We start from the raw sequence: 230,686 nt of genomic DNA, 5'->3' as shown, positions 1-230,686 counted from the left end.
ATGACCGGGATGTTGGTCAGCTCGGCCAGTTGCAGCAGCTCCGCCGAGGCGCTGGCCTTGTGGACGCCGCCGCCGACGTACAGGACGGGCCGGCTCGCCTCGGCGATCAGCTTGGCGGCCTCGCGGATCTGCTTGGAGTGCGGCCTGGTGACCGGGCGGTAGCCCGGGAGCTGCATGGTGGGCGGCCAGCTGAAGGTGGTCTCGGACTGCAGCGCGTCCTTGGAGATGTCCACGAGAACCGGGCCGGGACGGCCGGTGGAGGCGATGTGGAAGGCCTCCATGATCGTACGGGCGATGTCCGCGGGATCGGTCACCAGGAAGTTGTGCTTCGTGATCGGCATGGTGATGCCGGAGATGTCGGCTTCCTGGAAGGCGTCCGTGCCGATGGCGGCACTGGCCACCTGCCCGGTGATGGCCACGATCGGCACCGAGTCCATGTAGGCGTCGGCGATCGGGGTCACCAGGTTGGTGGCGCCGGGGCCGCTGGTCGCCATGCACACCCCGACCTTGCCGGTGGCCTGCGCGTAGCCCTCGGCCGCGTGCCCCGCCCCCTGCTCGTGGCGTACGAGCACGTGACGGACCTTGGTCGAGTCGTAGAGAGGATCGTAGGCCGGCAGAATGGCACCGCCCGGGATCCCGAACACTGTGTCGACTCCCACGTGCTCCAGCGCCCTGACCAGGGCCTGTGCACCTGTCATCCGTTCGGTCATCGGCTCGTTCCTTGCGTGGCTACTCGCTTAAGGACATAAAAAATGCCCCGTCCCGCCGACTGGCGGGTCTGGGGCGGCGCGCAGGTCGTCGTGCTTCGCTATCGGCCTGCGCGCCGGCGAAGTACTACGAGAATCTCACTGCGAAGCATGGCTTACACCATAGCCGCTCCGAACGCCCCAGTGTCAACTTGGTGGACACATGTCTCAAACGGTGAGACTCGTCCTGCGCAGCGAGTCGACCCCTCGCGCCGCCATCGGCCGCGCCACCAGGAACCCCTGCCCGCGCGTGCATCCCATCTGCTTGAGCAGTTCGAGCTGCTCGGGACGCTCGATGCCCTCGGCCACCACGATGAGCCCGAGGTCGTGGCCGAGCCGCACGATCGTGCGGGTGAGCAGGGTCAGCGTGTCGTCGCGGCCCAGCCCGGACACGAACGACGGGTCGATCTTGATCATGTCGACCGGGAGCTGGCGCAGGAAGGCCAGCGAGGCGTAGCCGGTGCCGAAGTCGTCGATGGCCAGGCGCACTCCGAGGGCGCGCAGCTCGGACAGCCGCTTGATCGTCTCCTCGGCGTCCTCGACCAGCATCTCCTCGATCACCTCAAGGGTGAGCGCGGCGGCGGGCAGCCCGCTCTCGGCCAGCGCCTCCTCCACGGTCTCGACGAACCTGGGCGCCATGATCTGGCGCGCCGACAGGTTGAGCGACAGCCCGATGTCCCAGGACGACGCCCGCCAGGCGGCCACCTCGCGGCACGACTCGCGCAGGATCCACTCGCTCAGCGGCACGATGAGCCCGGTGTCCTCGGCCGGGCCGAGGAACTGCTCGGGCGGCACGAACACCGACCCGCGCCACCAGCGCACCAGCGCCTCGACGGCCGTCACCCGCGAGGTGGCCAGGTCGACCACCGGCTGGTACTCGATCGCGAACTGCTGCTCGATCAGCGCCCGCTGCAGGTCGGCGGCCAGCTCCAGGCGGCGAACGACGTCGGCGTGCATCTGCGCGGCGAACACCTCGACGCGCCGCCCGCCGAGCTCCTTGGAGCGCGCCATAGCCACATCCGCGTTGCGCATGAGGTCGCCCGCGGGCTGGTCGTCCTCGGCGAAGGCCACGCCCACGCTCGCGGTGATCGCCACGTCGCGGTCGGCCACCCGGAACGGCTCCTGCGAGACCGCGCCGACCAGCCGCTCGGCCAGATCGACCGCGACCTGCGCCTCGCCGCCGGTCTCCACGAGCACGGCGAACTCGTCGCCGCCCCACCTGGCCAGCGTGTCGTCGGGGCGCACGGCCCCGCGCAGCCGGCGGGCCGCCTGCCCGAGCAGGTAGTCGCCGCTGGCGTGGCCGACCGAGTCGTTGACCGAGGTGAATCCGTCGAGGTCGAGGAAGATGACCGCGACGTTGGCCGTGCCCGAGGTGCGCCCGGCCAGCACCTCGCGGGTGCGCTCCTCGAAGTAGGCGCGGTTGGGCAGGCCGGTGACGCCGTCGTGGAAGGTGAGGTGGGCGACCTGGTTGCGCAACGCCTCCTGGTCGCTGACGTCTCTGGTCGTCACCAGCATCCGCTCGTCACCGCCGACCCGGCGGGTGGCCACGGACTCGGTGGGGCGCCAGGTGCCGTCGGCCGCGCGCACGCGGCAGGCGATGAGGCACGTGCCGGGCGCCGCGTTCTCCTCGTCGAGGTGCATGGCCCGCATGGCGGCCTGGATGCCTGGCACGTCCTCGGGATGGATGTAGTCGAAGATCGAGCCGCCGATCAGCTCGTCGGGGCAGTAGCCGTAGGTGACCTCGACCCCGGGGCCGATCTCGCGCACCACACCCTGGTAGTCGCAGGCGAAGACCACGTCGCCGGTGCTCTCGGCCAGCTCCCTGAGCTGGCGGTCGCCCAGCTTGACCAGGCCGCGCAGGCGTACGTTGACCGCGGAGAGCACGAACAGGCGCACCAGCAGGAGCAGCACGATGGACACGGCGACCAGCACGACGCCGGTCACCGACGCACCCGCCCGCCCGCCCGCCTGGTGCACGAGCAGCGTGACCGCGGCCACGGCGACCAGCGCCAGCGGCGCGACCCCGATCGCGTGGCCGACCGCCGGGCGGGCGGACTCACCCGGCTTGGGGCCCCACGGGACGGCCGCCAGCAGCAGCAGCGCGACGGGGGCGAGCATGACGCTCCAGAGCTGCGGCTCGCCGTCGATCAGCCGCGCCACCGCCTGCCCCACGCCGGCCACGGTCATCGTGGCCAGCACGCCTATCCCGGCCAGGCCGAGCAGCCAGGAGGAGGACCTGCTGGTCACCACCGACGGGATCACGGCGCAGGTCACCAGCAGCGCGATCAGCGGCGGCAGCATGACCAGCGTGAACGCGGGCGGATCGGCCGTCTCGGCGTAGACGTGGCGCAGCGCCACCACCCAGCCGACGAGGAAGAGCGAGGCGGCGCTCAGGTAGGCGTCCGTGAGCTGCCGTAAGGCGACTCTGGCCGGAAATCTGCGGTCGGCGGCGATCAGCGCGCCCCCCGCCGTGACCACCGCGCCGAGCAGCACGAACATGTCGGCGAAACTGGCCACGAAACCTTCGGCGATCGACTCGAGCGCCACCCCGGCGGCCCAGATGACCGCCCCGCCGCCCATCCAGCGGGCGGCCATCGCCGTCGGGCGGTGACCGGCGGCCTGCTTCACCGAGGCGAACAGCAGGGAGCCCGCGGCGACCAGCGCCGCCAGCCCTCCGGCGACCGCGCCGGTGACCAGGGCCGGGCCCTGCGCGAGGACGGCAGCGGCGAACACCACCGCTCCTGCCGCCGCCGCGGCGGCCGGCGGCACCCGTGGATCACGCCAGCGGATCACAGTCGTTGCCCATCCCGTCTCGAACCCTGCACCTGCGACCGCCGAAGCCCGGTCGATCACTTCGCCAGTGTGTGCGGTCGTGGGTGCGCGGGTGGTGACAACGCCGATGTCGTCACCGATCTGATAACCACACAGACCATTTGCCGCCAAGAGTCCCTTGACAGTCAGTCAGGAACTCCCTGCAAACGCAACCGTACGCACCGAAGGTCACGGACCAGCCACGTTCCGGAATCCTCTCAATATGCGTCGGTGATGACGTTGACCAGCGCTTCGCCGGCGAGATAGCGCTCCAACTGAGCCCTCATGAGGCGCAGCGTCCGCCGCACCGACGCGGGGGTGCTGCCCGCGACGTGCGGTGTGATCAGCAGGCCCGGCGCGCCCCAGAGCGGGTGTCCCTCGGGCAGCGGCTCGGGCGCGGTCACGTCGAGCGCGGCGCGCAGCCTGCCGTTCTTGAGCTCCGCGAGCAGCGCGTCGGTGTCGACGATCCCGCCGCGGGCGGCGTTGACGAGCACGGCGCCGTCCTTCATCCGGGCGAGGAACGCGGCGTCCACCATGCCGGCGGTGGCCGCGGTGGCGGGTACCAGCAGCACGACGACGTCCGCCTCCGGCAGCAGCGCGGGCAGTTCGTCCATGGCGTGCACGCCGTCGCGGGCGCTGCGCGCCACCCGGACGATCTCCGCCTCGAACCCGTCGAGCCGGCGCTCCAGCGCGGCGCCGATGGAGCCGTAACCCACGATCAGCACGCGCGAGTCGGCCAGCACGCCGGTGTGGTGGTAGGTCCACTCCCCCCTGCGCTGTGCGTCCACGAACCCGGGGAACTCCCTGACGACCGCCAGCATGGCGCCCACCGCCCACTCGGCGGTGCCCGCGTCGTGCACGCCGCGCGCGTTGCACAGCACCGCGCCCGAGGGCATGTGCGGCCGGTACGCCTCCACGCCGGCGGTCACGGTCTGCAGCAGCTTGAGCGAGCCCATCCTGGCCAGCGTCCCCGGCACGTCGGGCACGGGGATGAGCGGCGGGATCCACACCTCCACGTCGCCCACTCCGTCCGGCATCGCGGACGTGCCGTCATAGACCGCACATTCAACGCCGGGGAGGTCGGACAGTACATCGGCCACCGAAACGGACGGAACCCAGGTCTTCATGCCGAGAACCTTACGACTACGGGGTCAGTATGGAACACATGAGGAAGCTCTGGACGATCGCGCTGATGGCCGTGCTCACCGGCTGTTCCGGCTCCTACGGCGGCGGCGGGGAGGCGCTCCCCACGGCGGCCGTGTCGGCGGGCGCCGCGCCCGGCGCTCCCCAGGACGTCGTGACCGGGCTGGCCGTCCCGTGGGGGATCGCGTTCCTGCCCGGCGGCGACGCCCTCGTGACCGAGCGCGACTCGGCCCGGCTGCTGCGGGTGAGCCAGGCGGGCGCGGTGAAGGAACTGGGCATCATCGAGGGCGTACGGCCGGACGGCGAGGGCGGCCTGATGGGCGTGGCCGTCAGAGAGCGGCAAATCTTCCTTTACCACACGGCGGATCAGGACAACCGGATCGTCCGCTACCGCCTCGACGGCGACCGTCTCACCGACCGGCGCGTCATCGTCGAGGGCATCCCGAAGGGCGGCATCCACAACGGCGGCCGGCTCGCGTTCGGCCCCGACGGCTTCCTGTACGCCACCACCGGCGAGACCGGCGACCGCGACCTGGCCCAGCAGCGCGACTCGCTCGGCGGCAAGATCCTGCGCATGACCGCGGACGGCGCGCCGGCGCCCGGCAACCCGTTCGGCACGCTGGTCTACAGCTACGGCCACCGCAACGTCCAGGGCCTGGCCTGGGACGACTCGGGCCGCCTGTACGCCTCGGAGTTCGGGGCGAACACCTACGACGAGGTGAACCTGATCAAGCCGGGGGCCAACTACGGCTGGCCGGAGGTCGAGGGGCGCGGCGACGACGACCGCTACACGAACCCGGTCCTCACCTGGCCCACCTCCGACGCCTCGCCCTCGGGCCTGGCGTACGCGAACGGCTCGTTGTGGATGGGCGCGCTGCGGGGCGAGCGGCTGTGGCAGATCCCGCTGAGCGCCGACGGCTCGGCCGGCACGCCCGCGGCCCACTTCACCGGCCGGTACGGCCGCCTGCGCGCGGTCGTCACGGCCCCCGACGGCAGGCTGTGGGTCGGGACCAGCAACAAGGACGGCCGCGGCTCGGTCAGGGACGGCGACGACCGGATCATGTCCGTCACCCCGTCCTGACCCTCCGGCGGAAGTCCGCCGTCACGCCGGCGGGCCCCGGCGACCTGAGCGCCAAGACCCGTGCGGATGCTCAGCGCGGGACGCCGGTGCAGGCGATCTGCGGCTGCGGGCGGTACTTGGTGGTCAGCTTCTTGTCCTTCTTGACCACTTTGCCGTCCTTGTGGAACACGCGGGTCACATCGATCGTGAACCCCTGCTGTCCCGTGGTGGGCAGGCAGCCGGGCGTGGAGCTGGTCTCGCGCCGGAACGGCGTGAAGTCCCTGCGCTCCGACTCCACGGCCTCGATCTTGTCGTAGCGCTTGGTGCTCCACAACGTCACGGTGACGGACGTCTCGGTGAAGGCGGTCTTGATCAGCACGCCCTGGTCGGAGTCGTTGCGCCACTTCAGGTCCACGTCCGGGTAGAGCAGCGCCACGCTGCGCCCCGCCGGATAGCGCTCGGCGAAGTAGTCCATCGCCTGGTGCTCCACGTCCTCGAACCCGGCGAAGAACGCCGCGTTGTAGAGGACCGTGGCGAACTGCGACCCGCCGCCGCCGACCACGTTCACCGTCCGGCCGCCGACGACCTGCCCGGCTTCGACGTATCCGTTCTCGACCGTCCGCTCGCCCAGGAAGTCGTTCAGCGAGAACGTGTCCCCGCGCTTGACGATGTGCCCGTCGAGCTCCTGCGCCATCCGCTGGATGTTCTTCGTCCGGGGCTGGCAGCAGTCGAACGTCGAGGTGAACTGGCCGACGATCTCCCTGATGCCGAGACCCTGGATCTCCGAGGTCTGCACGGCCGGGGCGACGGTGCCGGTCCGGACCGGGATCGTCCGGAGGCCACCCTGGTCGAACACCTTCTCGGCGTCCCTGGCCAGCAGCTTGTCGTTGATCCCGCGCCCGACGCGGGCGGGCACCAGGACCGGCTTGCCGTCCACGATCTGGTACGTGGCGTCGCGCGGCTGCTGGGCCGCGTCCACGAGGCTGCTCTCCGCGGCGGCCAGCACGGCCTTGGCGTTGAACTCGGGCACGAGCTCGCCGTCGCCGTCGGCCACGTAGGTCAGGTTGGCGGCGATCGTGGCCGGGGCGATCTGGGTCTGCTTGCCGTCGAGCGTCAGGGTCAGGGGGGCGGCCACCGCCGCCTTCGCCTTCTCCACCGCCGTCTCGACGGACTCGGGGGTGGAGGCCGGCTTGGCCGGCCTGAGCGTGAGGACCACCGTGCCGCCGCCGTTCAGGAAGGCGTCGCTGATCCGCTTGACGGCGTCGTCCCGGTCGAGCAGCACGCCGTCCTGGGGCAGGTGCGCCTTGGGCGCCAGGCCGGTGAAGGTCACCCGGCCCTCGCGCGCGCGTTTGTCGGCGGCCTCCGCCATGCCGTCGACGGTCCTGGTGAGCTGGGAGGCGTCGACGGAGATCTTCGGCTGGAGCTCGGTGGTGCCGGTGAGGCCGCGCCACACCTCCTGCGGGCTGGGGAACCCGCTGGGCGCCTGCCCGATGGTGCCGACCACGTCCAGGTCGAGCCCGGCCTCGTCGGCCTGGATGGTCTCCCTGGTGTCGCCGATCTCGGCCACGACGGGCTTGCTGAGCTTGGTGGCCAGCTCGCTGCGGAGCTTGTCGGCCGCCTGCGTCACGGTGAGGCCGCCGATGTCCACCCCGGACACGTGCGTGCCGCGTAACACCGAGCCGGACATGAGCACGGCGGGCACCACGTAGGCCAGCGCCGCCAGCATCAGCACGACGATGATCACACCGGGCAGGATCCGGCCGCGCTTCGGCGGCTCGGGCTCGTACGGGGACGGCCGCTCAGGCGAGCCCCCGAACGCCGGGGGCGGCGACTCCTTGCCGGCCATGGGCCAGGGCTGGGCGGGCGGCGCCACCGGCGGTAGCGCGTTCTTGCCCGAAGGTCCGCCCGGGGCGCTCGGGCCCTGGGCCGGCCGCGAATCCTGTCGGTCCGGCGGGCCGAAGATGTCCCGGGACACTCCCGGGGGCAACCCTTCGATCCGCGGCTTCTTGGAGACGCCCGACGTGGGGAGTGGCACCGAGGCGAACGGGTCGGTTGGTGATTCGATCGGTCCGGCGTTACGCACGCCTCAATCTCCTCCCGGTCCGCAGCCAAGTCTCAGGCAACAGTAAGGCACGCGGATCCGCATATGTCACGGGAATCGGCTACGGAAGTGTGTCAACCTAGCCACCGGTAGCGATGTTCCGGTCGTCCGGCCGTGCCGTAACGCGGCCGGAATTCGGCCTGCCCCACCGCGCAGAGGTGTTCGAGGTAGCGGCGGGCGCTCACCCGCGACAGGCCGGTGAGCTCGGCGGCCTCCGCTGCCGACAGGTCGCGGCCCGCCTCGCGCAGGGTGTCGGCGACCAGCGCGCACGTGGCCGCGGACAGTCCTTTGGGCATGGCGGCGGGGGTCTTGTGCGTGCCGAAGAGCCGGTCCACGTCGTCCTGGCGCGCCTCGGCGCCGATCGCGGTCAGGCGGCGGCGGGTGTCGGCGTACTGCTGGAGGCGCTCGGTCAGGGCGGCGGCGGTGAACGGCTTGATGAGGTAGTTGACCGCGCCGCCCCGCATGGCCTCCCTGACCGTGGGCATGTCGCGGGCGGCGCTGATCATGAGGACGTCCACGTCGTGCAGGGACTTGAGCACCTCCAGGCCCGACATGTCGGGCAGGTAGATGTCGAGCAGCACGAGGTCGGGCCGCAACTCGGCGACCGCGGCGAGGGCGTCGGCGCCGGTGTGGGCGGTCGAGACGACGGTGAAGCCCGGCACGCGGGCCACATAGCCGCTGTGGATGCGGGCCACCATGAAGTCGTCGTCCACGACCACCACGCGGATCGGCGTGCGCGTCACCGTGCCGCCCCGTCCTTCATCCCGTCCACAGCCCCGCTCACAGCCCCGTTCTTGACCCCGTTCGCGGGCAGCAGGGCGGTGAAGACCGCGCCGCCCGAGTTCCGTACCCGGACCCAGCCGCCTCTGCGCAGGCACGCCTGCCTGGTCAGCGCCAGCCCGAGCCCGCGCGGCCCCGAATGGGCGGCCTTCGTGGTGAACCCCTCCCTGAAGACCTCCTCCACCAGGTCCGGCGCGATGCCGGGGCCTGAGTCGCCGACCCGTACGCGCAGCCCGTCCGCGTCGGCCTGCACCGACACCTCGATCGTGCCCTCGGCGCCGTCGAGCGCGTCGATGGCGTTGGCGACCAGGTTGCCGACCACCAGCACCGCGTCCCTCGGATCGCCGATCAGGCCCTCGGGCACCGCGGAGTCGTCCGACAGCACGAGCCTGGCCCCTCGTTCGGCCGCCTCGGCCGACTTGGCCATGAGCAGCGCGGCGAGGGTGGGGGCCTGGATGCGTTCGCGCAGGTCGGTGGCGTACGTGCTGCCGGTCGTGCGGGTGATGAAGCCGATCGCCGCCTCGTGCTCGCCCAGTTCGAGCAGGCCCACCACGGTGTGCAGCCGGTTGGCGAACTCGTGCGCCTGCGCCCGCAGCGCGTCCGTCGCGCTGCTGGTGTCGTCGAGCTCGCGGGCCAGGCGGACCAGCTCGGTGCGGTCCCGCAGGGTGACCACCCAGCCGCGGTGGCGACCGCGTACCCAGACGGGGGTGCGGTTGAGCACCAGCACCCGCTCGCCGTGCAGCACGACGCGGTCCTCGCCCGGGTCGGCGCCGCCGAGCACGTCGCGCATGCGCTCGGAGACCGGCATCCGCGTCAGGTCCTCGCCGACGTCGCCGAGCAGTTCGCGGGCGGCGTCGTTGACCAGCGTGACGCGGCCGTTCAGGTCGAGCGCGAGCACGCCCTCCTTGACGCCGTGCAGCACACCCTCCCGCTGCTCCAGCAGGCCGGCGATCTCGCGCGGCTCCAGCCCGAACGTCTGCTTGCGCACCCGGGCGGTGATCAGCGCCGCCAGCGCGAGCCCGGCCAGCAGCACCGCCAGCGCGGTCCAGATGAGCGGCGGCAGGGCGTGGGTGAGCTGGCTGTCGACCGTGGTCTCCAGCACGCCCACGGAGACGAGGCCGATGACGGTGCCGTATTCGTCGCGGATGGGCGTCTTGCCCCTGACGGTGGTGCCGATCGTGCCGGTCTCCGTGCCCACCCAGCTCCGGCCCGAGCGCAGGACCGGGGTGCCGTCGGTGGACAGCGTCTTGCCGATCAGCGCGGCGTTGGGGTGGGCGTAGCGCTTCTGGTCGGTGTTGGCGATCACCACGTAGTCGGCGCCGGTCTCCTGCTGGACGCTCATGGCCAGCGGTTGCAGCACGCTCTCCGGGCTCGCCAGCTTGAACGCCTCGCGTACCTGCGGCAGCGCGGCCACCGACTGCGCGATCGCCAGCGCCCGCTGCTGGTAGAGCGAGTCGAGCTGATCTCTCGTGTGCTCGGCCCACACTGCCGCCGTGCCCCCGGCGGCGAGCAGCACGATCACCATCTGGAGCACGAAGAGCTGCGTCCCGAGGGACGCGTCACGCACTCGTCTCACCCTGCTCATGGAAACAAACGGAGGTCACGTCCCGGTCGCGACCGATACCCGGTTCGCCCACCGCCGGCAGGCCGCGACCAATACGACCACTACGACGGCAACCGCGCAAAGACTCGACGCCTCGCGCGCCGGAAATCACCATGCCAGTCCAACCTATGTGAGCACACCCCCTGGAGTGATCATGCGCTTGCGCGTATTCGCCGCACTCGCGGCACTCTCCCTCGGCGCGATGACCGGCTGCGGCGCCTCGGGAGGCACCTCGGCCGGCGCCTCCGCCTTGCGGATCATGGCTCCGGCCGCCCCGGGCGGCGGCTGGGACCAGACCTCCCGTACGGCGGAGCAGGCGTTCAAGAGCGCCGACCCGCAGCGCAAGGTCGAGGTGTTCAACGTGCCCGGCGCCGGCGGCACCATCGGCCTGGCGCAGCTGGCCGGGGAGAAGGGCAACGGCAACCTGCTGATGACCATGGGCCTGGTCATGGTGGGCGCCATCGAGCAGAACAAGTCCAAGGTCACGCTGGCCGAGACCACGCCCATCGCCAAGCTGACCGAGGAGTACGAGCTGGTCGTGGTGCCGGCCGCGTCCCCGTTCAAGTCGCTGGCCGATCTGGTGGCGGCCTGGAAGGCCGACCCGGCGAAGGTGTCCATCTCGGGCGGCTCGGCCGGCGGCACCGACCACATCGTGGCCGGCCTGATGGCCAAGGCCGCGGGCGTGGACCCCAAGCAGGTCAACTACATCGCCCACTCCGGCGGTGGCGAGGCGCTGAACGAGCTGCTCGGCAACAAGGTCAGCGCGGGCATCTCGGGCGTGGCCGAGTTCGCCGAGCACGTGAAGTCCGGCAAGCTGCGTGCCCTAGGCGTCACCTCGGGCGAGCGGGTGCCCGGCCTGGACTCGCCCACGCTGAAGGAGGGCGGCCTGGACGTGGAGCTGGCCAACTGGCGCGGCTTCGTCGCCCCCGCCGGGCTGTCCGAGGCCGACAAGAAGGCCCTGACCGACCTGGTCACCAAGATGCACGACGCGCAGCCGTGGAAGGACGCGGTGGCCAAGAACGGCTGGATCGACTCCTTCCAGACCGGGCAGCAGTTCACCGACTACCTGGCCTCCGAGCAGACCCGGGTGAAGGCGATCATCGCTGAGATGGGGCTCGTTTCCTGATGACCCGCTGGTGGCGGCCCGAACTCGGGCTGGCGATCGTCGTCCTGGTGCTGGGCGTGCTCGTCGTGGTGGGCACGCTCGACGTCTCCGCGGCGGCCTCCCAGCTCGGCATCGGGCCGAGGTTCTTCCCCATGCTGGTGGGCGGCGCCATGGTGCTCATCGGCCTGTTCTACGTCGCCGACGTCCTGCGCGGCGGGCACGGCGACCCCGAGGAGAGCGAGGACGTGGACACCGACGCGCCCACGGACTGGCGCGGTGTCGGCCTGGTCAGCGGCATCTTCCTGGCCTTCGCGGCACTGCTGAACGTGCTCGGCTGGATCATCGGCGCCAGCCTGCTGTTCTTCGCCCTGTCGCTGGCGCTGGGCGCCGAGCACAAGTCCCGCGCGGCCGTGGTCGCGGTGGTCATGGGCGTGACGACGTACCTGCTGTTCGTCAAGGGGCTCGGCGTCACGCTGCCCGGCGGGCCGCTGGAGGGGGTGATCTGAGATGACCTCGTTCCAGCTGCTGCTCGACGGCTTCGCCGCCGCGCTCACCCCCGTCAACCTCATGTACGCGCTCATCGGCGTCACCCTCGGCACCCTCGTCGGCGTGCTGCCCGGCATCGGGCCCGCGATGACGGTGGCGCTGCTGCTGCCGATCACGTTCACGGTGCCGCCGGCCAGCGCGTTCATCATGTTCGCCGGCATCTACTACGGCGGCATGTACGGCGGCTCGACCACCTCCATCCTGCTCAACACCCCCGGCGAGTCCGCGTCCATGATCACGGCTCTGGAGGGCAACAAGATGGCCAGGCGGGGCCGGGCCGCCCAGGCGCTGGCCACGGCCGCGATCGGCTCGTTCGTGGCCGGGACCATCGCCACGGCGCTGCTGGTCGTGGCGGCGCCCGCCGTGGTCGACTTCGCCATCTCCTTCGGCCCCGAGGACTACTTCGCGCTGGCCATCCTGGCCTTCACCGCCGTCTCCTCGGTCCTGTCCCGCTCGATCGTGCGCGGCCTGGCCTCGCTCGGCCTCGGCCTGGTGATCGGCCTGATCGGCATCGACCAGCAGACCGGCCAGGCCCGGCTCACGCTCGGCATCCCGCAACTGCTCGACGGCATCGACGTGGTGATCGTCGCCGTGGGCCTCTTCGCCCTCGGCGAAGCCCTCTACGTGGCCTCCCGGCTGCGGCACGCGCCTCCTGAGGTGGTGCCGGTCGGGCGGGCGTGGATGGGCCGTGCCGACTGGCGCCGCTCCTGGTTCCCGTGGCTGCGCGGCACCGCCCTGGGCTTCCCGTTCGGCGCCCTGCCGGGCGGCGGGGCGGAGATCCCCACGTTCCTGTCGTACGCGGCCGAGAAGCGCCTGGCGCGCGGCGTGGCCCGCGAGGAGTTCGGCGACGGGGCCATCGAGGGCGTCGCGGGTCCCGAGGCGGCCAACAACGCCTCGGCGGCCGGCACCCTCGTCCCGCTGCTCACCCTGGGCCTGCCCACCTCGGCGACGGCCGCGATCCTGCTGGCCGCCTTCCAGCAGTACGGCCTGCAGCCCGGCCCCCAGCTCTTCGACCACAACCCGGCGCTGGTCTGGGGCATGATCGCGTCGCTGTTCATCGGCAACACGATGCTGCTGGTGCTGAACCTGCCGCTGGCCCCGCTGTGGGCCAGGGTGCTGCGCGTGCCCCGGCCGTACCTGTACTCGGGGATCGTGCTCTTCGCCGCCCTCGGCGTCTACGCGCTGAACGGCACCATCGTGGACCTGTTCGTGCTGTACCTGCTCGGCCTGCTCGGCTACGCCATGCGCCGCTTCGGCCTGCCCGTCGCCCCCGCGGTGATCGGCATGATCCTGGGGCCGATGGCGGAGATCCAGCTGCGGCGGGCACTGGCGATCGGGGCCGGGGACGTGAGCGTGCTCGTCCGCAGCCCGGTGGCCGTCATCCTGCTGGTGCTGGCCGCCCTCGCCCTGCTCACGCCGCTGTTCAGGAAACTAGCGGGACGCCGGCGACAGACCGCGACCACGTCGGCCGGGGAGTGACGGACGCCTCCCCCGGCCGACGAACCGGCCCCGTCGCTCCACCCGGACCGACGGGGCCGCCTGCTGCCGTCCCGAAACGCCTGGACATTCACCCCAGACCGTCCGTACCAGCACACCCGGGACACCCACGCGAGGACAGGCACCCCAGAAACGCGTTCTACTCCTGGACGCCGAGCTTCTCCAGGATCAGCTGCCGGGCACGGGCCGCGTCGGCCTTCCCCTTGCTGGCCCGCATCACGCCACCCACCAGCGCACCCGCGGCGGCGATCTTCCCGGAGCGCACCTTCTCGGCCGCGTCGGCGTTGTCGGCCAGCACCTGATCGATGATCGCCGACAGCTCGCCCTCGTCGTTGACGATCTTCAGCCCGCGGCTCTCGACCACCTCGTCCGGCGTGCCCTCGCCGGCCATCACACCTTCGAGCACCTCACGCGCCAGCTTGTCGTTGAGCGCGCCGGAGGCCACCAGCTCGGTCACCCTGGCGATCTGCTCGGGGGTGATGGGCAGGTCGGCCAGCGGCGTGCTGGTCTCGTTGGACCGCCGCGCCAGCTCACCCATCCACCACTTGCGCGCGTCGGCCGCCGGCGCGCCGGCCGCGACCGTGGCCTCGACCAGCTCGATGGCGTCGGCGTTGTGCATCGCCTGCATGTCGAGGTCGGACAGACCCCACTCGGCCTGCAGCCGCTTGCGCTTGACCGACGGCAGCTCGGGCAACCCCGCCTTCAGCTCGGCCACCCAGCCGCGGTCGGGCGCGATCGGCACCAGGTCGGGCTCGGGGAAGTAGCGGTAGTCCTGCGCCTCCTCCTTGGACCGGCCGGACGTGGTGCCGCCGGTGTCCTCGTGGAAGTGACGGGTCTCCTGCACGATCTTCCCGCCTGCGGCGAGCACGGCGGCCTGCCGCTCGATCTCGCTCCTGACGGCCCGCTCGACGCTGCGCAGCGAGTTGACGTTCTTGGTCTCCGTACGGGTGCCCCACTCGGACGAGCCGCGCGGCATCAGCGAGACGTTGACGTCACACCGCAGCGACCCCTCCTCCATCCGCACGTCGGAGACGCCCAGCGAACGCATGACCTCCCGCAGCTCGGTCACGTACGCCTTGGCCACCTCGGGCGCCAGCCGGTCGGTGCCCGGGATGGGCTTGGTCACGATCTCGACCAGCGGGATGCCGGCCCGGTTGTAGTCGACGATCGAGTAGTCGGCCCCTTGGATGCGGCCCGTCGCGCCACCCACGTGCGTGGACTTGCCGGTGTCCTCCTCCAGGTGCACCCGCTCGATCTCGATCCGCACGATCTTGCCCTCGACCTCGACGTCGAGGTAACCGTCGAAGCAGAGCGGCTCGTCGTACTGCGAGATCTGGTAGTTCTTCGGCATGTCCGGATAGAAGTAGTTCTTCCGGGCGAAGCGGCACCACTCGGCGATGGAGCAGTTCAGCGCCAGGCCGATGCGGATCGTCGACTCGATCGCGGCGGCGTTGGCCACCGGCAGCGCCCCGGGGAACGCCAGGCAGGTCGGGCAGACCTGCGTGTTGGGCGGGGCGCCGAAGGTCGTCTTGCAGCCGCAGAACATCTTCGACTTGGTGCCCAGCTCGACATGCGTCTCCAGGCCGAGCACCGGCTCGAACCGGTCGAGCGCTTCGTCGTACGGCATGAGCGTACCGGCAGTCATGGTGAGGTCCTTAGTTCAGATCGTTGCGTTCAAGCTATCGCTTCGGCGCCCAGAGAAAGCCATGGCTCCTCAGCGCCTTGGAGGTGGCGGCCGCCGCATGGCCTGCGGATCCGGGACGTGGAAGTGCCAGGAAGCCACCTCGTACGGCCACACCTTCTGGCCCGACCCTTCCGGCAGCACCTCGAAAGACCAGTCCCCCGATTCGCGACGGGCCTCCATGACCGCGCGGACGTCCTCACGTCGGCCCTCGACGCCTACCTCAGCCTCCACCCGGACGGCGAACCGCGACACCGGCGGGCGGCCCGACGGCTGGTGGAAGAGCTCCTGGGGCATGCCCCGCCGCGCGTCGAGCAGCGGGTCCGCGCCACCTCGGATGTGCGGCAGGCCGGCGCCGATCGCCTCGCGGGCGAAAGCCAGGGCGTCCAGCAGGTTGGACTCTCCGCTCGCATCGGGCCCGACCAGGGCGAGGAACGGCGGCACGTCGAGGGTGAAGTCCAGGAAGGACTTGAAGCCGTCGATCTCGATGCGCGTGAGCATGCCGCCGTTCCTCCTCTCGTCCTACAGTTCCGGCGCCCTGGACAGCAGGCCGCCGCCCCAGTGGCTCTCCAGGGCCTGCTCCACGGCGGCGCCGACGCGGTAGCAGCGGTCGTCGCCGAGGACCGGGGCCATGATCTGCAGGCCCACCGGCAGGCCGTCCTCGTCGGCCAGGCCGCACGGGACCGACATGGCCGCGTTGCCCGACAGGTTGGACGGGATGGTGCACAGGTCGGCGAGGTACATGGCCATCGGGTCGTCGGCGCGCTCGCCGATCGGGAAGGCCGTGGTGGGCGTGGTCGGCGAGACCAGGACGTCTACCTGCTGGTAGGCGGCCTCGAACTCGCGCGAGATGACCGTGCGCACCTTCTGGGCCTGGCCGTAGTAGGCGTCGTAGTAGCCGCTGGACAGCGCGTACGTGCCGAGCATGATCCGCCGCTTGACCTCGGGCCCGAAGCCGGCGGCCCTGGTCAGCGCCATGACCTCCTCGGCGCTGCGGGTGCCGTCGTCGCCGACGCGCAGGCCGTACCGCATGGCGTCGAAGCGGGCCAGGTTGGACGAGCACTCCGAGGGCGCGATCAGGTAGTACGCCGGCAGCGCGGTCGTGAACGACGGGCAGGAGACCTCGACGACCTTGGCCCCGAGCGACTCCAGCAGGTGCACGGCCTCCTGGTAGCGGGCCAGCACGCCGGGCTGGAAGCCCTCTCCGGCGAACTCCTTGACGACGCCGATCCGCATGCCGGAGACGTCGGGGTTTCTGGCGGCCTCGACCACCGAGGGCACGGGGGCGTCGACCGAGGTGGAGTCCATCGGGTCGTAGCCGGAGAACGCCTCGTGCAGCAGCGCCGCGTCGAGCACGTTGCGGGCGAACGGGCCCGGCGTGTCGAGCGAGCTGGCGAAGGCGATCAGGCCGTAGCGGGAGGAGCCGCCGTAGGTCGGCTTCATGCCGACGATGCCGGTCACCGAGGCCGGCTGCCTGATGGAGCCGCCGGTGTCGGTGCCGGTGGAAAGCGGCGCCTCGTAGGCGGCCACGGCGGCGCTCGACCCGCCGGACGAGCCGCCGGGCACCCGGCTCAGGTCCCACGGGTTGTGGGTGACCTGGTAGGCGGAGTTCTCCGTGGAGGAGCCCATGGCGAACTCGTCGAGGTTGGTCTTGCCCAGGATGACCAGGCCGGCCTCGCGCAGGCGCGCGGTGACGGTCGCGTCGTAGGGGGGCCGCCAGCCTTCGAGGATCTTGGACGCGGCCGTCGTCGGCATGTCGCGCGTGGTGAAGATGTCCTTGTGCGCGATCGGCACTCCGGCCAGCGGGCCGAGCCGCTCGCCGGCCCTGAGCCTGGCGTCGACGGCGCGCGCCTGCTCGATCGTGGTCTCGCGGTCGACGTGCAGGAACGCCTTGACCTTGGGCTCGACCTCGGCCATCCGGTCGAGGTGCGCCTCGGCCACCTCGACGGCCGACACCTCGCCCGCGGCGATCAGCGAGCCCAGCTCGGCGGCGGTCTTACGGATCAGACTCATGCCTCCTCCCCGAGGATGCGCGGCACACGGAAGCGGTCGTCCTCGACGGCGGGGGCGCCGGAGAGCGCCTGGTCGGGCGTCAGGGACTGTCGCACCTCGTCGGCACGGAAGACATTGGTCAGCGGAAGCGCGTGCGACGAAGGCGGCACGTCGTCGGCGGCGACCTCGGACACCTTGGCGACCGACTCGATGATCTGGTCGAGTTGGGTGGCGTAGTGGTCGAGCTCGTCGTCGGTGAGCGCCAGCCTGGACAACCGGGCCAGGTGTGCGACCTCGTCGCGGGTTATGGCGGACATGAGTCGTTGAACCCGTTTCGTGGATGGAGTCTGTGGACACTGCCATCCTAGGGGGCTTGACGTATTGAGCCCGAACGGTTAACCCGACGGCAACACGCGGCGTCGCGCGGGGCGGCGCGTCAGGCGGTCGCGCGAAGCCGCGGGGCAGGCGGTCGCGACGGGGCGGCGGGTCATGCGCGTCAGGCGGAGCTGCTGACCTCGGGCTGGTAGCCGTACTCCACCGAGGGGTCCGACTGCTCGCGCAGCCAGGCGGTGGCCTCGTCGGCCGGCAACGGGCGGCAGAACAGCCAGCCCTGGCCGACGTCGCAGCCCATCTCGGCCAGCCGGATCGCCACCTCGTCCGACTCCACGCCCTCCGCGACGGACCTCAGCCCGAGTGAGCGGACGAGGTCGACGATGGAGCGGACGATCCGGTAGTCGTCCTCCGACTCGGCGATCCTGCGGACGAAGGAGGCGTCGATCTTGACCTCCGACACGGCCAGCCGCTGCAGGCGGATGAGCGAGGAGTAACCGGTGCCGAAGTCGTCGATGGCCAGCGGGACGCCGAGGGTGGCCAGCGCCTTGATGGTCTCCTGGGTGTAGGCCTGGTCGCCGGTCAGGATGCGCTCGGTGACCTCCAGCTGCACGGCGGCGGGCGGCAGCCCGTAGCGGGCCAGCCCGACCTCCAGCTGCTCGGGCAGGGCCGAGGCGAGCAGGTCGCGGGCGGAGATGTTCACCGAGATCTGCACCCGCAGCCCGCTGTGCCACCAGGCGGCGGCCTGCTCCAGGGCCTCCTCGATCACGTACGCGGTGAGCTGCCGCATCAGGTACGACTGCTCGGCCAGCGGCACGAAGTCCGACGGCCCGATCGGCCCGTGCACCGGATGCCGCCAGCGCACCAGCGCCTCGACCCCCTGGACGTCCCCGGAGCGCAGCCCGACCTTGGGCTGATAGTGCAGGCGCAGCTCGCCGTTGTCGATGGCGCGGCGCAGGTCGCCGAGGAGCGTGAGGCGTTCGGGGGAATTGCGGTCCTTGTCGGCCTGGTAGAGCTCGACGCCGGTGCGCCCCTCCTTGGCCAGGTACATGGCCACGTCGGCGCGCTGGAGCAGCAGCTCGAAGTCGGGCGCGTGGTCGGGGTAGAGGGCGATCCCGACGGAGCCGTCGAGGTCGAAGGTCATGCCCTCCAGGCGTACCGGCTCGGTCAGCGCCGCGCGCAGCCGGGCCGCCACCTCCCTGGCCGCGTGGGCGTCCCTGATCGAGGGCAGCAGCACGGCGAACTCGTCGCCGCCCAGCCGGGCCACGACGTCGCCGGGACGTACGGAGTGGGTCAGCCGGTGGGCGACCATCTGCAGCAGCCGGTCACCGACCGGATGCCCCATCGTGTCGTTGACCTCCTTGAACCGGTCGAGGTCGAGCAGGAACAGGCCGACCCGCTCGTCCTGGCGCACCTCGGCCAGCGCCTCCTCGGTGCTGACGATGAGCATCTTGCGGTTGGGCAGGCCGGTCAGCTCGTCGTGCAGGGCCTGGTGGTCGCGGCGCATGGACAGTGTGGCGGTGAAGTAGACGGCGGCCAGGGGGGCGACGAACAGGGGCACGAGGCCGGGCGAGTGGTTCATCACCACGACGACGAGGGGCGCGAGGCCCAGCAGCCCGGCGTACACGAGGCTCTGGGGGCCGGCGGTGGCGCGCAGCACGCGCGTGATCGAGCGCCGCTCGTGCAGCGCGACCGCGCCGGACACGAGGGCGGCCCTGGTGACGAAGTACGCCACCCCGGCCAGCCCGATCGGCAGCAGGTCGCCGCCGCCCGGCACCCACGGCCGGGCCGGGCTCGGCATGATCCCGAACGTCCCCAGCACCACGGCGGCCGCGGTCAGCGCGAGGGTGGACTGGGCGATGTTGAACATGACCCGATGCCACGACCTGCGGGTCACCACGCCGTTGATGGTCACCGCGACGGCCTGCATCAGCACCGCCACCGGCAGCCCGAAGTGCAGCAGCACGGCGAAGTTGAACATGGTCGACGGGTACGTGCCGCCCACGGTGGTCGCGGAGGACACCATCACGGGCCGCAGCTCGCCCAGGATCACCAGCACCGCGAGCACCCAGAACAGCGGCCCGCGGGCCAGCTCGGCCAGCCCGGCGGGGTCGAGCCTGAGCATGGCCACCAGCAGGGCGGTGAAGCCGATCACGGTGATGCCCGCGAGGAACCCCCACAGCGGCGTGCCGACGCGTGGTCCGGTGTCGCGAGTGTCGGTTGGGTCAGTCATCGGTAACAGAACCCCCATTAGGTCACTATGGGAGGGTACGACCTTCACCCCACTTCGCGAAACCAAGCGGGTACGTTCCGTAGTGTCTCTTATCCGACATATACCCAAAAAGCACCCTCAGTAGCAACCCATGCACGCTACGACCCCGGAACCGCCGGAAGGGCCCGCCCACGTACGGACGAGCCCCTCCTGCAGAAGCGAGCATGCGGGCGGGAGCCAGGGCGCCAGCCTGACTGCGGAGCCAAGGCTCCCGGCCGCGAAAGCTAGGGCTCCGGTGTGACCGCCACGCCCGCCGCGGCCTCCGGCCCCTCGTTGAGCAGGACCTCGAACCCGGCCTCGTCGAGGATCGGCACCCCCAGACTGACCGCCTTGTCGTACTTCGACCCCGCGTTCTCCCCCGCCACCAGGAACGACGTCTTCTTCGACACCGACCCGGACACCTTGCCGCCCCTGCTGGTGAGCGCGTCGGCGGCCGTGTCGCGCGTGTAGCCCTCCAGGGTGCCGGTCACCACGAACGTCATCCCCTCAAGGGTCTGCGGCCCCTTCTCGGGAGCGGGCTCGTCCTCCATGCGGACTCCGGCGGCCCGCCAGCGTTCGATGATCTCGCGGTGCCAGTCGACCTCGAACCACTCCTTGATCGTGGCCGCCACCCTGGGCCCGATGCCCTCGACCGCGGCCAGCTCCTCCTCGGAGGCGTTCATGACGGCGTCGATCGACCGCATGGCGTCGGCCAGGGCGCGCGCCGTGGGCGGGCCGACGTGCCGGATCGACAGCGCCACCAGGATCTGCGCGAGCGGCACCTGCTTGGCCCGCTCCAGCTCCTCCATCAGCCGCAGGGCGTTCTGGCTGGCCTCGCCGTTGAGGTTGGAGAAGAAGGTGACGACCTTCTCCTCGCCCGTCTTCGGGTCGATCTTGGGCAGGCCGGTGTCCTGGTCGCGGACCACCGACCTGATCGGGATGAGCTGCTCCAGCGTCAGGTCGAACAGGTCGGCCTCGGTGCGCACCACCGGCTGCTGCGGCGGCAGCGGCTGGGTGAGCGCCGTGGCCGCGACGTAGCCGAGCCCGTCGATGTCGAGCGCCCGCCTCCCGGCCGCGAAGAAGATCCGCTCCCGGATCTGCGCCGGGCAGCCGCGCGCGTTGGGGCAGCGCAGGTCGGCGTCGCCCTCCTTCTCGTACGCCAGCTCCGTGCCGCACTCGGGACAGTGGGTGGGCATGACGAACTCCCGCTCGGATCCGTCGCGCAGCGCGGCGACCGGCCCGACGATCTCGGGGATGACGTCGCCCGCCTTGCGCAGCACCACCGTGTCACCGATGAGCACGCCCTTCTTCACCACGATGGCCGCGTTGTGCAGCGTGGCCCGCTCGACGGTCGAGCCCGACACCACGACCGGCTCCATCACCCCGAACGGCGTGACCCGCCCCGTGCGCCCGACGCCCACCTGGATGTCGAGCAGCTTGGTGTTGACCTCCTCCGGCGGATACTTGTACGCGATGGCCCAGCGCGGCGCCCGCGAGGTCGAGCCCAGCTCCCGCTGCGTGCGGAAGTCGTCGACCTTCACCACGACCCCGTCGATCTCGTACGGCGGATCGTGCCGGTGCACCCGGTAGTGCTCGATGAACGCGTTGACCTCGTCGAGCCCGGCCACCACCTTGGTCAGGTCGCTGACCGGCAGCCCGAACTCGCGCAGCCGCTCGTAGACCTCCGACTGCGCCCGCGGCTCGGCCGCGCCCTCCCAGACGCCGATGCCGTGCACCAGCATGCGCAGCGGCCGCTGCGCCGTGACGCGCGGGTCCTTCTGCCGCAGCGTGCCCGCCGCCGAGTTGCGCGGGTTGGCGAACGGCGGCTTGCCCTGCTCGACCAGCTGCTCGTTGAGCCGGGCGAAGTCCTCGACCGGGATGTAGACCTCGCCGCGCACCTCGACCAGGCTCGGGACGTCGTCGCCCGTGAGCCGGTGCGGGATGCCCTTGATCGTGCGCACGTTGGCGGTCACGTCGTCACCGGTGCGCCCGTCGCCGCGGGTCGCGCCGCGCTCCAGCCTGCCGTCCCGGTAGACCAGCGCGATCGCCAGCCCGTCGATCTTCAGCTCGCACAGGTACGGCCCTGGGTCGCCCTCGGCCAGCCGCTCGGCCCGCGTCATCCAGGCCGACATGTCGTCGGCGTTGAAGGCGTTGTCGAGGCTCTCCATCCGGTTGAGGTGCGCGACCTTGGCGAAATCGCCCGAGACCGGCGCGCCCACCTTCTGCGTGGGCGAGTCGGGCGTCTGGAGCGCCGGATGCGCCTCCTCCAGCGCCAGCAGCTCCTTGAACCAGCCGTCGAACTGGGCGTCGCTGACCGTGGGCTGGTCGAGCACGTAGTAGCGCCAGCGCGCGTCCTCGACCAGCTCGCTCAGCTCGGCGTGCCGCTTGAGCGCGGCCACCGGCACGCCCCCGACCTCCGCACCAGACTCGCTCACGCAGCTCTCCTCCCGTACGTCAACCTGTGCAAACGCTACCGCCGGGCACCGACAGGAGCACGCCTCAGCGGGCCCCCATTCCGGCCACGCACGCTTCGGCCGGTGTCCGTCCCCGGCCGCGCACCCCTCAGCCGGTCTCCGTCCCGGCCGCGGAGTCTCCTCAGCCGGTCTCCATCCCGTCGGCGGGGTCGTCCCTGAGCACCTGGGCCGCCTTCCTGCACGCCGCCAGCGCCGCCCGCGCGTACGCCGGCGACGCCCCCGCCAGCCCGCACGCCGGCGTCAGCACGACCTGCTCGGCCAGCCGGTCGGGCGCGAACCCCAGCCGCCGCCACAACCCCACCGCGGGCCTGGCCACCACCCCGGCGTCCGCCAGCCGGGTGTCCCGGCCCGGCACGACCCCCAGCAGCAGCGTCATCCCGGCCTCGAACAGCTCCCCCAGGGCCTCCTCGTCCCTGCGCCGCAGCAGCGCGCCGTCCACCGACACTCCCCGCACGCCCGCCCTGCGCAGCAGGTCGAACGGCACCCCGGCCGCGCAGCAGTGCACCACCGGCTCGGGGAACAGCCGCAGCGACTCCTCCACCCGCCACTCCTCGACCGCCGCCAGCCGCCCGAACCCGGACGCGGTCGGCACGGTGCCCGCCAGCACCCCCGGCAGCCCCGGCTCGTCGAGCTGCAGCACGATCTCCGTCACGCCGGGCAGCCGCCGCCGTACCTCGGCGCAGTGGTCGGCCACCCCCTGCGCCAGCGAGGCGGTCAGGTCGCGCACGGCGCCCGGGTCGGAGAGCATTTTGTCGCCGAACTTCAGCTCGATCGACCCCGCCAGCGTCCACGGCCCGCACACCTGCAGCTTGAGCGGCCCCGCGTAGTCGTGCGCGACCTCCTCCAGCCCGTCGAGGTCGCGCCGCAGATGATCGACGGCCCGATGGTGGTCGCGCCCCGGCCGGTCGCTCAGCCGCCATCCCGACGGCTGCACCTCGACCGGCAGATCGACCAGCAGACCCGCCGTGCGCCCCACCATGTCGGCCCCGACCCCCCTGGCCGGCAACTCGGGCAGATACGGGAGGCCCGGCACCTCGCCGAAGACGATTCTGGCCGCTTCGAGATGATCCTCACCCGGATGCGAGCCCAACCCGGTGGCTTCCCACGTAGACATGGGCACAAGCGTAGGCTCTGCGGAATGGAGCTCACGAAATTCGACCACGCATGCGTCCGCCTGGAGAAGAACGGCAAGGTCCTGGTCATCGACCCGGGCGCGTTCACGCGCAGCCCCGTGCTCGACGGCGCCGACGCGGTGCTCATCACGCACGAGCACTTCGACCACGTGGACGCCGACAAGCTGAAGGCCGCCTCGGCCGACCTTGAGATCTACACGTGCGAGGCCGTCGCGGCCCAGCTGGACGAGGTGCCGGGCAAGGTCCAGGTGGTACGGCACGGCGACGGCTTCGAGACGGCCGGTTTCCGGGTGAAGGCGTTCGGCGAGCGGCACGCCGAGAACCACCCCGACATGGCGGTGGTGCAGAACGTCGGTTTCCTGGTGGACGACGAGCTGTTCTACCCGGGTGACGCGCTGACCGTGCCGGACGTGGAGGTGCCGACGCTGCTGGTGCCGACCGGCGGGCCCTGGCTCAAGCTCATGGAGATGGTGGCCTACCTGCGGACGATCCGGCCGGCGCGGGCGTACTCGACCCACGACGCCCTCTACAGCGAGATCGGCCTGGGCCTCGTGGACAACTGGCTGCGGATCGAGTCGGAGAAGCGGGGCGCCGACATACGCCGGCTCGCCGTCGGCGAGTCGACGACCCTCGGCTGAGCCGACAGGCGACGGCCCTCAGGCCAGGTCGGCGCGGCGACGAGGTCAGCAGACCGAGGCCCCCGACCAGGCCGACGGCCCTCGGCCGGTCGGCCGGTGCTCAGGCGGCGGTGCTCAGGTGGCGGAGACGATGGTGGCCGAGCCGATCACGGTGGCCCCGGAGTAGAGGACGGCGGCCTGGCCGGCGGCGACACCCGTGGCCGGCCGGTCGATCTCGATCCTGAGCCCGCCCTCGGTCTCCTCGAACCGGCACGGATAGACCTCACCGTGCGCCCGCAGCTGCACCGTGAGCTCGCCGGATCCGTCCGCGGGAACGTCGCCGCCCCGGCCCGAGCCGGCCCCGTCCGAGCTGCCCGGGACGTCGCCGACCGGGCCGTTCCAGAGCGGGCGGCCGCAGGTGATCGAGGTGACCTCAAGGGCTGAGCGCGGGCCGACCGTGACCGTGTTGGACACCGGCTCGATGGACAGCACGTAACGCGGCCTGCCGTCGGCGGCCGGCCGGTCGATGTGCAGGCCCTTGCGCTGGCCCACCGTGAACCCGTGGGCCCCCTGGTGGCTGCCCACGACGTCACCGCTCTGGTCGACGATGGGCCCCTCGGCCGCGCCGAGCCGCTTGGTCAGGAAGCCGCGCGTGTCACCGTCGGCGATGAAGCAGATGTCGTGACTGTCGGGCTTGTCGGCGACGGTCAGGCCACGCCTGGCGGCCTCTTCGCGCACCTCGGCCTTGGTCGAGTCGCCCAGCGGGAAGATCGCGTGGCCGAGCTGCTCACGGGTGAGCACGCCGAGCACGTAGGACTGGTCCTTGCCCTGGTCAGGGCTCCTGGACAGCACGCCGTCGACCAGCCTGGCGTGGTGGCCGGTGGCGACCGCGTCGAAGCCCAGGGCCAGTGCCCGGTCGAGCACCGCGGCGAACTTGATCTTCTCGTTGCAGCGCAGGCACGGGTTGGGTGTACGGCCCGCGGCGTATTCGGCGACGAAGTCCTCGATCACGTCGCGCTGGAACCGTTCGGCCATGTCCCAGATGTAGAACGGGATGCCGATCACGTCGGCGGCGCGCCGGGCGTCGCGCGAGTCTTCGACCGTGCAGCAACCCCTGGCTCCCGTGCGATGGGATTGGGGGTTGGCGGACAGGGCAAGGTGGACACCAGTGACGTCGTGACCGGCCTCGGCGATCCGAGCGGCGGCCACGGCTGAGTCGACGCCGCCCGACATGGCGGCAAGCACACGCAGTCCCATGACCGTTCCAGCGTACTGTCCGCCCGGGAGTGCGCGACCATCTCCCCGCTCCTGTCCCCGGTCGCGTCCAGGGTCTGGAAGTATTCGAGCATGCGACTGTTCGGGCGCAAGGACGCGGAAGAAGAGGCGGGCGGGCCTGACGAGGCCATCGCCGGATTCTGGACGTGGTGGCAGGAGACCCGGCCGACCCTCGACTCGCTGGTGGCCGCCGGCCAGGCCGAGGGGCTGGAGGAGTGGCTGGCCCCCGCGGTCGCCGCGATCCATCCCGGCCTGGTCTGGGAGGTGGCGCCGGGCCGGGCGGCCGCGCACGCCCTGGTGGTGACCGCGGCGGGCGACGCCGAACTGCGCTCGCTCGCGCACCGCTGGGCCAGGGCGGCGCCGCCGGCCGACCTGCTGTGGGAGTTCCATCCGTCGCGGCAGGCCAATCCGCAGGCGATGGAGCTGACCCTCGACGTGGGCGGCTACGAGTTCGCGCTCGACAAGCTGATGCTGGGCCTGCGCGTGCCGCGCGACCAGGCCAGGGTCGACGTCTCCGCCTACCATCCGATCTTCGGCGAGCTCGACGACGACACCCGGCTCGAAGCCGCGCTGCTGGCCCTCGACTGGCTGCTCGGCGAGGACGACGTGGCGCGGTGGGTGGGCGAGATCACGGCGGCCACGTTCCAGCCGATCGACGCCGTGGCCGCCGCGCACCTGCCGGCCGTGGTCGCCGACGTCGCCTCGGGGTTCGCCGAGGAGGAGTGGCTGCTGATGGAGGGCCAGACCGGAGGCGGCGCGCCGCTGGTCGCCACTGTCCGCCATCCGTTGCGGCCGGTGGACCATCCACTGTTCGACCAGCACATCATGATCACGCTCCCGTACGCGCACCGCGACGAGAACGGCCTGCCGGTCGGCGACTCGCTGACCACGCTGCGCGACTTCGAGGAACGCCTGGCCGCCCGCCTGCTCAAGCTGCGCGACGACGCCGTGCTCGCGGCGCACCTGAGCGCCGAGGGGCACCGGATCATCCACGTCTACGCCGACCCGACCGGCGAGGCGGCGACCCACGCCAAGGAGCTGATCGTGGGCTGGGAGGAGGGCGAGCCGCGGGTCGACGTGTCGGCCGACCCCGCCTGGACCGCGGTCGTCCCCTTCCTGACCTGACCCGGCCGCCCGCCCGCGTCAGCTGAGGCCGGCACGGCGGGCGCGTTCGACGGCCGCGGGGAGCACGTCGATCAGCCGGTCGACGTCTTCGGGCGTCGAGGTGTGTCCCAGCGTGAAGCGCAGCGAGCCGCGCGCCGCGGCCGTGTCGGCCCCCATGGCCAGCAGCACGTGGGACGGCTGCGCCACACCGGCCGAGCAGGCCGAGCCGGTCGAGCACTCCACCCCCTTGGCGTCGAGCAGCATGAGCAGCGCGTCGCCCTCGCAGCCGGGGAAGGAGAAGTGGGCGTTGCCGGGCAGCCGGTCGTCGGGGTCGCCGTTGAGCACCACGTCGGGCACGGCCTCGCGGACGCGCTGGATGAGCTCGTCGCGCAGCGCCGACAGCCGCGTGTGCAGGGCCTCCTGCTCGCGTACGGCGGTGCCGACGGCGGCGGCCAGGCCCGCGATGGCCGGCGCGTCGAGGGTGCCGGAGCGCACGTCGCGCTCCTGCCCTCCGCCGTGCTGCACGGACACCGGCGTCAGCCCCCTGGCCAGCAGCAGCGCGCCGGCTCCCATGGGGCCGCCGACCTTGTGTCCGGTCAGCGTGAGCGCGTCGGCCCCCGAGCCGGAGAAGGACACGGGCAGTTGCCCGACCGCCTGCACCGCGTCGGTGTGGAACGGGATGCCGTGGTCGTGCGCGATGGCGGCCAGCACGTGGATCGGCTGGACGGTGCCGACCTCGTTGTTGGCCCACATGACGCTGATCATGGCCACGTCGTCGGGATCGCGCTCGATGGCGGCGCGCAGCGTCTCGGGGTGGACCCGGCCGAGCTCGTCGACCTCCAGCAGCTCCACCTCGGCGCCCTGGCTGTCGGCCAGCCACTGGGCCGGGTCGAGCGCCGCGTGGTGCTCGACGGAGCTGATCAGCACCCGCCGGCGCGGCCGGCGCGCCCAGTAGAGGCCCTTGATCGCCAGGTTGTCGGCCTCGGTGCCGCCCGAGGTGAACACGACCTCGCTGGGCCGGGCGCCGAGCGAGTCGGCGATCGTCTCGCGCGCCTCCTCGACCACCCTGCGCACCTGACGGCCGGCGGCGTGCAGTGAGGAAGCATTTCCGACGCGTTTGAGTTGCTTCGTCATGGCCTCGATCGCTTCGGGCAGCATGGGGGTGGTCGCCGCATGATCAAGGTAGGCCGACGGTCTGGTCACGTGCTCAGGGTATCTCGTTTGCGACTGTACCGTCCGGACGGTACAGTTGAGGCATGCGAAGGGACGAGCTTTTGGACGCCGCGGAGGAGCTCCTCTGCGACCAGGGCTCGACCGCGCTCACCCTGGCCGCCGTGGCGGACCGGGCGGGCGTGAGCAAGGGCGGCCTGCTCTACCACTACGCCTCGAAAGAGGCCCTGATCAAAGGCATGGTCGAGCGGCTCATCGACGACTTCGACGAGCTGCTGGCCGCCCAGCCGGGCAAAAGCTACACCGAGCGCTACCTGGGCGCGACGCTGGCCGCCGTCAGATCCGGCCGCCTGCGACGCTGGGCGGTGGTGACCGGAGCCTCGGGCAACCTGTTCCTGCTCGCGCCGCTGCGCGAGGCGATGGCCCGCTGGCATCGCGAGGAGCTGAGAGAAGAGCCCGATCCGCTGGCGGCGCAGATCGTCCGGCTGGCGTGTGAGGGGCTCTGGGACGTGGCCAGCCACGATCCCGGGCTCAACACCGAAGCGGATCTGCAGGCTTTGGAGCGCCGGCTGAGAGCGCTCATCACCCCGCCGGAAGCCCTCGCCTGAGGCCCCACCGGAAGCTCCCGTCCGGAAGCTACCGTCCGGAAGCTTGCTTCGCAGCGTGCCGCCCCGCCTGACCTGCCCGGCCCCCGTCAGACGAGGCACGTCCGCACGAAACTCACGAGACACGGCCTGGTCGAGGCCACCGCGCCGCACCTTCCCCGGTGCGGCGCCTTTCGTGCGGCGAGCCCGACTGACGTGCGGCCCGCGGCCCGGCGCGGCCCCTCCCCCGGCCCTCCCGAGGGTCACACAGCACCCCCATGCCATATGACCTGCATCAACGACGACAACGCTGATCACAGAAGAGGTGTGGCCCTTTTGACATCCTCCCCCTCCGAAAGGAGGGGGATTCCCACGGTCGCCCGTGAGGCTTCCTGCTTCACTGCCGGTCGCCCGCCCGAGAAAGGAAACTCTCGTTGAGGTCTTACACCAGCTCCACAGGCGTTTTGCCTCTCCGCCAGCCCGGCGGCGAGGGTGTTCCCGATCGTTCGTCCGGCGGCTTGGTTGTCGCCACCGCCGAACAGATTAACGGATCGTGCCGTGTCGCGCGGCGTTTTGACGCCGGTTCGCCTGACGGCGAACCGGCTGCCCCTGTCCTGCTCCGCAGGGGTCCGATTCCTCCCCTGCCTGAAGGCGGGGGTTTCCTCGGAGGTATCTGATGACCCGCGAGCTGAGGAGCGCCCGTTACGGGGCGGTCCTCACCTTTGTCCTTGCCGGCCTGATGGTGGGCACGATGACCGTGCGCATCCCGGCCCTGACCGACAAACTCGGCCTGTCCGAGGCCACGGTCGGAACGATCCTGCTGGCATGGGGCCTGGGCGCTCTGGTGACGATGCAGTCCATGCGGCGCGTCATGGCGCGCGTGGGCAGCCGGGCGGTGCTGCGGGCAGGCGGTCCACTGACGGCGCTCGGCCTCCTCGGCGTGGCCCTCGCCCCCGACCTGCCCCTGCTCCTGGTGGCGGCGACGCTCTTCGGCATGGCCTTCGGCACCGTGGACGTCGCCATGAACGCCCAGGGCTCGGCGGTCGAGCAGGCGTACGGGCGGCCGCTGATGAACGGCATGCACGCCGGCTGGTGCGTCGGCGCGATCGGGGCCGGCGGGCTGGGCAGCCTGGCCATCGCCGCCGGGCTGCCGTTCACCGTGCACGTGACGCTGATCGCGCTGGTCTCGCTGCCCGTCCTGGTGCTGGTCGGCCGTACGTACCTGCCCGAGTCGCCAGCAGTTGCCGGCGACGAGGCCGGAGAGCGGCGGCGGCTGCCGGCGATCGTCTACCTGCTCGGCGCGATCATGTTCTTCGCCTTCATGGTCGAGGGCACGGTCGCGGACTGGAACGGCCTCTACATGCGTGACGAGCTCGGCGCCCCCGAGGCCGTGGCGGCGCTCGGCTACCCGGTCTTCGAGGCGGGCATGCTGATCGCCCGGCTCACGGGTGACCGGCTGCGGGTCAGGTTCGGGGTGCGCGGGATGCTGACCGTGTCCGGTGTGGCCACGGCCGGGTTCTTCGCGATCGTGCTGCTGGCGCCGGCGGCGACGGTGGCGGTGTCCGCGATGTTCTTCGTGGGGCTCGGCGTGGCGACGATCTCGCCGCTGACACTGTCGCTGGCCGGCACCGCCACCGGCACGCCCGGCCCGGCCATCGCGCAGGCCGGGGCCATGGGGTACGCGGGGCTGCTGCTCGGGCCCGTGGTGATCGGCTTCCTGTCGGACGCCACCTCGCTGCGTACGGCGCTCGGCATCGGCGTGGTCCTCGGCGTGCTCATCGCCCTGTCCGCCCGCCTCCTCCCCCGCCACGAGCCCGCCACCATCAGCCCGCTCCCCGTCAGGGAGCGCGTGGAGGCCGCGGCCTGAGAGTTCTCTGTGCGTCCGGCGCGGGCGGCGTCGTACGTCCCACGTGGCGACGCCCGCGCTCACAGAGAACTCACAGAACCGCTCAGAACGCCTCCAACCGGCCGACTCACGCTGGATTCATGATTCAGCTGACAGCACTGACCAAACGCTACGGCGACAAGACCGCCGTGGACGACCTCACCCTCCTCGTACGCCCAGGCGTCGTCACCGGCTTCCTGGGCCCGAACGGCGCCGGCAAGAGCACCACGATGCGCATGATCCTCGGCCTCGACCTGCCCACCTCGGGCACGGCCACGATCAACGGCCGCGCCCACCACGAGCTGCCGCACCCGCTGCGCACGATCGGCTCGATGCTGGACGCGCGGGCCGTGCACCCCCGGCGCACCGCGTACAAGCACCTGCTCTACCAGGCACAGACGAACGCCATCCCGGCCACCCGCGTGGACGAGGTGCTCGACCTGGTCGGGCTGAGGGAGGTGGCGGGCAAGCCGGCGGGCTCGTTCTCGATGGGGATGACCCAGCGGCTGGGCATCGCGGCCGCGCTGCTGGGGGATCCGCCGGTGCTGGTCCTGGACGAGCCGGTCAACGGGCTGGACCCCGAGGGCGTCCGGTGGATCCGCGCGCTCATGCGCGGCCTGGCCGCCGAGGGGCGTACGGTGCTGATCTCCAGCCACCTGATGAGCGAGATGGCGATGACCGCGGACCGGCTGGTGGTCATCGGCAAGGGGCGGCTGATCGCCGAGGGCGAGATCGGCGACTTCACCGCCGCGGGGTCGGCCGTGGCCGTCCGCACGCCCGAGGCCGGCGTCTTCGCCCGGCTACTGGAGCTGGCGGGCGCCCACGTACGTCCTGGTCCCGATGACGAGCTGCTGGTCACCGGCATGGAGGCGCCCGACGTCGGGCGGCTGGCCGCGGCGGAGGGCGTGACGTTGTTCGAGCTGTCCGTCCGGCACGCGTCGCTGGAGGAGACGTTCATGGAGCTGACCAGGGACGCCGCCGAGTACGGAGCGGCCCGATGATCGCGACGGGGGTGCTCAAGGCGGAGTGGACCAAGTTCAGCAGCATCAGGGCGACCATGGTGCTGTCGCTGGCCGTCGTGGCGGCCTCGGGGTTCTTCGGGTGGACGTTCGCGAACATGGCGGCCCACGAGTACGCCACGGCCTCGGCGCAGGAGCGGCTCGACTTCCTGCCCCTTGACCAGGTGATGCGCGGGATGCTCCTCGTCCAGCTGCTGATCTCGGCGCTGGGCGTGCTGGTGGCGACCTCCGAGTACGGCTCCGGCACGTTGGGCCCCAGCCTGGCCGCTGTGGGCAGGCGGAGCCGGCTGGTGATCGCCAAGGCGGGGATGACGGCGCTGGTCGCGCTGCCGGTGAGCGTGGCGGGGATCGGGCTGATGTTCGTGACGAGCCAGGTCACGCTGGCCGCCCAGGGGGCACCGTACCTGATGCCAGGTGACCCGGACGCGCTGCTGGCACTGCTGCTCGGGCCGGTGGTGTTCACCCTGCTGGCACTGTTCGGGCTGGCGCTGGGCCTGCTGCTGCGCGGCACGGCGGCGGCCGTGAACGTCAGCAGCACGTTCCTCCTGATGCCCGTCCTGGCTCCCATATTTCCCGACTTCCTGAGCAGGCTCCTGACCGCCTACTGGCCGAACGGCGCCGGCTTCAGGGCCGTCACCAGCAGGTCCGACCTGCCGCCCGTGCTTTCCTTCGGGCTGCTCGTCGGGTTCGTCGCCGTCATGCACGTCGCGGCCTTCACCCGCTTCACCCGGCGGGACGCCTGACTACCCTTGACGGCGGGAGGTGCCTGACATGGGCGAGCGGCTGCTGGTGGTCGACGACGAGCCCACGGTCAAGGAGCTGCTGTCGGCGACGTTACGCTTCGCGGGCTTCACCGTGAGCTCGGCCGACAACGGCGTCCAGGCCCTGGAGGTGGCAGGGCGCGAGCCGCCCGACCTGGTGCTGCTCGACGTGATGCTGCCGGATCTGGATGGGTTCGAGGTGCTGCGCCGCCTGCGTGCCCTGCCCAGGCCGGGCGGCCGGCCCGGGCCCGTGCCGGTGCTGTTCCTGACCGCCCGCGACGCGACGGCCGACAAGATCAACGGGCTCAGGCTGGGCGGCGACGACTACGTGACCAAGCCGTTCGACCTGGAGGAGCTGCTGGCCAGGATCCGGGCGATCCTGCGCCGCACCGGCGCGATCCCCGACGATCAGACGCTGGTGGTCGGAGATCTCGAAGTCGACCCCGACGGCCACCAGGTGAGCCGGGCGGGCCGCCCCGTACGCCTGTCGCCCACGGAGTTCCGCCTCCTGCTCCACCTGGTGCTGAACGCCGGCCGGGTGCTGCCGAAGTCGCAGATCCTGGAGCACGTGTGGCGTTACGACTTCGCCGGCGACACCAGCATCGTGGACACCTACGTCAGTTACCTGCGCCGCAAGCTCGACACCGGCGGGCCGCGGCTGATCCACACGGTCCACGGCGTCGGCTACGTGCTGCGCAGGCCCAAGGAATGATCACCCGGCCGTCGCTGGTTTCGCGTCTGTCGCCGCGCCTCCGGCCGTCGTTGGGCCCCCGGCCGTCGTTGAGCTCCCGGCCGTCGTTGAGCTCCCGGCTGTCGTCGGGCTCACGGCTGTCGCTGCGTGCGCGGCTGCTGGCCATCACGGTCACGCTGCTCGTCGCCGGTCTCGTGCTGATCAGCTCGGTCGTCGTACGCCAGCTCGAAACCCAGCTGATGAACCGCGTGGACCAGCAGCTCTCCCCCATGGGCACGGCCCTGTCGGCGGTGCCGCCCGACCTCCTGACCGGCAAGCTGAAGCGGCCGGCCGGCGTGGCACTGTCCACGGACGATCTCGACCTGTTCGGCACGGCGTACGCGGCGTACCTGTCGGCCGACGGCGCCGTGCTGCGCGAGCTGACCGGCCCGGGCCCCGCCCTGCCCCGCCTCGACCTCGCCGAGGTCACGGCCCGCGCCGGGCGGCCGTTCACGGTCGAGGAAGCCGGCGGGGAGACGTGGCGGGTGCTGGCGCTGCCCGCGCGGAGCCGGAGCGCGACGATCGGGCACGCGGCGGTCGTCGCGGCGGTGTCACTGGAGGGCATGCGCTCGACCATCGACCGGATGCGCGTGGTCTGCCTCGTGGCCGGGTCGCTCCTGCTGGCGTTGCTGGCGCTGGTGGGCGGGCTGGCGATCAGGGCCGGTCTCGCGCCGCTGCGCCGCGTGGAGGAGACGGCGGCGGCCATCGCGGACGGCGACCTCACCCGGCGCGTCCCCTCGCCCGCCGGGCCCGGCACGGAGATCGGGCGGCTGGCCCTGTCTATCAACAAGATGCTGGCCCAGATCGAGCAGGGGGTCGCGGCGCGGGTGGAGTCGGAGGCGCGCATGCGCAGGTTCGTCGCCGACGTGAGCCACGAGCTGCGCACGCCGCTGTTCGGAATCAAGGGCTTCTCCGAGCTGTACCGCATGGGCGGCACCGAGGCCGCGCCCGCGCTGGCCCGCATCGAGAGCGAGTCGGGGCGGCTGGCCGCGCTGGTGGACGATTTGCTGCTGCTCGCCGGTCTCGACGAGAGTGACGGGCCGGGGCTGGAGCTGACCCCGATGGACCTGCGTACGCTCGCCGCCGACGCCCGCCACGACTTCACCGCGCTCGACCCGTCCCGCCCCATCGCCTTCACCGGCCCCTCCGGCGGCCCCGCAGCGAGCGCTCCCGTGCTGGGCGACGAGGCCCGGCTGCGGCAGGTGGTCAGCAACCTGGTCGGGAACGCGATCACGCACACCCCGGCCGGCACCCCGGTCAGGATCGGCGTCGGGACGGACGGCGCCGAGGCGGTGCTGGTGATCGAGGACGAGGGTCCTGGGCTGACGGCCGAGGAGGCGGAGCGGGTCTTCGACCGCTTCTACCGCGCCGACGGCTCCCGCGCCCGCGCCACCGGCGGGGCCGGCCTGGGTCTGGCCATCGTCCGCTCCATCGTCACGGCCCACGGCGGCCACGTGGACCTCCACTCATCCCCAGGCCAGGGCGCCTCCTTCCAGATCCGGCTCCCAGCCACACCCCCGTGACGTCGGACACCGGCCAGGGCACACCTGCGCGCCTACCGAGGCAGATCGTCCGTCGTCTCGGTGAGGGCCTCCCGCAACTCCTCCGCGAGGATCCACCGAGGGCGGCGAGCGAACGAAGCGATCTGCGGGATGGAGGCGGACAGGCTGCGATCGTAGTACTACGCGGCGTAACGCCGAGTGGCCTCGCGTATGCCGACGAGTAGCGGTGGTGCTGGGGTGTGGGAGGCTGGGGGACGGACTGGCTGAGGTGGAGAACGGAGAGGTCGTCGTGGGGGGCGTGCTGCGGATCTCGCGGCCGAACGCGCGGTTCCAGCAGTGGCAGGCGCTGCTGCGGAACCAGAACAAGCGTCAGCGGGCGGGCGAGTTCCTGGTTCAGGGGGTGCGGCCGATCACGCTGGCGCTCGAGTACGGCTGGCCGGTGCGCGCGCTGATCTACGACGCCGAGCGGTCGCTGTCGCGCTGGGCGGCCGGAGTGCTGGAGCGGGCCGGTGGCGAGCAGGTGGCCATGGCGCCCGAGCTGCTGCGGGAGCTGAGCGGCAAGGACGAGGAGGTGCCGGAGCTGGTGGCGGTGGTCGCCCTGCCCGGCGACGACCTGGCGCGGATCCCGATGGGGCCCTCGTTCCTGGGCATGGTGTTCGACCGGCCGACGGGGCCTGGCAACATCGGCTCGATGGTGCGCTCGCTGGACGCCTTCGGCGGGGCCGGGCTGATCGTCACCGGGCACGCCGCCGACCCCTACGACCCCAAGTCCGTCCGCGCCTCGACCGGCTCCCTGCTGGCGCTGCCGGTGGTGCGGACCCGCTCCCACCAGGAGGTGCTGGCCTGGGCGGCCGGCGTACGCGCCGACGGGCTGCCGCTGACCGTGGTGGGCACCGACGAGCACGGCACCGACGACATCTCCGCTCTCGACCTGACCGGCCCGACGCTGCTGGTGATCGGCAACGAGACCACCGGGCTGAGCGCGGGCTGGCGGCAGGGCTGCGACGTGATGGCGCGCATCCCGATCACGGGCGCGGCCAGCTCGCTCAACGCCGCCAACGCCGCCACCGTCGTCCTGTACGAGGCCGCCCGCCAGCGCGCCGCCGCGAAGTGAGTCATGCCCTACCGTCACGCCGTCGTACGCGCGAACTACGAGGACCTGGCCAGCGGCGGGGTGCTGCACTCGGCCCCGGGGTTTCCCGCCTTCCCGGTCCGGCTGGCCAGCGAGATGTTCCAGAGCGCCCTCGCCTTGCGCGGCGGCGGTCCCGCGCTGGTGTGGGATCCGTGCTGCGGCGGCGGCTACCTGCTGACCGTGGTCGCGCTGCTGCACCGCCGGCTGGTGAGCGGGGTCGTGGCCTCGGACTTCAACGCCGAGGCGGTGCGCCTGGCCGAGCGGAACCTGGGGTTGCTGACCGCGACCGGGCTGGCGGCCAGGGCGGCGGAGCTGGACGAACGCGCCGCGCGCTACGACAAGCCGGCCTACGCGGCCGCGGCGCAGGCGGCCGGGCGGCTGGCCCGCGGGCTGTCGGCCGAGGGTGGCGATGTGCGGGGCGTCGCCCGCCGGGCCGACGTGTTCGATCCGGACGCGCTCCGCGACGCGCTCGGCGGCCTGCGCCCTGGCGTGGTGCTCACCGACGTCCCGTACGGCGAGCAGACCTCCTGGCTGGGGCCCGGCGCGGAGGGCGGTCTCGGGAGCATGGTGCGCGCCCTCGGGCAGGTGCTCGACGAGGACGCGGTGATCGCGGTGGCGGTACGCGGCCGGAAGGTGCCCACGGACGGCGGCCCGCGCCCGCACGCCACCTACAAGATCGGCACCAGAACCGTCGCCCTGTTCCGACCCACCTCGTGACCTCGGGGCCCGGTGAAACGGCGTCGGCAGGCCCCAGGGAGCCGGTGGACGGCGTCGGCGGCGGGCCCCGAGAGCCCGTCACGCCCCTCCTCCGGCGTGATCGGCCGGAGGAGGGGCGGTGCGGTGGCTACTTGCGCTTGTTGACTTCCTCGGTGAGCTGCGGCACGACCTGGTGCAGGTCGCCCACCACGCCGTAGTCGGCCAGCTCGAAGATCGGCGCCTCGGGGTCCTTGTTGATGGCGACGATCGTCTTCGCGGTCTGCATGCCGGCCCGGTGCTGGATGGCGCCGGAGATGCCGGCCGCGATGTACAGCTGCGGCGAGACGGTCTTGCCCGTCTGTCCCACCTGGAACTGGTGCGGGTACCAGCCCGCGTCCGTGGCGGCGCGCGAGGCGCCCACGGCCGCGCCCAGGGCGTCGGCGAGGCCCTCGATGACCGAGAAGTTCTCCGCCGAGCCGACGCCGCGCCCGCCGGAGACCACGATCGCGGCCTCGGTGAGCTCGGGGCGGGCGCCCTTCTCCTGCTTGACCCGCTCCACGACACGGGTGGCCTTGGCGGCGTCGGTCAGGGTGACCGAAACCTCCTCCTCCACGCCGGCGCCGGCGACCGCCACGGGGGCGGTGGAGTTGGGGCGGACGGCCACGATCGGCGTGCCCTTGCGCACCCTGGAGTGCACGTTGACGCCGCCACCGAAGATCGACTGGTCGGCCACGAAGCCCTCGCCGAGGCCCACGGCGTCGGTGATGACGCCGGAGTCGGTCTTGATGGCCAGGCGGCCGGCGATCTCCTTGCCCTCGGCCGTGGCGGCCACGAGGACGGCGGCGGCCGGCGCCGAGGTCACGAGCTGGGCGAGCAGCTCGGCCTTGGGGGCCACCACGTGGTCCACGAGGTCACCGGAGCCGGCGACGTAGATCTTCTCGGCGCCGTATTCGGCGAGCCTGGCCTTGGCCTCCGCCGTGATGCCGGGGCCGGCCCAGACGGCGGCGGGCGTGCCGAGGGTGCGGGCCAGGGTCAGCAGTTCGAGCGTGACCTTCTTGACCTCGCCTTCGACCTGCTCGACGAGAACGAGAATTTCCGACATTTCCGTAAGACCCCCGTTCTCAGATGAACTTCTTGGACGCCAGGAAGTCGGCGGCGTTAGCGCCGCCGTCGCCCTCGTCCTTGACGATCGTGCCGGCCGCCCGCGGCGGGGCGGGAGCGAAGTCGACGACCTCGGACCAGGCGGCGGCCAGGCCCACCTGGCCGGGGTCGATGGAGGCGTCGCCGATGGCGAGCGTCTCGACCGGCTTCTTCTTGGCCGCCATGATGCCCTTGAACGACGGGTAGCGGGGCTCGTTGATCTTCTCGACCACGGACACGACGGCGGGCAGCGTGGCCTCGATCCGGTCGTAGCCGTAGTCGGCCAGCCGCTGCACCCTGATCGTGCTTCCCTCGACCTCGACCTTGTTGGCCAGCGTCAGCTGCGGCGTGCCGAGCCGCTCGGCCAGCATGGCCGGCAGCATCCCGGTGCGCGCGTCGGTGGACTCGGAGCCCAGGACGACCAGGTCGAACCCGATCTTCTTGAGCACCTGGGCCATCGCGTAGGAGGTGGACAGCGCGTCGGAGCCGCGCAGAGCGTCGTCGCTGAGGTGGACGGCCTTGTCGGCGCCCATGGCCAGCGCCTTGCGGATGGTCTCGGTGGCCTTGCCGGGCCCCATGGTGAGGACGGTCACCTCACCGCCGTGGGCCTCTTTGAGCTTCAGTGCCTCTTCGACCGCGTACTCGTCAAGCTCGTTGACCACGCCGTCGGCGGCGTCACGGTCGAGCGTGTTGTCTTCGGACCGCAGCTTGCGCTCGGTCGCCGTGTCGGGGACCTGCTTCACGCAGACGACGATGTTCATGGCCGGTGGCCGACCTCCCGTAGTTCGCGTGCGCCGCCGCCTCGCTGCGGTGGCGCCGAATGCATCTGTCCAGACTGCCAGGTGCCCGGCGGGCTCCCGACAGAGGGTCTGCCGTGTTTCGGGTTATGTTACCCATGGGTAGCTTACGCGCAAACCAGTGGTACGTGCGCTGAGCGCGAAAGCCCTCCCCCACCATACCGAACTTTATTCGGTAGCCGCTCAGGCGGACACCAGGAACACGATCCCCACCACCAGGGCCGTGCCCGCGAACAGCGCCAGCGTGACCGGGCTGAACATCGCCGCCAGCCCGAAGCAGATCCCGGTCGCCCCCGACACGCTGAGCGCGTCGGCCACCAGCCTGCTGCGCCGGTAGAGGCCGCGGGAGAACAGCGCCACCCCGGCGTCGGCCACCACACCCAGCGCGTACGCCGCCAGCAGGAACAGCGACACCTCCGGCAACGGCTCACGAGCGGCCGCCGCCAGCAGCGCCACGAACAGCCCCGACCCGATCAGCCAGCGCCTGCGCACCTTCTCCCGGTGCCTGGCCCTGGACTCCTCCACCGAACGGCGGTGCCGCTCCTGGCCCGGCCGCCACTCCCTGGTGCTCAGGTCGTCGCTCGCGGAGCGGGCACGTACGGCGGGAGCGGCCTGATGAGAGACGAGCGGAACGTGGGCGACCGGCTCGACGCCGAGCCTGGCGCAGATCTGCGCGGCCGTGGGCCGCGCGGCCGGATCGGTGGACAGGCACTCGCGTAACAGCGGCTCCAGCCACGCCGGCGCGCCGTCCAGGTCGGGCGGGTGGTGCACCACCCGGTAGGCCACCGCGGAGGCGGGCCCCTGCCCGTACGGCTGCCGCCCGGTGGAGGCGTACGCCAGCGTCGCCCCGAACGAGAACACGTCGGCCTCCATGCCGGCCGCCCGCCCCTCCAGCACCTCGGGGGCGAGGTAGCCCGGCGTGCCCACCACGGCGCCCGAGGCCGTGACGGACAGCGAGTCGAGCGCGCTGGCGATGCCGAAGTCGATCACGACCGGCTCGCCCTCGGTCATCATCACGTTGGCCGGCTTGAGGTCACGGTGCACCACGCCGGCGGCGTGCATGGCGAGCAGCGCGTCGGCCAGCCCGGCGGCCAGGCGCCGGAGATCGGGCACGGGGACGGGCACGGCGCTGAGCGGCCGGCCCTGCACGTAGCGGGTCACCAGGTAGGGCCGCTCGCCGGTCAGCGAGGCGTCGAGCACCTCCGCGACGTGCGGCCCGCCGACCATGCGCATGGTCTCCACCTCACGCGCCAGCCGGGCCAGCGCCCCGCCGTCGGCCGCCACGTGGGGATGCAGCACCTTGACCGCGACCGTGCGCCCCTCGGGGTCGAGCGCCAGGTGCACCGCGCCGAACCCGCCGGCCCCGAGACGGGAGGCAAGCTCGTACGGCCCCAGGCGCTCGCTCATACCTTCATCTCTCCCCCAGGGAGACGGCGCGGACACTCAGGACCAGGGATTCAGGAACCCCAGCCCGAGACCGTCGAGCAGGCTGCCGATCAGCCCGGTGATCAGCCCGATCGTGCTCTGCCTGGCCTCACCTGCCAGTTGGTCGATCACCTTCTCGGGCTCCTGCCACGGATACCAGTCCGTGGGCTGGCCCAGCGCGAACATGACCGCGAACAGCGCCGCGGTGCCCACCAGCACGACCGCGACCAGCGCCGCGCCCGGGCTGCGCAGCACGCCGGTGAGCGTGCGGGTGACCGCCTTGCGCGGCGCGCCGCCGCCCGGCAGCACGAACAGCCCGGCGGCGAAGGCGCCCGCGGCGTACGCGGCGGCCTCGTTGATGTCGAGCTGACCACCCCAGCGGAGCACCCCCCACACGCACACGCCGAACAGCAGCGCCAGCGGCGCGTGCACCAGCGTCACGAGCGCGGACTTGATCAGCGCCCACGGGGTGCCGACCAGCACGAGCAGCGGATCGGCGGCGCTGCTGCCGCGCACCTGCCGCCGCTTGACCATGTCGCCGAACAGGTATTCGCCGATGCGCAGCACGAGCGCGAGCGCGAGGGCCACCGCGCCCACCATGACCGGCATCAGCACGGTCAGCGCCACGAGCGTGACCAGCAGCAGCAGCCCGACGACCTGGCTGCCGAACAGATATCTCTTACGCTCGGACGGCGGGGTGTATTGGGGCGGCGGGGTATAGGGCCGCACCTGCGCGGGCGGCTGCGCGCCCGGGTAGCCGGCCACCCGCTGGTCGCCGTACTGGCCGGACGGCCTGGCCGGCATCGGCGCGGGCACGTAGGGAGGCGGCCGCTCGTCGCGGCGCGGCTGCTCGCGGCGCGCGGGCCGCACCTCCTGGCGCGTGGGCGTCGGCGGCGGGGCGGGCTTGGTGTACTCGACCGGCGGCAGCAGGTCGGAGAAGTTGTCCATGGTCCGGGTGCGGTCGCCGAGCCGCTTGGTCCCCGTCGGCCCCTCGAAGGACGCCTCGTTGAACGTGGTCACCGACGGGTCGAGCGCCCTGGCCATCCGCAGCAGCTCCTGGGCGCCCGGCCGGGCCGACGGATCGACCTGGAGGGCCCGGCTGAGCCAGCCGCGCAGCCACACGGGCGCCTTGTCGATCTGCGCCCGGCCTTCCATGATGTTGAAGCAGACCGCCTCGAACGTCCCCGTGCCGAACGGCGGCGCCCCGGTCGCGGCGAAGAACACCGTCGAGGCCAGCGCGTGCACGTCGGCGGCCTGGGTGATGTCGGAGTCACGGATGATCTCGGGCGCGAGATAGCCCGGCGTGCCGACGAACATGCCGGTCTGCGTCAGCCGGGTCGCGTTGACCAGGTGGGCGATGCCGAAGTCGATGACCAGCGGCTCGCCGTCGACCAGCATGACGTTGGACGGCTTGAAGTCGCGGTGGATCACGTCGGCCGCGTGGATGGCCACCAGCGCCTGGCAGAGCCCCTGGGCGAGCCTGATGATCTGGCCCGCCTCCAGGGCGCCCTCGCGGAGGACGGTGTCCTCCAGCGTGCGGCCGGGCGCGAACCGGGTCACCACGTACGGCTGCCCGCCGACGAGCTCGGCGTCGATCACCTCGGCGACGTACGGGCTGCGCACCCGGCGCATGGTCTCGACCTCGCGAGTGAGCCGGTCGCGCGCCTTGAGGTCGGCGGCCACGTGGGGATGCAGGACCTTGATGGCGACCTCGCGGCCCTCGCCGTCGAGACCCAGGTGGACGACCCCCATGCCACCTTCGCCGATCTTCCTGACCAGTCGGTACGGTCCGAGGCGCTCTGGTGCTTGGGTGCTCATCGCCACCTTCCCCCCGTCATCCTCCGGATTCCCCCCCTAGCTGATCCAGCTGTCTGGTCACTGGATCGACGTTCAGCGGAGTCCATACGGCCTCCCTCTTGTCCCCGAACGTTCCGATGGCGAGGATCAGCGAGAGCGCGGCCACCGCGGCCAGCGCTCCCGCCATCACCATCGCCGCTGTTCTCGAGGGTACGAGCGACGAGAGCGTTCTGCGCATCTGTTTGCCCGGTCCCTCGACTCCGGGACCCGCGCAGACCGTCCACAGCGCGACCGCGGCGCCCCAGGCGAGGGCGTTGTCGGGATTCATACCCGCCACGACCGTGAGTAGCAGCGTGACCGGCAGTCCGAGTATGAGCGCGTAGAGGACCAGGGCCGCCGTGATGCCGGCCGACTTGGCCAGCGCGGCCGGATAGGCGAACACCCTGATCACGTCGAGCGCCGCCGCGCCCGCCGCCCTGCGCGCCGTGAGCTGGGGCTGGGCCAGGTCGGCCGCGCGCAGCAGGACCGCGATCGGGATCGCCACGACGGACACGAGCACGGGCGCCCGCACCGCCGCCACGATCATCAGGATGAGCAGCATCGAACCGGCCACGCCGTAGGCCCTGGAACGCTGCAGCACCTTGCCCGGCGCGGCGCTCGGGAGATAGGGCTCCCGCTTGGTCGGGTCGAGGTGCGGATATTGCGGCTGGGCCGGGATGTAGGGCGGCGGCTGCACCGGGATCGGGTTGGGCCGGCCGTAGTCGTGGTGGTCGCCCCGGCCGGAACCGGCGCCGCGCTGCGGCCCGGAACCCTGGCCGTGCTGCTGCGGGCCGGAACTCGGACCGTGCTGCGGGCCGGACCCAGGTCCGTGCTGCGGCCCCGAGCCGGGGCCGTGCCGGTATCCGGAGGGCGAGCCCGGCTGCGGGCCGTGCTGGGGGCCGGAGCCGGGGCCGTGCGGCGGGCCGTAGCCGGGCGCCTCGGGACGACCGGCTGGAGCCTGGTGCTGGTTCTGCTGGTTCTGCTGGTTCTGCTGGTTCTGCTGGTTCTGCTGGTTCTGCTGGTTCTGCTGCGGAGGCTGGGTGAGCCTGCGGTAGTCGGCCGAGTCGGGGCGCACCCGCCTGGTGGGCACGTCGGCCTCGCCCTGCTGCGGGGCCGCGGGCCCGTTGCCGCCCGACAGCGACTGGGGCGTGTGCAGGCCGGCCTCGCGCTGGATCTGCCGCAGCTCCTCCGGCGACACCCGCCGCGTCGGGTAGGGGTCGGGCTGGTCGGGCAGCAGCGAGACGTACTGCTGCTCCTGCGGCGGCAGGGCCGGCTGCTCCTGGCTCTCGATCAGCCGCCTGGGCGTCACCGGCGGCGTGGAGATGTCGTAGGAGGGCTTGTCCGCCACCGAAGGGGGCGGCGTGAAGGGGAGCGACGGCGCGGCGTCGGGGTGCGGCGTGGTCGAGATCTCGTCGGGCGAGGAGGCCGGCGGCGACTTCGGCAACATCCGGGCGGTCTGCTCGGCCAGCTCGGCCGCCTTGGGCCGCTTGTTCGGGTTGCGCTGGAAGGCCGCCTTCAGCAGCGGCCGCAGCTCCGCCGGGGCGCCGCTGATGTCGGCCTTGCCCGCGGTGATGTTGTAGAAGATCATCTCCAGCGTGCCCTTGCCGAACGGCGGCTGCCCGGTGCCGGCGTACAGCAGGGTGCCCGCCCAGGCGTGCACGTCGACCTCGGGCCCCGCCTCCTGGCCCTCGATGATCTCGGGCGCGAGGTAGCCGGGCGTGCCGATGAACATGCCGGTCTGCGTCAGCCGGGTCGCGTCGACGGCCTGCGCGATGCCGAAGTCGATCAGGACGGGCTCGCCGTCGAGGATGAGCACGTTGCCCGGCTTGAGATCGCGGTGGATCACGCCCACCGAGTGCACGGCGGACAGCGCGGCGGCCACCCCGTGCGCGACCCTGACCAGCGCGGGCAGGTCGAGCGGGCCGTCGTCCTTGACGATCTCGTCGAGCGGACGGCCCGGAACATAACGCGTGACGATGTAAGGACGATGACCGGTCACATCGGCGTCGAGCACCTCGGCGATGAACTTGCTGCGCACCCTGCGCATGGTCTCGACCTCACGCGAAAGCCGCCGCCTGGCGACCTCGTCGCCCGCGACCTCTCCGCGCAGGACCTTGACCGCCACCTGCCGCCCCTGGGGGTCGACAGCGAGGTGGACAACACCCATTCCGCCTTCACCGAGCCGCCTGAGCAGCCGGTAAGGGCCTAGTCGGTCATCGTTCATGGCATGAAGCACCATACCGGCTTAATCCCCGCCCACGAGATGAACCATGAGGCCACATTCCCACTCGTACAACGTCCAGAGCGGGCCCATCGGTTTCCCATCCAACGGTCTCGAATCGGCTTCAGTTTTCCCTCAGCCGGCCAAGGAGAGCACCTCTGCTCTCTTGAGACCGGCCAGCGCGGCGCCTGATACCGCGAGTTTCGATCTGCGCACGCCGCTGCCGACGACCACCCTGGCGTGCCGCGCTACGTGCGCGTCCACCAGGATCGGCCACTCCTCGGGCAGGCCGAGGGGCGTGATGCCGCCGTATTCCATGCCGGTGAGCCGGACGGCGTCGTCCATCGGCGCGAAGCTCGCCTTACGGGCGTCGAGGTGTCTGCGCACGACGCCGTTCACGTCCACCCGCATGGTGGCCAGCACCATGCAGGCGGCGTAACGCGTCTCGCCGCCGCGCTTGGCCGCCACCACGACGCAGTTGGCCGACTCGTCGAGAGTCACGCCGTAGCGCTCGCAGAACGCGGCCGTGTCGGCCAGGCCGGGATCGATCTCGGCGACCTCGACCTGCCCGATCTCCGGCTCGATTTCGGACAGGGCCGCGGCCACCGGATCGGCCAGCAGGTCGATCCGTTCGGTCGCGGGCACCCAGTGCAACGTCATCCCAGCTCCTCGATCGCTTCTCCCCCGAGCCTATTGTGGCCCTGGGGATCAGCGGGCGACGTCACGGAGACTGCAGCACTCGCTGGTGCAACTGAGTGACGGCGCCACGGGCGGACTCCATGGCCCCCGCCTGCCAGGCGATCAGATGGGTGAGCCAGTCGCCCGCGAAGTAGACCCTTCCGGCTGGGCGTTGCAGAAGAGTGAAGGACGAATCAAAGGCCGGCCAGCGCACCCAGCCTCCCTGGATGTGCTCCTGCCGTTCCCAGGCGATGGAGGCGCTGGCCAGGACGTCCTTGCGGTACTTCTCGCCGTGGATCTTCTTGCCCTGGGTGAGCGCCCTGCGCCTGCGGTCCTCGGGGGTGAGCGCCGCGTACAGCTCGGCGTTCGCGTCGGTGTTGTAGTAGCCGACGAGCAGGCCGCGCTCGGAGTGGTAGCCGTGCGAGGGGTACCAGATGTGGGTGATGTCCAGGTCGGTCTCGGTGACGCCGCCGTAGATGCGGTCCTCCCGCTCCCACCAGCGCCGGCCGTACTCCAGGCCGATCTTGCCCGCCGCCGCCGGGACCGGCTTGCTCAGCGCGGCGGTGACCCTGGCCCCCAGGTTGTGCGGGATCTTGGCGAGGAGGTGGGGCGGGAGGGTGGCGATGCAGTAGTCGGCCTTGACCGCGCCGCCGCTGTGCACGACCTCCACGCCGTCCGGCAGGCTGGTGATCTTGGTGACCTTGGCGCCGGTCGTGATCCGGTCCTGGCCGACGGCCTCGACGAGTTTGGTCACGATGGCGTCCATGCCGCCGACGGGCTGGAACATGGGGGTGGCCTGCTCGTAGCCGAAGTCGCTGGTGATGGCGCGGCCGGTGCCGGCGGCGAGGATCCGGTGCAGGCTGCCGGGGGCGGCGACGGGCGTGCCGGCGTCGAGCGCGGGGAACTTCGCGAAGCCACGGCGGTCGGAGCCCTCGTACTCCAGCTTCGGGCCGAGGTCGCCGAAGCGCCGCAGGAAGTCCAGCAGGGTCTCCTGGTCGTTCTTGCTGACCACCCGGTCGAGGGCGCCGAGGTCGGTGGCCTTGGCGAGGAGTTCGGCGACGTATCCGTACATGTCGGCGCGGGCCGTGCGGGCCCGCACGGTGCTGCCGTTGGTGTGCACGTACGCGGCGGCGTTGTTGTTGACGAAGGTCTCGATGGGGACGCCGAGCTCGCGGCAGTAGTCGAGGGTGACCATCCAGGGGGCGATGCGGCCGGGTCCCGCGTTGAAGTAGACGCCCTCGCCGAACTTCACGTCCTGGGCGGGGCCGTTCAGCTCGGTCAGGCGGTCGCCGCCGCGCAGCGTCAGGTTCCTGCCGCCCGCCTTCTGCCTGGCCTCCAGCAGCGTGCAGTCGTAGCCGGCCTTGCCCAGCTCGTACGCGGCCGTCAGCCCCGCCACCCCCGCGCCGATGATCACCACCTTGGCCGAGCCCTTACCGCGCAGGGTGAAGTCGCCCGTCCTCGGGGCGGTGAAGTCCTTGTCCTGCTCGGAGGGGGCCAGACCGAGCGCGCCCATGGCCGCGTACATGGCGCCCGCGCCGCCCGCCGCCCCGATGCCGATCAGCAGCCCGCGCCGGGTCAGCGCCCCACCGCCGCCGCTCTCAGCCATAGGGGCCGCTGCCGCAGGCAATCTGACCACCGATCGTGGCGAAGATCCCGAACAGGGCCATGATCTGGGTGAAGTCGTCGGTGGTGAACTCGGTGTGCCGCGAGCCCACCGTCTTCACGCCGGGGACCAGCGCCACCGCCGCGGCGATCGCGGTGGAGTTCCACTCCACCCCCAGCGTGTACGGCGCCGCCGGCTGGTACGGCGTGAAGTCGCTCAACCGGCCGAGCGCACGCGAGGCCGCCTCACGAATGCGCGCCTGGGCCACGACCGGCGGCAGCAGCTCGGCCGAGAACTTGTCGATGCCCCTCTTGACCGCCACCGTCTCGACGTCGCCGAGCAGCTCGCGGGCCTCTTCCCCCACCGCCTCGTCGCCGGTCACCAGCACGACGGGCACCCCGTGGAAGCCGGCGCAGGCCGCGACGAGCCGGGTCTCGCCGCACAGCTCGCCGTTGAGGTAGACGTTCTGGATCTCCTTGCCCATCCAGGTGTGGTTGAGCACGCCGTCGGGCACGCCCGCGCGGGCGTGGTAGCCCACGAAGCAGGCCGCGCCGAACGTCCCGTCGAGGCCCTGGGCCATCCGCTGCGCCTTGCCCGGCCCCCTGATGAGGCTCGACCTGGGGTCGAGCAGGTCGATCCTGAGGTTCTTGGTGGAGCCGTGGGCGTCGTTGACCAGCACCTCGTCCGCGCCCGCCGCGAACGCGCCCTCGATCGCCGCGTTGGCGTCGGCGGTCATCAGCTCGCAGCCGCGCTCGTACCCGCGCTTGCCCGCGTGCATCTCCTCGGGGTCGGTCAGACCCGTCACGCCCTCCATGTCGACCGACAGATAAACCTTCACGACGCCGTTCCGCTCCTCGTCCAGCCGCTGATCACGCGCCCCACGTCTCCACCCTGCGCACCTCGGGCCCGCTCATCAGCCCGACGTTCGCCTCGACGAACGCCGCCGCCGTGGCCCGCCACGGCTCGGGGATCTCGGCGAGCGCGGGCGGGTAGCAGTGCTCCAGCCAGCTCGTCGCCTCCTCCGAGACGTCGAAGTAGTCGAGGGCCGGACCGAACAGGGTGTTCTCGATGCCGGGGACGCGGGAGAGCCCGTACTGGATCATCTCCTGGCCGCCGTAGGGCGGCTTCTTGAGATATTTCCGGGCAGCGGGGTGATCGGGCTTGATCGGCGTGTCCAGCGGGCGGCGCTCGACGGCGGCCTGGATGAGCTCCTTGTACAGGCACTTGCCGCAGACGCGGCACGGGCCGTCGGTGCCGCGCAGGCACCAGCGGACCTGGGGCCGCAGGCCGGAGCCGAGCGCGAGGCGCATGGTGACCGCCTCGCTCACGCCGCCGACGGGCAGCACGATGTGCACGCCCGCGGCCGCGAACAGGCGGCCCCACCTGCCGTGGGGCGACCACATGGGGTTGTCGGGAGTGTAGCGCCACAGGTAGCGCCCGCCGCCCAGCCAGCGCGAGCCCATCTCGTAGCCGAAGCCCAGGCCGCCGAGGTCGAGCCGGTCGGCCAGCAGCAGCGCGCCGGCGGCCACGGCGTGGTGCTCGGGGTAGCCGGGGCGGGGCTCGGCCAGCGTGTACTCCAGGTCGGAGGTGACCGTGCTCAGCTCCCTGCCGGTCTGTTCGGCCAGCTTGGCCAGCACGTCGGAGCGGTAGTGGGGCCAGCGGTTCGGCACGCGGGGGTGGGTGACCCGGCGGAAGTGGATGAACGGGGCGTCCGGGTACATCGTGGCCGCCGCCACGGAGTCGGCGCCGCCGCTGTACGAGATCGCCAGCCGGCTCCCCGGGCGACGCTGCTCCGCCCCCACCGGACCCGCCTCGACGCCCCAGCCCTCGTACAGGACCTGGGCCAGCTCCGCCGAGACGGCGCGGTCGAACGTGACGCGCCTGCGCGTCCACGGGGCCACGATCGTCCAGGCGGCCACGGCGAACAGGTCCGGATGGGCGTCGTCCGGGACCCCGCCGACGGTGCACGAGTTGATGGCCAGCTTGATCGGGTAGTCGTCGGAGGCGGTGCCGGTGATCTCGTCGTCAGGGTCGAGGCGGAAGCTCAGCGAGCCGCCGCCGCTCCACGTCACGCGCACGGCTGCTCCTCCGCGCGACCCTGCTCTCCACGACTCCGCCCCGCGGCGACCTTCGCCACGACGCTCACGTCCACGGCGCTCGCATCCACCGCGCTCTGATCCACGGCGCTCTGATCCATGGGGGCCTGAACCACGGCGCTCCGGTCCACGGCGGCCTGGACCGCCGCCGTCTGCTTCTCCTGGGCCTCGGCCTGAGCGGCACGCAGCTCGTCGATGGCCTGCCAGACCAGGATCTCGTTCTGCAGCACCCCGTCCAGGGCCTTGGCCGTCTCCTGGGCGAGCCGGCGGGCGTCGTCGATCTTCGCCTTGTCGGCGGCCGACTGCTGCGGCGGGGGCGGTGGCGCCGCCGGGCGGGCCTGGCGCAGCCGTTCCACCTCGCTCTGCAGGGTGACCATCTCCCGCCTCAGGGTCTGAACCTCCCAGAGCGCGTCCCTGATGTCCTGGCGGTGATCAGAGATCGAGATGTAGCGGGAATCGAACCACGTGCGCACGGCCTTTCTGAGCCGGGCAGGGACGAGGACGCGCATCATGAAACGCCACCATAGTGGCAAACCAACATCGGAAAGGACGACCCTTACCGAATGTGTTGACTTCGCGTCGCGCCGACCTGCCCCGCCCGGCTCCGTGACCTCAGCAGACCGGTGAACCCGGCCCTGCGCCTGATTTCCGCGGACCGGTGAACCCGGCCTCTAGCGACCGGTGAACTTGGCCTTGGACTTGTCCATGAACGCCCTCATGCCGAGCTTGGCGTCCTCGGTGGCGAACAGCCCCGAGAACTGCAGCCGCTCGATCTCCAGTCCGGTGTCGAGGTCGGTCTCCAGCCCCTGGTCCACGGCCTGCTTGGCGGCGCGCAGGGCGACCGAGGGGCCGCCCACGAAGGTCGCGGCCCACTCCAGGGCCGCGGTGTAGACCTGCTCGTCCGGCACCACCCGGTCGACCAGGCCCATCGCCAGCGCCTCGGCGGCGGGGACGTGCCGGCCGGTGAAGATCAGGTCCTTCGCCTTGGCCGGGCCGATCAGGCGCGGCAGGCGCTGCGAGCCGCCCGCGCCGGGGATGAGGCCGAGCAGGATCTCCGGCTGCCCCAGCTTGGCCGACTCCCCCGCGACCCGGAAGTCGGCGCACAGGGCCAGCTCGCAGCCGCCGCCCAGGGCGTAGCCGGTGACGGCGGCGATGACCGGCTTGCCGATGCGGGCGACCGCGGTGAAGCAGCCCTGGAGGGTGGCGGAGTGGGCGGACATGTCGGCGTAGGACATGTCGGCCATCTCCTTGATGTCCACGCCGGCGGCGAACACCCGCTCCCCGCCGTACAGGATCACCGCCTGCACCAGCGGGTCGGCGTCGACGATGCCGGCCGCCTCCTCGATCTCTCTCTGGGCCTGGCCGCTGAGGGCGTTCATCTTCGGACGGTCAAGACGGATCGTGGCGATCTGGTCGGCCACCTCGACGCTCACAAACTCACCCATGAGCCAGAACCTAACAGCCGCCGTCGCGCCCGGGTCAGTGAGCCGCGGCCGACTTGACCTCGTCCACGCGCGAGCAGGGCGTCGCGTATGGCTTCCCCGCTCTTTCCCATGCCCGTCCGCCACCCGGGACCCGTCCGGGCATGTCGGCCCCGGAGTTTGGGGTGGGGCCCATGGGTTAGGCGGAGGGTTCACGAGGACAAAGGAGCAGGTCGTGCTGGTATTGACTGACAACGCGGTCGTCGCCATCCGGGATCTCATGGACGGCGAGGACGTGCCCGCCGACGCCGGGCTGCGCATCTCCGCCAAGGCCGACGAGGCCGGGACGCTGGAGGTGGCCCTGGCGACCACGCCGCAGGCCGGGGACCAGGTGGTGGAGAAGGAGGACGTGCGGGTGTTCGTTGCGCAGGACGCGGCGCCCATCCTCGACGACAAGTCGCTGGACGCGGATCCGGGCACGCCGGGTCAGCCGATGTTCCGTCTCGACCGGCAAGCCGGCGGCCAGAACGGCCGCAGCGCCCAGAACGGCCAGAGCGTTTAACGGCCGGAGCGTTGACGGCCGCCGGCCGTGCGTGTCTTCCGGGCCGGGGTTCCGCCGGCCCGGAAGATCATGCTCAGGCATGCGGTACGAGGGCGGGGCGGGCGCGTAGCGGAGGGGAATCCTCCGGTCACTGCGGTTAGGCTGCTGAGGAAGCGACACCGAACGAAAGGCGGCTGACCGCATGGGCGCGCCGGGTCGACTGAGAGCGGACACCGAGCAGAACCGGGACCTCGTCGCCGACGGCCTCGACCGAATGATCGCGCTGGCCGAGCAGGCGGGCGAAGAGGAGACGTGGGCGTGGGACGCGCTCAGCCGCTTCGTCGACGGCTGCGCCGACCTGCGGCTCGACCCGCTGCTGACGGTCGCGGACACGCCGGCCCAGGAGATGGGCGGGCGACGCCAGGAGAGCGTACGGCCCGAGGGAAGCGCGCCGCCCGAGGAGAGCACGGCGCCCAAGAAGAGCACGACGCCCGAGGCGGGCCTGAGGTCCGAGGCAGGTGTGACGCTCGAGGCAGGTGTGACGCCCGAGCTCGCCGCGGGCCGCGCCCGGCTGCTGGAGGCGCTCGGCCGGATCGTCGGCGCCGCCCACGCCGAGGGCGCGCTCCGGCTCGACGTGGGCGCCGGAGACGTGCTGGGGGTGGTGGGGCTGCTCATCAGAGGACTGCCGACCCTGCCGGCCGAGCTGGACGAAGAGCTCCGGAGCCGCGCGGTCCGCCTCGTCCTGGCCGGCATGCGCGTCCACCCCGCCCCCGCCCCACCCGGCCGGCCGCTGAGCGGCGACGAGCTGTTCCAGCACCTCCCCTGAAGCCCAGCCGCACGACCGGGCCGCACAACCGCCGGGCCACCGCACAACCCGGCCACACGACCCCGCACAGCCCGCCGCACGATCTCTGGACCACCGCACAACTCGGCCGTTGTCGCACGGGTCGCCGCGCGGCCGGGGCCCGGTGACGGTCTGTCATCGGGCGGACCGGTGGCGGGCCGTCCCCTGAGTCGGTCTCAGGTGGTGGGGCGGAGGGCCGCGAGGCCGTCGGGGAGGCCGTGGCGTACCGCCTGGACGATCTGGTCATGCAGGTCCTGGCCGGGACCCGAGTCCGGGCGCAGGGGGCTGCCGTCGATCTGGTACCACTCGTCGGCGTCCAGGTACTGGACGCGTACCGTCACCCGATCGCCGGACACCTCCGTGCGCACGGTCACCTCGCCGGTGATGACGCCGGCCTCCTCCGTCATCACCCCGCCGGGACCGGCGACGACGCTGCTCTCGAAGCTTCGCGCGGCCTCCATTCAGGCCTCACCGCCCGAGCGGCAGGTGCCCACCATCTCGGTCAGCGCGTCCCGTTCGGCGTCGGTGATCGTGAGGTCGTAGCGGGACTTCACGTCGATCCAGGCGCGGCTGTAGACGCACCAGTACGACTGCTGCGGCGGCCGCCACTGGTCGGGTGACTGGTCGCCTTTGGACCGGTTCGAGGACGCCGAGACCGCGATGAGCTGCGGCCCTTCGAGGTCGTTGGCGAACTGCCTGCGCCGGGCGTCGGTCCAGGTGTTCGCCCCGGAGCGCCACGCCTGGGCGAGCGGCACCATGTGGTCGATGTCGAGGTCGGAGGCGTCGGTGAAGTCCCTGCCGTCGTACTCGCTGTGCCAGGTGCCCGAGATGGCGCGGCAGTTCTCGTCCTGCTTGACGTCGGCGCCGTCGCGCGCGAGCACGACCTCGCGGGTGTCGCAGGAGTTGCCCTGCTGGACCCAGTGCGGGAAGCGGGCGCGGCTGTAGCCGGACATTGAGCCCGGTTCCGCGACGTCGAGCCGGGCGAGCTGCGCGTAGGCGGCCTCTGCGGACAGGGGCGGCGGCAGCTCGGCCGGTCCTGCGGCGTACCCGGCCGTGGCGAACGGGGACGCCGGCAGTTCGGCCGGGCCGGCGGCGTTCGCGCCGGCCGCAGGGAGCAGGGTGAGGAAGGTGACGGCTGCCGCGTACGCGGGCCATGATCGCAAAGAGAACATGGCCCACGACTACGGGCACAATCCCCCTAAGTGGTCAGAAGGCGCGCCTCCTTGTCACTTACGGTGACACCCATAGAGCTACCCATACCGGACGCTTCCCCTACGCGGTGCCGGAGAGGCGCTCCACGCCGCGCAGCAGCGCCGAGTGGTCGAGCCCGCCGTCGCCGCTCGCGTTCGCGGAGGCCACGAGCTGGGCCACGAGCGCCCCGAGCGGCAGCACCACGCCGGCCTCGCGGGCCGCCGAGGTGACGATGCCCATGTCCTTGTGGTGCAGCGCGATGCGGAAGCCGGGCTCGAAGGAGTGCCCGGCCATGTTGGCCCGCTTCTGCGTCAGGACGGCGGAGCCGGCCAGGCCGCCGCCGAGCACGTCCATCGCGGCCTCCAGGTCCACCCCGTACGCCCGCAGGAACACCACGGCCTCGGCCAGCGCCTCGATGTTGGCCGCCACGATGAGCTGGTTGGCGGCCTTGACCGTCTGACCTGAGCCGCTCGGCCCGACGTGGACGACGGTCTTGCCGACCGCCTCGAAGATCGGCCGCGCGGCCTCGAAGTCGCCGGCCGCGCCGCCGACCATGATCGACAGGGCGGCGTTCCTGGCCCCGGCCTCTCCGCCGGAGACGGGGGCGTCGAGGTAGCGCAGGCCCCTGCGGTCCGCCTCCTCGGCCAGTTCGCGGGTGACGTCGGGGCGGATGGAGGAGAAGTCGATGATCAGCGTGCCGGGGGCGGCGTGCGCGAACACGCCGTCGTCGCCGGTCAGCACGTCCTGGACGTCGGGCGAGTCGGGCACCATGAGCGCGACGACCTCGGCGCCCGTCACGGCGTCGGCGACCGACCCGGCCACCCGCCCGCCGGCCTCCGCCAGCGGCTTCGCCTTGTCCGGCGACCGGTTGTACCCGGCCACGGCATGCCCGGCCTTGACCAGGTGGACGGCCATGGGCGAGCCCATGATGCCGAGACCGATGAAGGCGATGGCGCTCACGTGAAAGATCCTTCCGTTTCGGGTGCGGCGTCGCGGGTCGCGTTCAGGGCGGCGTCGCGGGCCGTGTGCGGGGTCGCGTTCATGGCCGGGTGCCGGGGGCCGGGTCGGCGGCGCGTTGTTCGCGGGGCAGCCAGATGAAGGCGCCGGGCCCTTCCGCGCGGTATTCCAGGCCTATATATCCGTCATATCCGGCGGCGTATACGTCGTCGATCCACTGCCGCAGCGGCAGCTCGCCCGAACCGGGCGCACCCCGGCCAGGGGCGTCGGCGATCTGCACGTGGGCGATGCGCGCCGCGTGCCGGTCGATGACGGCGGCCACGTCATCGCCGTTGACGGCCAGGTGGTAGAAGTCGGCGAGCAGCCCGAGGTTGGGCACGTCGCCCAGCCGGTCGAGCACGGCCACGGCGTCGGCGGCCGTCAGCAGCGGATAGCGCGGCGCGCCGCTGACCGGCTCAAGCAGCACCGTGCCCGAGACGCCCTTGGCACAGGCGGTCAGCAGCTCGGCGGCCAGCTCGTCCTGCTCGGCGGCGTCGGCGCCGTCGATCCGGTTGCCGTAGAGGGCGTTGAACGCGCGGCAGCCGAGCCGCTCGCCGATCGCGGCCACCACGGGGATGTTGTCGAGCAGCTCGCGCGAGCGGCCCGGCCACGACACGACGCCGCGGTCACCGCCCGGCATGTCGCCGGCGAAGAAGTTGAGCCCGGTGAGCCGCACGCCCGCGTTCTCGACGGCGGCGACGAACGCGTCCACCTCACGGTCGTCCGGCACCGCCACCGGCCACGGCCACCAGAACTCGACGGCGGTGAACCCGTCGGCCGCCGCCGCGGCGGGCCGCTCCAGCAGCGGCAGGTCGGTGTAGAGGAGGGAACAGTTGACGCTCCACCTGGTCACGCGTGGGCCTCTTCCGATCGTTCGCGGCGCAGCTGGCCGAGCAGCCGCCCCTGGGCCTGGTCGAGATGGTGGGCCAGGCACTGCTGCGCCCGCTCGGGGTCGCCGTCGCCGATGGCCTTGAGGATGTCGTCGTGCTCGTGCGCCACGTTCATCGGGTCCGTGGTGCGGTGGGCCTGGAACTGGCCCATGGTCAGGTGCACCTCGCCGAGGATGACCTCGTGCATCCGCGCCAGGCGGCGGCTGCCGACGGCGGCCACCAGCGCGGAGTGGAAGGCGATGTCGGCCTCGACCTGAGTGGCGAACGCCCCCGCGTGAGACCCCTGGTCGGAGCCGTGCTGGGCCGCGTCGCCGGCCGCCGCTCTCATCGCCGCCTGGGCACGCACCGCCTCGGGCGGCACCGTGCCGGCGCGGGCCAGCGCCACGACCGCCGCCCGTTCGACGGTCTCGCGGCTGAAGTAGAGATCACGGATCTCCGCCTCGTCCAGCTTGGGGACGACGGCGGTCTTGTGCGTGGTACGGCGCAGCAGCCCGAGCGCGGTCAGCCGTTCGAGGCAGGCCTTGGCGGTGGGGCGTGCGACGCTGTACTCGTTGGCGATCCGGATCTCGGTGAGCTTCTCCCCCGGGGCGATGTCGCCGTTGACGATGCGCTTGCGTACCGACTCGTAGAGCGCTTCCGTCAGTGATGATGGTCCGAGAGGAAAGCTGGGCTTACCGTCCATGGAACTCCTCCCAGAAAAGGTAAAATCGTCAGACAAGTATACTCGGACTCTCAGTAGCCGGCGGCCTTGTCGACGACGTTGCGCAGCGGCTCGCCCCTGACGAAACGGCCCAGGTTGTCCAGCAGGATGTCCAGGCCGCGGCCCGCCGTCTCGCGGGTGGTGGCGCCGTTGTGCGGGGTGACGATGACGTTCGGCAGCGACCAGAACGGGCTGGCCGGCGGCAGCGGCTCCACACCGTGGGCGTCCAGGCCCGCGCCGGCGATCTCACCCCGGCGCAGCGCGTCCAGCAGGGCGTCGTCGTCGGCGATGCCGCCGCGCGAGACGCAGACGAAGCAGGCCGTCGGCTTCATCGCGGCGAACTCCGCCCGGCCGAACCGTCCCGCGGTCACGGGGGTGAGCGGCGCGGTGACCACCACGTAGTCGGACTCGGCCAGCAAGCGCGGGAACTCGTCCTGGCCGAGCAGCTCGTCCACGCCGGGCGCGGGGGCGTCCTTCCTGCGCACGCCCAGCACCCGCATGTGGAACGCCTTCGCCTTGGCGGCCAGGTCGAGGCCCGCGTGGCCGAGCCCGTACAGGCCGATGGTCTTTCCGGCCAGTTCGCCGTGCGGGTAGCGCTCCCAGCGGCGCTCGGACTGGGCACGCAGCCAGCGCGGCACGTCCCTGTCGAGCATGAGGAGCAGCAGCATCGCGTGCTCGGCCAGCGGGACGGCGCCGTTGCCGGTGGCGGAGGTGAGCGTGATGTCGCTCGCCAGCAGCCCTTCGGACAGGACGCCGTCCACGCCCGCCGCCGGGCTGTGCACCCAGCGCAACCGGCCCGCCTTGGCCAGCAGCGGCTCGGGCACCTTCCCGACGACGGCGTCGGCCAGCTCGATGCCGTCGCCCGGGTCGGCGGCGAACTCGACCTGCGCGGCACCGGCCGCCCTGCGGATGCGGCGGCGAGCGAGCTCGTCGTGGTCGCCGGTGATGATGATCCTCATTTGAGCCCCGTGGTGGCGATGCCGCGGATGAGCTGCTTCTGGGCGATGGCGAAGAAGATGAGCACCGGCAGCAGGGACACCAGCGACATCGCGAACAACATGCCCACGCCGCCCTGCGTCTCGGAGTCGACCATGGAGTTCAGCGCCACCGGCACCGTGAACATCTTCGGCGAGGTGAGATAGATCAGCGGGACGAAGAAGTCGTTCCAGGTCCAGATGAAGGTGAAGATCGTGGTGGTGACCAGGGCGGGCCGCATCAGCGGGAGGACCACGTACCAGAAGGTGCGGAACGGGCCCGAGCCGTCGATCCAGGCCGCCCGGTCCAGGTCACGCGGGATCGTCCTGATGAACTGGACCATCAGGTAGATGAAGAACGCGTCGGTGGCCAGGAACTTCGGGATGAGCAGCGGATAGTAGGTGTTCACCAGGTCGAGCTGCGAGAAGAAGATGTACTGCGGGATCACCAGCACGTGCATCGGCAGCATCACCGACAGCAGCGTGATGGCGAGATAGACCCCGCGCATCCTGAACTCCAGCCGGGCCAGCGCGTACGCGGTCAGGGAGCAGGAGAACAGGTTGCCGATGATCGAGCCGACGGTGACCAGCAGCGAGTTGAGGAAGAAGACGGTGAACGGCCGGTTGAGCGCGTTCCAGCCCGCGACGAAGTTGTCGAAGGTGACCTCGCTGGGGATGAGCCCCGGCTCGGTCAGGATGAGGTGGTCGGGCTTGAGCGAGCTGACGATCATCCAGATCAGCGGATAGAGCATCAGCAGCACGAAGACGCCCAGGCCGAGGTGCTTGAGCAGGTCCCGGCGCCCACGCCGGCGCAGGACCGCCGTGGTGCGGGCGGGCGCGGAGTCGAGCGAGGTCGTCGCGGTCGTCATCAGTCGTCTCCGTAGAAGACCCAGTACCTCGACAGGACGAAGTGCACGGCCGTCACCAGGCCGATGGCCGCCATCAGCACCCAGGCCAGCGCGGAGGCGTAGCCCATGTCGAAGTTCGTGAATCCCTGCTGGTAGATGTAGAGCGTGTAGAACAGCGTCGAGTTGGCGGGGCCTCCGGTGCCGCCGCTGACGACGTGGGCCTGGGTGAAGGTCTGGAACGCGCCGATCGTCTGCAGGATCAGGTTGAAGAAGATGATCGGGGTGAGCAGGGGGATCGTCACCGCGGTGAACTGGCGCACGATTCCGGCGCCGTCCACCTTGACGGCTTCGTACAGCTCCTCGGGGATCTGGCGCAGGCCGGCCAGGAAGATCACCATGGGTGAGCCGAAGGTCCAGACGTTCAGCACGATCAGCGTGGACAGCGACAGGCTGGGGTTCTGCAGCCAGCTTCCGAGTTCGAGGCCGAAGATCGACAGCGCCCGGTCGACCAGGCCGTTGTCGCCGAAGATCTGCCGCCACAGGATGGCCACGGCGACGCTGGTGCCGAGCAGCGAGGGCAGGTAGAAGGCGCTGCGGTAGAAGGCCAGGCCGCGCAGGCCGCGGTCGAGGATCAGGGCGAGCAGCAGCGCGAAGCCGAGTTGCAGCGGGATGGAGACGACGACGTAGACCGCGGTCACGCGGACGGCGGCCCAGAAGTAGTCGTCCTGGAACATGCGCTCGAAGTTCTCCAGGCCGTTGAACTTCGGCGAGCTGAGGATGTTGTAGTCGGTGAAGGCCAGGTAGAGGGAGGCGATCAGGGGTACGGCCGTGACCAGGACGAGGCCCAGCCACCAGGGGATCAGGAAGACGTGTGCGGCGCCGCCCTGACGATGGAGCTTCGACATGGGGGTTCCTACTTGGCGCGGGCGATGCCGGCGGAGATCTCGTCGAGCAGTCGTTTGGCGCCGTCGGCGGTGCTCAGGCGGCCGAGTGAGATCTCCTCGGCGACCCTGGCCATGGCGGTGCGCCAGGTGCTGGTGCCGGGGGGCGCCTCGAAGCGGGGGCGGCGCTCGGCCTTGCGGCTGACCTGTACGGCGTCGAGCGACTCCTTGTCGTCGCCCTGCGCGGCGGCCAGCGTCTGCTCGAAGACCTTGGGGTTGACCGGCGCGCCCATGGTGAGGCCGACGGTCTTGATCATCGCGGGGTCGTTGGTGTTGTAGCTGATGAGCTTGCCCGCGGCCTCCAGCTTGTCGTCGTCGATGCCCTGGTAGATGGCCATCCGGGGGTAGTAGAGGAACGGGTGCCCGGCCTGCGCGTCCTTGGCCGCGGGAACGCTGCGCAGCTTGAAGGAGTAGTCGGGGAACATCTTGGCGTCGTCGATGATGTGGTTGGAGTTGCCGACCTTGGCCAGCACCTTCTTGCCGACCAGGGCCCAGTCGGGGCCCATGCCCTCCTGCTCGCTCAGCGTCAGCACCGCGCCGGCCTTCTGCATCTTGTCCCACCAGTCGAACCAGGCCCGGACGCTGTCGGCGGTGAAGCCGGGGTTGCCGTCCTCGCTCCAGAGCAGCTCGCCGCGCTGGCGCAGCCAGGCCTCGAACACCATGTCGGCGTCGGCCTCGTACGGCATGCCCTTGCGCTGCTTCGGGTTGTCCTTGGAGTAGTCGATGAGGAACTCCGACCAGGCGTCCCAGTCGGCGTCGGCCGGCGGGAGCTTGACGCCGTCCTCCTTGACGAACGTCTCGTTGTAGCGGAAGACGGGGACGAAGATGCCGAACGGCATGGTGTTGAGCTGCCCGCCCAGCTTGAACGACTCCAGTTCCTCCTTGGAGTAGTCGGCCAGGTCGACGCTGGGCACCTCGTCGAGGCGCCGGTAGATGTTGCTCTTGTGGTACGTCATGACCTGCGCCGAGGCGACCCAGAAGATGTCGGCCACGTCGCGGGCGGCCATCTGGGTGGTCATGCGCTCCTGGAAGGCGGTGTAGTCGGCGAACTCCGGTTCGACCTGGATGCCCGGGTTCTTGGCCGCGAACTCCTTGAGTGCCTTCGTGTAGTTCTGCTGCCGGACGTTGTTGCCCCACCACGCGTACCGCAGCGTGGTGCCGTCACCGCCGCCCGAGTCGCCGGCGCCGCACGCCGTCAGGCCGGCCCCCAGTGCCCCGGCCGCCGCCAGCTTCAGAAACCCCCGCCGATCTAGTCCGCTCATCACGTTGTTCTCCCGTCGTTCTCACAGGGGACCGGCTACCCCGGTGATGGTCCAGTGTTCATTTGTCTAACGAGACCGTCAATAGGTCATGAATACTTGTTTGACAATTTCACTACTTCGAAGAGGCCGATCTCCGGCAACCGCACCCGGCCGCCGTCCACCTCCAGGGGGCGGTCCGCGCGCAGCGCGTGCGCCTCCCACTCGCCCGGCCAGGGCAGGTCGAGCCACGATTCCGCGATCGGCAGCGGCCGGCGGAAGCGCTGGTCGGCGTCGCCCGAGCGGTTCAGCAGATGGATCACCCGGAGGTCCCCGGCTCGGGCGGGCACGATCTCCGCCTGCTCGGGCAGCCCGGTCCCGACGGCGAGGCCGGCGGGCAGGCGGTCGGCGAACAGGTCGCGATGGGCGCTCAGCCCGGTCTCCCGGTAACCGCGCCCGACCGTCCACGGCATCAGCACGCCCCTCCCCCTGCCGTAGGGGGCGCTCAGCCAGCCGGGATGGCCGGTCTCCAGATGGCCGTGGCACTTCTCCGGCGGGCCGTACCTGGCCCTGGAGAGCGCGGGCAGGCCCGTCTCCGCTCCCGGCGCGGGCTCGACCACGTCGAAGGCGCCGATCACCGGCACCATGCCGCGGTCACCGCGCAGGTGCAGCGAGCGGACGGACTCCTCCGTCGTGTACGCGGCCAGCCGGCGGGCGACGGGCAGGCAGGCGAGCCCGGCGTCGCTCGAACCGGTCGCCAGCACGGTGCCGCCCGACTCGGCGTAGGCGTCCAGCACCTCGGGACGGCTCAGCGCGCCGGCGTCGGGCAGCACGACCAGCTCGTACCTGGACAGGTCGCTCGCCGCCAGCTTCTCCTCGGGCAGCACGTCGAAGGGCACGTGCCGCTCCAGCAGCGCCAGGTAGAGCCCCTGGAACTCGGCCCGCTCCCCTTCGGGGCGGACCAGCAGCGTGCGCGCCTCGGAGACCAGGTCCCGGTAGACCTCGGCGTGGTCGCGGTGGAACCGGGTCAGCTCGCCGGCGATCTCCAGGCACTCGTACGGGCTGTCGTCCGGCGTCCCCATGATGTACGTGGACGGGATCGCCCCCCGCGAGATCGCCTGCAACAGATACTGGGCGAAATGGTGAGGCTCCTCCCCCGCCATCCGGTACGGCATGTCCACGAACCCCACGGAGTTGACCAGCACCGGCACCTCAGGCCGATACGACTTGGCCGCGCTGACGTGCTCGCTGGTCCGGTGGTGCCAGAGGGGCCGGCCGACCGCGTTGTTCGCCTCGTGGAAGACGATGTCGGCGTGCTCGCCCAGGATGAGCGCCGCCTCGGGCCTGCGCCCGGCGATCTCGGCCCGGATCCTGGCGTGCAGGTCGTCCAGCGTCGCACGCGTGAACGCGCGCCACCGGGCGTCCGCCCGTTCCGGCAGCTCACCGTCGTAGCGGCGGGCGCAGGCCAGGCAGTGGCAGACGCCCCAGTATCTGCGGCTGTAGTCCACTTCGTTGAACGACATCCAGTTGAGGAAGAAGCCGTCGATCTCGTAGCGGTCGAGCACCTCCCCGATCACCTCGAACAGCTTGACCTGGTAATAGTCGCCGCTCGGGCACACGCTGGTGAGGCCGTTGTAGACCTGCCGCTCGCCGGCGGGCGAGACGAAGCACCACTCGGGATGCCGCTCGGCCCGCCGGTGGTCGATCTTGGAGAAGTCCATCCTGGCCAGCACGCGCACGCCCCTGCGCCGGGCCGCCGCCACCGCGTCGCCGATCAGGTCGCCGGACGGGCGCTCGGCCAGGTGCGGGTTGCGCGTCTGGAAGTCCAGGCCGGTCGGATAGTTCGACAGGATGCCGCCGACGCTGATCAGCCAGGCGTTCGCGCCGAACTCCTCCAGCCGGTCCAGCACCCGCTCGACGTCCAGCCCGGCGTCCACCTCGCGGAGGTTGGTCTGGAACATCCGGAACGGCTCGCGCCACCAGACCCGGCTCACCTCGGCTCCCAGGTCAGGTGCACGACCTCGATGAGCCCGGCGCCGGTCAGCTCCACCTCGGCCCGGCCGTCGCGGACGGCGACGGGGATTTCGCTCCCGTCCACCAGCAGCCGGGCCGTGGCCCCCGCCGCGTCCGGCGGCAGCGCGACGGAGACCGTCTGCGGCGGCAGCGGGATGGTCTCCCTGATCGCGCCGCGCATGGCCATGGGGTTGGTCAGGTTGACCACGGTGACCGCGAGACTGTGCTCGTCGCGGCGTACGGCCAGGTCGACCAGCCCCGGGCCGCGTACGGTGGCCTCGGGCTCGCCGCCGAGCGCCCAGCGCACCGCGTTGGCGATCAGCCGCCCGTGGTCGGCCTGGAGCGTCTCCCAGAAGATCGCCCCGAGGTCGAACGGGATGTAGACCACCCGGCCCGGCCCCTCCCTCGTGATCACGGCCGGGGCGTCGGGGTCCTTCCTGGCGTACAGCTCCTCCATCGGCAGGTCGGGAAAGTCCGGCACGAACCGGAACGGCACCTGCGTGCCCGGCCTGGCCTCGACGCCGAGCAGCCGGGTGCCGCCGATGATCCGCCCGGCCGGGCCGAAGCCGCCGCTGACCGGGTGCTCGCCGGTCAGCGCGATGTAGTTGTTCTTGATCGGGCCTCTGAGCGGGCTCACCAGGTCCGCGCCGAAGACGTCGGCCAGACCGAAGTTGGCCCGGGGCTCGCCGTGCTCGTCGTACAGGGAGGACTGGTGCGCGGCGACCAGGCCGCCGCCGGCGGCCACGTAGTCGCGGACGGCCGCGCACTGCTCGTCACTGAGCTGCTCGGCGTTGGCCAGCACCAGCACCTTGTACGGCCGCAGCCGCTCGGCCGACAGCACCTGGTCGGCCAGCAGGTCGAACGGGATCCGCGCCTCGACCAGGGCCTGGTAGAAGCCGTCCTCGTCGGGGAAGGAGTGCGCCGCCCCGCTCCTGATCCGGCCCGCCCTGCTCGGGTCGACCAGCGCCACCTCGGCCGTGACCGGCATCGGCGCCAGCACCGGCTCCAGCTTCGCGTGCAGCCCGAACGCGTCCACCACGGCCGGCACCCAGCGCGGGTCCGAGACGGTGGCGTTGAACTTGGTGAACCACGGGAACGCGCCCTGCGCGAACCCGTCCACGATCCACGTCCGGACCTCCTCCGGCGGGGCCACCGAGTCCTTCCACCGGTGCTGGTGGTACTCGGGCCCGACCGAGGTGATGAGCCCGACCGGCCGGTCCGGGAACAGGCCTCTGCTGCGCTTGGCCACCCGGCCGGCCGCCCACGGCGCCTCGATGCCCGAGCGTCCCTGCTTGTCCACCACGAACAGCGGATAGACCCGCTTGACCAGCTCGGGCTCCAGGTCGCGGGCGGCGAAGGCGCCCAGGTTGGGGATGAAGCGGGCGTGCGGCCGCAGGTCCTTGACCGCCGCGTCCCAGATCGAGACCAGCTCGCTGAGCCGGCGCCGCCGCCAGGCCACGTACGCGGGCCAGGCCGGGTCGGTCGTGTCGTGCTCGCGCTCGGGCAGCTCGAACCCCGTGTCGTCGCGGAACGAGCGCCGCGCGGCCTCGCTGTAGGAGATGCCGTAGTAGCCCTCCCACCGGTTGGCGAAGATCGCGTCCACGTCGTACTCGCGCACGATCTCCCTGGCCACCTCGGTGACGAACTCGCGGTGGTAGCCGGTGAAGGCGCAGGTCAGCCAGATGCCGGGATGGGACCAGTGTTCGATCGGCGCCCCCTCCTGGTCGCACGCCAGCCACTCGGGATGCGCCGTGGCCGCGTCGGCGTGCACGGCGTGGGGGTCCACCCTGGCCATGACGTGCATGCCGAGCCCCCTGGCCGCCTCCACCAGCGCGCCGAACGGGTCGGTGTCGCCCATGAAGGTGCTGCGGTGGTGGTACGGGATGCGGGTCGGGTAGTAGGCGATGTAGCCGCCCGCGCTGACGCAGACCGCGTTCGACCTGCTGTCCCGCATGACCGAGGTCCAGAAGTCGACGTCGAGGTGCGCCGGGTCGTCCTCGGCCAGCGTCAGTTGCGTCCAGCGGGTCGCCGTCAGGGGCCAGTCGGGTGTTCGCATGCCGTAGCGCACCTCTCGTCAAGCTCACTTGTTAGACGCGGAATATTGTCATACAAGAATGCAAGACGTACAAGTGTGTCGTGCGGGCAACATGAAGTCGTGGCGGGCCTATGATGTTGGAAAGTAAAGCGGCAGGAGGTCGGGCATGCGGATGTCCCAGTGGGCCGAAGAGACGTTCGGGCAGCGCGCTCCCCTGATCAGACAGGGTGTGGCCGAGGCCCTGTCGGTCGCGCTGGAAAACGCCAGGGACGCGCAGAAGGCGGCGCGGACCGACCATCTGCACCCGTTCGGGTTCACGCTCATGTCGCGCAAGTTCGAGGCGCTGGCCAAGGCGTTCGAGGACATGGGCGACGTGCGCATCGTCAAGCCCGGCGGCTCCCAGCACGAGCTGGTGCTGCTCGACGGCAAGCTGCTGTTCCCCTTCCGCTACGCCAAGGACCGCTCGCTCACCGTGATGAGCGCCCGCATCGGCGACGGACGCCCGTCTGCGCTGGTGCAGGCGCTGTTCCACCGGTTCGGCCCCGCGCCGCGGATCCGGCAGCTCGCGCTGCACGACGTCGCGCCGCTCGCGGTCCCGGTCGTCGAGGCGCTGGACGAGCTGCCCGAAGACACCCGGCTGGTGCTGATCGCCTACGCGGCCAACGCCCACGCCGGGTTGCTCGACGCCTGGTGGGGCGAGGCCGAGCTGCTCGACCGCTTCGGCAGCCTGCGCTGGCACCGGTGTGAGCCGATCCCGCTGGCCCAGGAGGCCGGCGCGCCCGCCGCCGGCGACAGCGCGGCGGCCTTCGACCAGGGCGTCCTGCCCATGCCCGAGCTCAATCCGCACACCAGGGCCACTCAGCGGAGCGCCGAGGCCACCCCGATCCGGCCGGAGGCCGCCGGCGGTGCGTGACTCCCGGGCGGGCGGGCTCACCCCCCAGGCCGTCGCCGACGCCTTCGACGCCACCCGCCTCACCCAGGCCCGCCACCTGGCCGCGCTCACCAAGAAGGAGGTCGCCGAGCATCTCGGCGTCTCTCCCGCGGCGGTCGGTCAATACGAGGCGGGCGTCACCCGGCCGCGGCCGGACCTGATCGCGCCGCTGGCCGAGGTGCTGTCGGTGCCGATCGCGTTCTTCCTGCCCGGCCGCCCCCACGGCAAGCTCGACGGCTCCATGGCCCACTTCCGCAGCCTGCGCTCCACCCGCGCCTACCAGCGGGCCAAGGCCGTGGCCTTCGTCGAGCAGGTGTGGGAGCTGGCGTACGCGCTGGAGAAACGGGTCCAGCTGCCCGCCGTCGACCTGCCCGGGTTCGCCGGCGGCGAGATGCACTCCTCCCTGCCGCGCGACCCGGCGGGGGCCGCCCGCGCGCTGCGCTCCCACTGGGGGCTGGGCGCCGGGCCGATCAGCCACCTGGTGCGCCGGATGGAGGCGCACGGCATCGTGGTGGCCTTTCCCCGGCACGACCCCGACGCGGTGACCGTCGACGCCTTCTCCACCTCCAGCCTGCCCCGGCCGATCGTGGTGCTGACGCCCAACCGGTTCGACGACATCTACCGGCACCGCTTCACCGCCGCCCACGAGCTGGGCCACCTCGTGCTCCACGGCGACACCGCCGCGGGCGACTCCCACCAGGAGCGCGAGGCCGACGCCTTCGCCGCCGAGTTCCTCACCCCGCGCGACAGCATCCTGCCCCAGCTGCCGCTCCGCGCCGACCTGCGCCGGCTGGCCGAGCTGCGGCAGACGTGGGGGGTGTCGGTCGACTCGCTGCTCTACCGGTGCCGGGAGACCGGGCTGCTGTCCGACTCCGCCGCCGGGCGCGCCTACCAGCGCCTGGCCGCGCTGCGCGAGCAGCCCGGGTTCACCAACGAGCCGGTCTCCGGTTATCCGGGCGAGCAGCCGGTGCTGCTGGCGCACGCCTTCGAGCTGGCCGGCAAGGAGAGCGGGCTGAGCGCCGCGACGCTGGCCAGGGAGCTGGCCTGGCCGATCGCGCGGGTACGCGAGCTGATCGGCCTGCCCGACCAGCGGCCCTCGCTGACGCTGGTGCCTTGACCTCCTCCCCGGCTTGAAGGCCGAGGGTTCTCCCGTCGCGTCGCGTTGCGGTTAAGCGGCGCGCGGGGGTTGACGCTTCGCAGACCGGGTGAGCCCGAGGTCTCCACGTCCTGACACCGCAGGTCCTGCGGCGTTGTTGATGTTGATCGCGGCGTTGGTGTCGGCATGGCCGACCCACCCGCACACGGGATTGACGCAGGCGAACACGGTGCCGTTGCGGCTGGCCGGGTCGCGGTGCCCGCACCGGTGGCAGATCTGTGATGTACCCGGCGCGGGAACCTTCACGACCTGCCCGCCCCGCTCGGCGCTCTTGTACTCGAGCAGGGTGACGGTCCGGCCCCACGCCTGGCCGCTGATCGACCGGTTCAGGCCCGCCTTCTGGGCGACGTTCTTCCCAGGGGCCTCGACCGTGCCCTCGGCGGATTTGACCATGTTGAGGATGGCGAGTTTCTCCACCTTGATCACAGCGAACGTGCCGGCGAGTTCGGTGGTGATCTGGTGCTGCCAGTCGACGGCTCTGCACTTGGCTTTCGCGCGGAGCCGGGCGATCTGGTCGTAGGTGCGCTGTTCGCGTCCCGAGGGGCGGGTCTTGCTGGGCCGGGCCGCGCGCTGACGGGCCGACTTCTTCTCCAGGCGGCGCAGGTGTCCGGCCTCGCGGCCGGTGAGCCAGGGGCCGTGCTCGCGCATGGTCCCATCGGACAGGGCCAGCGCGACCGTGACGCCCCGGTCGATCCCGACCTGCTCACCCTGGTGCGGGGCAGCGGGCTGGACCAGAGTCTCGGTGCGGAACACGATGCTCCACCCGAACGCGTCCTTGACCACGCGGGCTCCGGTCACCTTCCCCGCAGGGGAACTCTTTCCGACGCCGGACAGCCCTTTGGTCCACCGGAACCGGACCCGACCCACCATCGGGAGGCTGAGCTGCCCCCACCTGGCCGACAGGCGCACGATCCGCATGGTGCGCACCTGCGGCACGTCGACCGCCGGCCGAGGCCGCCTCTTCTTGGACTTGAAGGTCGGCCGCTTGGCAGGGTGGCCGGGGTTGAAGAAGTTCTCCCACGCCTGCCGATACGTTTTCAGCACGGCCTGGGCGGCCTGGGCGGGCAAGGCCGCCAGGAACGGAACATCCGTGCGGGCCTGGCGGATCGCCTGATCGGCCTGCGCCAGAGTCGGCCTTCTGCCGGGGAAATGCGTCCAATAGGCGTGCAGGCAGTTCCACAGGGTGATCGCGGCGGACGCCTGCTCCTCCAGGATCGCGGACTGCTCGCAGGTCAGCTCCAGACGGGCTTTATGCCCGCGCTGCCGCTTGACCAACTCCCGCCCGCCCATGACCAAAATCCTACCGATCTAGTATTGGGTTATGGCCGAAAACAGCGAGATAAGGACCGGCAGACACTGCGTTTTCCTGCTGCACGCTCACTTGGTTTTCGTGACCAAACTCCGGCACCAGGTGTTCACCGACACCCACCTGACCCGCATGGAAGAGATCACGCGGGACGTGTGCGCGGACTTCGAAACCGAACTGACCGAGTTCAACGGCGCAGACAACCACGTCCACCTGCTGGTCAACTTCCCGCCCAAGGTCACCCTGTCCAAACTGGTCAACTCACTGAAAGGGGTGACGTCCCGGCGAATGCGCCAAGAATTCCCCGACCTGGCCACCCACTACTACCGAACCAGCAAACTGTGGTCCGGCTCGTACTTCGCAGGAAGCGTGGCAGGCGCCCCGCTGTCGACCGTGCACCAGTACATCGAGCAGCAAAACCACCCGGTCTGACCACGGCGACGCCGGTCCGCCTTGCAGCGAAACGGCCGTTCCCGCCCCGCTACGCGAAAGAGTCCGCTTCACCCCGGTCTGAAGGCCAGAGCACCACGAACAAATCCGGTAGACGCCGCCCAGCAACTGTGTCCGGTTGACCTCAACCTTGGTTGAGGAGGAAGGGTGGGCAGGGTCCGACGACACCGACCCTGTGGAGAGACCCATGCACGCCGTCGTCCTGCACTCCTTCGGCCCGGCCGAGAACCTCGGCTACGAGGTCGTCCCCGATCCGGAGCCCGGCCCCGGCCAGGTGCGCATCGCCGTCAAGGCGGCCGGCGTGCACCTGGTCGAGACGATGTTGCGCAAGGGCGGGATCAGCGACCCGGAGACACCGCTGCCGCCGCTGCCCGAGCTGCCGACGATCTTCGGCGGCGAGGTGGCGGGCACCGTGGACGCCGTGGGACCGGACGTGGATCCGGCCTGGATCGGGCGTGACGTCGTGACCGCGGGCGGGCGGCCCGGCGGGTACGCCGAACTGGCGGTCGCCGACCTGGCGGCCGTGCACCGCGTCCCCGACGGCGTCGACCACGCGTCGGCCGTCGCCATGATCGTCACCGGGGTCACCGCGCTGCACTTCCTCGACGTGGCCGAGCTGACCGCCTCCGACGTGGTCCTCGTGACCTCGGCGGCCGGCGGCGTCGGCCGGCTCCTCGTCCAGTACGCCCGCCGCCTGGGCGCCCAGGTGATCGGCGCGGCGGGCGGGGCCGCCAAGGTGACCGCCGTCCGCGAGCTGGGCGCGGACCTCGCCGTCGACTACGACGAGCCCGGCTGGCAGCAGCGGGTCGCCGACGCGCTCGGCGGCAGGAAGGTCACCGCGCTGCTCGACGGGGTGGGCGGGGACCGGGCGCGGGCGGCGTTCGAGCTGCTCGCCGACGGCGGCCGGTGCCTGACCATCGGCACCTCCTCCGAGCGGCCCATCGAGCCGGATCCGCGGCTGGTCGCCGAGCGCGGGCTGAGCGTGACCAACGCTCTGATGCTCCTGCTCGGCCAGCAGGACCGGCGTCCTGCGTACGAGGTCAGGGCGCTGGCGGCGGTGGCCGAGGGCGCGCTCGTCCCCGCGGTGCAGACGTTCCCGCTGTCCGAGGCCGCCGCGGCGCACGCCGCGCTGGAGTCCAGGCGGACCACCGGCAAGGTCGTGCTCGTGCCCTGACCTGCTCGCGAAACCGGATGTGTCCATCGCTAGTGTGCGATACATGGCGGAAGAGCCCATCAATCCGGGAACCCCCGACATCCGCGGCCCCGGGCGGTATCTGTGGTGGTTGGTCACGAGCCAGCGGGCGCGGATCCTGGCCGGGGCGTCGCTGGGGACCGCCTGGATGGTGGGGCTGACGCTGCCGCCGTACCTGCTGTCGCGGGCCATCGACGACGGGCTGGCCACGGGGCGCTATCCGGTCCTGGCCGGGTGGGTGGCCGCCGTCTTCGGCACCGGGGTGCTGAACGCCTGGTTGGCGATCATGCGCCACCGGACGATGACGCGGGTGCGGCTGGACGCCTCGTACCGGACCGTACAGGCGGTGACCCTGCACGCGACCCGGCTCGGCGCGGCACTGCCCGGCCGGGCGAGCGCCGGGGAGGTCGTCACGATCGGGGCCGGCGACGCCGCCGTGATGGCCCAGACGCTCACCGTCACCGGGCCCGGGGTCGGGGCGGTGCTGGCCTACATCGTGGTGGCCGGGCTGCTGCTGTCCGTCTCGCCGCTCCTCGCCGCCGTGGTGCTGCTGGGTGTGCCGCTGCTGGTCGGCGTGCTCGGGCCGCTGCTCGGACGGTTGCGCGGCGCCGAGACCGCCTACCGGGGGCGGCAGGGGGAACTCGCCGCCCGCTTCGCCGACATCGCCGGCGGGCTGCGGGTGCTGAACGGCATCGGCGGCAAGGACGTCTACGCCGAACGCTACCGGCGCGGCTCGCGGGAGCTGCGGGAGCAGGGGTACCGGGTGGGGGCGGTGACGAGCTGGATCCACGCGCTGGGGGTGGGGCTGCCGACGTTGTTCCTGGGCGCCGTGACGTGGCTGGCCGCCCGGATGGCCGTGCAGGGGGAGATCACGGTCGGGGAACTGGTGGCACTGTACGGGTACGCGGCCGTGCTGGTGGTGCCGGTCTCGTTCTTCGTCGAGGGCGGCTACGACCTCAGCCGCGGCCTGGTCGCGGCCCGCCGAGTGATCCACTTCCTCAGCCTCCGCCCCGACGGCGGCACCTCCCCCGATCCCCGGCCCGAGGCCGGCGCGCCTGCGGGCGGGAAGCCCGCGTCGCCCGGTGGTGCCGGCCTTCCGCCGCCCGCCGCACCGGCCGCCCTGCACGATCCGGTCTCCGGGGTGGAGATCGCTCCAGGTCTGGTCACGGCGCTGGTCAGCGCGCGGGCAGCGGACTCGGCGGCGGTGCTCGACCGTCTGGGCGGGCTCGACTCGGCGAGCGGACCCGACCTGCCGGGCGGGCTCGACGGGGAGACCGCTCCAAGCGGGACCGCGAGCTCGGGCGTGACCTGGGGTGGGGTCCGGCTCGGAGAGATCGATCGGGGGGCGCTGCGGGAGCGGATCCTGGTGGCGGACAACGAGGCTCACCTGTTCGCCGGCACGTTACGCGAGGTCATCGCGGGCAACCGGGACCCCGACGACGCGGCCGTCGCACGAGCCGTGCACGCGGCCATGGCCGAGGACATCGTCCAAGCTCTTCCGCACGGCCTCGACTCCCCCATCGCCGACCAGGGACGCAACCTGTCCGGGGGCCAGCGGCAGCGGGTCCGGCTGGCACGTGCGCTCCTGGCCGACCCGGAGATCCTGCTCGCGGCCGAGCCCACCTCGGCCCTGGACGCCCACACCGAGGCCACGGTCGCCACGCGCCTGCGTACCGTACGAGCCGGCCGCACCACGGCCGTCACCAGCACCTCACCCCTCGTCCTGGACCAGGCCGACCGCGTGTACTACCTGGTCGAAGGAACGGCCGTGGCCGCAGGCACCCACCACGACCTCCTGCGCGACGAGCCCGGCTACCGGGCGCTGGTGTCGCGCGGCACGGAAGACGACGACCCGGACGACACGACCACCGACGGCCGCAGCGATGGCCCACCCACCTCTGAGACAGCAACACCACAGGAGGCCGGCCGGTGAGCGGCGTGACGCAGGGCAGCGGCGGGTTGCCCGTCGCCGAGGCCGCGCAGACCCGCCGGGCCGCCGTGCGGCTCGTCCGGAGGGACGGACGGGCGTTCGCGGCCATGCTCGCGCTCAACGGCCTGGCCGCCGTCGCGGGGCTGGCCGCGCCGTGGTTGCTCGGCCGCATCGTGGACGAGGTCAAGGCGGGCGCCACGGTCGGCGTGGTGGACCGGCTGGCCCTCGCGATCCTCGTCTGCGCCGTGGTGCAACTGCTGCTGGCGCGGTACGCGAGCTACGTCGGTCATCGCTTCGGCGAACGTACGCTGGCCAGGATCCGCGAGCAGTTCACCGAGCGCGCGCTGGCCATGCCCGCCTCGGTGGTCGAGCATGCGGGCACCGGCGACCTGACCACCCGGGGCACCACCGACGTGGCGTCGGTCGGGACCACGCTGCGCGACGCCGGTCCCGACGTCGCCATCGCCTCGGTCCAGGCGCTGTTCATCCTGGCCGCCGTCTTCGTGCTGGACCCGCTGCTCGGCGCATGCGGGGTGATCGGGCTGTCGGGCATCTGGTTCGCCTCCCGCTGGTACCTGCGCCGGGCGCTCAAGGCGTACCTGGAGGAGGGCGCCGCCGGCTCGGCGCTGGCCGAGGAGCTGGCGGCCACCACGACCGGCGCCCGCACCGTGCAGGCGCTCAGGCTCGAACACCGCCGTCTCCTGGCCTGCCGCCGGACGGTCGAGGAGTCCAGGCGCGCCAGGACCAGGACGTTGGCCCTGCGCAGTGTGCTCTTCCCGGTGGTGGACGTCTCGTACGCGATCCCGGTGGCGGCCGTGCTGCTGGTCGGGGGCGCGCTCACGATGCGGGACCCGTCCGCGATGACGCTGGGCACGGTGGTCGCCTCCGCCCTCTACCTGCGCCAGCTCTCCGAGCCGCTGAACACCGTGCTGGAACGGCTGGAGAGCCTGCAGAGCAGCGGCGCCGCCTTCGCCCGCGTGGAGGGCATGGCGGCGGCCCCCGCGAACGCCCCCGCCGGCGGGGCGACCGTACCCGAGGATGATCGGCTGGAGGTCTCCGGAGCGTCCTATGCCTACGACGGCGGCCCCGACGTGCTGCACGAGGTGGACCTGAGCGTCCGACCCGGCGAGCGGCTGGCCATCGTCGGCCCGTCGGGCGCGGGCAAGACGACGCTGGGGCGGCTCCTGGCCGGCATGGACGCCCCTCGTACGGGCTCCGTCACGGTCGGCGGTGTCCCCGTCGCCGCCCTGTCCCAGAGCCTGCTCCGCGAGCGGGTCGTCCTGGTCACCCAGGAGCACCACGTGTTCCTGGGCACCGTACGGGACAACCTCCAGATCGCCGCCCCCGCCGCCACGGACGCTGACCTGCGCGCGGCGCTGGCCGCCGTGGGCGCCGACTGGTTCGACGAGCTGCCCGACGGGCTGGACACCGACCTGCGTCACGGGCCGCACCGCCCGGACGGCGCCCGCGCCCAGCAGCTGGCCCTGGCCCGGGTGGTGCTGGCCGACCCGCACACGCTGATCCTCGACGAGGCGACCGCCCTGCTGGATCCGCGCACGGCCCGGCACACGGAGCGCGCCCTGGCCGCGGTGCTGGAGGGCCGTACCGTGATCGCCATCGCGCACCGCCTCCAGACCGCTCACGACGCGGACCGGGTGGCGGTCATGCGGGACGGGCGGCTGACGGAGCTGGGCACGCACGAGGAGCTGGTCGCGGCGGGCGGCGCGTACGCGTCCCTGTGGCACTCCTGGCACGGCGACCACGCCGGGCCGGAACCCGGCGGCCACGCCCGTTAAGGGATGAAAAATATCTTCGCAAAGATCTCGCCTGCGAAGGAAAATGTTGAGACGCTGAACTGCACAACGCGCCCCCCAGCTCCCGAGGAGTGGTTCATGCGCAGAATACTCACGGCGGCCTCACTCGTCGTCCTGCTGCCCTTAGTCAACGTGAGCTCGGCGCACGCCCAGCAGCCCCCGGACCGGCAGCAGGCCTTCACGGCCGCCGCCCAGGAGTTCCAGGTGCCCGAGAGCGTGCTGCTGGGCGTCTCCTACCTGGAGTCCCGGTGGGACGCCCACGCCGGCCGGCCCTCCAGCGACGCCGGGTTCGGCCCCATGCACCTGACCGACGCCCCCGCCTTCACCTCCGCCAACCATCACACCGAGGGCGAGGAGGACGCCCGCGGCGACGACGGCCGCCCCCTCCCGCCTCCGGCGGCCCAGCCCGCGCCGGCCGACATCCCGGCCTCGCTGCGGACCATGGAACGCGCCGCCGCGCTGACCGGCGAGAGCCACGAGCGGCTGCGTACGGACGACGCCGCCAACATCCGCGGCGGCGCCGCGCTGCTGGCCGACTACCAGAAGGCGCTCGGCGCGCCGCTGAGCGCCGACCCCGGCCAGTGGTACGGCGCGGTGGCCCGGTACTCGGGCGCCGAGGAGTCGGGCGCGGCCAAGTTCTTCGCCGACGAGGTCTTCGCCACGATCAAGGAAGGGGCCACGCGGACGACCGACGACGGTCAGCGGGTCGCCCTTCCGGCTGTGCCGGGCCTGAAGAAGATCGAGAAGTGGCTGGAGAAGCTCGGCCTGCGCCCGCCGGTGCGCCCCGACGGGATCGAGTGTCCCGCCTCGATCTCCTGTGAGTGGATCCCGTCCGCGTACCAGGAACTGCCGAACGACGACTACGGGCACTACGACCTGGCGAACCGGCCGCACAGCCAGAAGGTCGAATACATCATCATCCACGACATGGAGGGATATTTCCTGCCCTCCATCCGCCTCAACCAGGACCCGAACTACGGCGCCAGCTGGCACTACTCCGTCCGCTCCTCCGACGGCCACATCGCCCAGCACATCAAGACCAAGGACGTCGGCTGGCAGGCCGGCAACTGGTACGTCAACGCCAAGTCCATCGGCATCGAGCACGAGGGCTTCCTGGCCGAGGGCAGCACCTGGTTCACCGAGGCGATGTACCGCTCGTCCGCCCGCCTGGTCCGCTACCTGGCGCTCAGGCACGGCGTGCCGCTGGACCGCGCCCACATCCTGGGCCACGACAACGTCCCCGGCACCCTGCCGACGACCGTGCGCGGCATGCACGAGGACCCGGGCCCGTTCTGGGACTGGGCGCACTACTTCCAGCTCATGGGCGCGCCGCTGCACGCGTTCGGCGGGCCCAGGGCCGGCTCGGTCATGATCAAGCCGGACTTCGCCACGAACAAGCCGCACTTCTACGGCTGTGATCGCCAGAACCCGGAGGCGGACTGCCCGCCGACCAGCGCCGGCACCGTCTGGCTGCGCACCGAGCCGCGCGCGGACGCGCCGCTGATCAAGGACATCGGCAAGCACCCGACCGGCGACTCCCTCTACAGCGTCTACGACCACAGCGCCCGCGCCAGCACCGGCCAGCGCTTCGCCGTGGCCGAGCGCCAGGGCGACTGGACGGCCATCTGGTACCTCGGGCAGAAGGCGTGGTTCCACAACCCGAGGAGCGCTCCGACCGCCGTCCCGTCGATGGGGCTGGTGGTCACGCCGAAGCCGGGCAAGGCGACGGTGCCGGTGTTCGGCCGGGCCTACCCGGAGGAGTCGGCCTATCCGGAGGGCATCCCGTACCAGGCGGTGACGCCGCTGCAGTACACGTTCGCGGCGGGCGAGAAGTACACGCTGGCCGGCCAGGCGGCCACCGAGTACTACCGCGCGGTCACCTTCGACCTGGCGGACCACAAGGTGGTGCGGGGCAAGACGAAGTACCTGCAGATCCAGTTCGGCCACCGCGTGATGTACGTCAAGGCTGACGACGTGCGGGTGACGTTCTCCGGGTGAACTCCTTGACGGCGCGCCTGGTGCTCGCGAGCGCCTCCTGAGAGGAGTCGAACGTGCGCTGGGCGACGCCGACGAACACGCAGTCGACGACGAGGAGCTGGCTGATCCTGCTGGCCAGGGCGCCGGGACGGAACTCCGTCTCGCGCCCGGCCGAGATCAGCACGTGTTCGGCCAGCTCCGCGATGGACGAGCGGGGGTTGTTGGTGATCGCGACCGTGGTCGCCCCGGCCTCCTTGGCCCGGCTCAGCGGCTCGATCACGTCGGGGGTCTCGCCCGAGGTGCTGATGCCGATCGCCACGTCGCCGTCCTTGAGCAGCACGGCGCTGGTCAGCGCCAGGTGCGCGTCCTGGAAGGCGTGGCTGGACAGGCCGATGCGCAGCAGCTTCTGGGCGACGTCCTCGGCCACCAGCCCGGAGGCGCCGACCCCGTAGGCGTCGATCCGCCGGGCGCCGACGATGGCGTCCACGACCAGGCCGAGCCGTTCGGAGGTGAGCTGGGCGACGGTGTCGTTGATCGCCTCGGACTCGGCCCTGGCCACCTTCTGGATGACCTCCGACAGCGGGTCGTCGGGCGCGAGGTCGCCCGGCACCAGCCGGTCCGGTTGCGCGGCGGCCGCGGCTAAGGCCAGCCTGAGCTGCGGATATCCGGCGAAGCCGAGCAACCGGGCGGTGCGCACGATCGTCGCCTCGCTGGTGCCGGAGGCGGCGGAGAGCTCCGTGATGGTGCTCCTCGCCACCGTCGCGGGGTCTTCGAGTATGAGGCGGGCCACGGTCTGGGCGGCAGGCGTCAGCGACGGCAGCACACCGCGAACCGTGGCCACCAGAGTGTCGGCCCGCAGGCCGTTCCCGCTGTCGTCCACCCCCCGATTATGCCGCTTGTCAGCGCAATGTTCCGTTGGTCATCCCCGCCGGTTCCTCGGGCACGGTGATCAGGCCCAGCTCGGCCGGTGTGGCCAGCAGCGGGTGGTGCGGGACGACCCGCACCGTGTAACCGAACGCGCCCGTACGGTCGAGCGGCACCGCGCCGGTGTAGTGGGCCCGCCCGTCGTCGTCCACCGACGCGACCGACAGCGTGGAGTAGACCGGGTGCACCAGCTCGTCGTGCGGCCCGACCTTCCCGTAGGCGGCTTGGACCAGCACGTCGCCGGGCTCCAGGTCGCCGAGCGCGATGGTGGCGTGCAGCTCGACGGAGGCCCCGACCTCCGGCGTGTCGCCCACGCCGGCCGCCTCGACGTGCTCGACCCGCACCCCCGGCCAGGCCCGGTTGACCCGGACCCGCCAGGCGGCGAACGCCTTGGCCGGCGCGTAGGACTCGGCGCTGAGCGCGCGGGCGGAGGCGGCGGCCGGGTTGTAGAGCGTCACCACGTAGTCGCGCAGCATCCGCCCGGCCAGCACCTTGGGCCCGAGCGAGGCCAGCGTGTGCTTGACCATCTCCATCCACCGGCGCGGCAGCCCGTCGGGGCCCCGGTCGTAGAAGCGGTCGGACACCTCATGCTCGATCAGGTCGTAGAGGGCGGCGGCCTCCAGCTCGTCGCGCCGGTCGGGGTTGCCCACCCCGTCGGCGGTGGGGATGGCCCAGCCGTTGGTGCCGTCGTACCACTCGTCCCACCAGCCGTCGCGGATCGACAGGTTGAGCCCGCCGTTCAGCGCGGACTTCATCCCCGACGTGCCCGAGGCCTCCAGCGGGCGCAAAGGGTTGTTCAGCCAGACGTCGCAGCCCTGCACCATGAGCTGGCCGAGCGTCATGTCGTAGTCGGGCAGGAAGACGATGCGGTGGCGGACGTCGTTGCGGTCGGCGAACTTGATGATCTGCTGGATCAGCTTCTTGCCGCCCTCGTCGGCCGGGTGAGCCTTGCCGGCGATCACGATCTGCACGGGTTTGTCGGGATCGAGCAGCAGCTCGGTCAGCCGCGCGGGATCGCGCAGCATGAGCGTGAGCCGCTTGTACGACGGCACCCGCCGGGCGAACCCGATCGTCAGCACCTCGGGGTCGAGCGTGTCGTCGATCCAGCCGAGCTCGGCGTCGGAGGCTCCGCGCTCGCGCCACGACCTGCGCAGGCGCACCCTGGCGCCCTCGACCAGCCGCCGGCGCAGCGTGCCGCGGATCTGCCAGATGTCGGCGTCGGAGATCTTCTGGATGTGCTCCCAGCCGCGGGCCCGCTCCAGCAGGGAGGGCAGCTCGCGCCCGGCCAGCTCCATGAACTCCCTGCCGACCCAGGTCGGCGCGTGCACGCCGTTGGTGATCGAGCCGATCGGCACCTCGTCCAGGTCGAATCCCGGCCAAAGATCTTTGAACATGTCCCGGCTGACCTCGCCGTGCAGCACGGACACGCCGTTGACCCGCTGGGCCAGCCGCATGCCCATGACCGCCATGTTGAACCGGCTGGGGTCGGGCTCCTTGCCCAGCGCCAGGATCCGCTCGACCGGCACGGTCGGCCAGGCGCCCGCCCCGCCGAAGTGCCGCTCGATCATGTCGATCGGGAAGCGGTCGATGCCCGCGGGGACCGGGGTGTGCGTGGTGAACACCGTGCCCGCGCGCACCGCCTCAAGAGCCTCGTCGAACGACATCCGCGCCTCGGTGAGCTCGCGGATGCGCTCCAGGCCGAGGAAGCCGGCGTGGCCCTCGTTGGTGTGGAACACCTCGGGCTCGGCGTGTCCGGTGATCTTGCAGTACGCCCTGATCGCGCGGACGCCGCCGACGCCGAGCAGGAGCTCCTGCATGAGCCGGTGGTCGGTGCCGCCGCCGTAGAGGCGGTCGGTGATGTCTCTGGCCGCCGTGTCGTTCTCGGCCACGTCGGAGTCGAGCAGCAGCAGCGGCACCCGGCCGACCTGGGCCACCCACACCTGGGCGTGCAGCTCGCGCTCGTCGGGCAGGCTCAGCCGGATCTTGACCGGCGTGCCCTCGGTGTCCTTCAGCAGGGTCAGCGGCAGGCCGCCCGCGTCGAGCGACGGGTAGTGCTCCAGCTGCCAGCCCTCGGGCGACAGGGACTGGGTGAAGTAGCCGTGCCGGTAGAGCAGGCCCACCGCGAGGATCGGCACCCCGAGGTCGCTGGCGGCCTTGAGGTGGTCTCCGGCCAGGATGCCGAGCCCTCCGGAGTACTGCGGCAGCGCGGCGGCGATGCCGTATTCGGGGGAGAAGTACGCGATGGCCCGCGCGCTGTCGGGCAGCGTCTGGTACCAGCGCGGAGAGGTCATGTATTCGCGCAGGTCGTCTGCGGCGTCGGCGAGGCGGCGCAGGAAGCGCCGATCGGCCGCCAGCTCGCTCAGCCGGGCCGGGCTGACGGCGCCGAGCAGGGCCACGGGATCGTGGCCGACCTGTTCCCACAGGTCGGCGTCGACCTCCGCGAAGAGGTCCATCGTCTCGGGGTGCCATGACCACCGGAGATTCTGGACAAGCTCGCCGAGGGCGGCCAGCTCCGCGGGCAGGACGGTGCGGACGGTAAACCGGCGGATAGCTCTCACGTTTCTGCACCCTACGGGCTAGGAGGGACCTCTGAGTCCTTCACCCCCATCAAGCCCCTTCAAACCCCTTCCGGGAACAAGCATGAAGAGGGACTATTGGGGCAACTTTCCAGGTTGTTGGACCTTCCCGCAGACACACAAGGGAGGTCTATCCACTGCTGTCCACAATTTACATGCAAGGATCGTTCCTGCCAGGGAAAGCCTCCGGCGGTACCGGGAGTGCCGCCGCAAACCCTTGAATGCGATGATCGGACGAATTCCCATCACGGCCATCTCCCCCGTCGTCGACTGCGGGCAATGGCCCGCCAAGGCGGTCGCCGGCGAGACCTTCCAGGTCTCGGCGACCGTGTTCAGAGAGGGCCACGACGCCGTGGCGTCGGGCGTGGTGCTGACCTCGCCCGACGGGCAGCGCGGGCGCCTGAGACCGATGCGCGAGCTCGCGCCCGGCACCGACCGCTGGGGTGTCGACGTGTGCCTGCCGGCCGAGGGCGACTGGCTGTTCCGCGTGGAGGCATGGAGTGATCCGATCGGCACGTGGCTGCACGACGCCGAGATCAAGATCCCGCGCGGCATGGACGTCGATCTCATGTGCGAGGAGGGCGCCCGGCTGTTCGAGCGCGCGGCCAAGGCCGTGCGGCCCGCCGACTGCGCGGGCGGGCAGTCCGCGCCGGCGGGAAAGACCGCCCGTGACGGCCGGAGCAGGCAGAACGGCAACGGCGGCAGCACCTGCGGCCACCGCGCGGCGCTGCTGTCGATCTCCGCGACGCTGCGGGACGAGGAGCTCGATCCGCGGGCGCGGCTGTCGATCGTCCAGTTGCCCGAGACCGCGGCGCTGCTGGAGGCGCATCCGTTCCGTGAGCTGGTGACCAGGTCCAAGTCCCACAAGATCAGGGTGGACCGGCGCCGGGCGCTCTACGGCTCCTGGTACGAGTTCTTCCCCAGGTCCGAGGGGGCCGTGGTGAACGAGCTCGGCATCTCCAAGTCCGGAAATTTCCAGACAGCTGCCAAGCGGCTCCCGGCCATCGCCAAGATGGGCTTCGACGTCGTCTACCTGCCGCCGATCCATCCGATCGGCACGACGTACCGCAAGGGGCGCAACAACACGCTCAGCCCCGAGCCCGACGAGCCTGGATCGCCCTGGGCGATCGGCTCCGAGGACGGCGGCCACGACGCCGTGCATCCCGACCTGGGCACGCTCGACGACTTCGACGTGTTCGTCGGCCGCACGCGTGAGCTGGGCATGGAGATCGCGCTCGACTTCGCCCTGCAGTGCTCTCCCGACCACCCGTGGGTCAAGGAGCATCCCGAGTGGTTCACGGTCAGGGCCGACGGGTCGATCGCGTACGCCGAGAACCCGCCGAAGAAGTATCAGGACATCTACCCGATCAACTTCGACAAGGACCCCGAGGGGATCTACAACGAGGTCAAACGGGTGCTGCGGCACTGGATGGACCATGGGGTGCGCATCTTCCGGGTGGACAACCCGCACACCAAGCCCGTGGCCTTCTGGGAGCGGCTGCTGGCGGACGTGCACCGCACCGACCCCGACGTGATCTTCCTGTCGGAGGCGTTCACCCGGCCGGCGATGATGCGCATGCTGGCCAAGACCGGCTATCACCAGTCATATACATATTTTACGTGGAAGAACACCAAGTACGACGTCGAGACCTACCTCACGGAGCTGGCCCAGGAGACCTCGAGTTACCTGCGGCCCAACCTCTTCGTCAACACTCCGGACATTCTCCACGAATACCTGCAACACGGCGGCGTTCCGGCGTTCAAGATCAGGGCGGTGCTGGCCGCGCTCGCCTCGCCCGCCTGGGGCGTCTATTCCGGGTACGAGCTCGGGGAGAACGTACCGGTGCGCCCGGGAAGCGAGGAATATCTGGATAGCGAAAAGTATCAATACAAACCCCGTGATTGGGTGACGGCCGAGCGCGAAGGATGGAGCCTCGCCCCGTTCATCACCCATCTGAATTTGTTCCGAAGAGCGCATCCGGCGCTGCAGGAATTGCGTAACCTACGGTTCCACAGGGTCGACCAACCGGACATCGTCTGCTTCTCGAAACGACTTCCCGGAGCCTATGACCCGGCCACACGAAGGCACGGGCTGGGCGACGTCGTACTGGCGGTCATCAATCTGGATCCACACCACACCCACGAGGCGACGGTGGAACTGGACCTGCCCGTCCTGGGTCTCGACTGGAACGCCGAGTTCGTCGTGGACGACGAACTCTCCGGAGAGTCCTATCGCTGGAGGCAGCGCAACTATGTACGCCTCGACCCCCATATCCAGCCTGCCCACATTCTCACCGTACGAGCCGCGCCACGGTAGAACTGAATTCAGCGGGGAGTCTTCAACGTGTGTGATAGCGCCTCCGTCATGAGCCACCTGCGGGGCGGCTCATGAGCTCCACACCCATTCCCAACACCTTTGACGAGGAAAAGCCGCGCGACCCCTACTGGTACAAGCGGGCGGTTTTCTACGAGGTCCTGATCAGGGGTTTCGCCGACTCCAACGGCGACGGGACCGGCGACATCAGAGGTCTCATCAGCAAGCTCGACTATCTGCAGTGGCTGGGCGTGGACTGCCTCTGGCTGCTGCCGCTCTACGAGTCGCCGCTGCGCGACGGCGGATACGACATCGCCGACTTCATGAAGATCCTGCCCGAGTTCGGCGACCTCGGGGACTTCGTGAAACTGGTCGACGAGGCCCACAAACGCGGCATGCGCGTCATCGCCGACCTCGTCATGAACCACACCAGCGACGCCCATCCCTGGTTCCAGGCGTCCCGGCACGACCCCGAGGGCCCGTACGGCGACTTCTACGTCTGGTCGTCCACGGATGAGAAGTACCAGGACGCCCGGATCATCTTCATCGACACCGAGACGTCCAACTGGACCTACGACCCGGTCCGCGGCCAGTACTACTGGCACCGCTTCTTCCACCACCAGCCGGACCTCAACTACGAGAACCCGGACGTGCAGGAGGCGATGCTGGAGGTGCTGCGGTTCTGGCTGGACCTGGGCATCGACGGGTTCCGGCTGGACGCGGTGCCCTACCTCTTCGAGGAGGAGGGCACCAACTGCGAGAACCTGCCGCGGACGCACGAATACCTCAAGTCGATCCGGTCGGAGGTCGACCGGCTGTTCCCCGACCGCGTGCTGCTGGCCGAGGCGAACCAGTGGCCGTCGGACGTGGTCGAGTACTTCGGCGATCCGGTCGGCGGCGGGGACGAATGCCACATGGCCTTCCATTTCCCGCTTATGCCGCGCATCTTCATGGCCGTGCGCCGGGAATCGCGCTACCCCATTTCCGAAATTCTGGCACAAACGCCGAAAATTCCGGAAAACTGCCAGTGGGGAATCTTCCTCCGTAACCACGACGAGCTGACGCTCGAAATGGTCACGGACGAGGAACGCGACTACATGTACACCGAATACGCCAAAGACCCCCGCATGCGGGCCAACGTCGGCATCCGCCGCCGCCTCGCGCCCCTGCTGGAGAACGACCGCAACCAGATCGAGCTCTTCACCGCCCTGCTCCTGTCGCTGCCCGGATCCCCCGTGCTCTACTACGGCGACGAGATCGGCATGGGCGACAACATCTGGCTCGGCGACCGCGACGGCGTGCGTACCCCCATGCAGTGGGACCCCGACCGCAACGCCGGCTTCTCCGACTGCGACCCCGGCCGGCTCTACCTGCCGGTCATCATGGACCCGATCTACGGCTACCAGGGCATCAACGTGGAGGCCCAGCAGAAGAACGCGGGCTCGCTGCTGCACTGGACCCGGCGCATGATCGAGATCCGTAAGCGTCACCCCGTCTTCGGGCTGGGCGGTTACGCGGAGCTCAACTCCTCCAACCCGAGCGTGCTCGCCTTCGTCAGGGAACTGGGCGACGACCGGATGCTCTGCGTGAACAACCTGTCACGATTCCCGCAACCGGTCGAACTCGACCTGCGGAGGTTTGTGGGCGTCTCCCCCGTGGAAACCATGGGAGGCGTACCATTTCCGGCAATTGGCGAACTTCCGTATCTTTTGACGCTTCCCGGGCATGGGTTCTATTGGTTCACACTCCCGCCGGCCATCACCCAGGAGGAGTAGGACGTGCTTGACGAGCTCCTTGCCGCATGGATCGGCCGCCAGCGTTGGTTCGGCGGCAAGGGGCGCCCGATCGACGAGCTGTCGATCGACTCCGACGTCGAGCTGTCGCCCGGGCTGCGGCACCTCATCATCGCCGTGTGGCAGGAGGGCTCGCGCGACCGCTACCAGGTGCTGGTCGGCGAGCGCGACGAACTGCCCGACCGCCTGAACCACGCCCTCATCGGCACCGTCGGCGAGACCTACCACTACGACGCCGTGCACGACTCCGAGCGCATGGGCCTGCTCCTCGACGGCATGGCGCACGACGAGACCCGCGGCGGCCTGCGCATGCGCCACGTGCCCGGCGTCACCGTCGACACCTCCCCGCGCAGCGTGGTGCTCGGGGCCGAGCAGTCCAACACCTCGCTCGTGTACGGGGACGCCTACATCTGCAAGCTCTTCCGCCGGCTCATCCCCGGGGTCAACCCGGAGCTGGAGATCATCACCGCCCTGGCCGCCAGGAACGCCCCGCACATCGCGCGCCCGTACGGCTGGATCGAGACCGACCTCGACGGCACGGGCACCACGCTGGCGATCATGCAGGAGTTCCTCTCCCCCGCCAACGACGGCTGGGACCTCGCCCTGACCAGCGTCCGCGACCTGTACGCCAGCCTGCCCCAGGTGCCGGCCGGCGAGGCGGGCGGCAACTTCGCCGCGGAGTCGCGCCGGCTGGGCACGGCCACCGCGCGCGTGCACCACGAGCTGGCCGAGGCCTTCCCGACCGACGTGATCGAGGTGCACGAGGTCAAGCGGATGGCCGAGTCGTTCAGACGGCGGCTGGGGCTGTCCGTGGCCGAGGTGCCGCAGCTGCGCGAGCACGTGGGCTTCATCGAGCACGTCTACCACCAGGTGGAGCTGCTCACCACCGCGGTGCCCGTGCAGCGGGTCCACGGCGACTACCACCTCGGCCAGGTCATGCGCACGCCCACCGACTGGGTGGTGCTGGACTTCGAGGGCGAGCCGGGCCAGCCGCTGAGCGAGCGCCGGGCGCTCTACTCGCCGCTGCGCGACGTGGCGGGCATGCTGCGCTCGTTCGACTACGCGGCCAGGCACCTGCTGACCGGGCACTCCCGGGCCGCGGAGCTGGAGCCCCGGGCCCAGGAGTGGGCCGACCGCAACCGGGCCGCCTTCATCGACGGGTACATCGAGGGCGGCGGCGTCATCAACCAGGCGGACGCGGCGCTGCTGCGGGCGTTCGAGCTGTCGAAGGCGGTGTACGAGGTCGTGTACGAGGCCCGCAACCGCCCCTCATGGCTACCGATCCCGCTGGCCGCCTTCCGCCCGCGCGCAAGCTGACGTCCGGGCGCCGGGGCTCGGGCGCGAGATCACAGCTCTTCGACCAGGCCGGACAGACCCTCGTGCCCCAGCCCACGGGCGGTGCGCTGGTCGATGACGGCCTTCAGCGGCAGCAGCAGGTCCGGCTTGACGTTCTGCTCGCGGAAGGCGCGCACCAGGTTCTCCAGGCCCGCCCGGTTGATCTCCAGGTTGGACACCTCCGTGCCGTGCTCGCCGGACTCGATGTTGCCGGCCCAGGTGGCCTGCTGGGCGGCCATCGCGTGCATCCACGGGGTCAGCAACGTGGTGACGAAGTCGCGCAGCGGAAGCCCGGCCGCCTTCACCAGGGCCGCGGCCTCCAGGAAACCGGCGATCTGGCCGTACATGCCGGTCAGCATGGCGATGTCGAGCAGCGGCGCCGACTCGGGGTCCGTACCCGTGAACCGGGGCTCGGCCATGACGGACAGCACCTGCTCATAACGGTCGTAAACCGGACGGGAGCCGCTGTAGAGGATGAGGGCGCCCGGCTGGCCGATCATCGGCGGGACGGCCATGATGCCGCCGCCCAGGTAGTCGCCGCCACGCTCGGCCACCCACTCCGCCGTTCGCCCGGCCTCGACGGGGCGGCCGGTGGTGAGGTTCACCACGGCCCGGCCCGCCAGCGGCGTGCCGTCCAGGGTCTTCGTGACCGACGCGTGGTCGAGCAGGCAGACGATCACCAGCGGGCTCGCCCCCACGGCCTTGTCCGGGCTGTCCGCGAGGACGGCGCCCTCGGCGATCAGGGGCTCGGCCTTGGCGGGGGTACGGTTCCAGACGGTGACGTGGTGGCCGGCGGCCATGAGGCTCCTGGCGAGGGCGGCGCCCATGAGTCCGAGGCCAAGAACGGAGATATTTTCCGACATTTCAGTGTTCCTTAGGGATGAGGTCGATACGTCTCACCCTGGTGGTGGGCGGTTATGGTCGGGTTCTGGCTCGGTTATGGAGGGGCGGCGGATGCGGTTCGGGGTGCTGGGTCCGCTCGTGGTGCGGACGCCGGACGGACGGCCGGTCCACGTCCCGGAGGTCAAGGTCCGGGCGCTGCTGACCGTGCTCCTCATCCACGCCGGCCGCCCCGTCTCCGCCGACCGGTTGATCGACGACCTCTGGAACGGACGCCCGCCCGCCGGGGCCGCCGCCGCGCTGCGGGTCAAGGTCTCGCAACTGCGCCGGGCCTTGGGCGAACGGGAGCTGGTGGCGTACCGGGCGCCCGGTTACGTGCTGCGCGCCGACGCCGACTCCGTGGACGCCGGCCACTTCGAGTCGCTGCTCGGGCGCGCCCAGCGCACGGATGACCTGGAGGTACGCGCCTCACTGCTGCGTCAGGCCCTGGGGCTGTGGCGCGGCGGGGCGTACGCGGAGTTCGCCGACGAGCCCTTCGCCCGCGCGGCCGTGGCGCGGCTGGACGAGCAGCGACTGGTGGCCGAGGAGGAACTGGCCGAGACCCGGCTGGCGCTCGGGGAGCACGGGCTGCTCGCGGCGGACCTGACCGACCTCGTCGCCGCCCATCCCCTGCGCGAACGGCTCCGCGCCGCGCACGTACGGGCGCTCTACCTGGCCGGACGGCAGGGCGAGGCGCTGGCCAGCCACCGGGAGCTGCGGCGACTGCTGGCGGAGGAGCTGGGGCTCGATCCCGGGCCGGAGCTGGCCGCGCTGCACCAGGCGATCGTGTCGCGCGACCCGTCTCTCACACCGCCTCCCGCCCGGCCCCGTACGAACCTGCCCGCGCCACTGACCCGCCTGGTGGGCCGGGACGAGGCGGTGACCGAGGTACGAGCCCTCATAGGCACCAACCGCCTCGTCACCCTCACGGGCCCAGGAGGCGTCGGCAAGACCCGCCTCGCCCTGGCCGCCGCCGATCCCGCCGCCGATCCCGCCGACGATCCCGCCGACGGGGGCTTCGACGGTGGTGTGTGGCTGGTGGAACTGGCCTCGCTCGGAGCCGGGGCGGGGGTCGTCGAGGTGGCCGAGGCGATCGCCGACGTGCTGGGCGTGCGTGACGACGCCCCCGGCGGCATCCTGGAACGCCTGCCCGGGACCCTGCGCGCCGGGCGGACGCTGCTGGTGCTGGACAACTGCGAGCATCTCGTCGAGCAGGTGGCGACACTGGCCGACCGGCTCCTGCGGGCCGCCCCCGGACTGTGCGTCCTCGCCACCAGCCAGGAGTCACTGCGCATCGAAGGCGAGGTCCTGTGGAGCGTCCCGCCACTCGACCGCGCCGCCGCCATCGAACTGTTCACCACCCGAGCCGGCCTCAAGACCACCACGCCAACCCCCACGAGCACCCGTGCGGGAGCCGGTCCAGGACCCGGCACCAGTGCCGTCGCGGAATCCCACACCGGGATCGGCGCTGGGACCGACACCCCGGACAGTGCGGGGGTCGATGCTAATGTGGCGGAGATCTGTGCGCGGTTGGACGGGATTCCGCTGGCGCTGGAGTTGGCCGCCACCAGGATGCGGGTGTTGACGCCGCGGCAGCTCGCCGAGCGGCTCGACGACCGGTTCCAGCTGCTCGCATCCGGGCTGCGCGGTGCGCCGGCCAGGCAGCAGACGTTGCGGGCGATGATCGACTGGAGCTGGGAGCTGCTGTCGGACGACGAACGGGTGGTGCTGCGGCGGCTGTCCGTGCACGCCGACGGCTGCACGCTGGAGGCGGCCGAGGAGGTCTGCGCCGAGCCGGGCCTGGACGTGCTCGGCCTGCTGGCCCGCCTGGTCGATCGCTCGCTGGTGACCCGCACCCCCGCCCACGAGACGGGTCGCGGGCCGGCGGCCGAACCTCGGTACCGGCTGCTGGAGTCGGTGGCCGCCTACTGCCAGGAGCGGCTGGAGGAGGCCGGCGAGCTGACCGCCGTCCGGCACAGGCACCTGCGTCACTACACCGCCCTGGCCGTCCGGCTGGAGCCACGCCTGCGCGGCCCCGAGCAGTGCGACGCGCTCGTACGGCTGGACGCCGAAACCGCGAACCTGAGAACGGCGCTGGAGACGGCGGTGCGTGAGGGGGTTCCCGGCGAGGCGCTCCGGCTGGTGAACGCCATGGCCTGGTACTGGGTGCTACGCGGCAGACTGGGCGAGGGCCGCAGAGCCCTGGAGGCAGCCCTGTCCGTGGCACGTCCCGGCGATGGAGGCGCGGCGAAGACCGAGGTGTGGTCCGGCGATCCGGGAGCAGCTGAGGCTGAGGTGTGGTTGGCCGGGTTTCAGTTGTTGGCGGGGCGGCTGGCCGTCCTGGATCGGGAGTGGTTCGCCGGGATTGAGGATGCGCGCAGGCGGGCCGGGGCGCGGTGGTTCGCGGGGTTCGCGCTACTGGGTTATGAGGACGCGGCGGACAGCGAGACGCTGCTGGCGGCGGCGCTGGTGGAGTTTCGCGAGCTGGGCGACACCTGGGGCACGGCGGCCGCGCTGACCGTGCTGGCCCGGCACTCGGCGCTGCGTGGCGACCTGGCCGGGCTGCGGGAGCACGCCGAGCAAGGGCTTGCGTTGTTCCGGCGGGCCGGTGACCGGTGGGGGGAGCTGCGGGCGGCGGAGAACCTGGCGATGCTGGCCGAGATCACCGGCGACTACGACCGGGCCACGGCGCTGCGCCGGGAGATCCTGGGGATGGCGGAGGAGCTGGAGCTGTGGAGCTCGGTGTCGGACGCGCTGTCCCGGCTGGGCCGCATCGCGATGCTGGAGGGCGACCACGCGCGGGCCGACGACTACCACGAACGGGCGCGGCTGCTGGCCGTCGCGCAGTCGAACCCTCCGGCGGAGGAGTTCGCCGAGCTGGGCCTGGCGCTGGGGGCGCGCAGGCAGGGGCGGCTCGACGAGGCGGAGCGGCGGCTGCGCGCCTGGCTGGGCTGGGTCGAGGATGTGTCGGGCGATCCGGGCGCGGCGCTGATCCTGGCCGAGCTGGGGTTCGTGGCGGAGCAGCGCGGCGACGCGGCGGGCGCGCTGGACCTGCAGCGCCAGGGCCTGGCGGTGGCCCGCAGGGTGGGCGATCCGCGAGCGATCGCCCTGGCGCTGGAGGGACTGGCGGGCGCGCAGACGCTGGCCGGGCGGCACCAGGAGGCCGCGCGATTGCTGAACGAGGCGGCCGCACTGAGGGAGTCGGTGGGAGCCCCACTGCCGCCGGGTGAGCGGGGCGACGTGGACCGCATCACGGCGAGGATGAAACAGGCCCTCGAACCGGACCGAACGCCTCCGCCGACGCGATGAACCACGCAAGCACAGAGCCCAACGCTGGGGCTCGGGCGAAGGTGGGTGCAGAGAGTGGTGCGGAGGTCCGCACCAGACCCGGCGGTGGGGCGGACGATCTGCTGCGCGAAGGGGGCGGCAAAGGGTGGGGAAAGGATTGATAGACCGCTTCGGCATCGTCCTGTAATAAACCCGCGATTTCGCACTTCCGGTGATTGTCGCGGTGAAAGCGGGCAGTGCCTGGGATGGACGGTCATCTTAGGGCAGGGTTGGGAGCATGCCGATGAGGACAGAGCTCGACCGCCTGGCGGGCGGGGCGCACCATGATCCGCACTCCGTGCTCGGAGCGCACCCCGTGTCCGGCGGGGTCGTCTTCCGTACGCTGCGGCCCCTGGCGGAGCGCGTGCGGGTGGTGCTGGACGACGGCTCTGCCCACGACATGAAGCACCAGGCCCACGGGGTGTTCGAGGTGACGGTCCCGGGGCTGGACAAGGTGCCCGACTACCGGTTCAGCGTCCAGTACGCCGGCGCGGAGCCGTACGAGGTGCTCGATCCTTATCGGCACTGGCCCACGCTGGGCGAGGTGGACCTGCACCTCATCGGCGAGGGGCGGCACGAGCGGCTGTGGGAGGCGCTCGGGGCGCGGGTGATGGAGCACCAGGACGTCGACGGCACCGCGTTCGCCGTCTGGGCGCCGAACGCGCGCGGCATCAGGATCGTCGGCGACTTCAACCACTGGGACGGCACCGCCTACCCGATGCGCTCGCTGGGCCGGTCGGGCGTGTGGGAGCTGTTCGTGCCGGGGCTGGGCGCGGGGCAGCGGTACAAGTACCAGGTGCTGGGCGCCGACGGCGTGTGGCGGGACAAGGCCGACCCGATGGCCAGGCGGACCGAGGTGCCGCCGCTGACGGCGTCGGTGATCGACAAGTCCGACTACAGCTGGCAGGACGACGCCTGGATCGTCGAGCGGCGGCAGGCGCAGGCGCAGACGGCGCCGATGAGCGTCTACGAGGTGCACCTCGGCTCGTGGCGGCCGGGGCTGTCGTACGTGGAACTGGCCGACCAGTTGTCCGAGTACGTCGCCGACATGGGCTTCACCCACGTGGAGCTGCTGCCGGTGGCCGAGCACCCGTTCGGCGGGTCGTGGGGCTACCAGGTGACCTCCTATTACGCCCCGACGGCCAGGTTCGGCACGCCCGACGAGTTCCGCCACTTCGTGGACCGCCTGCACCGGCGCGGCATCGGCGTGCTGCTCGACTGGGTGCCGGCCCACTTCCCGATGGACGAGTGGGCGCTGGCCCGGTTCGACGGCACCCCGCTCTACGAGCACGCCGACCCGGCCAGGGGCGAGCACCCCGACTGGGGCACCTACGTGTTCGACTTCGGCCGCAGGGAGGTGCGTAACTTCCTGGTCGCCAACGCCCTGTTCTGGCTGAAGGAGTTCCACGTCGACGGGCTGCGGGTGGACGCGGTGGCCTCGATGCTCTATCTGGACTACTCGCGGCGCGAGGGCGAGTGGACGCCCAACGTGTACGGCGGCAGGGAGAACCTCGACGCGGTCGAGTTCCTCAAGGAGATGAACTCGGTCTGCTACCGGGAGGCTCCCGGCATCTCGACCGTGGCCGAGGAGTCGACGGCCTGGCCGGGGGTCTCGCGGCCGGTGCACCTGGGCGGGCTCGGGTTCGGCTTCAAGTGGAACATGGGCTGGATGCACGACACGCTCGAATACCTGCGCCACGAGCCGGTCTTCCGCCAGTACCACCACCATCAGCTGACGTTCTCGCTGCTGTACGCCTACTCCGAGAACTACGTGCTGCCGCTGTCGCACGACGAGGTCGTCCACGGCAAGGGCTCGCTGCTGGGCAAGATGCCGGGCGACGAGTGGCAGCGGTTCGCGCAGCTGCGGGCGCTGCTGGCGTTCATGTGGGCGCATCCGGGCAAGCAGCTGCTGTTCATGGGCGGCGAGTTCGGTCAGGGCTCGGAGTGGTCGGAGGAGCGCGGGCTGGACTGGTGGGTGCTGGAGTTCGACGGGCACCAGGGGGTGCAGCGGCTGGTCCGTGATCTCAACCGGCTCTACCGCGAGACTCCCGCCCTGTGGGAGCAGGACTGCAAGCCCGAGGGGTTCCGGTGGATCGACGCCGACGACGCCTCGGGCAACACGTTCTCGTTCGTCCGTTACGCGAACGACGGCTCGGCGGTGGCGTGCGTGGTGAACTTCAGCGGCGGGCCGCACGAGAACTACAAGCTCGGGCTCCCGTACGCCGGGCAGTGGTCGGAGGCGGTCAACACCGACGCCTACGACTACTGGGGCAGCGGCGTGGGCAACATGGGGACGGTCGAGGCCACGGAGGAGCCGTGGCACGGGCTGCCCTGCTCGGCCACGTTGCGGGTGCCGCCGCTGGGCGCGGTGTGGCTCACGCACGAGGGCGGTGCCCGCTGAGCGTTTGAGGTGCGGCCGCTGAAAGTTCGGTGAGAAACCGGCCTGGGGGCCTGTGCGTGTCGGGCAAATCGCCCTAAACTCCGAGATCATCCCCCTCGGAGGACGCGTGCGATTCCGCCCCTTGATCGTGAGCTCGATCGTTCTGGTCCTGCTGCCGTTATCGGCTCCGGCCTACGCGGAGGACCCGACGCTCCTCCCCACGCCGGGCACGTCCCAGACGCCGACGGCGCCGCCCCCGGCCGAGGACCCCCCTCCGGCCGAAACCCCGCCGGCCGAGACGCCGACCGCTGAGGAGCCGCCGGCCGAGGAGCCGTCCGGTCCCGAGAGCAAGGTGGAAGCGGGCCTGGGCGTGGACGGCGGCACCGAACGGGCCATCGTCGAGCTGACCGACCCCGCCGCGAACGCCACCGTCGCGACCCAGGCCGCGACCGAGAGCGTGGACGTGGTGCTGCAGCCGCTGAGCGGTTCGTTCATGGTCGTCGAGGGCACGGCGGAGGAGCTGGCCAAGCTGGCCGAGGATCCCCGGGTCTCCTCCATCCACCGCGACCGTACGTACCTGCCGGCCGACGTCTCCGCCAACCTGTCGCTGATCGGCGCCGACCAGGCGCACGCGAAGAGCTTCACCGGCGCCGGCCAGGCGGTGGCCGTGCTCGACACCGGCATCGACCCGGACCACCCGTGGTTCGCCGGCCGCATCGTGGCGCAGGCGTGCTTCTCCGCGACGGAGGAGGCCGGCGTCGAGTCGCTCTGCCCGAACGGGCAGAACAAGCAGACCGACGGCGCGGCGGCCGACGCCACCACGGCGAAGTGCCTGGCCGGGACCGTGAACATGTGCGACCACGGCTCCCACGTGGCCGGCATCGCGGCCGGCACCGGCGGCGTGGCACCGGGCGCGAACATCGTGGCGGTGCAGGTGTTCAGCCGGATCAACGACGAGGAGCTCTGCGGCGAGCCGTCGTGCCTGATGGCGTACGAGTCGTCGCTGCGCGAGGCGCTGGACTACGTGGCGACGCTGAACCAGCCGATCGCCGCGGTCAACCTCAGCCTGGGCGGCATGCTGTACGAGTCGAACTGCGACGGGACCGAGGAGGGCGCGGTCTTCAAGGAGAAGATCGACGCGCTGCTGGCCAAGAACATCGCGACCGTGGTGGCCGCGGGCAACGAGTTCTTCGACGGCGTCTCCCACCCGGCCTGCGTCTCCTCGGCGGTGGCCGTCGGCGCCAACGACAACTCCGACGCCGTCGCCGACTTCTCCAACCGCGGCGCGCTGCTGGACCTGTTCGCTCCCGGCGTGGACATCGAGTCGTCGGTGCCGGACAACGCCACGACCGTCTACAGCGGCACCTCGATGGCGACCCCGCACGTGGCCGGCGCGCTGGCGCTGATGAAGGCGGCCACGCCGGACGTCCCGATGACCGAGCTGATCGACAAGCTGAAGAGCACCGGCCGGCCGTACGTGTACGACTCGGGCGGCGCCCAGGTCACCACGCCGCGCCTGGACCTGGCGGCGGCCCTGGCCGGGGCGGCGCAGCAGCCGCCCATCACGCAGGCCCCGACGCAGCCGGGCCCCGGCGACACCAGCGGCCCCAGCCCCGAGCCCGAGGACTCGTCGACTCCCGATCCGGACCCCGGGACCGAGCCGGAGCCGGAGCCCACGTCGTCGACCAGCCCGGTCCCGCTGCCGACGGTCACGGTCACGGTGACCGTCACCCACACGGCGAAGCCCGTGGCCGCGGTGTGCACGCGCGGCACGGCGGCCAAGAAGCTGACGGCCAAGAAATGGGCGATCGAGCTGCACCGCGGCAGCGGCTCCCTCTCCGACGCCACGCTCACCTGCTACCTGAAGCTGATCGGCAAGTCCAGCAAAGTCTTCCCCGAGCTGACGAAGGCGTCGTCACTGGGCAAGGCGTACCGCGTGCTGAAGAACACCAGGACCGGCAAGGCCAAGCTCGACGGCGCGCTGCTGACGGCCTGGCTGAACTGGGCGCACGGCACGAACGGCACCACCTCGCTGACGGCCGGCGAGAAGGTGCGGCTCAGCGCCAAGCCGTCCGCGGCGGCGCTGAAGAAGGCCACCAAGAACGTCCTCAAATCCGTTAAATAGCGAGAAGTCCAGAAAGGGCCGGTCAAATCTGACCGGCCCTTTCTCGTCTCGCTCTTTAGGCAAAAAAGCCTCCAACGTTTCTCTGGGCTACATACGTCACTGACATCACACTTGTCACACGGGGGGATGTAAACGGCTGTACGCAGCCGGGAGCCGGACCAAAGCTTCACGGCTCCAGCCCCGGGAGGAAAAAGTGAGACTACGGTCTCTGTTCACCGGCGTCGTTACGCTTTCCGTGACATCAGCCGTGCTCTGGACCGCTCCGGCCCTGCAGGCCGACTCCGCCGACACCGGCGACCCGATCATCAGCCCGGCGCTCGTGTCGGAGATCCAGAAGAAGAGCAAGGTCCGCTCCATCATCCAGCTCAAACCAGGTCAGAGCGTGCAGGCCGTGGCCAGCGACCTGGAGATGGCCTCCGACGGCGGCCGGGTGCTGGAGGCGGCGCAGTCGCCGCACTTCTTCGTGGCCGAGGTGGACGGCAGGACGCTGGACAAGCTGAAGAAGGACAACCGTGTCCAGGCCGTCTACAAGGACGAGCTGAGCGCGCCCAACCTCGACGTCAGCACCACCGTGATCCGCTCCGACCGGGCCAACCAGGGCGGCTGGAACGGCACCGGCACCACGGTCGCCGTGCTCGACACCGGGATCGACCGCGACCACCCGTTCTTCGCCGGCCGAATCGCGGACGAGGCCTGCTTCTCCTCCTCCGACGCGAGCGACGGGACCGTCTCGCTCTGCCCGAACAACCAGCCCAGCCAGACCGGGCCGGGCGCGGCCGACGTCGAGACGCCGCAGTGCACCGTGGACGGCGCCAACGTCTGCTCGCACGGTACGCACGTCGCGGGCATCGCGGCCGGCAAGATGACCACGGGAGCGCCGGCCAACGGCGTCGCCCCCGAGGCCCGCCTGCTGCCCGTCCAGGTCTTCAGCCGCGTGGACGACCCGCTGGCCTGCGGCATCGGCCCCACCCCGTGCTTCCTCAGCTACACCTCGGACCAGAAGCTGGCGCTCGAATACGTGGCCAGGGTGGCGCGGACGTACAACGTCGCGGCGGTGAACATGAGCCTCGGGGGCGGGCGGGCGTACTCGGAGGCGTGCGACGCCGACCCGAGCGCGGGGGCGGTCAAGCCGGAGTTCGACGCGCTGGTGGCCCTGGGCGTGGCCCCGGTGGTGGCGGCGGGCAACAGCGGCTGGGAGAACGGCGTCTCCGCGCCCGCCTGCGTCTCCACCGCGATCACGGTCGGCGCCACGGACGACTCCGACGCGCTCGCCTCGTTCACCAACCGGGGGCCGCTGCTCGACCTGTTCGCCCCCGGCGTGGCCATCCGCTCCTCGGTGCCGGACGACGCCTACGGCGACAAGAACGGCACCTCAATGGCCGCGCCGCACGTGGCGGGGGCGTTCGCGCTGATGCGGCAGGCGTTCCCGAACAACACGGTCGAGCAGAGCCTGCAGCGGCTGCGCGACACCGGCGCGCAGATCCGGTTCGACGCCTCGGGGACCCAGGTGACCACGGCGCGCATCGACATGGAGCGGGCCACCGCCGGCGCGACCCCCGCCACCGACCCGCGGGCCTGATCACGCGTCTTCATGGGCCGGACGGGGCGACCGTCCGGCCTTTCGTGCGAAACCTCACCTTTCCCGCTGACCCCACGAGTCGAATTACTACACTTCTCTGGACAACACCCCCCGAACCCCTCCGGAGGAACGGTTGAGACTCTCGTCTCTGCTGGCCGGCGCCGTAGCGCTGGCCGCCACCTCGGCGACGCTCATCGCGACGCCCGCCCTGGCCGACCCCGAGTCCAAGATCGACCCCGCGATCACCGCGAGCGGCGAGCACCGCGCCATCGTGCACGTGAACCGGGCCGCCCAGGTGCAGGCGGTGCAGTCCAGTGCCGAGGCGGTCAAGCGGGACAGGAAGAACGTGGAGGCCCAGCCGCCCTCCGAGATCGCGGCCAAGCTCGACTTCTTCGTCTACCGCGGCACCCGCGCCGAGCTGGAGCAGATCGCCGGGCAGTCGGACGTCGTCTCGATCCGCAAGGACAAGCTCAACGAGCCCACGCTGGTGCAGAGCATCCCGCTGATCGGCGCGGACCGGGCGCAGCGCTCCGGCTTCACCGGCAAGGGCACCGCCGTGGCCGTCCTGGACTCCGGCATCGACAACGACCACCCCGCCTTCGGCGACCGCATCGTGGCCCAGGCGTGCTTCTCGGCCGCCGACCCCGTCGACGGCTCCACCCCGCTGTGCCCGAACGGCAGCCAGTTCCAGATCGGCGCCGGCGCGGCCGACGCGGAGAGCGCCGCGTGCATGACGGGCGCCCCGCAGCCGCAGTACGGCCTGTGCTACCACGGCACCCACGTGGCCGGCATCGCGGCCGGTCAGCGCACGGCCGAGTTCGCCGCGGGCGGCGTCGCCCCGAAGGCCGAGATCGTGCCGGTCCAGGTGTTCAGCCGCTTCGACGACTCGCCGTACTGCGCGGGCCGTCCCGTCTGCATCCTGGCCTACGACTCCTCGATCCTGACCGGCATGGCCTACGCCGAGCTGCTGGCCGACCAGTACCGCATCGCCGCGGTCAACCTGAGCCTGGGCGGCGGCAAGTACGACGTGGCCTGCGACGAGGGCGACGGGGCCGACTTCAAGGCCGAGGTGGACAAGCTCATGGCCACGGGCGTCGCGACGGTCGTGGCCTCGGGCAACGACGGCTTCGACGACTCGGTGTCGTGGCCCGCGTGCGTCTCGAACACGGTCGCGGTGGGCGCCACGGACAAGCAGGACGCGGTGGCGTCCTTCTCCAACAGGGGCGCGCTCCTGGACGTGTTCGCTCCGGGCGTCGCGATCACCGCGGCCATCGCCGGGAACACGTACGCGTCACTGAACGGCACCTCGATGGCCACCCCGCACGTCACGGGCGCGCTGGCGGTGCTGCGCCAGAAGCGTTCGCACGCCTCGGTGGACCAGCTCGTGTCCGCGCTGCGGCGCACGGGCAAGCCGATCGCCTACACCAGCGCCGGCACGGAGGTCACCACGCCGCGGATCGACGTCTGGGCGGCCCTGCGCGGCAGGTAGCCGTCACCGGCCCGGCGCGGGCGCTCCTCCCGCGCCGGGCCCTCAAGTACGCAAGCTCTCCTCCTACGCCAGCCGCACGCTGAGGGGCCGATCATTTCGGCGTCCGCTCTCGTACGATGAGGGCGTGCACGGCCTCCTCCGCTCCGTGTGGGACGAGCCCCGTCCGCCCGGCGCCCCGCGCCGCGTGTGGCGCGACTGGGCGCTCGTCGGGCTGCTCACGCTGGCCATCGTGCTCGAAGGCACCCTGCGCACCGACCTGCTGTGGCGGCCGCTCTCGATCGTCTATCCGCTGGTCATGCTGCCCACCCTGTTATGGCGGCGCACCAGCCCACTGGCCTGCCTGGCGGTCCCCGTCGTCACCACGGGCCTGATCCAGCACCTCACGGGCGCCGACCCGGCCGAGACGGCCTCGGTGGCGTACATGGTGATCCTGCTCTACGCGCTGTCCCGGTGGGGGTCCGGCCGGGAGATGGCGCTCGGGCTCGGGCTGATCACCGCCGCGGTGACCACGTCCACGCTCACCGGGCAGATCGCCACGATCCCGGGGCAACTGGCCGCCTCCGACGTCATCGGCGCGTTCACCGTCGTGTTCGCCGCGTTCGCCCTGGGCGGCGTCTTCCGCTACCGGGCCAGAGCCAGGGCGCGCGAGCTCGACCAGGTCAAACTGCTCGAACGCGAGCAGCTGGCCCGCGACCTGCACGACACCGTCGCCCATCACGTCTCGGCCATGGCCATCCGCGCCCAGGCCGGCATCGCGACCGCCGCCACCCACCCCGACGCCGCCGTCGACGCGCTGCGCGTGATCGAGGCCGAGGCGTCCCGCACGCTCGCCGAGATGCGCGCCATGGTGCGCGTCCTGCGCCGCGACCGGGCCCCGGGTGGCGGGGACATGCCCGAGCTGGCTCCCAACCCGCACCTCGCCGACCTCGAACAGCTCGCCGGCCGGCCCAAGGTCGGTCCCGCCGTGGAGGTGCTGATCGACGGCGACCTCGACGGCGTGCCCCCGTCGGTGGGCGCCGCCGTCTACCGCATCGCCCAGGAGTCGGTCACCAACGCCCGCCGCCACGCCCGGCACGCCACCAGGATCGAGGTCCGGGTCGCCGCCGACGACTCCTCCGTGCGGCTGCGGGTGAGCGACGACGGCGACAGCACCGCGACCAGGCCCGCACCCTCGCCCGGGTACGGGCTGCTCGGCATGATCGAACGCGCCGGCCTGCTGGGCGGCACCTGCGAGGCCGGTCCGAACCCCGGGCGCGGCTGGACCGTGACCGCCGTCCTGCCCAAGGCCCCGAAGCACGACGTCTCCCCGCGTACGACATGAGCCGACACGAGCCTGAGCCCGAGGACATCATGAGCGACCCCACCGACGCTCCCATCCGGGTGATCGTCGCCGACGACCAGGAGATCGCCCGCACCGGGCTGAGGATGATCCTGGACGCCCAGCCGGACATCGAGGTCGTCGCCGAGGCGGGCGACGGCCGCCGGGCCATCGAGCTGGCCAGGCGGTTACGGCCGGACGTGTGCCTGTTCGACATCCGCATGCCCCGCTGCGACGGCATCGAGGCCACCCGCACCCTGGCCGGGCCCGACGTGACCGACCCCATGGCCGTCGTCGTCATCACCACGTTCGACCTGGACGAGTACGTCTACGCGGCGCTCAAGGCGGGCGCCCGCGGGTTCCTGCTCAAGGACGCGGGCCCCGACCTGCTCGGCCAGGCGATCCGCGCCGCCGCCAGGGGTGACGCGCTGATCGCCCCGAGCATCACCGCCCGGCTGCTGTCGGCCTTCGCCGGTTCCGCTCCCTCAGGGCGGCGGGTGCAGCCGATCGAGCCGCTCACCGACCGGGAGGAGCAGATCCTGGTGACCGTGGCGCGCGGGCGGACCAACAGCGAGATCGCCGACGAGCTGCACATCTCGCTGAGCACGGTCAAGAGCCACGTCGCGAGCCTGATGACCAAGCTGGGAGTGCGCAACCGGGTCGAGATCGCCATGTGGGCGTACGAGACCGACCGCGTCAAGGGCTGACCGGAGCCCGCCTGGACCCGGTCCGGCGGCGGATGATCCACTCGGCCACCGCCAGGTTGAGCACCCAGCTCCCCCCGAGGAGCAGCGCCCTGGTGACCTCGCCGGACGGGCCGGCGAAGGCCAGCCACAGGCCCTGGGTCAGCGCCTGTGTGCCGGCGCCGAGGCCGATCGCGTACGCGCGGGCCATCCAGGCGCGGTGACGGCGCACGTCCCGCCGGCGGATGGCACGAAGACCGAGCACGAGAGCGGCCGCCATGGCCGAGCCGAACAGCAGCCGGAACCCGGCGAGCAGCCCTTCGTCCTCCGGCGGCACCTCGGAGAACAGCGTCATCCACAACCCCGACAGCGCCGCCGCCAGCCCGGCCACCACCAGCAGCCGTCCCGCCGCGCGGTGCCAGCCGGGCCTGCGCGCCCTGAACCGGGGGGCGAACTGGAAGGCGCCGAGCACGGTGTAGAGGGTGACAGCCACGATGTGCACGGTCACGGGGGCGGGAAAGGTGAGGAAGCGGGCGTTGGCCGGGGTGATCGCGGCGCCGCTCACGATCTCGTTCATGCGGACGGCGCCGGCCAGCACGGGGACGACGCTGAGCGTGATGAGCCCCGTGGGGACGAGCCATCCGGCTCTCCGGCGCCTGCCGTCGTGGTTCTGCATGCCTCGATGGTGACCGCCGGACCCGCCCCGGTTCATCGGCCCCGAGACCCCTTCCGAATGGGCCGATCAGCCGGTGGGGAGCTCGTACTTTCGGCTGTTCCGCCCGCCCGAGCCCGGCGCACACACTGAGGGCCCCGACGGAAGGAAACATCATGAAAGCGTTCGTTCTCCGCTCGTACGGCTCCCCCGACGTCCTCCGGCTCACCGACGTCGACACCCCCGTCCCCGGCCCGAGCGAGGTGCTGATCCGGATCCGCGCCACCTCGGTGCAGCCCTGGGACTGGCACGGCATGCGCGGCGAGCCGTACGTCGCCCGCGTCATGCCCGGCGGCCTCGGGCTGCGGCCGAAGCTGAGCATCCTCGGCGCGGACGTGGCCGGGGTGGTGGAGGCGGTCGGCGCGCAGGTCACCGAGTACGTTCCCGGCGACGAGGTGTTCGCCATGCCCGAGGGCGGCGGGTTCGCCGAATACGTCTCCATTCCCGAGCACAAGGTGGCGCCCAAGCCGCGGAACCTGTCGTTCGAGCAGGCGGCGGCGGTGCCCCTGGCCGCCTGCACGGCCCTGCTCGCCGTCCGCGACGACGCCAAGGTCGGGCCGGGCCACCGGGTCCTGGTCAACGGCGCCTCGGGAGGCGTGGGCACGTTCGCGGTGCAGCTGGCCAAGGCTTATGGGGCGCACGTCACCGGCGTGTGCAGCACCCGTCACGTGGACCTGGTCAGGTCGATCGGGGCGGACGAGGTGATCGACTACACCAAGGAGGACTTCACCCGGATGGGACCGCCGTACGACGCGATCCTCTACGTGGCGGGCAATCGGTCGTTCGCGGAGTGCCGGCGGGTGCTCAGGCGCAAGGGCGTCTGCGTCATGCTCGGCGCGGCGGCGGGCCGGTGGGTGCAGCCGGCCGGACGCATGTTCACGATGGTCGCCGCGTCGATGTTCGCCTCCCAGAAGGCGGTGGTGACCCAGGTGATCGGCAGCGCCGAGAACCGGCGCAACCTGACCGAGCTGACCGAGCTGATCGAGAGCGGGCAGGTCACGCCGGTCGTCGATCGCACCTACGCGTTCGCGGACACCGTGGCGGCGCTCAGGTACCAGGAGGAGGGGCATGCCTCGGGCAAGGTCGTCATCACGATGTGACGAGGGGCGGGCGGGGGACCTCCCGCCCGCCGATCGACCTCGGTCCGGCGGGCTGAGCCCATTTCGAATCTCGTCGCTTAGGGTGGCTCGTATGGACGCAGGCAAGGCGATCTTCGAAACCGTCGACAAGCTTCGCCAGCGGCGCACGGCCCCGCTGGTGCTGGAGCTCGACCTCACAGAGGGCCTCACGGAAGGCCCGCCGGCGGATCCGCTCGCCGCGCTGCTGTCCATGCGCAAACCCCGGCTGGCCGACGTCCTGTCGGGCCTGCGCCGGGCCAGGCAGGACCCGCGCGTCAAGGCGCTCGTCGTCAAGATCGGCGGCAACCCGATGGGGCTGGCCATGATGCAGGAGCTGCGCCAGGCCGTGATCCACTTCCGTGCCTCGGGCAAGCTGACCGTCGCCTTCGGCGAGACGTTCGGCGAGTTCGGCGGCGGCACCGTCCCCTACTACCTGGCCAGCGCCTTCGAGCGCCTCTACCTGCAGCCCAGCGGCGACGTCGGGCTGACCGGGGTGGCCGTGGAGCAGCGCTTCGTCAAGGGCGCGCTGGGCAAACTGGGCATCGGCTACGAGGTCGGCCAGCGGCACGAGTACAAGACAGCCGCCAACACCTTCACCCAGGACCGCATGACCGAGCCGCACCGCGAGTCCATGGGCCGCATCGTGGAGTCGATCACCGAGAGCCTCGTCGCGGGCATCGCCGACAGCCGCCGGCTCGACCCGGGCAAGGTGCGCGAGCTGATCGACCGCGGCCCGTTCACGGCCACCGAGGCGCACGAGGCCGGGCTGGTCGACGGGCTGGCCTACCGGGACGAGGTCTACGACGAGGTCAAGCGGGCCGCGGGCGAGGAGGCGCACCTGCTCTACGTCTCCCGCTACGCCCGTGGCGCGGCCGTGCGCAAGCTGCCCAACCCGACGGCCGACGGGATCGCGCTCGTGCATGCCACCGGCATGATCAGGACCGGCCGCAGCGGGCGCAGCCCGCTCGGCGGAGGCGGGGCGATGGGCTCCGACACGATCAGCGCCGCGCTGCGCGCCGCCAGGCGCGACGAGCACGTCAAGGCCGTGGTGTTCCGGGTCGACAGCCCCGGCGGCTCCTACGTGGCCAGCGACACGGTCTGGCGCGAGGTCACGCTGCTGCGCGAGGTCAAGCCGGTCATCGTGTCGATGGGCGACCTGGCGGCCTCCGGCGGCTACTTCATCTCGATGGCCGCCGACGTGATCATCGCCCAGCCGGGCACGCTGACCGGCTCGATCGGCGTGTACGGCGGCAAGCCCGTCCTGTCGGAGCTGCTGGAGAAGCTGGGCGTCACCTCGGAGATGGTGGCGGAGGGCGCCAACGCCGGCATGTTCTCCACCACGCGCGGCTTCTCCACCGAGCAGTGGGAGCGGATCAACGCCTGGCTCGACCGCATCTATGACGACTTCACCGGCAAGGTGGCCACCAGCCGCAACCTGAGCCGCGAGCGCACCCACGAGCTGGCCAGGGGCCGGGTGTGGACCGGCGCCGACGCGCGGGCCAACGGCCTGGTCGACGAGCTGGGCGGGCTGGAGGACGCGCTGGTCCTGGCGCGCAAGCGGGCCGGGCTGGCCGACGACGCCCCGGTGCGCTCCTACCCCAGGCTCAACGTGGTCGAGCGGCTGCGCGGGCCCGAGTCCAGCGAGGACAAGTCGGCCGCGCTGGCGCGGATCCGGCTGGACGCCTGGGGGCCGCTGGCCCGGCTCTCGGCCGAGCTGGGCCTGCCCGCCGCGGGCGGCCCGCTGCTCCTGCCGTCCTGGTACGTCATCCGCTGAGCCCGCGACCAGACCCCGAGCGGTCAGGTGGTCGAGCGGTACCGGCCGCGTACACGTACCAGCGGCTGCAGCGACGGGTCGACGTAGGCGACGTCCAGGACCGCGGCGACGAAGAGCGTGTGATCGCCGGCCGGGACCACCCTGGTGGTCTCGGCCTCGATCGCGGCCACCCCGCCCTCGATCACCAGCGCCTCCGTGCGCTCCCCCCGATGGTGCGGCGTGCCGGCCACGAGCAGGCGGGCGCTGGGGCGTCCGGCGGTGGCGAAGCGGCTGGCCACGGCCGCCTGCCCCGACGACAGCAGGGAGGCGGCCCAGCGGTCCTGCCGGAGCAGGACCTCGGTGAGGTAGCCGGCCGAGGCCAGGCTGACCAGCACCAGCGGCGGCTCCAGCGAGACCGACATCAGCGCCGTCACCGTGGTGCCGATGTCGTCGCGCCCGTCGCGCGCGGTCACGACCGCCACCCCGGCGGCGAGCTGCGCCATCGCCTCGGTGAAGATCATCGGACGGAGTCCCGCGCCGGGGCGTGGGAGCCCGTTCGGGCCCCCACGCGTGCGAGCGGAGTCAGCCCAGGCCGTTGGAGGTCAGCCATTCCTTGGCCACGGTCGCGGGCTCGTCCTTGTTGACGGAGATCTTCTGCATCATCTCCAGCAGGGACTCGGTCGTCAGCTTGGCCGAGATGCCGTTCAGGGTCGTCCTGATCGTGTCGTCGGCGGAGGCCTTGTGCAGCAGCGGGGTCACGTTCTGGGCGGCGAAGATGTTCTTGGTGTCCTGGAGCGGGACCAGGTCGTTCGCCGTCATCTTGGGGTCGGTGGTGAAGATGTTGCCGACCTGGATGGAGCCGTCCTTGAGCGCGTCGGCCGTGGTCGGCCCCGTGGGCTTCCACTCCTTGAACTCCAGGCCGTACACGTCCTTGAACCTGGCCTCCCACCGCTTCTTGAACTCGGGCGGAGCGCCGACGATCATGTCCTTCGAGACCTTGGCCAGGTCCTCGATGGTGTTCAGCGACTGCTTGGTCTGGGTGTCCTTGGTGACCGAGAGGCTGTCCTTGTCCTCGGCGGGCGAGGAGTCGAGCACCTCCAGCTCGGCCGGGAGCTTCAACTTCAGCGCCGTGTTCACCTCGTCGGTGGTCACGGAGGTGTCCTTCTGGTCCACGAAGGCGAGCAGGTTGCCGTTGTACTCCGGCACGACGGTCAGGCCGCCGCCCTTGACCTGGTCGTAGACGACCTCGCGGCTGCCGATGCGCGGCTTCTCCTCCACCTGCACGCCCTTGGCCTCCAGCGCCTGGGCGTAGATGGAGGCCAGCAGCACGCTCTCGTCGAAGTCGAAGGAGCCGATGACGGCCTTACCTCCAGCGCCCGAAGCCGAGCCGGTGGGGGCCGCGCTCGTCGTGTCGAGCGGGTTGCCCCCGGTGCCGCTGCTGCCGCCACCACAGGCGGACAGAGCGAGCATCGCCGAGAGGAGGACCCCCGCGATGCCGTACTTGCGTCTCATGTTGCATTTCCCTTCTAAGCGGGAGGTAATACGGGAGATTATCGGACCTTCGACCGCTGGCTCACCCCCGGTGAGACCGCCACCCTCTGCGCGAGCGCGAACAATACCTGCACCACCAGTGCGAACAGCACAATCAGTACTGAACCCCCGACGACGCTCGCGTAATCCTTGGTCGCGAAACCGTCGATGACATACCGGCCGAGACCGCCCAGCCCGGTGTAGGAGGCGACGGTGGTGGTGGCCACGACCTGGATGGCCGACAGGCGGCAGCCGAGCAGGATCAGCGGCAGCGCCACCGGGACCAGCACCCGGCCGAGGACCTGGCCGCCGCGCAGCCCCATCCCGTACGCGGCGTCGCGCAGCTCGGGATCGACGCCCTTGACGCCCTCGTAGGTGTTGACCAGGATCGGCGGCACCGACAGCAGCACCAGCGGAATGATCACCGGCCAGATCGAGGCCGTGCCCAGCAGCAGCACGAACATCACCAGCAGCCCCAGCGTGGGCAGCGCCCTGGCCAGGTTCGCGGAGATGACCACGAGCACCTCGCCCCGGCCGGTGTGCCCGATCACCAGGCCCAGCGGGACGGCGATCAGCACGGCCAGCAGCAGGGCCAGGGCCGAGAACTCCAGGTGCTCCAGCAGCCGCGCGGGGATGCCACCGGAGCCGGCCCAGTTGTCGCCGTTGCCGAAGAACTCCACCAGCCAGGCGAAGAAGGAGGTCAGCCAGTTCATGACGCCGTTCCCTTCCTGGCCCGTACCCAGGGTGTGAGCAGCCGCTGGGCCAGGACCAGCAGCCCGTCCGCGACCAGCGCCAGCACCACGATGAGCACGATGCCGACGATCACCGGCGGCATGAACGGGTTCTGGTAGGCCCGGGTGAACAGCCCGCCGAGCCCGCCCTGCCCGATCAGCGCCCCCACGCTGACCAGGCTGATGCTGGAGACCGCGACCACCCGCATCCCGGCCAGCACCACCGGCACGGCGATCGGCAGCTCCACCTGCAGCAGCCGGCGCAGAGGCGTGAAGCCCATCGCGACGGCCGACTGGCGGACGTGGTCGGGCACCGAGTTCAGCCCGTCCACCACGGCGGGGATCAGCACCGCCATGCCGTAGAAGGTCAGCGGGATGATCACCGTGGTCTGCGAGAGCCCGGTGACCGAGATCAGCAGCATGAAGACGGGCAGCGACGGGAGCGCGTACACGACGTTCATGAAGCCCGAGGTGGGCTGGTAGAGCCAGCGCCAGCGCACGCAGGCCAGGCCCAGCGGCAGCGCCAGGACGAGCGCGAGCACGATCGGCACGAGGGACATCGTGAGGTGGTCGGTCAGCAGATTGCTGATGCTGTCGACCCGCCCCGTGTCCCAGTTGCGCCCGATCCACTCCCAGATGGAAGGAGGGCCGTCACCCATCTGCGGCCTCCGCCAGCGCCGCGTCCAGGGCCTCCCTGGTGGCCACGCCGACGACCTTGCCGTCACCGTCCACGGCGACGGCGCAGCCGGACGGCGACAGCAGCGCGGCGTCGAGGGCCGCGCGCATGCTGTCACGGCCGTGCACGTAGGTGCCGTACGGCTCCAGCCCGGCCGGGCGCGCGCCGGAGCGCCAGCCCACCGGCCGGCCGTCGCCGGTCACGACCAGCAGCCACGGCTCGGCCGCGCCGTCCCCCGAGTCCCCCGCGTCCTCCGTCACGGTCAGGTCCGTACGGAGCCGCAGCCCCTCGGTGGGGACGAACTGCAGCCGCCTGATCCCCCGGTCGTGCCCGAGGAACTCGCGGACGAAGTCGTCGGCCGGCTCGGACAGCAGCGTCTTGGGGTCGGCCAGCTGCGCCAGCTTGCCGCCCACCCGCAGCACCGCCACCCGGTCGCCGAGCTTGATGGCCTCGTCGATGTCGTGGGTGACGAAGACGATGGTCTTGTTCAGCTCGCTCTGCAGCCTGAGCAGCTCGTCCTGCAGGCTCGTGCGCACGATGGGGTCGACCGCGCTGAACGGCTCGTCCATGAGCAGCACGGGCGGGTCGGCGGCCAGCGCCCTGGCCACGCCCACGCGCTGCTGCTGGCCGCCCGAGAGCTGGAACGGGTAGCGGCCGGCGAAGGCCGGGTCGAGCCCGACCCGCTCCAGCAGCTCCATGGCCCGCGCGCGGGCCTTCTTGCGGTCCCAGCCGAGCAGGTAGGGGACGGTGGCGACGTTGTCGACGATCTTCCGGTGGGGGAAGAGACCGGCCTGCTGGATGACGTAGCCGATGCCGCGCCGCAGCGTCGGCGGGTCGATGCTCTGGACCGGCTCGCCGTCGAGGAGGATCCGGCCCTCGGAGGCGTCGATCATGCGGTTGATCATTCGCAGCGACGTGGTCTTGCCGCAGCCGGACGGGCCGACGAACACGGTGATCTCGCCGGTGGGCGCCTCAAGGCTGAGGTGGTCCACGGCGACCGTTCCGTCCGGATAGCGTTTGGTGACAGAGTCGAATGTGATCACGCGCGAACTCTCGCTTCGGGCTTCGGTGGCAGGGCCGCAGCCCCCCTGCCACGACCGCCGCATGATCTCTTGACCCCACACCCTACGGCGACATCCAGGCCTCTGTCCTCCCGGGTATTCCTTAAACGCTTCACATGGGGCTGCCAATGACCTGGGATATTCACACTAAATCCGGATCTGGTAGTGCGCCGGACCACGAGGGTTGGCATGATTACCCTGACCATTCCTGACGCATCAGTCCACAAGACGCTGACGCGACCCCTCACCCCCCAGAGTCCGCACACTGCAAGAGGACCGACCCCGTGTCTCAGCCGCTCACCGATCAGCGCCAGCGCGCCGAGTTGATCGCAGAGCTCTACGACCTCTATGCCGCCGGGCTGTTCGCGTACTGCGCGGACCAGCTCGGCGACCTCGGCTCTGCATCCGACGTCCTGGTCACCGTACTCACCAGCGTCCCGGCCACCGTGCCTCCCCGCGCCGCCATCTACGCCTTCGCCCGCCGCGAGATCCACCGGCGCGACATCACCTACTCCCCGCCCGCCGTCGATCCGCTCATCGACCCGGCCACCGCGCTCGTCGAGCGCTCCCTGCGCGAGCTGCGCCCCCACCACCGCGAGGTGCTCGTCCTGTGCGCCGTGTGCGGGCTGAGCAAGTCCGAGCTGGCCTGGGTGCTGAACGTGGCCCCCGACACCGCGGAAGAGCTGGCCGTGGGCGCGGGACACCGGTTCAGGCGGGCGCTCGGAGCGGCGCTCGCCTCCGCCGGGGCCCGCCTGCCCAAGCCGGTGGCCGACGTCTTCGGCGCGCTCAAGGTCGCGCCGCTGAACGACGTGCTCGGCCGGCTCCCCTGGCCGCAGCCGCCCGGCGCGGTGCGCATCCACTTCGCCGGCTCCCGTACGGCGGCGCCGGGCCCCATGTTCGTCAAGCCCCGCTGGCCCAGCCCGCCCGTCTGGCCGCAGCCGCTGGCCGAGGCGGACCCGGCGACCAGCACGGTGATCTTCCCGCAGGAACTGCTGACGCCTCCCGGCTCGGCGCAGGTCTCCCCGCTGGAGGAGACCACGACCCCGATGCCCAAGCTCGGCCGGCGCACACCGCCCAGCGACATGACGCTGCGCGACCCGCTGGGCTCCACCCGGCCCTTCAGGGACGTGCTGGACTCGCCCGGCATGTTCGGCGACGCGCTGTCCGGAAACCGGCCGTCGGCGCCCGGCCCGGGGGCCGCTGAGCCGGAGCGGCCGTTCTTCATGGCGCCGCCGGAGGCGTCGGCGGCCGATCCGTTCGTGACCGGGGACGTGATCCTGCCGAAGGACGCGCCCGATCCGTACATGACCGGCGACGTCCTCGTGCACCGGGGGCCCGAGCGGGTCGCGCCCCAGCCGGAGGAGTTCCGGCAGCCGCCGACGCCGCTGTTCCAGCGGACCTCACCGCCCGACGAGGCGGCGCCGCTGTTCCAGCCACGCGCGAAGCCCGCCACCGGCGCTACCGCCGAGCCCGCCCGCCGGCCTTTCGCCGGACCCGCCACCGGACCCGACGCCCGGTCTTTCGCCGGACCCGCCGCCGGACCCGACGTCCGGCCTTCCGCCGGGCGCGCCGGTTGGCCCGCCGACGTGCTCGACGACGGGCCCGCTCAGGGGTTCCTCCGTGGACCCGCCGCCAAGCCCGCCACCAGATCCGCCGCCGCACCCGCCGACGGGGCCGCGGCCCGATCCGCCGGCGCGCCCGCTTTCAGGCCCGTCGCCAAGCCCGTCGCGAAGCCGGCCACCCGGCCTGCCGCACAGCCCGGTGGCAAGCCCGGTGCCAAGCCCGCGGAGGAGCCCGTCTACCGGCTGCCCGGCCGGCGCGACGAGCCGCGGCGCGACACCCCCATGCGGCCCGAGTCGGTGCTGGCGCCGCGCCCGGTGCGGGCCCGTCCCGTCCCCAAGCGGCGGCCCGACAACGGCCGCCCGCCGAAGATGGTCCGCCGCAAGAAGGATCACCACTACGACTGGATCTGGGAGGCCGTCGGCTTCCTGCTCTGCGTCGCCATCGCGATGATCGTCTTCTTCTCCATGCCGATCTTCACCGGCCCCTGACCCCCTCGCGGGGGCCGGGGGCCCGGCTAAGGGTCACGTCAGGGCGGCCACGTCGAGATGGGCCACCCGGGCCGGGTCGGCCAGGATGTCGACGGAGCGGATCCGGCCGTCCACGACCGTCAGCGCTCCGACGGTGAACGCCCTCCCGTTCCTGGCCAGCAGCACGCCCGCGGCGCCGTTCACCAGCACGGGGAACGCGTAGTCGTACATCTTGCGGAACATGACCGCCTGCTCGGCCACGGTGATCGCGCCGCGCAGCTCGTTCCACGGCATGACCGGCCCGGAGTCGACGCGCAGCTCCACGTCGGGATGCAGCACCGCCACGAGCGCCTCGAAGTCGCCGTCCCGCGCCGCCGCCAGGAACGCCTCCACCGCCGCCCGCTGCCGCGACAGGTCCGGGTCCGGCCGCTCGCCGGCGGCCCCGCGCACGCGGCGGCGGGCCCGGCTGGCCAGCTGCCGGGTGGCGGCGGAGGTGCGGCCGATGACGGCGGCGATCTCGTCGAAGGGCACCGCGAACATGTCGTGCAGCACGAACGCCAGCCGCTCGGTCGGCTCCAGCCGCTGCAGCACGACGAGCAGCGCGAACCCCACCGAGTCGGCCAGCAGCGCCTCCTGCTCGGGGTCCGTGCCGTCGGCCCGGCTCACCACGGGATCGGGCAGGCGCTCCTCCAGCGGCTCCTCGCGGCGGGTCTCGCGGGAGCGCAGCATGTTGAGGCAGACGCGGGCCACGACCGTGGTGAGCCAGCCGCCCAGGTTCACGACGTCGCCGGTGTCGGCCCGGTTGAGCCTGAGCCACGCCTCCTGGACGGCGTCGTCGGCCTCGCTCACCGAGCCGAGCATCCGGTACGCGACGGCCCGCAACCGGCCGCGATGCGCCTCGAAGACGGCGGTCAGGGATTCGTTGTCGTGCATCTGTCACATTCCTCGGGGTGGGTCTCATCACTGTGACCCGTGAAACCGGGCCGATGTGACATCGGCGCACCCGGGATCTCCCGCGCTCCCGGTGCTCAGTCGGACGACAGGATCAGGCCGCTCGTCGGGACGCCGGTCCCGGCCGTCACGAGGACGTTCGTGACGTTCTGCAGCTGGTTGGCGGCGGTTCCTCTGATCTGGCGCACGGCCTCGGCGATGCCGTTCATGCCGTGGATGTACGCCTCCCCGAGCTGCCCTCCGTGCGGGTTGACCGGCAGGCGGCCGTCCAGCTCGATGCCGCCGTCCCGGACGAAGCCCGGCGCCTCGCCGCGCCCGCAGAAGCCGAGCTCCTCCAGCTGGGTCAGCACGAACGGGGTGAAGTGGTCGTACAGGATGGCGGTGCGGATGTCGGCGGGCGACAGCCCCGACGTCTCCCATAGGCGGCGGCCGACCACCGACATCTCCGGCAATCCGCTCATGTCATCGCGGTAGTAGCTGGTCATCATCATCTGCCCCGCGCCCGCCCCCTGCGCCGCGGCCGTGATCACGGCCGGAGACCTGCGCAGGTCGCGGGCGCGTTCGGTCGAGGTCACGACCAGCGCCACCGCCCCGTCGCTCTCCTGGCAGCAGTCGAGCAGGTGCAGCGGCTCCGCGATCCAGCGCGACTCCTGGTGCTCGGCCAGCGTGATGGGCCGCCCGTGGAACCAGGCCGCGGGATTGGTGGCGGCGTGCCTGCGCATGGCCACGGCGACCCGGCCGAAGTCCTCGGAGGTGGCGTCGTGGACGTGCATGTAGCGGCGGGCGAACATGGCCACCCAGGCGGCCGGGGTCATCAGCCCGTACGGCACGTGCCAGCTCATCTCCAGCCCCTGCGAGGTCGGCTGGCCGGTCAGCCCGGCGTTCGGCTGGCCGAAGCGGCGGCCCGAGCGCTCGTTGAAGGCCCGGTAGCAGACCACCGTCTCCGCCATGCCGGTGGCCACGGCCATGGCCGCGTGCGCGACGGTGCCGCAGGCCGCGCCGCCGCCGTACTCGACCCGGGAGAAGAAGGTCAGGTCGCCGATCCCCGTCTCCCTGGCCACGGCGATCTCCTGGTTGGCGTCCTGGGTGTAGGTGACCAGGCCGTCCACGTCGCCGGGCGACAGGCCCGCGTCGTCGAGCGCGGCGAGCACGGCCTCCGCGGCGAGCCGCAGCTCCGTCCGTCCTGACTCCTTGCTGAACTCGGTGGCGCCGATGCCCGCGATGGCGGTGCTTGCCCGCACTACGACTCCTCGGGGGTGAAGGTGACGGTCGCGGTGGCGTGGTCGCCGAGGCTCACCCTGCCGCGCACCTCGACCGTGAGCCGGTCGTCCGCGCCCGCCACGACCGTCCCGGTGAAGGTGAGCCGGTCACCCGCGTACGCGGGGACGCCGAGCTTGACGTCGATGCTCCTGATGACGGCCCGGGGGCCCGCCCAGTCGGTGACGTAACGCTCGACCAGCCCCATGGTGGTCAGGATGTTGAGGAAGATGTCCTTCGAGCCCTGGGCGCGGGCGAGCGCCGTGTCGTGGTGCACGGGCGTGAAGTCCCTGGTGGCCAGGGCGGTGGAGATGACCACGGTGGGCGTGAGCTCGATCGACAGCTCGGGCAGCGCGGCGCCGATCATGATTCCTCCGGCGCCCACACGGGCAGGACGAGCCGGTCGTCCATCGCACGGTACGTCACTTTCAGCCGCATCCCGATCTCCACTTCCGCGATGGGGCAGTCCACGACGTTGCCCACGATCCGTACGCCCTCCGGCAGCTCCACCACGCCCACCACGAACGGCGTCGCGCGTCCCGGCACGGGCGGATGGTGGTGCACGACGTAGCTGTAGAGGGTTCCCGCGCCGCTCGCGACCGTGTGCGAGCGGTTGGCCGAGCGGCAGCGCGGGCACATCGGGCCGGGCGGGTGGCGCAGCTCGCCGCAGTCGGCGCAGCACTGGATGCGCAGTTCCTCCTGCTTTGCACCCTCCCAGAAGAACGCCGTGTCCTGGTTGACGACGGGCTGGAGCGGATAGGGGGGCAGCCTTTCCGGCTCGGGTGCTCTGGGGCGGAACTTGAGTACGCGGAACATCATCTCGGCCACCGGTTCGTCGCCGTCGCCGTACCAGGTGACGTTCCAGGTGGCGAAGAAGCCGACGCCGAGCGCGGTGCGCTTCGGGCCGGCCAGGCCGGTGAGGCGGGTGGCCGGGGTCAGCAGCTCCCCGACGCGGGCGTAGCGGTGGTAGGTCTGCTCGCAGTTCGTCGCCACCACGCCCGTGTAGCCGCTGCCGTTGAGCGCGGCCAGCAGGTCGTCCACCGGCGAGCGGTTCTGCCCGGCGGCCTGCATGGTCCACACCTGGGCCATCGCGGGCGGGGCGAGGCCCTGGTCGAGGTAGGCCGGGTTCGTGTCGCCCATGGCGGTCAGCCAGTGCCTGATCATGGGGACGTTCACCGGGTCCGGGGCGGGCGCGCCGCGCATCTCGCCCAGCGCCACCTGCTTGCCCGCCAGCTCGTGCAGCTCCTCGTCCGTCATCGGACCGGTCGTCTGGCCGGTCGTCTGGCCGGTCGTCTGGCCGGTCACAGGGCTGGTCGCTGAGCCGGTCGCTGAGCCGGTCGCCGGGCCCGTCATCGGGGCGGCCTCGGGAGGTTCAGGCCGAGCATGGCGATCAGCTCCCGCTGCACCTCGTTCACGCCGCCGCCGAACGTCAGCACCACCGCACCCTTCACACCGTGGTCCACTCGGTCGAGCAGCTCGGCGGTCTCCGGGTCGGACGGGTCGGCGTACCTGGCCAGGATGTCCCCGACGATCCGGCCGGCCTCCTGCATGCGCTCGGAGCCGTAGATCTTGGTGGCCGACGCGTCGGGCGCGCCCAGCCAGCCCAGGTCCATGTTGGCCGCCACCTGCCAGTTGAGCAGCTCGTTCGTACGGAAGGCCGCCCACACCCCGGCCAGCGCCCTGCGTACGTCCGGCTCGGCGTCCAGCCCCGTGCGGCGGGCCCAGGCGCGGAAGCGGTCGTAGGTCTGGGCCAGGTTGCCGGCCGGGCCGAGCGTCACGCGTTCGTGGTTCAGCTGGTTGACGATCAGGTCCCAGCCCTTGTTCACCTCCCCGACCACCATGTCCACCGGGACCCGGACGTCGGAGTAGTAGGTCGCGTTGGTGTGGTGGCGGCCGTCCATGGTCACGATCGGGGTCCACGAGTAGCCGGGATCGTCCGTGGAGACGATCATCATGGTGATGCCCTTGTGCTTCTTGACGGCCGGATCGGTGCGGGCGGCGAGCCAGATGTACTGGGCGTAGTGGGCGCCGCTGGTGAAGATCTTCTGGCCGTTGACGACGTAGTGGTCGCCGTCCAGCACCGCCGTCGTCCGCAGCGAGGCCAGGTCGGTGCCGGCCTCCGGCTCGCTGTAGCCGATCGCGAAGTGGCACTCGCCGGCCAGGATGCGCGGCAGGAAGAACTCCTTCTGCTCGGGCGTCCCGTACTGCATGATCGTGGGGCCGACCGTCTGCACCGTGATGATGGGGTACGGCACCGCGGCGCGGGCTATCTCGTTGGCGAAGATCTGCTGCTCCAGGGGGCCGTGGCCGCCTCCGCCGTACTCCTTGGGCCAGCCCAGGCCCAGCTTGCCGTCCCGGCCGAGGCGGCGGCAGTGCTCCATGTACGCCTCGCCGAACGGATCCTCGGCGATCTTCGCCCGGTCGTCGGCGGTGAGGCAGTGTCTGAAGTACTCGCGCAGCTCGTCGCGGAGCGCTCGCTGCTCGGGGGTCAGGTCGATGAGCATCAGACGAGCGCTCCGATCAGGTCGAGCTGGGCGTCGGCGCCGCCGAGCAGGTGGGACAGGTGCTTGGCCTGGGCGAAGTAGCGGTGCAGCGGGTAGGTCACGTCCAGCCCGAGCCCGCCGTGCAGGTGCTGGCAGGTGTGCAGGGCCGTGACGGCCTCGCTCACGTGGTACGCGGCCAGCGCCAGGTCCTCCTCGGCCGGCAGCCCCTCCCCCAGCCGCCACAGCCCCGACCACATGGCCACGTCCAGGGCCCGGCCGGCGATGTAGACGTCGGCGATCTGCATCGTGACGGCCTGGAACTCGGCCAGCGCCCGCCCGAACTGCTTGCGGGTCTTGATGTAGGACGTGGTCAGCTCCAGTGCCCCGGCCAGCACGCCGCTCGCCTGGGCCGCCACCGCGCCGGTGAGGATCAGCCGGGCGTCCCGCACCGCCTCGGGCCCCGCCACGCGCTCGGCGGGGGTGCCGTCCAGCACGATCGTGCCCGCGGGCTCGCCCGTGGAGGTGAACTCGGGCCGTGTGGGCGGGGAGTCCAGCAGGAAGAGCCCCTGATCGGCGGAGACCAGCACCGCCTCCCCCGGATACGGCACCGACACCTTCCGCCCGCTCAACCGCCACCCGTCACCGTCGGGACTCGCGGTGGTCTGAGACGGTCCTGACGGGGACGCGCCTGGCGCGGACGCACCTTGCGGGGACGGACCTTGGGGGGACGGACCTTGGGGGGACGAGCCTTGCGGAGGCGGGCCTTGCGGGAGCGGGTCGGACAGGGCGCGGCCGGGTTCGCGCAGGGCGAGCGTGATCCGACCGGCGCAGCGTCGTTGCTGGTCGGCGCTGCCGTGGCGGGCCAGGGTCAGCGTGCCCGCCAGCGTCGCCAGCGCGGGAACGGCGGCCGCCCGCGCCCCCACCTCGCGCAGCACCACGCCCATCTCCACCGGCCCGAGCCCCGCGCCGCCCGCCTCCTCCGGCACGCACACGCCCATCAGCCCGGCCTGCCACAGCCGTTCCTCGTCCCCTTCCCTGGCGAGGACCTCGGTGGCCAGCTTCTTCAGATCCTGCTGGGTTTCGTCCAGGTTGAAATCCACTACGTCTCCAAGAGGTGTTGCCTGCCGTGCCGTACGAACTCCTCCTCGATCGCCTTCACGTCCGCGTCGGCGAGCGGCCTGAAGCCTCCGGAGCCGCGCCACCAGACCGGGTCCTCCGTGCGCCACCCCTCGCGGGCGAGACGGCGCTTGACGACCTTGTGCGAAGCCGTCTGCGGCAACTCCCCGCAGACGCGGACGTATCGAGGCATCGACTTGGCCCCTAGGTCGCGGCGGGCGGCCAGGAAGGCAGCGAAGGCGCCGGCGTCGAAGCTCTCCTCCAGCACGAGCGCCGCCATGACCTGGTCACCGGCCGCCGCGTCGGGCACCGGGTACACCGCCGCCTCCACCACCCCGGCGAACTCCCGCAGCGCGGCCTCGATGGGGGCCACGGCCAGGTTCTCGCCGTCCACGCGCAGCCGCTCGGTGCCCCGGCCGGCGAAGAACACGTAGCCGTCCGCGTCCGAATAGGCCAGGTCGCCGGACCAGAACGCGCCGTCCCTGATCCGCTCCGCGTCCGCCGCCGGGTCGTTGTAGTAGCCGTCGAACAGCCCGAGCCCCGCCGTGTTGACCAGCTCGCCGACGGCCTCCTCCGGGTTGAGCAGCCGGCCGTCCTCGATCCGGCCCGGCGGGCAGGGCCGGCCGGTGAAGGGGTCGAGGATCCGTACGCCGTCGGGCAGGCGGCCGAGGCAGCCCGGCGGTCCCGACGGGTCGGGGGTGAGCGAGATGGCGGTCTCCGTGGAGCCGAAGGCGTCGATGACCAGGCAGCCGAACCGCTCCCCGAACCTCCTGATCGCCACCGCGCTGCCCTCGTTCCCGAAGGCGATCTTGAGCGGGTTGTCGGCGTCATCGGGGCGTTCCCTGGTCGCCAGCACGTAGGAGAGCGCCTTGCCGACGTAGTGGAGGTACGTGCCGCCGTACCGCCGCAGGTCGGGCAGCAGTCCCGAGGCCGAGAAGCGCCGCCGCAGCACGAGCGCCGCCCCCGAGGCGACCGCCGGGGCGTAGGCGGCCATGAGGGCTCCGGAGTGGAACAGCGGCATCGAGCAGTAGACGACGTCCTGGGGCGTGAGCATCGCCGCCAGGCTGACTCCGGGGACGGCGAGCTTGCGCTGGGTGATGCGGACGGCGCGGGGCTGCCCCGAGGTCCCGGAGGTGAAGATCAGCATCACCAGAGCCCCCGCCTCCGGCGCCTCGCTCAACCGACCCGCGGCTTCGGCGTCCGGGACGGCGCCCTCTGAGGGCCCGGCGTCCGGTGCGGTCGTTCCCGAGCCTTGGGCGTCCGGCTCGGGGTCGGTCAGCAGGGTCAGGGGCAGTTCGGGGACGCCCAGCTCTCGCGACAGCCGCTGTGCCACGTCCCGGTAGGGGTCGTCCGCGAGCAGCAGGGTCACGTCCGTCGCGCGGGCGTCGCGGGCCAGCTCGGCGGCCGACCGGGTGGGGTTGAGCGCGACCACCACGTGCCCGGCCAGCGCCGCGCCGCCGATGAGGACCACCATGCCGGGAACGTTCTCGCCGAGCACCCCCACGTGCGTGCCGGCCCCGTGCCCGGACAGCCGGGCTCCGGCCGCCCGGCAGGCGGCAACGTGCTCGCGCCACGACCACACCCGCTCTTCGAACACGAGCCCGGGCCTGTCGTCCCCGGCCCGCGCGAGCAGCAGGGAGGCGAGCGTGTCCGCGGTCATCGCTCCTCCAGCAAGCGCTTGGTAAGCCACCCCGCAAACTAGAACAGATTCTAAAAGCTGTCCAGCACGAGCACGTGTCGATAGGTGGGGATATATCCGTGTAACGCCGTAGACATGGGGCGATAGGGCTCGTTTGTGACCCGCGAGTAACAAGCCGCGTTATCAAGAAATCAGATAACGTGTTCTCATGCGTACCACGCACGTGCCCGTGCCGCCTCCCGCCAGCGACACCGAGGGGACCATGGAGAGCCACCCAGCACCGGGCGGGCACAGCGTCCGTACGCGCAGCCAGCACCAACGCCGCAAGCGCATCGTGCAGGCCGCCGCGGCGCTGGCGTCGAGGGGCGGCGTCGAGGCGATGCAGATGCGCACGGTCGCCGAACGCGCGGGCGTGGCGCTTGGCACGCTCTATCGATACTTTCCCTCCAAGATGGACCTCGTCGTCGCCGTCGTGGGCGAGGAGATCGACCTGCTGGAGAGCAGCATCGAACGCCGCCCGCCCGGGGCGGCCACGCCGTCGAGCCGGGCGGTCGACGTGCTCATGCGGGCCACCCGGGGGCTGATGCGCGAGCCCGAGCTGGCCGACGCGCTCATCCGGTCGCTGATCATGGCCGAGGTGCAGACCCCGTTCGGCGACCGCATGACCGGGCTGCTGCTGCGCGTCTCGGCCGACGGGCTGTCGCTGGAGGAGGCCAGCGAGGAGCAGACCGACCTCGCGGGGTCGCTGGCGAGCGTGTGGGTGCAGGAGCTGCTGGAGATGTTGCGGGGGCGGCGCACGTACGACCAGATCCAGCGCCGCATCGAAACCGCGGCCGCCCGCCTCCTCGCCGACATCTGACCACCCGGCGCGCCGGCATCGTGCGGTCGGCCGAAACGGAAAGACCACACGCCGATTTCCCGGGCGTGGACGAAATGAAGCCGTTCTGTCAGTGGCACCGTCTATACAGAGATGTATGACCGACAAGCCGACGAACGAGGATTTCCTCCGGCTGGCTGATCCGATGCGGCGCGAGCTGCTGGCCCACTGCTACCGCATGATGGGTTCGGTGCACGACGCCGAGGACCAGGTGCAGGAGACCTATCTGCGCGCGTGGCGGGCGTACGACGGGTTCGAGGGGCGTTCCTCGCTGCGTACGTGGCTCTATCGCATCGCCACCACCACGTGCCTGACCGCGCTCGACAACCGCTCCCGGCGCCCGCTGCCGACGGGCCTGGGCGCGCCGAGCACCGAGGCGAGCGCTCCGCTGGCGCAGGACGGCGAGGTGCCGTGGCTGGAGCCCGCGCCCGACGCCATGACGGGCGTCGGCGCCGACGACCCGGCCGCCGTCGTGACCTCGCGCGAGAGCGTCAGGCTGGCCCTGATCGCGGCCTTGCAGCACCTGCCGCCGCGGCAGCGGGCGGTGCTGGTCCTGCGCGACGTGCTCAGGTGGAAGGCCGCCGAGGTGGCCGAGGCGGTCGGCATCTCGACCGCGGCCGTCAACAGCATCCTCCAGCGGGCCCGCGCCCAGCTCAACGAGGTCTCGCCCCACCTGGACGACCCGGTGGAGCCGCTCACGACCGAGCAGCAGGCCCATCTGGAACGCTATGTCGCGGCGTTCGAAAACTATGACGTCGACGGGCTCGTCCACCTGTTCACCGAGGACGCGATCTGGGAGATGCCGCCGTTCGTCGGGTGGTATCAGGGGCCGGAGGCGATCGCCGAGCTCACCAGGATCCACTGTCCCGCCCAGGGGCCCGGCGATCTCAAGCTGGTGCCGATCGCCGCCAACGGCCAGCCGGCCTTCGCCGTCTACCACCGCGCCGACGGCGTCTACGGCCAGTTCGCGATCATGGTGGTGACGTTCAGCGGCGACCGGGTCGGCCATGTCGGCATGTTCTTCGAGGAGTCGCTGTTCGAGACGTTCGGGATGCCGGCCAAGTGGGAGGGTTCCGAAACAAAGTAGAACGCGTTACAGTCGCGCCAGAGCATCGTTCTGGAGGCGGCTATGAGCACCCCTGTGATCGTCGAGGCCGTACGTTCCCCGATCGGCAAGCGGGCCGGCTGGCTCTCCGAGCTCAAACCGCAACAGGTTCTGGCCGGCACGCTGAACGGGCTCGTCGAGCGCTCGGGCATCGAGCCCGCGATCGTGGACCAGGTCTTCACCGGCTGCGTCACCCAGGCAGGCGAGCAGGGCGGCCATGTCGGCCGGCACGCGTGGCTGTACGCGGGGCTGCCGTACCAGACCGGTGTCACCACCGTCGACGCCCAGTGCGGCTCCTCGCAGCAGGCCGTGCACCTGGCGGCGGCGCTGATCCGCGCGGGCGTGATCGAGGTGGGCGTCGGGTGCGGCGTCGAGGTCATGAGCCGGGCGCCGCTGGGCAGCAACGTGCGGCCCGCGCGCCCCAGGCCCGACGACTGGGCCATCGACCTGCCCGACCAGTTCACCGCCGCCGAACGCATCGCCAAACGGAGGGGGCTCACCCGGGAGCGGCTCGACTGGTTCGGCGCGCGTTCCCAGCGACTGGCCGCCAAGGCGTGGGCCGACGGGCGGTTCGAGCGGGAGATCGTCCCGATCGGCGACGTACGCAGGGACCAGGGCCTGCGCGAGACCACCGCCGAGGGCCTGGCCAAGCTGAAGCCGGTGATCGAGGACGGCCTGCACACGGCCGGCACCTCCTCGCAGATCTCCGACGGCGCGTCGGCCGTGCTGGTCATGAGCGAGCAGGCCGCACGGCGGCACGGCCTGCGCCCCCGCGCCCGGATCCTGGCGCAGGCGCTGGTCGGGGCCGAGCCGTATTACCACCTGGACGGGCCCGTCGACGCCACGGCCAAGGTGCTGGCGTCGGCCGGCATGACGATGGGCGACCTCGACCTGTTCGAGGTGAACGAGGCGTTCGCCGCGGTCGTCCTGTCCTGGGCCGCCGTACACGAACCCGACCTCGACCGCGTCAACGTCAACGGCGGCGCCATCGCCCTCGGCCACCCGGTGGGCGCCACCGGCGCCCGCCTGATCACCACGGCTCTGCACGAACTGGAACGCTCGGACTCGGCGACGGCACTGGTCACGATGTGCGCGGGCGGAGCACTCGCCACGGCAACCATCCTGGAACGAATCGCCTGACCACCCGCCCACCCCGCCCCATATCCACCCGACCCCATGCCCTCGGCCCATCGATCACCCCTGGCCAACCACCTCCCCGGCCTTTTCACGACCGACCACGCCTGGCCAACCGCACGCCTTGCCCAACCGATCACACCCGGCCACCCACCTGCTTCGGCCTGACCGATCACACCCACCCGGCCCCTTTCACGATCGACAGTGGACCGGCGACTGGTCGACAATCGTCGAAATCACCCACCCAGTTCACCATCACGGCCGGTGACGCGCATACTCGCCGGAGCACATACCGACATCGGGGGACAAATGAAGACCAGGCGCAGGCCGTACGCCGAGCAGCGGCCGCAGGATGTCGGCGGCGGGGTCTGGAGCGTGCCGGTGCCGATTCCCGGCAACCCGCTCGGCTACACCCTCGTCTACGCCGTCGAGTCGCCCAAGGGCCCCGTACTGATCGACGCGGGCTGGAACCACCCCGACGCCTGGGAGGCGCTCAGCGGCGGGCTCGCGGCGCTGGGGCTGGACGTGAGCGCGGTGCGTGGGGTGGTTGTCACCCATTTCCACCCCGACCACGCGGGGCTGGCCGGACAGGTCAGGGAGGTGTCCGGCGCGTGGATCGCCATGCACGAGGCCGACGCCGCGCTCGTACGGATGATCAACGAGTACGAGGCCGGCGCCCAGGCCGACATGCAGGCCGACATGCTGAGGCGCGCCGGAGCCGACCCCGCCGAGGCCGCGCAGGCCGTGGGCGAGCGTCCGATCCCGCCGGCCCAGCCCGACCGCGTGCTGCATGACGGCGACCTGGTCGACCTGCCGGGCCGCAAGCTGCGCGCCCTGCACACCCCCGGCCACACGCCGGGCCACATCTGCCTGCATCTCGAAGACGCCGACCGCCTGTTCACCGGCGACCACGTCCTACCCGACATCACACCCCACGTCGGGATTTATCCATATGACAGGGACGACATCGATCCGCTGGGCGACTTCCTGGACTCGCTCGACCGCGTGGGCGATCTCGGCCCACTCGACGCCCTCCCCGCCCATGAATGGATATTTCCCGATGTGGCCGCACGAGCCGTCCAGATCCGACACCATCACGAGGAGAAACTCGAACGGCTGCGCGCCCTCCTGGCTCAGCGGCCGCAACCGCTGACCATCTGGGAGGTCGCCTCGATGATGACGTGGAACAGGCCGTGGGAGGACCTGGCCCCGGTGCTGAAAGGCATGGCGGCCGGCGAGGCCGCGGCCCACTTGCGCACGCTGGAGGCCCGGGGCCTGATTTCGCGCGTCACCGGTGTCGAACCTGTCCGCTTCCACGCTCTAGACTCCTAGACATCCGATGTCTAGGGAGAAGAGCGTGGCGGTCACTGACGCGGCCATCGACAAGATCAAAGAGATGATCGTCTCGGGGGAGCTGGCCCCCGGCGACCGGCTGCCGAAGGAGGCCGACCTCGCCGAGCGGCTGGGCCTGTCCCGCAACTCGCTGCGCGAGGCGGTGCGCGCGCTGTCGCTCATCAACGTCCTGGACGTACGCCAGGGCGACGGCACCTACGTCACCAGCCTGGAGCCCCGGCTGCTGCTCGACACGATGTCGTTCGTGCTCGACCTGCACCGCGACGACACGGTGCTGCAGTTCTTCGAGGTCAGGCGCATCCTCGAACCGGCCGCCACGGCGATGGCGACGGAGCAGATGACCGAGACCGACATCGAGGAGCTGCGCGTGATCCTCGAATCCCTGCCCGACCGGCCCACGATCGAGGAGCTGGTGGCCAACGACCTGCAGTTCCACCTGCGGATCGCGCAGGGCTCGGGCAACAGCGTGCTCTGCTCGTTCATCGAGAGCCTCTCGGGCCCGACCACCCGGGCGCGGATCTGGCGGGGGCTCACGCAGGGGGGCGCGATGGAGAAGACGCGGGAGCAGCACACCGCCATCTACGAGGCCATCGCCGCCCGCCAGGCCGACGTGGCCCGCTCCTGGGCGACCGTCCACGTGGCCGGCGTCGAGTCTTGGCTACGCCGAGCCCTCGAACTCGACTGACCCCTCCGCACGGGGCTCGTCCGACGACCGGAGGGGACGCCGCACGAGCGCGTCCGACGACCGGCCAGGAGGCGGTGCGCGCTCCCTCCGTGATCGTCGGGAACGCCATCGCCAGCCGTCCGGCGATCAGCACAGAACCCCGTCCGGCTCGTCGAGGCTTGCATCAACTCCATCGGCCGCGACCCACCGCGACACCGAGGGACCTTGACCCACCGCGGGAAAGTGGGCGACCGACCTTCAGCCCATCACCACCCGCCACCCCGCAGTGCCACCATCCCGACCCCAACGCGGCCCCACCCGGCCCCAGCCCACCCAGACCCGGCCCACCCGGTCCCAGCCCCGACCCCGCCCCGGCCCCGACCTTTACCCCGATGAGCGGCACCCCCAAGCAAACCCGACGGCTCCCGACTACCAACATCCCGACGGCTGCGCAGCTCACCCGGGCAGCAGGCTACGGCTGGTCGATATTCATCGGGACACTGATCCGCAGCACTCACCCGAGGCCGAGCGCGTGCCAGACACCGAAGCCTTGACCACGATCGAGCAGCCCACGGGCTGGAGAGCGCGCCCTAGACCCCAACCTTGAACCACACATCGGAGGAATCCCCCACCGCTGCTGGTGTAGGCGCCGAACGAGCGGGACGACAACGCCTGGATCCCGTACGGGCCCCGTCATCCTGCTCCACCCGCACGGAACCCGCCATCGTGCCAGACCCGCACGGAACCCGTACTGGACCCCGCTGGAACCCCGATCGGCGGCGATGACAGCGGGTAGTACCGGTTCTGTGGCCGACAAACTGGAGCGATACCGGAGCAAACGCGACCCAGACCGCACTCCCGAGCCCGTCCCCGACACCCCCTCCCCCACCCCCGACGGCAACGCCTTCGTCATCCAGGAGCACCACGCCCGATCCCTGCACTGGGACCTGCGCCTGGAGCGCGACGGCGTGCTGGTCTCGTGGGCCGTCCCCAAGGGCCTGCCCGCCGACCCCGCCATCAACCACCTGGCCGTGCACACCGAGGACCACCCGATGGAGTACCTCACCTTCCACGGCGAGATCCCGCAGGGCGAGTACGGCGGCGGCACCATGACCGTCTGGGACACCGGCACGTACGACGTGGAGAAGTGGTCGGAGCGCGAGGTCAAGTTCGTCCTGCGCGGCCGGCGGGCTTCGGGCCGGTTCGTGCTGTTCCAGACGCGGGGCAAGAACTGGATGATCCACCGCATGGACTCCCCCGTCCGCGACCCGTTCCCGCCCCTGGAGCCCATGCTGCCGACGCGCCGCACCAAGATCCCGAAGGACGCCCCGGACTACGCCTTCGAGTTCGCCTGGGGCGGACGCCGCCTCCTGGTGCCCATCGACGGGGGCCGCACGGACGCCGCCAGGGAACACCCGTGGCTGCGCGGGCTGGCCGAGTCGTTCGGCAGCCGCACGGCGGTGCTGGACGGGGAGCTCGCCAGGCTGGGCGGCGCGGAACTGCTCGTCTTCTACGACCTCCTGTACGACGACGGCCACTCCCTGACGGCACGCCCGTACACGGAACGGCGGGCAGCCCTGGAGGCGCTCAACCTGACAGGCGCCCACTGGCAGACCGCACCGTCCTGGCCCGGGGAGGCGGACCCGGTACGGCAGGCGGCGCGGGAGCAGGGGCTGCCGGGGGTGGTCGCCAAACGCCTCGACTCACCGTACGAGCCGGGCCCCTCGAAGTCCTGGCTCCTCCTCCCACCCTGACCGCCCTCCCCCATCGACTACAGGCGTCCACTGACTTACGCAGCTGGCGACCGAATACCCACGGACCCAGCGACCATTTGACCAAAGGGTCGGCGACCAATGCACCACAGCGCTGCGTCCAATCACCCATAGGGGTGGCGACCAATCGACCACACTTCCGTGTCATGCTGGGAAGATGGCCAGCACATCATCGGGCGATTTCTTCCCCCGGCATGCCGAGCGCGCGACCACGGAAGCGCTGGAAGACACCAGGGTCGTTCTGATCAACGGTGCCCGCCAATGCGGCAAGAGCACCCTCGTCCGCCAGTTGGCGAAGGGGCGTGCGGCGGAGTGGCGTGACCTCGACGCCGCGGTGACGCGACAGGCAGCCCTGGCTGATCCGGATGGTTTCGTGGATTCTCCCGGCCTCATGGTGATCGACGAGATCCAACGGGCCCCGGAGCTGTTGCTCGCCATCAAGTCGCAGGTGGATCAGGACCCGAGACCGGGCCGCTACCTGCTCACCGGCTCATCCCGGCTGCTGGGGCTCAGAGACCTTCCCGATACCCTGCCGGGCCGGATGGAGACCATCGAACTCTGGCCTTTCGCGCAGGGCGAGATCGACGGCACGGCCGACCGCTTCATCGACGCCATCTTCTCGGAGGGCGCCGGACTCAAGCACGCCTCCGAGGTCACCCGGGCCGAATACGCCGACAGGCTGGTTCGCGGCGGCTTTCCCGCAGCGGTCGCCCGCTCCAGTTCCCGGCGCCGGGGACGGTTCTTCGACTCCTATGTCGGTGACTTGGTCACCCGTGACGTGCAGCAGCTCACCGAGATCGAACGCGGCCCCCAGATGCGGGCGCTCATCCGTCTACTGGCGGCCCGCTCGGGCCAGATGCTGGTCACCGCCGCATTGAGCAAAGAGCTCGGCCTACCTATGAGCACCCTCAGCCGCTATCTCGTTCTGCTGGAAGAGGTGTTCCTGATCAAGCGGATCCCGGCGTGGTCCAGGAATCTCAGCAGCCGGGCCGTCGGCACCCCGAAGGTGGTGTTCGTGGACTCCGGCGTGGCGGCGAACGCGCTGGGCGCCGATGCCCGGGGGCTGATCCGTCCTGGCGGCGCCTTCGGGCCGCTGCTCGAAGGGTTCGTGCTCATGGAGCTGGCCCGGCAGCTCACGTGGTCGGATGAGCTGGTCGAGCTGTATCACTACCGGACGAAGGACGGAGTCGAGGTGGACGCTGTACTGGAGAGCCGGCCAGGACGGGTTGTCGGCATCGAGGTCAAGGCCGCGTCGACCGTCCGGGCCGATGACTTCAAAGGCCTGAGGCATCTGGCCGGCAGGCTCGGCGACGACTTCGTCGCGGGCGTGGTCCTCTACACCGGTACGCAGACCCTCCCGTTCGGCGACCGGATGCGGGCCATGCCGGTCAGCGCCCTTTGGGGAGCCGCCTGAATCCGCGGACCCGACGTGGCCATACCGATCAGCGCCCGCGTGCGGGCCGGCCAAGACCCACCGGTGGTTCCTCCGTCAATTGTCGGTGGTCAGGAAGCCGGCCGCTCGTAGGTCCTCCCACAGCTCCTCCGGCACCGGGCGCGACCACAAGCCGGCGTTCCGTACGACCTCCTCCGGTGCTCGCGCCCCCACGACGATCGTGCTCACCGCCGGGTGCCGTAGCGGGAAGGCCATGGCCGCCTGGGGCAGGGTTACTCCGTGGCGGTCGCAGATGCGGGCGATGCGCTTCGCCTTCTCCAGCAGCTCCGCCGGCGCCGGTGCGTAGTCGTAGGTTCCGGACGGCTCGTGGGTGGCCAGGATGCCGCTGTTGAACACCCCGGCCGCGAGCACCTTGACGCCGCGCCGTACGCACTCCTCCAGCAGCGGCAGCCCCGACTGGTCGAGCAGGGTGTAGCGGCCCGCGAGCATGACGACGTCGACGTCGGTCTCCTGGACGAAGCGCAGCGGCACCTGCCACTGGTTCATCCCGACGCCGACGGCCCGGATCCGCCCCTCCGCCCGCAGCTCGGCCAGCGCCGGGTACGCCTGCGCGATGGCCTGGTCCACGTGGTCGTCGGGGTCGTGGATGAAGGCGATGTCCACGGCCGGGAGGCCGAGGCGGGTCAGGGACTCCTCCAGCGACGTACGCACGCCGTCCGGGCTGAAGTCCCACACCCGCTCCACCTCAGCCGGAACGTCGAAGCCCTGTTCGTCCCGCCCGCCATCCGGAACCCCAGCAGCCCGCGCCCCAGCAGGCTGCTGAGCCGCAGGCTCCCCGTGGCCGCCGCCGGACGTCTTGGGGCGGAGGAGGCGGCCGACCTTGGTGGACAGGAGGTAACCGGAGCGGCCGGCCAGCGCCGCCCCCATCCGCCGCTCCGACAGGCCCAGGCCGTAGTGGGGCGCGGTGTCGTACAGGCGTACCCCGTTCTCCCACGCCGCGTCGATCGTGGCGCGGGCCGTCTCGCCGGCGACCGCGTCGTAGAGGTTGCCGATCGGAGCGCCGCCGAAGCCGTGGCGGGGCAGGTCGATCCCGCGTTCCATCAATCTTGTGCCTTTCCTCCCGCGATCCGGCTGATCATCAGGGCGATCAGGATGATCGCGCCGTAGATGACCGGCTGCCAGAAGCCCGAGACGCCGATGAGGGTGAGGATGTTCTGGACGAGGCCGATCACCAGGACGCCGGTGAGCGCGCCGAGGATCGTGCCCTTGCCGCCGTCCATGCTGACGCCGCCGATGACGGCCGCGGCGAACACCATGAAGATCCAGCCGACGCCCTGGTTGTTGCCGATCGCCCCGAGTCGTCCGGTCTCCAGGATGCCGGCCAGGGCGGCGAGCGTGCCGCCCAGGATGAACACGCCGTACAGCACCCGGTCCACGCGGATGCCGGCCGCGCGGGCGGCGTCCATGTTGCCGCCGATCGCGTAGAGGGAGCGGCCGAGCCGGAGGTAGCCGAGCCCGAAGATGCCCGCCGCGAACAGCGCGCCGGCGATCCAGATGGCCGCCGGCAGGCCGAGCCACAGGGCGCTGCCCAGGTAGAGGATCGAGTCGGGCAGCTGGAAGAGGGTCTTGCCCTCGCTCGGCCCCTGGAGGAAGCCGTGCACGATGATCAGCATGGCCAGCGTGACGATGAACGCCGACAGCTGGAACCTGATGATCAAAAACCCGTTGAAGGCCCCGATCGCCGCTCCGATGAGCAGCGCCAGCGGGATCACCAGCGCGCCGGGCAGGCCGATGCCGAACCCGCCCGCCGCCACGGGTACGCACAGCATCACCGCGATGGCCGGCGCGGTGCCCACCGTGGACTCGAGCGAGAGGTCGAACTTTCCGGCGATCAGGATCATCGCCTCGGCCAGCACGAGCAGCGAGATCGCCGCCTGCTGCTGGAGCACGTTCGTCAGGTTGCCCGCCGTCAGGAACGTCGGGTCCAGGACGGCGCCCACGACCAGCAGGATCACGATCACCGGTACGAGGGTCAGGTCGCGGAACCTGGCCAGCCGCACCCGGGGGGCCGGTGCAGTCAAAGTGGTCACTCTTCCATGCCTTCCATCACGGCCACGAGCTCGTGGTCGGTCCAGCCACGTGGCACGTCCTTGACGACCCTGCCGTGGAACATCACCAGCACCCTGTCGCAGATCCGCAGGTCGTCGAGCTCGTCGGAGACCAGGACGGCCCCCGCTCCCCGCTCGACCGCGTCCTCGACGGCGCCGAGCAGGGCCTGCTTGGCCTTGACGTCGACGCCGGCGGTCGGGTTGATCACGACGAGGACGGTCGGGTCGTCCACGAGCGCGCGGGCGAACACGACCTTCTGCGCGTTTCCCCCCGACAGGTCGGCGACGGGCTGGTCGGGGCCCTCGGTCTTGATGTCGAGGGAGTCGATCATCCGCTCCGCCGTGGCCCGCCGCCTGGAGGGACTGATCAGTCCGTAACGGCCCAGCTTGCGGGCGATCGGGAAGGTGGTGTTCTCCCCGACCGACAGCAGTGGGACGAACCCTTCGTGATGGCGGTCCTCGGGGACGAACCCGAGCCCCGCCTTCATGGCGGCGGGCACGTCGCCGGGCGTGACCCTGGTGCCGTTGACGGTCACGGTGCCGGTGTCGGCCCTGCGCAGGCCGACCAGCGTCTCGGCCAGCCCGACCTTGCCGCTGCTCGCGGAGCCGGCCAGGCCGACGACCTCGCCGGACCGTACGGAGATGTCGATGCCGGAGTAGCGGCCGGCCAGGCCGAGGTTCTCGCCCGAGAGCACCACGCTCTCGCAGGGGGTGCGGGAGCGGGCCTCGTACACCGCCGTGGCCTCCCCTGTCATCGCGGCGACCAGCTCGTCGTGCGGCAGGTCGGCGACCGGTCTGGTCGTGACGTGCCGGGCGTCGCGGAAGACGGTGACGCTCTGGCAGATCTCGTAGACCTCGTCGAGGTGGTGGGAGATGTACATCATCGTGACGCCCTGCTCTCGCAGCGACCGCATGCGGGTGAACAGCCGCTCGATGGCCGGGCCGTCGAGCCGGGCGGTCGGCTCGTCGAGGATGATGAACCTGGCCCCGAACGACAGCGCGCGGGCGATCTCGACGAGCTGGCGCTGCTCGACGCTCAGGTCTCCGGCCAGCGCCTGCGCGTCGACGTCCACCTCGTACGTGTCGAGCAGCTCGCGCGCCCTGCCCGCCAGCGCCCGCCAGTTGATCATGCTCCTTTCGGACTGGCGGTTGAGGAACAGGTTCTCGGCGACGGTCAGCGCCGGGATGATCGTGGACTTCTGATACACGCAGGCCACCCGCCGGCGCCAGGCGTCGCGGTCGGCGAGGGCGGGCGCCGGCTGTCCCGCGAACAGCACCTCGCCCTCGTCCGGCCGCTGGAGCCCGGTGAGGATCGACACGAGGGTGGACTTCCCCGCGCCGTTCCTGCCGACGAGCGCGTGCGTCTCACCCTCCGTGATCGCGATCCTCGCGCCGGCCAGCGCGGTGGTCGGTCCGAAGCGTTTGACGACGTCCCGGGCTTCGACGTGAACGTTCATCACTTGACCTGGTTGCCCCAGAGGGCCTGGTCGTCCACGTTCTCCTTGGTCACCAGCGGCGCGGGAAGCTGGTCCTCCAGGCCGTTGGGAAGCTGGATGATCGTGCTGCCGTGGTCGGTCGGGCCCGGTTTGAACGTCTTGCCATCCGCCGCGGCCTTGGCGTAGAAGAGGGCGTATTTGGCGTACAGGTCGGCCGGCTGCGACACCGTGGCGTCGATGTCGCCCTTCCTGATCGACTCGAACTCCTGCGGGATCCCGTCGTTGGAGATCACGAAGATGTGCTTGGGGTCGCTCGGCGGGACCAGCAGGCCCTTCTGCTTGAGCACCTGCAACGTGGGAGCCAGGTGAACACCCCCGGCGTGCATATAGATGCCCTTGATGTCCGGGTTTTGCTCCAGGCGGGTCTGCAGCATGGAGGCCGCCTTGCTGCCCTCCCAATCGGTCGGCTCACTGAACACCGTGATCCCGGGGAACTTGCTCTTCATGCACTCCGAGAACGCCTCCGACCTGTCACGGCCGTTGATCGAGCTGAGCGCGCCCTGGAGCTGCACGACCTTGCCCTTGCCGCCGAGCTTCTCGCCGAGGAACTCGCACGCCTTCGTGCCGTACGCGCGGTTGTCGGCGCGTACGACCATGAAGACCTTGCCCTTGTCCGGCCGGGTGTCGACGGTCACGACGGGGATCTTCTTGTTCTCCAGCTGCTGCAGGGTGTTGGCGATGGCGCCGGTGTCCTGCGGGGCCATGACGATGACCTTGGCGCCCTGCCCGATCAGCGCCTGGACGTTGTTGACCAGCTTGGCCACGTCGTTCTGCGAGTTCGTGGCGGGCATCAGCTCCACCTTGAGCTCGCCGGCCATCTGCGGGACGTACTTGATGTAGGAGTTCCAGAAGTCGGAGTCGGCGCGGGGGTGGTCGATGCCGACCTTCCCGCCGCCGCTTCCCGCTCCCGTCGTCGTGCCTCCACCACAGGCGGTCACGACCGCCAAGAGGGCCGCTCCCGCGACCACCCGACCGAGCTTCATTTTGGGGGGTACCTTCCTTGTTGGTTGGCGTTGGCCTAGTTGGCCGGCCTCAGTCGCAACCCCTGCATGCCACCGTCGACCGCGAGCGTGGTGCCGGTGGTGGCGCCGGCCTCGGGGCCGGCCAGGTAGGCGATCGCCGAGGCGACCTCCTCGGCGGTGACCAGGCGGCCCATCGGCTGCCTGGCGTTGAGCGCGGCCCGTTCCGCCTCCGGATCGCCGGCCGCGTCGAGCAGCCTGGCCACCCACGGCGTGTCGGCGGTGCCCGGGTTGACGCAGTTGACCCGGATGCCCTCTCTGATGTGGTCCGCGGCCATGGCGAGCGTCAGCGACAGCACCGCGCCCTTGGTGGCGCTGTAGAGCGCGCGCTGTGGCAGCCCGGCGGTGGCCGCGATCGAGCACGTGTTCACGATCGACGCGTGCCCCGACCTCCTCAGGTACGGCAGCGCGGCCCGCGCCACGCGGACCATGCCGAGCACGTTGACGTCGAACACCTTGTGCCACTCGCTGTCGGGGTTGTCCTCGATCGTGCCCTGGGCCCCGATGCCCGCGTTGTTGACGAGCACGTCGATCCCGCCGAGCCGTTCGGCCGCCTCGGCCACCGCGGCCCGCACGCCCGCGTCGTCGGTGACGTCGGCCTTGATCCCGATGAACGGCTCACCGGGCGGGTTGAGGTCGAGGCAGGCGACCTTCATCCCGCGCTCGGCCAGCGCGGTGGCCGCGGCCAGCCCGATCCCGGACCCGCCGCCGGTCACGACCGCTTTCAGGCCCTCACTCGTGGTACGGCTCACGCCTCGTCCCTCCAGACCTCGCCGCCGGGGAAGGTGTGGGCGGCGATCGACTCCTGATGCATCTCCGCGCTGAACCCCGGCCTGGACGGCGCCACGTAACGGCCGTCCCGGATCACCACGGGGTCCACGAAGTGCTCGTGCAGGTGGTCGACGTATTCGATGACGCGGCCGTCCATGGTGCCCGTGACCGCGACGTAGTCGAACATCGACAGGTGCTGCACCAGCTCGCACAGCCCGACCCCGCCCGCGTGCGGGCAGACCGGCACGCCGAACTTGGCCGCCAGCAGCAGGATCGCCAGGTTCTCGTTGACCCCGCCGACGCGGGCGGAGTCGATCTGCACGAAGGAGACGGCCTCGGCCTGCAGCAGTTGCTTGAAGACGATGCGGTTCTGGACGTGCTCGCCGGTCGCCACCCTGATCGGCGCGATGCCCCTGGCGATGGCGGCGTGGCCGAGCACGTCGTCGGGGCTGGTCGGCTCCTCGACCCAGTGCGGGTTGAACTCGCCCAGCGCGTTGACCCACTCGATCGCCGAGCCGACGTCCCAGCGCTGGTTGGCGTCGATCGCGATCGGGAAGTCGTCGCCGCACACCTCGCGGGCCACCCTGAACCGCCGCCGGTCGTCGTCGAGGTCGGCGCCGACCTTGAGCTTGATCTGGCCGAACCCCTGGTCGATCGCCTCCTTGCAGAGCCGCCGCAACTTCTCGTCGCCGTAGCCGAGCCAGCCGGGGGAGGTCGTGTAGGCGGGATATCCCGTCTCGGCGAGCCGTCGTATCCGCTCCGCCTTGCCCTTCTCCTGCTTCTTGAGGATCTCCAGCGCCTCGTCCCTGGTCAGCGCGTCGCTCAGGTAACGGAAATCGATGAGCTCGACGATCTCCTCAGGCGACATCTCGGACAACAACCGCCACAGCGGCTTGCCCTCCCGCTTCGCCTTGAGATCCCACAGGGCGTTGACCACGGCGGAGATCGCCATGTGCATGACGCCCTTCTCCGGCCCCAGCCAGCGCAGCTGCGAGTCGCCGACCATGTCCTTGTAGAGCGTGCCGAGGTCTTCGGCGTCCTTGCCCACCACGTACGGCTCCAGCGCGCCGATCGCCGTGGTCTGGATGTCGTTGCCGCGCCCGATCGTGAACGCGAACCCGTGCCCCTCGTAGCCGTCGTCGGTCCTGAGCACCACATAGGCGGCCGAGTAGTCGGGATCGGGATTCATCGCGTCGGAGCCGTCCAGCTCGCGGGAAGTCGGAAACCGCACGTCGTGCGTCTCCATCGCCACGATCCGGTACGAGCTCCCGCCCGCCGTCATGCCTGCCCCACCGTCTGCCGCTGCCGGCCCAATCCCTCGATCTCCAGCTCCATCACGTCACCGGCACGCAGGTACGGCTGCCCCGGCATCCCCATGGCGACGCCCGCCGGCGTACCGGTGTTGATCACGTCGCCCGGCTCCAGCACCATGAACTGGCTCAGATACCGCACGACCTCCGCCACGTCGAAGATCATGTTCTTGGTGTCGCCGTCCTGCCGCAGCTCGCCGTTCACCCACAGGCGCATGGCGAGCCGCTGCGGGTCGCTCACCTCGTCGGCCGTCACCAGCCAGGGGCCGAGCGGGTTGAACGTCTCGCACGACTTGCCCTTGTCCCACTGGCCACCGCGCTCCAGCTGGAACTCGCGCTCGGAGACGTCGTTGGAGATCGCGTAGCCGGCGATCACATCGAGCGCCTCCTCGCGGCTGCGCAGATATCGCGCCTCCCGCCCGATGACGACGGCCAGCTCCACCTCCCAGTCGCTCTTCACGCTGCCCCGGGGCACGAGCACCTCGTCGTACGGGCCCACCATGGTGTTGCTCGCCTTCATGAACACCACCGGCTCCGCCGGCACCGCCGCGCCCGACTCGGCCGCGTGGTCGCTGTAGTTGAGCCCGATGCAGACGATCTTCCCCGGCCGGGCGACGGGCGCACCGACCCGGAGCCCTTCCTCCTCGACCACGGGCAGGTCACCACGCTCAAGGGCCTCCCGAACCCGGGCCACTCCCCCAGAGACGAAGAAAGCCCCGTCGATCTCGGGCTCCCCGATCTCGCGCAGTTTCCCGTCGTCGTCCATGACCACCGGCCGCTCATGACCGACAGGTCCCACTCGCAGCAGCTTCACACCAAGTTCCTTCTCATATACATCGGATGTCTTGTCTCCTGATGCTGGTGCGGCGGGGTGGAGCATGTCAAGGCCACCAAGACGGATACCTCCGATCCGAGACCTCGGCATACACCCTTTGGAAGGACTCGTCCCCTGTGAACCCACTTAACCGCCCCGATCATTGACTTCACACCCTCGAAACCTGCCCCTCACATACATCGGACGACAGCTAAGGCGGGCGTAGGAAGCACCTGGGCCGGTAGCGACCCCCCAGAAGCCCACAACCAGCACCGAACCCACCGAAGGCAACAAGGAGCGGACACAGGGAAGGGGCACGGGCGGCCGGAAGGCGGGCACCAGGAAACCGGGCAGCAGGAAGCCGGAGCCCACAGCTGCCCCTTGAGCGTAAAACGGGGTAGCGAGAATCCGAACACAAGCAGGCGGGGGCAACAGGGACTGCAGCCTGGAGCTCGGAAGCCCCAGAATCAGGACCTCGACTACAGGCTGCGAGAAGCGGAGTCCAGAGCAGACCATCGAGAGCAGCGAACGGGAAGCGGCGAACGGACCGTCGGGACCCAGCGCCGACCACCCCAAGCCACCGGGCCACCGGGCCACCGGGCCACCGGGCCACCGGGCCACCGGGAAGAGCCGGACACAAGCAGCCGGGAGAAGCGGGAAGCTGCGAGAGTCCGGAACCCCACAACCAGGACCGCAACTCCGAACTTCGGGAAGTGGCAAGCCGGCAACAGACCGCCGGAAGCCGAGAGCAGAGGCCAGGAAGCGGAAAGCGGGAAGCGGACCACCGGCACTCGGGGCCAAGAGGCCGCGACCAAGGGTGGAGGGGCCGGGCCGCCTGGAAGCGGGAGCCGTACACGGGCAGCTGAGAGCGGACCGCCAAGAGCAACGGCTTGCAACAGCCCAGAGCCCGGAGACCCCTGGACGAGGGAGCGGGCCTCTGGGGCCCCGGCGAGCGGGGAGCGGGGAGCGGGGAGCGGGGAGCGGGGAGCGGGGAGCGGGGAGCGGGGAGCGGGGAGCGGGGAGCGGGGAGCGGGGAGCGGGGAGCGGGGAGCGGGGAGCGGGGAGCGGGGAGCGGGGAGCGGGGAGCGGGGAGCGGGGAGCGGGGAGCGGGGAGCGGGGAGCGGGGAGCGGGGAAGGGCGACATTGGAGTTGGTCGTGGGTTGGGGTCGGGGAGGTACGGCGGGGTGTGATGTGGGGTGGGTGGAGGCGACGGGGGGTGGCTTGGCGAGTGGGTTTGGCAGCGATGACCAGGAACGATCCATGACCCTCCTTGACGCCCTTGTGGTCCCGTAATAGAACACGTTTCAGTACCGCGATACCAAGCGCTTGATCAAGAGGTGAACCCGCGTGCGCATAGACCTCGTCGACAGGGACCTTTACGCGACTTCAGGACCGCCCCACGCCCAACTGGCCTGGCTTCGCGCGAACTCCCCCGTCCACTGGCACGAGGGCGAGCCGGGGTTCTGGGCCGTGACCCGCTACGACGATGTCGTACACGTGTCGCGGCACTCCGATCTCTTCTCCTCGCACCGTAAGCTCGCCCTCTTCGACGACCTGGAAGAGGACCAGATCGCGCTGCAGCGCCTCATGATGCTCAACCAGGACCCACCCGAGCACACGAGGCGGCGCGCCCTGGTCAACCGGGGCTTCACCCCGCGGACGATCGGCGCGCTCGAACAGCACATCCGCGACATCTGTGACGACCTCCTCGACAAGCTGACCGGCGAGATCGACTTCGTCACCGAAGTCGCCGCACCCCTGCCCCTCTACGTGATCTGCGAGCTCCTCGGCGCTCCCGTGGCGGACCGCGACAAGCTGTTCAACTGGTCGAACCGGATGATCGGCGCACAGGACCCCGACTACGCCGCCAACCCCGAAGAGGGGTCGGGGGCCGCCATGGAGGTCTACGCGTACGCCAACCAGCTCGCCGCGCAGCGCAGGGCGAACCCGAAGAACGACATCGTCACCAAGCTCCTCCAGCCCAACGAGAACGGCGAGACCCTCGGCGAGGACGAGTTCGACCTTTTCATCCTCCTTTTGGTGGTCGCCGGCAACGAGACCACCCGCAACGCGGCCTCCGGCGGCATGCTCGCCCTCTTCGAGCACCCCGACCAGTGGGACCGCCTCCTCGCCGATCCCACGCTGGCGAAGACCGCCGCCGACGAGATCGTCCGCTGGGTCTCCCCCGTCAACCTCTTCCGTCGCACCTCCACGGCCGACCAGGTGCTGGGCGGGCAGGAGATCAAGGAGAACGACAAGGTCGTCGTCTTCTACGGCTCCGCCAACCGCGACGCCTCCGTCTTCCCCGACGGCGAGACCTTCGACATCGGCCGCGACCCCAACCCGCACATCGGCTTCGGTGGTGGGGGCGCTCACTTCTGCCTGGGCAACCACCTGGCCAAGCTGGAGCTCCGCATCCTGTTCGAGCAGCTGGCCCGCCGCCGCCCCCGCCTGCGGCAGACGGGCGAGGCACGGCGACTGCGCTCGAACTTCATCAACGGCATCAAGGAACTTCCTGTGACCATCAGCTGACGGTGGGGAAAGTCCTCGTGACCATCAGCCGATGGTCACGGCGACAGGGCGATGCTGATCACATGCGACGGGATTGCCGCTGGTATGTGGGCTGCGTAGCCGCCATATCGGACGTCGGTGTGGCATCGGTGGTAGTGCTGGAGGCGGGCGGCGCATCGGATGAGCGCCATCGCGTGGCCCTTCCCACGGCGGTCGGCCTGCGTGGAGTTTCGGGTTGGTGGTTCTGGTTGTTCGGCGATGGCTGTGGGCTTGGTGGCCCGGTGGGTGGAGTGCCCCGGTGCGGTGGGCGGGTGGGTAAGCGGAAGCGGGAGCTGCGGCGGGCCGCGCGGATGCGGCCGAGGATACGGTTGGTGCCGTGTGGGCCCGGGCGCCAGCCGCGCTCGATCAGGGCGTCGGCCACGTGGTGCAGCAGGTCGGCGATGTGGCCGGGGATGACGTCGCGCCGGACGGCGATCACCCGCCAGCCGCGCCGTCGCAGCTCCTCCCGGCGGTCCGCGTCGCGCTGCTGGTCGGCGGCCGAGGTGTGGTGTTGCTGCCCGTCGTATTCGACCGCGACCTTGAACTCCTCCCAGCCCATGTCGAGATAGGCCAACCGGTCTTCGGCCAGCGCGACCCGGATCTGCGTGGTGGGTCTGGGGAGGCCGCCGTCGATGAGGAGGACCCTGAGCCAGCTCTCCCTCGGCGAGGCCGCTCCCCGGTCGGCGAGACTGAGCGTGTCGCGCAGGCGCCAGCTGTTGAGCGGGCGATGCCACAGGGCTGCCAGGTCGATGCCCTTGCGGGCGAACTGGTCGACGATGGCGACGGCCTCCATGCGGGGCAGCCAGCGGGCGCAGTCGAGGGCGGTGCGTTCCATGGTGGTGATCCGCACGCCCTTGTGGTCGGTGATGTCTTCGTCGGGGAGGGGCGCGAGGTAGGTGACGCAACCGGGGATCACGAGGTGGCCAGGGGCGATCAGCTCGACGGGCCAGTCGGCCTCGGGGGCGGGGAGGACCTGCAGGCCCCAGATGTGCGCCGCCGTCTGGCGGCAGGCCACGACCTGGGGTACGGCGCGGGTGATGCGGGCGGCGCGCCGGGTCAGGGACGGCGGTCCGGGGTTGGTGCTCGACGGTGGTGTCTCTTGCGGGTGTCCGGGGCTTGGCTGGTTCATGGCGTAAGGATGCGCCGGCGGAGGTGGGCGAGGAGGAGCCGAATGCGATTCTGTGGATAACGAAGACCTGTTCGAGATTAGGGGCGGATGAAGGATCCGTTGGCTGGTGGGCTGTGGTCAGTTGCGTCGCTTCGGGCCTAGATGAGAGGGGACAGGTGGTTGAGATGCGTGGGTGACACGGTCGGCGCCGCGAGCTCGGACGGTGGCGGCGCCGATCGGGGCAGTACGTTGCTGCTGGTCGTCGCCTACAACCTGGCCATCGTGCTGATCATCGTTCTGGGCCTGGCCGGAGTGGGGCGGATGCCCGTGGGCGTGCGCTGGATCGGGCTGGCGATGATGGCCGCCGGGCTCGGGTTACGGGCCTGGGGCATGAGCGTGCTCGGCCGGTTCTACACGCGTACCCTGCACGTCACCGGCGACCAGCGGGTGGTCACCGCCGGGCCGTATCGGCTGATCCGCCACCCCGGGTACGCGGGCAGCCTGCTCGTCTGGACCGGCTACTGCGTGGGCGGCGGCAACTGGATCGCTCTCGTGGTCGTCGCCGCGCTGATGTCCGCCGCTTACGGGTGGCGGATCCGGTCGGAGGAGCGGCTGCTGATCGACACCTTCGGGGAGGAGTACACGGCCTACCAGCGCCGCACCAACCGGCTCGTCCCGCTCGTGTATTGACCGACGAGTGCGGCGCCCGAGCCTCCTCACCGCCCAGGACGGACGCGGAAGGTCAGGGGTGCAGGCGGAGGCCCTTCATGACCTTGTCCACCCCGTTCCTCCCCCCGTGCACCGCCACCCCCACCAGCTCCAGCTCCTCGGCCGGAACCCCCGCCACAGCCGCCCGGTTGTCCTCGTCATGACCGGTCTTGAACATCTCCTCGATGTAGACGGCCACGTCCATCCCCCGCCCCACCGCCTTCTCGCGGACCCCGCGCAGCGCCTCCAGGTCCCCCTCGTACACCAGCACGGGCTGCCGGAACAACGCCAGGTACGTGTTCCCCGACGCGTCCTGGTAAGGCTCTCCGACGACCCCGGCGACCCCGCCGGCCAGGCCGCCGGCGAGGAAGGCGGTGACGTTGAGTCGTTGCCAGGCGGCCAGGTCCGCGCGCACCACGATGGCGATCTTGGTATCGAAACGCATGGCCACCACCCTCCAGCGCCTCCCCCGGCCGGGTCTTGAACGCTCGTGCGGCTACGCCTGGAGGATCGGCCGCCAGTCGGGCACCTCGTGGAAGCGCCGCAGCTCGGCGAGGCCCGACAGGAACCCGCCCCACGCCGCGTGCGGAGGATTCGACTGGTCGAAACCGCTCTGCACCAGCGTCAGCCGCGTCTTGCCCGCAGACCCCTCCAGCTCCCACGTGCCGACGCCGGTCTCGCCCCAGTCGACGCTGAGCTTGCGGCCGGGTTCGAGCTCCAGCACCTTCGCGGGGTCGGGGTTGTTCTCGAAGCCGCCCATCGCGTACCGGCCGCCCACGAACGGCTCGATCTCGATGGGATAGCCGAACCACTTCGTCACCGTCTCCGACGAGGTGATCGACTCGAACACCGCCTCGGGCGAGGCGTCGATGGAGACCTCGACCCGCATCTCCGGCGAGGTGAAGTCCTGCATGGGCGTGGGCTCGCGGCCCTCCAAGTGCTCGCCGAGGATGGTCAGCACCTGGCACCAGTACGTCTGCAGCACGCCCCGGATGCTCTTGCCGGTGATGACGTCCTGGAAGTCGAAGTGCGTCTGCGACACGGTCACCACTGTGCGCCGTTCGTCCGTCTCGTCCGGCGCCAGCGTGAGCTCGGTGGTGGTCTCCTCGCCGTCGAGCAGCCAGGCGAAGCGCAGCGTGCGCTCGTCGGCGTGCAGCAGCCGCTGGTGCGGCGCGTCGCCCTCCGGCGTCGTACGCCCCCAGAACGCGAACCGCTCGGGCAGCTCCACCTCCACGTGCTCGGCCAGCCAGATCCGCAGGACGCCGGGGTCGGCCAGTGCCCGGCGCACCTCCTCGACGGGCGCCGGGATGTTGGCACGCACGATCAGGGGCTCAGTCATCGTCTCGTTCTCCTTGTGCGGGCTCGGCCTGGGGGTAGCAGGCGACGGCCAGTTTGAAGGCGTCGCCCTCGGCGCCGCCGTACCGGGTGAAAAGGTCCTGCAACGTGCTCTGCAGGTCGTTCAGGAACTCCTGCCGCTGCTCCGGACGTACGCGGATCTCTCCGGACACTCCGATGGACGGCAGCTCGGGCGCGGCCCTGTCGAGGGCCGCGATGTCGGCCTGGACCTCCTCCATGAGGTCGAGCAGATAGCCGAGGCTCAGCTCGTCGCGAACCTTGCGCAGCCCGATCCGGCCGACCAGGCGCGGCGACAGCCAGTACGACCGCGCCCCGGCCTGGTAGATGCCCTCGTGGATGCCGCGCACCCTGCGCTCGGACACCTGGTCCACCAGCCCGGCCTCGACCAGCCGTTTGACGTGGTAATAGACCCGCTGCGGCGTCTGGCCGAGCCGTTCGGCGACCTCGGAGCAGGTGCGCGGCTCGGCCAGTTGCCGCAGCACCTCCACGCGCTGCGGCTTGAGCAGGGCCTCGGCCTGCTCGATCTCTTCCAGATACAGGACGTCTCTCATCGCAAAAACAATCTTTTACGTAAAAATTCTGCTTGTCAATAGAGAATGGAGGCATGACGCATGACTGGTCCCGCTACTGGCGGTCGCCCGACCTGCCGATCGAGGCCATGCACGCCCACTTCGAGCGGCACGTCTACCACCGGCACAGCCACGAGACCTACTCGTTCGGGCTGACCGAGACCGGCGCGCAGTCGTTCAGCTGCCGGGGCGCCGCGCACACGAGCGCGGCGGGCATGGTCATGGCCTTCAACCCGGACGACCCCCACGACGGCCACGCCGCGGACGCGCTCGGCTTCACCTACCGGATCGTCCACCTCGGTCCGGAATTGGTGGCCGACGCGCTGGCGGACGCGACCGGCCGCCGTACGGGCCTGCCGCTCTTCGACTCCCCCGTGGTGGACGATCCAGCGCTGGCGTACGCACTACGCGCCCTGCACGCGGCCCTGCTCGACGGCGGCACGACGGCGACGGCGCTGCGCCGCGAGGAGCTGCTGACGGCCGCGGTCGCGGGCATCGTCGGACGAGCGGCCACCAAGAAGGCCGGAGACGCCGGGAAGCGGGCCGCGTCGAAGGTGGCCAGGCGGGCCAGGCAGGTGCTGCACGATCGTCCGATGGACGACCTGACGATCGACGACCTGGCGCGTGAGTGCGGCGCCAGCCGTTACGCCGTCTACCGCGCCTTTCACGCCGAGTACGGCCTGCCGCCCAGCGACTACCAGCGCCAGCTCCGCCTCAGGAGGGCCCGCGCGCTGATCGCCGCGGGCGAACCGATCGGCGAGGTGGCGGCGGCCACGGGCTTCGCCGACCAGAGCCATCTGACGCGCTGGTTCACCCGCTGCTTCGGCCTCACCCCTGGCGCCTACCGCCGCGCCGCCCAGGAGTAGCGCAGTCCGGGAACAGCACAGGGCATGACGATCAGGGCCAGGAACCTTCGTCGTGCGGGTCGCCGCCGTCGGTGAGCAGCCGCAGATCGGCTTCGACCATCATCGCCACCAGCTCGTCGAACGGCACCCGCGGCTCCCACCCCAGCTGCGCCCGCGCCTTCTTGGGATCGGCGCACAGCAGGTCGACCTCGGCCGGCCGGTGCAGCGCCTGGTCGGTCACCACATACTGCTCCCAGTCCAGCCCGGCGGCGGTGAAGGCCGCCTCCACCAGCTCCCTGACCGACTTCATCCGCCCGGTGCCGATCACGTAGTCCTCGGGCTTGCCGGCGCGCAGCATGAGGTGCATGGCCTTGACGTAGTCGCCGGCGTACCCCCAGTCGCGCCGCGCCTCCAGGTTCCCCAGCCGCAGCTCGGTGGCGAGGCCAAGCTTGATGCGGGCCACCCCGAGCGAGACCTTCCTGGTGACGAACTCGGCTCCGCGGCGCGGCGACTCGTGGTTGAACAGGATCCCGGACACGGCGTACATCCCGTACGACTCGCGGTAGTTCTGGGTCAGGAAGTGCCCGTACGCCTTGGCCACCCCGTACGGCGAGCGCGGGTGGAAGGCGGTGCGCTCGGTCTGCGGCGTCTCGCTGACCTGACCGAACATCTCAGAGGACGAAGCCTGATAAAAGCGGATCTGTCCGGAGGCGGCCCCGCCCCGCGACACGCCCGAGCACACCCGGATCGCCTCGAGCATCCGCAGCACGCCCATCCCGGTCACCTCGGCCGTGAGCTCGGCCTGCTCCCACGACATGGGCACGAAGGAGATCGCCCCCAGGTTGTACACCTCGTCGGGCTGCACCCGCTCCACCGCCGAGATCAGCGACCCCTGGTCCAGCAGGTCGCCGCGCACCACCCGGACCTCGGTGAGCAGCTTGCGCATCCGGGACACGCGCGGGTTGGCCTGGCCTCTGACCAGCCCCCACACCTCGTACCCCTGCTCCAGCAGGTGCTCCGCCAGATAGGAACCGTCCTGGCCGGTGATGCCGGTGATCAGAGCGCGCCTGGCCAAGGGGTCCTCCAACTTTCGCCTACCCCATCCCTTTGGGACGGGAATGTACAGCTAAGCGCCTAGATAGCACATCCACCGACATAGAACACGTTCCACCGAACCACGCTCGGTTACAGCAACGTCGCAGTTCGCACGGCCTGTGGCGGCCGTTGTGAACAATTCCACCCGATCTACCGAATGGTAGCCTTCTCGGACTAAGGTCATCTTTCACGGTACACGCCCGCCTCAGGGCCTTACCGGCGGCGAAAGGGGTGTCCGTGGAGCGAAGGCTGCGGATCGCGCTTCTGTCCTACCGCAGCAAGCCCACCTGCGGCGGCCAGGGGGTCTATCTCCGCCATCTCAGCAGGGAACTGGTCGCGCTCGGCCACCACGTCGAGGTGTTCTCCGGTCAGCCCTATCCCGAGCTGGACGAGGGCGTCGTCCTGCGGGAGGTGCCCAGTCTCGACCTCTACCGCGACGAAGACCCGTTCAGAACGCCGAAGCTGCACGAATACCGCGACTGGATCGACTGGCTGGAAGTCGGCACCATGTGGACGGCCGGCTTCCCCGAGCCGCTGACCTTCACCCTGCGCGCCCACCGCGAGCTGAAGAAGCGCGTCGGCGACTTCGACGTCGTCCAGGACAACCAGACCCTCGGCTACGGCCTGCTCGGCATCCAGAAGCTGTTCCCCGTGGTCGGCACCATCCACCACCCCATCAGCGTGGACCGGCGCATCGAGCTCGAAGCCGCCAAGGGCGCGAAGAAGCTGACCATGCGCCGCTGGTACGGCTTCGTGAAGATGCAGTCCCGCGTCGCACCCCGGCTGAGCCCCATCCTGACCGTCAGCGAGTCGTCCCTGGCCGACATCCACCGCGACTTCAACGTCCCGCAGGCCAACATGCGCCTGATCCCGCTGGGCGTGGACACCCGCTACTTCCACCCGCGCCCGGACAAGCCGAAGCGCAAGGGCTCGATGGTCGCCGTGGCCAGCGCGGACTCGCCCATGAAGGGCGTCGCGACGCTGCTGCGGGCCGTGGCCAAGCTGGCCACCGAGCGCGAGGTGCACCTCACGGTCGTCAGCAGGCCCACCCCTGGCGGCCCGACGGAGCAGCTCGTGCAGGAGCTGTCGCTGCAGGAGCAGGTGCGTTTCGTGCACGGCATCTCCGACGACGAGCTCGGCGAGCTGATCGCCACCTCCGAGATCTCGGTCGTGCCCTCGTTGTACGAGGGCTTCTCGCTGCCGGCCGTCGAGCACATGGCCTGCGGCACACCCCTGGTCGCCAGCCGTACGGGCGCGCTGCCCGAGGTCGTCGGCGACGCGGCCGTGCAGGTGCCGCCCGGCGACCCCGAGGAGCTGGCCGCGGCGCTGCGCCGCCTGCTGGACTCGCCCGAGGAGCGCGAGCGGGTGGGCCAGGCGGGATACGACCGGGTCATGGAGCGCTACACCTGGCACGTCGTGGCCAAGAAGACCGTCGAGGCGTACCACGAGGCCATCGAGAACCACAAAAGGAGAGGCTGACCAGTGCTGACCGTGGACTTCGCCCGGCTGCCCGTGGGCCCCGGCGTGCGCGTGCTCGACCTCGGCTGCGGCGGCGGCCGGCACGCGTTCGAGGTGCTGCGCAGGGGCGCGGACGTGATCGCGTTCGACATGGACCAGTCGGAGCTCGACGGCGTGGCGTCCATGTTCGCGGCGATGGACAAGGCGGGCGAGGTGCCCGCGGGCGCCACCGGCGAGATCGTCCAGGGCACCGCCCTCGACATGCCGTTCGAGGACGGCTCCTTCGACCGGGTCATCGCGGCCGAGGTGCTGGAGCACATCCCCGACGACATGGCGGCCATGCGGGAGATCTTCCGTGTGCTCAAGCCGGGCGGCACCGCCGCGATCACCGTGCCGAGCTTCCTGCCCGAGCGGATCTGCTGGGCGCTGGACGAGGACTACCACACGGCCCCCGGCGGCCACGTGCGCATCTACACGCTGGCCGAACTGTCGGCCAAGCTCAAGTCGATCGGGTTCACCATCGGCCCGCACCACCACGCCCACGGCCTGCACGCCCCCTACTGGTGGATCAAGTGCGCGGTCGGGGTCAACAACGACGAGCACCCGCTCGCGAAGGCGTACCACGAGCTGCTGGTCTGGGACATCATGAAGCGCCCGGCCGCGACCAGGATCGCCGAGAGCCTGCTCAATCCGCTCATCGGCAAGAGCGTGGTCCTCTACGTCCGCAAGCCATGATCTCCCGCGAGGAGGTCGTGAAGACCGCGCTGAGCATCGCGGCGATCCAGCAGGACGACGGCGGCGTGCCGTGGCCCGAGGGCCACGTCGACGCGTGGAACCACGTCGAGTGCCTGATGGCGATGACCGTGGCGGGCCTTTCCGAGCCGGTACGCCGCGGCTACGCCTGGCTGGCCCGCCACCAGCGCCCCGACGGCTCCTGGCCGATGAAGCTGGCCGGCGGCGTGCCGACGGAGCTGGGCGGCGAGACCAACCACGCCGCCTACGTCGCCGCCGGGGTGTGGCACCACCACCTCGTCACCGGCGACCGGCGCCACACCGAGGAGAGCTGGCCGATGGTCAAGGCCGCGCTCGACTACGTGGCGGGGCTGCAGACCGAGCGCGGCGAGATCGTCTGGGAGCGGGACGCGCGGGGCAGGCCATCGACGTACGCGCTGCTCACCGGCTGCTCCTCCATCCACCAGGGGCTGCGCTGCGGCGTGCTGCTCGCCGACCACCTGGGCGATCCGCAGCCGCACTGGGAGCTGGCCGCCGACCGGCTCGCGCACGTGCTGGCCGCCCACCCCGAGGCGTTCGCCGACAAGAGCCGCTACTCCATGGACTGGTACTACCCCGTCCTCGGCGGCGCGGTCCGCGGGCGGCAGGCGGTACAGCTGCTGGACCGCGAGTGGGCCACGTTCGTGGTGCCCGGCCTCGGCATCAGGTGCGTCTCCGACCAGCCGTGGGTCACGGGGGCCGAGACGTGCGAGCTGGTGCTGGCGCTCGACGCGCTGGGCGACAGGGAACGGGCGCTGACACTGTTCCAGGACATGCAGCACCTGCGGCACGAGGACGGCTCGTACTGGACCGGCTGGCAGTTCGCCAACCGCAAGCACTTCCCGCACGAGCGCTCCGGCTACACCGCCGCCGCGACCGTCCTCGCGGCCGACGCGCTGGCCGGGTACTCGGCGGGGGCAGGGCTGTTCCGCGACATCGCCGGGACCTCCGTGTTCGATCCTGACGTGTGCGGGTGCGCCGGCGTACGCGTGCCGCCGCAGGCGGCCGAAGAGGGTCTCTGAGCGGCGCACAAGGGCTTTTGCCGGTTCTTTGCCGGGGACAACCGGTGCGCCGCCGTCGAACGGCGCATTGGGGTTACTAGCTTCGTGTCTGGCCGTACGAGGCGTCTTCGGGGGAAGCGTGGGCGACACGGGCACAACATCGTTCTTGGACCAGGTCAGGACCCATCCGGCGGCTGAGCCGCAGGTGTCGCGAGCCAGAGGATTGCGCAGGTTCCTGGCCAAGGATCCGCTGGAATCCGATCTGGGCCGGCGCAGGTTCCGGTCCAGAGGCGGGCCTTCGCGGATGGTCTTCACGAAGGCCGAGAGCTCGTACGTCTTCGGCTACAACGCGGTGATGTCACGCGAGACAGAGAAGATCGAGGAGATCCCGCACGAGCAGCGGCCCTTCGGCTACGAGGGAGCGGCCGCCGCCTGCACCGTACTCGACCTGCTCACCCTGACCCGGGGCCGGCGCCTTCACGAGCTACTGGCCGGCCCCGCCCAGCATCACCGCCACGCCGCCTACCTGGGTGCCGGCCGCGGGTACGCGCTCGTCCGGCTGCGCCCGGTGTGGGGCGCGCGCCGGGCCCATCCGCTGCTGCGCTGGCTGGCGGTGGACGGGTTCGGCTTCCAGCTCGCCCTGACCAGGACCGATCGCCTGGTGGGCGAGCGGACCATGCCCGACCTGCTCACCAGGGCCCACTGCGCGGTCTTCGACCAGGGGCTCGGGCGGCTGCTGTGGTACCACGACGGCGCCTCCCCCGACGACGCGGCCACGCGGATCGGCGGATTCCCGGCGCCGCGGCGGGCCGACCTGTGGAGCGGGGTCGGGTTCGCGGCCACGTACACGGGCGGGGCCGAGGCCGACGAGCTGTGGTGGCTGACCGAGCACGCGGGGGCCGACGGGTTCCGCGCGTACCTGGCCCAGGGGTGTGCCTTCGCGGTCGCCGCGCGGCTGCGTTCGGGAGAGCTGCCCGCCCAGGTGGCGCGGGCCGTGCCGATCCTGGCCGGGACCGACCCGGAGGAGGCGGCCGCGTGGACGGACCAGGCGCTCATCGCGCTCGGGCACGAGGCGCACACGCACGAGGACTTCCAGCGCTGGCAGTCGCAGATCCGCCGCTCATGGAACCGCCGCCACCGCTGCTGACGCCGCGCTGAAGCTCAGATGCCCGGCCCGACCCGCTCCAGCACCCGCAGCGACCCCGTCACCGACACCTCCTCGAACGCCCCGGACGCCAGCGCCCGCCGATAGACCTGGAAGGGTGCCTGCCCGCCGTCGGCCGGATCGGGATAGATGTCGTGGAAGACCAGCGCCCCGCCCGTCATGACGTGCGGGGCCCAGCCCTCGTAGTCGCGCGTCACCGGCTCCTCGGAGTGGCCGCCGTCGATGAACAGCATGGCCAGCGGCGTGCTCCAGAGCGCGGCGACCCGTTCCGACTTCCCGACGACGGCGATCACCTCGTCCTCCAGGCCGGCCGCGGCGATCGTGGTCCTGAACGTCGGCAGGGAGTCCATCTTGCCGAAGCGCGGGTCGACCAGCGTCGGGTCGTGGTGCGCCCAACCCGGCTGGATCTCCTCGGAGCCGCGGTGGTGGTCGACGGTGACGACCACGGAGCCGCACTGCCGGGCCGCCGCGCCGAGGTAGACGGCGGACTTGCCGCAGTAGGTGCCGATCTCGCAGATGGGGCCGAGCTCGCCGTACCGGCAGGCCGTCTCGAACAGGGCCAGGCCCTCGTCCTGCGGCATGAATCCCTTGGCGTGCTTGGCCGCGTGCAGCAGCTCTGACGGCATCGACATAGGCATGCACCCTAGCCGAACCGAATAACATTCCGGCGAGCTCTTGCCGCGCCGTTCTGCAACCTGTTCTACTTGGCAGGTGAATCAGCGCGCACGCATCGCCATGTCGGACGACGACGTCACCGCCTTCCTGGAGAGCTCGCGGAAGCTGCAGCTGGCCACCATCAACGCAGACGGCACCCCGCACCTCGTGACCATGTTCTACGGCCTCGCCGACGGGGACATCGCCTTCTGGACCTATGCGAAGGCGCAGAAGACCCGCAACCTGTCCCGCGACCCCCGAGTGAGCTGCCTGGTCGAGACCGGCGACGACTACGACCAGCTGCGCGGCGTCCTGGTGTACGGCACCGCCGGCCGGGTCGACGACCGCGACCGCGTCATGGACATCGGCATGACCATCGCCCGCAGGATGACGCCCGGCGTCCCGGACGATCTGCTCCGTCCGTACGTCGAGAAAACCGGGCTCAAACGGGTTGCGTACGTCGTCGAGCGCACCAAAGTGGTCTCATGGGATCACAGGAGGCTCACATGAAGGTCAAGCTGGACGAGCTGGTCTGCGAAGCCAACGCCGTGTGCACGGGGCTCGCACCGGAGGTGTTCGAGCTGGACGACGACGACCAGCTGCACATCCTGCTCCCGGAACCACCCCCCGAGTCGCAGGACCGCGTCCGCCACGCGGTCAGGTCCTGCCCGAAAGCCGCTCTGTCCCTCGAGGAATAGCCCAGGCACGAGGAGGAACCCCATGCGCGCCGCGATCCTGCACGCCGTAGGCAACGACAAGCTCGACATCCGCGATGACGTCACCCTGGCCCCGGTCGGGCCGACCGACGTACGCGTACGGATCAGAGCCACGGGCGTCTGCCACTCGGACCTGTCGGCCATGACCGGCGTGCTGCCGCAACCCGTGCCGCTCATCCCGGGCCACGAGGGCGCCGGCGAGGTGGTCGAGGTGGGCGAGCACGTCAGCTCGGTCAAACCCGGCGACCACGTGGTCATCTCCTGGCGGCCGGCCTGCCAGGAGTGCGAGCTGTGCGTGGGCGGGCAGCCGTACCTGTGCATGAAGTACGTCATCGAGTCCTTCTCCAAGGGCAACTTCCGCCTCGGCGGCGACGACGCGACGGTGTTCGGGATGGCCGGGTGCGGCACCTGGGCGGAAGAGATCATCGTGCCCTGGCAGGGCGCGATCAAGATCGACGAGGACGTGTCCTGGGAGGCGGCGGCCCTGATCGGCTGCGGCATCACGACCGGCGTGGGCGCCGCGATCAACACCGCGAAGGTGCGCCCCGGCTCCACGGTCGTGGTGATCGGCTGCGGCGGCGTCGGCCTGTCCGTCATCCAGGGCGCCCGCGTCTCCGGCGCCAGGACGATCCTCGCGGTGGACCCGCTGGAGTCCAAGCACGCGCTCGCCAAGAAGGTCGGGGCGACGCACGCGGTCACCCCGGAGCAGGTCCCGGAGGCGCTGAGCGAGCTCACCGGCGGCGGGGGCTTCGACTACGGCTTCGAGGTGGTCGGCAAGTCGGCCACGATCCAGAGCGCCTGGCAGCTCACCCGGGCGGGCGGCGACGTCATCGTGGTCGGGGCGGGCGCGATGGACGACATGGTGTCGATCTCGGCCTTCAGCCTCCTCTTCGAGGGCAAGAACCTGCTGTCCAGCCTGTACGGCGAGGCCGACGTCCGCCACGACTTCCCGTACTTCGCCAAGCTGCACAAGACCGGCCTGCTCGACCTGGAGTCCATGATCAGCGCCCGCATCCGCCTCGCCGACCTCAACGACGCCGTAGCGGCCCTGCGCGGCGGCGAGGTCCTGCGCCAGATCGTCATCATGGACTGACCGGGCAAATGCCCCAAAAGCCAGCCGTTATCCTTTCACGCCGCCCCCGAGCGTGAAAGGATAACGACTATCCTTTCATCGCCGTGGCGGTGGTGAAAGGATAGTCGTCACTTCTGTGGCCGGGCGGGAACGATGCGGCCCGGCGGCGATTCGCGGGTGTCCCAGCGTGTGCTGGCCAAGCGGCGCTCCGTCAGCGTGAGCAGGTCGAAGACCTCACGCGCCAAGTACCCCCGCGTATTCCTCTCGACCTGCTTGGGGTGCAGGATGCCCGCCCCGGCGAGTTCCTCCAGCGCCTGCCTGGCGGCCGGGTGCGTCACCGAGAGCAGGCACTGCACGGTGCGTGCGGTCAGGAGCGGCGCGGCGGGGAGAAGGTGCAGCAGTCGCGCGACGGCCGAGTCGGCCCTGGGCACCGGTCGCGCCCCTTGCGACTCCCGGTATCGGTGATGCCGTCGCACCCACTCGGCGTTCAGTTCGTCGAGCTCGTCGGCGAATCTCCTGGCCTGCTCGACAGCGGTGTTCGCGGCCGCGAGAAACACCCGCAGCCACGCGTCCGTCCCGCGCTGTGCTTCGGCCGAACGAGGGGCCTTCCCATGCCGGTACGCGGTGAGCCCGTCGATGTAGGCGTCCGACCGGGTGAGCAGCACGAGGCTGATCGGCAGGATCGCATGGGGCGTCAGCCCGCGCCGGGTGAGAATCGTGTGCACCAGCGCCCTGCCCACCCTGCCGTTGCCGTCGGTGAACGGGTGGATCGTCTCGAACTGCGCGTGCGCCAGCGCCGCCTGGACGAGCGGAGCGTGTTCCGCCGTGTTGATGTACGACACGAGATCGTCCATCAGCGACCGCACCAGCTCAGGCGGCGGAGGGACGAACTCGGCGTCCAGCGGATGCCAGTTGCCGCCACCCACCCAGTTCTGCACCTCGCGCAGTCCGTGATGCTTCTCGTCGGGAAGGAGGACGGTGTGCAGCGCGACGATGTCCGCCGTCGCCACCGTCTCGACGTTCACGAGATCGGTGACCGCCCGCCGGAGGGTCGTCACATTGTTGGCGACCAGAGCGGCCGTGGTGGTGAACCCCTTGGACACCCCCGTCTCATGAGTGGCCAGCTCAGCCAGGGCCACCTGCTGCGGGGAGGTCTGAAGCCCTTCGATCCGCGAGGAGGCGATGGCCTCCGACCGGAGAAGGAACCGGGCGAGGCCCTCCAGCCCGTGGCCGGCGGAGTGCGCGGCGAGCTGTCGCACCAGACTTTCCGCCTGCGCCGCCTCCCTGGCGACCTCCGGCGACACGGCGACGGTTCCGCCTGTCAGCTGGTCGGGCACGTAAGGGCGATAGGTGCCCCCGCGCCGGTCTCGCTTGCTCGGGGCGTCCCACGCCGCGGACCACGACGCTTCACGATACTCCGCCACGGCGTTATCCTTTCACGCCGACCCCGAGCGTGAAAGGATAACGCGTATCCTTTCATTGCCGTGGCGGCGGTGAAAGGATAAGCAGAAAGGCATGCCCCCGGCCCGAGGGGCCGAGGGGCGCGGAAACAGCCGTTTACGTGGTGGAGAAGGCCGCGTCGAAGGCGGTGGTCGGTGGGGTGATGGCGTTGAGGGTGCGGATGTAGGACAGCGCCTCCTTGGCCCCGTCCAGCCGGTCCATCCCCGCGTCCTCCCACTCGATCGAGATCGGCCCTTCGTACCCGATCGAGTTCAGTGCCCTGAAGCAGTCCTCCCACGGCACGTCGCCGCGGCCGGTCGAGACGAAGTCCCAGCCTCGGCGCATGTCCGCCCACGGCAGGTGCGAGGACAGGCGGCCCTTGCGGCCGTCGCCGACCCGGACCCGCGTGTCCTTGCAGTCCACGTGGTAGATGCGGTCCTTGAAGTCGAGGATGAACCCGACCGGGTCGATGTCCTGCCACACCATGTGCGAGGGGTCCCAGTTGAGGCCGAACGCCGGCCGGTGGCCGATGGCCTCCAGGGTGCGCACGGTGGTGTGGTAGTCGTAGGCGATCTCGCTCGGGTGCACCTCGTGCGCGAACCGCACCCCGACCTCGTCGAAGACGTCGAGGATCGGGTTCCAGCGGTCGGCGAAGTCCTGGTAGCCGGCCTCCACCATGGAGGCGGGCACCGGCGGGAACATCGCGACCGTGTGCCAGATCGACGACCCGGTGAAGCCCACCACGGTGTCCACGCCGAGCAGCGCGGCGGCGCGGGCGGTGTTCTTCAGGTCCTCGGCCGCCGCCTGGCGCACGGACTCGGGATCGCCCGAGCCCCAGATGCGCGCGGGCAGGATGGCCTTGTGCCGCTCGTCGATGGGATGGTCGCAGACGGCCTGGCCCACGAGGTGGTTGGAGATCGTCCATACCTTCAGGCCATGCTTGTCCAGCTGTGCGCGCTTCTGCTCCACGTACGACGGGTCCGACACGGCCTGGGCCACGTCGAAGTGGTCGCCCGAGCAGGCGATCTCCAGGCCGTCGTAGCCCCATTCGGCGGCCAGCCGGCAGACCTCCTCGAAGGGCAGGTCGGCCCACTGTCCGGTGAACAGTGTGACGGGTCTCATCAGTCCTCCACGTTCGTGTAGCGGCTGCCCTCAGCCGCGCTGCGCTCGACCGCCTCCAGTACCCGCTGCACCCGCAGCCCGTCGGCGAACGAGGGCGTCGGGTCGGCTCCGGTGGCGACCGCTTCCAGGAAGTCCTTGATCTCGTGGGTGAACGTGTGCTCGTAGCCGAGGCCGTGGCCGGGCGGCCACCAGGCGCCGACGTACGGGTGGTCGGGCTCGGTGACCAGGATGCGCTCGAAGCCGCCGCCGTCGGCGCTGTACCAGAGCTCGTTCATCGCCTCGAAGTCGAAGGCCAGGCTGCCGCGCGAGCCGTTGATCTCGATGCGCATCGCGTTCTTGCGCCCGTAGGCGAAGCGGGTGGCCTCGAACGAGGCCACCGCGCCGCCCGACAGCCGGCCGATGAACAGCGCGGCGTCGTCGACGGTGACGGTGCCCCGGGCCGAGGAGCCGGTGGCTCCCAGCCCGGCCGACTCCGCCGCCAGCGGCCGGTCCTTGATGAACGTCTCCGTCAGCGCGGACACGCCCACCACGTTCTGGCCGGTGATGAACTGGGCGGCGTCGACGATGTGCGAGCCGATGTCGCCGAGCGCGCCGGCGCCCGCCTTGTCCTTCTGCAGCCGCCAGACCAGCGGGAACTCGGGATCGACGATCCAGTCCTGCAGGTACGCGGCGCGTACGTGCCTGATCTCGCCGATCCGGCCCTGCTCGACGTACCGGCGGGCGAGCGCGATCGCGGGCACCCGCCGGTAGTTGAAGGCCACCATGCTCTTGCCCGGCGCCGCGGCGGCGGCCGCCACCATGGCCTCGGCCTCGGCCACGGTGTTGGCCAGCGGCTTCTCGCAGAGGACGTGCTTGCCGGCCTGCAACGCGGCGATGGCGATCTCGGCGTGAGAGTCGCCCGGCGTGCAGATGTCCACGATCTGCACGTCGTCGCGCTTGACCAGCTCTCTCCAGTCGGTCTCGACGTCGTCCCAGCCGAGCTGCGCGGCGGCCGCCTCGGTGCGCTCCTTGGATCTGCCGGAGAGCACCGCCATGCGCGGTGCCAGCGGCAGGTCGAAGAAGGCGCCCACACTACGCCAGGCTTGGGAATGGACACGGCCCATGAAGGCGTAGCCGACCATGCCCACGCCGATGGTGGTTCTGTCTGACATGCAACCCCCGATCAGGATCAGGATTCGAAGCCGAGCGCCAGGTACTTCTCGACGTTGTCCTTGGTGATGGTCTCGGACGCGAGTGTGATCGACTGGGGAACCTGGTTCTCCACCAGATCACTCATGCCCTTCCCCTGTGCTATCAGACGCGCCAGCTTGATCGCCGAGGAGGCCATGGTCGGGCTGTACGTGACCGTCGCCTTGAGCACGGACGAGCCCGACTGGATCTCCTTCATCGCGTTCAGCGAGCCGGCCCCGCCGACCATGATGAACTCGTCGCGGCTGGCCTCCTTGATCGCGGCGAGCACGCCCACGCCCTGGTCGTCGTCGTGGTTCCAGAGCGCGTCGATCTTCTTGTGCGCCTGCAGCAGCGAGGTGGCCACCTCGTTGCCGGTCTCGACGGTGAACTGGGCGTCCTGCTGAGCCGTGACCTTGAACCCGTAGGTCTTGAGCGCGTCGGCGAAGCCCTTGCTGCGGTCCTGGGTCAGGGGCAGCGTGGCAATGCCCTGGATCTCCACGATCACGGGGTTCGACACGTTCTTGCTCTTGAGCTCCGTGCCGATGTAGTGGCCGGCGGCCACGCCCATGCCGTAGTTGTCGCCGCCGATCCAGGTCCGGTAGGCGAGCTTGTCGGGGAAGATGCGGTCAAGGTTGATCACCGGGATGCCCGCCTCGGTGGCCTGCAGCGCGACCTGGTTGAGCTGCTGGCCGTCGTTGGGCAGGATCACCAGCGCGTTCACCTTGGCCGCGATCAGCGACTCGACCGCGGAGATCTGCTGGTTGATGTCGTTGGTGGGCTCGACGGGCTTGAACTCGATGTCGGAGTACTGCTTGGCGGCACTCTCGGCGTTCTTGGCGATGGCCGCGATCCAGCCGTGGTCGGCGGCCGGGGCCGAGAATCCGATCACGACCTTGGTGCCCGGCTGGTCGTTGCCGCCGGTCGCCTGGGCCGGCGCCGGGGCCGCGCTCGACGGAGCGGCCGCGGGCTCGTTGCTGGTGCAGCCGGACGCTAAGAGAACGGCTCCGCCGAGACCGCCGACGAGGAATCCCCTGCGGGCGACGTTGTCACTCATGGTGCTCTCTCCTTCAAGTTCCGCCGCTGGAGAAGGACGGCGACGACGATGATCAGGCCCTTGGCGATCAGCTGGTCGCTGGTGTTGAGGCCGTTGAGGATGAACAGGTTGGTGATGAGGGTGAAGATCAGCAGGCCCAGGATGGAGCCCATGATCGTGCCTCGCCCTCCGGTGAGCAGCGTGCCGCCGATGATCACCGCGGCGATCGCGTCCAGCTCGTACAGGTCGCCGTGGGTGGACGAGCCCGTCGTGGTGCGCGCCATGATCAGGATGGCCGCGATGCCGCAGCACAACCCGGACAGGGCGTAGAGCAGCATCGTGTGCCTGCGCACGTCGATGCCGGCCAGGCGGGCCGCCTCGGGGTTGCCGCCGACCGCGTACGTGCGCCGCCCGAACGTCGTGCGGTTGAGCAGCACCCATCCGAGCACCACGACGAGGGCGAAGACGTAGACCAGCAGCGGGATGCCGGCCACGCGGGTGGTCGACAGGTCCACGAGGGCGGCGTTGTCGGACTGGATCAGCTGCGTCTTGCGGTCGGACATGCGCTGCGCCAGCCCGCGGGCGGCCACCAGCATGGCCAGCGTGGCGATGAACGGCACCAGCCGCCCGTAGGCGATCAGTATGCCGTTGACCAGCCCCGCCCCGGTGCCGACGAGGATCGCGCAGATCGCCATCACCACCGGCCCGTACGACTGCGTGGCCAGTGTCGTCGCCCAGACCGAGGCCAGCGCCATGACCGCGCCCACCGACAGGTCGATGCCGCCGCCGATGATGACGAACGTGGCGCCGACCGTGATCACGCCGATGGTGGCCGCCAGCGACAGGATGCTGACCAGGTTGGAGGCGGTCGCGAAGTTGTCCGGCCGGGTGATCAACCCGACCACGACCAGCAGCGCCAGCGCGCCGAACAGGCCGAGGTGGCGCATCTCTCCGACGCCGCGGATCGACGGCAGTGACAGGGCGGCCGTCTTCCCCGGGGGCCGGTCCGTCGTGGGCTCGCTCATCACGCCGCCCTCCCATTCATGATCATGTCCAGTACGCGGTGCTCGTCCAGCCCTTCGGCCTCGCCCTCGTGGATGACGGTCCCTTCGCGCAGCACCAGCACCCGGTCCGCCAGGCCGAGCACCTCGGGCACCTCGCTGGAGACCAGGAGCACACCGATGCCCTGCTCGGCCAGGTCGTGGATGACCGCGTACAGCTCGGCCCTGGCGCCCACGTCCACGCCTCTGGTCGGCTCGTCCAGCAGGAGCAGCTTGGTGCCGCCGAGCAGCCAGCGGGCGAGCACCGCCTTCTGCTGGTTGCCGCCGGAGAGGGTGCGGATCGGGCGTTCCGGGTCGGGTGGCCGGATGTCGAGCAGTTCGGACAGGCGCTTGGCCTCGTCCAGCTCGCGCTTGCGGTCGATCCAGCCGAACTTGGAGAAGCCCGGCAGGGTGCCCAGCGTGATGTTGGCCGTCACGCTCTGGTCGAGGAGCAGGGCCTGGGCCTTGCGTTCCTCGGGGGCCAGGCCCATGCCGCGCTTGACCGTGCCGACGACGCCGCGGCGTGCCTGGCGGCCTTCGAGCAGGACGCGGCCCGAGGCGGGGCGGGCGCCGTACACGGCTTCGAGGATCTCCGAGCGGCCCGAGCCGACGAGCCCGGCCAGGCCGACGATCTCGCCCGCCCGCACCGAGAAGGAGACGTCGGCGAAGACGCCCGGCGAGGTGAGGTTCTCCACGCGGAGGACCTCCTCGCCCGGCTCACGGCCGCCTCTGGGCGGGAAGACGTACTCGACGTTCCGGCCCGTCATCAGGGAGACGATCTGCGTGGTCGGGGTCTCGCTGGCGGACAGGCCGACGGCGACCGTGCGGCCGTCCTTCAGCACCGTGACGCGGTCGCCGATCTCGCGGATCTCCTCCAGGCGGTGGGAGATGTAGACCACGGCCACACCCTGGGCGGTGAGCTCGCGGATGATGCGGAAGAGGTTGGCCACCTCGTCGTGCGCGAGGGCGGCGGACGGCTCGTCCATGATGATCAGGCGCGCGTCGTGCGAGAGCGCGCGGGCCATCGAGACGACCTGCTTGGCCGCCGGCGACAGCCGCCCGACCTCGGCCGACGGACGGATCTCCGGATGGCCCAGGCGTTCGAGCACCTCGCGCGCGGCGCGCCGGCCCTCGCCTCTGTTGACGAAGCCCAGGCGGGCGTGCTCGTGGCCGAGGAAGATGTTCTCGGCCACGGTGAGCCCGTCGACCAGGTCGAGTTCCTGGTAGATGGTGGCGAAGCCGAGTTTGATGGCGTCGATGGGGCTCCCGGGACGTACTTCGCTCCCGTTGAACAAAATGGTGCCCTCGTCCGGCTGGTGAACTCCGGCGAGCACTTTGATCAGGGTGGATTTACCGGCGCCGTTCTGGCCGAGCAGGCAGTGCACCTCGCCCGCGCGTACGTCCAGATCGACCCCGTCCAGCGCGCGCACGCCGGGGAACTGCTTGACGATGCCCTTCATGACCAGCATCGGAGTCCCTTTCAGGCGTTGACGATGCGGTTGATGTTGTCGGGTGACAGGTAGTGCTCGATCGCTAGGATTCCGGCGCCGAGCGCGGCGGCGTTGATGCCGGTACGGCTCGGCGTGATGGACAGATGGTGCGTGGCCAGCGGCAGCGATCTGCGGTAGACCGTCTCCCTGATCCCGGCCAGCAGATGCTCGTGCACCCGCGACAGCGCGCCGCCGATGACGATGACCTCGGGGTTGAAGAAGTTGACCAGGCCGGCCAGCACCTCGCCGATCAGCCGGCCGGCCTCCCTGACCAGGCGCAGCGCCTGCGTGTCGCCCGCCTGGACGAGCGCCACCACGTCGCCTCCCGACTCGGCGGACAGGCCGAGCTCGCTGAGGCGCCGCGCGATCGCGGCCCCACCGGCCACGGCTTCGAGGCAGGCGCTGTTGCCGCACCGGCAGCCGGCGTCGTCGTGGCCGCTGACCCGGATGTGCCCGATGTCGCCGGCCGAGCCCTGGGCGCCCCGGTGGAGCGTGCCCTCGGCGATGATGCCGCAGCCGATGCCGGTGCCGACCTTGACGAACAGCAGGTGACTGGCGCCCGGGAAGGCGTTGCGGTGCTCGCCCAGGGCCATCACGTTGACGTCGTTGTCCACCAGGACCTCGACGCCGCCGAAGTACTCGGGGACGGGGTAGTCGTTCCAGCCCGGCATGATCGGCGGGTTGTTCGGCCGTCCCGTGGCGAACTCCACCGGGCCCGGCACGCCGATCCCGATGGCCCGCAGCGCCGCGCGGGGCCGTCCGACCCGGTCGAGCAGGTGGTCGAGCCGCTGGTCCACGTGGGCGAGCACCGTCTCCGGGCCCTCCCCGATCAGCAGCCCGTCCTCGCACTCGGCCAGCACCTCGCCCGAGATGTCCATCAGCGCGACCCGGCAGTGCGTGGCGCCGAGGTCCACGCCGGCGAAGGCGTGCTCCTCGGTGTGCAGGCGCAGCTGGCGCGGCGGCCTTCCGCCGGTGGACTCGCCGCTCTCGGTCTCCTCGACCAGCCCGCGTTCGATCAGCGCGTCGACGCGCTGGGAGATCGTGGATCTGGCCAGGCCGGTCAGCTTCGCCAGATCGGAACGGGTGGTCGCGGAGCCCGCGCTGATCAGCGTCAGCACGTCGCCGGCGGAGCCCGGCAGGGGGGTCATGCCGCGACAATAAGATCACCGATGCGGCAAATCAAGAGTGATAATCGACCAAACTCGCCCAACTTCCGCCGAGGATCGAACAAAGGCGGGGTTCCAACCTGTTCATATCGATATTTCCGACATCGGGCGGATGCGCGGAGCGCCGGTCCCTGTCAGAGGACCGGCGCCGGGAAACCGCGGCTTCACCTGCGGCGGAACCCGCCGCTACGGCACCTGGGGGTGGTCCGTGGCCGCGCCGTTGTCAGAGCGTCGCGGCCCTGCGCCACGCTGTCAGCGCGGCGCGGAGGCCGTACATCACGATCGGAGCACGTTGGACGGCCGCGGCCCGATCAGCCCGATCAGAGCAGCCCTGCCGTCAGAGCAGCCGTGCCGTCAGAGCAGCGTCGCCGGAGGAGCGGCGGCGTCAGAGCATCGCCTTCATCGAGTCGCCGGCCGTCAGCACGTACGGCTGCTCGGCCATGACCGCCTCCCAGTTGGCCTCGATCGCCTCGGGCGTGACGTCGTCGGTCTTCCAGCCGGGCCCCTCGGCCACGAACACCCGCGCCACCCGGCCGGCGCCGACGGTGAAGACCTCGCCGCTCGTCTCGCACGACTCGTGCACGAGGTAGGCGACCAGCGCGCTGACCCGCTCGGGCGTGAACTTGGCCTCGAACTCGGCCGGCAGCAGCGCCTCCGTCATCCGGGTCCAGGCGACCGGGGCGATCGCGTTGGCCTTGATGCCGTTGCGCGCGCCCTCGATGCCGATCGTCTTGGTCAGGCCGACCAGGCCCATCTTGGCGGTGGAGTAGTTGGCCTGCCCGAAGTTGCCGAAGAGCCCGGCCGGGCTGGAGGTGTTGACGACGCGCCCGTAACCGGCCGCCTTCATCAGCGGGTAGGCGGCCTGGCTGACCAGGTAGGAGCCGCGTACGTGCACGGCCAGCACCGCGTCGAACTCCTCGACCGTCATCTTCCCGAACGACTTGTCGCGCAGGATGCCGGCGTTGTTGACGACGATGTCGACCTTGCCGTACGCGTCCACGGCCGCCTGGACGACCGCCCTGGCCCCTTCCGGCGTGGAGATGTCGTCGGCGCTGGCCACGGCCTGGCCGCCGTTCTTCGTGATGAGGTCGGCGACCTCGGCGGCCGGCCCCGTCGAGGCGCCCGTGCCGTCGAGCGCGCCGCCGAGGTCGTTGACCACGACCATGGCGCCCCGCTCGGCCAGCATGAGGGCGTGGGATCTGCCGAGGCCGTGCCCGGCCCCCGTGATGATCGCGACCCTGTCATCGAACCGAAGCATCGAACCTCCCGCGCAGGAGAACAACATTCTAGTATGAGTACGATAACCGGCTCAGGGCCTCAGCCACAGGTCCGGTTCACCCGCCTGCCGCACTACCCGCCCCTTCGCCTCCAACCAGGCCAGGTGAGCCAGCGTCTCGTTGTTGGCCGAGCGCCGCATGAACGGCGGGATCGTCTCCCAGGGCCGCGACCAGGTCAACCGGGTGGCCACGTCCCAGCACGACGACGGCCCGGCCGCGCCCAGCACGTGCTCGATCTCGGCCAGCCGCTCGTCGTGGTGCGCCATCACGGTGTCCACCCGTTCGGCCAGTTCGAGGAAGCGGAACTCGTGCGCCGGCAGCACCTCGTCCACCTCCAGCTTGCGGACGGCGGCCAGCGAGTCGAGGTAGTCGGCCAGCGGGTTGGGCCCCGACTGGGGATGCACGGCCACGATCGGCGTGATCTTCGCCAGCACGTGGTCACCCGAGAACAGCACCTTGCGCTCGGGCGAGACGAAGCACAGGTGACCGGGCGAGTGGCCGGGCGTCCAGACGGCCCGCAGGTCCCAGCCGGGCAGGCCGAGCTCCTCGCCGTCCTCGACCAGCCGGTCCGGCCTGGCCATCGAGACCATGTGCCTGATCATCATGGACGCCCCGGCCAGCTCGTCCAGCGTCAGCTCAGGGACGCCGCAGCGCTGCAGCAGCGCGCGCTCGCGCTGCACGAGGGAGTCGATGGCCGCGTCGTCGTAGCGCTCGCGGACCAGGCGGGCGTCCGCGGGATGCAGCGCGATCCAGGCGCCGGAATTCTCGCGGACCCGCCCGGCCAGGCCGTAGTGGTCGGGGTGGATGTGGGTGACGAGCACGCCCTTGACGTCGGTGATCGCGTACCCGGCCACGCCCAGGCCCGCGACGAGCGCGTCGTACGCCTCGTCGGTGTTCCAGCCGGCGTCGATGATCGCCACGCCGTCGGGCAGTTCGAGGACGTAGACCAGCACGTACCGGAGGGGGTTGATCGGGATCGGCACCGGGACCGACCACACGCCCGGCCGGACCCGTTCGACGTCGGGGATGGTCCCGCCTACCCACGCCTCTCGCTGTGCCGCGTTCGAGGGTGTCACCACAAATTTCGCCACACGCCCGAATATAGTTCTGTGTCCGAATCGTGTTCTACTGGGGTCATGAAGCCGAGCCGCGAGTTCGACGCCGATGGCCGCTTCGTCCGGCAGCCCAACCGCTTCACGGATCGGCTCGGCCCTCCCGAGCCGGGCCGCTACCGGCTCTACGCCTCCTACGCCTGCCCGTGGGCCCAGCGGGTGCTGATCGTCCGCGCGCTGCTCGGCCTGGAGGACCTGCTGGACGTCACGATCGTGGACCCCGTCAGGGACGAGAAGGGCTGGCGCGTCCCCGGCGGCGACCCCGAATACCTGTCGGAGCTCTACCACGCCACCGACCCCGATTACACGGGCCGCTACACCGTTCCCTGCGTCTGGGACGAGCAGGACAAGCGGATCGTCACCAACGACTTCCCCCAGATCACCCTCGACCTGGAGACGTCATGGGGGACCTCCCCCGACCTCTATCCGGAACGCCTGCGCCCCGACATCGACATCATGAACGACCGCCTCTACCACGGCCTCAACAACGCGGTCTACGAGGCGGGCTTCTCCCGTGACCAGCAGGTGTACGAGGAGGCGGTCGCGCGGGTGTTCACCACCCTCGACCTGCTGGAGGTGCGCCTGGCCGGGTCGGACTTCCTCTTCGACACGCTCACCGACAGCGATGTGCGCCTCTACACGACCTTGGCCAGGTTCGACGCCGTCTATCACACGCACTTCAAGTGCTCGGTCCGCCGGCTGGCCGACTATCCGGCGCTCTGGGCGTACGCGCGCCGGTTGCATGCCATCCCGGCCTTCGGCGAAACCACCGACTTCGATCAGATCAAGCGTCATTACTACCTCACCCAGCCCGGCATCAACCCGAGCCGGATCGTGCCGGTAGGACCTGATCTGGACTGGAGCCTGTGACCTCGGGGTCCGTGACCGCCTGATCGCCCGGCGGCAGGGGCATCCGGACGAACACCAGCATCGAGGCCAGCGCCACCGCCGCCGTGATCCCCCACGCCACCGGCAGCCCCGCCTGGGCGGCCAGGGCGCCGAGCGCGAGGTTGGCCGCGGCCCCGCCGCCTTGCAGGGACAGCGAACTGGTCGAGGTGACCGTGGTGCGCTCGGCCGCGTTGACCGCCCTGTGCGTCATCTCCAGGCACAGCACGCCCGCCACCGCGAGGCCCACGAAGAGCACGACGTAGGCCAGCCCCGCGCTCACCAGCCCCGCGACGCCGGCGAGGTCCGCCGTGGCGGCCAGCGCGGCGACGGAGAGCGCCGTCAGCACCGTGCCCGCGATGGCGCCCCTCGCGGAGCCGCCCGCCAGCCGCGCGGCGCGGGGCGCGAGCGAGCTGCCCGCCGCGCTGCCGGCGAACCCGAGCGCCGCCACCACCGCGTAGGCCAGGCTGCCGCTCTCGGCCGTGCCCGCCAGCTCGGCCAGCCGGCCGGGCGTGAGCAGCTCGATGCTGGTCAGGACGACGCCGGAGACGACGGCGGCGAGCATGAGCCGGCGCAGCACCGCGCCCCGCAGCGCGAGCCTGATGCCACCGGCCACCGTGGCCGGCACCTCGCGCAGGACACCGCCGAACGAGCGGCGCTCGTGGGCCGGCTCGGGCATCGCGAAGATCACCACAACCAGCAGCACCAGCGCCGCCACCGCGCCCACCAGGGGCGGCGCGGCCAGCGGGAAGATCAGCGAGGGCGGCACCAGGAGCGGCAGGGCGCCACCCGCCAGCACGCCCGCGCACAGGGCCACGGACTCCATCGCGCTGCCCCCGGCCAGGCCCGGCTTGAGGTCGGCGTTCCGGCCCTCGATGCCGTGCAGCGTGTCGACGTACCAGGAGGTGGCCGGGCCGCTGGACAGCGCCCTGGCCACGCCCTTCAGCACGCCGCAGGCCACGAACATCCAGAACGTCGTGGACACGCTGATCAGCGCGAGCGCCGCCACCGTGACCGCGGCCGAGGCGGCCAGCACCACGCGGCGTCCCACGACGTCGGCGAAGCCGCCCGTGGGCAGCTCCAGGCTCACGGCCACGAGCGAGAAGACGGTGATCACCAGGCCGATCTGGGCCAGGCCGAGCCCCCGCTCGGTCATCAGCAGCACCATGCTGGCCGCCATGAGCCCCACGGGCAGCCAGGTCAGGAAGCTGACGAGCAGATAACGCCGGAACGCCGAACGCGCGGTCATGACTTCTCCTCCCTGGCCCGGGGGAAGCCCCCGACCCAGATCCGTACCTGCTCGATGTCGGGAGCGCCCGCGTGGCGGGCGATCAGCTCGCGCAGGACCTCGTCCGTCCGCGCCATGAACTCCGCCAGCCCGGCCGGCGGCAGCTCGGCGATGTGGTCGCTCAGGCCGGCCGTCTCCACCCACTCGGGAGACCACTCGGACTCGTCGAACTCCTGCACGATCTGCCCGAGCGCCTCGGCCTGCCACAGCCGCATGACCCTGATCACCTCGCGCCCCTCGGCGGTGCCGGCCATCTCCCTGCTGTTCCACGAGGTGTAGCGGTGGCGGGCCCGCCAGCGGCGCTCACGGCCGTCGCGCCGGTCGTCGTCCTCCTCGATGAAGCCGAACTTGAACAGCTCGCGCAGGTGGTAGCTGGTGGAGCCCGAGCTCTCGCCCATCTTGCGGCCGAGCTCGCTCGCGGTGGCCGGCCCGTCGGCGCGCAGCAGCCCGAGCAGCCGGGCTCGGAGCGGATGGGTGACCGCCCTGAGCACCTGCGGATCAGTGATCTTGTACGACTCCTGCATGTCACCGACGATAAACCGCAAAACGAATTTTGCAAAGTGAATTTTGCGGTTTCCGCTCCCAGGTGTCCTGGCTCCTAAACTGTGGGGATGCTCGACGACATCTGGGTGGACGACTCCGTCCTCGCGCTGCGACCCGACTTCGCGGTGCTGGTCATGACCGCGCACGGCCTGAGCAACGGGCCCACCGACGACCGCACCCGGGCCTGGCTGACCGAGGCCTCGGAGGCGGAGGTGCAGGCGGACAAGATCGACGCCTGGAAGGACGCCTACCGCGCCTTCGGCGCCAAGCCGCAGCGCACCCGGCCCTCGGTCGACGCGCTCACCCGCCGCATGCCGCTGCCGGAGATCAACCGCGCGGTCGACGCGTACAACTCGATCAGCGTCAAGCACGCGCTGCCCATCGGCGGCGAGGACCTCGACCGCTACGTCGGCCCGGCCCGGCTGGTCAGGGCCGTCGGCGACGAGCCGTCGGAGGAGGCGCTCGGGCAGCCGGAGCCCGGCGAGGTGATCTGGCGCGACGACGCCGGCGTCACCTGCCGCCGGTGGAACTGGCGCCAGGTGGTGCGCACCCGCCTCACCGAGGAGACCACCAACGCGATCTTCCTGCTCGAACGGCTGGAGCCCATGTCGCTGGAGGAGCTCAAGCAGGCGGGCGAGGAGCTGGCGGACCTCCTGTCCGAGTTGTCCCCAGAGGTGCGGATCACCAGCCGGTTGCTGTCCAGCGTGAAATAAACCTCAGGTCTGGACGTTGATACCAAAGAGTAATAAATGGCGCACTACCCGGATTGACTAGGCGAGCGTGACCTCTTCGCGCCGTCCTGAGAGGATCGTTCGAGGCGGCGCGGGCTCTTCGGCGCGCGTTGCCGGTCCGGGCGAGTAGCCTTGGACAGGTTCTCTAACATCAACGCCGATCTGCGGAAGAGGGCGATTTCCGCCGTGTCGTCTGAGTCGTCGCGGACAAACCCGCTGGCAAGCTTTGGTCAGAACGAGTGGCTTGTCGACGAGCTGTACCAGAAGTACCTCCAAGATCCTGAGTCTGTCGACAAGGCCTGGTGGAACTTCTTCGCTGACTACAACCCTGATTACGGACCGGGCCGAACCCCGGTCAGGGAGGCGGCGAACGGCACTGTCACCGCGCCGCCTCCACCGGCACCGGCCAAGGCCGCGCCCAAGGCGCAGCCCGCGGCCGAGAAGCCGAAGCAGCCGGCCGCTCCGGTGCCCAAGGGCGCCGAAGAGGTCAAGCTGCGCGGCGCCGCCGCACGCACGGCCGCCAACATGGACCTGTCGCTGACGGTTCCGACGGCCACGAGCGTGCGGGCCATCCCGGCCAAGCTGCTCATCGACAACCGCATCGTGATCAACAATCACCTCAAGCGGGGTCGTGGCGGCAAGATCTCCTTCACCCATCTGATCGGCTTCGCGATCGTCAAGGCGCTGCGCGCCATGCCGGAGATGAACTACTCCTACGCGGAGATCGACGGCAAGCCGACCCTGGTCAAGCCCGAGCACGTCGGCTTCGGCCTGGCCATCGACGTGCAGAAGAGCAACGGCGACCGCCAGCTGCTCGTGCCCTCCATCAAGGGCGCGGAGGAGATGGACTTCCGCCAGTTCTGGGTCGCCTACGAAGAGGTCGTCCGCAAGGCTCGCTCCGGCAAGCTGGGCGTCGACGACTTCGCCGGCACGACGATCTCGCTGACCAACCCCGGCACGATCGGCACGGTCCACTCCGTTCCGCGCCTCATGCCCGGTCAGGGCACGATCATCGGCGTCGGCGCGATGGAATACCCGGCCGAATACCAGGGGGCCTCCCCCGACACGCTCTCGCGCCTGGCCGTCTCCAAGGTCATGACGCTGACCAGCACCTACGATCACCGGATCATCCAGGGCGCCCAGTCGGGCGACTTCCTGCGCCAGATCCACCGGCTGCTGCTCGGCGAGGACGGCTTCTACGACGAGATCTTCGAGGCGCTGCGGATCCCGTACGAGCCGGTCCGCTGGGTCCAGGACATCTCGGCCTCCCACGACGACGACGTGGCCAAGTCCGCGCGCGTCATCGAGCTCATCCACGCCTACCGCGTGCGCGGGCACCTGATGGCCGAGACCGACCCGCTCGAATACAAGCAGCGCAAGCACCCCGACCTCGACATCCAGAGCCACGGCCTGACGCTGTGGGACCTGGAGCGCGAGTTCGCCACCGGCGGGTTCGGCGGCCGGGCGCTGATGAAGCTGCGCGAGATCCTGGGCGTGCTGCGTGACTCCTACTGCCGCACCGTCGGCATCGAGTACATGCACATCCAGAACCCCGAGGAGCGGGCCTGGATCCAGGCGCGGGTGGAGAAGCCGCACAAGTCGCCCGAGCGCGACGAGCAGCTCAACATCCTGTCGCGGCTCAACACCGCCGAGGCGTTCGAGACGTTCCTGCAGACGAAGTTCGTCGGCCAGAAGCGCTTCTCGCTGGAGGGCGGCGAGTCCCTGATCCCGCTGCTCGACTCGGTGATCAGCGACGCCGCCGACGAGGACCTCGACGAGGTCGTCATCGGCATGGCCCACCGCGGCCGCCTCAACGTGCTGGCCAACATCGTGGGCAAGTCCTACGCCCAGATCTTCGGCGAGTTCGAGGGCAACATCGACCCGCGCACCGCGCACGGCTCGGGCGACGTGAAGTACCACCTGGGCGCGAGCGGCGAGTTCACCGCGCCGAGCGGCAAGACCATCACCGCCTCCGTGGTCGCCAACCCCTCCCACCTGGAGGCCGTCGACCCGGTCCTCGAAGGCGTGGTCCGCGCCAAGCAGGACCTCCTGGAGCGCGGCGAGGAGGGCTTCACGGTCCTGCCGGTCCTCGTCCACGGTGACGCGGCCTTCGCCGGCCAGGGCGTCGTGGCCGAGACGCTCAACCTGTCGCAGCTGCGCGGCTACCGCACCGGCGGCACCGTGCACGTGGTGGTCAACAACCAGGTCGGCTTCACGACCTCGCCCGCCTCCTCCCGCTCCTCGGTCTACGCGACCGACGTGGCGCGGATGATCCAGGCGCCGATCTTCCACGTCAACGGCGACGACCCCGAGGCCGTGGTACGCGTGGGCGAGCTGGCCTACGAATACCGCCAGGCGTTCCGCAAGGACGTCGTCATCGACCTCATCTGCTACCGCCGCCGCGGCCACAACGAGGGCGACAACCCCGCCTTCACCCAGCCGCTGATGTACGACCTCATCGACGCCAAGCGCTCGACCCGCAAGCTCTACACCGAGGCCCTGATCGGCCGCGGCGACATCACGGTCGAGGAGGCCGAGCAGGCGCTGCGCGATTACCAGGCCAAGCTGGAGCAGGCGTTCACCGAGACCCGCGAGGCGGCGAAGAAGCCGCTGGAGGCGGGCGCGATGCGGGTGCCGCCGACCGAGGTCGTCAAGTGGTCCCACGAGGACACGCCGACCGCGATCAGCGACGAGACGCTCAAGCGCATCGTCGACACCCAGCTCAACCTGCCCGAGGGCTTCACGCCGCATCCCCGGCTCGCGCCGGTGCTGCAGCGCCGCGGCCAGAGCGTCGAGCAGGACGCGATCGACTGGGCGATGGGCGAGACGCTGGCGTTCGGCTCGCTGCTGATCGACGGCCACCCGGTGCGCCTGGTCGGCCAGGACTCCCGCCGCGGCACGTTCACCCAGCGGCACGCCGTCCTGGTGGACCGGATGACCGGCGCCGACCACACGCCGCTCAAGACGTTCAACCAGGGCACCACGAAGTTCTACGTCTACGACTCGCTGCTCAGCGAGTTCGCGGCGCTGGGCTTCGAGTACGGCTACAGCGTGGTCCGTCCCGACGCGCTGGTCCTCTGGGAGGCGCAGTTCGGCGACTTCGTCAACGGCGCCCAGACGATCATCGACGAGTTCATCTCGTCGGGCGAGCAGAAGTGGGGCCAGAAGTCCTCGGTCGTGCTGCTGCTGCCGCACGGCTTCGAGGGCCAGGGCCCCGACCACTCCTCGGCCCGCATTGAGCGCTTCCTCCAGGTCTGCGCGCTCGACAACATGACGGTCGCGCAGCCCACCACTCCGGCCAACTACTTCCACCTGCTGCGCTGGCAGGTGGAGTCGGAGCGGCACAAGCCGATGGTGGTCTTCACGCCCAAGTGGCTGCTGCGCCACAAGGCGGCCACGTCCAGGGCGGCCGACTTCACCTCGGGCACCTTCCAGCCGGTCCTCGGTGACACCACCGTCGAGCCCGGCAAGGTGACCAAGGTCGTGCTCACCTCCGGCAAGCTCTACTACGAGCTGGCCGCGGCGCGCGACAAGTCGGGCCGTGACGACGTCGCCCTCGTGCGGCTGGAGCGGCTCTACCCGTTCCCGTCGGACGAGCTGGCGGCCGAGCTGGGGCGCTACGGCGACCAGGTCGAGTTGGTGTGGGCCCAGGACGAGCCGACCAACATGGGGCCGTGGCCGTACCTGACCCTCAAGCTGGCCGAGGACCCGGGGACGCTGGGCGGACGGACCGTGCGGCGCGTGTCGCGCGCCGCCAACAGCTCGCCGGCCACGGGTTCGCACAACTCGCACGACACCGAGCTCGAAGAGATCCAGCAGCAGATCTTCGGCTGACCGGTCTGACCAGCGAGCCCCCGGTTCTCGCCGGGGGCTCGCTGCTTGTCCGGCCATACATCGCAGCCAGGCCCACAGATGGAAAGGGGAACACGATGTACTTCACCGATCGGGGGATCGAGGAGCTGGTCGAGCGGCGGGGCGAGGAAGAGGTCAGCCTGCTGTGGCTCGGAGAACGGCTGCGCGAGTTCGTCGACCTCAACCCGGAGTTCGAGACGCCGATCGAGCGCCTGGCCACCTGGCTGGCCCGCCTCGACGACGAGGACGACTGACCCTCCCCTGCGACGGGAGGCACGGTCGCGTCCGTACGGTTCGTCCCGCGATGGGGGCCGTGGCACACTTCATAACGCGATACATCTTGAGTTTCCCTTGAACGCGACATATCGTGAAATGTAGTAGGAGCGTACCCACAACGAGAGGGCCGGCGGAGCATGCAGCAGTGGACGATCGAAGAGCCGGGGCAACTGACCTTCGGCGACGTGGACTCACTCGACGTGCGCATCGTCGCCGGCCGCCTCGACGTGCTGGCCAGCGACGGCCCACCCACCCTGGAGGTGGCCGAGTTCGACTCCGCCTCCCCGCTCCTGGTCACCTACGACGAGGCCGGCAAAGAGCTCACCATCGCCTATCGCGACCTCACCTGGGACGGCCTGCTCGGCTGGCTGCGCCGGGACAAGCGCAGAACGGTCCTGTCCATCACCGTGCCCAAGCACTGCCGGGTCAAGGCGGGCGTGGTGACCGCACCCGCGCTGGTGGCCGGGTTCGAGAAGGCGACCAACGTCAAGAGCGTCTCCGGCGACATCGTGCTCGACGGGGTCAGCGGCGACGTGGCCGCCAACACCGTCTCGGGCGCCGTGGAGAGCCGGGCGCTGGGCGGCGACCTGTCGTTCGTCAGCGTCTCGGGCGACCTGACCGTGGCCCACGGCACGCCACGCCGGCTGAAGGCCAACAGCGTCTCCGGCCGCATCACCGCCGATCTCTTCCTGCGTCCCACGGGTCACGTGACACTCAACAGTGTTTCCGGTGACATCCTGGTCAGGCTGCCCAAGAACGTGGAGGCGGACGTCAGCTTCAGATCCACCTCCGGCAGGCTGGTCAGCACCTTCGACGGACTGTCCGACACGAACAACCCCGGCTCCAAGACGCTGTCGGGACGGCTGGGTGGCGGCATGGCCTCGCTGTCGGCGATCACGGTCTCAGGCGAGGTCACGCTGCTCAAGGGAGAGAAGGAATGAGCCCTGTCTTCGGTCACGGCCGGCTCCGGCTGTACCTGCTCAAGCTGCTGGAGGAGAGCCCGCGCCACGGCTACGAGGTCATCCGGCTGCTCCAAGACCGCTTCCTCGGCGTCTACTCGCCCTCCCCCGGCACGATCTATCCGCGCCTGGCCCGCCTGGAGGAGGAGGGCCTCGTGACGCACGAGGTGGTCGAGGGCAAGAAGGTGTTCTCGATCACCGACAAGGGCCGCGAGGAGCTGAACGCCCGGCTCGACGAGCTCGACGACCTGGAGCAGGAGATCTCCGCCTCCGTGCGCGACATCGCCCGCGAGGTCAAGGAGGACGTCCGCGACACGGTCAAGTCGCTGCGCGACGAGCTGACCCGGATGGCCAAGGACGTGCGCACGGGCGCGGCCGAGGACACCAGGCGGATGCGTCAGAAGCAGAAAGAGGACATCAGGCGCCTGCGGGAGCAGCAGAAGCGGCAGTGGATGGAACACGCCACCCACTGGCAGGACGAGGGCGAGCGGCTCAGCGGCGAGTGGCGCCGGATCTGGTCGGAGGTCTGGGCAACGCTCGGCGGCCAACCGTCCGGCGGGCCGGCCAACCGGGCCGAGCTGGACGCCGAGCTGGGCGAGCTGCTGGCCGACTTCGTCGCCCAGGTCCGCGAGGAGGCGTCGCAGGCCCGGCTCACTCCGGAGCAGCTGAACGAGCTGCGTACGACGCTGCATGAGACCAGCCGCACCATCCACGACATCCTCGACCGCTGACCCTGTTCCGCCCGCACCCCCGCATCCAGGCGGAGCGAACCGGTGACCGCCGGGGCGAGCGTGAGCCGGGGGCCGCTGGGGCGAGCGTGAGCCGTTGGCCGCCGGGGCGAGCGTGAGCCGGGGCCGTCAGGCGGAGCGGAGCTGGTCGCGGCCGGCGCGACGGGAGCTCCGGGCGGCCTTGCGGGCGTGATAGGCGATGGGCATGTAACGCAGACGTTCAGGCAGGTGCGGGGTCAGCATGGCCACCGCGTGCCCGAGATGCCGCAACCGCCGCTCCTCCCGGCCCGTCCAGCGCAGCCCGAGCTTCCGTCGTACGGCGGAAGGCAGGGTGCCGACGGTGAGGAAATAGCTGAACTCCCCCGCCCCGGCCCCGACCGGCGTCCACAACCGGCGCAGCGGAGCGGGCAGCCCCGGCGGCGCCGGGGTGCCGCGCATGACCGAGAGCACATCGAGCGCCGTCGGATGCGCCTCCAACCGCTCGGCCACCATCCGGTCGAAGTAGCGCCAGAACCCGTCGATGTCCTCGGGCAGCTCCCGCTCGGGCACCCGCAGGATCGCGCCGAGCTGCCGCGACTCGGCGTAGAAGCGCCGCTCCTGCTCGCGGGTGAACGGGGTGCCGAAGTAGCGGTTGAGGACGATGAACCGCTCGAACAGCGACAGGTGCACCCAGGTCCACGCCTCGCCGTTCAGCGCGTGGTAGTGCCGGCCGCTCTCGTCCACTCCGCTGATCGGCTTGTGCAGCTCCCTGAGCCGCCGTCCCTCGGCCGGGCCGTCGGCGCCGCCGTACACCCATTTCTGCACGGACACGAGCGTGCGCTCCAGCCGCCCCCACGGATCGCTCTTGTACGTGGAGTGCTCGGCCACCGCCGCGCCGACCGCCGGATGCATGGTCTGGAGCACGAGCGCACTGCCGGCCACGAGCAGGTTACGGTATTCGCCGGTCGTGTCCCAGTGCATCGACCCGGGGCCGAAGGGCTCGATGTCCATCATGACAACCTCCCGGGTGACACCACCGCTTACCTCTTGTATCACCCGGAAGCGTCAGAAGTAACCCGTCACTTATTCAGACGGTGAAGACGATCTTGCCGAAGATCTCCCCCGACGCCATGGCGGCGAACCCGTCGCGCGCCTCGGTCAGCGGCAGCACCCGGTCGATCTCCGGCCGCAGCCCGGTCTGCTCCAGGAACACCGCCAGCCGCCCCAACTGCTCCCGCGTCCCCATCGTGGAACCGACCACGGACAGTTGCAGGAAGAAGACCCGGTTCAGGTCGGCGGGCGGAACCGCGCCGCTGGTGGCGCCGGAGACGACGATGCGCCCGCCGGGCTTGAGCGATTTGAGCGAGTGGTCCCAGGTGGCCTGGCCGACGGTCTCCATGACCGCGTCCACCCGTTCCGGCAGCCGCGCGCCCGGCTCGAAGACCTGGTCGGCGCCGAGTTGCCGGGCTCGTTCCCGCTTGCTCTCCGAACGGCTGGTGGCCCAGATCCGGTAACCGGCGGCCCGGCCGAGCGCGATCACCGCAGTGGCCACGCCGCCGCCGGCGCCCTGCACCAGCACGGTGGAGCCGGGCTCCAGCCCGGCCTTGTCGAACAACATCCGGTACGCGGTCAGCCACGCCGTCGGCAGGCAGGCCGCGTGCTCGAAGCCGAGCGAGGCCGGCTTGGGCACCAGGTTGCGGCGCGGCACGGCCACCCGCTCGGCGAACGTGCCGTCGTGCTGCTCGGACAGCAGCGTGCGCTTGGGATCGAGCGTCTCGTCGGCGCCGGTGCCGATCACGGAGTGCACGATGACCTCGTTGCCGTCCTCGTCCACCCCGGCGGCGTCGCAGCCCAGCACGATCGGCAGCCGGTCCTGCCGGATGCCGACGCCCTTGAGCGTCCACACGTCGTGATGGTTGAGCGCGGCAGCACGCACCGAAACGGTCGTCCACCCCTCAGGCGCCTCCGGCTCGGGGCGCTCACCCAGCGTCAGGCCGGCGAGCGGGTTGTCGGGATCGGTCTGTGTGGCGGTTACGGCGAACATGGCCGCACCCTACTTCAACCCGATCACCCCACCCCGCCCCAACCCGCCCACGTCCGCCGCCGCCCAGCGCCATCCGCCTAACGCCCGACGGATTCGACGTCGCCCAGCAAAACCTCGGCAGGCCCCCAGCACCACTCAGGCGAAGCGCCCGGCAGATCCCCAGCACCACCCGGCGAGTGGGTGGGGTCATTTCACCGTGACCCGGATCCCCTCGATCGCCTTCTCTCTGAACTCCGTCGACCCCGTGACGGCGATCAGCATGTCGCCACGGCACACCATGTCGGACGGTCGCCCTCGCCCTTCGATGACCTCGGGCAACGCGCGGTGGCCGGCGCAGTCGGGGGTCGGGACGAGGGCCAGCATCTGGCCCGCTCCGCCGCCGAACCACAGCTGTGGCCCCACCGGATGGCCCTGGACCCGCTCCCCCGGTCGGGTCAGCCGGATGTCACGGCGGGCCGAAAGCACGAGGTAGCCCTCCTTGGTCACCCGTCCGCGCAGGTTGCGGGCCAGCGACATCCGCTGGTCGAAGGTCAGCCCCTCCCCCCGGTCGTACATCGCCAGCCGCCACGGCCCGAATTCGAACAGCAGCACCTGCCCGTAGAAGCCGCTGCCCGCCTGGCGCGGCCAGAGGGTCACGTTGGGGGCGTAGTTTCTGATCGGCTGCCCGCCGCGGGTGACCTCCAGCTGACCGCCGTACGGGGCGACGAACTGGCGGAACCGTCCCTCGACCCAGGCTCCCTGGAACGGCCGCGAGCCCAGGGCGTCGAGATTCAGCTCGGCCGGATACCGCACCTCGGCCCGTACGCCGTGGGGGAACACCACCTGGATGACCTCGTCCCCCTGCTTGGGCACGGCGGGTGGGTTGACGATGTTGGGCGCGTTGTCGAGCCGGGTCAGGGACCTGATGGGCTCAGGGGTCGCGGTCGCGGCGGGAGACTCCGCCTCGGCCTCGGGGTCGGGGTCCCGGCTCACGAGCAGGCCGATGACGGGGATGAGCAGGAGCGCCACCACCACCAGCAACAATGTCCACCGGCGGCGCCCACGCTCGCCTGCCTCGATGACGTCGAACTGTTCCGCCACGACGTTCCTAGCCGAGTCGGTGCCGGCTTGCGCCCTTGAACTCCAGTTCAGTTCAGGGGCGACCTCCAGCGCAAGCCCTCGAACTTGGCGAAATCTTTGTCGCAGGTCACGAATTCACAACCGTGCTCGATGGCGAGTGCGGCGAGATAGGCGTCGGGGATGAGATTGCCGGTGGCGCCGACCTGACGGCTGAGCCGGGTGAAGATCTCCCAGTGCCGGTCCTCGGCCGCGACCACCGACGCGTGCGGTTGGTTGCGATAGGCCGCGGCGAAGGTGAGGGCGTCTTCGAGCCGATCGGGTTTGAGGTAGATGCGCCGGTTGGTCACCATCCGGATGAACCCGTTGACGACGAAGTCGCTCACGGCGTAGCTGGAGTCGCCGTTCACCATCTCGTCGACGATGGCCAGGCAGCGATCGTGGTCGACGGATTCGTGCCGGAACGCGTTGACAAGGACGTTGATGTCAGCGAGGAGCATCGAACACCTCCGGGAAACGCTCCGCATTGTCGAGGTCGTAGGCGATGTGCTCCAGCTTGTCGCCGGCGTCGAGCCTCTGCTGCACCCATGCGTGGTAGCCGGGCTCGCACGGGGAGGTGATCAACTCCACGCGGGGCCGCTGGGCCACCTCCGTGGAGCGGTTGAGCAGTTGTCGCAAGGCATCCTCCATGACTGAGGTGAGACTTCGTCCGTTTTTCGCCGCGTACGCCTTCGCCTCGTTGAGGAGCGTTTCGTCGATGCGCACCGTTGTCCTCCGCATGACTCCAGCGTCCGCCGCTGACATAAAAATGTCAACACCAGATAGTAGTCAACCGGTCACAGATTTGACTGCAAGTTTAAGTCACCAGGAGGCCACATTGACCTTCCCGTCGGTCGCCACCCGCACCTCCCGCCCCACCAGCTCCCGTTCCTCCGCCTCCGCGAGCAGGTCCGCCTCCTCCACCACCGCGTACGCCCGCCCTCCCGGCACCTCCACCACCAGGAACCCCTTCTCGGCCGCGCCCCCCGGCCCGTGCGCCACCGTGTAGCCGGCCACCTTCCCCACCCCTGAGTACGACGCCACGACCGGCACCTCCTCGGCCGTGTGCACCGGCGTCGCACCACCCAGCCGCCCGCCCAGCCGCCCGCCCGGCTCGCTCGACCACACCGCGTACGTGTGCTTGGTCAGGTGCATCCCCACCCCGGTGACCAGCCCGTGCCCCGACTGGGCCCGCAGCAGCCCGGCCATCGTCGCCGTCGAGTGCAGCACGTAGTCGCTGGCCGGCCCGCCCGCGTACGGCAGCCCGCCGGTGACCGTGAGCCCGCGCGGGTCCAGCGGGTCGAGCCCGATCGCGTCGCACGCCTGCCGCAGCGCGATCGCGAAGCAGCTGTAGACGTCGAGCGCGTGCATGTCGTCCAGCCCGAGCCCGGCCCGTTCGAACGCGGCCCGCGCGGCGGCGGCGACGGCCGGCGACGAGCCGAGCGCGGGCCGCGCCGCCACCTCCCAGGTGTCCTCCGCGTACGCCCATCCGCGCAGGTAGACCCGCCGATCCTGGGGCACCCCGAGCCGGTCGGCCAGCCGCGAGCTGGCCAGCACGACGGCCGCCGCCTGGTCCACCTCCAGCACGGCCACGGTGCTCCTGGTGTACGGCCAGCCGACGAAGCGGTCGAGCAGCTCGTCGGGGGTGCGCGCGACCCTGCGCCAGGCGTACGGGTTCGCCGCCGCGACCTCGGTCATGGGGGCCATGATGCGGGCCCGTTCGCGCATCTCCTCCTGGATGGCGAGCCCGACGGCCGCCCGCCGCGCCGTCTCCATGATCGGATAGGTGTGCACCGGGAGGAACAGCCCGTGCGCCAGCGCGGAGGGATGCGGCGTCCGCTCCCACCCGTACGGCGGCCGCGGGTCGGCGGCGTGGCTCCAGGGCGCGTGCTCGCCCGCCTTCCGGTACGCCCGCCGCGTGGCCAGCGCCTCGGCCCCCGCGACCAGCGCGGACTCCAGTTCGCCCGCCGCGATCCCGGCCGCCGCGGCGCCGATGAGCAGTTGCGGGGCCGTACCGCTGACCTTGGAGTAGACCTGGTGGCGTGGCGTGGCGCCGAGGCGTTCCGCGAGGCGGCCGACCGGCGAGTCGTACTGCCACGAGTCGGTGTGGACGATCTGGATCGAGTCGAGCCGCCCGACGGGCAGCCGCGCGTCGTCCGCGGCTGCGCGGGCGACCGACTCCCACAGATCCAGCGGTTCTGGGCCCGGCTGCTCGCGAATGGTGCGTTGGGCGATGCCAATGAGACAGGGCGTGCGAGGATCCATGCCGCCATCTAACCAGAACAACGTTCGGTTGATAAGGAGTGGCGCTTGATAATTGGCGTTACCGCTGTTGTCAGAGAAAATAAAACACGGCCTTGACCTGCGGAAATGCTAATTCCGAATACATGCGAACTCGCTATTTCCATAACAGAATGGAACCGGCCCATGCTTTTTGGCGTCGTTTCCTGGCGGCCGGATCGGGCCGTTCATTAGCGTTCTCAACGTTTTCCTGGCCCACCGGGGCACAGTCCCCCGCTCTGGGCCGCCGAAAGCTGAGAGGAGCTCCATGTATTCCCGAGCAAGGCGCATCGCGATCCCCCTCGCCGGCCTCGTGGCCATCGGGCTGGCGGCGGGAATGGTCGGCGGCGGCGCGGCGAGCGCGACCGCACCCTCGGACGTCGTGTCCAGGAACTCGGCCACCCCTGCTGAGCAGGCGGTCCAGTTCTGGACGCCGGACCGCATCAAGCTGGCCACCGACTACGACGACGGCGTCGACCTGTCCACCAAGGGCGTCAAGGGCAGGAACGACTCCCCGGACGGTCCCGCAGGCTCCGTTCCGCCGATCGGCGCGGAGAAGACGAAGAGCAAGAAGAGCAAGCACGTCAACCTGCCCAACACGGTCGGCCGCGTGTTCTTCACGCTGCCCAAGGCCGACCCGCGCAACCCGAAGAACTGGCGCTACTGCTCGGCCAGTTCGGTGCAGAGCAAGTACCGCAACCTCGTGGCGACTTCCGCCCACTGCGTGTACGACACCAAGAAGAACACCTTCTACGACAACTGGATCTTCATCCCGTCCTACTGGGACGGCGACAAGGTCTGGGACGGCAAGGCTCCCTACGGCATCTACGCCGCCAAGACGTTCAACGCGCACGACGACTTCGTGGTGAAGGAGGACTACGACTACGACTACGCGTTCGTCAACGTCTTCAACGGCATCAAGGTCAAGTGGGAGAAGGTCGGCGGCAAGTGGAAGTGGACGGTCAAGAACGTCGGCCGGCTCGGTGACAACGTCGGTGGCCAGGGCTTCACCTGGAACCGGAGCACCAAGCTGAACGTGTTCTCCTTCGGCTACCCGGCGGGCGAGCACCCCGACGGCGACAAGCCGTTCACCGGCCGCACCATGAAGTACTGCTACGGCAAGACCAAGCCGATGCCCGAGGCCAGGAAGTACAACCTGCAGGAGCACATCGGCTTCAAGTGCTCCTTCACCGCCGGCGCGAGCGGCGGGCCGTTCATCTACAACTACAAGAGCGCGTCGCGCACCGGCTACCTGGTGGGCGTCAACAGCGTCGCGTGGGACACCGACGGCAACGACCGCTACGACCACATCTCGTCGCCGTACTTCAACACCGACACCTACAAGGTCTACAAGGCCGCCGCCAACCGCTGGACCGGCAACTGGCGCTGATCGAGCCTGAGCGAGCCTGCACCCGGGCCCCGGTTCCCCAGTGGATCCGGGGCCTTCCCTTGGGCCGGGAATGGGGCAGCGGCAACACCGCGGCAACGCGGCGGCGTCGCGGCGGCAACGTGGTGTGCGCCACTGGAACGATCCTGATCATGGCCGTGAATGCGCGCATTAGCGCGCCCGGACATACACTCAGCAACCCCGCCTGACCTGCGGTTATGCCAACTTGCTAATGATCATTAACGCGTATCGGGAGTGTTCGGCTGACAGTGTCCTTATAGTTCACGATGCACCCTTGATCAGGTAACGAATCTCTATCCAAGCTGCAATACCGTCTGTACATCTGGAAAAATCCACCCTTACGACCCCAAGAAAGGCCTATTTCATGATCCCCCGGGCCCGGCACCTGGCAGCGGCTGCGCTCAGCAGCGCGCTGCTGATGCTGCCCGCCCTCACGGGGACCGCCCACGCCGCCGCGTGGAACGCTCACAGCGCCACAGCAAGCGCCGCCGCGCCCACCAGCAAGGTGTACGCCGTCCCGCTGGCCAGGACGCTCGCGGACGTGAAGCGGGTCGCGAACTACTGGAAGCCCGACCGCCTGAAGAAGAGCGACAGCTACACCCCGGCCACTCCCGGCGCCGCGGCCCCGGTGAGCACGTCCGGCAGCGCGGCCGCCCCGGCCACGCCCGTGGCCACCGTGCGGCGCTCGCTCGCCGCCCAGAGCGTCCTGCCCGTGCCGCCGCGCAAGGGCGCCGCGATGACCATGGGCAAGGTCTTCTTCCGGATCGGCGACAAGGAGTACTGGTGCTCCGCCAGCTCGATCGCCGCCAAGAACCGCAGCGTCGTCGCCACGGCCGCGCACTGCGCGTACGACTCGCGCCAGGCCAAGCCCGCCGACTACTGGATCTTCGTCCCCAACCCCGACGCCAACGGCGAGACGCCCGACGGCATCTACGTGGGCGCCTCGATCAGCCTGCACGAAGACTGGATCGGCAAGGCCGACTACGACTACGACTACGCGTTCGTGACCGTGAACCGCGGGTTCACCTGGGTGGCCAAGAACGGCGGCTACGTCATGCAGGACGTCGGCCGGCTCCAGGACAACGTGGGCGGGCTGGGGATCGAGCTGAACAGGAAGCCGGGCTCGTACACGGCCAGGCCCTTCGGCTACCCGGCGGGGGCACAGCCCGACGGCACGCGCCCGTTCGACGGCAAGACGCTGCTGGAGTGCCCGGAGCGGAGCACCCGCTACACCGTGGCTCCGGGGCTCGACCTGCAGAAGGGCGTCGAGCTCCAGCCGTGCGACTTCAGCCACGGCGCCAGCGGCGGCCCCTGGGTAATCGGCTACGACAAGAACCGCAAGCTCGGCAGTCTGAACGGCGTCAACAGCCTGACCTGGAACAGGGACGCCAGGGACCGCTACGACGCGGTGTCGTCGCCCTACTTCGACACCACGACCGGTGAGGTCTACCGGCGGGCGGCGGCGCAGGCCACTGTGCCAAAAGTGACGTAAGTCATAGCAACCGGTTGATCACTTGGGGTGATCAGCGGCTTCTCTCTCTCGGCGGGATCACGGCCACGCTCCCACTACTGACACGATCTCCCCGTTTGTCACACGAACCCCACCAAGGTTGTAGGTTCCGGGCTGTCCATTTGCTGAATTCCGGAGGTGCACGAGGCGCCTCATGTCAGCGCAACCTGGAGTCACCTTGAAGCGAACCCTTCTTCCCGCCGGCGGCGCCCTCCTGGCGACCGGTCTGCTCGCCGCCGGACTGTCCGGCACGGCGCAGGCCGGCGGCGACGTCGCTCACGACCCGATGGCCCGCAACTCCTCCGACGCCGTCTCCGTCGCCTCCTTCTGGCTGGCCTCGAACGGCAAGGCGCTCCGGTCCGCGACGCAGTACACGTGGGACTCGAAAGAAGTGCGGAAGGTCGTCTCCAAGGGCGGCTACACCCCCGACGGCAAGCCCGGCCTCACGGCGCCGACCGGCGAGTCCAGATCCACCGGCTCGGCCCAGAACGTGAACCTGCCCAAGACCGTCGGCAAGGTCTTCTTCGTCGACAGCCACGGCAAGTACCGCTGGTGCTCGGCCACCTCCATCCAGTCGAACTACCGCAACCTGGTCGCCACGGCCGGCCACTGCGTGTACGACACCGACAGCAACGCCTCCACGCTGGACAAGTGGGTCTTCGTCCCCGGCTACTTCCAGGGCAAGACGCCGTGGGGCATCTACGTGGGCAAGCAGGCCTTCACCCACTACGACTTCGACACCTACGAGGACTACGACCGCGACTACGCGTTCGTCACCGTCTACAACGGCATCCAGTTCAACGGTGTCAAGCAGGTGAACCGCAAGGACTACCAGCGGTTCACCGGCCCGAAGCGGTCGTGGGGCGGCCGCCACTACCTCCTGCTGTCCAAGGACGCGGGGCGGCTGGGCGACAACGTCGGCGGGCAGGGCTTCGCCTGGAACCAGCCCACGGGCAAGGCGGTGCGCGCGTTCGGCTACCCGTCGGCGCCGCACCCTGACGGCAACCGGCCCTACAGCGGCGTGACGCCGAAGCACTGCTATGGCAAGACCACGGCCAAGGCGGTGGGCGCGTCCTGGCTGAAGATCGAGGAGCACATCGGCCTCAAGTGCGCGGTGACCCCCGGCTTCGACGGCGGGCCCTGGCTGCTCGACTACAGCAACGCCAAGCGCCTCGGTTACGTGAACGGCGTCACGAGCACGTTCGCCGACCAGGACGGCAACGACCGGATCGACTACATCACCTCGCCGTACTTCGACGGTGAGACGGCCGGCGTCTACAACGCGGCCAAGAACGTCTGGTCGGGCAAGATCGTCGGCCCGAACGGGGAGCTGTACAAGTAAGTCACCCGGAAGCAGACGAGGGTCTCGGTTCTCACCGAGGCCCTCGTTCGCGTTTCTCAGGGGTCGTGAAGCCTGCGCGGACCGACGAAAGAGGCCCGGGAAACCTCGATCTGAACGCTTCCTGAAGATCACCTGTGAGGATCGGGCCAACTTAGACGGAGCAGGCCCAAATCTGGTTCCTGTGATCTGAGTCACATACAAGCGACTACACTCTGCGACTACCGGTTAACGGAACTTTCGTGCCGTAAGCGATAACCCACTCACACCCTGCGTAAACGTAACTTTCACATCACAGCGCGCGAAGATCTCTGACTGGTAACGGAAAGGTCACGGCGGTAAGGGCGTCTGCCCGATCCGCCAAACCGGGTTCCACCTGCGGAGATCACCACGCTATGTTCCTTGCTATCCCTTTACTGACGCATGGGACGCATGTTGCGACCCACGACAGAGCAAGGAGCAGTTCCCTTGAAGCGCATCCTCATCCCCGCCGGTGGCGTGGTTCTGGCCACCGGCCTCCTGGCCGCCGGCCTCGCCGGTACGGCCTCGGCTGACACCGACGTCGCCAAGGACAACATGGCGACGTCCGCTGCCAACGCGAAGGCCATCGCGGACTTCTGGGCGGAGAACAACGGCGCTGCCCTCAAGGCCGCCAAGGAGTCCAACGTCTGGGACAGCAAGACCGACGTCGCCAGGCTGCAGAGCAAGGGCGGCTACAGCTCTGACACCAAGCCCGGCACCACGGCGCCGATCGGCGAGGAGAAGAAGAGCACCGCCAAGACGCAGAACGTCAACATGCCGAAGACCATCGGCAAGGTGTTCTTCGTCAACAGCAAGGGCGAGAAGCGGTGGTGCTCCGCCACTTCGATCCAGTCGCAGTACCGCAACCTGGTCGCCACGGCCGGGCACTGCGTCTACGACACCGCCACCAACTCGGACGTCATGTCCAAGTGGGTCTTCGTCCCCGGTTACTACCAGGGCCGTGCTCCTTGGGGCATCTACGTCGGCAAGCAGGCCTTCACCCACTACGACTTCGACGTCTACGAGGACTACGACCGCGACTACGCGTTCGTGACCGTCTACAACGGCGTCAAGGTCGAGGGTGGCGAGGCCAAGCAGGTCTCCAAGGCCGAGTGGGACAAGTACCAGGGCATCAAGGACGCCAAGGACGTCGAGATCAGCCGCGAGGAGTTCCGCGCGGGCAAGCTCGACCCCACCCGGACCGAGGCCTACTGGGCCAAGCGTGGCTCGGCACCTGAGGCGACCGGTCCCGACTACCCCGGCGCCGTCGTCGGCAAGGTCGAGGTCTCCGAGGGCCGCTACCAGCGCGCTCGGGTCGGCCAGGGCAACGGCCGCAAGTTCGGTGAGCCCATCACCGAGATCGTGACCGACAGCGAGGCCGCCGCTTACAAGGCCAAGCAGCGGGCGGACCGGGTCAAGTACCCGGCGAAGGTCGAGAAGGACCGTCGCGGCAACTGGACGATCACCCACTTCTTCGTCCAGCAGTGGTACAAGCCCGGCACGGACACGAAGTTCTTCAAGACCGTCTTCTTCATCGTCGACGGTGCCTCCCTCGACGCTGGTCGCCTCGGCGACAACGTCGGCGGTCAGGGCTTCGCGTACAACCAGCCGACGGGCAAGGACGTCCGCGTGTTCGGCTACCCGGCCGGCGCGCACCCCGACGGCAACAAGAACTACACCGGCATCACGCCCAAGTGGTGCTACGGCAAGACCTCGAAGAAGCTTGTCGGCTCCGCCGCCAAGAAGATCGAGGAGCACGTCGCTCTCAAGTGCGCTATGACCGAGGGCGCCGACGGTGGCCCGTGGCTGTTCAAGTACAGCAACGCCAAGCGTCTCGGCTACGTGAACGGTGTCACCAGCACCTTCAACGACCAGGACAAGAACGGCCGCGTGGACTACATCTCGTCGCCGTACTTCGACGGCGAGACCAACACCGTCTACAAGGCCGCGGCCGCTTCGTGGTCCGGCAAGATCGTCTAAGTAGCGGTTCCGCGACCGGTCCCTGACCGTCCGTATAACTGTTGCGAGCGTGGGGCCCGGCATCCTGCCGGGCCCTTCTGCTTTTCTCCGGCGAAGTGAAGGCGTTTGGACGCATGGGGCGCCCATACGGTGCCATCAACTCGATGTGATCTGCGTCACATCGCTCAGCCGGGGCGGATCAACGGGACGTCTCCGCACCCATGGCCACTTTGACAACATCCTTATGTTGATCAGGCCAAATGGTGACAACTGAAGCTTCGCACAGCTCCTGCGCATCAGCCTTTTAAACATCACAGAACGATCACGCCCGGCTTGTCGCGACTTTTCCTTTCAGATCGGCTACCCGAGCTCAAGATCGACACTGTATGTTCCTGGCTATCCCTTTACTGACGCATGGGACGCAAGAGGCGTTCCACGACAGCGCAAGGAGTTACCTTGAAGCGCATCCTCCTCCCGGCCGGTGGCGCCATTCTGGCCACTGGTCTCCTCGCTGCCGGCCTCGCCGGCACGGCGCAGGCTGACAACGTCATCGAGAACGCCGATCTCGCCAAGACGCAGGCCCAGGCCGAAGAGGTCGTGGAGTTCTGGACCAAGTCCAACAACGCCGCCCTCAAGGGCGCCGTGGCTTTCAGCCCCGACGTTCTCGAGGTCGACAAGATCGTCCGCGGTGGTGGCTATAGCGCGGACACCAAGCCGGGGGTCACCGCGCCCATCGGCGAGGAGAAGAAGACCGCCGCCAAGACCCAGAACGTGAACCTGCCGAAGTCCATCGGCAAGGTGTTCTTCGAGGGCCGTGACGGCAAGCTGTACTGGTGCTCCGGCACCTCCATCCAGTCGCAGTACCGCAACCTGGTCGCCACCGCCGGCCACTGCGTCTACGACATCGCGGCGAACAAGGAAGTCGTGTCCCGCTGGGTCTTCGTGCCCGGCTACTACCAGGGCAAGACGCCGTTCGGCATCTACGTGGGCAAGCAGGCGTTCACCCACTACGACTTCGAGGTCTACGAGGACTTCGACCGCGACTACGCCTTCGTCACGGTGTACGACGCCCTCGGCGGCTCCCTCAAGGAGCCCAAGAAGGTGTACTGGGACGAGTTCCGCAAGTACCGCGGCGAGAAGTTCGTCAAGGAAGTCCCCGTTAGCCGGGAAGAGGCCTCCAAGCGTCTCGACCCGAACAACAAGGACATCTACGTCCTCAAGGGTGCGGTTCCGGACGAGGCCGTCGGCCCGGACTACCCCGGCGCCGAGGTCACCAAGCGTGAGGTCACCGCGAGCGAGTACTTCCGTGCTCGTTCCGGCCAGGGCCAGAACCGCAAGTTCGGCGAGCCCGAGGTCGAGCAGGTCACGTACAACGAGGCCCTCGCTTACTTCAAGGGTCAGAACGGCAAGCCGAACGCGCAGTTCCCCGGCACCGTCAAGCTGGACCGTCGCGGCAACTCCACCATCACCCACTACTACGTGCAGCTGTGGGTGAAGAAGGGCACCGAGCGCGGGTGGATCCGTAAGGACTTCTACACCGTCGTCTCGGGCCTGAAGAGCGGTGGCCGTCTCGGCGACAACGTCGGTGGCCAGGGCTTCGCGTGGAACCAGCCGACCGGCAAGTACGTCCGCACCTTCGGTTACCCGCAGGGTGCGCACCCGGACGGCAACAAGCCCTACACCGGTGTCACGCCGAAGTGGTGCTACGGCAAGACTGGCAAGAACGTCACCAAGGCCCCCGAGTACAAGGTCGAGGAGCACATCTCCCTGAAGTGCGCCGTGACCGGTGGCTACGCGGGTGGCCCGTGGCTGCTCAAGTACAGCAACGCCAAGCGCCTCGGCTACGTCAACGGTGTCACGAGCCTCATCGTGGACAGCGACAAGAACAAGCGCTACGACCAGATCACCTCGCCGTACTTCGACGGTGAGACGGCTGCGATCTACAGCGCCGCGTCCAAGTCGTGGTCCGGCAAGCTCGTCAAGTAGTTCTCAGCAGGACAAGAACGACGACCTAGTCATCGTTCGCATGCTTCACCCGAAGGGCTCGGCTGCCAGCCGGGCCCTTCGGCCTTTCTGCTGGAAATTGCGTGAAACCCCTTACTAGAGTGACCAATGGGTCGATAGGGTTTTTACACCCTTTTTGACAACTGTGGAGTCCTTCCTTGAAGCGCCTGCTCATCCCCCTCGCCGCTGTCGGCCTGAGCGCCGCCGTCCTCGCCCCGCCCGCCAACGCCGCGCCCAACTGGGCGACGGACAACCTCCTCCCGAAGCCGGCCGACGCCTACGGCGCCGCCGCTTTCTGGCTCGACTCGAACGGGGCCGCGCTCAAGAAGGCAACCCAGTACAACCTGGACTCCAAGCAGGTTCCGAAGCTCGTCAGCAGCGGGAGCAAGGGCGCCCCCGACGGCAAGCCCGGCATGACCGGCCCCACCACCACCGCCAAGGCCGGCGCCTCGAAGAACGTCAACCTGCCCAAGACCATCGGCAAGGTCTTCTTCCTCGACTCGAAGGGCCAGTACCGCTGGTGCTCGGCCACCTCGATCCAGTCGCGTAACCGCAACCTGGTGGCCACCTCCGGCCACTGCGTGTACGAGCACGGCGACGACGTCTACCAGAAGTGGATCTTCATCCCCGGCTACTACCAGGGCCGGGCCCCCTGGGGCGTCTACGTCGGCGCCTACGCCTTCACCGCCTACGACCTCGACACCTACGACGACTACGACGGCGACTACGCCTTCGTCGCGGTGCACAACGGTTTCATGCTGGGCGCCGAGAAGGAGGTCTCCTTCAAGGAGTTCAAGGACTTCGCCGGCGACAAGTGGGTCAAGCCGGGCGAGATCAGCGCGAGCGAGTTCCGCAAGTGCGTGCTCAACCTGGGCCAGTGCTGGTCCGTGGGCGCCAAGGACGCACAGCTGGCCGGGCCCGACCACCCGGACGCCGTGGTGGAGAAGGTCGAGGTCTCCAAGCAGGCCTACGCCGCCGCCAGGACCGGCAGGGGGCAGGGCTTCAAGTTCGGCGAGCCGATCGTGGAGCACCTCACCAAGACGCAGTGGCAGGCTTACAAGGGCCCGGGCGACAAGGGCACCGGCCCTGACAAGCGCGGTAACTACACCGTCATCCACTACTACACCCAGAAGTGGGTGAAGCCGGGCACCGAGCGCAAGTACTACCAGGCTCACTACATCCTCGGCATCGCCAAGGACATGGGCCGGCTCGGCGACGTCGTCGGCGGTCAGGGCTTCTCCTGGAACCAGCCGCTCAACCAGCCGGTCACGGTCTTCGGTTACCCGAGCGCCCCGCACCCCGACGGCGACCGTCCCTTCAGCGGCGTCACGCCGAAGTGGTGCGCGGGCAAGACCGGCACGAAGAGCTGGCAGGTCAACACGTTCAGGGTCGAGACGCACCAGGTGCTCAAGTGCTCGATGACCCCGGGCGCCGACGGCGGGCCGTGGCTGCTCAAGTACAACAACGGCAAGCGCACCGGCTACGTCAACGGCGTGACCAGCATGTACTACGACAACGACGAGAACGGCCGGATCGACTACATCAGCTCGGCCATCTTCGACGGCGAGACCGCCGACGTCTACAACAAGGCCAACTACGCGGCGACCAAGTCCGTCGTGGGCCCGAACGGCGAACTGCTCAAGTAGAACCGGCAGCTCGCGAGCAAGACCGGCAGGCCCGGGCCATCACGGCCCGGGCCTTTCCGATTCCCCAGATCGTCCCGTACCACAGGACGCCGAGCCCGATCAGAGACGGCGCCGAGCCTGATCACACCGCGCTCAGCTGCCGGGCGCGCTCGCGCAGCGCCATCACCGGCCGCTCATGCTTGTACGGCTCCAGCCGCCGCCGCAGGTCGGCCGCGTAGGACCGCGACCTGGCCGACTGCAGCTCACCCCCCAGAGCCAGCGCCCCGGCCGCGGCCGTGCACGCCTCCTCCAATTCCCCGCACTGCAGCAGCCCGGCGGCCAGCAGCGACAGGTTGAACATCCGGCCCCGGACGTAACGGGCGTCCATGTCGAGCGAGCGCCGCGCCTGGCGGACCACCCGCTCGCCCTCCCCCAGGTCGCGGAAGCAGTGGGCGAACTTCGCCGACAGATAGGCCTCGTCGAAGTAGCTGAGCCACTTGGGCTCGTCGTCGGGCCTGCGCACGTCGAAGGCGCGCTCGGCCTCGTGCAGGCTGGCCCCGCAGGAGCGGCCGTCGCCCAGGCCGGCGTGCGCGTGCGCCTCCAAAACGTGCGCGGAGGCGAGGAGCGTGCGCACGCCCGCCTTGCGAGCCGCCATCTGTGCGGCCCTGGCCAGGTCGAGGGCGTGGGCCGGCTGGCCGATGTAGATGGCCTGGTGGGCCATCCCGGCCAGGATCTCGCCGCCCAGGGTCTGGTCGTCGGCGCCTCTGGCCAGGCGCAGGGCCTGGATCAGATAGCGCTGCGCGAGGCCGTGCTGCTCCATGTCGTAGGCCATCCAGCCGGCCAGGCGGGTCAGCTCCGCGGCCGCGGAGGCGAGCTGCCTGCCGGTGCTCTGCCCGTACGCGCCGTTCTTGAGCAGCGGGGAGACGGCGGTGTCGAGGTATTTGACCACGGACGACCTGACCCGGCCGCTGCCGAACCGGTTGTCCAGCTCACCGAAGGATCGGGTGACCTCGTGGATGGCGGCGACGTCGGCACGGCCCACCCGCCGTGATCCGATGCCGCTCGGGCGCCCTTCAGCGGGCGATGTCAGCCAGCGTACGGCTCCGACGGAGCCTGCTCCTATCGCGAACGTCGAATCGATCAGGAATCTGCGTCTCTCTACATCGGCCCGCCACAGCGCCGTCACGGTCGCGATCCCCTCCTGCCACGTGTGCGTGAACTCCTGTCCGAGATCGAGGGGTGTGATGACGGCCGGCATGCCGAGGTCCTCGGCGGAGACCGGCCTGCCCAGACGCAGTGCGAAGATCTCGGTGAGCAGGCATGGCACCGGATCGCGTGGCCTCTGACCCCCGATCCAGCGCAGGACGGAGCTGTGGTCGTATTTGAGGCCTGGCGCGCCGCGTGCGACACCCAGCTCGTTGAGGCGCCTGGCCAATCCCTTGTGAGAGAAACCCGCCTCCGCGATGAGGTGCTGCAGCAGTCGATTCGGCTCGCGTTCCATCGCTCTCCTCGTCACAGGAGTCGGCGCCCACATCATTACAGAGAGCTACAGTTATAGCACCTTGCGTAAAGGATTTATGCCAGTTCTCAAAGTCCACCCCAACTCCGTCCCATGCCGCCCGCCGCGCCGCGTACGTACGCACGGCGCCTGCGCCCCTGGACGGAGACGTCACCTACCCATGGGTGGGACGGGTATTCCGAAAGCCCCTCAGAGCTGCGGCTGAGCGCGGAAATGGATGAGCGGAGGCCGAAAGGGCCTCCGCTCATCGGGTGGATCAGGCGCGTGGGATCAGACGCGCGCGACGCCGTCGGCCACGGCCTGGGCGGCCACGGCGGCGATCACGGCGGGAGCCACGCGCTCGTCGAACGGGCTCGGGATGATGTACGTCGGCGAGACGTCGTCGCCCACCACGCCCGCGAGCGCGGCGGCCGCGGCCACCTTCATGTTCTCGGTGATCGTGCTCGCCCGCACGTCGAGGGCGCCGCGGAAGACGCCGGGGAAGGCCAGCACGTTGTTGATCTGGTTGGGGAAGTCGGAGCGGCCGGTGGCGACGACGGCGGCGTGCTTGGCGGCCACGTCGGGGTGCACCTCGGGGGTGGGGTTGGACAGCGCGAACACGATGGAGTCGGGCGCCATGGCGGCGATGGCCTCCTCGGACACGGTCGAGCCCGACAGCCCGAGGAACAGGTCGGCGCCGACCAGAGCCTCCTCGGTGGAGCCGGTGTGGCCGGCCCGGTTGGTGTCGCGGGCCAGCGCCTGCTTGACCGGGTTGAGCCCGTCTCTGCCGTCGTAGATCATGCCCTTGGAGTCGGCGACGGCGATGTCGCCGATGCCCGCCTCCAGCAGGATGCGGGTGACGGCGACGCCGGACGCGCCGGCCCCGGCCACGACGGCCCGCAGGTCGCCGAGCGAGCGGCCGGTCACCCGGGCCGCGTTCTGCAGGGCGGCCAGCGCCACGATGGCGGTGCCGTGCTGGTCGTCGTGGAAGACCGGGATGTCGAGCAGGCCCCGCAGCCGCTCCTCGACCTCGAAGCAGCGGGGCGCGCTGATGTCTTCCAGGTTGATGCCGCCGAACGAGGGCGCGAGCCGCACCACGGTCTCGACCAGCGCGTCGACGTCGGTGCAGTCGAGGCAGATGGGGACGGCGTCGACGTTCGCGAACTCCTTGAACAGCAGCGCCTTGCCCTCCATCACGGGCATGGCGGCCGCGGGGCCGATGTCGCCGAGGCCGAGCACGGCGGTGCCGTCGGAGACGACGGCGATCACCCTGGAGGCCCAGGTGTAGTCGTCGGCCAGGGCGGGATTGTCGGCGATGGCGGAGCAGACCCGGGCGACGCCGGGCGTGTAGGCGAGGGACAGGTCGTCCGCGTCGCGGACCTGCACGGTGGAGCGGATCTCGATCTTGCCTCCGCGGTGCAGCGCGAAGGCCGGGTCCTGATCGAGCGAATCGACGGAAGCAGAAGCGGGCGTGGCAGCCACAGCGACCCCTGGAGTCATTGGTAGCGGGAAGTAAACCTTCGGCTGACGTGCGCGAGCGGGCTGGCTTCTGTAGCTGCCAGGAACCCCTCGCCGAGCGTCTCGTGAGGGGGTTCGGGGGTCACCCGTCTCCCCATAGTGCCACATGGTGAGATGGTGTCGGGATCGGTGCGGTGTCGGGGCCGACGCCGTTCTGTTGACGCATCGTTAAACGCCCGATGACGGACCGCAGCAAAAGCCATTTAAACTGCACAAAACGCAAGTTTCGTGGCATTTCACTTCGAGGAGGCCGTCCATGGCCCTCAGTCCCCAGGGCCGCCGGGGTTACGCCGTCGGCGCGCTCGCTCTGACGGCTGTTCTCGCCCTGTCCGCGTGCGGCGGCGAGTCCAGCTCCGGCTCCGGCTCCGGCACCACCAGTGCCAGCGCCTCCGCGGCCGGCGGCAGCGGCGCCAAGCTGGTGCAGCCGGGCAAGCTCACGGTCTGCACGAACATCCCGTACGAGCCGTTCCAGTTCAAGGACGCCGACGGCAAGATCGTCGGGTTCGACGTGGACATCGTCGACCTGGCCGCGAAGAAGCTCGGCGTCGAGCAGAACATCGTCGACATCGACTTCGCCGTGATCAAGAGCGGCGCCGCGATGGCGGCCGGCAAGTGCGACGTCGCCGCGGCCGGCATGACCATCACTCCCGACCGGCAGAAGAACATCGACTTCTCCGCCCCCTACTTCGACGCCACGCAGGCCCTGCTGGCCAAGAAGGGCACGGGCGCGTCGTCGCTCGATGACGTGAAGGCCAAGGGGCTCAAGCTGGGCGCCCAGGCCAGCACGACCGGCCTCGACTACGTCAAGAAGAACGGGTTCGACCCCACCGAGTACGCCGACTCCTCCAAGGAACTGCTGGCCCTCCAGGCCGGCCAGGCCGACGTGATCGTGCAGGACCTGCCCGTGGTGCTCACCTGGCTGAAGAAGCCCGAGGTCGCCGCCAAGTTCGAGCTGATCGGCAGCCTCGACACCGGCGAGCAGTACGGCATCGGCCTGAAGAAGGGCGCCGACCCCGTCCTGCTGAAGACGATCAACGACGAGATCGCCAAGGCCAAGGCGGACGGCACGTACGAGCAGATCTTCGTGAAGTGGTTCGGCAAGAAGCCAGGCGAGCTGAGCTGACGCATGGCCGACCAGCCGAAGACGGCTGAGCCTGGCCGCGCCAGGCTCAGCCCCCGGAAGAAGCAGCAGGTCACCCGCGGCGTCCAGTACGTCGTGCTGGCCTTGGCGCTCGTGGCCGTCGTCCTGTACGCCGACTGGGGCAGCCTCGCCGAGAACTTCGCCAAGATCGACGTGGCGAAGGAGGCACTGCCCGACCTGTTCACCGTCGCGTTGCGCAACACGATCATCTACACGGTGGGCGGGTTCCTCTTCGCGTTCGTGTTCGGGTTGCTGCTGGCCCTCATGCGGCTCTCGCAGGTCCTGCCGTACCGGTGGATCGCGGTCGTCTACATCGAGATCTTCCGCGGCCTGCCCGCGCTGCTGATCTTCCTGATGATCACGTTCCTGCCGCTGGCGCTGCCGGGCTTCCAGGTGCCCGGCGGCACGTACGGACAGGGCATACTCGGGCTTGGCCTGGTCGGCGCCGCCTATCAGGCGGAGGTCTTCCGCGCGGGCCTGCAGGCCGTGCCCAAGGGGCAGACGGAGGCCGCCAGGTCCCTGGGCATGTCCGCCACCAGGGCCCAGGTCACCGTGGTGATCCCGCAGGCGATCCGCATGGTCATCCCGCCGACCACCAACCAGTTCGTGTCCCTGCTCAAGGACTCGTCGCTGGTGCTGTTCCTCGGGGTGTCCGGCGAGTACGTCGAGCTGGCCAAGTTCGGCAACGACCTGGCCTCCCAGTTCGCCAACGCCACGCCCATCATGGTCGCCGGCATCACGTACCTGATCGTCACCATCCCGCTGGGTTATCTCGCCTCCCGGCTGGAGGGGCGAAAGGGGAGGACGCGATGACACACGCCATCGAGCTGCGCGACCTGCACAAGCACTTCGGCCAGAACCAGGTGCTCAAGGGCATCGACATGACCGTCGATCCGGGCCAGGTGGTCTGCGTCATCGGCCCCTCGGGGTCGGGCAAGTCCACCCTGCTGCGCTGCGTGAACCTGCTGGAGGCACCGACCAGGGGCAAGGTGTTCGTCGAGGGCGTCGAGGTCACCGACCCCGACGTGGACATCGACGCCGTACGCCGCCGCATCGGCATGGTCTTCCAGCAGTTCAACCTGTTCCCGCACATGACGGCGCTGGAGAACGTCATGATCGCCCAGCGGCGGGTGCTGAAGCGCGGCAAGAAGGAGGCCGAGGTCGTCGCCAGGGAGAACCTGGACAAGGTCGGCGTCGGAGCCAAGTGCGACGCCCTGCCCGGCCAGCTCTCGGGCGGCCAGCAGCAGCGCGTGGCGATCGCCAGGGCGCTGGCCATGAACCCCGACCTCATGCTCTTCGACGAGCCCACCTCGGCGCTCGACCCCGAGCTGGTCGGGGACGTGCTCACCGTCATGCGCAAGCTGGCGGAGGAGGGGATGACCATGCTGGTGGTCACCCACGAGATGGGCTTCGCGCGGGAGGTGGCCGACCGGGTGGTGTTCATGGACGGCGGAGTGGTCGTCGAGGACGGCGTGCCCGCCCAGGTGATCGGCGATCCCCAGCATGAGCGCACCCGCGCCTTCCTGCACCGCGTCCTGCACCCCGAGGGCTGAGCGCGACGGTGACCGGGACGCCCGCATCCGTCGCGGGCGCCCCGGCCGCCGCTCACCGGTATGCCGGAGCCCCGGCCGCCGGTATGCGGGTGTCCCGAGCCCCTGCCGCCTGTTTCGCCGGGCTGCCCCGCCTCTGCTGTAATGGACCGGGATGGACCTCACCTCTTACGCCGAGTGGGCGGTCCGGCTGGCCAACGATCCCGAGCCGCCGCCCGAGCTCAGGCGGCTGCGTGACGAGCTGGCCGGCGTGTTCGACGCGGCCGGCGACGACCGGGCCGTGGCCGCGCTGCTCAACGCCCTGCTCGTGCGCTATCCCGTACGCCATCAGCTCTCCGACCATGACGGCCCCTGGCACCTGCACCTGGCCGACGACCCGGCCGCGACCGCGGTGATGGGCCTGGCCGCGGTCGTCGCCGAGCTGGGCGTGGACCGGCTGGGCCGCTGCCGGGAGCCGCACTGCGGCCTGGCCTTCCTCGACACCTCATCCAACCGTTCCCGCCGCTACTGCTCGGCCCGCTGCGCCAGCCGCGCGAATGTGGCCGCCTTCCGCGCCCGCCGCAGGAACGACGCCCTTTAGCCGGCCCCCTGACACCCCTCAGCCGATCCTCTGACGCCCCCGGCCGGTCCCCTGACGGCCCGTGGACGATCTCCAGAACCCTCCTGGGCGGCTCCTGAACGCCGGCACAGGCCGCTCAGCGCTTCTTCCCGCCCCGCCGCCGCAGCGGCCAGTAACGCAGCACCACGCGGCCCACGACGTCCTCGACGGGCCCGAAGTCCCAGCTGTCCCGGCGCCCGCTGGCCCGCTGGTTGTCGCTCTCCAGCCACCACCCCTCCGTCCCGTGCCACCGGGCCCGTTTCACGATGAGCCGATCGGGATCGCCGGGCAGCCGGGCCACCACGACGTCGCCGGGACGCACCGCGGCGCCCCTGCGTACGAGCAGCCAGTCGCCCGGCACCAGCGCCGGTCGCATCGAGTCGCCCTCGACACGCACTCTCATCGGCCGCTACCCCCTAGTCCGCAGGTGTTGAGACACGAGTAAGGTCGGTTGTGGACCAAGATGATTCAGCATCCAGGAAGGATTTTCTGATGCTCGCACGACTGCTACGACCCAAGCATGTCGCTTCCGCCCACTGCGACCTGCCCTGCGGCGTCTACGACCCCGCTCAGGCCCGCATCGAGGCCGAGTCGGTCAAGGCGATCATGGAGAAGTACGCCGGCAACGAGGACCCGGTCTTCCGCGCCCGCGCCATCACCATCAAGGAAGAGCGCGCCGAGCTCGTCAAGCACCACCTCTGGGTGCTGTGGACCGACTACTTCAAGCCGCCGCACCTGGAGCAGTACCCGCAGCTGCACCAGCTCTTCTGGGACGCCACGAAGCTGGCCGGCGCGGCGGGCGCCAAGGGCACCGTCGACGTGGCCAAGGCCGAGGACCTTCTGGGCAAGATCGACGAAATCTCGAAGATCTTCTGGGAGACCAAGGCCGCCTAAAACGGCACATAAGGCTCTGCGTGGCGGCAGGCCGCGCAGAGCCTTTTCCGTTGATGGCGAGTCTGATTAGTCCAAGCACCGCTCAGGGGCGGTAAGTTGCAGTCAGCGTCGGATTCGCGAGGAGGAACGTGACCGAGGAAACCGAGACGCGCGCGGAAGGCGTGGCCGGCATCCGTGACGTGGTGAGCATCAGGCTCCCCGCGGCGAGTGCCTACCTGTCTGTGCTGCGTACGGCTACCGCCGGCCTGGCGGCGCGGCTTGACTTCACCCTGGACGAGATCGAGGACCTGCGGATCGCGGTCGACGAGGCCTGCGCGATGCTGCTCAGCGAGGCGGTGCCCGGCACCGACCTGACCGCGGAGTTCGAGCTCACCGGGCAGGAGATGCAGGTCAGGGTCGAGGTTGCCACCGTCGGCAGCTCCGCGCCCAAGCGTGACGACTTCGCCTGGATGGTGCTGACCGCCCTGGCCGACGACGTGGACGCCGTGACCGACTCTCCTGATCGCATGGCGATCGTCCTGCGTAAGCGCCGAGGCGCGGCCCACAGTGCGGCGGGGCCGGCGTGACGGAAAGGACTGGAGCCATGGCCACGAGCGAACACGCCGTGCCCGACAGGGTGCGCGCCCGCATGCTCTTCGCCGAGCTGGCCGAGCTTGGCCCCGAGGAGCCGCGCCGCCAGCGCATCAGGGATGAGCTGGTCGAGCTTCACCTTCCGCTGGTCGAATATCTGGCTCGCCGCTTCCGCAACAGGGGCGAGTGGCTCGACGACCTCACCCAGGTCGCGACCATCGGCCTGATCAAGTCGATCGACCGGTTCGACCTGGCGCGCGGGGTGGAGTTCTCCACCTACGCCACGCCCACCATCGTCGGTGAGATCAAGCGGCACTTCCGCGACAAGGGCTGGGCGGTCCGCGTGCCGCGCAGGCTCCAGGAGCTGAAGCTCTCGCTGACGAAGGCGATCAGCGACCTCTCGCAGCGCGAGGGCCGCGCGCCGACCGTGTCCGAGCTGGCCACCTACCTGAAGATGACCGAGGAGGAGGTGCTCGAAGGGCTCGAGTCGGCCAACGCCTACTCCACGGTCTCCCTCGACGCGCCCGACTCCGGCGACGACGACGCCCCCGCGGTGTCCGACTCCCTCGGCATCGTGGACGAGTCGCTCGAAGGCGTCGAATATCGCGAATCGCTCAAACCGCTGCTCGAACGGCTGCCGCCGCGCGAGAAGCGCATCCTGCTGTTGCGGTTCTTCGGCAACATGACGCAGTCGCAGATCGCCACCGAGCTGGGCATCTCGCAGATGCACGTCTCGCGGCTGCTCGCCCGCACGCTGGCCCAGCTGCGCGAGGGCCTGACCGCGGACGACTAACCGTCGCCGTAGAGAGCATGGGTGGTGGGGGGCGCCAGCAGCGTCGCGAGTCCCGCCAGTGCCACCACGATCAGCGGGATGCCGAGCTGCGGCAGGTCCGACGTGATGAGCGTCCCGCCGACGGGGAGCATGAAGATCTGGGTCACCACGGCCGGCGACCTCCCCCACCGCTCCATCATGAACAGCCCGCCCCACGCCACCCAGAGCAGGCCGGCGCCGATCAGCAGCCCGAACACCGCCTCCGCCACGGCGGAGGTCATGTCGTCGGGCGTCCCGGTCAGGGTCTCCACCGCGACGAAGACGCCGAGCCCGAGCGCGACCAGACCCTCTACGGCGACTACCGCGGCGGCGATGAGCAGGGTAAGCGGGCGACCGTTCACGATCCGTACCCTACTCCCCGGGCCTGGCGGCGCGAGAAACGGGACGTTCGGCCGATAAGCCGGACAAGCTCACCGGCTACGCTGGCGATATGCGCGCCATGCTGCTGGTCAACCCCAAGGCCACCACCACGAACGCCCGTACCCGGGACGTGCTGATTCGCGCGCTCGGCGCGGCGGTGCGGCTCGCCGTCGAGGAGACCCGCTACCGCGGCCACGCCGCGGCGCTGGCCGCGACCGCGCGGGCCAAGGGTTACGACGTCGTCGCCGTGCTCGGCGGCGACGGGACGATCAACGAGACCGTCAACGGCCTGCTGAACCCGGTGAACGGCGACGCCACCCCGCTCAGGAACGAGCACACCGACGACCCGAGCGCGGGCCGGCCGGCGCTCGTGGTCATCCCCGGCGGCAGCGCGAACGTCTTCGCCCGCGCGCTCGGCCTGCCGAACGACCCGACGGAGTCCACCGGAGTTGTGCTGGAGGCGCTCAGGGAGGGCCGGCGCAGGACGGTGGGTTTGGGGCAGGCCCTCTGGGAAGACCAGTCACGATATTTCACCTTCTGCTCCGGGATGGGATATGACGCAGAGGTTGTACGGGCCGTGGAGGGCCTGCGGGGCACCGGCCGTAAGGCTACCCCCGCACGGTATGTGAACACGGCCCTGAGGCACTATCTGGCCACGGACAAGCGGCATCCCGCGATGACGGTGACCGGCCCCGGCATCCCGGCGGCCAGAGGTGTCTTCATGGCGATCATCTCCAACACCTCACCGTGGACGTACGTGGGCAGCAAGCCCGTCCGCCCCACCCCCTGGGCCAGTTTCGAGACCGGCCTCGACCTCCTGGGGCTGCGCCGGATGGGCCCGATGACCCTCGCCGGAGTCATCCGTCATATCCTTACGGAGAGTGACATTCTCCCGTCCGGCCGGAACCTCGTGCAGCTCCACGACGAGGCCGAGTTCACCCTCACCGCGGAGCGCCCGGTGGCCTTCCAGCTGGACGGCGACTACCTGGGCGAACGCGAGTCGGTAACTTTCCGGTCTACCCCGAACGCGTTACAAGTGCTGGTCTAGCTGGTTACATTCGGTCATTGTGTGACGCATCCGACATCCATAACCGCCAAAACTTCCCGTCAACCCCCTTGCGTGCACTCTCCGTGGCTGAAAAGCTCAGGGATGTCGGAAGGTAGGACCTTTAACACCCCGAGGTTCACACCTGACCGTCCACGGGCAAGCCCGGTCCACACACGGAGCCGGGTCATTGTTCGCGCAAGTTAGTGAAACTCTTCACAAAGTAGCCGCGCGGAGCCGACCAGAGGCTCCATCTACTAAGGAGTGGACGCATGGACTGGCGCCACCGAGCTGCCTGCCGTGACGTGGACCCCGAGCTGTTCTTCCCGATCGGCAACACCGGCCCGGCACTCATGCAGATCGACGAGGCCAAGCAGGTCTGTCGTTCCTGCCCGGCCGTGGAAGCCTGCCTCAAGTGGGCGCTGGAGTCCGGTCAGGACGCCGGCGTCTGGGGCGGTCTGAGCGAGGACGAGCGTCGCGCGCTCAAGCGCCGCACCGCTCGCACCCGCGCCCGTCTCACGGCCTGATCCAACCACAACCGAACCGACGCGGGCGCACCGACCAGGCTGAACCGGCCCGGCCGGACGAGCAGCCCGGATCAACCTCTCCCCCGACGTACGGCGGCCCCGCGCGCGTGCGGCGCCGTCAGCCGGCCGGGAGCGGGATCGACAGCACGACCTCCGTGCCGCCCTCCAGGCGCGGCTCAATGGTGAGCCGCCCGGACAGCTCTCCCTCCACCAGCGTCCGCACGATCTGCAGCCCCAGGCTGGTCGAACTGTCGAGGTCGAAGCCGCTGGGCAGGCCGAGCCCGTCGTCCCAGACGGTCACGGTGAGCCGCTCAGCCGTGGGCTCCACCACCACCTCCAGCCGTTTGGGCCGCCCATGCTGCAACGCGTTCTGCAACAGCTCGGTCAGCGCCATCGCCAGCGGTGTGGCGATGAGCGAAGGCAGCACACCGAACACCCCCACCCGCCTGGGCGTCACGGCCACCTCGGGCGACGACACCTCACCGGCCATGGCGATCACGCGGTCGGCGATCTCGTCGAAGTCCACGAACTCCTCGGGCGCGTGAGACAGGGTCTCGTGCACGATGGCGATCGAGCCCACCCGGCGTACCGCCTCCTCCAGCGCCTCGCGGCCCTCCGGCACCTGCAGCCGTCTGGCCTGCAGCCTGAGCAGGGCGGCGACGGTCTGCAGGTTGTTCTTGACCCGGTGGTGGATCTCGCGGATCGTGGCGTCCTTCGTCATCAGCTCGCGCTCGCGCCGGCGCAGCTCGGTCACGTCCCTGATGAGCACCAGCGCGCCGATCCGGCCGCCGCCGACGATCAGCGGGATGGCTCTGAGCTGCACGATCGTGCCGCCGGACTCGACCTCGGTCTCCTTGGCCGCGCGGCCGCTGGCCACGATCATCAGGTCTTCGTTGATCGGCTCGTCCGAATAGCACAGCGCGGCGGTGACCCGGCCCAGCTCGGCGCCGACCAGGTCGGCGTGCAGGCCGAGCCGCCGGTACGCGGACAGCGCGTTGGGGGAGGCGTACGTCACCCGGCCGGCCCGGTCGAGCCTGAGCAGCCCGTCGCCGACGCGCGGCGAGCGCACCAGGATCGGCTCCTCGCCGGAGAACGGGAAGCGTCCCTCGGCCACCATCTGCGCCAGGTCCGAGGCGCTCTGCAGGTAGGTCAGCTCCAGCCGGGACGGGGTGCGGGCCGAGGACAGGTTGGTGGAGCGCTGGATGACCGCGAGGAAGCGGGCCTCGCCGCCCTCGACCGCCCGGCGCACCGGGATCGTCTCCTCCCTGACGGGGACGCCGGTGGACCAGTCGGGATCGCCCTCGCGGCAGATGCGCCGCTCGTTCCAGGCCGTGTCGATGAGCTGGCGCTCGCCCTTGGCGGCCACGCTGCCGACGATGTCGTCGTGGTAGACGGTGGGGCCGGTCGTGGGGCGCATCTGGGCGATCGCGATCCAGCCGTTCTCGCCCAGCAGCGGCGCCCACAGGACGAGATCGGCGAAGGACAGGTCGGCCAGCAACTGCCAGTCGGAGACCAGCGAGTGCAACCAGTCGAGATCCGCCTCGTCGAGCGCGGTGTGGCGGGCTACGAGGTCGCTGAGAGTCGGCACGACTGCATCATGCGTGCTTTTCCCCGCAACAACCAAACCGGCCCGCACGTGGACCCCTCTCACCAGGGACGACGCGATCGTGCGGCGTCGCACACCGGCGCGGTGGCATGGTGAGCGCAGATACGGCACTGTCCCACCTAGCTGGACTTTTCGCTAAATCTCATAATGTGAGAACCGTCACATCGCCGACGCCGTTCCGCGTCCGGGACGTGGCTCTGAGCGGCGAGCCGGAGGTGATCCACACGGGCAGGTGGCCAAGCCGCGACACGACGCGCGAACCGGCCTCGGTTGCGATCGCGCACGCTGCTGTGGATATCCTTCACCATCAACCTGAGCTGCCCGGATCCGCGCGTGCCCGCACCCGTACGCGCACGGCGCCGGTCGGCTGTGCAAGCCCGCGGTTGACCACTCGGGCCAAAGTGAGTTCCGATGATCTCGCGGTGACCAGACACGCCCTCACCGCCGTGGCAGAAGTGAAGGTGAGAGCGTGAGCGACGACAGCCCCCGCGTACCGAAGTACTACGACGTGAAACGGGCCCTGCTCGAACTCACCAAGACTCTTCCGGCCGGCACGGCGCTGCCGCCCGAGCGCACGCTGGCCGTCCGGTTCGAGACCTCGCGCACCACCGTGCGGCAGGCGCTGACCGAGCTCGTGGTCGAGGGGCGGCTGCTGCGCATCCAGGGCAAGGGCACCTTCGTGGCGCAGCCCAAGGTCGCGCAGGTGCTGCAGCTGACGTCGTACATCGGGGATCTGCGCACGGCCGGCCTGGAGCCGGACACCAAGATACTGGAGATCGGTTACCTCACCGCGGACGAGGCTCTGGCGCGCCGCCTGGCCATCAACCCCGGCGGCCGCGTGCTGCGCATCCACCGGCTCAGGCTCGCCAACGGCGAGCCGGTCTCGATCGACACCACCCACCTGTCCGCCCGCCGCTTTCCCCGCCTGCGGCGCGAGCTGGAGGTGCACGCGTCCCTGTACGAGACGCTGCACAACGCCTACAACGTACGGCTGACGGACGCCGAGGAGATCATCGAGACCGTCCTGGCCACCCCCTACGACGCCAAGGCCCTGGGCGTGGACGTGGGCCTGCCGATGCTGCTGCTCACCCGGCACGCCTTCGACGCCGACGGCAACCCCGTCGAGTGGGCCCAGTCGCTCTACCGCGGCGACCGCTACAAGTTCGTCACCCGCCTTCGCCGTCCCTGACCGATCATGCTCCTACGCTGGGCACATGAGCATCATCGTGGTCACGGGCACCGGCGCGGGCGTGGGCAAGACCGTGGTCGCGGCCGCGCTGGCCGCCCTCACGCAGGCCCGCGGGTCCGCGGCGGCCGTGGTCAAGCCCGCCCAGACAGGGGCGGTGGCCGGCGCGCCCGGTGACGTGGACGAGGTGATCCGGCTCTCCGGCATCGGCACCACCTTCGAGCTCGGCCGCTTCCCCGGCGCGCTCCCGCCCGCGGCGGCGGCCCGCGTCGCGGGGATCCCGCCGGTGTCACTCGACGGGGCCGCCGAGCTGGTGCGGGAGCTGGCCGACAGCAACCGCCTGGTGGTCGTGGAGGGCACCGGCGGGCTGCTGGAACGTTACGACGACGACGGTGCCACCGTGGCCGACCTGGCCCGTACGCTGCGGGCGCAGGTGCTGGTCGTGGTGCGCGCGGGCGGCGACACCGTCGGCCACACCGCGCTCACCCTGGAGGCGCTCGCGCACCGGGGGCTCGACCTGGCCGGGATCGTCATCGGGAGCTGGCCTGACACGCCGGGGACGGCCGAGCGCAGCAGCGTGGCCGACCTGGAGATGCTGGCCGCGCGGCCGCTGGCGGGGGCGCTGCGGGAAGGCGCGGGCGGGCTGCGCGAACGGCAGGCGTTCGCCGAGGCGGCCCGCGAGGGGCTGGGGGCCACGCTCGGCGGCGCGTTCGACCCGGCGGCGTTCCGATCCCGCCACAGCCTCTGACCCGACCCCGACTCCGACCTCAGCCCCGGAACCCGCGACCCGCGACCCGCGACCCGCGACCCGCGACCCGCGACCCGCGAGGATGGTAGAGCTAGCCCCACCATGGACCAGCACACCAGGCCCATTTCCCGTCCGCGCCCCCGGTCAATACCGTTGACGCCATGAAAGTCCCCCGCCCGTGGTCGGCGCGGGCGTGGCTCGACACGGCCCACGTGATGATCGGCTTCCCGGTCGGCGTGCTGCTCGGCGGGCTGACGCTCATCCTGGCCCCGGTCCCGCCCGTGCTGAAGCGGGCCGTGCCGGTGTTCACCGGCGTGCAGCGTTCCCGGTTCGACGCCTTCCAGCGCGCGCACATCCCGCCCGTGCACTCCCCCAGGAGCTGGCGCAGCCCGGCCACGTGGCGGCAGATCGGCTACCACCTGCTGTCGCCGTTCGTGAGCCTGGCGGGGGCGTTCCTGGTGGCGGTGGCGTGGGGCGGCGCGATCGTGGGGCTGCTGGCGTTCCTGCCGGCGAAGGTGCAGCGGCCGCCGCTGGAGTTCCACTTCGACCTCAGGGACAACCGGGTCGTGGCCGTCTTCATGGTGATCGGGCTCTTCCTGCTGCTGCTCGCCCCGGTGCTGGCGCGCGGCATGGCGGCGCTCGACCTGTCGGTCGCCCGTACGCTGCTCGGCCCGAGCCGCTCCGAGCTGGGGCAGCGGATCGAGACGCTGACCGAGAGCCGGGCCGGCGTCATCGACGCGGCCGACGCCGAGCGCCGCAGGATCGAGCGCGACCTGCACGACGGTGCCCAGCAGCGGCTGGTCTCCCTGGCCATGAACCTGGGCCTGGCCAGGGCCACCCTGACCGACCTGCCCGACCCGGCCCGCGAGGCCATCGAGCAGGCCCACGAGGAGGCCAAGCAGGCGCTCAAGGAGCTGCGTGACTTCGTCCGTGGCCTGCATCCCGCCGTGCTCAACGACCAGGGCCTGGACGCGGCGCTGTCCGGCGTCGCCGCCCGCGCCCCGTTCCCCGTCAGGCTCCGCGTCGACATCGAGCGGCGGACCACGCCGACCATCGAGGCGGTGGCGTTCTTCACCGTGTCGGAAGCCCTGACCAACATCGCCAAGCACGCGGCGGCCACGAAGGCGGAAGTGAGCGTGCGGCGCGAGCGCGACCGGCTGCACGTGCTCGTCTACGACGACGGCTGCGGCGGGGCCAGAATGGAGGGCGGCACCGGGCTGCGCGGCCTGGCCCAGCGGATCGACGCCGTCGACGGGTCGCTGCGCCTTTCCAGCCCGCTGGGCGGACCGACGACGATCGAGGTGGACTTGCCGTGCGAGTAGTGCTCGCCGAGGATTCCGTGCTGCTGCGCGAGGGCCTGATCCGGCTTCTGGACGCCGCCGGCATGGAGGTGGTCTCGGCCGTGGACGAGGCCGAGGGGCTGCTGAGAGCGGCCGAGGAGCACCGGCCCGAGCTGGTCGTCACCGACGTCAGGATGCCGCCCACGCACACCGACGAGGGCCTGCGGGCCGCGCTCGTGCTGCGCCGCCAGCAGCCGAAGCTGGCCGTCCTGGTGCTCTCCCAGTACGTCGAGGAGCGCTACGCGGCCCAGCTGCTCGCCTCGGCCGCGACCGGCGGCGTGGGCTACCTGCTCAAGGACCGGGTGGCCGACGTGGCCGAGTTCATCGACGCGCTGCGCCGGGTGGCCTCGGGCGGCACCGCGCTCGATCCTGAGGTCGTGGCCCAGCTCCTGCTGCGCGGCAACAGCGACCCGCTGGAACGCCTGACGCCGCGGGAGCACGAGGTGCTCAGGCTGATGGCCGAGGGCCGCTCCAACGCCGGCATCGGGCAGGCCCTGGTGCTCAGCGAGGGCGCCGTGGGCAAGCACATCGGCAACATCTTCACCAAGCTCGACCTCCCGCCCGCAGAAGGCGATCACCGGCGGGTCCTGGCCGTACTGCAGTTCCTCAAGATCAGGAGCCTGCCGTGAGAGCCGCGTGGCTGGCGGGCGGCGCCGTGGCGACCGTGATCGCGCTGGCGATCTCCACGATCGGCATCTGGGGCGGGTTCGCCAGGGCCAGGGTGCCGACGGACTTCACCAGCAGGTCCATCCCGTTCGCCGACGGCCAGGTGCACATCAGCACGGGCCGGGGTCAGGTCAACCTGGACGTCGTGGCGGGCCAGGCGGGCGAGCTGCGCATCGATCGGGAGCTGCACTGGTCGCGCGAACGGCCGACGGTGACCGAAGAATGGGACGCCGGGACGGCCACGCTGCGGCTCGACGCCGTCTGCCCCGGCTCCGACCAGCCGGACGGCCCTCTGTGCGTGGCCAACTACATGCTGTCGGTGCCACCGGAGACCGACGTGGAGGCCCGCACGGCCGGCGGCAGGCTCTCGGTCGACGAGCTGTTCTCCGACGTCCGGGTCACCTCGGTGGCCGGCGACGTCCGGCTCAACGCCATCTCCGGCGACGTCTGGGCCAGGACCGGCACGGGCGACGTCGAGGGCTCCAAGCTGTCCGGCAACACCGCCGACGTGGAGGTCGGCTCGGGCGACGTGCGGCTGATGTTCACCGCCGAGCCGTCGAGTGTCAAGGCCGTGGTGCGGACGAGCGGCGACGTCGCCCTCGACGTGCCGGGGGGCGTCTACGACGTGCGGGCCACCGGCGTCAACACCACGGTCGGCGTCAAGCGGAACCCCGCCGCCAAGAAGAAGATCGTCGCCGGTACGACCGACGGCACGGTGACCGTCTGCTGCCGTGGATGATCTTCACGGTGCTGAAGGTCTGTTTACTCTTGTGACTCGTTGGTAAGTTCCCCGGCATGGAGTCTGCGAAGCACGCCGGTGACGCCGCCGTCGCCGTGTCCAAGGCCTATGGCGTCGAGACCATGTTCACCCTGTCGGGAGGGCATGTCTTCCCGCTCTACGACGGCGCGGTGCACGAGGACATGCGCATCCTCGACGTACGCCACGAGCAGAGCGCGGTCTTCGCCGCCGAGGCGACGGCCCGGCTGACCAGGAAACCCGGTCTGGCCGTGCTGACCGCCGGCCCCGGCATCACCAACGGCGTCAGCGGCGTCGCGACCGCCCACTTCAACGGCTCGCCCGTGGTCGTGCTCGGCGGCCGGGCGCCACAGTCCCGCTGGGGCAGCGGCGCGCTGCAGGAGATGGACCACCCGCCGCTGCTCGACCCGATCACCAAGCTGGCGTTCACGGCGTCCGACGCCGAGTCCGTCGGCCAGGAGGTCGAGGTGGCCTTCCGCACGGCGACCGCCCCCCACCGGGGCCCGGTCTTCCTCGACGTCTACATGGACCACCTGTTCTCGCCGTCGCCGGCGCACGAGGTGCGTACGCAGAGCCCTTCCCCGCTCGAACCCGACCCCGAGTCCCTGGCGAGCATCGCGCGCCTGCTGGCCGAGGCCGAGCGGCCGGTGCTCGTCTACGGCTCCGACGTGTGGATGGACCGCGCCGAGGAGGCCGCCCGCGACTTCGCCGAGACGTGGCGGCTGCCGGTCATCCCCAACGGCCAGGGCCGCGGCATCCTGCCCTCGGGCCACGAGCTGCTCGTCACCAGGGCCCGCGGCCAGGCGTTCGCCCAGGCCGACCTGGTCATCGTGGTCGGCACGCCGCTCGACTTCCGGCTCGGCTACGGCTGGTTCGGCGGCAAGGAGGGCGCGCCGCTGGCCAGGGTGGTGCACATCGCCGACGCGCCCTCGCAGCTGACCACCCACATGCAGCCGGTCGCCTCAGCCGCCGGCGACCTGTCGGTGGTGTTCTGGAGCCTCGGCACGGCCTGCGGCGAGGCCGGGGTCAAGCCCGACGCGTACGCGTCCTGGGTGACGAAGCTGTCCGAGAGCGCGGCCGCGGCCATCGCCGGCGACGCCGACCTGCTCGCGGCCGACACCGACCCGATCCACCCCATGCGGATCTACGGCGAGCTGGGCAAGATCCTGGCCGAGGACGCCGTGGTGATCGGCGACGGCGGCGACTTCGTCTCCTACGCGGGAAAGTACGTCGAGCCGAAGCAGCCGGGCAACTGGCTCGACCCGGGCCCCTACGGCTGCCTCGGCACCGGCCTCGGCTACTCCATAGCCGCCCGCCTGGCCCGGCCGTCCTCGCAGGTGGTGCTGCTGCTCGGCGACGGCGCGGCCGGATTCTCGCTGATGGACGTGGACACCCTCGTCCGCCACCGGCTCCCCGTCGTGATGATCTGCGGCAACAACGGCATGTGGGGCCTGGAGAAGCACCCCATGCAGCTGCTGTACGGCTACGACGTCGCGGCCGAGCTGCAGCCCCAGTGCCGCTACGACCAGGTCGTCACGGCCCTGGGCGGCGGGGGCGAGCTGGTCACCAAGCCGTCGGAGATCGGTCCCGCCCTGCGCAGGGCGTTCGACTCTGGCCTGCCGTACATGGTGAACGTCGCCACCGACCCGCAGGTCGCCTACCCCCGCAACACGACAGGCGTCTGAGCCGGCCTACTTGTTGGTGGTGGGCTTCGTCGTGGGCGTCGGGGTGGAGGTCTCCGGGGGCTCGTCCTCGGGGCAGGCGCTGTCGACGAGGAGGATCTCCACCGTCTTGCCCTCCTCCAGCGACACTCCGGCGTTCGGCGTGGTCTTCTGGATCCTGCCGCAGCGCCGGCCGTCGACGGTGGTGGTGCGGTCGTCGGTCCTCGACACGAAGCCCGCCGCCTCGATCATGCTCTGCGCCTCCAGGAAGCGCCTGCCGACCACGTTCGGCACCAGGATCTTCTTGACCGTCGGCGTGGCGCTGGGCGACTTGGAGGGCGACGGGCTGTTCGTCGGCGTCTTGGTCGCCGTCTTCGTCGGCGTTCTGGTCGGCTTGTCGGGCGTCGGCGTGTACCTCGGCGGGGTGCTGTGCCTGGTCCGCGTCGGCGTGGGCTCGGGCTCGTCGGTGAGGGTCTTGCTGGGCTTCGGCGACCTGGTGGAGGGCTTCGGGTTGGCGATGTCGATGGTGCTGACGGTCGGCTCGGGAAGCCCCATGTTGGTGATGCCGGTCAGGGCCACCGCAGTGGCGCCGGCGCCGAGCACGACCGCCGCGGCGATGCCCGCGATCAGCCCGGTCCTGCGTGAGCCCTTGACCGCGGCGCGCCTGCTTCCGCCGCGCCGCTCGCTCAGGGTGGTGTCCTCGTGGGCCATCCTGGCGCCGGTCTGGTAGGCCGGGTCGTGCGACCGGTCCCCCTGCTGCTGGTGATGCTGCTGCTGGGAGTGCTGGTAGCCGTCGCGGGGCTGCGCCATGGTGGCGCCGGTGGCCGGGGGGGCGGCCGGCAGGTCGGGAACGGCGGGCATCTGCCCGTTGGCGATGGCCCGGGCGGCCTCGCTCATCGCCCTGGCGCTCGGGTAGCGCCTGGCCGGGTCCTTCGACAGGGCGATCTCCACCAGGCTACGCACCGGCGGCGGGATGTCCTGCGGTAGGGGTGGCGGTGCCTCGCGGATGTGCTTCAGCGCGATCGTGACGGCGCTGTCACCGTCGAAGGGCCGCTGCCCCACGAGGCACTCGTACGCGACCACGCCGAGCGCGTAGATGTCCACCGCGGGCGTCACGGGCGCGCCTTCGGCCTGCTCGGGAGCGCAGTAGGCGGCGGTGCCGAGCACCATGCCGGCGTCCGTGAGCCGGTTGGCCACGTCGGAGCGGGCGATGCCGAAGTCGGTGAGCACGAGCGTGCCGTCGCGCTGCACGAGCAGGTTGCCCGGCTTGACGTCGCGGTGCACGATGCCCTGGTCGTGCACGGCCTGCAGGGCCGACGCGGCCTGCGCGATCAGCTCCATGGCCGGTTGCGGCGGGATGCGGCCGAGCCGGCCGAGCAGCCGGTCGAGCGGTTCGCCGTCGACGAACTTCATCACCAGGTAGACGGTGTCGCCGCTGACGCCGTAGTCGTAGACGTCGACCACGCCGGAGTGGTTGATCGTGGCCATCGCCCGCGCCTCCCCCTGGAAGCGAGCGACGAACCCGGGGTCCTCCATACGGCCTGGGAGCAGCACTTTGACGGCGACGGTGCGCGCGAGCACGATGTCCTCGCCGCGCCACACCTCGCCCATGCCACCGGCGCCGATGCGGGTATCCAGTCGATACCGCCCCGCCAGCGTCGTCCCTTGGGCCACCATGATTCCCCCGCTACCCCCCTACGTCCGAAACCTCTCCCACCCCGCCGTTCTCAACAAAGCGAACTTGTGTCGCGGTGAGGTAACACAGTGGTCACGGAACTCAGAGAGTGTACGACTCACCTGTCCCACATGCCACTTAAATGCCTCAAGCCGTACAAAGCCTATCCTGGGGCCTTGGTGCCACACTTGTCCGCGTTTCCGGTAAGTCAGCACCCGCCGGATCCGACGGCCCGCACCCTGTCGCCACCATAGGCTGATCCCATGACGCTCGTTCCCGGCCTGCGTGCCCAGCTGCTCATCATGGTCGAGATGGAGGACACCGCCAAGAAGCTCGGCAGCGGCGACGTGCCCGTGCTGGCCACGCCCCGGCTGCTCGCGCTGGCCGAGGCCGCCACCCTGCGGGCGATCGAGCGGCACCTCGCCCCGGGCGAGACGTCCGTCGGCACCCGGGTCGAGCTGGAGCACACCGCCGCCAGCCCGCTCGGCACCCACGTCCAGGTCGGCGTGGAGCTCACCGAGGTCGACGGCCGGCGGCTCGTCTTCGCCTTCGAGGCCCACGACCGGCGGACCGTGGTCGGCAAGGGCACGATCGAACGCGTCGTGGTCGACCGCGCCAGGTTCATGGCCCGCGCTACTCGATGACGGCGATCAGATCACCCTCCTGGATGACATCGCCCTCCGCCACCTTGAGCTGCGCCACCACACCGTCGTCCTCGGCGAGCACCGGGATCTCCATCTTCATGGACTCGAGGATGACCAGCGTGTCGCCGTCGGAGACGGTGTCGCCCTCCTTGACGACGACCTTCCAGACGTTCGCCACCATCTCAGCGCGTACCTCAGCCACCGGGACTCCCCTTCTTTCCGTGGTTCAACGGTCTCATGCGGTCCGGGCGCGCATCCGCGCGACCAGGCCGGTGTCGTAGTCGCCGGTGGCGAACTCCGCGTTCTCCAGCAGCTCGGCGCAGAACGGCAGATTGTTCTTCGGCCCCTCCACCGTGAACTCCGCCACAGCCTTGCGGCCCAGCTCCAGCGCCTCGGCCCGGTCGGAGCCGTAGACGCAGAGCTTGGCCATCAGCGGGTCGTAGAACGGCGTGACGGTGTTACCCGCCACGTAGCCCGAGTCGACCCGCACCCCGTCGCCGGACGGCTCGTCCCAGGCCGTGATCGTGCCCGGCCCCGGGAAGAACCGCTTCGGGTCCTCAGCGTAGACCCGGAACTCGATCGCGTGCCCGCTGGGTTCGGCCCGCACCTCGGGGCTCTCCCCCGCGGCGACCCGCAACTGCAGCTCGACCAGGTCGAGCCCGGTGACCAGCTCCGTGACCGGGTGCTCCACCTGCAGCCTGGTGTTCATCTCCAGGAACACGAAGTCCTGCTTGTCGGCGTCGACCAGGCACTCGACCGTGCCCGCGCCCAGGTAGCCGACGGCCTCGCCGACCCGCACCGCGGCGGCCAGCATGCGCTCGCGCAGCTCGGGGCTGATGCCGGGCGAAGGGGACTCCTCGACGACCTTCTGATGGCGGCGCTGCACCGAGCAGTCACGCTCGCCCAGCGCCACGACCCGGCCGCCGGGCAGGCCGAGGATCTGCACCTCGACGTGGCGGGCCCGCTCGATGTAGCGCTCGAGCAGCACCGCGGGGCCGTCCAGCGCGTCGCCGGAGAACCGCGCCGCCGCCCTGGCCGCCTGCTCGTACGCCTTCTGCAGCCCGTCGTCGTCGTGCGCCACGCTCATCCCGATGCCACCGCCGCCGCCCGCGGTCTTGACCATGACCGGGTAGCCGATGTTCTCGGCGGCCTTCAGCGCCAGCGACAGATCGGTGACCGGCTCGCGGGTGCCCGCGGCGACCGGCACGCCGGCGGCCTCCATCAGGTTCCTGGCGTTGATCTTGTCGCCCATCTTGTCGATGGCCTCGGGCGCCGGCCCGATCCAGACCATCCCGGCGTCGATCACGGCCCTGGCGAACGCGGCGTTCTCGGCGAGGAAGCCGTAACCGGGGTGGATCGCCCGCGCGCCGGTCGCGCGGGCCGCCTCCAGCACCTTCGCGACGTCGAGGTAGCTCTGCGCGGGGTTGGCCGGGCCGATCAGCACGGCCTCGTCGGCCTCGCGCACGAACGGCAGGTCGGCGTCGGCCTCGGAGTGAACCGCGATGGCACGCAGGCCCAGCCGCTTGACCGTACGGATGATCCGCCGCGCGATCTCCCCTCGGTTGGCGATCAGAACGGATCCGAGCGTCTCAGTAAGCACGCCGACCACCCTATGGCCGCCGGAGGCTTGACCCCTTTCCCCCGAAACCACCGATCCGGCGAGTTCGATCTGTAGAAACCCTACAAAGGTGAGCGTCCGTAAACACGACTGTCGCCCCCCGGACTGTAGGACCGGAACGCGCCCACCCCAGCACCGGGCCCGCTTGCGCCATGGCTCCCGGAGTGTCGGCACCTGTGGTCCCGGACGCCCGTTGTGCGTCCCGATGCGCGGGAGTGCCTCTCGTACGACCTCAGACCTACTCGTTCGACGTCAGACGTACCCGTACGGCCTCAGACACGGCCGCGATCGATCACCCGGGCGAGCGCCTCGACCGCATGAGCATCGTACGCGCTGCCGGACGACAACCGGATCCGCTCCAGCGCCGCACCCCCGCGGTCGCGGTCGGTCGACGGCCCCACCAGGTCGTCGTAGGCGTTGGCCACCCGGATGATGCGGCTGGACAGCGGCGGGTCGTCGCTGATCGGGTCGCACTGCCGGCTGACCACCTCGGCCACCCGGTCCAGCACCCCGGTCTGCCTGATCACCTCGGCGCCCAGCTCGGCGATGCGGCGGGCCTGCTCGGGGTCGGTCAGCACGGTCGCGCCGCCCGGGATCGGGTCGCGCAGCGAGAGCTGGCCGATGTCGTGCATGAGCGCGGCGTACTCGAGTTCGAGCAGCTCGGGCTCGGCCATGCCCAGCTCTCTGCCGATGGCCACGGCCAGGCGGCTGACCCGGCGCGAGTGCCCCGGCTCGACGTAGCCGCCGACCTCGGTCACCCGCGACAGGGCGCGCACGGTCTGCAGGTAGGTGGCCCTGATGCCGGCGTATTTACGGAAGGCCACCTGCGTGACCAGCAGCGGCGCGGCGAACACCAGCAGCGCCACCAGGTCCATGCTGTGCGTGGCCAGCGCCAGCAGCACGCCGGACGAGGCCACCGCGGCCCCCAGCGGGAAGGCCATGTTGAGCTCGTCGCGCACGGCCACCCTGAACGCCGTGCGCACCTGCTCGGCCCGCAGCAGCGCGGCGATCAGCACGTCGATCAGCAGGGTGACCGCGATGAGCGACACCATCACCGCGAGCGCCGGCCACCACGTGCTGGTCGGCGGCTTGGTCAGCTCGTACAGGGTGCCGGCCAGCGGCCGGAAGGCGAAGGCGAGCAGCGAGCCGGTGAGCAGCCGCCTGGCCATCGCGTCGAGGCGGGGCGGCCGGCCCACCGCCAGGTGCGGCAGGGCGCCCGCGACCATGCCGACCGCGATCACGGCGACGACCTGCAACGCGGGGTGGGTGAGCGGATTCTGGCTGAGGTCGAGCAGCAGCGTGTAGCCGAGCGCGGCGGCGGCGCCGATCGGCGCCACCTCCCTGTTGCCCGGCATGGTGAGCCTGGCCAGCTCGCCGACGGCGATGAGCGCCCCGAACCCGACCGCGATCTGCGGGCGCTGCAGCCCGACGGCCGCGGTGTAGGTGACGCCGGCGAGCGCGACGAGGCCCGCCGCGCAGATGAGCAGCAGCTGCCCGGAGTCGAACCGGCGCAGGACCGGGTGCCTGGATCGTTCGGCGCGCCTGACGCGCTCTGTGGTGATCATGGCCCGGTCACGACCTGGATGGGCATGGTCGGGTCGTCGTGGTCCCTGATCGGCGTCTCAGCGGCCTCGGGCGGCGGCGGGTCGACCCGGCGCGGCGGCTGCCACGGCTCGTGTTCGAGCGCCCGGATGAAGGCCGCCACCATCACCGGGTCGAAGTGGGTGCCCGCGCTCTTGCGCAGCTCGTCCACGGCCACCGGCACCGGCCGCGCGCCCCGGTAGGAGCGGTCGGAGGTCATCGAGTCGAACGCGTCGGCCACCGCGATCACCTTGGCGAACTCGGGGATCTCGTCACCGGCCAGCCCCATCGGGTAGCCGGTGCCGTCGTGGCGCTCGTGGTGGTGCATGATCCCGGCGTACGCCTCGTCGAGGAAGCCGATGCCGCGCACGATCTCCAGCCCGCGCATCGGATGGAGCTGGATCGCGGCGAACTCCTCCTCGGTGAGCGGCCCGTCCTTCTGCAGCACCTTCGTGGGCACGCCGAGCTTGCCGACGTCGTGCAGCATGCCCGCGTAGCGGATGGCGCGCACCCGTTCGAGCCCCATCCCGATCTCCTGCGCGATCATGGAGGAGGCGTGCGAGACGCGCGTGCAGTGGCCCCTGGTGTAATAGTCCTTCGTCTCCACCGCCTGGCAGAGCGCCGCGATGGTGGCGTCGTAGGAGCGCTGCTGGGCGTGATACTGCCCGAACGCCCACCGCGCCACGAACAGCGGCAGCAGCACCAGCACCGCCGAGATCGACGCCACGGTGGCCCACAGCCCCGCCACGAGCAGCCCGAACGTCCCGTATCCGAGGTAGGACAGCAGGAACTGGGCCATGCCCCGCACCGGCATCTCGGTGGCCCGCACGTGGGTGGCCAGCCCGATCATGGTCAGCGTGAGCGCGATGTTGAGCGGCACGAAGACGGCGGTGGCCGCGGCGTAGGGGCCGATGAGGTCGTCGAACGCGTTGACCTCGGGCACCCCGACCCGGCCGTCCAGCGCCTCGTAGACCCGCCCCGCGACGTAGCCGCAGATGGCGAACTGGGCCCCGTTGAACAGCCGCTTCACCAGCGGCAGCCCGGGCCGCACGCTGAAGACGGCGGTGAAGCCCACCAGCGCCGCGCCTTCCGGCCCGATCAGCACCACGGCCGCCAGCGAGGCGGAGAAGCTGACCGACACCGCGAACTGCTCCACGTTGAGCAGCGTCGGCATCGACTCGCACACCAGGAACAGCAGGGCGAGCACTAGGAGGATGTCGAGATCCTCCACGGCCACGGGCGTGCCGGAGACGAGCACGCCGCGTCCGATGAGAGCGGCCGCCGCACCGATCACGGCGACCAGATAGACCCTTGCGGGCCACGGCAGTTCACGCATTGCGGCCCCCCACGGTGTTCAGGTCCAGGACACCCCAGGAGGCACCGCTCCGCCGACCACCATGATCACCGGGGTGATCAGCACGATGGCGGTGAGCAGCCGGGCGACCATAACCTTCAACATCCACATGCCTCCACGTCGACTTGTGAGGTTCACGCTACAGAAGTCGGCGTGGACGCAAGGGCGGAGTCGGAAATCGCAAGCAAAGCGTAATCAAGCCACTACGTCATGCGACGATTCGCGGCCCATTCGACTGTTTTCTTCACTCCGGTCGGCAGGTCCGTACGCGGCTGCCAGCGCAGCCCGTCGTGGGCCGGCACCGGATCGACCGCCATCGCCGGCAGATCGCCGGGACGCGGCGGCGCGAAGCCCGGTTTGTCCTGGGCGCCGGCCGCGTCGGCGATGAGCGAGTGCAGCCGCCGGTCGGTGGTCTGGATGCCGGTGCCGAGGTTGAACCTGCGGCCGTCGCCCTCCGCGCCGCACGCCCTGACGAAGCCGTCGACCACGTCGTCGATGAAGACGTAGTCGCGGGTCTGGGTGCCGTCGCCGTAGAGGACCGTGGGCGTGCCGTTGAGCAGCGCGTCGGTGAAGATCGCCACGACGCCCGCCTCGCCGTCGGGCGACTGCCGCGGACCGTAGACGTTGGAGAGCACCAGCGTGGTGTATTCGAGGCCGTAGAGCGCGCGGAAGGTGGCCAGGTAGATCTCGCCGCTGAGCTTCGAGGCCGCGTACGGCGAACGCGGGTCGGTCGCGGCGTCGGCCGGCACCGGAATGGTCGCGGGCCGCCCGTAGACGGCCACGGACGAGGCGAACACCACCTTGCGCGTACGCCCCTCGTGGGCCGCGGTCAGCACCGCCGCGATGCCCTCGACGTTGAGCCTAGCGTCGTGCACCGGATCGGCCACGCTCTTGCGCACGCTGATCTGCGCGGCCAGGTGGCAGACCACCTCAGGCTGCAGCTCCGTCGCCAGCGCGACCAGCGCGGGATCGCGGATGTCCATCTCGTGCAGCGTGAAGCGGTCCTGGCCCGCCGCGCCGGCCAGGTTTTCCCGCTTGCCGGTGGACAGGTCGTCGACCACGTGCACCTCGTGCCCGTCCGCCAGCAGACGATCGACGAGATTCGACCCGATGAACCCGGCACCCCCGGTGACCAACACGCGCATGGGGTGAATCTTAGTCGGCCAGCTCCGAACGCACTCGCGCGATGCGGGCCAGCACCTTGGAGCGCAGGTCCGCGGGAACGGGGTCGCAGCCGCAGTGTTTGGCCACCAGCGCCTTGACCGCCTTGTCCAGGTCGTATTCCTTCAGGCACGGGCTGCACTCGTCGAGATGAACCCGGATGTCGGTGACATCACCCTCGGTCAGCTCGCCGTCGAGATAGGCGTAGACCTTGTCGAGCACTTCGCGACAGTCGGTGTCGTGCGCGTTGCCACAGCTCATTTCGATCCCTCCGCCGGGACCAGGCCACGCTCGCGAGCATAATCCTCAAGGAGGCCCCGCAGCTGCCTGCGTCCCCTGTGCAACCTCGACATCACGGTCCCGATGGGAGTGCCCATGATGTCGGCGATCTCCTTATAGGGGAAGCCTTCGACGTCGGCCAGGTAGACCGCGATCCTGAACTCCTCGGGCAGAGCCGCCAGAGCCTGCTTGATGTCGCCGTCGGGAAGGTGCTCGAGCGCCTCCACCTCGGCCGACTTCAGGCCGCTCGACGTGTGGGACTCGGCCCTGGCGAGCTGCCAGTCCTCGATCTCCTCCGTGCCCGACTGCTTCGGCTCCCGCTGCTTCTTGCGGTAGCTGTTGATGAAGGTGTTGGTCAGGATCCGGTAGAGCCACGCCTTGAGATTCGTGCCCTGCTGGAACTGGTGGAAAGAAGCGAACGCCTTGGCGAAGGTCTCCTGGAGCAGGTCCTCCGCGTCCGCTGGATTTCGGGTCATCCGGAGCGCGGCGGAGTAGAGCTGCTCGAGATACGGCATGACGTCGCGCTCGAATCGCTCGCTTCGCTGCTCCAGCGTCTCCGCGCCTGTCGCGGGCACCGGACCCACCCCCCTAAGATCACCGGTGGCCGGCTGTGGCGGAACACCGTACTCAGGGGAGGATACCCGCTGGCCCGCGACCGGTCGGTCAGCGGGCTGGGGTTCGACCAATGTGAGCATGCTCGTCGCAACACGCCCGCGCCCTTGTCTGTTCCCGCAAGATAGAAGGTACGAAGGACCCGGTGCGGGGAACGTCATACGTACCGGCTGGTAGCCCTTTTTCCGGAACCCAGGAGTCGCGTGTGCTGCCCATTCCGGCCGAGGAACTGAACGGCTCAGGGACGCTCGGGCCGTACTGGACCTTCTACCGTGCCGTAGCCGCCGAACAACTCAACCGATGGCTCCCCGCCGACCCCTCCGTGATCCTCGACCTCTCCGGCGGACGCGGGCGCTGGTCCGGCCAGGCCGCCAGGGCGGGACACCGGGTGATCGAGGTGCTCGACTTCCGCAGGACCCTCGACGGCTCCCGGCTGCGCGACGCCGACCGGGTCCGCCACGTACGCGCCGACGACCTGTCCTTCCTGCCCGACGCGAGCGTGGACGCGGTGCTCGCGGAGGAGCGGGTGATGTCGATCGAGCTCATGGCCGAGTCGGCGATGAGCGACGTGGCCCGCGTGCTGCGCCCCGGCGGGCGGGCGCTCGTGTGCGTCGACTCGCTGGTGCTGGGCATGGCGATCCTGGCCGAGCAGGGGCAGTGGCAGCACCTGCGGCAGACCGGCGAGGTCATGCTCGTGCCGTGGCCCGACGGCAGCATCACGCGCTGCTTCAGCAGCGGCCAGCTGCGCGAGCTGCTGGTGGGCGCCGGGCTGGAGGTCGAGTGGATGCGGCCGCGCACGGTGCTGTCGCCGTCCACGGTGGACCACGTGCTCGGGTCGGACTCGCGCGCGCTCAATTACCTGGTGCGTACGGAGCTCGACGCCCACCCCGACGACGACGACACGGTCGGCATCCACCTGGTCGCCAGCGCCCGCAAAACCTGACCACCCACGCCGAACACCCACCACCCAACATGGCCGCCCTTCGGGTGCGGGTCGTCCTTCGAGCACGGCCGCACGTCGAGCACGGCCGGAGTTTGCACGCCCGCTCCCGAGCACCATCCACCCGAGCCCAAGTGCCCTGCCGCCGTTCTTCGTGTCCGGCGGCTCGCACTTCGCACTGGGCGGCCCGTGCGCCCTGGCCGCAGCGACCCTTGCCACCAGTCATCAAGCGTCAGGGGAGCCATCAGCCGTCAGCCGTTCGGCGTCAGGCGTCAGGGGAGCCCTCGGTCGTCAGGCGTCAGGCGTTGAGCGTCAACCATCGGCGTCGAGCATCAGCGGCGGCGTTCCCGCTTGCCCTGGCACTGCACGCAGCGCGCGGCCTCAGGACGGGCCTCCAGGCGCCCCTCCGGCACCTGCCGGGCGCAGTCGACACATCTGCCGTACACCCCCTCCTCGACGCGCTTGATGGCCTCGACGACCGCCTGCCGCTGTGCGGTGGCCACGGTCAGCATGGCTTGCGCGCGGTCGTTGTCGGTCAGGTCGGAGCCGGCGTCCGCCGCGGAGTATTCGCGTACGGCGACGGGGTCGCCCCGCAGGACCCCAATCGAGCGGTCCAACTCCACGAGCATGTCTTCCAGCCGCTCACGAGCGGTCGTGACGTCCACGAATCCGCACCTCCGGGTGAATGAGGGCAGCCCGCGGCAAGGACTCCCCGGATGTCCCGCCCGGTGCAATTAGGGGGCATTTTGGCGGTGACACCGAGTAAACGGATGCATCGCTTTCCTCACCGGATGCCCACTTAAAGCGCCTCTTACACCTTTAGAAAAGCGCGGTTTCCTCCTCCTCAGGTAGAGGTTTGATGAGGTCGGGGCCATTGTTTCGGACGTTGTTCACATCCGTGGAGACCGCGTACGCGGTGAGCCGCCCCGTTTCGGCCGGCACCAGCAGCCCGGCGGCCTGGGAGGTGTCGGTGAGCTTGGGGTCGAGCCACTCCGACCAGCGCTCACGCTCGATCATCATGGGCATCCTGTCGTGGATGCGGCCGAGCTGATCCTCCGCGTCCGTGGTGATGACGGTGCAGGTGACCAGCCATTTGAGCGGGTCGTCGTCCTCGCGCGAGGGGTCCTTCCAGAACTCGTACAGGCCCGCCATAGCCAGCACCCCGCCGTCGGCGGGATGGATGAAGTACGGCTGCTTCTTCTTCTTTTCTCCCTCGACGGGCATCCACTCGAAATAGCCGTCCGCCGGCAGCAGGCACCTGCGCTTGGCGAACGCCTGCCGGAACGACGGCTTCTCCGCCAGCGTCTCGGCCCTGGCATTGATCAACCGCGAGCCGATCGACGGATCCTTGGCCCAGACCGGCACCAGCCCCCACTTCACCACCCGGAGCTGCCGCACCGCCCGCTCGGCCTCCTTGGGCACACGACTCAGGACGGCGTAGACGTTCTTGGTCGGGGCGACGTTGTAGTCGGCGCCGAGCTCCTTGTCGGGCTCGGCGTCCTGCTCGACCTCGAACTCCTCAAGCAACTCGTGCTTCTTACGCGCCGACGCGTATCTACCGCACATGACCCCACACTGCCACGTCCAGCTTTCGATCGCATGTTTGGGCACGCCCCACCCGGCACGACGGAACAATGCCCACCTGGCGTATCGGACGACGTCCCGCCCTGCGTATTGGACGGCGTCCCACCAGGCATACCGGACAACGCCCCTCCCGGTGCACCCAGGCGACGTCCCTCCCGGTGTACCGGACAACGCCCCACCCGGCATATCGGACGGCGGTCCACAGGCCGCAACAGCGCGGCAGTCGTTATCCACAGGCTGTGACCCCGGCACCGCCACGGCCAGTACTCTTTCACCATGCCCGCTCCGCACTGGCCCGCACCGGTGGCGACCACTCCGGTCACCGCCACCGTCCCGCTGCCCGGCTCCAAGTCGGTGACCAACCGCGCGCTGCTCCTCGCGGCGCTGGCCGACGGCCCGGGGATCGTGCGTCAGGCGCTGCGCAGCCGCGACGCGGACCTCATGGCGTCGGCGCTGCGCTCGTTGGGCACGACGCTGACCCCGACCAGGGAGAGCGCGGCGGGGGTCGACTGGCACGTAACCCCCGGCCCGATCCGCGGCGGCGCCCACGTCGACGTCGGCCTGGCGGGCACGGTCATGCGCTTCGTCCCGCCGATGGCCGCGCTCGCCGACGGCCCCGTCTCGTTCGACGGCGACCCGCATGCCCGCAAGCGCCCGATGGGCCCCATCCTCGACGCTCTGCGCGCGCTCGGAGCACGCATCGACAACGACGCCCTGCCGTTCACGATCAGCGGCCCGTTGACGGGCGGCGAGGTCGTCCTCGACGCGTCCGGCTCCTCGCAGTTCGTCTCGGGCCTGCTGCTGACGGCCGCCCGGTTCGAGAAGGGCGTCGAGATCCGCCACGTGGGCCCGCCGGTCCCCTCCCAGCCTCACATCGAGATGACAGTCGAGATGCTCAGAGCGACCGGCGTGGCGGTCGACGACAGCGAGCCCGACGTGTGGCGGGTGGCGCCCGGCCCGATCGCGGCCAGAGACATGACGGTGGAGCCCGACCTGTCCAACGCGGCCCCGTTCCTGGCGGCGGCTCTGGTCACGGGCGGCACGGTGACGATCCCCGGCTGGCCCCTCACCACCACGCAAGCAGGCGACGCCCTCCGCGACCTCCTCACCCAGATGGGCGCCGAGGTAACCCGCGCCACCCCCACCCCGAGCCCGGAGATCACCCGCTCCACCGACACGCCGTCCGCCACCGCGACCGGTCCGAGCCCGTCCTCTCCCGCCTCCCCCCATTCCTCCGCCGGTTTCAACACGGGTACGACGGCGGCCACCGGCTCCGGCGTCACCGACCTGGTGGTCAGGGGGACGGGCGTGATCACGGGCATCGACGCCGACCTGCACGAGGTGGGCGAGCTGACCCCGACGATCGCCGCCCTCGCCGCACTGGCGACCACGCCCAGCCGCATCCGGGGCGTCGGTCACCTGCGCGGCCACGAGACCAACCGGCTGACCGCGCTGGCCACGGAGATCAACCGACTCGGCGGTGACGCGGAGGAGACCGAGGACGGCCTGATCATCCGCCCCCGCCCCCTGCACGGCGGCACCTTCCACAGCTACGACGACCACCGCATGGCCACGGCCGGAGTGGTGATCGGCCTGGCCGTGCCCGGCGTCGAGGTGGAGAACATCGCGACGACCGCCAAGACCCTGCCGGAGTTCGTCCAGATGTGGACGGCGATGCTGGACGCCCGATGAGTACCGCCTGCCCAAGCCCGACCAGGGCCGACACCCGCCGACCCACGAGCGCTGGTTTCACCCCGTACACGCCGGGCACAGCGGAAGAGGGCGGCGGCGCGTGAGACGGCGCTGCCCGCATGACGATGAAGAAACACACCAGCACGACACGGCCATCACCGGCTCCGCGACTCAGCGATGTTCTGGGCGGGGAGAGCCCAACGAAGCTTCTCATCGCGGGCCCAAGCCTGCGGAGCAGTCCGCGCCCAGCACACCAGCTGAGCCTCTCCGTACACCACTGTCGCCACCAGCGGGGGCATCACCCCCGCACCACCCATCACCCCCGGCGAACCATCGCTCCGCACCGCGACGGCGGCGACTCACTCCGCACCGCAACCGGCAGGGAGAGCGCACACCGCATCACGATCACCACCACCAACGCGGACTCGCCCCGCCCACCAACCAGCACCACCAAGGCCGGTCGCCCGGCCTGCAGACCAGCACCACCACGGCCGGCTTGCCCCGCCTACAGGTCAGCGCCACCAACATGGACTGGCTCCGCCATACAATCCATCACCACCGCTGGCAGGGCTTGCCACACCGAAGATCATCATCACCAGTGGCGCCGGCTTCATCCCGGCACCACCACTGATCACCACATAGACCGACTAATCACCACACAGAACGGCCAATCTCCATATAGACCGGGCATAAGTCGACCACCGCCACCACTGAGTCGGTCATGACAGAGTCGGTCATCACGGGCCAACCAGCACCGAACCGGCCAGCACACTGAGAGGAAGCGAGCGCATGGGAGCAGACCGCTGAGCAAGCGGGAATACGACGAGGACGATGTACGGGTCAGGCCGGGCAAGGGCTCCAGGCCCCGGACCCGGATTCGTCCTGCGCACGAGGATGCCGTCGAGGGGTTCGTGGTGGCCGTCGACCGGGGCCGCTACACGACGCTGATCGAGCCGGAACGCCCGAAGGGCTCGGCCCAGAAGCGCAAGCCGCCCCAGCGCCGGCTCGTGGTCGCCATGAAGGCCCGCGAGCTCGGCCGTAAGGGCATCGTCGTGGGTGACAGGGTGGCGCTGGTAGGAGACGTGTCCGGCCGGCCCGACACCCTGGCCAGGGTGGTGAGGGTGGAGCCGCGCACGTCCATGCTGCGCCGCTCGGCCGACGACACCGAGGACACCGACGGCATCGAGCGCCCGGTCGTGGCCAACGCCGACCAGCTCGTCATCGTGACCGCCCTGGCCGACCCGCCGCCCAGGCCCCGGATGATCGACCGGATCCTGGTGGCCGCGTTCGACGCCGAAATCGACACCCTGCTCTGCCTCACCAAGTCCGACCTCGCTCCGCCCGACGAACTGGTGGCGCTGTACGAGCCACTGGGCGTGGCACATGTGGTGGTGCACAAGGGCGGCTCGCTCGACGAGCTGCGCGACCACCTGACCGGGCACATCAGCGTTCTGGTCGGCCATTCGGGAGTCGGCAAGTCGACCCTGGTCAACGCCCTGGTCCCCGACGCGAACCGGGCCGTCTCCCAGGTCAACGCGGTCACCGGCCGCGGCCGCCACACGTCCACCTCGGCCGTGGCGCTGGAGCTGCCGGAAGGCGGCTGGATCATCGACACCCCCGGCGTACGCAGCTTCGGCCTGGCCCATGTTTCGGTGGAGACGGTGCTGGCGGCGTTCCCCGACCTGAACGAGGGCACGGTCAACTGCCCGAAGGGCTGCACCCACCTGGGCGACGGCTGCGCACTGGACACACTGGTAGCGGAAGGCAAGGCCGACCCCACCCGCCTGCGATCCCTACGCCGCCTCCTTTCCAGCCGCGACGGCACCCCGGACGACTCACCCACAACCCGCCGCGAGGCTGTATCAGACGAGATCTCCTGACCCTCCTCACGGACCGATCCGCCCCGAAGCGCCACGTGGTCATCCGCACAGCCGTACAGCCCGCTGACGCCGCCCCGGCGATACCTTCAGACGGGCCAGACAGCATGATGCGGTAGTGGCCGCAACCCCGCCACGCGCCACCCCGGTCCGGGGCGGATCCCCTGCCACGTCCGACCCGCAATCGGACGCCCGGGGGATCGGACGCCCGGGGGATCGGCAGTCCGGGGGATCGGCAGTCCGAAGCCGGCGGTCGGCGGCTCGGCGGCTCGGCGGTCTAACGATCGAAGACTCCACAGTCGGCTGCCCATGATCGAGCCAGTGCTCCACGCTCGCACCAACTACCTCGCGATCGGATACCCCGCAGTCGCACACACGTGCGAGCGATCCGGTACGCCTACCGGCAGACACACAAAGCAGTCGATCCGCACCGGCCCGCGAACCACGACAGGCAATCGGGGAGCACCGCTCGCAGACAATGCGGGCCCGCCAGATCGCGCCCACAGACGCGTAAAGCACTCGATTAGCACTGCCCGCAACCAGTGGGGCGATCAAGTCACGCCTCCCAAAAACCGCGCAACGCGGTCAGGCCGCACCGCCGGCAGACCACGCAAGACGACCAGATCGCGCCGCCCACAGACGACGCAAGACGACCAAATCGCGCCACCCGCAGACCACGTGCGGCATTCAGGTCACGCCGCCCGACACCACCCAACGCGACCAACCCGCACCACCCGCAAACCACGCGAGACGATCACGTAGCACCGCTCGCACACCGTGCAACGCGATCAGGTCGCACTACCAGCAGACGACCAGGTCACGCCGTCGGCGAACGGTTCGGGCGTAGGGTCCAGGTGACCGTCAGGTCCGCGACCAAGACCCCTGCCTCGTTCGTCAGCGACACCGCCACGTCGAACTCCGGCCGCTCCCCCGCATCCAGCCTGCCCAAGACCTCCTCCCGTTCCGCGAGCAGCCGGGCCTCGGCCCGGATTTCACCCGTGGCCACCTTCCGGTACGCGATGGTGGCCGTGGTGGGCAGCGGTGTGGCCCGGTTCAGCTGGTCGCCGAACAGGGACAGCACGGCGGCCCCGGACGCGGACTCTGCGAGCGTGAAGAGCACCCCGGCATGCGGCCCGCCCACGTGGTTACGCAGGTCCTCGCGGTCAGGAACGCGGCAAATCGCCCCGCCTCCTCCCACTGAATCGAAAACCAGCCCCAAAGTGCGGGCAAAGGGGACCGTCTGCAGCAGGAGATCACCGATATCTGACGACATGCTGGACATGCTACTGGTCAGTAACCGGAAGGGGAGTTACCAGAAAAGGGGCGTCTGCGACTGATGCTCTGTATATCCGACACGGTAGCGTGGGCGATCGTGCAGGGTTACTCGGATGATCTTCGACTCGCTCACGTCATGGCGGACGCCGCCGATGACCTGACCATGCGACGGTTCAAGGCGGTCGACCTCAAGGTCGAGACCAAGCCCGACCTGACGCCGGTCAGCGACGCCGACCGCGCGGTGGAGGAGGCCATCCGGGGCACGCTGCGCCGCGCCCGGCCGCGTGACGCGGTCGTGGGCGAGGAGTTCGGCAAGACCGGATGGGGCGCCAGGTCGTGGGTCATCGACCCCATCGACGGGACCAAGAACTACGTCCGCGGTGTGCCCGTCTGGGCGACGCTGATCGCGCTCATGGAGTACGGCAAGGTCGTCGTCGGCCTGGTGTCGGCCCCCGCCCTCGGCCGGCGTTGGTGGGCGGCGGCCGAGGGCGGCGCCTGGACCGGCAAGAGCCTGACCAAGGCCACCCGCATGCGGGTGTCGTCCGTGTCGGACCTGGAGAACGCCTCGTTCTCGTACTCGAGCTTCGGCGGCTGGGAGAAGACCGGCAAGCTCGACAATTTCCTCGACCTGAGCCGCTCATGCTGGCGTACGCGGGCCTACGGCGACTTCTGGTCGCACATGATGGTCGCGGAGGGCTCGGTCGACCTGTCGGCCGAGCCCGAGCTCTCCCCTTGGGACATGGCGGCGCTCACGGTCATCGTCGAGGAGGCCGGCGGCGTCTGGACCGACGTCGCCGGCGTAAAGGGCCTGGAGGGCGGCAGCCTCGTCTGCACGAACGGCACTCTGCACACCGAGGTCATCGACCGCCTCAACGGCACCATCGTCAAAAGCTAGCCACACGGGGGGTGGAGTCGGTCACCCGTGCAGAACGTGACATACGCTCAGCCGGCGACCCACCACCGTGGCGGAACGCGGCCCGTGGTCAGTCACCGACCGACGGCCGCGCCCCCTCCGCGGTGGAACGACGGCCGGCCCGGGCCCGGATCTCCTTCGTGGCGGCGTTCAGCCGGCCCTGGTCCTTGATCGTCACGTTCCCCTCGTACGTCACCCCCTCCGGCGGATTCTCGTGCCCCACCGGATCGGCGTCCCAGATGTTCCCCCGGAAGACCACGTTCTCCAGCGGCGGCGCGACGTGCAGCACGGCCGTGTTGTCGGCCCGTACGACGACGTTCTCCTCCAGCCTCACCCAGCTGGCCCCGTAGTCGGCGTACAGCCCGAAGTTGTACGGCGTCCGCGTGTCCTCGATGACGTTCCCGAGCACCACGGCTCCCCCGGCCGCCGACTCCCCCTGAGGCCCGGACAGGTAGACGCCCCCGCCGTCGGCCAGCACCTCCATGGTGCTCACGGTCAGGTTGCGCAGGATCCGCGTCCCCTCACCCGGCCCGGCCACGATCCCGCAGTGCGGCACCCGCGTGATCTCGTTGTGCTCGATGACGCAACCGCGGGTCCCGGTGACGGCGATCCCCGGCGACCCGCTGTACTCCAGCCCCACCTCCCGCACCAGGTTGTACACGATCGCGGTCCCCTGGCTGCCGCTCACCACGACGCCTCCCGCGGACAGCGTGTCGAACGAACAGCCGCGCACCGTGAGCCCGTCACCTCCCGTGACCCCCAGCCCCGAGGCTCCGAGGCGGGTGAACCGGCAGCCCTCGATTCGCACGTCAGCGGTGTCCTCGAACGTCACACAGGCAGGGATCGTGACGGAAGCCGAAGGATACGTAACGGAAGCTCCCTCTCCGAGGTGTGCCGTCTCGACGCCGCCGCCCTCGTAGTAGCCGCTGCCGTGGTAGTGGGGGAAGCCCTCGGGCCGGCCCGGCCGCAACCACGTGGCGTCGGCGAACACCAGCCCCTCGAACGCCACCTCACGCGCCCCCGTCACGCTCATCAGCGTCTCCAGCACCGGCGCCACCACCCGCGTGCGTCCCGGATCCTCACCGGGAAGGGGCAGGTACAGCAGCACGTGCGCGCCCGGCCGCGACCGGTCGAGCACGAAGGTGCCCGGCTCGCGCAGGAAGGCGGGGTCGTTCTCGATCCGCGTGGGCAGGCCGGGCCCGGCGGAGGTGACGCCCTCCCAGGTGGAGTTGTACAGCTCGGCCGCCAGGCCGAAACCGGGCTGGGCCATGGTGATCACCGTCGAGGCTCCGTCGGCCGACGCCTCGGCCATGCTCAGGCGCGCCTCCGTCCAGGGGTAGACGCCCCGGTAGACGAACTCGGCGCCGCGCCAGGCGCGCGGCTCCGCGCTGTCGGTGACGTAGCCGGTCCCGGTCGCGACCGCCTCCCCGGGCAGAGCGGGGACGGAGGCGCGCGGGACCCTGCGGCCGTCCGCGTAGAGCTGCCGGGTGTCCAGGTCGCCGACCTCCGCCCGCCAGACGCCGCCGCTCACCTGCCAGTCGGTGATGACCCGGCCGCCGCTGACGACGGCCTCCTCCTGCTCGGGCGTGCCGTATCCGTACGCACGATAGACGGTCCCGGAATCGGCCCCGGTGAGCTCGAACGGCCGGGCGAGCACGTGCGTCCCGCCTCTGAGGAGCACCACGGCCTCCCCACCCACCTGTCCGGCCGCGGCCCTGGCGCGTTCGAGCGTGGCGAACGGGCGCTCGGCGGAGCCGGGCCAGGAGTCGTCGCCCGCCGGCGCGACGTGGAAATGGAACAAGACAGCCACCCTTCCGTGTTTATGCCGTACACGAAGTAGTACACCATAAACTGAGACGGTGCCAATGACACGAGATCCGGACGACGGCGTCGAGCTGCTGTGGCGGGAGAAGGAGCACGAGCCCCGGCGCGGGCTGACCACGGGCCGGATCGTGCGCGCCGCGGTCGAGCTGGCCGACGCGGAAGGGCTGGAGGGCCTGTCCATGCGCAAGGTCGCCGACCGGCTCGGTTTCACCACCATGTCGCTCTACCGCCACGTCCCCGGCCGCGAGCAGCTCATCGAGCTGATGCTCGACGAGGTGATGGGCGAGCATCCGCGGCCTCAGGAAGGGGAGGCCGGCTGGCGCACCCGGCTGGAGGCGGTCGCCAGGCAGGCGTGGGAGCTGCGCCGGCGGCACCCCTGGATGGCCGAGGTACGCGGCACCCGCCACCTGCCGGGTCCCAACGGCGTCGCGCACTACGACCACATGCTCGCCGCGCTGTCCGGCACGTCGCTCAGGCCGCCGGAGGTGATCGCGGCGATCGCCCTGATCGGCCGCTTCGTGGACGCCGAGGCCCTGGTCCTGGTCGAGACCCAGCGCGAGGAGCGCCGCAGCGGCGTGTCCGAGCAGGAGTGGTGGGGCGCCCGCGAGTCCCTGTACGAGCGCCTCGACCACTACCCCACCCTCACGCACCTGTGGGAGAACGGCGCCTGGGACCACCCGGAGGACTCCTTCGAGTTCGGCCTGGCCCGCGTCCTGGACGGCATCGAAGCCCTCGTGCACCAACGTGACGAAACTCGTTACGAAAATTGCCAGGAATGCGGCACACCGCTGGAGCCCGCCCCCTCGGGCCGCCCCCGCGTCTACTGCTCGCGAGCCTGCCGCCAGCGCGCGTACCGCAACAGAAAAAGCCCCTGACCGCTCACAGCGCCAGCACCCGCCGCACCGCGTTCATCAGGCTCTCCCGATACCCGCCCCCGTACAGCACCACATGCACGAGCAGCGGATGCAGCTGATGCAGCGGCACCCGCTCCCGCCATCCCTCCGCCGGCGGCCACTCCTCGCGGTAGGCCCCCAGCATCCGATCCAGGTACGGCAGCCCGAACAGGTCGAGCATGGCCAGGTCGGTCTCCCGGTGCCCGCCGTGCGCCGCGGGATCGATCAGCACCCCGCCCCCGCCCGACCACAGCACGTTCCCGCTCCACAGGTCACCGTGGATCCGGGCGGGCCCCTCCGCGGTCCCCGACACCTCGGCCAGGCGCTCCACGACCCGCTCGACCAGCGCCACGTCCGCCGCGGGCAGCCGGGCCAGCCGCAGGAACGGCAGCACCCGCCGCTCCCCGTAGAAGGACGGCCAGTCAGAAGCGGGCGAATTGTCCATCGGCAGCTCGGCGATGAACCCCGGCCACGGCGCCCCGAAGCTCTCCGCCCCGGCACGATGCAGCCGCGCCAGCGCCCGCCCGAACCGCTCGGCGGCCCCGGCGGACGGCGGCTCCTGACGTACCCAGGACAGCACGAGCCGGTCGGGACCCACCTCGATCACCTCGGGCACGGCGATGGCCTCGCCCAGCCAGCGCAGCCCGGCGGCCTCCGCGGCGAAGACATCGGAGGCGGTCCCGCTCTTGGCGAACACCTCGCGCCCGTCGTCCAGCACGCCACGCCGGAGCCGCCACCCGTGCGACGCCCCGAGATCATCGGTGATCCGCATCAGCCGAGCTCCTCAGCGATGTGCCCGGCCACCCCCTCCGAGGCGTCCCGCACCAGCGAGAGCACCTCCTCGAACCCCTCACTGCCCCCGTAGTACGGATCCGGCACCTCGGCCCCCTCCTCCGCCGCCGGATCGAACGAGCGGAACAACCGCACCTCCGCCCCGGCCGGAGCCAGCTTGCGCAGATTGGACAGGTTGTCCCGGTCCATCGCCAGAACGAGGTCGTACCGGTCGAACCAGTCCTTGGTGAACTGCCGGGCCCGGTGCGCCGACCCGTCGTAACCGTTCCTGGTGAGGATCTCCAGAGCGCGCTCGTCCATGGGATCACCGGCGTGCCACCCGCCGGTCCCCGCGCTCTCGACGGTCACAAGCCCGCCCAGACCGCGGTTCTCGAGCGTCCGCCGCAGCACGACCTCGGCCATCGGCGAACGGCAGATGTTCCCCATGCACACCACGCATACGCGATAAGTCATGGCTCCCATCATGAGGGTGACCTGGTGCGTTCACCGAACGTTCACCCTCGTTGGGGGGTCTGAGTCACCTTCGCTGCATAGCTTTCGAGGCGACTAAGGACCAAGTGGGAGGACCCAACCGTGAAGTATGCAGGCCGGCTCGCCGCCGTCGCCGTCGTCGGCGCGCTCTCGCTCGCTGCGTGCGGCACAGACAACAATGCGGGAGCCGCGGGCACCAGCTCCGCCAGCGCGCCCGCCGCCGCGGGCAACGACAACGCTCTGAGCGGCTCGATCAACGCCGCGGGCTCCTCGGCGCAGGCCAACGCGATCACCGAGTGGACGAAGAACTTCACGGCCGCCAACCCCGGTGTCACCCTCAACTACCAGCCCAGCGGCTCGGGCGCGGGCGTGCAGGCGTTCATCCAGGGAACGGTTGCCTTCGCCGGCTCCGACTCGGCGCTGAAGGAAGACGAGCCCGCGCAGGCCGACGCCCGGTGCAAGACCGGCAAGGCGATCAACATCCCCATGGTGACCGGCCCCGTCGCGGTCGTCTACAACCTGCCCGGCGTCGAAGGGCTGCAGCTGTCGCCCAAGACGCTCGGCGGCATCTTCAACAGCACCATCACCAAGTGGGACGACGCCGCCATCAAGGCCGACAACCCCGACGCGAAGCTGCCCGCCACCCCGATCCAGGCCTTCCACCGCTCGGACGAGTCGGGCACCAGCGACAACTTCACCAAGTTCCTCAAGGCCACCGCCGAGTGGCCGCACGAGCCGGCGAAGGCGTGGCCGGCCGAGGCCAAGGGCCAGGGCGCCAAGGGCTCCGACGGCATCGCCTCCTCGGTCAAGGACACCGAGGGCGCGATCAGCTACGTCGAGCTCTCCTACGCCGAGAACTCCTCGCTGCAGAAGGCCAAGGTGGCCAACGGCGCCGGCGAGTTCGTTGAGCTCACCCCGGAGAGCGCGGCCAAGACGGTCGAGACCGCCGAGATCAAGGGCACCGGCAACGACCTCGCCCTGTCGATCGACTACGCCACCAAGACCGCGGGCGCCTACCCGATCGTCCTGGTGACGTACGAGATCACCTGCGAGAAGGGCCTCGCCGCCGAGGAGCAGAAGATCGTCAAGAGCTTCCTCACCTACACCGCCAGCGACGAGGGCCAGGCAGCGCTCAAGGAGCTGGGCTACGCCCCGCTCGCGGGCACCTTGCTGACGAAGGTCCGGACCGCCGTCGAGGCGATCTCCTGACCACCCATGGCGACCAACACACGCACCCGTGACGGCGGGCCGGCCACGAGCCGGTCCGCCTCGCGGCGCAGCCACGGTGAAGGCCTGTTCCGCTTCCTGGCCACGGGAGCGGGCGTCGTCCTGCTGGCGATCATGGCGGCCATCGCCGTGTTCCTCATCGGCGAGGCGATCCCGGCCCTGCGGGCCAACCAGGCGAACTTCTTCACGGAGCTCACCTGGGACCCCAACGGGCAGCAGGTCTTCGGCATCGCCGCCCTGGCCTTCGGCACCGTGCTCAGCTCCGCGCTCGCGCTCGTCATCGCCACCCCGATCGCCGTCGGCGTGGCCCTGTTCATCTCGCACTACGCGCCGCGCAAACTGGCCGCGCCGCTCGGCTACCTGATCGACCTGCTCGCCGCCGTGCCCAGCGTCGTCTACGGACTGTGGGGCCTCGCGTTCCTGGTCCCGCTGATCAGGACGCCGTCGCAGTGGCTCAACGAGCACCTCGGCTGGTTCCCGCTGTTCGCCGGCGAAGGCGCCATCGGCGGCAAGACCATGATCGCCGGATCGATCGTGCTGGCCATCATGATCCTGCCGATCATCGCCGCCATCTCCCGCGAGGTGTTCCTCCAGGCTCCCAAGATGAACGAGGAGGCGGCGCTCGCCCTCGGCGCCACCCGCTGGGAGATGATCAGGATGGCTGTGCTGCCGTTCGGCCGGCCGGGCGTCATCAGCGCCGCCATGCTCGGCCTCGGCCGCGCCATGGGCGAGACCATCGCGGTCGCGCTGATCTTCCCCGCCACCTTCGACATCACCTTCGAGATCCTCACCCCGCACGCCAACAGCATCGCCGCGAACATCGCCAACGGCTTCGGCGAGGCCACCCAGATCGGCCGGGGCGCGCTGATCGCCTCCGGCCTGGTGCTGTTCGTCATCACCCTGCTGGTCAACATAGGCGCGCGGCTGATCATCAACCGCCGCAAGGAGTACGCGAGGGCCGGCGCATGACCGCGATCCAACACATCTCCACCAGCCGCCGGATCAAGGACCGGGTCGTCCAGGGCCTGGTCTATCTGGCGTTCGCGCTCGCCGTGGTGCCGCTCGTCTCGGTGCTCTGGCTGGTGATCTCCAATGGCCTGTCCCGGTTCGACCTGGAGTTCCTCACCCACTCCATGAACGGCATCGGCGCCAGGGACGCCGGCGGCGGCGCCTACCACGCCATCGTCGGCACCCTCGAACAGGTCCTGTTCGCCTCGGTCATCTCGGTGCCGATCGGCCTGTTCACCGCCATCTACCTGGTCGAATACGGCAACAACGGCCGGCTCAGCCGGGCCATCAGCTTCTTCGTGGACGTCATGACCGGCGTCCCCTCCGTCGTCGCCGGCCTGTTCGTGCTGGCGTTCTGGATCCTGTTCCTCGGCTTCTCCTACTCCGGCTGGGCGGGCGCGCTCGCGCTGTCGATCCTGATGATGCCGACCGTGGTCAGGTCGGCCGAGGAGATGCTCCGGCTGGTGCCGGTCGACCTGCGCGAGGCCTCGTACGCGCTGGGCGTGCCCAAGTGGCGCACCATTCTGCGGGTCGTGCTGCCGACCGCGTTCACCGGCATCGTCACCGGCGTCATGCTGGCCGTGGCCCGCGTCGCGGGTGAGACGGCGCCGCTGCTGATGACGGTGTTCTTCACCAACTCCATCAACAACGACCCGTTCACCGGGCCGCAGATGGGCCTGCCGCTGTTCGTCTTCGACCAGGCGGCCCGCCCCAACGACACCGCCGTCGACCGGGCGTGGACCGGCGCCCTCACACTCATCCTGATCGTCATGCTGCTCAACCTGGTGGCGCGCCTGATCGCCTGGTGGCGCTCGCCCGCCAGGGGCCGATAGGGGGTTATCAGCACAATGTCCAAGCAGATCCAGGTCTCGGGTCTCGACGCGTACTACGGCTCGCACAAGGCGATCGAGGACGTGTCCATGACCATCGAACCCCGCTCGATCACCGCGTTCATCGGCCCGTCCGGATGCGGCAAGTCGACGTTCCTGCGCACGCTCAACCGCATGCACGAGGTGATCCCCGGCGCCCGCGTGGACGGCAAGGTGCTGCTCGACGGCGAGGACCTGTACGCCGGCACCGTCGAGCCCGTCTCCGTCCGCCGGATGATCGGCATGGTCTTCCAGCGCCCCAACCCGTTCCCGACGATGTCCATCTACGAGAACGTGGCCGCGGGCCTGCGCCTCAACGGCCGCGTCAGCAAGGCACAGACGGACGCCATCGTCGAGGAGTCGCTCAAGGGCGCCAACCTCTGGAACGAGGTCAAGGACCGCCTCAACAAGCCCGGCGCCGGCCTGTCCGGCGGACAGCAGCAGCGGCTCTGCATCGCCCGCGCCATCGCGGTCAAGCCGCAGGTCCTGCTGATGGACGAGCCGTGCTCGGCCCTGGACCCCATCTCCACCCTGGCCATCGAGGACCTGATGGCCAAGCTCAAGGACGAGTTCACCATCGTCATCGTGACCCACAACATGCAGCAGGCGGCCCGCGTCAGCGACAGGACCGCGTTCTTCAACCTGGCCGAGCAGGGCAAACCCGGCAAAGTCATCGAGATGGACGAGACCTCCCGCATGTTCACCAACCCCTCGGAGAAGGCCACGGAGGACTACATCACGGGGCGCTTCGGCTGATGACCCGACAGCAGGCGGCATCCACGATGAACGGGGACACGAGGACCAAGCCCGTGCTGCTCATCGCCGACCCGGACACCTCGGTCGTGGAAGACGTGGCCACGGCCCTCGAACTGGAGGGCGTGGCCGTCACAGGGGCGCCCGACGGCGCACAGGGGCTGCTGCAGGCGGGCGCGCTCAGCCCGGACGTGGTGCTCGTCTCGGCCATGCTGCCGGTCATCGACGCGGTCGAGTTTGTCCGCGCGGTACGGCTGGCGCGCGCCGTACCGGTGCTGCTCGGCGTCGGCGAGGGGCATGCCGAGCAGGCACTGCGCGCCCTCGCCGCCGGGGCGGCCGCCTGCGTCGCCAGGCCCTACCGGGCGCCGGAACTGCTGCCGTTCATCCAGGCCGCCTCCCCCGAGTCACGCAAGGTCCTGTCCGTCGGCGGGGTCGAGCTGGACATCCAGGCCTACCAGGTACGCGTGGCCGGGCGCGCCGTACACCTGCCGCTGCGCGAATTCGAGCTGCTCCAGTACCTGATGCGCAACGCCGACCGCACGGTCACCCGCGAACAGATCATGCGCCACGTCTGGCACGCCGCCGTCAACACCTCGACGAACACCATCGCCGTGCACGTCAAACGCCTGCGCGCCCGCCTGGGAGACGAGGACGACCAGCTCATCCAGACCGTACGCGGCGTCGGCTACCGGCTGGTCACGCCCGGCAGTCACGGAAGTCACGCATGATCCGCTCCACCACGCCCTCGACCATCGCTATGCCGGCCTCCACCTCGGGGCTGCCCTCGGTGAGCACGGCGAGCGCGTAGTCGCGCCCGTCGCCGTCCCTGATCAGCCCCACGCTGATCGTGGCCCAGCGCTTGGTGGAGACCCGCCTGAGCCAGCCGTTCTTCAACGCCACCCGCTCCCCGTCGCAGGCGGCGGCGCTGACGCCCCAGTTCTGCCCGTCGACCACCTCGCCCATGAGCTTGCGCACCTGCGCGCGATCACCCGCCCTGAGCGGGCTCTTGCCGGACACCAGCGCCGTCATGAGCCTGACCTGGTCGTCGACGGACGTCCTGGTGATCCCCCAGCAGTAGAGATCGACGCACTGCCCCGGCACGCCCACCGTGTCCTTCAGCCCGAGCCGCCTGCCCGCCCGGTTGAACCCCTCCGCCCCGCCGATCCGCGTCCACAGCCGGTCCGCGGCGTGGTTGTCGCTGTAGCGGATCATCCTCTCCGCGTCCCGCTTCACCTCTGCCGGCACCTTCTTCCACGGGGTACGCAGCAGCAACGCCATGAGGATCTGCACCTTGGCCGTGCTGGCGGTGATCAGCCGTTCGCCGGCGTGATACCGGTACACCCGCCCGGTCGCCAGATCCTTCACCATGGCACTGACCGGCCCCGGCCGTCCCTGCAGAAAGCGATCCAACCGGGCCGAGACCCGCTTGGCCGACACAGGCGACACGGCCTCCCTGCCGACACTCGCCACGACCACGTTGCCCTGACCGTCCGCATAAGCGTCGCCCAGGCCACCCACGCCAACCCTGCCCAGAGCGCCCACGCCGATCCTGGCGAGGCTACTGACGCCCAGCCCGGCAAGACCGCTCGCACCAAACCTGGCGAGACTTCCCGTACCCCACCTGGCGACCCCAGTCCCGGCCGCCTTGCCCGGGCCCAACTCGGGCCCCGGGCCCAGCTCGGATCCCGGCCCCGCACGACGCGCCGCACCCGCCCTCTCGGGCCCCGATACCGCACCTCGCGTAGTTCTGGCCGCACCCGGCATCGCTCTGGCCGTCTCGGACATTCCACCAGGCGGCGCTCCGGCTGTCTCGGGCACACCTCCAGGCGGCGCACCAACCTCGCCCACCGACCCTTGCATGGCTCCAGCCCTGGGCACGGCCGCGACGCTGATCCCGGCCGGCTCCTGCGACCTGTTCCCCAGCGCCAGCGGCAGGACAAAGGCGAGCACGACGACCAGCCGCAGTACCGCCTTCGCCACAACCGCGACCACGTGATCATTATCACGACATCTACTGACACGCCGCTAGTGCGACGACAGTCCGTTCTCCCCAGCGAACTGCCTCCGCCGAGGTCACCCACGAACGACACCCCACCCCTCGAAACGAATTCGTTGCACCGCGGGACAGGTGCGATCACTGTGATGCCATGCCGGCAATCGACGCCATGGACGGGCACCGGCTGGCTGTCGACGAGTTCGACACGCGGAGCTTCAACCTGCTCGTCGAGGTGAAGTCCCACGACCTGGCGGCACGATCGCTCACAGAGTCCGGGCTGCTACTGCACGGTGTCCAGGAGAACCCCCTGATCGTCCAGGGCCCCATGCGGGCGCTGCGCGTCACCACGCTCGCACTGAGTGGCCGGAGCAGCTCAAGCCGGAACTCAACGCGTGCCTCACGACACAGGGAGGGCTCGACCATCCGCTGTGGTGGACAGGTGACGGCAGGATCACCGCCCGGCAGTTCGCGTCGCTCAAAGCCATGAAGGGGGTACAAATCATCTGTTCGACGGGCCCGCGGCCACATCCGACTGGTCACAGTGAGACGCCGCGAGGGCACGGAGGATCCTGGACGCGCACAGCGCTCCGACGCTGATCCTCGCGGGCAACCCGCATACCCAGACCTCGGTCCCCGACTGGGGAACGCCGATGGGGGCGTACCTGGCGGCGGCGCGACCAGCGATGCGGAGCATCCAGATCGACTACGGGACCGACACCTTCTACAACTTCACGCCACGGCGCTCCGGCTGCCATGTGGGAGGCCCAGGTCTCCGCAGCACCGAGAACGGCGAGTTGATCGTGGGATTGCCCGTGTTCTCCGAAGCAACAGTGCCGCACCTGCTACGCGAGCGACACGACCACCAATCGGCCCCAGTCATAGGGCTCCGGGCTCCGGGCTCCGGGCTCCGGGCTCCGGGCTCCGGGCAAGCTGCGTCATCGCCCGACTCTTCGTCAAGGTTCTGGCCCAGACCACGACCGGCCGGCACAACGACCACACCGGCCATCGATCTAATAGCCATTGTCCGGACATGCAAGAAGAGGGCCCCGACGCTGTAAAGCGTCGGAACCCTCCTCGAGAAAGATTGTCCGGCGGTGACCTACTCTCCCACACCCTCCCGAGTGCAGTACCATCGGCGCAGAGAAGCTTAACTTCCGGGTTCGGAATGTAACCGGGTGTTTCCTTCCCGCCATAACCGCCGTAACCCTCTGAAACACACAAACAACACACGCTGTTTGCTGCCTCAGAATTGCTTAGTGGACGCGAGCAACACACTCCAAACCCATCGAGTGCGGCGCAGCTCTGGACCCGGCGAAGAGAACAGAACGCAGCACACACCCCACAGAGCAAAGAAGAGTTGCTTTGTGGTCAAGTCCTCGGCCTATTAGTACCGGTCAGCTCCACACGTTACCGTGCTTCCACCTCCGGCCTATCAACCCGGTCGTCTACCGGGAGCCTTACCCCTGTTACAGGTGGGAGACCTCATCTCAAGGCGAGCTTCCCGCTTAGATGCTTTCAGCGGTTATCCCTTCCGAACGTAGCCAACCAGCCGTGCACCTGGCGGTACAACTGGCACACCAGAGGTTCGTCCGTCCCGGTCCTCTCGTACTAGGGACAGCCCCTTTCAAGTCTCCTGCGCGCGCAGCGGATAGGGACCGAACTGTCTCGCGACGTTCTAAACCCAGCTCGCGTACCGCTTTAATGGGCGAACAGCCCAACCCTTGGGACCTACTCCAGCCCCAGGATGCGACGAGCCGACATCGAGGTGCCAAACCATCCCGTCGATATGGACTCTTGGGGAAGATCAGCCTGTTATCCCCGGGGTACCTTTTAGCCGTTGAGCGACACCGCTTCCACACGCCGATGCCGGATCACTAGTCCCAGCTTTCGCTCCTGCTCGACCCGTCAGTCTCACAGTCAAGCTCCCTTGTGCACTTACACTCAACACCTGATTGCCAACCAGGCTGAGGGAACCTTTGGGCGCCTCCGTTACTCTTTAGGAGGCAACCGCCCCAGTTAAACTACCCACCAGACACTGTCCCCGATCCGGATCACGGACCAGAGTTAGACGTTCAAAACGACCAGAGTGGTATTTCACCAATGACTCCACCCGAACTAGCGTCCGAGCTTCCCAGTCTCCCACCTATCCTACACAAGACGCTCCAAACGCCAATGTCAAGCTGTAGTGAAGGTCCCGGGGTCTTTCCGTCCTGCTGCGCGTAACGAGCATCTTTACTCGTAGTGCAATTTCGCCGGGTCTGCGGTTGAGACAGCGGGGAAGTCGTTACGCCATTCGTGCAGGTCGGAACTTACCCGACAAGGAATTTCGCTACCTTAGGATGGTTATAGTTACCACCGCCGTTTACCGGCGCTTAAGTTCTCACCTTCGCCCAGCCGAAGCTGAACTAAGCGGTCCCCTTAACGTTCCGGCACCGGGCAGGCGTCAGTCCGTATACATCGTCTTACGACTTCGCACGGACCTGTGTTTTTAGTAAACAGTCGCTTCCCCCTGGCCACTGCGGCCCCCACCAGCTCAGGATGCAAAACCCATCACCAGCAGAGGCCCCCCTTCTCCCGAAGTTACGGGGGCAATTTGCCGAGTTCCTTAACCACAGTTCACCCGATCGCCTTAGTATTCTCTACCTGACCACCTGAGTCGGTTTAGGGTACGGGCCGCCACAACACTCACTAGAGGCTTTTCTCGGCAGCATAGGATCATCCACTTCACCACAATCGGCTCGGCATCACATCTCAGGATACGCGTGAGGCGGATTTACCTACCTCACTCCCTACATGCTTACCCCAGGACAACCATCGCCTGGGCTGGACTACCTTCCTGCGTCACCCCATCGCTTACCTACTACCCGATCGGATCGAGCGTTCAGCCTCACACCAGTCCCGAAGGACCAGCGGACTTAAGGACTCTTAGCATCACGAGGTTCAGTATGGGCGCATTGAAGCGGGTACGGGAATATCAACCCGTTGTCCATCGACTACGCCTGTCGGCCTCGCCTTAGGTCCCGACTTACCCTGGGCGGATTAGCCTGGCCCAGGAACCCTTGGTCATCCGGCGCGAGGGTTTCTCACCCTCGATTCGCTACTCATGCCTGCATTCTCACTCGCACAGCCTCCACAACTAGATCACTCTGCTGCTTCGCCGGCTGCACGACGCTCCCCTACCCATCAACCCCCCTCGAAAGGAGGATCAATGCCACGACTTCGGCGGTGTACTTGAGCCCCGCTACATTGTCGGCGCGGAATCACTTGACCAGTGAGCTATTACGCACTCTTTCAAGGGTGGCTGCTTCTAAGCCAACCTCCTGGTTGTCTCTGCGACTCCACATCCTTTCCCACTTAGCACACGCTTAGGGGCCTTAGTCGGTGATCTGGGCTGTTTCCCTCTCGACTACGAACCTTATCGCCCGCAGTCTCACTGCCACGCTCTCACTTACCGGCATTCGGAGTTTGGCTGACGTCAGTAACCTTGTCGGGCCCATTAGCCATCCAGTGCTCTACCTCCGGCAAGAAACACGCAACGCTGCACCTAAATGCATTTCGGGGAGAACCAGCTATCACGGAGTTTGATTGGCCTTTCACCCCTACACACAGATCATCCCCCAGGTTTTCAACCCTGGTGGGTTCGGTCCTCCACCCAGTCTTACCTGAGCTTCAACCTGCCCATGCGTAGATCACTCCGCTTCGGGTCTACAGCATGCGACTCAAACGCCCTCTTCAGACTCGCTTTCGCTACGGCTCCCCCACACGGGTTAACCTCGCCACACACCATAACTCGCAGGCTCATTCTTCAAAAGGCACGCAGTCACATCACACACCAGCAAACTGATGTAAGCTCCTACGGCTTGTAGGCACACGGTTTCAGGTACTATTTCACGACCCCTCACCGGGGCACTTTTCACCTTTCCCTCACGGTACTCGTGCACTATCGGTCATCAGGGAGTATTTAGGCTTACCAGGTGGTCCTGGCAGATTCACACAGGATTTCTCGGGCCCCGTGCTACTTGGGATCCCCTCAAACAGTCGACAAGGTTTCGCCTACCCGGCTCTCACGGTCTACGGCGCCCCTTCCCAGAGGCTTCGACTACCCCACCGATTTATCACTGTTCACAGTCCCGGCAGAGACTGTAAGAAGGTCCCACGACCCCGGACATGCAACGCCCGCCGGCTATCACACACGCCCGGTTTAGCCTCATCCGCTTTCGCTCACCACTACTCACGGAATCACTCTTGTTTTCTCTTCCTACGGGTACTGAGATGTTTCACTTCCCCGCGTTACCACCAACCGCCCTATACATTCAGGCGGAGGCAACACCACATGACTGGTGCTAGGTTTCCCCATTCGGACATCCCCGGATCAACGTCTGGTTGGCGACTCCCCGAGGCTTAACGCAGCCTCCCACGTCCTTCATCGGCTCCTGATGCCAAGGCATCCACCGTGTGCCCTAAAAAACTTGGCCACAAAGATGCTCGCGTCCACTATGCAAATCTCAAACAACAAACAGCAACCGGCTCCCACCCCACAACCCGCAGGATGTTCACCGGCCCTGTACCGAGGTCAAACAAGCAAACCCAAAGGCTGCCCGTTTCCTCAGGACCCAACAGTGTGTCCAACCAGCTCACGCACCCGTGACCTCGTTCCCACTCCCAGCCCTCCCGAAGAAGAGCCAGACGGTACTAGCAGTCCAGTCACGCGAACCGGTTGAGTAGCCAGTGCTCCACTAGTGAGCTGTCACCCCACCACACATTCGGTAGTGACGGGTGAGAGTGCTCCTTAGAAAGGAGGTGATCCAGCCGCACCTTCCGGTACGGCTACCTTGTTACGACTTCGTCCCAATCGCCAGCCCCACCTTCGACCGCTCCCCCCAGCAAGCTGGTTGGGCCACGGGCTTCGGGTGTTGCCGACTTTCGTGACGTGACGGGCGGTGTGTACAAGGCCCGGGAACGTATTCACCGCAGCGTTGCTGATCTGCGATTACTAGCGACTCCGACTTCATGGGGTCGAGTTGCAGACCCCAATCCGAACTGAGACCGGCTTTTAGGGATTCGCTCCGCCTCACGGCATCGCAACCCTCTGTACCGGCCATTGTAGCATGTTTGCAGCCCAAGACATAAGGGGCATGATGACTTGACGTCATCCCCACCTTCCTCCGAGTTGACCCCGGCAGTCCCCCATGAGTCCCCAACCACCAAAACGGTGTTGCTGGCAACATGGAGCAAGGGTTGCGCTCGTTGCGGGACTTAACCCAACATCTCACGACACGAGCTGACGACAGCCATGCACCACCTGTCACCCAGTCCGAAGAAGGATCTATCTCTAGACCTGTCCGGGTGATGTCAAACCTTGGTAAGGTTCTTCGCGTTGCGTCGAATTAAGCAACATGCTCCGCCGCTTGTGCGGGCCCCCGTCAATTCCTTTGAGTTTTAGCCTTGCGGCCGTACTCCCCAGGCGGGGCGCTTAATGCGTTAGCTCCGGCACGGAACCCGTGGAAGGGTCCCACACCTAGCGCCCAACGTTTACAGCGTGGACTACCAGGGTATCTAATCCTGTTCGCTCCCCACGCTTTCGCTCCTCAGCGTCAGGTAAGGCCCAGCAAGCCGCCTTCGCCACCGGTGTTCCTCCTGATATCTGCGCATTTCACCGCTACACCAGGAATTCCACTTGCCCCTACCTACCTCTAGCCGGCCCGTATCCACCGCAGACCCGCAGTTAAGCTGCGGGCTTTCACGGCAGACGCGACCAGCCACCTACGAGCTCTTTACGCCCAATAATTCCGGACAACGCTTGCGCCCTACGTATTACCGCGGCTGCTGGCACGTAGTTAGCCGGCGCTTCTTCTGCAGGTACACGTCAACTTCGTCCCTGCTGAAAGAGGTTTACAACCCGAAGGCCGTCATCCCCCACGCGGCGTCGCTGCGTCAGGCTTCCGCCCATTGCGCAATATTCCCCACTGCTGCCTCCCGTAGGAGTCTGGGCCGTGTCTCAGTCCCAGTGTGGCCGGTCGCCCTCTCAGGCCGGCTACCCGTCGTCGCCTTGGTAGGCCACTACCCCACCAACAAGCTGATAGGCCGCGAGCCCATCCCCAACCGAAAAACTTTCCACCACCACCCGATGCCAGGGGCGGTCATATCCGGTATTAGACCCAGTTTCCCGGGCTTATCCCAGAGTCAGGGGCAGGTTGCTC

Annotated in this window: 197 protein-coding genes and 3 rRNA genes (1 of these 200 cut by a window edge); 93 read left to right on the top strand and 107 right to left on the bottom strand. The window is 70.2% G+C overall.

What is annotated here, in order from left to right; genetic code table 11:
• The 3 genes from OIE67_RS01000 to OIE67_RS00990 form a co-directional block, all read right to left on the bottom strand.
• On the bottom strand, positions 1 to 710 hold the beginning of the coding sequence (locus OIE67_RS01000; protein WP_326635728.1) for an acetolactate synthase large subunit. 1,030 nt of this gene lie to the left of the window's left edge; only the first 710 of its 1,740 coding nucleotides appear in the window; its start codon is at positions 708 to 710; its stop codon lies beyond the left edge, outside the window.
• Between the two features lie 204 nt (positions 711 to 914).
• Entirely contained in the window at positions 915 to 3,539 is a 2,625-nt protein-coding gene (locus OIE67_RS00995) for a putative bifunctional diguanylate cyclase/phosphodiesterase (RefSeq protein WP_326635727.1), read from the bottom strand.
• Between the two features lie 236 nt (positions 3,540 to 3,775).
• Entirely contained in the window at positions 3,776 to 4,684 is a 909-nt protein-coding gene (locus tag OIE67_RS00990; protein ID WP_326635725.1) for a 2-hydroxyacid dehydrogenase, read from the bottom strand.
• Between the two features lie 38 nt (positions 4,685 to 4,722).
• On the opposite strand from OIE67_RS00990, the gene OIE67_RS00985 reads away from it, so the two are divergent.
• Entirely contained in the window at positions 4,723 to 5,781 is a 1,059-nt protein-coding gene (locus OIE67_RS00985; protein WP_326635722.1) for a PQQ-dependent sugar dehydrogenase, read from the top strand.
• 70 nt (positions 5,782 to 5,851) lie between these two features.
• Here the strand turns inward: OIE67_RS00985 and OIE67_RS00980 are convergent, their stop codons facing one another.
• From OIE67_RS00980 to OIE67_RS00970, 3 genes are all read right to left on the bottom strand, one after another.
• The gene (locus tag OIE67_RS00980) at positions 5,852 to 7,843 is read right to left on the bottom strand and encodes a VanW family protein (protein WP_326635720.1); all 1,992 of its coding nucleotides are present in this window, start codon (positions 7,841 to 7,843) and stop codon (positions 5,852 to 5,854) included.
• Between the two features lie 92 nt (positions 7,844 to 7,935).
• Positions 7,936 to 8,604, bottom strand: a complete 669-nt coding sequence (locus OIE67_RS00975; RefSeq protein ID WP_326635718.1) for a response regulator — start codon at positions 8,602 to 8,604, stop codon at positions 7,936 to 7,938.
• Complete coding sequence (locus tag OIE67_RS00970; RefSeq protein ID WP_326635716.1) at positions 8,601 to 10,208, bottom strand: sensor histidine kinase; 1,608 nt, start codon at positions 10,206 to 10,208, stop codon at positions 8,601 to 8,603. Before OIE67_RS00970 ends, OIE67_RS00975 begins: the two co-directional genes overlap by 4 nt.
• A gap of 190 nt (positions 10,209 to 10,398) precedes the next feature.
• On the opposite strand from OIE67_RS00970, the gene OIE67_RS00965 reads away from it, so the two are divergent.
• From OIE67_RS00965 to OIE67_RS00955, 3 genes are read left to right on the top strand one after another with little or no spacing between them, the layout of a single operon-like run.
• Complete coding sequence (locus OIE67_RS00965) at positions 10,399 to 11,370, top strand: Bug family tripartite tricarboxylate transporter substrate binding protein (protein ID WP_106249505.1); 972 nt, start codon at positions 10,399 to 10,401, stop codon at positions 11,368 to 11,370.
• On the top strand, positions 11,370 to 11,855 hold the full coding sequence (locus OIE67_RS00960) for a tripartite tricarboxylate transporter TctB family protein (protein WP_106249370.1): 486 nt from the start codon (positions 11,370 to 11,372) through the stop codon (positions 11,853 to 11,855). The genes OIE67_RS00965 and OIE67_RS00960 overlap by 1 nt, the downstream gene beginning before the upstream one ends.
• A gap of 1 nt (position 11,856) precedes the next feature.
• The gene (locus tag OIE67_RS00955) at positions 11,857 to 13,374 is read left to right on the top strand and encodes a tripartite tricarboxylate transporter permease (RefSeq protein ID WP_326635711.1); all 1,518 of its coding nucleotides are present in this window, start codon (positions 11,857 to 11,859) and stop codon (positions 13,372 to 13,374) included.
• A 157-nt stretch (positions 13,375 to 13,531) separates the two neighbouring features.
• Here the strand turns inward: OIE67_RS00955 and gatB are convergent, their stop codons facing one another.
• From gatB to OIE67_RS00920, 7 genes are all read right to left on the bottom strand, one after another.
• Positions 13,532 to 15,037 (bottom strand): Asp-tRNA(Asn)/Glu-tRNA(Gln) amidotransferase subunit GatB, encoded by a 1,506-nt coding sequence (gatB, locus tag OIE67_RS00950; RefSeq protein WP_326635709.1) that lies wholly within the window; start codon positions 15,035 to 15,037, stop codon positions 13,532 to 13,534.
• Positions 15,038 to 15,106: 69 nt separating this feature from the next.
• Positions 15,107 to 15,574: an AAA family ATPase gene (locus OIE67_RS00945; protein WP_326635706.1), complete on the bottom strand. Its 468-nt coding sequence runs from the start codon at positions 15,572 to 15,574 to the stop codon at positions 15,107 to 15,109.
• A gap of 21 nt (positions 15,575 to 15,595) precedes the next feature.
• Complete coding sequence (gatA, locus tag OIE67_RS00940; RefSeq protein WP_106249375.1) at positions 15,596 to 17,086, bottom strand: Asp-tRNA(Asn)/Glu-tRNA(Gln) amidotransferase subunit GatA; 1,491 nt, start codon at positions 17,084 to 17,086, stop codon at positions 15,596 to 15,598.
• Positions 17,083 to 17,382, bottom strand: a complete 300-nt coding sequence (gene gatC, locus OIE67_RS00935) for an Asp-tRNA(Asn)/Glu-tRNA(Gln) amidotransferase subunit GatC (protein ID WP_106249377.1) — start codon at positions 17,380 to 17,382, stop codon at positions 17,083 to 17,085. The genes gatA and gatC overlap by 4 nt, the downstream gene beginning before the upstream one ends.
• A gap of 179 nt (positions 17,383 to 17,561) precedes the next feature.
• A complete protein-coding gene (locus OIE67_RS00930; RefSeq protein WP_106249379.1) occupies positions 17,562 to 19,628 on the bottom strand; it encodes a putative bifunctional diguanylate cyclase/phosphodiesterase in 2,067 nt (688 codons plus the stop codon).
• Between the two features lie 263 nt (positions 19,629 to 19,891).
• Entirely contained in the window at positions 19,892 to 22,081 is a 2,190-nt protein-coding gene (gene ligA / locus OIE67_RS00925) for an NAD-dependent DNA ligase LigA (RefSeq protein ID WP_245956376.1), read from the bottom strand.
• Between the two features lie 160 nt (positions 22,082 to 22,241).
• Entirely contained in the window at positions 22,242 to 23,234 is a 993-nt protein-coding gene (locus OIE67_RS00920) for a methionine synthase (RefSeq protein WP_326635701.1), read from the bottom strand.
• Between the two features lie 24 nt (positions 23,235 to 23,258).
• On the opposite strand from OIE67_RS00920, the gene OIE67_RS00915 reads away from it, so the two are divergent.
• Positions 23,259 to 23,891, top strand: coding sequence for an MBL fold metallo-hydrolase (locus tag OIE67_RS00915; RefSeq protein WP_326635699.1), 633 nt, complete (start codon positions 23,259 to 23,261; stop codon positions 23,889 to 23,891).
• Positions 23,892 to 24,005: 114 nt separating this feature from the next.
• On the opposite strand, the gene mnmA is transcribed toward OIE67_RS00915, so the two are convergent.
• On the bottom strand, positions 24,006 to 25,127 hold the full coding sequence (mnmA, locus tag OIE67_RS00910) for a tRNA 2-thiouridine(34) synthase MnmA (protein WP_326635697.1): 1,122 nt from the start codon (positions 25,125 to 25,127) through the stop codon (positions 24,006 to 24,008).
• 90 nt (positions 25,128 to 25,217) lie between these two features.
• On the opposite strand from mnmA, the gene OIE67_RS00905 reads away from it, so the two are divergent.
• Positions 25,218 to 26,270: a DUF695 domain-containing protein gene (locus OIE67_RS00905; RefSeq protein ID WP_326635695.1), complete on the top strand. Its 1,053-nt coding sequence runs from the start codon at positions 25,218 to 25,220 to the stop codon at positions 26,268 to 26,270.
• A gap of 18 nt (positions 26,271 to 26,288) precedes the next feature.
• Here OIE67_RS00905 and OIE67_RS00900 read toward each other — a convergent pair whose 3' ends face one another.
• Entirely contained in the window at positions 26,289 to 27,452 is a 1,164-nt protein-coding gene (locus tag OIE67_RS00900; RefSeq protein ID WP_326635692.1) for a cysteine desulfurase family protein, read from the bottom strand.
• Between the two features lie 53 nt (positions 27,453 to 27,505).
• Between OIE67_RS00900 and OIE67_RS00895 the strand changes: the two genes are divergently transcribed.
• The 8 genes from OIE67_RS00895 to OIE67_RS00860 all read left to right on the top strand — a co-directional run bounded on the left by OIE67_RS00895 (position 27,506) and on the right by OIE67_RS00860 (position 35,749).
• On the top strand, positions 27,506 to 28,027 hold the full coding sequence (locus OIE67_RS00895) for a TetR/AcrR family transcriptional regulator (protein WP_326635690.1): 522 nt from the start codon (positions 27,506 to 27,508) through the stop codon (positions 28,025 to 28,027).
• Positions 28,028 to 28,679: 652 nt separating this feature from the next.
• The gene (locus OIE67_RS00890) at positions 28,680 to 29,870 is read left to right on the top strand and encodes an MFS transporter (protein ID WP_326635688.1); all 1,191 of its coding nucleotides are present in this window, start codon (positions 28,680 to 28,682) and stop codon (positions 29,868 to 29,870) included.
• A gap of 119 nt (positions 29,871 to 29,989) precedes the next feature.
• Positions 29,990 to 30,889, top strand: coding sequence for an ABC transporter ATP-binding protein (locus tag OIE67_RS00885; RefSeq protein WP_326635686.1), 900 nt, complete (start codon positions 29,990 to 29,992; stop codon positions 30,887 to 30,889).
• Positions 30,886 to 31,650, top strand: a complete 765-nt coding sequence (locus OIE67_RS00880) for a hypothetical protein (protein WP_326635684.1) — start codon at positions 30,886 to 30,888, stop codon at positions 31,648 to 31,650. The genes OIE67_RS00885 and OIE67_RS00880 overlap by 4 nt, the downstream gene beginning before the upstream one ends.
• A 28-nt stretch (positions 31,651 to 31,678) precedes the next feature.
• Complete coding sequence (locus OIE67_RS00875) at positions 31,679 to 32,380, top strand: response regulator transcription factor (RefSeq protein WP_106249397.1); 702 nt, start codon at positions 31,679 to 31,681, stop codon at positions 32,378 to 32,380.
• 86 nt (positions 32,381 to 32,466) lie between these two features.
• Positions 32,467 to 33,921, top strand: coding sequence for a sensor histidine kinase (locus OIE67_RS00870; protein ID WP_326635682.1), 1,455 nt, complete (start codon positions 32,467 to 32,469; stop codon positions 33,919 to 33,921).
• 247 nt (positions 33,922 to 34,168) lie between these two features.
• Positions 34,169 to 35,014, top strand: a complete 846-nt coding sequence (locus tag OIE67_RS00865; protein WP_326635680.1) for a TrmH family RNA methyltransferase — start codon at positions 34,169 to 34,171, stop codon at positions 35,012 to 35,014.
• Positions 35,015 to 35,017: 3 nt separating this feature from the next.
• Positions 35,018 to 35,749: an rRNA methyltransferase gene (locus OIE67_RS00860; protein ID WP_326635678.1), complete on the top strand. Its 732-nt coding sequence runs from the start codon at positions 35,018 to 35,020 to the stop codon at positions 35,747 to 35,749.
• A gap of 127 nt (positions 35,750 to 35,876) precedes the next feature.
• On the opposite strand, the gene OIE67_RS00855 is transcribed toward OIE67_RS00860, so the two are convergent.
• The 11 genes from OIE67_RS00855 to OIE67_RS00805 all read right to left on the bottom strand — a co-directional run bounded on the left by OIE67_RS00855 (position 35,877) and on the right by OIE67_RS00805 (position 48,969).
• Positions 35,877 to 36,830: an electron transfer flavoprotein subunit alpha/FixB family protein gene (locus OIE67_RS00855; RefSeq protein WP_326635677.1), complete on the bottom strand. Its 954-nt coding sequence runs from the start codon at positions 36,828 to 36,830 to the stop codon at positions 35,877 to 35,879.
• A 19-nt stretch (positions 36,831 to 36,849) separates the two neighbouring features.
• Positions 36,850 to 37,629: an electron transfer flavoprotein subunit beta/FixA family protein gene (locus OIE67_RS00850; RefSeq protein ID WP_106249405.1), complete on the bottom strand. Its 780-nt coding sequence runs from the start codon at positions 37,627 to 37,629 to the stop codon at positions 36,850 to 36,852.
• A gap of 219 nt (positions 37,630 to 37,848) precedes the next feature.
• Positions 37,849 to 39,072 carry a serine/threonine-protein kinase gene (locus OIE67_RS00845; protein WP_326635674.1) on the bottom strand — a complete coding sequence of 408 codons (1,224 nt, stop codon included), beginning with the start codon at positions 39,070 to 39,072 and terminating at the stop codon, positions 37,849 to 37,851.
• A 36-nt stretch (positions 39,073 to 39,108) separates the two neighbouring features.
• Positions 39,109 to 40,908: a serine/threonine-protein kinase gene (locus tag OIE67_RS00840; protein WP_326635672.1), complete on the bottom strand. Its 1,800-nt coding sequence runs from the start codon at positions 40,906 to 40,908 to the stop codon at positions 39,109 to 39,111.
• Positions 40,909 to 40,924: 16 nt separating this feature from the next.
• The gene (locus OIE67_RS00835; RefSeq protein WP_326635670.1) at positions 40,925 to 43,150 is read right to left on the bottom strand and encodes a protein kinase domain-containing protein; all 2,226 of its coding nucleotides are present in this window, start codon (positions 43,148 to 43,150) and stop codon (positions 40,925 to 40,927) included.
• Positions 43,151 to 43,282: 132 nt separating this feature from the next.
• Positions 43,283 to 43,807 (bottom strand): YbaK/EbsC family protein, encoded by a 525-nt coding sequence (locus OIE67_RS00830; protein ID WP_326635668.1) that lies wholly within the window; start codon positions 43,805 to 43,807, stop codon positions 43,283 to 43,285.
• A gap of 61 nt (positions 43,808 to 43,868) precedes the next feature.
• Positions 43,869 to 45,431 (bottom strand): flavin monoamine oxidase family protein, encoded by a 1,563-nt coding sequence (locus OIE67_RS00825; protein WP_326635666.1) that lies wholly within the window; start codon positions 45,429 to 45,431, stop codon positions 43,869 to 43,871.
• Positions 45,424 to 46,266 carry a M55 family metallopeptidase gene (locus OIE67_RS00820; protein WP_106249413.1) on the bottom strand — a complete coding sequence of 281 codons (843 nt, stop codon included), beginning with the start codon at positions 46,264 to 46,266 and terminating at the stop codon, positions 45,424 to 45,426. The genes OIE67_RS00825 and OIE67_RS00820 overlap by 8 nt, the downstream gene beginning before the upstream one ends.
• A 31-nt stretch (positions 46,267 to 46,297) precedes the next feature.
• On the bottom strand, positions 46,298 to 47,506 hold the full coding sequence (locus OIE67_RS00815) for a DUF6395 domain-containing protein (RefSeq protein ID WP_326635663.1): 1,209 nt from the start codon (positions 47,504 to 47,506) through the stop codon (positions 46,298 to 46,300).
• Positions 47,497 to 48,036 carry a hypothetical protein gene (locus OIE67_RS00810; protein WP_326635661.1) on the bottom strand — a complete coding sequence of 180 codons (540 nt, stop codon included), beginning with the start codon at positions 48,034 to 48,036 and terminating at the stop codon, positions 47,497 to 47,499. Before OIE67_RS00810 ends, OIE67_RS00815 begins: the two co-directional genes overlap by 10 nt.
• 159 nt (positions 48,037 to 48,195) lie before the next feature.
• The gene (locus tag OIE67_RS00805; protein ID WP_326635660.1) at positions 48,196 to 48,969 is read right to left on the bottom strand and encodes an enoyl-CoA hydratase/isomerase family protein; all 774 of its coding nucleotides are present in this window, start codon (positions 48,967 to 48,969) and stop codon (positions 48,196 to 48,198) included.
• A gap of 211 nt (positions 48,970 to 49,180) precedes the next feature.
• Between OIE67_RS00805 and OIE67_RS00800 the strand changes: the two genes are divergently transcribed.
• Entirely contained in the window at positions 49,181 to 49,507 is a 327-nt protein-coding gene (locus OIE67_RS00800; protein ID WP_326635658.1) for a HesB/IscA family protein, read from the top strand.
• Between the two features lie 181 nt (positions 49,508 to 49,688).
• Positions 49,689 to 50,312 carry an SbtR family transcriptional regulator gene (locus OIE67_RS00795; protein ID WP_326635656.1) on the top strand — a complete coding sequence of 208 codons (624 nt, stop codon included), beginning with the start codon at positions 49,689 to 49,691 and terminating at the stop codon, positions 50,310 to 50,312.
• A 194-nt stretch (positions 50,313 to 50,506) separates the two neighbouring features.
• Here OIE67_RS00795 and OIE67_RS00790 read toward each other — a convergent pair whose 3' ends face one another.
• From OIE67_RS00790 to OIE67_RS00740, 11 genes are all read right to left on the bottom strand, one after another.
• Positions 50,507 to 50,791: a hypothetical protein gene (locus tag OIE67_RS00790; protein ID WP_326635654.1), complete on the bottom strand. Its 285-nt coding sequence runs from the start codon at positions 50,789 to 50,791 to the stop codon at positions 50,507 to 50,509.
• Positions 50,792 to 51,502 carry an HNH endonuclease family protein gene (locus OIE67_RS00785; RefSeq protein ID WP_326635652.1) on the bottom strand — a complete coding sequence of 237 codons (711 nt, stop codon included), beginning with the start codon at positions 51,500 to 51,502 and terminating at the stop codon, positions 50,792 to 50,794.
• 100 nt (positions 51,503 to 51,602) lie between these two features.
• Entirely contained in the window at positions 51,603 to 52,481 is an 879-nt protein-coding gene (locus OIE67_RS00780; protein ID WP_326635650.1) for a 2-hydroxy-3-oxopropionate reductase, read from the bottom strand.
• Between the two features lie 79 nt (positions 52,482 to 52,560).
• Entirely contained in the window at positions 52,561 to 53,370 is an 810-nt protein-coding gene (locus tag OIE67_RS00775) for a hydroxypyruvate isomerase family protein (protein WP_326635648.1), read from the bottom strand.
• Complete coding sequence (locus OIE67_RS00770) at positions 53,367 to 54,089, bottom strand: GntR family transcriptional regulator (RefSeq protein ID WP_106249426.1); 723 nt, start codon at positions 54,087 to 54,089, stop codon at positions 53,367 to 53,369. The genes OIE67_RS00775 and OIE67_RS00770 overlap by 4 nt, the downstream gene beginning before the upstream one ends.
• 50 nt (positions 54,090 to 54,139) lie before the next feature.
• Positions 54,140 to 55,066 (bottom strand): D-2-hydroxyacid dehydrogenase, encoded by a 927-nt coding sequence (locus OIE67_RS00765; RefSeq protein ID WP_326635645.1) that lies wholly within the window; start codon positions 55,064 to 55,066, stop codon positions 54,140 to 54,142.
• A complete protein-coding gene (locus OIE67_RS00760) occupies positions 55,063 to 55,950 on the bottom strand; it encodes a carbohydrate ABC transporter permease (protein WP_326635644.1) in 888 nt (295 codons plus the stop codon). The genes OIE67_RS00765 and OIE67_RS00760 overlap by 4 nt, the downstream gene beginning before the upstream one ends.
• On the bottom strand, positions 55,950 to 56,834 hold the full coding sequence (locus OIE67_RS00755; protein ID WP_106249431.1) for a carbohydrate ABC transporter permease: 885 nt from the start codon (positions 56,832 to 56,834) through the stop codon (positions 55,950 to 55,952). Before OIE67_RS00755 ends, OIE67_RS00760 begins: the two co-directional genes overlap by 1 nt.
• Positions 56,835 to 56,842: 8 nt before the next feature.
• Entirely contained in the window at positions 56,843 to 58,132 is a 1,290-nt protein-coding gene (locus OIE67_RS00750) for an ABC transporter substrate-binding protein (RefSeq protein WP_326635641.1), read from the bottom strand.
• Positions 58,133 to 58,218: 86 nt separating this feature from the next.
• On the bottom strand, positions 58,219 to 60,102 hold the full coding sequence (locus tag OIE67_RS00745; protein WP_326635639.1) for an alpha-amylase family protein: 1,884 nt from the start codon (positions 60,100 to 60,102) through the stop codon (positions 58,219 to 58,221).
• Positions 60,099 to 62,177, bottom strand: coding sequence for an alpha-amylase family protein (locus OIE67_RS00740; RefSeq protein WP_326635637.1), 2,079 nt, complete (start codon positions 62,175 to 62,177; stop codon positions 60,099 to 60,101). The genes OIE67_RS00745 and OIE67_RS00740 overlap by 4 nt, the downstream gene beginning before the upstream one ends.
• Positions 62,178 to 62,322: 145 nt before the next feature.
• Here OIE67_RS00740 and OIE67_RS00735 point away from each other — a divergent pair, with 145 nt between their 5' ends.
• Together OIE67_RS00735 and OIE67_RS00730 are read left to right on the top strand one after the other, a co-directional pair.
• Positions 62,323 to 63,069: a hypothetical protein gene (locus tag OIE67_RS00735; RefSeq protein ID WP_326635635.1), complete on the top strand. Its 747-nt coding sequence runs from the start codon at positions 62,323 to 62,325 to the stop codon at positions 63,067 to 63,069.
• Entirely contained in the window at positions 63,062 to 64,204 is a 1,143-nt protein-coding gene (locus tag OIE67_RS00730) for a helix-turn-helix domain-containing protein (protein WP_106249437.1), read from the top strand. Before OIE67_RS00735 ends, OIE67_RS00730 begins: the two co-directional genes overlap by 8 nt.
• A gap of 51 nt (positions 64,205 to 64,255) precedes the next feature.
• On the opposite strand, the gene OIE67_RS00725 is transcribed toward OIE67_RS00730, so the two are convergent.
• Positions 64,256 to 65,533, bottom strand: coding sequence for an RNA-guided endonuclease InsQ/TnpB family protein (locus OIE67_RS00725; protein WP_326635632.1), 1,278 nt, complete (start codon positions 65,531 to 65,533; stop codon positions 64,256 to 64,258).
• A gap of 31 nt (positions 65,534 to 65,564) precedes the next feature.
• Between OIE67_RS00725 and tnpA the strand changes: the two genes are divergently transcribed.
• From tnpA to OIE67_RS00700, 5 genes are all read left to right on the top strand, one after another.
• Positions 65,565 to 65,981: an IS200/IS605 family transposase gene (gene tnpA, locus OIE67_RS00720; protein WP_326635630.1), complete on the top strand. Its 417-nt coding sequence runs from the start codon at positions 65,565 to 65,567 to the stop codon at positions 65,979 to 65,981.
• 205 nt (positions 65,982 to 66,186) lie between these two features.
• On the top strand, positions 66,187 to 67,173 hold the full coding sequence (locus OIE67_RS00715; protein ID WP_326635628.1) for a zinc-binding dehydrogenase: 987 nt from the start codon (positions 66,187 to 66,189) through the stop codon (positions 67,171 to 67,173).
• Between the two features lie 43 nt (positions 67,174 to 67,216).
• Positions 67,217 to 69,124, top strand: coding sequence for an ABC transporter ATP-binding protein (locus OIE67_RS00710; RefSeq protein ID WP_326635626.1), 1,908 nt, complete (start codon positions 67,217 to 67,219; stop codon positions 69,122 to 69,124).
• A complete protein-coding gene (locus OIE67_RS00705; RefSeq protein WP_326635624.1) occupies positions 69,121 to 70,917 on the top strand; it encodes an ABC transporter ATP-binding protein in 1,797 nt (598 codons plus the stop codon). The genes OIE67_RS00710 and OIE67_RS00705 overlap by 4 nt, the downstream gene beginning before the upstream one ends.
• Positions 70,918 to 71,013: 96 nt before the next feature.
• Complete coding sequence (locus OIE67_RS00700) at positions 71,014 to 72,933, top strand: N-acetylmuramoyl-L-alanine amidase (RefSeq protein ID WP_326635623.1); 1,920 nt, start codon at positions 71,014 to 71,016, stop codon at positions 72,931 to 72,933.
• Here OIE67_RS00700 and OIE67_RS00695 read toward each other — a convergent pair.
• Both OIE67_RS00695 and glgP read right to left on the bottom strand, forming a co-directional pair.
• The gene (locus OIE67_RS00695) at positions 72,896 to 73,792 is read right to left on the bottom strand and encodes a MurR/RpiR family transcriptional regulator (protein ID WP_106249441.1); all 897 of its coding nucleotides are present in this window, start codon (positions 73,790 to 73,792) and stop codon (positions 72,896 to 72,898) included. The two genes, OIE67_RS00700 and OIE67_RS00695, sit on opposite strands and share 38 nt — an antisense overlap.
• Before the next feature lie 19 nt (positions 73,793 to 73,811).
• Positions 73,812 to 76,394: an alpha-glucan family phosphorylase gene (gene glgP / locus OIE67_RS00690; protein ID WP_326635621.1), complete on the bottom strand. Its 2,583-nt coding sequence runs from the start codon at positions 76,392 to 76,394 to the stop codon at positions 73,812 to 73,814.
• Between the two features lie 244 nt (positions 76,395 to 76,638).
• Here glgP and OIE67_RS00685 point away from each other — a divergent pair, with 244 nt between their 5' ends.
• The 3 genes from OIE67_RS00685 to OIE67_RS00675 all read left to right on the top strand — a co-directional run bounded on the left by OIE67_RS00685 (position 76,639) and on the right by OIE67_RS00675 (position 81,836).
• Positions 76,639 to 78,729, top strand: coding sequence for an alpha-1,4-glucan--maltose-1-phosphate maltosyltransferase (locus OIE67_RS00685; protein WP_326635618.1), 2,091 nt, complete (start codon positions 76,639 to 76,641; stop codon positions 78,727 to 78,729).
• A 71-nt stretch (positions 78,730 to 78,800) separates the two neighbouring features.
• On the top strand, positions 78,801 to 80,501 hold the full coding sequence (treS, locus tag OIE67_RS00680; protein ID WP_106249444.1) for a maltose alpha-D-glucosyltransferase: 1,701 nt from the start codon (positions 78,801 to 78,803) through the stop codon (positions 80,499 to 80,501).
• 3 nt (positions 80,502 to 80,504) lie between these two features.
• Positions 80,505 to 81,836, top strand: a complete 1,332-nt coding sequence (locus tag OIE67_RS00675) for a maltokinase N-terminal cap-like domain-containing protein (protein ID WP_326635615.1) — start codon at positions 80,505 to 80,507, stop codon at positions 81,834 to 81,836.
• Between the two features lie 29 nt (positions 81,837 to 81,865).
• Here OIE67_RS00675 and OIE67_RS00670 read toward each other — a convergent pair whose 3' ends face one another.
• Positions 81,866 to 82,717 carry an NAD(P)-dependent oxidoreductase gene (locus OIE67_RS00670; protein WP_326635613.1) on the bottom strand — a complete coding sequence of 284 codons (852 nt, stop codon included), beginning with the start codon at positions 82,715 to 82,717 and terminating at the stop codon, positions 81,866 to 81,868.
• A 91-nt stretch (positions 82,718 to 82,808) separates the two neighbouring features.
• Here OIE67_RS00670 and OIE67_RS00665 point away from each other — a divergent pair, with 91 nt between their 5' ends.
• The 7 genes from OIE67_RS00665 (at position 82,809) to OIE67_RS00635 (ending at position 95,658) form a co-directional block, all read left to right on the top strand.
• Positions 82,809 to 86,042: a BTAD domain-containing putative transcriptional regulator gene (locus OIE67_RS00665; RefSeq protein ID WP_326635611.1), complete on the top strand. Its 3,234-nt coding sequence runs from the start codon at positions 82,809 to 82,811 to the stop codon at positions 86,040 to 86,042.
• Positions 86,043 to 86,304: 262 nt separating this feature from the next.
• Entirely contained in the window at positions 86,305 to 88,461 is a 2,157-nt protein-coding gene (gene glgB, locus OIE67_RS00660) for a 1,4-alpha-glucan branching protein GlgB (RefSeq protein ID WP_326645165.1), read from the top strand.
• Positions 88,462 to 88,588: 127 nt separating this feature from the next.
• Positions 88,589 to 90,565 carry a S8 family peptidase gene (locus OIE67_RS00655; protein WP_326635609.1) on the top strand — a complete coding sequence of 659 codons (1,977 nt, stop codon included), beginning with the start codon at positions 88,589 to 88,591 and terminating at the stop codon, positions 90,563 to 90,565.
• A gap of 235 nt (positions 90,566 to 90,800) precedes the next feature.
• On the top strand, positions 90,801 to 92,144 hold the full coding sequence (locus OIE67_RS00650; protein ID WP_326635607.1) for a S8 family peptidase: 1,344 nt from the start codon (positions 90,801 to 90,803) through the stop codon (positions 92,142 to 92,144).
• Positions 92,145 to 92,277: 133 nt separating this feature from the next.
• Positions 92,278 to 93,633 (top strand): S8 family peptidase, encoded by a 1,356-nt coding sequence (locus OIE67_RS00645; RefSeq protein WP_326635605.1) that lies wholly within the window; start codon positions 92,278 to 92,280, stop codon positions 93,631 to 93,633.
• A 124-nt stretch (positions 93,634 to 93,757) separates the two neighbouring features.
• Positions 93,758 to 94,954, top strand: coding sequence for a sensor histidine kinase (locus tag OIE67_RS00640; protein ID WP_326635603.1), 1,197 nt, complete (start codon positions 93,758 to 93,760; stop codon positions 94,952 to 94,954).
• Between the two features lie 29 nt (positions 94,955 to 94,983).
• Complete coding sequence (locus OIE67_RS00635) at positions 94,984 to 95,658, top strand: response regulator transcription factor (RefSeq protein ID WP_326635601.1); 675 nt, start codon at positions 94,984 to 94,986, stop codon at positions 95,656 to 95,658.
• Here the strand turns inward: OIE67_RS00635 and OIE67_RS00630 are convergent.
• Entirely contained in the window at positions 95,648 to 96,310 is a 663-nt protein-coding gene (locus tag OIE67_RS00630; protein ID WP_326635599.1) for a DUF2306 domain-containing protein, read from the bottom strand. The two genes, OIE67_RS00635 and OIE67_RS00630, sit on opposite strands and share 11 nt — an antisense overlap.
• 152 nt (positions 96,311 to 96,462) lie before the next feature.
• Between OIE67_RS00630 and OIE67_RS00625 the strand changes: the two genes are divergently transcribed.
• Together OIE67_RS00625 and sppA are read left to right on the top strand one after the other, a co-directional pair.
• On the top strand, positions 96,463 to 97,446 hold the full coding sequence (locus tag OIE67_RS00625; protein ID WP_326635597.1) for an NAD(P)-dependent alcohol dehydrogenase: 984 nt from the start codon (positions 96,463 to 96,465) through the stop codon (positions 97,444 to 97,446).
• 91 nt (positions 97,447 to 97,537) lie between these two features.
• Positions 97,538 to 99,238, top strand: a complete 1,701-nt coding sequence (gene sppA / locus OIE67_RS00620; RefSeq protein WP_326635595.1) for a signal peptide peptidase SppA — start codon at positions 97,538 to 97,540, stop codon at positions 99,236 to 99,238.
• 23 nt (positions 99,239 to 99,261) lie between these two features.
• On the opposite strand, the gene OIE67_RS00615 is transcribed toward sppA, so the two are convergent.
• The 5 genes from OIE67_RS00615 to OIE67_RS00595 all read right to left on the bottom strand — a co-directional run bounded on the left by OIE67_RS00615 (position 99,262) and on the right by OIE67_RS00595 (position 103,197).
• Positions 99,262 to 99,738 carry a flavin reductase family protein gene (locus OIE67_RS00615; RefSeq protein WP_326635593.1) on the bottom strand — a complete coding sequence of 159 codons (477 nt, stop codon included), beginning with the start codon at positions 99,736 to 99,738 and terminating at the stop codon, positions 99,262 to 99,264.
• A 61-nt stretch (positions 99,739 to 99,799) separates the two neighbouring features.
• Complete coding sequence (locus OIE67_RS00610) at positions 99,800 to 100,729, bottom strand: ABC transporter substrate-binding protein (RefSeq protein ID WP_326635590.1); 930 nt, start codon at positions 100,727 to 100,729, stop codon at positions 99,800 to 99,802.
• Positions 100,730 to 100,767: 38 nt separating this feature from the next.
• Positions 100,768 to 101,460 carry an ABC transporter permease gene (locus OIE67_RS00605; protein ID WP_106249459.1) on the bottom strand — a complete coding sequence of 231 codons (693 nt, stop codon included), beginning with the start codon at positions 101,458 to 101,460 and terminating at the stop codon, positions 100,768 to 100,770.
• On the bottom strand, positions 101,457 to 102,137 hold the full coding sequence (locus tag OIE67_RS00600) for an ABC transporter permease (RefSeq protein WP_326635587.1): 681 nt from the start codon (positions 102,135 to 102,137) through the stop codon (positions 101,457 to 101,459). Before OIE67_RS00600 ends, OIE67_RS00605 begins: the two co-directional genes overlap by 4 nt.
• A complete protein-coding gene (locus OIE67_RS00595) occupies positions 102,130 to 103,197 on the bottom strand; it encodes an ABC transporter ATP-binding protein (protein ID WP_326635585.1) in 1,068 nt (355 codons plus the stop codon). The genes OIE67_RS00600 and OIE67_RS00595 overlap by 8 nt, the downstream gene beginning before the upstream one ends.
• Positions 103,198 to 103,499: 302 nt before the next feature.
• Here OIE67_RS00595 and OIE67_RS00590 point away from each other — a divergent pair, with 302 nt between their 5' ends.
• Positions 103,500 to 105,266, top strand: a complete 1,767-nt coding sequence (locus OIE67_RS00590) for an RNA polymerase sigma factor (RefSeq protein WP_326635582.1) — start codon at positions 103,500 to 103,502, stop codon at positions 105,264 to 105,266.
• A gap of 33 nt (positions 105,267 to 105,299) precedes the next feature.
• Here the strand turns inward: OIE67_RS00590 and OIE67_RS00585 are convergent, their stop codons facing one another.
• The 7 genes from OIE67_RS00585 to OIE67_RS00555 form a co-directional block, all read right to left on the bottom strand.
• Positions 105,300 to 106,178, bottom strand: a complete 879-nt coding sequence (locus tag OIE67_RS00585; protein WP_326635581.1) for a sigma-70 family RNA polymerase sigma factor — start codon at positions 106,176 to 106,178, stop codon at positions 105,300 to 105,302.
• A gap of 95 nt (positions 106,179 to 106,273) precedes the next feature.
• Positions 106,274 to 107,437 (bottom strand): lipid-transfer protein, encoded by a 1,164-nt coding sequence (locus OIE67_RS00580; protein ID WP_106249464.1) that lies wholly within the window; start codon positions 107,435 to 107,437, stop codon positions 106,274 to 106,276.
• Complete coding sequence (locus OIE67_RS00575; RefSeq protein ID WP_326635575.1) at positions 107,437 to 107,820, bottom strand: MaoC family dehydratase; 384 nt, start codon at positions 107,818 to 107,820, stop codon at positions 107,437 to 107,439. Before OIE67_RS00575 ends, OIE67_RS00580 begins: the two co-directional genes overlap by 1 nt.
• Positions 107,817 to 108,758 carry a bifunctional MaoC family dehydratase N-terminal/OB-fold nucleic acid binding domain-containing protein gene (locus tag OIE67_RS00570; protein WP_326635573.1) on the bottom strand — a complete coding sequence of 314 codons (942 nt, stop codon included), beginning with the start codon at positions 108,756 to 108,758 and terminating at the stop codon, positions 107,817 to 107,819. The genes OIE67_RS00575 and OIE67_RS00570 overlap by 4 nt, the downstream gene beginning before the upstream one ends.
• 44 nt (positions 108,759 to 108,802) lie before the next feature.
• Positions 108,803 to 109,957, bottom strand: coding sequence for an acyl-CoA dehydrogenase family protein (locus OIE67_RS00565; protein ID WP_326635571.1), 1,155 nt, complete (start codon positions 109,955 to 109,957; stop codon positions 108,803 to 108,805).
• Entirely contained in the window at positions 109,957 to 111,036 is a 1,080-nt protein-coding gene (locus OIE67_RS55730; protein ID WP_326635569.1) for an acyl-CoA dehydrogenase family protein, read from the bottom strand. The genes OIE67_RS00565 and OIE67_RS55730 overlap by 1 nt, the downstream gene beginning before the upstream one ends.
• Complete coding sequence (locus OIE67_RS00555) at positions 111,036 to 112,712, bottom strand: AMP-binding protein (protein WP_326635567.1); 1,677 nt, start codon at positions 112,710 to 112,712, stop codon at positions 111,036 to 111,038. Before OIE67_RS00555 ends, OIE67_RS55730 begins: the two co-directional genes overlap by 1 nt.
• A gap of 241 nt (positions 112,713 to 112,953) precedes the next feature.
• Here OIE67_RS00555 and OIE67_RS00550 point away from each other — a divergent pair, with 241 nt between their 5' ends.
• From OIE67_RS00550 to OIE67_RS00520, 7 genes are all read left to right on the top strand, one after another.
• Positions 112,954 to 113,550 carry a TetR family transcriptional regulator gene (locus OIE67_RS00550; RefSeq protein WP_106249514.1) on the top strand — a complete coding sequence of 199 codons (597 nt, stop codon included), beginning with the start codon at positions 112,954 to 112,956 and terminating at the stop codon, positions 113,548 to 113,550.
• Between the two features lie 115 nt (positions 113,551 to 113,665).
• Positions 113,666 to 114,655 (top strand): sigma-70 family RNA polymerase sigma factor, encoded by a 990-nt coding sequence (locus OIE67_RS00545; RefSeq protein WP_326635565.1) that lies wholly within the window; start codon positions 113,666 to 113,668, stop codon positions 114,653 to 114,655.
• A 42-nt stretch (positions 114,656 to 114,697) separates the two neighbouring features.
• Positions 114,698 to 115,813: a steroid 3-ketoacyl-CoA thiolase gene (locus tag OIE67_RS00540; protein WP_326635564.1), complete on the top strand. Its 1,116-nt coding sequence runs from the start codon at positions 114,698 to 114,700 to the stop codon at positions 115,811 to 115,813.
• Positions 115,814 to 116,116: 303 nt separating this feature from the next.
• Positions 116,117 to 117,139, top strand: coding sequence for an MBL fold metallo-hydrolase (locus tag OIE67_RS00535; RefSeq protein WP_326645163.1), 1,023 nt, complete (start codon positions 116,117 to 116,119; stop codon positions 117,137 to 117,139).
• Between the two features lie 25 nt (positions 117,140 to 117,164).
• On the top strand, positions 117,165 to 117,845 hold the full coding sequence (locus OIE67_RS00530; protein ID WP_326635562.1) for a FadR/GntR family transcriptional regulator: 681 nt from the start codon (positions 117,165 to 117,167) through the stop codon (positions 117,843 to 117,845).
• 785 nt (positions 117,846 to 118,630) lie between these two features.
• The gene (locus tag OIE67_RS00525) at positions 118,631 to 119,578 is read left to right on the top strand and encodes a DNA polymerase ligase N-terminal domain-containing protein (RefSeq protein WP_326635560.1); all 948 of its coding nucleotides are present in this window, start codon (positions 118,631 to 118,633) and stop codon (positions 119,576 to 119,578) included.
• Positions 119,579 to 119,753: 175 nt separating this feature from the next.
• The gene (locus OIE67_RS00520; protein ID WP_326635558.1) at positions 119,754 to 121,010 is read left to right on the top strand and encodes an ATP-binding protein; all 1,257 of its coding nucleotides are present in this window, start codon (positions 119,754 to 119,756) and stop codon (positions 121,008 to 121,010) included.
• 75 nt (positions 121,011 to 121,085) lie between these two features.
• On the opposite strand, the gene OIE67_RS00515 is transcribed toward OIE67_RS00520, so the two are convergent.
• Genes OIE67_RS00515 through OIE67_RS00485 form a run of 7 tightly spaced genes read right to left on the bottom strand, consistent with a single transcriptional unit; the run spans position 121,086 to position 128,507 of the window.
• A complete protein-coding gene (locus tag OIE67_RS00515; protein WP_326635556.1) occupies positions 121,086 to 122,090 on the bottom strand; it encodes an aldo/keto reductase in 1,005 nt (334 codons plus the stop codon).
• Entirely contained in the window at positions 122,090 to 123,079 is a 990-nt protein-coding gene (locus OIE67_RS00510) for an ABC transporter permease (protein ID WP_326635554.1), read from the bottom strand. The genes OIE67_RS00515 and OIE67_RS00510 overlap by 1 nt, the downstream gene beginning before the upstream one ends.
• A complete protein-coding gene (locus tag OIE67_RS00505) occupies positions 123,076 to 124,554 on the bottom strand; it encodes a sugar ABC transporter ATP-binding protein (RefSeq protein ID WP_326635552.1) in 1,479 nt (492 codons plus the stop codon). The genes OIE67_RS00510 and OIE67_RS00505 overlap by 4 nt, the downstream gene beginning before the upstream one ends.
• A complete protein-coding gene (locus OIE67_RS00500) occupies positions 124,554 to 125,576 on the bottom strand; it encodes a sugar ABC transporter substrate-binding protein (protein WP_106253594.1) in 1,023 nt (340 codons plus the stop codon). Before OIE67_RS00500 ends, OIE67_RS00505 begins: the two co-directional genes overlap by 1 nt.
• A 35-nt stretch (positions 125,577 to 125,611) precedes the next feature.
• Entirely contained in the window at positions 125,612 to 126,364 is a 753-nt protein-coding gene (locus OIE67_RS00495) for an SDR family NAD(P)-dependent oxidoreductase (protein WP_326635550.1), read from the bottom strand.
• Entirely contained in the window at positions 126,361 to 127,665 is a 1,305-nt protein-coding gene (locus OIE67_RS00490) for an L-fuconate dehydratase (RefSeq protein ID WP_326635549.1), read from the bottom strand. The genes OIE67_RS00495 and OIE67_RS00490 overlap by 4 nt, the downstream gene beginning before the upstream one ends.
• A complete protein-coding gene (locus OIE67_RS00485) occupies positions 127,662 to 128,507 on the bottom strand; it encodes a fumarylacetoacetate hydrolase family protein (protein WP_106253589.1) in 846 nt (281 codons plus the stop codon). Before OIE67_RS00485 ends, OIE67_RS00490 begins: the two co-directional genes overlap by 4 nt.
• Positions 128,508 to 129,854: 1,347 nt before the next feature.
• Here OIE67_RS00485 and OIE67_RS00480 point away from each other — a divergent pair.
• On the top strand, positions 129,855 to 131,039 hold the full coding sequence (locus tag OIE67_RS00480) for a cytochrome P450 (RefSeq protein WP_326635548.1): 1,185 nt from the start codon (positions 129,855 to 129,857) through the stop codon (positions 131,037 to 131,039).
• A gap of 58 nt (positions 131,040 to 131,097) precedes the next feature.
• Here OIE67_RS00480 and OIE67_RS00475 read toward each other — a convergent pair whose 3' ends face one another.
• Positions 131,098 to 132,186, bottom strand: a complete 1,089-nt coding sequence (locus OIE67_RS00475; RefSeq protein WP_326635547.1) for a DUF559 domain-containing protein — start codon at positions 132,184 to 132,186, stop codon at positions 131,098 to 131,100.
• 168 nt (positions 132,187 to 132,354) lie between these two features.
• Here OIE67_RS00475 and OIE67_RS00470 point away from each other — a divergent pair, with 168 nt between their 5' ends.
• Positions 132,355 to 132,855, top strand: a complete 501-nt coding sequence (locus OIE67_RS00470; protein WP_326635545.1) for a methyltransferase family protein — start codon at positions 132,355 to 132,357, stop codon at positions 132,853 to 132,855.
• Between the two features lie 52 nt (positions 132,856 to 132,907).
• On the opposite strand, the gene OIE67_RS00465 is transcribed toward OIE67_RS00470, so the two are convergent.
• The 3 genes from OIE67_RS00465 to OIE67_RS00455 are packed head-to-tail and all read right to left on the bottom strand — an operon-like array spanning position 132,908 to position 134,780.
• Positions 132,908 to 133,318: a DUF2000 domain-containing protein gene (locus OIE67_RS00465; RefSeq protein ID WP_326635543.1), complete on the bottom strand. Its 411-nt coding sequence runs from the start codon at positions 133,316 to 133,318 to the stop codon at positions 132,908 to 132,910.
• 51 nt (positions 133,319 to 133,369) lie between these two features.
• Positions 133,370 to 134,212 carry an SRPBCC family protein gene (locus OIE67_RS00460; RefSeq protein ID WP_326635541.1) on the bottom strand — a complete coding sequence of 281 codons (843 nt, stop codon included), beginning with the start codon at positions 134,210 to 134,212 and terminating at the stop codon, positions 133,370 to 133,372.
• A complete protein-coding gene (locus tag OIE67_RS00455; protein ID WP_106252252.1) occupies positions 134,205 to 134,780 on the bottom strand; it encodes an ArsR/SmtB family transcription factor in 576 nt (191 codons plus the stop codon). The genes OIE67_RS00460 and OIE67_RS00455 overlap by 8 nt, the downstream gene beginning before the upstream one ends.
• A 53-nt stretch (positions 134,781 to 134,833) precedes the next feature.
• Here OIE67_RS00455 and OIE67_RS00450 point away from each other — a divergent pair, with 53 nt between their 5' ends.
• Positions 134,834 to 135,664 carry an AraC family transcriptional regulator gene (locus tag OIE67_RS00450; protein ID WP_326635538.1) on the top strand — a complete coding sequence of 277 codons (831 nt, stop codon included), beginning with the start codon at positions 134,834 to 134,836 and terminating at the stop codon, positions 135,662 to 135,664.
• Between the two features lie 31 nt (positions 135,665 to 135,695).
• Here OIE67_RS00450 and OIE67_RS00445 read toward each other — a convergent pair whose 3' ends face one another.
• Positions 135,696 to 136,718, bottom strand: coding sequence for a GDP-mannose 4,6-dehydratase (locus OIE67_RS00445; RefSeq protein ID WP_326635536.1), 1,023 nt, complete (start codon positions 136,716 to 136,718; stop codon positions 135,696 to 135,698).
• Positions 136,719 to 136,969: 251 nt separating this feature from the next.
• Between OIE67_RS00445 and OIE67_RS00440 the strand changes: the two genes are divergently transcribed.
• The 4 genes from OIE67_RS00440 to OIE67_RS00425 all read left to right on the top strand — a co-directional run bounded on the left by OIE67_RS00440 (position 136,970) and on the right by OIE67_RS00425 (position 141,115).
• Positions 136,970 to 138,217, top strand: a complete 1,248-nt coding sequence (locus OIE67_RS00440) for a glycosyltransferase family 4 protein (protein ID WP_326635534.1) — start codon at positions 136,970 to 136,972, stop codon at positions 138,215 to 138,217.
• A 3-nt stretch (positions 138,218 to 138,220) separates the two neighbouring features.
• Entirely contained in the window at positions 138,221 to 138,931 is a 711-nt protein-coding gene (locus OIE67_RS00435; RefSeq protein WP_326635532.1) for a class I SAM-dependent methyltransferase, read from the top strand.
• Positions 138,928 to 139,989 carry a prenyltransferase gene (locus OIE67_RS00430; RefSeq protein WP_326635531.1) on the top strand — a complete coding sequence of 354 codons (1,062 nt, stop codon included), beginning with the start codon at positions 138,928 to 138,930 and terminating at the stop codon, positions 139,987 to 139,989. The genes OIE67_RS00435 and OIE67_RS00430 overlap by 4 nt, the downstream gene beginning before the upstream one ends.
• 145 nt (positions 139,990 to 140,134) lie before the next feature.
• Entirely contained in the window at positions 140,135 to 141,115 is a 981-nt protein-coding gene (locus OIE67_RS00425; RefSeq protein ID WP_326635530.1) for a DUF1702 family protein, read from the top strand.
• Positions 141,116 to 141,129: 14 nt separating this feature from the next.
• Here the strand turns inward: OIE67_RS00425 and OIE67_RS00420 are convergent, their stop codons facing one another.
• Positions 141,130 to 141,759 carry a class I SAM-dependent methyltransferase gene (locus OIE67_RS00420; RefSeq protein ID WP_326645161.1) on the bottom strand — a complete coding sequence of 210 codons (630 nt, stop codon included), beginning with the start codon at positions 141,757 to 141,759 and terminating at the stop codon, positions 141,130 to 141,132.
• An 85-nt stretch (positions 141,760 to 141,844) separates the two neighbouring features.
• Between OIE67_RS00420 and OIE67_RS00415 the strand changes: the two genes are divergently transcribed.
• The 3 genes from OIE67_RS00415 to OIE67_RS00405 are packed head-to-tail and all read left to right on the top strand — an operon-like array spanning position 141,845 to position 143,596.
• Complete coding sequence (locus OIE67_RS00415) at positions 141,845 to 142,297, top strand: pyridoxamine 5'-phosphate oxidase family protein (protein WP_326635529.1); 453 nt, start codon at positions 141,845 to 141,847, stop codon at positions 142,295 to 142,297.
• Positions 142,294 to 142,485 carry a ferredoxin gene (locus tag OIE67_RS00410; RefSeq protein WP_106252239.1) on the top strand — a complete coding sequence of 64 codons (192 nt, stop codon included), beginning with the start codon at positions 142,294 to 142,296 and terminating at the stop codon, positions 142,483 to 142,485. Before OIE67_RS00415 ends, OIE67_RS00410 begins: the two co-directional genes overlap by 4 nt.
• Positions 142,486 to 142,507: 22 nt before the next feature.
• A complete protein-coding gene (locus OIE67_RS00405) occupies positions 142,508 to 143,596 on the top strand; it encodes a Zn-dependent alcohol dehydrogenase (protein ID WP_326635527.1) in 1,089 nt (362 codons plus the stop codon).
• Between the two features lie 107 nt (positions 143,597 to 143,703).
• Here the strand turns inward: OIE67_RS00405 and OIE67_RS00400 are convergent, their stop codons facing one another.
• From OIE67_RS00400 to OIE67_RS00360, 9 genes are all read right to left on the bottom strand, one after another.
• The gene (locus OIE67_RS00400) at positions 143,704 to 144,999 is read right to left on the bottom strand and encodes a Fic family protein (RefSeq protein WP_326635526.1); all 1,296 of its coding nucleotides are present in this window, start codon (positions 144,997 to 144,999) and stop codon (positions 143,704 to 143,706) included.
• A 133-nt stretch (positions 145,000 to 145,132) separates the two neighbouring features.
• Positions 145,133 to 146,140, bottom strand: coding sequence for a sugar phosphate isomerase/epimerase family protein (locus OIE67_RS00395; RefSeq protein WP_326645159.1), 1,008 nt, complete (start codon positions 146,138 to 146,140; stop codon positions 145,133 to 145,135).
• Positions 146,137 to 147,288 (bottom strand): Gfo/Idh/MocA family protein, encoded by a 1,152-nt coding sequence (locus OIE67_RS00390; protein ID WP_106252232.1) that lies wholly within the window; start codon positions 147,286 to 147,288, stop codon positions 146,137 to 146,139. Before OIE67_RS00390 ends, OIE67_RS00395 begins: the two co-directional genes overlap by 4 nt.
• Positions 147,289 to 147,305: 17 nt before the next feature.
• Positions 147,306 to 148,361, bottom strand: coding sequence for an ABC transporter substrate-binding protein (locus OIE67_RS00385; RefSeq protein WP_326635524.1), 1,056 nt, complete (start codon positions 148,359 to 148,361; stop codon positions 147,306 to 147,308).
• Entirely contained in the window at positions 148,358 to 149,365 is a 1,008-nt protein-coding gene (locus OIE67_RS00380) for an ABC transporter permease (protein ID WP_106252229.1), read from the bottom strand. Before OIE67_RS00380 ends, OIE67_RS00385 begins: the two co-directional genes overlap by 4 nt.
• Complete coding sequence (locus tag OIE67_RS00375) at positions 149,365 to 150,849, bottom strand: sugar ABC transporter ATP-binding protein (protein WP_219912441.1); 1,485 nt, start codon at positions 150,847 to 150,849, stop codon at positions 149,365 to 149,367. Before OIE67_RS00375 ends, OIE67_RS00380 begins: the two co-directional genes overlap by 1 nt.
• Before the next feature lie 11 nt (positions 150,850 to 150,860).
• Positions 150,861 to 152,018, bottom strand: a complete 1,158-nt coding sequence (locus OIE67_RS00370; protein ID WP_106252228.1) for an ROK family transcriptional regulator — start codon at positions 152,016 to 152,018, stop codon at positions 150,861 to 150,863.
• 403 nt (positions 152,019 to 152,421) lie between these two features.
• Positions 152,422 to 153,294 (bottom strand): SDR family NAD(P)-dependent oxidoreductase, encoded by an 873-nt coding sequence (locus OIE67_RS00365; RefSeq protein ID WP_326635523.1) that lies wholly within the window; start codon positions 153,292 to 153,294, stop codon positions 152,422 to 152,424.
• Between the two features lie 51 nt (positions 153,295 to 153,345).
• Positions 153,346 to 154,404: an MBL fold metallo-hydrolase gene (locus OIE67_RS00360; protein ID WP_245956661.1), complete on the bottom strand. Its 1,059-nt coding sequence runs from the start codon at positions 154,402 to 154,404 to the stop codon at positions 153,346 to 153,348.
• 45 nt (positions 154,405 to 154,449) lie between these two features.
• Here OIE67_RS00360 and OIE67_RS00355 point away from each other — a divergent pair, with 45 nt between their 5' ends.
• Positions 154,450 to 155,295 (top strand): glutathione S-transferase family protein, encoded by an 846-nt coding sequence (locus tag OIE67_RS00355; RefSeq protein WP_326635522.1) that lies wholly within the window; start codon positions 154,450 to 154,452, stop codon positions 155,293 to 155,295.
• On the opposite strand, the gene OIE67_RS00350 is transcribed toward OIE67_RS00355, so the two are convergent.
• Both OIE67_RS00350 and OIE67_RS00345 read right to left on the bottom strand, forming a co-directional pair.
• A complete protein-coding gene (locus OIE67_RS00350) occupies positions 155,243 to 156,559 on the bottom strand; it encodes an MFS transporter (RefSeq protein WP_326635520.1) in 1,317 nt (438 codons plus the stop codon). The two genes, OIE67_RS00355 and OIE67_RS00350, sit on opposite strands and share 53 nt — an antisense overlap.
• Positions 156,556 to 157,122, bottom strand: coding sequence for a helix-turn-helix domain-containing protein (locus tag OIE67_RS00345; RefSeq protein ID WP_326635518.1), 567 nt, complete (start codon positions 157,120 to 157,122; stop codon positions 156,556 to 156,558). Before OIE67_RS00345 ends, OIE67_RS00350 begins: the two co-directional genes overlap by 4 nt.
• 87 nt (positions 157,123 to 157,209) lie before the next feature.
• Between OIE67_RS00345 and OIE67_RS00340 the strand changes: the two genes are divergently transcribed.
• The 5 genes from OIE67_RS00340 to OIE67_RS00320 all read left to right on the top strand — a co-directional run bounded on the left by OIE67_RS00340 (position 157,210) and on the right by OIE67_RS00320 (position 163,690).
• Complete coding sequence (locus OIE67_RS00340; RefSeq protein WP_326635515.1) at positions 157,210 to 157,854, top strand: B3/B4 domain-containing protein; 645 nt, start codon at positions 157,210 to 157,212, stop codon at positions 157,852 to 157,854.
• Positions 157,855 to 158,058: 204 nt separating this feature from the next.
• Positions 158,059 to 161,706 carry a multifunctional oxoglutarate decarboxylase/oxoglutarate dehydrogenase thiamine pyrophosphate-binding subunit/dihydrolipoyllysine-residue succinyltransferase subunit gene (locus OIE67_RS00335; protein ID WP_326635514.1) on the top strand — a complete coding sequence of 1,216 codons (3,648 nt, stop codon included), beginning with the start codon at positions 158,059 to 158,061 and terminating at the stop codon, positions 161,704 to 161,706.
• A 95-nt stretch (positions 161,707 to 161,801) separates the two neighbouring features.
• A complete protein-coding gene (locus OIE67_RS00330) occupies positions 161,802 to 161,978 on the top strand; it encodes a DUF6104 family protein (RefSeq protein WP_181308704.1) in 177 nt (58 codons plus the stop codon).
• Between the two features lie 159 nt (positions 161,979 to 162,137).
• On the top strand, positions 162,138 to 162,941 hold the full coding sequence (locus OIE67_RS00325) for a DUF4097 family beta strand repeat-containing protein (RefSeq protein ID WP_326635513.1): 804 nt from the start codon (positions 162,138 to 162,140) through the stop codon (positions 162,939 to 162,941).
• The gene (locus tag OIE67_RS00320; RefSeq protein WP_106252216.1) at positions 162,938 to 163,690 is read left to right on the top strand and encodes a PadR family transcriptional regulator; all 753 of its coding nucleotides are present in this window, start codon (positions 162,938 to 162,940) and stop codon (positions 163,688 to 163,690) included. The genes OIE67_RS00325 and OIE67_RS00320 overlap by 4 nt, the downstream gene beginning before the upstream one ends.
• A gap of 126 nt (positions 163,691 to 163,816) precedes the next feature.
• On the opposite strand, the gene OIE67_RS00315 is transcribed toward OIE67_RS00320, so the two are convergent.
• From OIE67_RS00315 to OIE67_RS00290, 6 genes are all read right to left on the bottom strand, one after another.
• Positions 163,817 to 164,680, bottom strand: a complete 864-nt coding sequence (locus OIE67_RS00315) for an oxygenase MpaB family protein (protein ID WP_326635511.1) — start codon at positions 164,678 to 164,680, stop codon at positions 163,817 to 163,819.
• 73 nt (positions 164,681 to 164,753) lie between these two features.
• Positions 164,754 to 165,710 carry a zinc-binding dehydrogenase gene (locus OIE67_RS00310; RefSeq protein WP_326635509.1) on the bottom strand — a complete coding sequence of 319 codons (957 nt, stop codon included), beginning with the start codon at positions 165,708 to 165,710 and terminating at the stop codon, positions 164,754 to 164,756.
• Positions 165,711 to 165,896: 186 nt separating this feature from the next.
• Complete coding sequence (locus OIE67_RS00305) at positions 165,897 to 166,790, bottom strand: hypothetical protein (protein ID WP_326635507.1); 894 nt, start codon at positions 166,788 to 166,790, stop codon at positions 165,897 to 165,899.
• A gap of 47 nt (positions 166,791 to 166,837) precedes the next feature.
• Positions 166,838 to 167,266: a type II toxin-antitoxin system VapC family toxin gene (locus OIE67_RS00300; RefSeq protein WP_326635505.1), complete on the bottom strand. Its 429-nt coding sequence runs from the start codon at positions 167,264 to 167,266 to the stop codon at positions 166,838 to 166,840.
• The gene (locus OIE67_RS00295) at positions 167,253 to 167,531 is read right to left on the bottom strand and encodes a DUF6364 family protein (RefSeq protein ID WP_326635503.1); all 279 of its coding nucleotides are present in this window, start codon (positions 167,529 to 167,531) and stop codon (positions 167,253 to 167,255) included. Before OIE67_RS00295 ends, OIE67_RS00300 begins: the two co-directional genes overlap by 14 nt.
• A 96-nt stretch (positions 167,532 to 167,627) precedes the next feature.
• Entirely contained in the window at positions 167,628 to 169,070 is a 1,443-nt protein-coding gene (locus OIE67_RS00290) for an acetyl-CoA synthetase (RefSeq protein ID WP_326635502.1), read from the bottom strand.
• Positions 169,071 to 169,353: 283 nt separating this feature from the next.
• On the opposite strand from OIE67_RS00290, the gene OIE67_RS00285 reads away from it, so the two are divergent.
• The 6 genes from OIE67_RS00285 (at position 169,354) to OIE67_RS00260 (ending at position 178,972) form a co-directional block, all read left to right on the top strand.
• Positions 169,354 to 170,475: a trypsin-like serine peptidase gene (locus tag OIE67_RS00285; RefSeq protein ID WP_326635500.1), complete on the top strand. Its 1,122-nt coding sequence runs from the start codon at positions 169,354 to 169,356 to the stop codon at positions 170,473 to 170,475.
• Positions 170,476 to 170,857: 382 nt separating this feature from the next.
• The gene (locus tag OIE67_RS00280; RefSeq protein WP_326635498.1) at positions 170,858 to 171,985 is read left to right on the top strand and encodes a trypsin-like serine peptidase; all 1,128 of its coding nucleotides are present in this window, start codon (positions 170,858 to 170,860) and stop codon (positions 171,983 to 171,985) included.
• 196 nt (positions 171,986 to 172,181) lie between these two features.
• Complete coding sequence (locus OIE67_RS00275; protein WP_326635496.1) at positions 172,182 to 173,345, top strand: trypsin-like serine peptidase; 1,164 nt, start codon at positions 172,182 to 172,184, stop codon at positions 173,343 to 173,345.
• 465 nt (positions 173,346 to 173,810) lie between these two features.
• The gene (locus OIE67_RS00270; protein WP_326635494.1) at positions 173,811 to 175,343 is read left to right on the top strand and encodes a trypsin-like serine peptidase; all 1,533 of its coding nucleotides are present in this window, start codon (positions 173,811 to 173,813) and stop codon (positions 175,341 to 175,343) included.
• Between the two features lie 435 nt (positions 175,344 to 175,778).
• Positions 175,779 to 177,308 carry a trypsin-like serine peptidase gene (locus tag OIE67_RS00265; RefSeq protein WP_326635493.1) on the top strand — a complete coding sequence of 510 codons (1,530 nt, stop codon included), beginning with the start codon at positions 175,779 to 175,781 and terminating at the stop codon, positions 177,306 to 177,308.
• Positions 177,309 to 177,484: 176 nt separating this feature from the next.
• Positions 177,485 to 178,972, top strand: coding sequence for a trypsin-like serine peptidase (locus OIE67_RS00260; RefSeq protein ID WP_326635492.1), 1,488 nt, complete (start codon positions 177,485 to 177,487; stop codon positions 178,970 to 178,972).
• A gap of 121 nt (positions 178,973 to 179,093) precedes the next feature.
• On the opposite strand, the gene OIE67_RS00255 is transcribed toward OIE67_RS00260, so the two are convergent.
• Complete coding sequence (locus OIE67_RS00255; protein WP_326635491.1) at positions 179,094 to 180,452, bottom strand: tetratricopeptide repeat protein; 1,359 nt, start codon at positions 180,450 to 180,452, stop codon at positions 179,094 to 179,096.
• A gap of 288 nt (positions 180,453 to 180,740) precedes the next feature.
• Positions 180,741 to 181,949: an NAD(P)-dependent malic enzyme gene (locus tag OIE67_RS00250; protein WP_326635489.1), complete on the bottom strand. Its 1,209-nt coding sequence runs from the start codon at positions 181,947 to 181,949 to the stop codon at positions 180,741 to 180,743.
• A gap of 274 nt (positions 181,950 to 182,223) precedes the next feature.
• Between OIE67_RS00250 and OIE67_RS00245 the strand changes: the two genes are divergently transcribed.
• From OIE67_RS00245 to OIE67_RS00230, 4 genes are all read left to right on the top strand, one after another.
• Positions 182,224 to 183,090: an ABC transporter substrate-binding protein gene (locus OIE67_RS00245; RefSeq protein WP_326635487.1), complete on the top strand. Its 867-nt coding sequence runs from the start codon at positions 182,224 to 182,226 to the stop codon at positions 183,088 to 183,090.
• 3 nt (positions 183,091 to 183,093) lie between these two features.
• On the top strand, positions 183,094 to 183,921 hold the full coding sequence (locus tag OIE67_RS00240; protein WP_106252192.1) for an amino acid ABC transporter permease: 828 nt from the start codon (positions 183,094 to 183,096) through the stop codon (positions 183,919 to 183,921).
• Positions 183,918 to 184,661 (top strand): amino acid ABC transporter ATP-binding protein, encoded by a 744-nt coding sequence (locus tag OIE67_RS00235; protein WP_326635484.1) that lies wholly within the window; start codon positions 183,918 to 183,920, stop codon positions 184,659 to 184,661. Before OIE67_RS00240 ends, OIE67_RS00235 begins: the two co-directional genes overlap by 4 nt.
• A 151-nt stretch (positions 184,662 to 184,812) precedes the next feature.
• On the top strand, positions 184,813 to 185,238 hold the full coding sequence (locus OIE67_RS00230; RefSeq protein ID WP_326635482.1) for a CGNR zinc finger domain-containing protein: 426 nt from the start codon (positions 184,813 to 184,815) through the stop codon (positions 185,236 to 185,238).
• A 115-nt stretch (positions 185,239 to 185,353) separates the two neighbouring features.
• Here OIE67_RS00230 and OIE67_RS00225 read toward each other — a convergent pair whose 3' ends face one another.
• Positions 185,354 to 185,659, bottom strand: a complete 306-nt coding sequence (locus OIE67_RS00225) for a S24 family peptidase (protein ID WP_326635480.1) — start codon at positions 185,657 to 185,659, stop codon at positions 185,354 to 185,356.
• Between the two features lie 89 nt (positions 185,660 to 185,748).
• Here OIE67_RS00225 and sodN point away from each other — a divergent pair, with 89 nt between their 5' ends.
• The 3 genes from sodN (at position 185,749) to OIE67_RS00210 (ending at position 187,513) form a co-directional block, all read left to right on the top strand.
• On the top strand, positions 185,749 to 186,150 hold the full coding sequence (gene sodN / locus OIE67_RS00220; RefSeq protein ID WP_106252185.1) for a superoxide dismutase, Ni: 402 nt from the start codon (positions 185,749 to 185,751) through the stop codon (positions 186,148 to 186,150).
• Positions 186,151 to 186,278: 128 nt separating this feature from the next.
• Entirely contained in the window at positions 186,279 to 186,716 is a 438-nt protein-coding gene (locus OIE67_RS00215) for an ATP-binding protein (RefSeq protein ID WP_106252184.1), read from the top strand.
• 17 nt (positions 186,717 to 186,733) lie between these two features.
• Positions 186,734 to 187,513, top strand: coding sequence for an RNA polymerase sigma factor SigF (locus OIE67_RS00210; protein ID WP_326635477.1), 780 nt, complete (start codon positions 186,734 to 186,736; stop codon positions 187,511 to 187,513).
• Here the strand turns inward: OIE67_RS00210 and OIE67_RS00205 are convergent.
• The gene (locus OIE67_RS00205) at positions 187,510 to 187,893 is read right to left on the bottom strand and encodes a hypothetical protein (RefSeq protein ID WP_106252182.1); all 384 of its coding nucleotides are present in this window, start codon (positions 187,891 to 187,893) and stop codon (positions 187,510 to 187,512) included. The genes OIE67_RS00210 and OIE67_RS00205 overlap by 4 nt on opposite strands.
• Before the next feature lie 89 nt (positions 187,894 to 187,982).
• Between OIE67_RS00205 and OIE67_RS00200 the strand changes: the two genes are divergently transcribed.
• On the top strand, positions 187,983 to 188,960 hold the full coding sequence (locus OIE67_RS00200) for a diacylglycerol/lipid kinase family protein (RefSeq protein WP_326635474.1): 978 nt from the start codon (positions 187,983 to 187,985) through the stop codon (positions 188,958 to 188,960).
• A 269-nt stretch (positions 188,961 to 189,229) separates the two neighbouring features.
• The gene (locus OIE67_RS00195; protein WP_106252178.1) at positions 189,230 to 189,484 is read left to right on the top strand and encodes a WhiB family transcriptional regulator; all 255 of its coding nucleotides are present in this window, start codon (positions 189,230 to 189,232) and stop codon (positions 189,482 to 189,484) included.
• A gap of 118 nt (positions 189,485 to 189,602) precedes the next feature.
• Here the strand turns inward: OIE67_RS00195 and OIE67_RS00190 are convergent, their stop codons facing one another.
• The gene (locus OIE67_RS00190) at positions 189,603 to 191,072 is read right to left on the bottom strand and encodes a PAS domain-containing sensor histidine kinase (protein WP_106252176.1); all 1,470 of its coding nucleotides are present in this window, start codon (positions 191,070 to 191,072) and stop codon (positions 189,603 to 189,605) included.
• A gap of 487 nt (positions 191,073 to 191,559) precedes the next feature.
• Here OIE67_RS00190 and OIE67_RS00185 point away from each other — a divergent pair, with 487 nt between their 5' ends.
• The 6 genes from OIE67_RS00185 (at position 191,560) to OIE67_RS00160 (ending at position 197,472) form a co-directional block, all read left to right on the top strand.
• Positions 191,560 to 192,279, top strand: a complete 720-nt coding sequence (locus OIE67_RS00185; protein WP_106252174.1) for a GntR family transcriptional regulator — start codon at positions 191,560 to 191,562, stop codon at positions 192,277 to 192,279.
• Positions 192,280 to 192,304: 25 nt separating this feature from the next.
• Complete coding sequence (gene bioD / locus OIE67_RS00180) at positions 192,305 to 193,024, top strand: ATP-dependent dethiobiotin synthetase BioD (protein WP_326635469.1); 720 nt, start codon at positions 192,305 to 192,307, stop codon at positions 193,022 to 193,024.
• Between the two features lie 161 nt (positions 193,025 to 193,185).
• A complete protein-coding gene (locus OIE67_RS00175) occupies positions 193,186 to 194,346 on the top strand; it encodes a sensor histidine kinase (protein WP_326635467.1) in 1,161 nt (386 codons plus the stop codon).
• Positions 194,337 to 194,993 (top strand): response regulator transcription factor, encoded by a 657-nt coding sequence (locus OIE67_RS00170; protein WP_326635465.1) that lies wholly within the window; start codon positions 194,337 to 194,339, stop codon positions 194,991 to 194,993. Before OIE67_RS00175 ends, OIE67_RS00170 begins: the two co-directional genes overlap by 10 nt.
• Positions 194,990 to 195,769 carry a DUF4097 family beta strand repeat-containing protein gene (locus tag OIE67_RS00165; protein ID WP_326635463.1) on the top strand — a complete coding sequence of 260 codons (780 nt, stop codon included), beginning with the start codon at positions 194,990 to 194,992 and terminating at the stop codon, positions 195,767 to 195,769. Before OIE67_RS00170 ends, OIE67_RS00165 begins: the two co-directional genes overlap by 4 nt.
• 56 nt (positions 195,770 to 195,825) lie before the next feature.
• The gene (locus tag OIE67_RS00160; RefSeq protein WP_326635461.1) at positions 195,826 to 197,472 is read left to right on the top strand and encodes an acetolactate synthase; all 1,647 of its coding nucleotides are present in this window, start codon (positions 195,826 to 195,828) and stop codon (positions 197,470 to 197,472) included.
• Positions 197,473 to 197,478: 6 nt separating this feature from the next.
• On the opposite strand, the gene OIE67_RS00155 is transcribed toward OIE67_RS00160, so the two are convergent.
• Positions 197,479 to 199,125, bottom strand: a complete 1,647-nt coding sequence (locus OIE67_RS00155) for a serine/threonine-protein kinase (protein WP_326635459.1) — start codon at positions 199,123 to 199,125, stop codon at positions 197,479 to 197,481.
• A 261-nt stretch (positions 199,126 to 199,386) separates the two neighbouring features.
• Here OIE67_RS00155 and OIE67_RS00150 point away from each other — a divergent pair, with 261 nt between their 5' ends.
• Positions 199,387 to 199,767, top strand: a complete 381-nt coding sequence (locus OIE67_RS00150; RefSeq protein WP_326635457.1) for a thioesterase family protein — start codon at positions 199,387 to 199,389, stop codon at positions 199,765 to 199,767.
• On the opposite strand, the gene OIE67_RS00145 is transcribed toward OIE67_RS00150, so the two are convergent.
• The 7 genes from OIE67_RS00145 to OIE67_RS00115 form a co-directional block, all read right to left on the bottom strand.
• On the bottom strand, positions 199,757 to 199,969 hold the full coding sequence (locus OIE67_RS00145) for a biotin/lipoyl-binding carrier protein (RefSeq protein ID WP_146178623.1): 213 nt from the start codon (positions 199,967 to 199,969) through the stop codon (positions 199,757 to 199,759). The two genes, OIE67_RS00150 and OIE67_RS00145, sit on opposite strands and share 11 nt — an antisense overlap.
• Positions 199,970 to 200,002: 33 nt before the next feature.
• Positions 200,003 to 201,367 carry an acetyl-CoA carboxylase biotin carboxylase subunit gene (locus tag OIE67_RS00140; RefSeq protein ID WP_326635454.1) on the bottom strand — a complete coding sequence of 455 codons (1,365 nt, stop codon included), beginning with the start codon at positions 201,365 to 201,367 and terminating at the stop codon, positions 200,003 to 200,005.
• Positions 201,368 to 201,657: 290 nt separating this feature from the next.
• Positions 201,658 to 202,950, bottom strand: a complete 1,293-nt coding sequence (locus OIE67_RS00135; protein WP_326635453.1) for an HD-GYP domain-containing protein — start codon at positions 202,948 to 202,950, stop codon at positions 201,658 to 201,660.
• Positions 202,947 to 204,302, bottom strand: coding sequence for an HD-GYP domain-containing protein (locus OIE67_RS00130; protein ID WP_326635452.1), 1,356 nt, complete (start codon positions 204,300 to 204,302; stop codon positions 202,947 to 202,949). Before OIE67_RS00130 ends, OIE67_RS00135 begins: the two co-directional genes overlap by 4 nt.
• Positions 204,303 to 204,523: 221 nt before the next feature.
• A complete protein-coding gene (locus OIE67_RS00125) occupies positions 204,524 to 205,465 on the bottom strand; it encodes an NAD-dependent epimerase/dehydratase family protein (RefSeq protein WP_326635450.1) in 942 nt (313 codons plus the stop codon).
• A gap of 10 nt (positions 205,466 to 205,475) precedes the next feature.
• Positions 205,476 to 205,742, bottom strand: a complete 267-nt coding sequence (gene rsrA, locus OIE67_RS00120) for a mycothiol system anti-sigma-R factor (RefSeq protein ID WP_106252154.1) — start codon at positions 205,740 to 205,742, stop codon at positions 205,476 to 205,478.
• Positions 205,739 to 206,344 carry a sigma-70 family RNA polymerase sigma factor gene (locus OIE67_RS00115; protein ID WP_043624264.1) on the bottom strand — a complete coding sequence of 202 codons (606 nt, stop codon included), beginning with the start codon at positions 206,342 to 206,344 and terminating at the stop codon, positions 205,739 to 205,741. Before OIE67_RS00115 ends, rsrA begins: the two co-directional genes overlap by 4 nt.
• Before the next feature lie 233 nt (positions 206,345 to 206,577).
• On the opposite strand from OIE67_RS00115, the gene OIE67_RS00110 reads away from it, so the two are divergent.
• Positions 206,578 to 207,315, top strand: a complete 738-nt coding sequence (locus tag OIE67_RS00110) for a class I SAM-dependent methyltransferase (RefSeq protein ID WP_326635444.1) — start codon at positions 206,578 to 206,580, stop codon at positions 207,313 to 207,315.
• Positions 207,316 to 207,644: 329 nt separating this feature from the next.
• Here the strand turns inward: OIE67_RS00110 and OIE67_RS00105 are convergent, their stop codons facing one another.
• Together OIE67_RS00105 and OIE67_RS00100 are read right to left on the bottom strand one after the other, a co-directional pair.
• The gene (locus tag OIE67_RS00105) at positions 207,645 to 207,977 is read right to left on the bottom strand and encodes a TraR/DksA family transcriptional regulator (protein WP_106252150.1); all 333 of its coding nucleotides are present in this window, start codon (positions 207,975 to 207,977) and stop codon (positions 207,645 to 207,647) included.
• Positions 207,978 to 208,131: 154 nt separating this feature from the next.
• Positions 208,132 to 208,878: an SOS response-associated peptidase gene (locus OIE67_RS00100; RefSeq protein WP_106252149.1), complete on the bottom strand. Its 747-nt coding sequence runs from the start codon at positions 208,876 to 208,878 to the stop codon at positions 208,132 to 208,134.
• Positions 208,879 to 209,172: 294 nt separating this feature from the next.
• On the opposite strand from OIE67_RS00100, the gene aroA reads away from it, so the two are divergent.
• On the top strand, positions 209,173 to 210,588 hold the full coding sequence (aroA, locus tag OIE67_RS00095; protein WP_326635440.1) for a 3-phosphoshikimate 1-carboxyvinyltransferase: 1,416 nt from the start codon (positions 209,173 to 209,175) through the stop codon (positions 210,586 to 210,588).
• An 803-nt stretch (positions 210,589 to 211,391) separates the two neighbouring features.
• Positions 211,392 to 212,468: a ribosome small subunit-dependent GTPase A gene (gene rsgA, locus OIE67_RS00090; protein ID WP_106252143.1), complete on the top strand. Its 1,077-nt coding sequence runs from the start codon at positions 211,392 to 211,394 to the stop codon at positions 212,466 to 212,468.
• Between the two features lie 814 nt (positions 212,469 to 213,282).
• Here rsgA and OIE67_RS00085 read toward each other — a convergent pair.
• Positions 213,283 to 213,738, bottom strand: coding sequence for a DUF4442 domain-containing protein (locus OIE67_RS00085; RefSeq protein ID WP_326635439.1), 456 nt, complete (start codon positions 213,736 to 213,738; stop codon positions 213,283 to 213,285).
• A gap of 99 nt (positions 213,739 to 213,837) precedes the next feature.
• Here OIE67_RS00085 and hisN point away from each other — a divergent pair, with 99 nt between their 5' ends.
• Positions 213,838 to 214,635 carry a histidinol-phosphatase gene (hisN, locus tag OIE67_RS00080; RefSeq protein ID WP_326635437.1) on the top strand — a complete coding sequence of 266 codons (798 nt, stop codon included), beginning with the start codon at positions 213,838 to 213,840 and terminating at the stop codon, positions 214,633 to 214,635.
• Positions 214,636 to 214,723: 88 nt separating this feature from the next.
• Here hisN and OIE67_RS00075 read toward each other — a convergent pair whose 3' ends face one another.
• A complete protein-coding gene (locus OIE67_RS00075; RefSeq protein WP_326635435.1) occupies positions 214,724 to 216,463 on the bottom strand; it encodes a right-handed parallel beta-helix repeat-containing protein in 1,740 nt (579 codons plus the stop codon).
• A gap of 55 nt (positions 216,464 to 216,518) precedes the next feature.
• Between OIE67_RS00075 and OIE67_RS00070 the strand changes: the two genes are divergently transcribed.
• The gene (locus tag OIE67_RS00070; protein ID WP_326635433.1) at positions 216,519 to 217,352 is read left to right on the top strand and encodes a TetR/AcrR family transcriptional regulator; all 834 of its coding nucleotides are present in this window, start codon (positions 216,519 to 216,521) and stop codon (positions 217,350 to 217,352) included.
• 4 nt (positions 217,353 to 217,356) lie between these two features.
• Here the strand turns inward: OIE67_RS00070 and OIE67_RS00065 are convergent, their stop codons facing one another.
• Positions 217,357 to 218,142 (bottom strand): fructosamine kinase family protein, encoded by a 786-nt coding sequence (locus OIE67_RS00065; RefSeq protein ID WP_326635431.1) that lies wholly within the window; start codon positions 218,140 to 218,142, stop codon positions 217,357 to 217,359.
• On the bottom strand, positions 218,142 to 218,615 hold the full coding sequence (locus OIE67_RS00060) for a low molecular weight protein-tyrosine-phosphatase (protein ID WP_326635429.1): 474 nt from the start codon (positions 218,613 to 218,615) through the stop codon (positions 218,142 to 218,144). The genes OIE67_RS00065 and OIE67_RS00060 overlap by 1 nt, the downstream gene beginning before the upstream one ends.
• Positions 218,616 to 218,735: 120 nt before the next feature.
• Between OIE67_RS00060 and pstS the strand changes: the two genes are divergently transcribed.
• From pstS to OIE67_RS00035, 5 genes are read left to right on the top strand one after another with little or no spacing between them, the layout of a single operon-like run.
• A complete protein-coding gene (gene pstS / locus OIE67_RS00055) occupies positions 218,736 to 219,842 on the top strand; it encodes a phosphate ABC transporter substrate-binding protein PstS (RefSeq protein WP_326635427.1) in 1,107 nt (368 codons plus the stop codon).
• Between the two features lie 6 nt (positions 219,843 to 219,848).
• Positions 219,849 to 220,829 carry a phosphate ABC transporter permease subunit PstC gene (pstC, locus tag OIE67_RS00050; protein WP_326635425.1) on the top strand — a complete coding sequence of 327 codons (981 nt, stop codon included), beginning with the start codon at positions 219,849 to 219,851 and terminating at the stop codon, positions 220,827 to 220,829.
• Positions 220,826 to 221,701 carry a phosphate ABC transporter permease PstA gene (gene pstA / locus OIE67_RS00045; protein WP_326635423.1) on the top strand — a complete coding sequence of 292 codons (876 nt, stop codon included), beginning with the start codon at positions 220,826 to 220,828 and terminating at the stop codon, positions 221,699 to 221,701. Before pstC ends, pstA begins: the two co-directional genes overlap by 4 nt.
• A gap of 15 nt (positions 221,702 to 221,716) precedes the next feature.
• Complete coding sequence (gene pstB, locus OIE67_RS00040; RefSeq protein ID WP_106252127.1) at positions 221,717 to 222,493, top strand: phosphate ABC transporter ATP-binding protein PstB; 777 nt, start codon at positions 221,717 to 221,719, stop codon at positions 222,491 to 222,493.
• Positions 222,493 to 223,218: a response regulator transcription factor gene (locus OIE67_RS00035; RefSeq protein WP_326635420.1), complete on the top strand. Its 726-nt coding sequence runs from the start codon at positions 222,493 to 222,495 to the stop codon at positions 223,216 to 223,218. Before pstB ends, OIE67_RS00035 begins: the two co-directional genes overlap by 1 nt.
• Here OIE67_RS00035 and OIE67_RS00030 read toward each other — a convergent pair.
• Positions 223,187 to 223,858, bottom strand: a complete 672-nt coding sequence (locus tag OIE67_RS00030) for a serine hydrolase (RefSeq protein WP_326635418.1) — start codon at positions 223,856 to 223,858, stop codon at positions 223,187 to 223,189. The genes OIE67_RS00035 and OIE67_RS00030 overlap by 32 nt on opposite strands.
• 490 nt (positions 223,859 to 224,348) lie before the next feature.
• Between OIE67_RS00030 and OIE67_RS00025 the strand changes: the two genes are divergently transcribed.
• Together OIE67_RS00025 and OIE67_RS00020 are read left to right on the top strand one after the other, a co-directional pair.
• Complete coding sequence (locus OIE67_RS00025) at positions 224,349 to 224,486, top strand: hypothetical protein (protein WP_326635416.1); 138 nt, start codon at positions 224,349 to 224,351, stop codon at positions 224,484 to 224,486.
• A 151-nt stretch (positions 224,487 to 224,637) separates the two neighbouring features.
• Entirely contained in the window at positions 224,638 to 224,973 is a 336-nt protein-coding gene (locus OIE67_RS00020; RefSeq protein ID WP_326635414.1) for a hypothetical protein, read from the top strand.
• 599 nt (positions 224,974 to 225,572) lie between these two features.
• Here the strand turns inward: OIE67_RS00020 and rrf are convergent.
• The 3 genes from rrf to OIE67_RS00005 all read right to left on the bottom strand — a co-directional run bounded on the left by rrf (position 225,573) and on the right by OIE67_RS00005 (position 230,686).
• Positions 225,573 to 225,689: ribosomal RNA gene (gene rrf, locus OIE67_RS00015) — 5S ribosomal RNA — on the bottom strand.
• A gap of 161 nt (positions 225,690 to 225,850) precedes the next feature.
• A 23S ribosomal RNA gene (locus OIE67_RS00010) occupies positions 225,851 to 228,961 on the bottom strand.
• 318 nt (positions 228,962 to 229,279) lie between these two features.
• A 16S ribosomal RNA gene (locus OIE67_RS00005) occupies positions 229,280 to 230,686 on the bottom strand.
• The 16S, 23S and 5S rRNA genes sit together here, the layout of an rRNA operon.

Origin of the sequence: Nonomuraea fuscirosea, assembly GCF_035917475.1 — a bacterium.
GTDB lineage: Bacteria > Actinomycetota > Actinomycetes > Streptosporangiales > Streptosporangiaceae > Nonomuraea > Nonomuraea fuscirosea.
Note: the sequence above shows the minus strand (reverse complement) of the source record. Positions and strands in the feature narration are given on the sequence as shown.

Excerpts from the sequence above, each read along its gene's own strand:
- OIE67_RS00990 (WP_326635725.1), bottom strand. The coding sequence starts at position 4,684 with ATGAAGACCTGGGTTCCGTCCGTTTCGGTGGCCGATGTACTGTCCGAC.
- OIE67_RS00985 (WP_326635722.1), top strand. The coding sequence starts at position 4,723 with ATGAGGAAGCTCTGGACGATCGCGCTGATGGCCGTGCTCACCGGCTGT.
- OIE67_RS00965 (WP_106249505.1), top strand. The coding sequence starts at position 10,399 with ATGCGCTTGCGCGTATTCGCCGCACTCGCGGCACTCTCCCTCGGCGCG.
- OIE67_RS00960 (WP_106249370.1), top strand. The coding sequence starts at position 11,370 with ATGACCCGCTGGTGGCGGCCCGAACTCGGGCTGGCGATCGTCGTCCTG.
- OIE67_RS00955 (WP_326635711.1), top strand. The coding sequence starts at position 11,857 with ATGACCTCGTTCCAGCTGCTGCTCGACGGCTTCGCCGCCGCGCTCACC.
- gatB (WP_326635709.1), bottom strand. The coding sequence starts at position 15,037 with ATGACTGCCGGTACGCTCATGCCGTACGACGAAGCGCTCGACCGGTTC.
- OIE67_RS00945 (WP_326635706.1), bottom strand. The coding sequence starts at position 15,574 with ATGCTCACGCGCATCGAGATCGACGGCTTCAAGTCCTTCCTGGACTTC.
- gatA (WP_106249375.1), bottom strand. The coding sequence starts at position 17,086 with ATGAGTCTGATCCGTAAGACCGCCGCCGAGCTGGGCTCGCTGATCGCC.
- gatC (WP_106249377.1), bottom strand. The coding sequence starts at position 17,382 with ATGTCCGCCATAACCCGCGACGAGGTCGCACACCTGGCCCGGTTGTCC.
- OIE67_RS00930 (WP_106249379.1), bottom strand. The coding sequence starts at position 19,628 with ATGACTGACCCAACCGACACTCGCGACACCGGACCACGCGTCGGCACG.
- OIE67_RS00920 (WP_326635701.1), bottom strand. The coding sequence starts at position 23,234 with ATGTCTACGTGGGAAGCCACCGGGTTGGGCTCGCATCCGGGTGAGGAT.
- OIE67_RS00915 (WP_326635699.1), top strand. The coding sequence starts at position 23,259 with ATGGAGCTCACGAAATTCGACCACGCATGCGTCCGCCTGGAGAAGAAC.
- mnmA (WP_326635697.1), bottom strand. The coding sequence starts at position 25,127 with ATGGGACTGCGTGTGCTTGCCGCCATGTCGGGCGGCGTCGACTCAGCC.
- OIE67_RS00905 (WP_326635695.1), top strand. The coding sequence starts at position 25,218 with ATGCGACTGTTCGGGCGCAAGGACGCGGAAGAAGAGGCGGGCGGGCCT.
- OIE67_RS00895 (WP_326635690.1), top strand. The coding sequence starts at position 27,506 with ATGCGAAGGGACGAGCTTTTGGACGCCGCGGAGGAGCTCCTCTGCGAC.
- OIE67_RS00890 (WP_326635688.1), top strand. The coding sequence starts at position 28,680 with ATGACCCGCGAGCTGAGGAGCGCCCGTTACGGGGCGGTCCTCACCTTT.
- OIE67_RS00885 (WP_326635686.1), top strand. The coding sequence starts at position 29,990 with ATGATTCAGCTGACAGCACTGACCAAACGCTACGGCGACAAGACCGCC.
- OIE67_RS00880 (WP_326635684.1), top strand. The coding sequence starts at position 30,886 with ATGATCGCGACGGGGGTGCTCAAGGCGGAGTGGACCAAGTTCAGCAGC.
- OIE67_RS00875 (WP_106249397.1), top strand. The coding sequence starts at position 31,679 with ATGGGCGAGCGGCTGCTGGTGGTCGACGACGAGCCCACGGTCAAGGAG.
- OIE67_RS00860 (WP_326635678.1), top strand. The coding sequence starts at position 35,018 with ATGCCCTACCGTCACGCCGTCGTACGCGCGAACTACGAGGACCTGGCC.
- OIE67_RS00855 (WP_326635677.1), bottom strand. The coding sequence starts at position 36,830 with ATGTCGGAAATTCTCGTTCTCGTCGAGCAGGTCGAAGGCGAGGTCAAG.
- OIE67_RS00850 (WP_106249405.1), bottom strand. The coding sequence starts at position 37,629 with ATGAACATCGTCGTCTGCGTGAAGCAGGTCCCCGACACGGCGACCGAG.
- OIE67_RS00845 (WP_326635674.1), bottom strand. The coding sequence starts at position 39,072 with ATGAGCGAGCGCCTGGGGCCGTACGAGCTTGCCTCCCGTCTCGGGGCC.
- OIE67_RS00840 (WP_326635672.1), bottom strand. The coding sequence starts at position 40,908 with ATGAGCACCCAAGCACCAGAGCGCCTCGGACCGTACCGACTGGTCAGG.
- OIE67_RS00835 (WP_326635670.1), bottom strand. The coding sequence starts at position 43,150 with ATGAACGATGACCGACTAGGCCCTTACCGGCTGCTCAGGCGGCTCGGT.
- OIE67_RS00830 (WP_326635668.1), bottom strand. The coding sequence starts at position 43,807 with ATGACGTTGCACTGGGTGCCCGCGACCGAACGGATCGACCTGCTGGCC.
- OIE67_RS00825 (WP_326635666.1), bottom strand. The coding sequence starts at position 45,431 with ATGGCTGAGAGCGGCGGCGGTGGGGCGCTGACCCGGCGCGGGCTGCTG.
- OIE67_RS00810 (WP_326635661.1), bottom strand. The coding sequence starts at position 48,036 with ATGATGCGCGTCCTCGTCCCTGCCCGGCTCAGAAAGGCCGTGCGCACG.
- OIE67_RS00805 (WP_326635660.1), bottom strand. The coding sequence starts at position 48,969 with ATGGGTGAGTTTGTGAGCGTCGAGGTGGCCGACCAGATCGCCACGATC.
- OIE67_RS00795 (WP_326635656.1), top strand. The coding sequence starts at position 49,689 with ATGGGCGCGCCGGGTCGACTGAGAGCGGACACCGAGCAGAACCGGGAC.
- OIE67_RS00790 (WP_326635654.1), bottom strand. The coding sequence starts at position 50,791 with ATGGAGGCCGCGCGAAGCTTCGAGAGCAGCGTCGTCGCCGGTCCCGGC.
- OIE67_RS00785 (WP_326635652.1), bottom strand. The coding sequence starts at position 51,502 with ATGTTCTCTTTGCGATCATGGCCCGCGTACGCGGCAGCCGTCACCTTC.
- OIE67_RS00770 (WP_106249426.1), bottom strand. The coding sequence starts at position 54,089 with ATGGACGGTAAGCCCAGCTTTCCTCTCGGACCATCATCACTGACGGAA.
- OIE67_RS00765 (WP_326635645.1), bottom strand. The coding sequence starts at position 55,066 with ATGAGGATCATCATCACCGGCGACCACGACGAGCTCGCTCGCCGCCGC.
- OIE67_RS00760 (WP_326635644.1), bottom strand. The coding sequence starts at position 55,950 with ATGACGACCGCGACGACCTCGCTCGACTCCGCGCCCGCCCGCACCACG.
- OIE67_RS00755 (WP_106249431.1), bottom strand. The coding sequence starts at position 56,834 with ATGTCGAAGCTCCATCGTCAGGGCGGCGCCGCACACGTCTTCCTGATC.
- OIE67_RS00750 (WP_326635641.1), bottom strand. The coding sequence starts at position 58,132 with ATGAGCGGACTAGATCGGCGGGGGTTTCTGAAGCTGGCGGCGGCCGGG.
- OIE67_RS00740 (WP_326635637.1), bottom strand. The coding sequence starts at position 62,177 with ATGCGAACACCCGACTGGCCCCTGACGGCGACCCGCTGGACGCAACTG.
- OIE67_RS00735 (WP_326635635.1), top strand. The coding sequence starts at position 62,323 with ATGCGGATGTCCCAGTGGGCCGAAGAGACGTTCGGGCAGCGCGCTCCC.
- OIE67_RS00725 (WP_326635632.1), bottom strand. The coding sequence starts at position 65,533 with ATGGGCGGGCGGGAGTTGGTCAAGCGGCAGCGCGGGCATAAAGCCCGT.
- tnpA (WP_326635630.1), top strand. The coding sequence starts at position 65,565 with ATGGCCGAAAACAGCGAGATAAGGACCGGCAGACACTGCGTTTTCCTG.
- OIE67_RS00715 (WP_326635628.1), top strand. The coding sequence starts at position 66,187 with ATGCACGCCGTCGTCCTGCACTCCTTCGGCCCGGCCGAGAACCTCGGC.
- OIE67_RS00710 (WP_326635626.1), top strand. The coding sequence starts at position 67,217 with ATGGCGGAAGAGCCCATCAATCCGGGAACCCCCGACATCCGCGGCCCC.
- OIE67_RS00700 (WP_326635623.1), top strand. The coding sequence starts at position 71,014 with ATGCGCAGAATACTCACGGCGGCCTCACTCGTCGTCCTGCTGCCCTTA.
- OIE67_RS00685 (WP_326635618.1), top strand. The coding sequence starts at position 76,639 with ATGATCGGACGAATTCCCATCACGGCCATCTCCCCCGTCGTCGACTGC.
- treS (WP_106249444.1), top strand. The coding sequence starts at position 78,801 with ATGAGCTCCACACCCATTCCCAACACCTTTGACGAGGAAAAGCCGCGC.
- OIE67_RS00670 (WP_326635613.1), bottom strand. The coding sequence starts at position 82,717 with ATGTCGGAAAATATCTCCGTTCTTGGCCTCGGACTCATGGGCGCCGCC.
- OIE67_RS00665 (WP_326635611.1), top strand. The coding sequence starts at position 82,809 with ATGCGGTTCGGGGTGCTGGGTCCGCTCGTGGTGCGGACGCCGGACGGA.
- glgB (WP_326645165.1), top strand. The coding sequence starts at position 86,305 with ATGAGGACAGAGCTCGACCGCCTGGCGGGCGGGGCGCACCATGATCCG.
- OIE67_RS00635 (WP_326635601.1), top strand. The coding sequence starts at position 94,984 with ATGAGCGACCCCACCGACGCTCCCATCCGGGTGATCGTCGCCGACGAC.
- OIE67_RS00630 (WP_326635599.1), bottom strand. The coding sequence starts at position 96,310 with ATGCAGAACCACGACGGCAGGCGCCGGAGAGCCGGATGGCTCGTCCCC.
- OIE67_RS00625 (WP_326635597.1), top strand. The coding sequence starts at position 96,463 with ATGAAAGCGTTCGTTCTCCGCTCGTACGGCTCCCCCGACGTCCTCCGG.
- sppA (WP_326635595.1), top strand. The coding sequence starts at position 97,538 with ATGGACGCAGGCAAGGCGATCTTCGAAACCGTCGACAAGCTTCGCCAG.
- OIE67_RS00615 (WP_326635593.1), bottom strand. The coding sequence starts at position 99,738 with ATGATCTTCACCGAGGCGATGGCGCAGCTCGCCGCCGGGGTGGCGGTC.
- OIE67_RS00610 (WP_326635590.1), bottom strand. The coding sequence starts at position 100,729 with ATGAGACGCAAGTACGGCATCGCGGGGGTCCTCCTCTCGGCGATGCTC.
- OIE67_RS00605 (WP_106249459.1), bottom strand. The coding sequence starts at position 101,460 with ATGAACTGGCTGACCTCCTTCTTCGCCTGGCTGGTGGAGTTCTTCGGC.
- OIE67_RS00600 (WP_326635587.1), bottom strand. The coding sequence starts at position 102,137 with ATGGGTGACGGCCCTCCTTCCATCTGGGAGTGGATCGGGCGCAACTGG.
- OIE67_RS00585 (WP_326635581.1), bottom strand. The coding sequence starts at position 106,178 with ATGCACGACAACGAATCCCTGACCGCCGTCTTCGAGGCGCATCGCGGC.
- OIE67_RS00575 (WP_326635575.1), bottom strand. The coding sequence starts at position 107,820 with ATGATCGGCGCCGCGCTGCCCGAGCTGTCGATCGAGCTCACGCCCACC.
- OIE67_RS00565 (WP_326635571.1), bottom strand. The coding sequence starts at position 109,957 with ATGCTCATCGACCTGACCCCCGAGCAGCGAGCGCTCCGCGACGAGCTG.
- OIE67_RS00555 (WP_326635567.1), bottom strand. The coding sequence starts at position 112,712 with ATGACCGCGGACACGCTCGCCTCCCTGCTGCTCGCGCGGGCCGGGGAC.
- OIE67_RS00550 (WP_106249514.1), top strand. The coding sequence starts at position 112,954 with ATGGAGAGCCACCCAGCACCGGGCGGGCACAGCGTCCGTACGCGCAGC.
- OIE67_RS00545 (WP_326635565.1), top strand. The coding sequence starts at position 113,666 with ATGACCGACAAGCCGACGAACGAGGATTTCCTCCGGCTGGCTGATCCG.
- OIE67_RS00540 (WP_326635564.1), top strand. The coding sequence starts at position 114,698 with ATGAGCACCCCTGTGATCGTCGAGGCCGTACGTTCCCCGATCGGCAAG.
- OIE67_RS00535 (WP_326645163.1), top strand. The coding sequence starts at position 116,117 with ATGAAGACCAGGCGCAGGCCGTACGCCGAGCAGCGGCCGCAGGATGTC.
- OIE67_RS00520 (WP_326635558.1), top strand. The coding sequence starts at position 119,754 with ATGGCCAGCACATCATCGGGCGATTTCTTCCCCCGGCATGCCGAGCGC.
- OIE67_RS00515 (WP_326635556.1), bottom strand. The coding sequence starts at position 122,090 with ATGGAACGCGGGATCGACCTGCCCCGCCACGGCTTCGGCGGCGCTCCG.
- OIE67_RS00505 (WP_326635552.1), bottom strand. The coding sequence starts at position 124,554 with ATGAACGTTCACGTCGAAGCCCGGGACGTCGTCAAACGCTTCGGACCG.
- OIE67_RS00500 (WP_106253594.1), bottom strand. The coding sequence starts at position 125,576 with ATGAAGCTCGGTCGGGTGGTCGCGGGAGCGGCCCTCTTGGCGGTCGTG.
- OIE67_RS00490 (WP_326635549.1), bottom strand. The coding sequence starts at position 127,665 with ATGACGGCGGGCGGGAGCTCGTACCGGATCGTGGCGATGGAGACGCAC.
- OIE67_RS00475 (WP_326635547.1), bottom strand. The coding sequence starts at position 132,186 with ATGAACCAGCCAAGCCCCGGACACCCGCAAGAGACACCACCGTCGAGC.
- OIE67_RS00465 (WP_326635543.1), bottom strand. The coding sequence starts at position 133,318 with ATGCGTTTCGATACCAAGATCGCCATCGTGGTGCGCGCGGACCTGGCC.
- OIE67_RS00460 (WP_326635541.1), bottom strand. The coding sequence starts at position 134,212 with ATGACTGAGCCCCTGATCGTGCGTGCCAACATCCCGGCGCCCGTCGAG.
- OIE67_RS00455 (WP_106252252.1), bottom strand. The coding sequence starts at position 134,780 with ATGAGAGACGTCCTGTATCTGGAAGAGATCGAGCAGGCCGAGGCCCTG.
- OIE67_RS00450 (WP_326635538.1), top strand. The coding sequence starts at position 134,834 with ATGACGCATGACTGGTCCCGCTACTGGCGGTCGCCCGACCTGCCGATC.
- OIE67_RS00430 (WP_326635531.1), top strand. The coding sequence starts at position 138,928 with ATGATCTCCCGCGAGGAGGTCGTGAAGACCGCGCTGAGCATCGCGGCG.
- OIE67_RS00420 (WP_326645161.1), bottom strand. The coding sequence starts at position 141,759 with ATGCCGTCAGAGCTGCTGCACGCGGCCAAGCACGCCAAGGGATTCATG.
- OIE67_RS00410 (WP_106252239.1), top strand. The coding sequence starts at position 142,294 with ATGAAGGTCAAGCTGGACGAGCTGGTCTGCGAAGCCAACGCCGTGTGC.
- OIE67_RS00405 (WP_326635527.1), top strand. The coding sequence starts at position 142,508 with ATGCGCGCCGCGATCCTGCACGCCGTAGGCAACGACAAGCTCGACATC.
- OIE67_RS00390 (WP_106252232.1), bottom strand. The coding sequence starts at position 147,288 with ATGTCAGACAGAACCACCATCGGCGTGGGCATGGTCGGCTACGCCTTC.
- OIE67_RS00385 (WP_326635524.1), bottom strand. The coding sequence starts at position 148,361 with ATGAGTGACAACGTCGCCCGCAGGGGATTCCTCGTCGGCGGTCTCGGC.
- OIE67_RS00380 (WP_106252229.1), bottom strand. The coding sequence starts at position 149,365 with ATGAGCGAGCCCACGACGGACCGGCCCCCGGGGAAGACGGCCGCCCTG.
- OIE67_RS00375 (WP_219912441.1), bottom strand. The coding sequence starts at position 150,849 with ATGCTGGTCATGAAGGGCATCGTCAAGCAGTTCCCCGGCGTGCGCGCG.
- OIE67_RS00370 (WP_106252228.1), bottom strand. The coding sequence starts at position 152,018 with ATGACCCCCCTGCCGGGCTCCGCCGGCGACGTGCTGACGCTGATCAGC.
- OIE67_RS00365 (WP_326635523.1), bottom strand. The coding sequence starts at position 153,294 with ATGCTTCGGTTCGATGACAGGGTCGCGATCATCACGGGGGCCGGGCAC.
- OIE67_RS00355 (WP_326635522.1), top strand. The coding sequence starts at position 154,450 with ATGAAGCCGAGCCGCGAGTTCGACGCCGATGGCCGCTTCGTCCGGCAG.
- OIE67_RS00350 (WP_326635520.1), bottom strand. The coding sequence starts at position 156,559 with ATGACCGCGCGTTCGGCGTTCCGGCGTTATCTGCTCGTCAGCTTCCTG.
- OIE67_RS00345 (WP_326635518.1), bottom strand. The coding sequence starts at position 157,122 with ATGCAGGAGTCGTACAAGATCACTGATCCGCAGGTGCTCAGGGCGGTC.
- OIE67_RS00340 (WP_326635515.1), top strand. The coding sequence starts at position 157,210 with ATGCTCGACGACATCTGGGTGGACGACTCCGTCCTCGCGCTGCGACCC.
- OIE67_RS00330 (WP_181308704.1), top strand. The coding sequence starts at position 161,802 with ATGTACTTCACCGATCGGGGGATCGAGGAGCTGGTCGAGCGGCGGGGC.
- OIE67_RS00325 (WP_326635513.1), top strand. The coding sequence starts at position 162,138 with ATGCAGCAGTGGACGATCGAAGAGCCGGGGCAACTGACCTTCGGCGAC.
- OIE67_RS00320 (WP_106252216.1), top strand. The coding sequence starts at position 162,938 with ATGAGCCCTGTCTTCGGTCACGGCCGGCTCCGGCTGTACCTGCTCAAG.
- OIE67_RS00315 (WP_326635511.1), bottom strand. The coding sequence starts at position 164,680 with ATGATGGACATCGAGCCCTTCGGCCCCGGGTCGATGCACTGGGACACG.
- OIE67_RS00310 (WP_326635509.1), bottom strand. The coding sequence starts at position 165,710 with ATGTTCGCCGTAACCGCCACACAGACCGATCCCGACAACCCGCTCGCC.
- OIE67_RS00300 (WP_326635505.1), bottom strand. The coding sequence starts at position 167,266 with ATGCTCCTCGCTGACATCAACGTCCTTGTCAACGCGTTCCGGCACGAA.
- OIE67_RS00290 (WP_326635502.1), bottom strand. The coding sequence starts at position 169,070 with ATGGATCCTCGCACGCCCTGTCTCATTGGCATCGCCCAACGCACCATT.
- OIE67_RS00285 (WP_326635500.1), top strand. The coding sequence starts at position 169,354 with ATGTATTCCCGAGCAAGGCGCATCGCGATCCCCCTCGCCGGCCTCGTG.
- OIE67_RS00280 (WP_326635498.1), top strand. The coding sequence starts at position 170,858 with ATGATCCCCCGGGCCCGGCACCTGGCAGCGGCTGCGCTCAGCAGCGCG.
- OIE67_RS00255 (WP_326635491.1), bottom strand. The coding sequence starts at position 180,452 with ATGGAACGCGAGCCGAATCGACTGCTGCAGCACCTCATCGCGGAGGCG.
- OIE67_RS00250 (WP_326635489.1), bottom strand. The coding sequence starts at position 181,949 with ATGACTCCAGGGGTCGCTGTGGCTGCCACGCCCGCTTCTGCTTCCGTC.
- OIE67_RS00245 (WP_326635487.1), top strand. The coding sequence starts at position 182,224 with ATGGCCCTCAGTCCCCAGGGCCGCCGGGGTTACGCCGTCGGCGCGCTC.
- OIE67_RS00240 (WP_106252192.1), top strand. The coding sequence starts at position 183,094 with ATGGCCGACCAGCCGAAGACGGCTGAGCCTGGCCGCGCCAGGCTCAGC.
- OIE67_RS00235 (WP_326635484.1), top strand. The coding sequence starts at position 183,918 with ATGACACACGCCATCGAGCTGCGCGACCTGCACAAGCACTTCGGCCAG.
- OIE67_RS00230 (WP_326635482.1), top strand. The coding sequence starts at position 184,813 with ATGGACCTCACCTCTTACGCCGAGTGGGCGGTCCGGCTGGCCAACGAT.
- OIE67_RS00225 (WP_326635480.1), bottom strand. The coding sequence starts at position 185,659 with ATGAGAGTGCGTGTCGAGGGCGACTCGATGCGACCGGCGCTGGTGCCG.
- sodN (WP_106252185.1), top strand. The coding sequence starts at position 185,749 with ATGCTCGCACGACTGCTACGACCCAAGCATGTCGCTTCCGCCCACTGC.
- OIE67_RS00210 (WP_326635477.1), top strand. The coding sequence starts at position 186,734 with ATGGCCACGAGCGAACACGCCGTGCCCGACAGGGTGCGCGCCCGCATG.
- OIE67_RS00200 (WP_326635474.1), top strand. The coding sequence starts at position 187,983 with ATGCGCGCCATGCTGCTGGTCAACCCCAAGGCCACCACCACGAACGCC.
- OIE67_RS00195 (WP_106252178.1), top strand. The coding sequence starts at position 189,230 with ATGGACTGGCGCCACCGAGCTGCCTGCCGTGACGTGGACCCCGAGCTG.
- bioD (WP_326635469.1), top strand. The coding sequence starts at position 192,305 with ATGAGCATCATCGTGGTCACGGGCACCGGCGCGGGCGTGGGCAAGACC.
- OIE67_RS00175 (WP_326635467.1), top strand. The coding sequence starts at position 193,186 with ATGAAAGTCCCCCGCCCGTGGTCGGCGCGGGCGTGGCTCGACACGGCC.
- OIE67_RS00160 (WP_326635461.1), top strand. The coding sequence starts at position 195,826 with ATGGAGTCTGCGAAGCACGCCGGTGACGCCGCCGTCGCCGTGTCCAAG.
- OIE67_RS00155 (WP_326635459.1), bottom strand. The coding sequence starts at position 199,125 with ATGGTGGCCCAAGGGACGACGCTGGCGGGGCGGTATCGACTGGATACC.
- OIE67_RS00150 (WP_326635457.1), top strand. The coding sequence starts at position 199,387 with ATGACGCTCGTTCCCGGCCTGCGTGCCCAGCTGCTCATCATGGTCGAG.
- OIE67_RS00135 (WP_326635453.1), bottom strand. The coding sequence starts at position 202,950 with ATGATCACCACAGAGCGCGTCAGGCGCGCCGAACGATCCAGGCACCCG.
- OIE67_RS00130 (WP_326635452.1), bottom strand. The coding sequence starts at position 204,302 with ATGCGTGAACTGCCGTGGCCCGCAAGGGTCTATCTGGTCGCCGTGATC.
- OIE67_RS00125 (WP_326635450.1), bottom strand. The coding sequence starts at position 205,465 with ATGCGCGTGTTGGTCACCGGGGGTGCCGGGTTCATCGGGTCGAATCTC.
- rsrA (WP_106252154.1), bottom strand. The coding sequence starts at position 205,742 with ATGAGCTGTGGCAACGCGCACGACACCGACTGTCGCGAAGTGCTCGAC.
- OIE67_RS00100 (WP_106252149.1), bottom strand. The coding sequence starts at position 208,878 with ATGTGCGGTAGATACGCGTCGGCGCGTAAGAAGCACGAGTTGCTTGAG.
- aroA (WP_326635440.1), top strand. The coding sequence starts at position 209,173 with ATGCCCGCTCCGCACTGGCCCGCACCGGTGGCGACCACTCCGGTCACC.
- OIE67_RS00085 (WP_326635439.1), bottom strand. The coding sequence starts at position 213,738 with ATGTCGTCAGATATCGGTGATCTCCTGCTGCAGACGGTCCCCTTTGCC.
- OIE67_RS00070 (WP_326635433.1), top strand. The coding sequence starts at position 216,519 with ATGACACGAGATCCGGACGACGGCGTCGAGCTGCTGTGGCGGGAGAAG.
- OIE67_RS00065 (WP_326635431.1), bottom strand. The coding sequence starts at position 218,142 with ATGCGGATCACCGATGATCTCGGGGCGTCGCACGGGTGGCGGCTCCGG.
- OIE67_RS00060 (WP_326635429.1), bottom strand. The coding sequence starts at position 218,615 with ATGACTTATCGCGTATGCGTGGTGTGCATGGGGAACATCTGCCGTTCG.
- pstC (WP_326635425.1), top strand. The coding sequence starts at position 219,849 with ATGGCGACCAACACACGCACCCGTGACGGCGGGCCGGCCACGAGCCGG.
- pstA (WP_326635423.1), top strand. The coding sequence starts at position 220,826 with ATGACCGCGATCCAACACATCTCCACCAGCCGCCGGATCAAGGACCGG.
- pstB (WP_106252127.1), top strand. The coding sequence starts at position 221,717 with ATGTCCAAGCAGATCCAGGTCTCGGGTCTCGACGCGTACTACGGCTCG.
- OIE67_RS00035 (WP_326635420.1), top strand. The coding sequence starts at position 222,493 with ATGACCCGACAGCAGGCGGCATCCACGATGAACGGGGACACGAGGACC.
- OIE67_RS00030 (WP_326635418.1), bottom strand. The coding sequence starts at position 223,858 with ATGGTGAAGGATCTGGCGACCGGGCGGGTGTACCGGTATCACGCCGGC.
- OIE67_RS00025 (WP_326635416.1), top strand. The coding sequence starts at position 224,349 with ATGGCTCCAGCCCTGGGCACGGCCGCGACGCTGATCCCGGCCGGCTCC.
- OIE67_RS00020 (WP_326635414.1), top strand. The coding sequence starts at position 224,638 with ATGCCGGCAATCGACGCCATGGACGGGCACCGGCTGGCTGTCGACGAG.